The organism is Stakelama pacifica (assembly GCF_004361835.1).
GTDB classification, from domain to species: domain Bacteria; phylum Pseudomonadota; class Alphaproteobacteria; order Sphingomonadales; family Sphingomonadaceae; genus Sphingomonas; species Sphingomonas pacifica.
Window position 1 is genome coordinate 1 of the sequence record NZ_SNWD01000005.1, and the last position, 203,394, is coordinate 203,394.

Genomic DNA, 203,394 nt, shown 5'->3' on the forward strand with positions numbered 1-203,394 from the left:
GCTCCTCGCTGAACCTCGATCGCTTCATTCGTCCGTCTCCTTGTCGAAGGCCGGACTCTACCTATCAATGGAGGAAATCTAGGGGCTCAGACCAGTCCGGTCAAGCTGACCGCGGAGCTGCCCGCTGCCGTCCATCGCGATCTTGTCGCCTATGCGGCTGCCCTCGCCGCCGAGACGGGCGGCCAGCCTGCCGCGCCCGAAAAGCTGGTCGCACCCATGCTCGCCCGATTCATGGAAACCGATCGGGGATTTCGCCGACACCGCGCCCGGGCCGATTGATCCGCTAGGGCAGAGCGTCAATTTCCTAGGAAGCGCTTGAAGCGGTCCCGGCCTTCCGCTTCGACGACAGCCTGTTCGGCGTTCGAGCATTCATCGCCCCGCACAGAGCCATGCGTGCAGTCCGCAACGACCTGGCGGGCCTCTTCGAGACGTGCAGCGAAGTAGGGCTTGCCGCGCGGTTCGGCCGTCACTTGCGGCAGCTGCGGCGCAGTGATGGCAATTGGCGCGTTTGGCGCGATAACGATGGGACGTAGCGCGAAGCCCGCACCGAATCCGATGACTAGCGCGATCAGCACGACGATCAATGCCTTTCCTTGGATCATGACCGTTCCTTTGAGGATGGCTGAGCGCTGTATGGTTCCGAGTGCGGCGCGAAAGAATATCGTGTGGCAACCAAATCGAGGAAGCGATGAAGCACCGGGTTTTCGTTATCGTCGCGCCAATAGCCGGAATAGCCAATGCGGCTGTGACCGTTGGTTTCATGAATCTCGCGGAACAACACGCCCGGCACCTGGATGCCGGCTGACGACTCCGCGAAGATGGCAACGCGGCCGCCGAGCGCAATTGAACTGATGATGGTATCGCGCCCGACGTCATGCAAGTCGATCTCAGGCGTGTAGCCTGGGCTTCCTAGTTTACCCAGCAGGAAGTTGCGCGTTTCGGGGCCAGGATCGCGTTCGGTCAGTAGGAAGCGCTCTCCCGCAAGGTCTTGCCAGTAAATCTGCTCGCGATGAGCTAGCGGATGGGTTTCGGGCAAAACCACCAAATGTCGTTCGCTCCAGAGTGGCCGGCTCTTCATGCCCGAATATGGGCGCTCGCCGATCATGATTGCGATGTCGAGCAGGCCGTTTTCGATGCCGGCCAGCAGCATGGCACGGTCTCGCTCGAAAACGCGGACCTTGATCTCGGGAAACCGATGCTGAAATTCGCTCATTGTCGCGCGAAGGTTGCCAGCCGAGACGGAAGTGTAGAACCCGACTGCCAGCCGGCCGACCTCACCCGCCTGCGTGGCGCGGACCCACTCGTTGAGCTCCCTAAAATCTTTCAAAATGCGCTGGGCCGTGGTCAGATAGATCCTGCCGTTCTCCGAAAGAGTAGCTCCGCGTGTGTTCCGATTGAACAAGGTCATCCCAAGCCGCTTCTCTACTTCAATTATGTGCCGACTGAGAGTAGCCTGTTTGATGTTCATAATGCGAGCGGCCCGGCTAAAACTGCCCGCCTCGGCAGCGGCAATCAGATAGCGAAGCTGACGTAGCTCAATCACGACGCGCTATCAGAGATGCGGTGCCCTGAACTTGTCTATCCGCTCCATTCCGATATGTACTACGCGCTGCTGGATACGAGGCACAGTCCTTCAGCAATGCTGGGTCCGAACGACACTGGCATGTGAACTGCAACGCTAGGCTGTCCACAACGAGCAAGGCGTCTTTCTCCGCCTTATTGTCGATTTTGCCGTCCGGGTACCACGCCGAGAGATCGGAATGTTCAATACCGGCTAGACCGTCTGCCATAGCGCGGTTGACGCGCCACATTACGAGATGGGGGTGCGCTGAGATTGTCAAGGTCATCACATCAAAGCCCTCCTCCCAACATGTTTCGCAACCAAGTAAGCTTCAAATAAATAATCAATATAGGCGAATATTGATCTAGCGAATGACCATCTTCGGCCGCCGTGCCTGCCGCCCTCCTTGCAATGAAGCCGCTATGAAAGCTGCGTCCGCTAGCGACCGAGCCTCTTCAATTGTTTCTCGTGTGGAATAAGCGGTTCAGCTGCGACCCGGTGTCCATCATGTCGCAATGGTCATCATCGGTCATATCGAAGCGCTGGTGGCTATAGTCGCCGAGCGACTGGATATGCGGCCATACTATAGCCGTCAGTCCACGTTCCGTTCCGCTTTAGAGACGGCGCGTCCAAATCCGACGACTGCCGGATCGCTGATGGACGGCCTAACTCCCGATTACAAGATGCGCTCCGATTGATGGTCGATCCAGATGGCGCACCTTTTCGAAGGAGTATTCGCCATGACAGACAAATGGACCCCCATCACTGTTGGCCGCATGAGCCTGCCGCACCGGCTGGCCATGGCGCCGATGACGCGCAGCCGCGCCCATGTCGACGGGACGCCCGGCGCTCTCGCTGCACAGTATTACCAGCAACGCGCTTCAATGGGCCTGCTCATCACGGAAGGAACTCAGCCTTCTGATGACGGCCAAGGCTATCTGACCACGCCGGGTATCTACACCGACGCGCATGTGAAGGGCTGGCGCGAAGTCGCCGATGCCGTGCACGCCGAGGGTGGGAAACTCGCGATCCAGCTGATGCATGTAGGCCGCATGTCCCACCCCAGCAATACGCCGCGCGGCCGTCAGTCCGTCGCGCCGTCGGCCATCGCGCCCGGTGTCGAGATGTTCACAGCCACCGGCATGCTCGATATTCCCGAGCCGCGCGCGCTGGAGACCGAGGAGGTCGCACAGACCGTCGCCGATTTCGCCTTCGCCGCACGCCGCGCGATCGAAGCGGACGCTGACGCGGTCGAGATCCACGGCGCCAACGGCTACATCGTACACCAGTTTCTCGCGCCCAACGCCAACACGCGGACGGACGAGTACGGCGGCTCGGTGGAGAACCGAGCGCGCTTCGCGGTCGAGGTGGCGCAGGCCATCGCCGATGCCATCGGCGCGGATCGCACCGGCATCCGCCTCTCACCCGGCATTCCGATGGGCGGGATCAAGGAAGGGGGCGATAACGACGAGGTCTATCGCTACCTCGCCGAACAGTTCGAGCGGATCGGACTCGCCTATATCCACATGCTGCACGGCGGCAACGAGCAGCTCCTCGCCGACATCCGCGAGCGCTTCTCGGGCACGCTGATCGTCAACCGCCCCGGTCGCACCCGCGAACAGGTCGGCAGCGACATCGAGGCTGGAACGGCCGACATGGAATCGATCGGTGTGATGAGCCTGTCGAACCCCGATCTAGTCGAGCGCCTCAAGTCCGGCGCGAAGCTTAACGCGATCCAGTACGACAAGTTCTACGGCGCCGGCGCGGCGGGCTACGTCGATTATCCAACGCTTGCAGAGGCGTGACAGGCGCGGCGGAGCCGGACGCGGTCCGGCTCCGCTCCCTGGCCTCCGGACAGGAGCTAGACCGATGGCAACCAGATCAACTGATACATCCACCACCCGCGCGATCCGAATCAAGACCAGCGGCCGCAAGGTGGGGCCGGTGATACGGCTGATCGATCCCGGGGACATTGGCGAAATCACCAAGCCGTTCGTCTTCCTCGACGATGCCGAAATCCCTCCGTGTCCGGGCAACGCAATGAACTGGCACCCGCATTCGGGCGTCGGCGCGCTCACCATCATCACCAGCGGCCGGAACCGCTACAAGGAAACCACCGGCAAGCAGGGCGGTGTCGAGCCCGACGGGATCGAATGGATGGCCTCGGGCAAGGGCGTCTGGCACGCCGCGAGCGCGATCGGCCACACGAACTTGATCGGCTATCAAGTGTGGATGCTGCTGCCGCCCGAAGCGGAGCTCGCGCCTTCCTACAGCCGTCACTTCGCCGCCGACGAGATCGAAATAATTGACGGCGTGCGCGTCATCCTCGGGTCTTGGCAGGATCGGCAAGGACCTGTGCCGTACGAGAACGCAGCGACCCTGCTCGACGTGCGCCGTAAGGCGGGCGAGGCGTTCGCGTTCACCATCGAGCCGGAACACCAGCTCGCCTGGATCGCGGTCCAGTCGGGCAGCGTGTTTGCGGGTGGCGAGACGATCGGTGCGGGCGAACTCGCCGTGTTCGCGGATGGCGCCGAGCCGATCGCGATTGAGGCCACCGCCGACGCGCGCTTCCTTGTCGCGTCGGCACGACGAACCGAAGGGCCGCTCTTCGTCGGCAAAAGCTCAGTCCACTCGTCGGCGGAGGCACTCGAAAAAGGAGAAGCCGAGATCGCCCGGCTCAAGATTACGCTTCGCTGAGGCGCGCGGCCGCCGCTGCGATCATCATTCCGTTCGGGAGGCAATCGCAACTTACCGGAAACAGGAGAACATCGATGACCTACCACTTCAAACCCGCCGATGCCGCGCTGCTGCTGGTCGACTACCAAGTCGGCACGCTGCAACTCGCCAACACCACGCCCGCCTACGAAGCGCTGCGCAATGCCGTCGTTCTCGCGAAGGCCGCCAACGTACTGGGCATTCCGGTTGTGCTGACCGCGAGCCAGGAGGACCGCGTGCAGGGACCGACGCATGACTGGTTCTCGCGCGTCGTGCCCGAGGCCTACGAGAGCCGCGTGTTGCGCAGCGGGGTGATCGATGCCTGGCAGGATCCCGCCTTCCGCGCCGCGGTCGAGAAGACCGGACGCAAGCAGCTGATCATCGGCGCGATCACCACCGACATCTGCCTCGTCCTGCCCGCGATCAGTGCGCACGAGGCAGGCTACGAGGTGCAGGCGGTGATGGACGCCTCGAGTTCGCCCTATCGCATCAACGAGGATATCTCGCGCCATCGGATCGAACGTGCGGGGGTGGAGATGACGGTCACCAACACGATCGTCGCCGAACTCACGCAGGACTGGTCGACGCCGGAGGGCCAAGAGATCGCGCAGTTCCTGCCGACTCCCTACCTCATGCGTCCGGTCGACTGAGGCGGCGCCGCACTGAGACGCATCCGCGTGTTCCGGAATGCGGATTAGTCTTGGTCAGTACCATATTCAGATTGCCGGCGCGTCGAGTGGGCTTGCTCGCAGGGCGGCGAGATCGGCCTGTTCCCCGAAGATGCCCCAGTTCTCTTCGGCTACCTCGTGAATGACGATGTACACGGGCGCGAGCGCCGTTCCATCCGGCCGCCGGTCGAGGATGGCCGTCGCGCCCTCGATGAGGCGGCGCTTGCCATGGGCATCCAGACCACCTGCCAAAGCGTAAACCTGAAGGGTGACGACAGGCAAGCGAGCAGCCTCGTCGCCCATGAACACGGAATCCGCCGCATAGTCGGCGAAGTAGGTCCACACGGTGCTGCGTACCAACGGCGAGGGCGGCAGCCCCTCGCATTCCAGACCCAGCGCCGTAAGGGCACCGGCTACGCGCTGGCGATCGGCCGCGTCGAAGGTGCCAGCGGGCGAGTGGATGATGAGCTTGGGCATAGTGCTATCTCCGACAGGGGAATGGGGTGCCGCATCGCGGCACCCGTGCGGCGGATCAGATCGTCTGGCCGCCCGACACCTCGATGCGCTGACCGTTGACCCAGCGGTTGTCTGGGCCGAGCAAGCTTGCCACCATCGGCCCGATATCGTCCGGCAGGCCAACGCGGCCGAGCGCCGTCATGCCGGCGAAGGCGGTGTTGTAATCGGGAATGTCGCGCACCGCGCCGCCCAGGAAATCCGTCTCGATTGCGCCCGGTGCGACGGTGTTGGCGGTGATGCCGCGCGCGCCCAGTTCCTTCGCCATGTAGACGGTCAGCACCTCGACCGCGCCCTTGGCGGCAGAGTAGGCCGAGAAGCCGGGGAACGACACGCGGGTGAGACCCGACGAGAAATTCACGATCCGTCCGCCATCGGCCAGCACCGGCAGCAGCGCCTGGGTGAGGAAGAACACGCCCTTGACGTGGACCGCAAACAGCTTGTCGAACTTCTCCTCCGTCGTCGCGGAGAAATCCGCCATCTCGCCGTGGCCGGCGTTGTTAATCAGATGATCGATGGTCTCCCGGTCGAAGGTTTCAGTCAGTGTGCCGCGCAGCGTCTCCACGAAGGATGCGAAGGAGGAGACGTCGCCGGTGTCGAGCTGCAACGCCACCGCCTTGCGGCCGAGCGCCTCGATTTCGGCGACGACCGCGTCGGCGTTGTCCTTGCCGCTATGGCAGGTGAGGATCACGTCCCCGCCGTGACGGGCTATGCTGATCGCGGTGTTGCGGCCGAGGCCGCGGCTGCCGCCTGTGACGAGAGATATGGTGGTCATGGATGCCTCCGGTTGGTGTTTCCGTTCCTATGCGCCCGCACGCCCGACGCGTGTTGCGCGATCAACCTGAAATCTTGCCTGATTATCCAGGCCGGTTGCCGCATCGAACAGCTTCTCGTAATCGAATGGCCATGACAGGTTTGCTTCTCGACGATGCGCGGCGCTACGCCGATGCCCATGTCGACCGGTTCGGCGTTGCGACGACGCCGGTGGACGGGCTGGTGATCCTGCGCGAGACGACGCCGACCATGCTGCAATATGCGGTGTCCAAGCCGCTGGTGGCGCTGGTGCTGCAGGGCGGGAAGCGTGTGACGATGGGGAACGCCACCTTCGACTTCGGCGCGGGCGATTCCCTGCTTATCACCACCGACGTGCCGACGGTCAGCCAGATCACGACCGCGAGCCGTGCCTTGCCTTATTATTCACTCGTTCTCGAACTTGAGCCCGCGATCATCGCCGAGCTGGCGGGAGAAATCGGTGCGGTGCCGTCCGAGGCGGATCGCCCGGTCAGGGTCGATCCCACCGAGGCAGAGGTTGCGGACGCAGCCCTGCGCCTGCTGCGCCTGCTCGATCGGCCCGCCACGCTGACGGTGCTGGGATCACAGCTCAAGCGCGAGTTGCACTATTGGCTGCTCGTTGGTCGGCATGGCGGAGCGATCCAGGCACTGGGTGTGACCGACAGCCACGCCCATCGGGTCGCACGGGCCGTCGCTGTTCTCCGCACGCATTATGCCGAGACGGTAAAAGTCGAAGTGCTGGCAAAGGCCGCCGGGATGAGCCTGTCCGCTTTCCACGTCCATTTCCGGAGCATCACGTCCCTGTCGCCGCTGCAATTCCAGAAGCAGCTGCGGCTCATTGAGGCGCGGCGCCGGATGCTCTCTTTGGGCGAGGCAATTAGCGATGCGGCCTACGGCGTAGGTTATGAGAGCGTGCCCCAATTCACGCGCGAATACGGCCGCATGTTCGGACAGCCCCCGGCCCGTGATATTCGGCGGGCGAGTGCTGAGATGAGCGATGCCGCGTAAGGCATTTTAATCTTCCGAAAACTGTCAGCATGGCGCGCCGCTGCCCTCTACCAGTTCTCGCCATAGGGCCGGACCTCGACCTCAAAGCTCCACGCCTGCCGGACCTGCCTATGCAGCGACCAGGCGGTGTCCGCCAAGCCATCGGGCGACACGAAAAAGTCGTCGGGCTTGTCGCGCATTATGGAACGGACGGCGGGCTGATCGACCACGCCGTCGACGATCAGCAGGCCGACATGGATTCCCAGCGGCCAGAGCGACTTCGCCATGGATTGGGCGAGCGCGCGCTCTGCCGCCTTGGCCGGTGCGAAGGCGGCCGTTTTCTGGGATCCGCGCAGCGACGCAGTCGCCCCGGTGATGATGATCGAGCCCGACCCTTTGTCGGTCATCGCCGGTATGACCTGCTGCGCGCACAGTAGAAGCCCCATAGCGTTGATCCGCCAGGAGGCCTCGAAATCGTCCGGCGAGAGTCGCTGGACTGTCGCGAAGACACCCGAGCCGGCATTGTAGAGCAGCGCCTCTACCAGTCCCATGTTCTCGCGGATGTGGGCGAAGGCGCGCGATATCGATGCGGCATCGGTGACATCGCAGGCGACAGCCTCCGAGTGCGCGATTTGCGACGCCATCGCCTCTAGCTTCTCATTGCTGCGCGCCAGCAGCGCGACCTGATAGCCGCCTTTGCTAAAGCGCTCGGCAAGCGCCCCGCCGTTCCCCGGACCGGCTCCGACCACCACGGCTACAGGTCTTTCGTCAATCGCCATGAGCGCTCTCCCATTTTCGGTGCAGACTCTTTTCGAGATGGGATCACTGAGACCCTTGACCTATCAAAAGTCACGTAACATCTAAAGTAGCATGAGACGAGATAGCAGATTGTCGGGTGTGCTGCATGTGCTGTTGCATATGGTCGAGCGGGACGGGCCGGTCACTTCCGAGACGATGGCGACCATCATGGGCAGCAACCCCGCCGCGATGCGGCGGACGATGGCGGGACTGCGTGAGGCAGGGCTGGTCCGATCGGAGAAGGGCCATGGCGGCGGCTGGACGATCGAGCGTGCGCTATCGGAGATTACGCTGCGCGACATCTACGCCTCGTTGGACAGCCCCGAGCTCTTTGCCATGGGCAAACGGACCGACGCGCCGGGATGCCTGGTGGAGGAAGCGGTCAACGCGACGCTGGGTAGCGCCTTCGAAGAAGCGCGCACCCTGCTCCTCGATCGGTTCGCCGCAGTGACGCTCGCTGAACTGAGCGCCGATTTCCACGGCCGAATGCTCGCACGGGGAAACAAGGACGATCAGGAGATTTACCATGAAGTATGACGCTGTCGTCATCGGCGGAAGCTATGCGGGCCTGTCCGCCGCGATCCAAATCGCGCGCGCACGCCGATCGGTCTGCATCATCGATACCGCCTCGCCGCGCAACCGCTTCGCCAGCGCCTCTCACGGCTTCTTCGGCCAGGACGGCGCCGCTCCGGCGGCGATGATCGCCGGGGCCAAGGCACAGGTTGAGGCCTATCCCGGCGTGCGGATGATCGCGGATGCCGCGACCGATATCGGTGGTGTGGACGGCGGCTTCGAGGTGACCCTCGCTGGTGGTGGCACAGTTGCGGGCAGAAAACTGGTGCTGGCCTTCGGGATCTCCGACGTGCTCCCCGATATCCCCGGCCTTGCCGAGCGGTGGGGCGACACGGTCCTGCATTGTCCGTACTGCCACGGCTACGAGCATGGCTGCGGCAAGCTAGGGGTCTTGTGGACCGCGCCCCTGTCGGCGCATCAGGCCGCGCTCATCGCCGATTGGGGCGCGACGACGCTCTATCTCGACGGCAACGCCATGCCCGAGGGGGACGCGCGGATGCTTCTCGATCGGCGCGGCGTGACGATTGAACCCGCGTCGATCCGCTCACTGCACGGTGAAGACGGCGCCCTGACCTCGCTGTTGGTGGATGACGGCCGAGCGGCGGAAATTGACGCATTGTTTCTGGCACCGCGTTCGCGATTGAACAGTCCGATTGCCGAACGGCTCGGCTGCGCGCTCGACGAGGGTCCGTTCGGTCTGGTGGTTCGCACCGATGCGGCGAAGCTGACCACCGTCGCTGGCGTCTATGCTGCCGGCGATATCGCCCGCGCGCCGCACAATGCCAGCTGGGCGGCCGCCGATGGCGTCACAGCCGGAATCTCGCTGCACCAATCTCTTGTATTCGAGCCGCCCGTTACAGGACAATCTTGATGAGCATGGAGCTCTATGAACTCGCTTGGGGACTCTACCCTAGGCGCGTCGGCATCTATTTGGCAGAAAAAGGGATCACCGGGATTGACCGGGTGGCGTTCGATCTCATGGCCGGATGGCCTCCGCCCGAGCTGGAACGATTGAGCCCGCTCGCCACGGTGCCGATCCTGCGAACCGAGGATGGCACGCTGATCCGCTCCTCGATCGCGATCCTCGAATATCTGGAAGAGCGTTTTTCGTCGCCTGACATGCTCGGCCGAACGCCGGCCATGCGGGCACGGACGCGTGAGCTGATCGCGGTGATCGATGAAGCCGCGATGCAGTTTGGTATCTGGTGTCACAAGGCCAGCCCGGCGTTTGCGGGACGCGAACCGCAGAGCATCGAAGCCGCGACGTTTGCGGCCGATTCGTATCATTGTCGCTTGCGCCTGCTCGACACGCTTGTTGGCGAGACGGAAGGACCGTTCCTTGCTGGCGATCAGCCCACCATCGCCGATTGCATCGCGATGGCCACGCTGCAATTCGCCGAAGGGCTATATGGCGTTCCCGTTCCTGAAGACTGCCCTGTCCTGACAGTTTGGTACCGCGCCTTCAGCGAGCGGCCGAGCGCGGCGCCCGCAGAATTTCCCGCGCCTCTGCTGGCGGTAGCACAGGGGCTGCGGGAAGTCTGTCCGCCCTCGATCGGATCAAAACTAGGTCCCGCCCGAGGGATCGTCGATGTCTAACTGTAGCGACCTGCAATGATGATCGGCCGGACGCGCAATTATCAAGGTTTTCCGGCGTACATACGTGAGGCAGAACGGGGCGGCCAGTGCACGTTAGCTGATCCGTGACCCACAATCGTTGAGACGGACGCACAATAACCAACCTCCAATTCGTGGTGCCGGACCGGATGGAGCGTTCCGCTGTCTCGGTTGGGATCGAGGAATGGGACGGCCACAGCTTTCCCGAGACCCCTCGTTGTGGGAAGATTATGCCTAGATGGTCATCTGGCGGTGCAGCGTTTCGTGATCCTCGACATGCCAGTTTTCAACAATCAGACCGTCAGCGACCCGCATGATATCAGTCGCCAGATAGTCGATCGCTTGCCCGGCTCCTTCCGTGCCTTTACGGGTTCCTGTGAAAGTACCCATGACGCGCAGATGGCTGACAATGCGATCCCCAACCAGTATCTGCTGAAGAACCTTTACCCGGCCATCGGGGAACGCCACAAAGAAGTCCGCGCCAGCAGCGGCCAAACCTGACGGACCCTGTTGTCGACCGGCGGGCAAAGTGCGATCCGTGTAGCTGGGAGAAACGGTCGCCTCGAACAAGGCTGTGCTGCCGTTGTTCCAAAAGCCGTAGTAGGTCGCGGCGAGTTCCGCGAGCTTGGAAGTAGTACCGTCTCCGGGGCTGACCAGCACATCAGGACGCGCGAAGGTCACCGCCTCAGCATCGTGGAGCCGCGAAGGATCGGCGGGCGACGAGGTGTCCATGTCAAGCTGCCTCCCGCTGATCGAGCCACGCCGGCACGTCCACGACCGCAATGCCTTGCGCGGCATTGAAGGTTGTCTCCTTGTCCCACGCGACGCCGGTGTCGCGGGCAAAGGCAAGGTGGTACTTCCGCATCCCGTCGTCCGGGTGTGCCGCGACTTCGGACCGCAGCCGATCCATGTCCCACATCACCCGCTCCACATCGCGACCCAAGTGCCCTTCAATCATGTCGGCAAGTTGGGTGTAGGAGAACGTGTCCCCGGCGACGTACACCACCTGATCACGGATGCGCGGTTCATGCGCGAGGATCGCGGCGGTGAGCCGTCCGATGTCGCCCGGGGTGGTCACGGTCAGGCGGTTCTCCCAGCTACCGAGCGCATGAACCCTAGGGCGTTCGAGGTCGACCAGGCCGAAGGCCGGCTCGAACAAAAAGCTGGTGAACATGCCCGTCGAGACGATGATCCATTCCGTGGCAGATTGCCCGCGCAGCATATCGCGCACGTCCGCCTGCTCATCGAACACCGGCTGCCCGCTGCCATGCCCGACCACGTCGTAATCGACACCGAACTGCCAAGGCACGTAGCGTTCCACGCCGGCTTGCAGGACGGCCTTGGTTATCTTGCGTTGCGTGCCTGGGCCGCCGACGAACCCGGTGCAGCAGATAACCGTATCGAACGAGGCGAAGATGGCGACAAGGCCATCGACCGTTTCCGTCGCAAGATCGCCGCGAACGATGTGGAGCCCCTTACCCTCCAACGGGTGTTTAGCCTGCTCTCCGGCTGCGTCGGCGGGAGGCCGCAGGAGGACGCTGACTGATCCGGCGCTTTCCGGGTGCTGCTCCAACAGTCCGTTGATCACGGCCAGTCCCAGTTCTCCGGCGCCGATTACAAGGAAAGTAGCGGAAGGTTTCTTCGTTTCTGGCATCAGGCACTCCATATGATCCTGATGACAAATGAGATGCACGGTCGGGATAAAGAAGACGGTACACGCGTGATACCGCTTGATGAGTTGGACTTCGATGCGGTGATTGCCCGCTCGCAAGCAGCCTGCGACGCGCTCAGCGACGATGATGACGGGCTGAAGCGGGAAGTGCTGGCCCATGCCGGCAACCGATGGTCGCTCGGCATCGTCCATACCTTGGGCGTCGCCGGTACGCTACGCCACGCCGAACTGGCACGGCGGCTCGAAGGGGTCACGCAGCGCATGTTAACCCGCTCCTTGCGTCACTTGGAACGTGATGGGCTCATTCTTCGCCGCGACTACCGGGAGGTGCCGCCAAGGGTCGATTACACGCTGACGACCATGGGGCGAGGGTTGCTTGTGGGGATGATGCCGCTTTGGTCCTGGATCATCGACAATGCCCCGGAGTTCAGGGCAGCACGCGCCCGGTTCGACCATAACGGACCGAATGCCGATGATCCTATGAAAGCCCGGAGCCTTCCCGAATAGAAGGGATGATTGCGATGACCGAGGGGCGCGCTGCACGCTGGACGGCAAGGAAGTTCCGTTTTCCCGAAATCTGTTCCCGATAGCCTCTTGCCGAAGTTGCCCTTTCGAGAGGGAGAAACGGGACACTAGAACCACCTAGCGCCCGCTGGCGGGTCCGATCTTTCTCACGCAATGTGCGCCGGAAAACGCCGATGATTGCGCGTCCGGCCGATCATCATTGCAGGCCACGACATCTAACACGAGGCGGGAGAATTCGTCTTGGCTTAGAAGTGCCGCTTTAGGAACTCCGCGGTTCCGTCTAGAGCCTGTCCCGACGCCTTAAGCATGCCAACATTGGTAGGGAAGACATGAACCATGCCCTTCCACACATGCGTTTCCACCTGACGCCCCGCCTCGCCTGCCAGCGACTCGAAACGCAGCGAGTCGTCGAGCAGGATTTCGTCGTCGCCAACATCGATCCGAACCGGCGGTAGCCTGGTGAAGTCGCCCGCCAGCGCGTTAACTCGAGAATCGCTCTTGTCCGCCCCCGCGAGGTACTGCCGGGCGCCATCGGAGAGCGACTGCTCGGTGAGGATCGGATCGACGTCGGCGCGGGTCTGGACGCTTTCGCCCATGAGCGCTGGATCGGTCCACGGCGAATAGGCGACGATGGCGACCGGGGCGGGCGTCTCTTCAGAGCGGTTCATCGCCACCGAAAGCACCGCGCCACCGCCCGCGGAATCGCCCATCAGGGCGACCTTGCCGCCGGTCATCTCGGCCAGCGCGACATAGACCTTGCTGACGTCGTCATATGCGGCGGGGAAGGGGTTTTCGGGCGCCAACGCATAGTCGACGACGAACACCGGGCGGCCGGCACGCGTGGCAATCTGGCTGGCGAGTCCGCGATAGGCCTCGGCGCTGCCCAGGACGTAGCCGCCACCATGGACGTAGAGGATGGCGCCGTCCCCGGCGCGCGTGCCGGCAGGGGTGACCCACCATCCCGCTACACCGCCGACTTCGGCTTGCACCGTCTCGACATCGTCGGCAATCTTGGTGCGCGCGATCAGCTGGTCGTAGGCTTCGCGGGCACCCGGCTCGATCGAAAAGCTGCCCGATGCGGCGATCATCGCGCGCATCGCCAGCATGGCGGCACGGTCGCGGAAAGCCTCGTCGTGATTGATAATGCTCATGGGAAAGTTCCTGTGCTTGGTAACTGCCAGCAATCTAGCGTTCCGCAGTACCGGGCGGCAGAGCATCATTCTGGACGCACCATCCCATCAGCGGGACGAATGACGCGCTTGTTCCTATCGCACGAAGGCGGCCAGCTCGTCCGCTGAACCGGTCGGAAAAGTCGCCTTGAGATGATCGAGGAATGCCGAGACGCGGGAACTGAGCAGCCGCCTCGAGGGATAGAGCGCCCACAATTCGGTGCCCGGCATATCGAGTTCGCCCCACATCACGAGGTTGCCGCGCTCGACCTCGTTGTGGACCAGCGAATAAGGCAGCGCAGCCGCAGCTTCGGCATCGCGCAGCGCATCACGCACCATGACCAGCGAGGAGAGCGAAAGGATCGGTTCGATTGCCACCGTCTCGATACCTTCCCCGTCATGACGCACACGCCAGCTCGTCTGCTTCCAGTCGACGCTGCGCACGATGGCGGGTACGCTCTTGCGTCCCGAGGGTCGTTTGAGGCCGGGCGGAGCGACGACGACCTGATGATCGCGCAGAAACACGCGCCCAATGAGATTGTCGTCGGCGCTGGGGTTGATCCGGATGACAAGATCCACACCTTCTTCGACCATATTCACCGCCCGGTCCTCGGTGACGATCTCGAGCTGGACTTCCGGATAGGCATTAGCAAATCGCGCAGCGACCTCGCCCATCGCGATCTGGCAGAACAGCAGCGGTGCGCTGATCTTCATGTGCCCGCGCGGCGTATCACCGCCCGACGCGATCGCGGTGACAGTCTCGTCGAGATCGGTCAGCAGCTTCGCGCTGCGCTCGTGAAGCGCACGGCCTTCCTCGGTGAGCTTTAGCTCACGGCCGCCGCGCTCGAACAGGCGCAGACCCAACGCGGCCTCGAACTCCGCGACGCGGCGCGACAGGGTGGCCTTGGGCCGGTTGGCCTCGCGCGCGGCCTTGCTGAAACCGCCATGGCGAGCGACGAGGTTGAAATCGGCGAGCGCGACAAGATCCATGTTTCACCTAAGAGACGATACGGCAGTAGTGGCAATACTCCGCCTCATGGACGAAACAGTCAATATTTGGATGCACCACTGTCTCAAATCATCAGGATTTGCGACGGGTCGCTGCCCGTGCGGCATCCGCTGACGCCGTGCTTTCGCACTAGCCCCACCCGGCACCTTCCAATGCAGGCTGCCGAGCGGGGGGTAACGCGCCTCGGACGGGAGAGGACGTTTTGAGACGCCCCCAACACCGTGTTAGAAGTTGGCGAGGAAGGGATTGATCCCGGCGACCGTCTCTTCGAGCCGATCTTCCTTCTCGGTGCGGCGCATGTAGTCGACTTCCTCGACCAGCACCTCGGCCGGCGTCGGATCGCGCTGCAGCAGGTCCATCACCTGGTCGACGAAGAGTTCGGGATCCATGAAGCGCTCGTTGTTCTCCTGGCCTGGCGTCAGCGTGGTGCGCAGCGCCGGCGGGGCGATCTCGATCACCTCGACCCGATCCTTCAGCACCGCGCGCAGCGACACGGTGTAGTTGTGGATGCCCGCCTTAATGGCCGAATAGGTCGGCGCCAGCACCAGCGGCACGAAAGCAAGACCGGAGGTCACGTTGATGAGCGCCGCGTTGGGCTGCGCCACCAGCTGGTCGATCAGCGCATTGGTGAGCCGGATCGGGCCGAGCAGATTGTTGGTGACCGATTCCTCGGCGTCGGCAAGATCGCGCTTCGCGGCGAGTGAGCCTTCCATCCGCATGATGCCGGCATTGTTGATGAGCATATTCGCCTGCGGGAAGTCGTCGGCGATCCGCTTCGCGAACGCATCGATGCTGACCGGATCGGTCTGGTCGAGTTCGAGCGTGTGGATGTTCGCGTAGCCCTCGGCCGTCTCGGCCAGCGCGTCCATGTTACGGCTCGCGATGATGACGGTGTTGCCTGCATCGTGCAGGCGCCGGGCGATCAAGCGTCCGATGCCCGAGCCGCCGCCGGTAAGGATGATGGTGTTGCCGCTGTTCTTCATGATGCTTCTCCTCAGGTGCAGAGCCGGAAATCCGTTTCCGTCTCTCTGCCGTTGGAAATAGATGTTCCGAGCGCCATGGATAAGCAGCTTAATATGGACGGATTGTCTCGCCCATGAAACGATACTGCCTCAGACCTTGAGCCCGCCATCGACATAGAGTTCTTCCCCGTTGATGTAGCTAGCAGAGTCGCTCGCGAAGAAAGCGACGACGTTGGCTACCTCTTCGGGAGTGCCGATTCGACCTATCGGGCTGCGCTCGTTGAGAGCGTCGATCGCGCTGTCGCCGTCACTGCCCAACGCATCACGAAGCGAAGGCGTATCGATCGCTCCGGGGCTTACGACATTGATGCGAATGCCGCGGCCCTTGATGTCCTTGATCCATGTTTTTGCGAAGGCGCGCATCCCTGCTTTGGTCGCACCATAGACGCTCATGGTCGACGGCGCCTCGAACGAGCCGGTCGACCCCATAAGGACGATGGATGCGCCGTGGCCAAGCATCGGCAAAGCCGACTGGACCGTGTTGAGAACACCTTTCAGATTGGTGCCGACCACCTTTTCAAACTTCTGGTCGTCGATCTCTCCGAGTGGTGCGTTTGCGCCCACACCCGCGTTGGCGACCACGATATGAAGTCCGCCGAGCGTCTCTCCGATCCGCTGGACGGCGGCATCCATCTCGTCTGCCTGGGTCACGTCGGCGACGATCGGGAGGCACCCTCCACCAATCGAACTGGCAGCGCTGTCGATCGTATCGCGGGTGCGCCCGGTTATCGCAACGGCAGCTCCGCATTCGGTCAGCTGCTTTGCGATAGCGAAGCCGATACCTGAACTGCCGCCGGTCACGAGGGCGACTTTCGCCGTAAGATCAATTCGCATCGGTTGGTACGCTCCTGACGGAAAGGGATGGAACACGGACGAGGTCCGTAGCGGGCGGCGAAACTCGCTAGTCCTGCGCCGTGGGGCGTACGACGATGCTTCCGACATCGACTTCGGCGGGCTGTTCGATCGCGAAGGCGATCGCCTTGGCGATTGCCTCGGGCGGAAGTGCCAGTTCATCCATGCGTTGCTGCGTGGCCGACCTGGCGGAAGCGTCCGTCATCGACGAGGCAAGGTCGGTAGCTATGAAGCCGGGCGACACCTCTGTCACACGCAGCGTCGGCCCGGCTTCCTGGCGCAAGGCTTCGGTTATCGTTCTGACTGCATTCTTGGTCGCCGCGTATACGCCCATGGTGGGCACGATCCGCAGACCGGCGGTCGAGACGACATTGACGATGTGGCCATTTTGCTGCGCAGTGAAGATCGGAAGCGCGGCGGCGATCCCATAAAGGACTCCGCGCAGATTGACGTCGATCATCGCATCCCAGTCCTCGACCCGAAGCGCATCGAAACGGGACGTCGGACTTATGCCGGCGTTATTGACCAAGACATCGAGCTGACCGAACCGTGCGCGAGCGTGGGTGACAAGTGCGTCGACATCGGTGCGTCGTGTTACGTCGGTCGCTAGCCAGGCAGCGGTCCCGCCGCGCGCCTCGATTTCGGCCGTGACGGCCGCCAATTGTTCGGATCGGCGCCCGCCGATGACGGGTATGGCGCCAAGGCTCGCCAGGTGAAGTGCCGTGGCACGCCCGATGCCGCTTCCCGCCCCGGTAATCACCACCACTTTGCCTTTTAGGCTCATCGCAATCTCCTACGCATAGAGAGCTAGGCAGACCTGCGTGGAGTTACTACACGTAGTCATCCATGATTTTGTCGAGTTCCTCCAAAGTGGCGGTCGATCCGCTATCCGATGCGCTGATCGCCTTCGGTTCGGGGTCAGTGCAGGCAACGCGCCTAGAGGCCGCAGGCGACTGGTCGCTCGGTTTCGCCTCTCGAAACCGCCTGAAGTTCATCGGTGTGATCCGCGGTAAATGCTGTCTGGTGTTTCCTGATCATGATCCCGAATGGTTGGAAGAGGGCGACGTGGCGTTGATCGGGCGCACCGATTACATCGTGGCGAGTGATCCGTCCCTTGAGCCCGCCCATGGAGCGCCGCTCTATGCCGCCAGCGATGAAGACACATTGCGCCTCGGAGGAGACGATGTGCTGGTGATCGGATCAAGCGTAGGACTGGATGACGCAGGCGCGGGGTTCGTCCTGGATGCGCTGCCGTCGTTCTATCGGATTGCCCAAGGTTTCGGCGAAGCGGAGACGATTTCCCGTCTTCTCGCGTTTGTCGACCGCGAAGCCCGCATTGATCGGCCGGGGAGCAGGCTCGTTGCCATGCGACTGGCCGAGCTACTTTTGATCGAAGGCGTGCGCGCGTTCATCGCAACAGAAGGAGCGCTTTGCGCGGGATGGATCGGCGCTTTGGGCGACAAACAGGTTGGAGCGGCACTGACTTTGATCCACGCCCATCCTGAACGGCAATGGACCGTACCGGGTCTTGCGGCTGAGGTCGGCCTGTCGCGATCAGGCTTCTCCGAGCGATTTTCACGTAGAGTAGGCCGCCCTCCGCTCGATTACTTGCGCCAATGGCGGATGATGCTTGCGCGGCGGCTCCTGGCCCAGAACGAGCTCAGTGCTGATCAGGTCGCCCGCCGCGTCGGCTATTCGTCGCAAAGCGCGTTCGGTTTCGCGTACAAAAGGACATTCGGGAGTTCACCAAAACGTTCAGCTTGAATAGGCTCCTGGCGCTTTGCCCGACGCGATCTGGCGTGAAAGCATTTTGCTCGTCGCTGACGCGCTTGACCGGTCAGCCTGAGCCCCGCGCTGTAAACTGGGGCGATGAGACAGCGTAGAATTAAAAAATGAGAAGGACAATTACATGGGTTTCGAAGGTGGTTGCCGCTGCGGCGCAGTGCGATACGAACTGGAGGCGGACAATCTTCCGCCGACCTATGCCTGCCACTGTGTCGATTGTCAGACCTGGAGCGGCTCCGCGTTTTCGCTGCATGCAATCGTGGCAGAGGACGCGCTGACCATCAGCGATAGCGGCCATACTTTCCGTCTGCCAGAAGGGCAGGAGGCCATGCCGTCCGAACATATCGGATGCGCCGCCTGCCTCACCCGGATCGCCAGTCGCAATCCCGCGTTGCCAGGGTTTCTGGTGCTGCGCGTGGGCACACTCGATCGTAGTAGCGAGGTTGCACCTGCCATGCATATCTGGACCCGGCAAAAACAGCCCTGGTTAACAATCGAAGAGGGCACACCCGGCTTCGAGGTTTCGCCAACGCCGCAGGAATTCGCCGCTGCGATCGCTGGCTAGGGCCCCCTCCAGGCCATGGCCCAGGTAACCGGAATGCGTGCTGATGCCCGTCGCAGCGAGGAAGCGGTGCTCGACGCGGCGCGCAGGTTGTTCGCGGCCGAAGGGATCGATGTGCCTAACCGCACGATCGCGGAAGCCGCCTGTGTGGGCGTTGGCACGCTTTACCGGCGCTTTCCGACGCGCGCGGACCTTATCGCGGCGGTGTTCCGGCAGGAGATCGATGATTGCGCGGCCGCGGCCGGCGAACTGGCGGCTACCCGGCCCCCCTTCGAAGCACTGGCTGAATGGCTACGCCGTTTCGCCACGTTTATTGCCACCAAGCGCGGATTCTCGATCGCTCTACATTCGGGCGATCCGGCCTACGCAGGATTGCCGGTGCATTTCGAGGACCGCTTCTATCCGGCCTTGAACAGTCTTCTCGAGAGTGCTCGGGAGGCTGGGGTGATCCGGAACGGTCTGACCTCCGATGATCTGGTCAAGACCGTGGCACGGCTCGTCTCACCGCAGGATACCGGGCTCGGCGAGCGGATGCTGGAAGTGCTGATCGACGGATTGCGGGCGGACTGACCGACCGGTCGCCCGCCCACACCGCCGATACCTTTACTTCTGCTCGATCGTGCCCTGCGATGCCGCCGCACCGTCCACCGATTTGACCGCTTCGGCCCAAGCGTCGCCCGATCCCGACAGCGTGCTGAGCAGGAACCCGGTCGACAGCTGCTGGACCGCGGTGACGCGCGCCGGGTCCTCGTCGGTCGTTTCCCGCGCTTCATAGTTGGGAATACCGCCCAGTGAATGCTCGCCCCCCTTAACCTCGAACAGCGCCTTTGCGCCGGGGCTGAGATCGTAGGCCTCGCGCCACCAGTCCGGTCCGCGCACGGTCATCGCGCCACTGTCGTTATCGCCCGCGACCACGAGCGTCGGGGTTTCCAGGCCTGAGAAGTCCGGGTGCATGAAGGGGAAGTTCTGCGCGGCGAACTCGCTCAGATTGTCGCCACCGGTGCCGGGCACCGCGAACAGCACGCCCGCCTTCACCCGCGCGTCACGCAGCGAGACGGTCGCGCCGTCGTCGGGATCGGGGTGCGTCGCTCCGAGGAACATGCTCGCGGTCTGCGCACCCCAGGAGTGGCCTGCCACCGCGATGCGGTCGCGGTCGGTCCGGCCTTTGATGAACGGAGCCGCTTCTTCGATCGCGTCGAGGTTGTCGAGCAGAGCGAGGATATCCTGTTCGCGATGCCGCCAGAGCTGCGGGCGGCGCGGATCGTCGGCGGCAAGCGCGATCATGCGGGAATCGAGATGCGTCGGATTGATCACCACAAAGCCGTTCGACGCCCAGTAGTTCACGAGTGGGCCGTAAGTGTAGAGCGACTGCCCGTTGCCGTGAGAGAAAAGGATGACGGGCAGGCTGTCGCCTTCGGCTGGCGCGGTGACCCGATAGGTCAGATTCTCGCCGCGGCCTTCGATCGGCAGAGAGAGCGGCCCCATGGATAGTGCGGGCGCAAGGTCCATGGCGGTCGAGCGAATGGTCGGGTTGGCATGTGCTGGCATTGATTTCTCCTTGGCCCCGGCCACGGCACCGGGGCGACGGGAATTCAGATACGGAACAATGTTCCGTTTTCAAGATGTAGATTTGCGGGGCGAGGTAGCGGGCACCTACAGCGAGCCGTCCGCAAGCATCTCGCGCGTGCGCCTCAGGGTCGAAAGAAGCGCGGCCTTGTAGCCCTTGTCGCTGTCGAACTGCTTCTGCTCGGCTTGCTCTTCCGGTCCGCCGGATTCCTTGTCTCGCAAGCCCAGGTAGCAGTAGAATTTGAGCTGCAGGTCGCCCGCGTCATCCTCGGAAAGTTCGTTGATGATCGCACCTTCGCGCGGGCCGCCGGCCTGGAAGAAGGTCACCTTGGACTGCGGCTCGAGCACGATGATCTCGCGGACGTCCTCATCCGCGATGGTCGCCTCGCGCACGAAATGCGTGTCGCTTTCCTCGGTCACCTCGCAGCGCGTGCAGACGCCGGCTGGCAGAAACAGCCGCGCATCGCGTGCCTTTCGCTCGAGGCCCTTCCAGACCTGCTCGCGAGTCAGCGGCGTTTCGCCTTCGGGATTCACCGGAACGGTGGCGGTAGAGTAGATCATGACGTGTCCTTCAAGGATCGGGGTTGAAACGCCATGCAAGCTAAGGGTCCGTGAAACTCGCACTAGTCGCGAAATTCGAACGCGACGTCTCACTCGTGGAACGCCGGGGCGGTTTTCCATCGTCTCCCTGGCGAGACGATCGGTCCCGATGACGCCTCTATTCGCGGACAGCGAAAGACGTATCTCCAACGTATTAACTGGAGATTTGCGATGACCCCCACTGCTGATTCCGCCCGCGATCCGAACGACGTTCCCATAATGCGCGAGGCACTCGTTCCCGGCGCCATCCGTGACGTGTTCGACTTCGTTGCCGCCGAGGACGTCCTTCCCAGGATTCTGACCGGCTACGGTCTTCTGCCCGGCATCTCGCATACGTCGGACATCACGGGTCCCTGGGATCAGCCCGGCTCGCGGCGGATCGTCCACCTTCTCGACGGCAGCCATGTGCGCGAGGGCGTGACGCATTACGACCGGCCCGACTATTTCGCCTACCGCGTGAGCGATCCGAGCTTCGCTCTCAAGCACCTCATGGTCGAGGCAAGGGGCGAGTTCCGGTTCGCCGAGACCGATCGGGGGACCGAGGTACGCTGGACCTACACCTTCCGCGCCAGGAACCGGCTCGCCAGGCTCCCCCTGCGCCTGTTCGTGGGCACGCAGTGGAAGGGCTACATGGACGTCTGCATGACGAACATCATCGCGCACTTCGCACCGGATCGAACGTCCCTTGCGCCAGGTCCGTCGCCTGTCGCCCGGAGCACCGCTGCGCTCACAGAAATCTGAGCGATACGTCACGAAAGGAATAACCCATGCCCAAGACCATTCTCATCACAGGCGCATCCAGCGGTCTCGGCCGCGCAAGCGCCAGGCTGTTCCACGCGAAAGGCTGGAACGTGATCGCCACGATGCGCTCACCCGAGCACGAAACCGAGTTAATCGAACTCGATAACGTCCTCGTCACACGGCTCGATGTCGAGGAGCCGTCCTCGATCGAAGGCGCGGTTGCGGCTGGTATAGAGGCTTTCGGACAGATTGACGTGCTGCTCAACAATGCGGGCTATGGTGCCTACGGTCCGCTTGAAGCGACCCCGTCCGACGAGATCCGTCGCCAGTTCGATGTTAATCTGTTCGGCATGATCGAGGCGACCAAGGCGCTGCTGTCCCATTTCCGGCACAACCGGTCAGGGACGATCGTCAACATATCTTCTATGGGCGGCCGGGTCGCCTTTCCGCTGGGAACGCTGTATCACGCCAGCAAATACGCGGTGGAAGGGTTCTCGGAAGCGCTCTCATATGAGGTGGCGCCATTCGGCGTTCGCATAAAGCTTGTCGAGCCGGGCCAGATCGCGACCGACTTTGCGGGGCGCTCGCTTGCCTTCAGCAACGACGAAACGCTCATCGAATACCAGCCCACGGTCGCGCAGGTGATGAAGGCGTTCGGCGAACTCACCGCAAGCGCGTCGCCAGCGGAGGTCATCGCCGAGATCGTCTACGCCGCCGCTACCGACACGACCGACCGTCTGCGGTTCGAAGCCGGTGAGGATGCGCAGCAGCTGCTCGCCGTGCGTCGCGATACGGACGACGCATCCTTCGCCCGATCGATCAACGAGCAGTTCGGCCTTCAGGCCTGATCCGCCACAGCACTTCACATCTCCGGCGGTCGGCAGATCCGTCGTAATCGGAAGGTATCAATCGAGATGAAATTCGAGAGAAAGACGTTCGAGAGCGCCCGGCACCGCACCGCCTACCTCGAGGCGGGCCCGGCCGATGGCCCGCTGATGATTTTCGTCCATGGCTGGCCCGAGGCACCGTTCGTGTGGATCCGCCAGATCGAGCATTTCGCCGCGCAGGGCTGGCGCTGCATCGCCCCGTGGATGCGCGGCTACGGCGCTTCGTCCGTGCCGGGCGAGGTCGCTGCCTATGCCAATCGCGAGACGGTAGGTGACCTGGTCGAGCTGCACGGTCGTCTTGGCGGCGCGCCGGCGGTCTGGATCGGGCACGACTGGGGCAGCCCCGTGGTTTGGGCGCTTGCCGGGCATCATCCCGAGCGTTGCCGCGGCGTGGCCAGCGCGAGTATCCCCTATCTCGCACGCGGTTTTGCGCTACCGGCGCTGGTTCCCCTGCTCGATCGCGAGATCTATCCGGTGGAGGACTTCCCTGTCGGGCAGTGGGATTACTGGCTCGCCTTCCGTGAACACTTCAACCCGGTCGTGCGCGCCATGGAGGAAAGCCCCGAGGGCATCCTGCGGCTCGTGTTCCAGCCGAGCCAACCGCTGGCCGAGACACGCGGCCCGGCCTTCTCGGCCAACGCCCGGCAGCGCGGTGGCCTGTTCGGCGGCATCGATCTCGCGCACGTCCCGGGCGGCAACCTGCTGCTCGAAGCCGAATACGTCGAGGAAATGGCGCGCGATCTTGCAGCGAACGGCTTCTCCGGGCCGATCGCCTGGTATCTCAACGACGATGCGAACATGGACTACGCCCGCCAGGCGGTCGACTTCGGACGGCTCTCTATGCCCGTCCTGTTTCTCCACGGCGCGCGCGACGATGTCTGCGAAACCGTGCGCAGCCGGCTCGCCGAACCGATGCGCGAGGATTGCAGCGATCTCACTGAGGTGGTGATCGATGCCGGCCACCAGCTCGCGCTCGAAGACCCGGGGGCTGTCAACCAGGCTATCGCCTACTGGCTGGCGGGCATGCCCGCCTAGGGAGCGTTCGTCCGGGCGGGTTGCCTCCTCGCCTGCCCGGGCGAACGTTTGCGGCCCAGCGCAGCTTTGCCGATCAGTCCACGGAACCAGCGCTGCGCGAGATTGGCATCGTTGCGACGGTGCCAATTCATCGTGAAGGGGGCGAGGGGCAGATCGAGCGGGGTCTTGGCCAGCACGACCCGCCCGGCCGCCTCGAACTGTAGAGCGAGACCGGTCAATATCGTGCACAGCGCGTCGGTCCGCTCGACGACCAGCGCGGCAGCGGTCGCGTTGGGTACAGTCAGCACCAACCTGCGCTCCAGGCCAAGCTTGTCGAGGCGCTCGTCGACGATCCCGTACCTCTCATCCTCAGGTGAGAATAGGATATGCGGCCAAGCGAGAAACGCAGATCGGGTTAAGGTGCCCCCCGCCGCAGGGTGTCCGGCGCGCATCATCGTGACGAACCCGTCCTCGAACAGCGGTCGCGAAAGGATACGGCCTGCCTTCTCGGTCGGCGGCACGCCGATCGCGACATCGACCTTGCCGCTGTCGAGGAGTGTGATCGCCTCGTCCCGATCGTCGAAGCCGCGGACGTGCAACGCAATGCCCGGCGCCGCGCGCGTCAGTTCCTCGAACAAGGTGGGAAGAAGCGAAATCGTCGGCGGGTCGGACATGGCGACGGTGAAGGCCATCTCGGCGGTCGCGGGCTCGAAGCGATCGCGAAACGCGAACGCCGCCTCGATCTGGGCCAGCGCTCTACCGACTGGTTCATGCAGTTCCAGAGCGCGGGGCGTCGGTTGAAGTCCGTCCGCTGTACGAATGAAGAGTTCGTCTTCCATCAGTTCACGCAGGCGCGCCAGCGTACCGCTCATCGCAGGCTGGGTTCGCCCGACGCGTGCGGCTGCGCGCGTGACGTTGCGCTCGGCCATCAGTGCCTCGAAGCCGACGAGCAGATTGAGATCGATACTGCTGAGATTCATGAATCATGTCCGCCGCCGCGACAATAACCATAAGCGCGACTGATAACGCCATATCATGATTATCGAGTTACGCAATGAACACTGACTCGCCACATTCGGACAACAACCAATGGAGCAAGCCATCATGAAGACTCTCGAATACAGCGAATACGGTAAAGCGCCGGCAATCGCGGAACGCCCGCTGCCAAAGCCCTCCATGGGCGAAGTGCTCGTCAAGGTGGCAGGCGCGGCGCTCAATCCGCTCGATACCAAGATCCACGCCGGCTACATGACCGACTTTTTCCCGGTCGAATTTCCGTACGTGCCGGGCACCGACATCTCGGGCACGATCGAAGCGATCGGCGACGGCGTCTCGGGCTGGAAGACCGGCGACGAGATCATCGCCCGGCTCGATCCCTCGAAGGGCGGTGCGTTCGCCGAATTCGCCGTCGTTCCGGCAGACCAGCTTGTACGTGCTCCGACCTCCATGCCGCTTGCCGAGAGCGCGGGTCTGGTCACGATCGGCGGAACGGCCTGGCAGATCCTTTTCGGCGAATACACCGTAGCTTCCGGTCAGCGGGTGTTGATCCATGGCGCGGCCGGACCCGTCGGCGCCTTCGCAACCCAGCTCGCCGCCCAGGCCGGCGCCGAAGTCTACGCCACCGCGTCGGCGCAGGATGCCGATTATGTCCGCAGCCTCGGCGCGGCCCAGGTCATCGACTATCAGAATGATCGGTTCGAGGAGCACCTGTCCGACATCGATCTGGTGGTCGACACGGTCGGCGGCGACGTCGAGGAACGCTCGCTCAAGGTATTGAAGCAGGGTGGTACGCTCATCGCCACCCCGATGCCGCCGGACGAGGACCGTGCACGCGCAGCGGGTGTCGATGCCAAGTTCGTGTTTCATATGTCCGATGCCGCCAAGCTCGGCCATGTCGCGGAACGCGCCGATCACGGGGTCAAGGTACGCCTCGACCGGATGGTGAGCCTCGAGGAGGGCGCCGACGCTTTTGCCCGCCAGGCGAGCGGCGAGGCGAAGGGCAAGATCATCTTCAGCCCGCGCGGCTGAGGCTAGCGGAACCGGACGGCCGCGGTGCTTGCCCTTGACCTCAGATTGGAGGCGCTGCTGCGTCCAGTCCTGCTCTCGCTCCTGATGAGCGGCCTCGTTGCCTTCGTCGCGATCGTGAGAGTGGCCGGAGCGCCGCCCGCCTTTGGCGTCTGGTTCGCGAGCTGGATGAGCGCCTGGATCGTGGCGTTCCCGGCACTGCTGGTCGCCCAGCCCATCGTCAATCGCGTGGTCACGGCTTTGACCACACGCAATTCAGCCAACGACACACTCAAGGAAACTCGTATCATGAACACAACCACCATCGAGAAGGATACAATGCGCGCCGCGCGCATGGACGCGCTTACGCAGTTCTACGGGGCGCTTTCGACCGGCGACGCCGACAAGCTCGACCAAGCGCTGATCGCGGCCTGGGACGAAGAGCCGCGCAACCCGGGCCAGGGACCTGGCCGCGAACCGATGAAGCAATTCGTCGCCGGCGTGCGGCAGGCGCTTCCCGATCTCACGATCGAGATCAGGGACGTCATGTTCGACGGCGACAAGGCCGCGGTTCGCGCCGAGATGCGCGGCTCCCACTCGCGGGACTTCTTCGGCGTTGCCGCCACCGGCAAGCCCTACGTGATCCGCCTGCACGAGTTCCACACCTTCGACGGCGAGCAGATCGCCTATACCTGGCATTTGGAGGACTGGTTCGGGTTCCTGAACCAGATCGGCGCATGGCCGGTCGAACCGGCGGGAGACGACCGGTGAGCGGCGCGGGACAGGTCGCCATCGTCACCGGTGGGTCGGGCGGCATCGGCCGCGAGACCGTGCTCCGGCTCGCCGCGAGCGGCTACGATGTTGTCGCGAGCTATTCCTCGTCGGAGCAGGAGGCGCAGAACCTAGTGAGGGAAAGCGAGGACCTTCCGGGCACCGTCGTCATCATGAAGGCGAACGTGGCCGAGACCGCCGACGTCGCTGCCATGTTCGACAAGGCGGAAGGCGAATTCGGCGGTGTGGACGTACTCGTGACCGCCGCTGGCATCTTTAAGCCGGTCAGCTTTGCCGAAGCCGATGAGGCACATTTCGATCGCGAAATGGCCGTCAACCTGAAGGGCACTTTCCTGTGCCTCGTCGAGGCGGCCAAGCGGCTGCGCGATGGCGGGCGGATCGTCGCGATCTCGACCACGACGCTCGCGCTGAAGCCTCCGGGCTACGGCATCTACAACGCGGCCAAAGGCGCGATCGAAGCCATGATCGCCATCCTCGCCAAGGAGGTCGGTGGGCGGGGCATCACCGCCAATTGCGTGGCGCCTGGCCCGGTGGAAACCGAGTTCTTCCTCAAGGGCAAGACCAAGGAAGAGATCGCGGCGCGCGCCGCGGGCGCGCCGGCGGGTCGCCTGGGCATGCCCGACGATATCGCCGACACCATCGAACTGCTCGTCTCGGACAAGGCCCAATGGGTCAACGGCCAGAGCGTGCGCGCCAATGGAGGCATGGCATGACAACTCCCGCGAACAAGCCGCCGGTAGCGTTGGTAACGGGCTCCGCCTCGGGCATTGGGCGCTCGATCACCGAAGCGCTGCGCGATGCAGGCTATATCGTCTACGCCGGCATGCGAGGCGTCGAAGGGCGCAATGCCGACGCGGCCCGATCACTTCAGGCCGAGGGCGATGAGCGGGTGCATCCGATCGAGATGGACGTCCTTTCCGAAGATAGCTGCGCGGCGGCCGTGGAAGCGATCCATGCAGCCAACCTCCATCTTGACGTTGTGGTGAACAACGCCGGCATGCTGATGAACGGCATGGCGGAGACCTTCACGCCCGACCAGTTCCTGACGATCCTCGACACCAACGCCGTGTCCTGGCTGCGCGTCAATCGCGCGGTCCTGCCGGTGATGCGTGCGCAGGGGCAAGGAACGATCGTTTACGTGGGAAGCACCACGACCTACATTCCCGAGCCCTTCATCGGGGTCTACGAGGCGAGCAAGGCGGCGGGCGACGCACTGGCGCGAGCGATGGCTTTGGAAATCCGACCGTTCGGGATCGACAGCCTGTTCCTCGTGCCGGGCGCGTTCCCCGTCGGCACCGATCATTTCGCCGATGCGCATACAGGAGACGACAGGGGGCGGGAGATGCCCTACTCTGCACTTTCGGACCGCCTTCCCGCGCTAACCGATCATATCAAAGCCATCGATCGCGAGGAAGGGCTCCGGCTCACAGTACGCACGGTTGGAGAGCGTCTGTCGGAGGCGTTGCAGTTGCCCGCCAGAGAGCGGGTTGATCACGTCTTCATCGACGGGCAAGCCAAGGGCGCTGATGTCATCGCCGAGACGATCGGAGAAGCGCAGGCTCGCTTCGTCGAGAGACTCGGTTTCGGCGATCTTCTCGCGCCAATGCAACGAAGGATGCTAAACGTGCCAGAACGGCCCAGTTAGCGCTGCCGCTCAGCGTCTTGGCAGATGTGGGCTGTCGCCAGCACTTGGGTTAATATCCGGCACTCGTCGTTTGGCCATCAGGCAGCAGTCAAAATAACCACTTTCTCGAAAGCTTATAGTGCCAACCGTCAAAGCGCCTGTAACATGCTCTCGTCCTGCTCGAAACCGCATTGCCCCGGCTCCAAGAACCGAACCAACGCAGCTTTGCGCGAATTTCGATCGAGCGCATAATGGGTGTGGGACAAGACGGCTCCATCGAGCAGCGCCTGAATGTAGCCCGACACCGTGTCGGCCGCCATAACGAGGGCCGCATCGAGCGTATGCACATAGCGGCTCGTGATCGAGCCCGACGCATGGCCGAGCAGCGCCGCGATGGTAAATTCGGTGAAGCCGAGATCGTTGGCGATGCTGGCGAAGCTGTGACGCAGCACATGGGCGGTGAGGTCTGCCAACTCCGTATCCGCGAAGATCTTTTCCCAATGTCGAGGAAAGCTGCCGAACGGTCCCTCCGTATTTCGCTCGCCCGGAAACACGTAGAGACTGTCGCCATTCATGTCCCGTTCGTCGAAATACTCGGCGATGGGCAAGCCCATCGGGCGAACGGATTGACCCTCCTTCGTATCCTCGAAGCGGAAGGCGCTGCCAACCGTGTCGATCTCGGCCTTTCGCACCTCAATGATCTCGCCGCGACGACAGCCCGACATGGCGATCAGCCGGATGATATCGACGGTGCGCGTATAGCGCTCATCCTCGGCCGCTTTGGCAAGGATGCGGCCGAGCGCACGATATTCATCCTCGTTCAGCCGACGCTTTCGCACCACGTCCTTGGGCTTGCGGACCCCATGCGCGGGATTGTTCTCAATGATGCCCAACTCGTCCCGCGCATAGGTGAAGATGCCGCCCAGCAGGCCGACGGTGCGGCTAGCGGCCCCAAGGCCTCCCCGGACAACGGACTTACCGCGCAACTTCTTCGTTTTCTTGGTGGCGCGGGTCTTCCCGGCCATGATGTCCTTCATCATCGCGGTCACATCGGCCTTAGTGACATGCGTGGCCCGCTTCGATCCGAGCAGCGGAATGATGTGGCGCGTGATCCGGCCAAGATCGGTGATCTTGGTGCTAGCCTTCTTGGGCCGGCCGCCCTTGCCGAGAATTCGGCCAGCTTCCAGTTCCGCCATATACAGCTCGCACAACTCTTTGACCGAGATGGCCTTGCGGGCACTGTTGCGATCTTCGAGCGGATCATTGCCCTTGGCGACATCGGCCAGCGCCTGGATCGCCAGCGTCCGCGCCTGTTCGGCGGTGACGGTGCCGTGGCGACCGAGCTTCATCCGGCGTCGGACATTGTTGGCATTGCGGTAGTCGACAAAATAGGTGCGCGTGCCGGAAGACAGCACGAACACGCCGAAGCCCTTCAGATCGCTGCACCAAAGGGTATATTGCCGATCGCGTGGTTCGGCTTTGTCGACGACGATTTTCGTCAGTTTTGGCATACGCACCTCGCTAAAGCGGGTCCAAAAAAACTCACCAAAAACTCACCAGCAGATCGAAAACTGTGGGGTGTCTTTGCGTAATACGGAAGACCCTATTTGTCAATAAATCACAGTATTAACAGTGACTTGTCGCGCTCTGGCGTTGGATTGAAAAGCCTGGCGTAGCGTTGTAGTTATAACTCCGAAGGCAGAGGTCACAGGTTCGAATCCTGTCGGGTGCACCAGCTCTTTTCTTGAATCACATCGGGTCCGGGAAGCGGACCGCTGACCTGCGGCGCGGTCCGCTTCCCGTTCAGCGTATCCGGAAGGTAGCGCCAGCAATCCCCGCCGCGCCGAGAGCGCCGACCATCACGCTTTCTCCGCGATGCTGGAGATACTGGTCCAGCCGGTCGGCAAGTGCGAAGCGGACTTCGCCGTCACCGCCCGTGTCGCGTACAAAACCGGCCCGCGCCTGAAAATCCGGCGTGTCGGCGATGGGGGCGAGGCGAACCTGCCCGTCTTCGCCCGCGGCAAGGCAGTGGTCCGGCGCGTCGATCGGCACCAGCATCTCGCTGCCGCCGCCCGCCCGGCCGGGCACCGCGCGGAATTGCGACGCTGTTATCGCACCGTTCCCAATGCGCACGCGGTCCCCGCCGTGCATCAGAAAACCCTGCGGTCCGAAGGCCGGGACCAACCGGTCGGGCAGCGGACCGTTGCCGACCGGAATGCCGAAATCGGGGGTGCCGTCGCCGCGATAATAGATGCGCTGCACCCGGGTGTGCCGGTTGGGGTCGAACAGGGGATCGCCTTCGATCGCCGCATAGTCCCGGCCGTGATAAACAAGTATGTCGCGGCCATGCTCGTCCATGGTGAAGCTGTTATGCCCGGGGCCATAGACGCCGGTGACCGACGAGCTGGTGAACACCGGCTCCTGCGACTTGGTCCAGTTTGCCGGGTTCATGATGTCCGCGTCGTCCGGACAGGTCAGCATGCCGAGGCAATAGCGCGCATCGGTGGCGCTGGCCGAATAGGTCAGGAACAACCGTCCGTTGCGCGCAAGCACCGCCGGGGCCTCCGCGACCTTGAACCCGTGCACTTCCCAGTCGAGCGTGGGCACGGTCAGCCGCGCGGGTTTGGCGGCAAGCGTCAGCGGCGATGCGAGCGGCGCGAGATAAAGGTTGGAATTGGTATCGATTCCCGGTTCGCGTTCCGCCCAGCAGAAATAGCGGGTGCCGCGATGGGTAAAGACCGTGGAGTCGAGGTTGAACCCGTCCCATGGCGTCTGAAACTTGCCGAGCACCGACCAGGTCTCGCGCATCGGATCGGGTCCGTCACAAACCACCGCATAGGTCCGGATACGGAACACATCCTCGCCGCCGCCGCTCGGCCCCGCCGCGAAATACATGATCCATTTGCCGTCGATCAGGTGGAGTTCGGGCGCCCAAAGAAAGCCGGACATCGGCCCGCTCGCCTGATGCCGCCACAAAATGCGTTCCGGTGCGGTGGAAAGCTCGGCAAGCGTCCGTGCCCGGCGCAGCACCAGCCGGTCATATTCGGGCACCGACCCGGTCATATAATACCAGCCGTCATCGTGCAGAAAGATCTGCGCATCGGCACGCTGGCGCACGAGCGGGTTTACCGGCCCGGTATCGGCGAAGGCGGAGCCCTCCCGCCGCTGAGCCGCGGCACGCGCGGCGACCAGCGACCCGGCGGTGGCGGCAAGGAACAGGCGACGGTCAAACGTGATCATGATTGCCTCTTCAATAGTCCGCGACGGGCCATCCATCGGCCGTCCAGTGAATGGGTGCGATCCGCAATGCGGGAGCGCCCTGCTTCTCCCGATCATATGCGTGATAGACCACATATTCGCGGCCATCGGCGTCTTTCAACCATCCGGTATGGCCGGGGCCACGAAACCGCTGCCGCTCGTTCAGGTCGGCGCGCAGGAAGACGGTGCCGCCCCCCTCCAGCATGGCGCTGCCGTCCTTGCCGAGATAAGGCCCGGTAATCTCGCGCGAGCGCCCGACCACGGCGTAATAGGTGCTGTTCACGCCCTTGCAGCAATAGTCATAGGAGGCGAACAGATAATAATATTCGCCATGCGACACGATGAACGGAGCTTCGATCGGATCGGGCGCCCCTTGCGGCACGGGACGCTTTGCAAGCGAATAAGGTTTCTGTGCCGGATCGAGGAGCTTACCCGTCGCGGGGTCCACCGGGAACAGCTTGATCCCGGTCCAGAAGCTGCCCAGCGCCAGCCAGTGGCGCCCTTCCCTGTCGATGACGAAATTCGGGTCAATCGCGTTGAAGTCGCTGTCGGGCGAAGACCGGACGACAAGCCCTTCGTCCCGCCAGCCATAATCGCCAGTCTTCGGGTCCAGCGTCGGGCTGGTGAACAGGCCGATCGCAGAGCGGTTCGAACCAAAGGTCGACACCGAATAATAAAGCCGCCATCGCCCGTTTACGAATGCGATATCGGGCGCCCACATGCCTTCGGCCCCGGGAACCGCGGTTTTCGCCCATTGCGGAAGCGCGCGGAATAGCGGCTCGCCTGCGACCCAGTGGATCAGATCGCTGCTGCTGCGGGTCTCGATCAGTCGCGTGTCATGACCAGTGCTGAAGACCCGGTACGTATCCCCCTCGCGCGCGATCACCGGATCGTGTGTCGGCACCAGATCGCCCGTAAGCCGCTCGTTCAGGGTCGGCGCCGCCTCGGCATTGCCGGCAACCGCCCCCTGCGCCGCGAACATGGCGAGCCACGGCAATATCGGCCCCATGGTCGTCCTCCCTCATCTTCCGTACCCGGTCTGGTCCTCGCCGAATCGGGTCAGGATGGAGCGTCGATATCGATTTTTCGGGCGTCCACCCGTTCGATCATCGCGCACTTCTTTATTAGTCAGACATATTGCAGCACATAACCACGGGCAAGCACTTGTTCATACCTGCTGTCGGCGCGCCGGTAATCGCTATCGGCCTGATATGCGGCGGGAATGGATCGCCACCGACCAGATAATGGCCGACCGCCGCCGATTTCGCGTAATTCCGCGTATAAACGGAGTGAAGCTGTCGGCGGAGGGAAGTCCTGTGCCCGATAAAAAGGCGAAGTCTCTCGCAACTATATTGGGCATTCGACGACATGGCGCGGATCGCGGGGCACATGCGCAGTCCCGCCTGATCCGAAATCGGGTTTTGGGGATCGGCGCAAATTATTGCGAACCTATTGTTCTCGCATCGATTTTCATTACCCTGACGGAAAAGAAGCCGCGATGCGCAGCGCCCGGGGGGAACGCGCCGCGTGGCGGGAACGGGGAGAGACCATGATGCGCCGTCGCCTGATGCTGGTTATGCTGACATCGTCGCTGCTTGCCGCGTGCCAGCCGGTGGCGACGCGGCCCGGTCAAAGCACCGCTGCGCCCGCGCCCGCCGGAACGCTGTTGTTCGAGGATGATTTCGATAGCGACGCGCTCGATCGCAGCAAATGGATGGTGGTCGGCCCCGATCTCTGGGTGAATAACGAGCAGCAGGCCTATATCGATTCGCCGGACACGATCCATATTCTGCCGGCGGGCAGCATTGCGGGCGCGCAGGGCGGCGTACTGGCAATACAGCCGAAATATCAGCCGGGATACCGCACGCCCTTGGGGCGGACAGCGGATTTCGTGTCAGGCAGGATCACAACGCGCGGCAAATTCGATTTCACCTATGGCACTGCTTCGGCGCGGATCAAAATGCCCGATGCGAAGGGCGCATGGCCGGCTTTCTGGATGCTGGGCAACGGCGAATGGCCGGCCACCGGTGAGATCGACATCATGGAATATGTCGGGGAAAAGGACTGGATCAGTTCGGCGCTGCACGGGCCGGGCTATTCCGGTGATACCCCGCTCGTCGCCCGCCATGTCTTTACAAACGGCAGCGACGTCACCGACTGGCACATCTATTCGGTCGACTGGTCACCCGACGAAATTCTGTTCCGGATCGACGGCACCCCGACCTATCGCGTGACCCGCGCGATGGTCGAACGCCATGGCCGCTGGGCATTCGACAATCCGAAATATCTGCTGCTCAATTTTGCGCTGGGCGGCGCCTATCCCTCCGGCGTGAACGGAATCGAAACACCCTATAGCGGCCTGCCGCAAGCGACGGTGGATCGGATTCGGGCCGGCAATATCGCCATGTATGTCGATTGGGTCCGGGTCGAAGGCACTGAACGAAAAGCCGATCGCTGACAGGCTTCGGATCGGACGAAAAGAAGCGCTGCGGGAGAGCAGAATGGCGCATATCCGGAATTTGCGTATTATTGGATGAGGAATAGCCTCTACGCTTTTGATGACTGCCCCATTGCTCTGGCGCGGGTTTAATTGTTCAACGATGTCATGACCTTATCCGGATATATCCGTGCCAGACGATCCTCCGCCACATTGCTGAAGGCGCTTGCGCTCGCGCTCGTCTTCGCCCTGATCGCAGCCGGCGGAATTGCACTGACGCGCGAGAGCAGCAGGATCGCGGCCTTATGGCTTCCCAATGCCATTTTGCTCGCCGTCATTCTGCGCTCGCATCGTCCCACCCGATTCGATTATCTGGTCTTCTGTGCGATTGCCAACGTCGCCGCCAATTATCTGATCGGCGACCCCCTCTCCACCGCGCTGCTACTGGCAAGCATCAACCTGGCGGAAGTAGTCGCTGCCTGCCTCATCCTGCGCTGGCTGGGTGCGGAAATACTCGACATGGGCAGGCTGGAACATCTCGGCAAGCTGGCCTTTGCCGGAATCGTCGCGCCGATGTTTTCGGGAACGCTCGCGGCCATCGCGCTGTCCGGCCCTGATGACTTCCTGTCCCGCGCGGTCTGGCTGTCCTGGGTGGCGTCGGACGGTCTGGGGCTGATGATCGTGACCCCGGTCGTAATGATCGGCATCGATGCCTGGCGCGCCCGGCGCAAGCCGCGCCCGGGCGAGGTCAGCGAATGGCTGCTCTTCATTCTCGGCGCGTCTTCGGTCAATATCGCCGTCTTCGCGCAGACTCGCTATCCTTTCCTGTTCCTCGTCTGTCCGATCGCGATCATCGCCGCGTTCCGCACCGGGATATTGGGCACCGCGGTTGCGGTGACGATCATCTCGATCGTCGCATCGGTCGCGACGATGCTTGGCTACGGCCCGATCATGCTGGTCCGCGGCGACCTGCCCTCCCGGCTGGTCGTGCTGCAGCTTTTCCTCGCCAGCACCTTTTTGATGGCGCTGCCCGTTGCCGCAGCGCTCGCCAGTCGCGCGGCGATGCGGCGCGAATTGCAGGAAAGCCGCGACTTTGCGGAGCTTATCCTCGAAAATATGGGCGAAGTTGTGTTTCGCGCTGACGCCGAGGGTCGATGGATTTTCCTGAACCCGGCATGGGAACAGCTGACAGGATATACGGTTTCGGAGAGTCTGGGCTGGCTGACCACACGATTGTTGCATCAGGAGGATTTCGCGAAAGCGCAGGAAATCTATCCCGGGATCGTTTCGGGCGCGCTCCGGGAGATTCAGCTGGCGCAGCGCTTTACCAATGCGGACGGAGAGACACGGCACATCGTAGCGAGCGTGCGGCGACTGGCCGATGCCGAGGGCAATTTTATCGGCACCACCGGCAATATCCGCGACGTCACCTCACAACTCCTCGCCGAGGAGCAGCTGCGCGCAAGCGAGGAGCGCTTCCGCCTGCTTGCCGAAGCCGCGCCGGTCGGCATTTTTCAGGTAACCGCGGCGGGCAAACTTTCCTACACCAACTCCGCTTGGAACCGAATGTCGGGCCTGACGCTTGAAGAGGCGCGCGAAAACGGCTGGATGCGCGCCATGTCGGCCGAAGAAGGCAGAAACCTTGCAAATGCCTGGGCGGAGGCATTCCATTCGGGCTGCGATTTTCGGGGTGAAGCGCGCTGGCGCCACGCCGATGGCACCTCGACCTGGATCGATATGCTCGCACGGCCGGTGTTCAACGCCGATCACGCTTTGATGGGCTATATCGGCGTTTCGGTCGATATCACCGATCGCAAGACGCTGGAGTTCGAGCTTCAGGAGGCGCGCCGCACCGCCGAAGCCGCGGCGCAGGCAAAGACGGTTTTCCTCGCCAACATGAGCCATGAGCTGCGCACGCCGATGAACGGGGTGCTCGGCTTTACCGATCTGCTCCTGTCCGAGCGGCTGACCGAACGCCAGCATCGCCACGCGCAGCTGATCGCCGATTCGGGCCGGGCTATGATGCGCCTGCTCAACGATATTCTCGATATTTCCAAGATCGAATCGGGTCAGATGCAGCTGTCGCGCGATCCGCTGAATTTCCGGCACAAGCTGGCGGGCTGTATCGATCTGGTGAATCCGCTTGCTGCGCAAAAGGGTGTGGAGATCAGCCTGCATGTCGCCGATAGCGTGCCGCCGCTGATTATGGGCGATGCGTTGCGGCTGCGTCAGGTCCTGCTCAACCTGCTCGGCAATGCAACGAAATTTACGCATGAGGGACGCATCTCGGTCAGTGCCTCTATCGTCGGTGACGATGGCGATCGATGGCTGCGGATCGACGTCGCCGATACAGGAATCGGAATTCCCGAAGACCGGACCGGCGCGATTTTCGAAAGCTTTGCGCAGGCCGATACCGCGACCGCGCGCAAATATGGCGGAAGCGGTCTGGGCCTCGCGATCAGCCATAATCTCGTCGCGCTGATGCAGGGCAGCCTGACGGTCGAGAGTCAGGAGAATGTCGGCACCACCTTCACCGTCAGGCTGCCGCTGCACGAGGCGGAACCGGGCGCAGCGGAGATCGAGGATGAAGCGGAGCCGGTCGAAAGCGGCGTGGTGCGGGCGCGGATTCTGGTCGCCGAGGATAATGACATCAATCAGGCGCTGATCCGGTCGATGGCCGAACGACTGGGGCTTGAGATCGATATTGCCGAAAATGGCGAGGAAGCGATCGCGCTGATCCTCGATCGCCCTCCCGACGCCCCGGCCTATGACATGGTCCTGATGGACATGCAGATGCCGGTGATCGACGGGCTGGAGGCGACGCGGCGGCTTCGCGCGGCGGGGATCTCCGCCGAGCAGCTGCCGATCGTCGCGCTCACCGCCAATGCCTATGCCGAGGATATCGAGGCATGCCAGAAAGCGGGCATGCAGGCGCATCTTGCCAAGCCGATCACCATGCGCGCGCTGCGCCGGATGGTGGAGAAATGGGTCGGCGTGGAAACCGACGGAAGCGGACGCGATGCCGCCGGCGCCAGCGACAGTTTGCAGGGGCGATACCTGCAGCGGAAGCGCGATCTCTTCGCGCGAATTGAGGATGCGCTCGGCTCGCAAAGCATCACCTCCGAAGCGCTTGGCGAGATTACGATTCAGCTCCACAAGCTGGCGGGCACTGCGGGTATTTTCGGCGAGGATCGCCTCGGCGAAATCGCCTCGCAGATCGAACATGCGATGCGCGCGCATCCCGACCGGGCCGCGCATATCCTTTCGGAACGCTTCGAGGCGCTGAAGCGGGCGGGTCAGGACGTATAGCGCGACCGCCGCGATGCTCCGCGCCCCGACCCGAACGGATCGGGACGCGGGCACGGGTCAGAAGCGATAGCCCAGCGTCGCCATCACATTGCGCGGCGCACCCACGAAGCAATCGCCGCGCGCCAGACAGGACGCGAAATAGCGATGGTCGAGCAGGTTGGTCGCATTCACTGCGAGCCGCCACTGGTTCCATGTCACTTCGGCAAGCGCGTCGACGGTGAAATAATCGGGCGTGGTAATATTGGTGGCCGGATCGTCGATATTGCCGATCGACAGACGCTTTCCGGTATAGACGCCGCCTACCCCCAGTTTGAGCTGCTGTTCATTCGGCGCGCCGAACGTCTTTGTCGCCCAGACCGACGCGACATGGCGCGGCAGCACGGTCAGGTTCGGCGTGTCGCCCAGCGACAGATCGTTATAGCCGTAATTGACGAGCAGCTCGAAATTCTCGGGCAGGATTCGCCGCGCCTCCAGTTCGACGCCCTTGGTGGTGAGTTCGCCCGATTGAAAGGTCGTGCCGCCCGGACCATAGATCAGGCGATTGCGCTCCTTGATATGGAATGCCGTCACGGTGACCAGCGTGTCGGGGTCCGCCTGCCATTTGACGCCCGCTTCGAACTGGCGACCGGTCTGCGGGATATAAGCGCGGCCGTTCTGGTCGCTGCCCGCGACCGGCAGGAAGCTTTCGGTATAGCTGAAAAAGGGCGAAATCCCCGCCCCGATCTCGCCGATGATCCCCGCGCGGAAGGTCGTCGCCTTATCCACCCGGCCGGTGTTCGACGTCACCCGGTCGCGCCGGCCGCCGAGAACGACCGAAATACGGTCGAAAAAGCGGATCTGGTCCTGAACATAGATGCCGAGCTGTTTCTGCGAATCCACCGTCGGAGTCGCGCTGACCACCGGCTCGCTCAGCGAATCATAGTCGATATCGTAGATATCGACGATATCGCTCCCCCTGCCCTGCCGCTTGGTAACCTTGTTCCAGCTATAGTCGAGCCCGACCAGCAGGCGATGTTCGATCGCGCCGCCGGTATTGAACGAAAACAGCAGATTATTGTCGGTCGAAAAAACATCGGTGCTGGCGATGCTGCCCGAGCTGATCACCCCGATCCTGCGCCGCGCCGGGTCCAGATAGGGATTGGCCGGATTGCTGTAGCTGTTGGGATAGCGCGAGAAATAGTCGACATCAGCGCGGATATAGCGCGCCTTGAGCGACAATTTGACGAGATCGCCGAACCGGTGGGTGACGCTCCCCATCCCCTGTTTCGACGTGCCATCATAGCGGTCGAATCCGGGCTTTGCCAGCGACAGGAACGGATCGAGCCGCGGATTGTCGCCATTGGGGCGAAGCGTACCGACGATCGGCAGGAATTGCGATGTCGATCCGGTTTTATCGTCCTGATACAGGCCGGTAAGCACCAGATCGGTATCGGGCGTCGGCTGCCAGCGGAGCGACGGCGCGATGAAATAACGGTCATCGGGTACGTGCGCGATATAGGTATCGGCATTGCGCGCCCGCCCCACCAGCCGCACGGCGAGGCTGTTGCTGAGCGCGACATTCACATCGCCCATCACTTCCTTGCGATCATAGCTGCCATACACGGCGCGCATTTCGCCGCCGGTCGTGAAGGTCGGCGTCTTGGATACCAGATTGACCAGCCCGCCGATCGACCCCTGACCGAACAATACCGATGCCGGTCCGCGCACGACCTCGACTCGTTCGAAATTATACGGATCGGCGGTGATGCTGGCGTAAGAGCTGAAAATGTCGCGCATGCCGTCGCGAAACTGCAGGGCGTTGATGCCGCGCACGGTGAAGCTGTCGACGCGCGTGTCGCGGCCATAGGCGTTTGTCAGCACACCGGCGGTATATTTCACCGTATCGCTGACGCTGATCGCGCCCTGCTCCAGATATTGCTCGGCGGGGACGACGGTGATCGGCTGCGGCGTTTCGATCAGCGGCGTTTCGGTTTTGGTTCCCGAATATTGGTTGCCGGTGACGATGATTTCCTGCGCATCGCCTGCCGCTTCGCCTTTCTTCGCTGTGTCGGATAGCGCCTCCGCATGCGCCGATCCCGACTGGATCATCGCCACGGCAACGCCGCACAGGAATATCGATCTCATTTTCACGCTGTTCCCCTTTCGGGGCCCGACTAGCGATAATGAGATTAATTATCAATAGAAGGATATTGCGTGGTTCATAGCCCGATCAGACGGCGCACCTCGTCGAAATCCGATGCAATCTTACGCACTCCCAGCGAACGAAGCCGATCGCTATGATCGGCCGCGCAATGCAGCCCTGCGCACAGCCCGATCACTTCGGCTCCCGAGGCAAGCGCGCCCTGCACCCCCACCGGTGAATCCTCTAGAATGACCATGTCGCGAATATCGAGGCCGAGCGCGCTTGCTGCATGGCGATAGACATCAGGCGCGGGTTTACCGTTGGACACGTCCTCATGGCCCGAAAAGATCATCGGCTCGAAACGGTCGCGAATCTTAAGATGGTCGAGATGCGTGCGAATCCAATATTTGGTGCTCGACGAAGCAATCGCGCGCGGCACGTCGCGCGGCAGAGATCGCACGAAATCCACCGCTCCTGCGACCGGGCTCAGCCCCCGCGCGAGCGACTCTTCCTTCTCCACCGCCCGGCTCTCCGCGAAATCCTGCGGCAGCGGCCTCCCGATCCATTGTTCGATCGCATCGGTGAAGTGCGTGCCGCTCAGCCCCATGAAATTCGCCATCGAATCGGCGGCGCTGGTCGGATGGCCAAGCCGCGTCAGATATTCGGCGAGTTTCGCATTTTCGACATGCTCGCTTTCGAGCAGGACGCCGTCAAAGTCGAAGATGATGCCTGCATAGTTCATGCGCGCTCTCCGAACAACGCGGTGCCCACCCGGACATGCGTCGCGCCCAAGGTGACAGCGGTCGGAAAATCCGACGACATGCCCATGCTGAGACCCGAAAGGCCGTGGTCGCGCGCCATCTTGGCGAGGAGCGCAAAATAGGGCGCAGGTTCCAGATCGAGCGGGGGCACGCACATCAGCCCGGCAACCGGGAGGTCCGCCGTTCTTGCCTCCTGAAGCAACGCGGGCAGATCGCCGATCGCGCACCCGCCCTTTTGCGCTTCATCGCCGATATTGACCTGAAGGAAGCAATCCGGGCGGCGATCCGCTTTGTCCATCGCCCTGGCGAGTGCAGTGATCAGCGAGGAACGGTCGACCGAATGGATGGCATCGAACAACGCAACGGCATCGTCCGCCTTGTTCGACTGCAACTGGCCGACCAGATGCAGCGCGATGCCGGGCGTCCCCTCGCACAGGGCGGGCCATTTGGCCTGCGCTTCCTGAACCCGATTCTCCCCAAAAACCCGCTGACCGGCATGGATGAGCGGCTCAATGGCTGCGGCGTCATGCGTTTTGGAGATGGCGATCAGGGTCACCGACCCTTCCGGGCGACCGGCGGTTTTTCGCGCCTTGTCGATGGATTCCTGAATCGAGGCGAGGCGCCGGGCGGCATGGTCTGTGCTCATGGTGCGCGCTATAGGCGAAGGCGATGCGCTCCCGCCACCCCGAAGCCCTGCCCCGCCTCTGGCTGATGACCGACGAACGGCTCGGGGAGAGGCTATGGGACGCGCTGGACGCGCTGCCGCGCGGATCGGGCGTGATCTTCCGGCATTATTCGCTTCGGCCCACCCAGCGCCGCGCACTGTTCGCTCGGGTGGCGAGGTTTAGCCGACAAAGGGGCCTGATCGTACTGCGCGCCGGCAATACGCCGCTCGGCCGGGGCGAAGACGGTGCCCATAATGCAAGACTTCCCCATCGCGGGATCAACAGCCGCGCGGTTCATTCCCGCGCCGAGCTTCAGGCCGCGATTCGCGCAAAGGCCGATTGTGTGCTGATCTCGCCGATCTTCCCGACGAACAGCCATCCCGGCGCTTCGGCGCTTGGTGTTACGCGTGCTGCTGTTCTGGCGGCGGCAAGCCCCGTCCCGGCAATCGCACTAGGAGGCATGACGCCGGTTCGCGCGCGCCGGTTAATAAGTGCTGGATTTCACGGATGGGCGGCGATCGGCTGGTGGGCGGATCAGAAGCGGAAAGCAGTACCGATATAGACGGCCTGGCTGTCGCGCCGATTATCCTCATCGAACCGAACCAGCCGGTTCTTCTCCGATTTGTACCGAACGCCGGCGGTCAGATCGAGATTACGCGCAATCGAATAGGAACCGCTGACATCGATCGAATAATTGGGATCGTCGGTAAGGGCGCGCGGCTGATTAGCGACCGGCTTTTCCTTACGCGCCTTGATCCCGCCGACAAATTTGTCGCCCTGATAGCTTACGCCGATCTCGCTGCTCTCATGGCTGCCCGGCTGCCCCGGAATGTCCAGTTTGCCGACATCGCCGGTGATCGCGAAACGCTTCCATCCGACCGACACACCCAGATTATAGGCAATGGGCGCCAGCGCCAGCGAATCCTGTGCCGACGCGGTCGGGCGCTTCGCCGGATCGGTGGAACCGCGATCGTTCCGTGCGCGCACCGCGACAGTCACCGACCGGCCCGAATCTTCCGCGCTGGTCGTCGGGGTGAAACGAAATTCACTGGAATCGATGCCGCTGCGTGCAAGCGATGCCGCCAGCTTGGGGTCGGCCGACGCCGGGGTGAAACTGCCGAATTGCGAATCGATCGGTTCGGGCCGGGCAATGAATTGCTGCTGCGCGCCGATTGCAGGAGCCACGGCAAAGCCGGCAGCGCATAACGCCCCCAAGCCAAGTCCCGCGATCCATCCCTGCATTTTCATTTCTTGATTCTCACCCTGTGCAGTAGCCTTACCACAAAGCTGCCGCAATGTTCCACCGGCGGTGAGTCGTTTCCCGCTACCCTGTTGCAGTATATCCACAGCTGCGGAACGCTTGCGGCCACAGCCTGAGCTTCTATAGATGCGCAGTTATATGTATCGTTCAAGGAAAGTGCCGATGATCCGTCGCCTTGCGCCCGCCATCCTGTTGGGTTCGATCGCCCTCACGCTTTCGGCCTGCGGCGGAAAAGCGCGTCCGCAAGCCGATCTTGCGGCTTCGAACGTGACGACGATCGGCGTGAACAGCTATTTGTGGCGCGCTTCGCTCGACACGCTCAGCTTCATGCCGCTGCTGCAGACCGATTCGAGCGGCGGGGTCATCGTGACCGACTGGTATGCCAGGCCGAACGACCCGAATGAGCGGATGAAGGTCACGGTGTCGATTCTCGACCGCGATCTTCGCGCCGATGCGCTCCGCGTCGCTGCACTGCGCGAAGTGCGCCAGAACGGTCAGTGGGTCGGGGCGCCGGTTCAGGCCGCGACTGTGCAGAAGCTGGAAAGCATCATCCTTACCCGAGCGCGCGATCTGCGCCGCGCCGCCGTCACTGACGAAGGCTGAAGTTCAGGAGCTGAATGATCCATGGCGTCGCGTTTTAACGCCCTGAAAGCGGACGCGGCATGGCAGGCGATCTGGGAAGAGCGCCGCACCTTTGCCGCAAGGGACGATAGCCCGCGTCCGAAGTCGTACGTGCTTGAGATGTTTCCCTATCCTTCGGGGAAGATCCATATGGGCCATGTCCGCAACTATACGATGGGCGATGTGCTTGCCCGGTTCCGGCGGATGAAGGGCATGGAAGTGCTCCACCCGATGGGCTGGGACGCATTCGGCATGCCTGCCGAAAATGCGGCGATGGAAAAGGGGGTGCACCCCGGCGCGTGGACGTACCAGAATATCGACGCGATGCGCGCTCAGCTGAAGCGGATCGGCTTCGGGCTCGACTGGACGCGCGAATTCGCGACCTGCGACCCTGAATATTATGGGCAGGAACAGGCTTTGTTCCTCGACATGGTCGAGGCGGGGCTGGTTTATCGCAAGGAATCGGCGGTAAACTGGGATCCGGTCGATATGACCGTGCTCGCCAACGAACAGGTGATCGACGGCAAGGGCTGGCGCTCGGGCGCGACCGTTGAACGGCGCAAGCTGAGCCAGTGGTTCCTGAAGATCACCGACTTTGCCGACGAACTGCTCGACGGTCTGGGCGAGCTGAAACACTGGCCCGACAAGGTCAAGCTGATGCAGGAAAACTGGATCGGCAAAAGTCAGGGGCTGCAATTCCGCTTTTCGGTAAGCGATGGCGGATCGGTCGAGGTGTTCACTACCCGGCCTGACACGATCTTCGGGGCAAGCTTTGTCGCGATTGCGGCCGATCATCCGCTCGCGCTGCGACTGGCAGCCGACAATCCGGAGGTCGCTGCCTTTGCCGAGAAATGCCGCGCAGGCGGCACCAGCGCCGCGGAGATCGAGACACAGGAAAAGCTCGGCTACAACACCGGCCTCACCGCGACTCATCCGTTCGATCCCGACTGGCAGCTTCCGGTCTATATCGCCAACTTCGTGCTGATGGATTATGGCGTCGGCGCGGTTTTCGGCGTTCCGGCACATGACCAGCGCGACCTTGATTTCGCCCGCAAATACGACCTGCCGGTCAAGCGGGTGGTCAGCGAAGGCGATGCGGTCGCGCCCGAATTTACCGGGGATGAGGCCTATACCGGTCCGGGCAAGCTCGTAAATTCGCAATTCCTCGACGGGCTGGAAATTGCCGATGCCAAGCGTGCGGTGATCGAGCGCGCCGAAAGCGAAGGCTGGGGCAAAGGCACCACCGTCTGGCGGCTGCGCGACTGGGGCGTATCGCGCCAGCGTTATTGGGGCACGCCGATCCCGATCATCCATTGCGGCACCTGCGGCGCGGTGCCGGTGCCGCGCGATCAACTTCCGGTGAAGCTGCCTGAGGATGTGAGCTTCGACGTTCCCGGCAATCCGCTCGACCGCCATCCGACCTGGAAACATGTCCCCTGCCCCAAATGCGGTGGCGAAGCGCGGCGCGAAACCGATACGCTCGACACGTTCGTCGACTCGTCCTGGTATTTCATTCGCTTTGCCAGCCAGCCGGGCGATACGCCGTTCGACAAGAGAATTGCCGAACAATGGCTTCCGGTGAACCAATATATCGGCGGAGTGGAACATGCGATCCTGCATCTGCTCTACGCCCGGTTCTGGACGCGGGCTCTGAGGGAGATGGGCAAGCTCGATATTGCCGAGCCTTTTGCCGGTCTGTTCACGCAAGGCATGGTAACGCACGAGACCTATTATCGCGAAGGCGATGAGGGGCGCCGCATCTGGTTCGCACCCGATGAAGTACGGATTTCGGGTGAGCAGGGCATAGCGATTACCGACGGCTCGCCGATCACGGTCGGCCGCGTCGAGAAGATGTCGAAGTCCAAGAAGAACACCGTTGATCCCGGCCCGATCGTCGAACAGTACGGCGCCGACGCAGTGCGCTGGTTCATGCTGTCTGACTCGCCGCCCGAACGCGATCTGGAATGGTCCGAAAGCGGCATTGAAGGCGCGTGGCGCTTCATTCAGCGGCTTTGGAGGCTGTTCGACGGCCTTGCCGATGCTGACGGCGAGGATAAGGCGCTCGACCGCAAGCTGCACCAGACGATTGCCGGTGTTGCCGACGATATCGAGGCGCTGTCGTTCAACAAGGCGGTGGCCAAGCTCTACGAACTCGTGAACGCGATCGAGAAGGCAAAGCCCTCGGCATCGCGCGCCGCTGCGATCCGGGCACTGGTCCGCATCGTCGCACCCATGGCACCGCACATTGCGGAGGAAGCATGGGCAGCGATGGGCAATTCCGCACTGATCGCCGATGCCGAATGGCCCGAAGTCGATCCGGCGCTGCTGGTCGAGGATGAGGTCACCATCGCGGTGCAGGTCAACGGCAAGCTCCGCGACACGCTGATCATGGCGAAGGGCACTGCGAAGGACGAAGTCGAGGCTGCAGCGCTCTCTGCCGATAAGATCGTGCAATGGCTCGACGGCGCATCGCCGAAAAAAGTGATCGTCGTTCCCGACCGTCTGGTGAACATCGTCGCATGAAGCGGGTCGCGTCCTTTGCGCTGCTCCTGTCGCTCGGCGGATGCGGGCTGCAGCCGCTATATCAGGGCGGCGGGTCGGGCAAGGTTGCGACCATGCTCTCCTCAGTGGAGGTTTCGCCGATCAAGGGGCAGGACGGGTGGCTGATGGCCAATGCCCTGCGCGACCGGCTCGGATCGGACGGCACCGCCAATCGCTATCGTCTTGATGTGACGCTCGACGATTCGATCATCGGCCTCGGCGTGCGACGCGACGATTCGATCACGCGCGAACGGCGCACATTGCGCGCCCGCTATCGCCTCACCGATACCAGCAGCGGACTGGTGATTATGGACGCGACTGCCGGGTCGGATGCAGGGATCGATGTGGTCGGTTCCGAATATGCCACCATCGCCGCCGAACGCAGCGCGCTGGAGCGGCTATCGGGGATCGTGGCGGACCAGATCGTCGCGAACCTCGCCGTATATGCGCGTGAGGCGCCCGCGCCGTGAAGGCGAATGCGGGCAGCATTCAACGCTATCTCGATCGTCCTGATCCTGAGATCCGGCTCTATCTGTTCCATGGCCCTGATGAAGCCGGCGCGCATGCCTATGCGGCCCGCCTCGCCGCTGCGCTGGGGCAAGGGGTTGAGCGAGTCGATGTCGAACCCGCGTCGCTGCGGAATGAGCCCGGGAGGCTGATCGACGAAGCGGCATCGCTCTCGCTTTTCGGCGAGAAGCGCCTGATCCGCATCTTCGGTGCCGGGGAGGAAAGCTACGAAGCGCTCAGACTGCTCACCTCTGCCGATCAGCCGGTGGCCAATCCGGTGGTGGTGGTCGCGCCGGGCCTGAAGGGCACCGGCAAGACCGTAAAGCTCGCCGTCGCAGCACCCGGTGCGATCAGCATGGCCTGTTACGTGCCCGAAGGCGCCGACGCCGCCCGGCTTGCTTCTACGTTGGCGCGTGATGCCGGCGTGCGGCTTACTGGCGACGCACCCGCCCGGCTATGGGAAGTGAGCGGCGGCGATCGCGCCGTTCTGGCGCAGGAGGTCGAGAAGCTCGCGCTGTTTCTCGACGCCGGACCGGATCGGCCGCGGGAGGCCGATGTCGAAACGCTGGAACAAATCGCGGCGGATCGCGAAGAAGCGCAGATTTTTGAAACGATCGCGGCGATCATCGAAGGCGATGCGGTTTCGGTCGGCGACGCGCTGCGCACGCTGGAGGAAGGCCCCGGCTCGATCCCCCTGCTGCGCCAGCTCGCCCGAAAGCTGGTAACACTTGCCGGGTTGCGCGCAGAGGTCGATGCGGGTGTGACCATCGCCGACGTGGTCGAACGCCATCGTATCTTTTTCAAGGAAAAGCCCGCCACTACCCGCGCACTCCGCCGCTGGTCGTCTGCCCATCTTGCTCAGGCGATCGACCGGGTGCGGGAAAGCGAACGCCGGATCATGTCGAGTGCGAGTGCGGGCGACATTCTCACCCGTCAGCTCGCGCTCCGCCTTTCCGCAAGTATCGGACGGCGCGGCTGATCAGATCGTCTCGCCGCTCAGCCGCTGGCACACCAAATCGAGCTGGTCGAGCGTCGAATAGCTGAGCGTCAGCGTTCCGCCCTGTTCGGAGTGAGCGATTCTGACCTTCAGGCCGAGCACATCCCCCAGCTGCTGCTCCAGCGCAGCGATATCGGCATTTCCTGAATCGTGCGTCGGTATGGCGCGCGGCGATGCGTTGCGACCGCTGCCGTTGCTGCCGGGCCGCGCTGCCTTAACCAGCTTTTCAGTGTCGCGCACCGACATTTCGCTTGTCACCACTTTGTGCGCAAGCGTCGAAGGATCGGACGCGCCGAGCAGAGCCCGGGCGTGGCCCATGGTCAACCGCTCTTCGGTCACCAGCGCCTGAACATCATCGGGCAGATCGAGCAGCCGCATCAGATTGGCGATGTGGCTCCGCGATTTGCCGACAAGCCGCGCAAGCGCTTCCTGCGTATGGCCGAATTCGTCGATCAGCTTGCGATACGCATCAGCTTCTTCGATCGCGTTCAGGTCGCGCCGCTGGATATTTTCGACCAGCGCGATTTCCAGCGTTTCAGCGTCGGAGAGTTCGCGAACGATGACCGGCACTTCGTGGAGCCGCGCGCGCTGTGCAGCACGCCAGCGGCGCTCACCGGCAACAATCTGATAATCCTTGCCGTGCGGCCGAACGACGATCGGCTGAATCAAACCGCGCTGCGCGATCGAATTGGCAAGTTCCGTAATTGCCTCTTCGTCGAAATGGCGACGCGGCTGCCCGGGATGCGGGGTCATCGCGGTCACGGGCAGCAATCGTACGCTGGTTCCCGTTTCCCGATCACCCGTCGTGGGTTCTTCCCGCGCAGCATCGCCCAATAATGCGCTCAGTCCCCTGCCCAGCCCCTGACGTGGTTTGCGGGATGGTGCGTTGGAACCGGTATCGCTTTCACTCATGCGGCCTCAGCGGGTTTGGGGAATCGGGCAATCACTTCACGGGCAAGCGCGATATAGGCTTCGGACCCGGGGCAACGATGGTCATAGATGAGCGCTGGCAGACCGTGGCTCGGCGCCTCGGACAGGCGGACATTGCGCGGAATCACAGTATCGAACACAACATTTCCCAGAACCGCGCGCACATCGTCCGATACCTGATCGGTCAGGCGGTTGCGCCGGTCATACATGGTCAGCACCACGCCCAGGATGGACAGCCCCGGATTGAATCGCGACCGGATTCGTTCGACCGTGTTGAGAAGCTGGCTGAGCCCTTCCAGCGCGAAAAATTCGCATTGCAGCGGCACCAACAGAGCGTCGGCCGCGACCATGGCGTTGACCGTCAGCAGGCCGAGCGACGGCGGGCAATCGACGAGGATAACATCCCAGCGATCTTCCGACCTGTGGATAGCTTCGCTCAGCCGATGCGTGCGGCCCTCATATTCAATGAGCTCGATTTCCGCCCCTGACAAATCGACGGTCGCGGGAACGACATCGAGCCGCGGGACGCGCGAGGGCACAGCCGCTCGCTGCAGCCTGATTTCGTCCAGCAGCAGATCATAGGTCGACTTCTCGCGATCCTGCGTCGATATGCCGAGCCCGGTCGACGCATTGCCCTGCGGGTCGAGATCGATCAGCAGGACACGCAGACCGGTCGCCGCAAGTGCTGTGCCGACATTGATGGCAGTTGTGGTTTTACCCACCCCGCCCTTTTGATTGGCGATAGTGATGCAGATCATTTGGGTCTGACCTCCCGCGCGATCACGATGTGAGATTCCGGATCAGTGATACTCTGTTCCACGTGAAACACACCCTGCCATGACTGGCGCGCTTCCGCCACCTCCGATTGCGCGCTTCGTCCTTTTGGGAGCACCCAAAGGGCATTTTTATCGCTACAATGGGTTGCCTTCTCAAACAGGGTCGAAAGATTGGCGACTGCTCGGGCGGTAAGCATGTCGGCGTGGGTCTTCACCTGCTCGATCTTGCAAGCATGTACAGTGACATTTGAAAGACCCAGGCCGGCCGCGGCTTGCTCCAAAAAAGCCGCACGTTTTTTGCGCGGCTCAACCAATAGCACCGGACCGTCATGCAGGATCGCGAGAACGATGCCGGGTAGGCCGGCGCCGCTGCCGATGTCTAACCAGCTTTTGCCGGCAGCGTCGTCTCCTGCCCATTCGACCAGCTGAGCGCTGTCCACGATATGCCGCGACCAGATTGCCGGGATTGTGGATCGGGAGATGAGGTTCTGATGCGCATTCTCCCGAACGAGCAAATCCGCAAACTTCGCGAGCAATGTTTCACGTGAAACATCGAACCGCTCCCGCACCCAGCTTCGCGCTTCGTCTTCGGTCATGCGACGGCCCGCTTGCTATGGAGCAGGATCGCCGAAAGTGCAGCCGGCGTAATGCCCCGTACCCGCGCTGCCTGACCGAGACTGGTCGGGCGGGAGGCACTAAGACGATCGATCATTTCCGACGACAGGCCCGGGATCGAAGCATAATCCAGATCAGCCGGAAGCAATACAGAGTCATTCGCCCGAAGTTCTGCGACCTCAGCGTCCTGCCTTGCAACATAGGGCGCGTAGCGCGCGTCCTCAATTGCTTCGGCGACGATTTCGTCCTCCATGGCGAGACCCAATATCGGCGGGTGCACTGCCGGAAAGCGAAGCCAATCGCGCGCAGCCTGCTGACCAAGATCGAGCGGCACCTCAGCACCCCGGGCCCGGAGCGCGCTTGCACCAAAACCGGTATCGAGCTGCTCCTCCACTTCGCCGCGACGGTCCTCCCGCGCTCTCAGCCACTGCTCAGCATCTGATCCGAGACAACCAAGATGACGGGCGACCGGACCCAGCCTCGTCCAGCTGTTATTCGCTCGCAGACGAAGCCGATATTCCGCCCGAGCGGTGAGCATACGATATGGCTCGGTAATCCCATGGGTCACCAGATCATCAACCATCACCCCGATATAGCTATTCGATCGATCAGCAATATAGGGCTCGAGGCCAAGCGCGAATGCAGCAGCATTCAAACCCGCGACCAGCCCCTGCGCCGCAGCCTCTTCATAGCCGGTCGTCCCGTTGATCTGCCCGGCGCAATAGACGCCCTCGATCGCCCGCAGCGCCAGGGTCGAATCCAGCGCGCGCGGATCGACATGGTCATATTCCACTGCATAGCCGGGCGTGACGATCCGACAGGCGGCTAAGCCCGCCATTTCCCGAATCATCGCATCCTGCACATCGCTAGGCAGCGATGTCGAAATGCCGTTCGGATAGACCAGCGGTGTATCAAGGCCTTCCGGCTCTAAAAATACCTGATGGCCATCTCGGTCGCCGAACCGATGAATCTTATCTTCGATTGAGGGGCAATAGCGCGGCCCCTGCCCCGCAATATCGCCGCCAAACAACGGAGAACGATGCAGTGCATCCCGGATGATGTCATGTACCCGCGAATTGGTCCGGGTGATCGCGCAAAACAATTGCGGGTTGGCGCGCTCCGGGCTGCGCGGCGACATGGTCCAGGGATCAGTGTCGGAGACTTGCTCGTCGAGTGCAGCCCAGTCGATCGTTCGTCCGTCGAGCCGGGGGGGCGTACCGGTTTTCAGCCGCGCCATCGGCAGTGCGGCCGAACGAAGCTGCTCCGCCAACCGACTTGCCGCCTGCTCGCCGACCCGCCCCCCTTGCTCGCGTTCCTCACCACGAAAGATGCGTCCGCCGAGAAAAGTGCCCGTAGCCAGTATCACCGCAACGCCTGGAATGAAGCTGCCATCGGATAAATTGACACCCCTGACGCGAGAGCCTTCTCGATCGAGCCGAAGCGAGTGAGCCTCCCCTTCCACCACCGTCAAGGATGGATCCTTGCCGAGCGCCGCCTGAACCGCGGCGGCGTATAGTGTCCGATCCGCCTGAACGCGCGGTCCCCACACCGCCGAGCCCTTACTGCGGTTCAACATGCGATAATGCACCGCTGCGGCATCGGCGGCGCGCGCTATGATCCCGTCAAAGGCGTCAACTTCGCGGACCAAATGCCCCTTTCCCAGTCCCCCGATCGCGGGGTTACAGGACATGGCACCGATCTTGGTCCGATCGAACGTCAGCAGCGCCGTGCGCGCGCCGCGTCGTGCTGCGGCAGCAGCAGCTTCGCTGCCGGCGTGGCCGCCGCCAATTACGATTACATCAAAATGTTCGTGGGTCACGCAGCGCTCGATACGACTTTGCCGCCCACCCGTCAAAATGTTCCACGTGGAACAATGCTATTTGCCGATACAGAATCGCGAAAAAACGCCATCCAGCACCGCCTCGATATCAGCGCGACCAGTAATGCGATCGAGCGCCTGCCTGGCAACGCGCAATTCCTCCGCCAACAATAGCGGATCAACAGCTGAAGAGGCCGATCGAAGCGTACCCTCTGCCTTGCGAAGTAACGCGCGCTGCCGCCGGTTCAACAGCGGACCGTCAAGCCGCGGCGTCAGCGTTTTGGCGCGCTCTCCAAGCGCCTGCCAAAGCTCCGCAACCCCCTCGCCGGTCACCCCGGACACCCGCAACCGCTCCGGCATTTCCGGCCTGTCGGCTACGTCGCAACGCGCGACGACTGCCAGACCTTTCTCGAAGATCTCTTGCGGCACATCGGCATCGTCCATCCAGATCACGATATCCGCCGACGCCACCGCTTCCCGAGCCCGCTCGATGCCGATTGTCTCAATCGGATCGTCGGTCGCATCGGCAATTCCCGCCGTGTCCGAAAACACGAAAGCAATACCCTCGCGCTGCACGGCTGCTTCGATACGATCTCGCGTGGTTCCCGCGATCGGCGAAACAATCGCCACCTCCCGCTCGACCATCCTGTTTAGCAGCGTCGACTTTCCCGCATTGGGTGGCCCGGCAAGCACCACCTGAACCCCGTCGCGGATGCGTTCGACCTCCGGAACGTTCAGCGCCGCCGCGATGGTATCGGCGAGCAACACGCATTGCGCGGCAACTTCGTCACCTTTGCCGGTAGCGACATCCTCTTCGTCGCCATGGTCCAGTTCAGCCTCAACCTGCGCCGACAGGCCGACCAGCTCCGACGTCCACCCTTCGGTGAGACGACGTACCGACCCGCCGCTGGTCTCGATCGCGGCGCGACGAGCAGTCTCCGTCTCTGCCTCCAGCAGATCAGCGAGGCCCTCAGCCTCGGTAAGGTCGATGCGGCCGTTCAGCAGCGCTCGCCGGGTAAACTCGCCCGGCTCTGCGCGACGCAGCCCATCCATTGCGCCAAGTTCTGCCTCCACAGCCGCAACCACCGCACGCCCGCCGTGCAGATGCAGCTCGACCAGATCCTCCCCCGTCGCTGTTTGCGGTCCATCGAATCGGAGCACGAGCGCCCGATCGAGCACATCGCCCTCCCCCGACCGAAGCGTACGCAGGGCCGCCTTGCGCGCCTCAGGCAAACGCCCGGACAGCGCCTCCGCGGCGCGAAGCGCTCTCGGTCCGCTGATCCGCACCACGCCGATCCCTGCGGGCGCCGCCCCGCTGGACAAGGCGAAAATCGTGTCGCTCATCTCGCGTCAGCTATCGCGCGCATTGCCCGACATGTTGCGCAGCAGGTCCTGCCACATTCGCATGCCCGCCTCACCCATCGGCGACCAGCCGCGAAGCATGGTCTCAAGGATTTCGGGCGACGCGCCCTTCTCCATCGTTTCGATCAGCATCGCAACATAGCGTTCATGGACCGGCGTGAAGTCGGGAAGCCCGGCCGCACGACGCGCCTCTTCGGGAGTACATTCTATCTCGACATTGATCTTCATTACGCGTCTCCCGCTTGAGTGCCCCTTCTGCCGGGCCTAGGTCTTACCCCTGTATGCGCGCCGGTGACAGGGAATCGCAACGCTTGTCACACAAACCGCGCATCCGGGAGCATCGACCTGAAAGGAGCAGCAGCCATGACCACCAATATTACTATCGATACGCTGGACGGTACCGGTTCGTTCAACGCCTATTGTGCCAAGCCGGCGGGCGAACCCCGCGCCGCTATCGTCGTCATTCAGGAAATTTTCGGCGTCAATGCCGGCATCCGGCGCAAATGCGATCGTCTGGCTGAGGCGGGCTATCTCGCAATCGCCCCCGATATCTTCTGGCGGCTCGAACCGGGCATCGAACTCGATCCCGATATCGAACCGGAGATGCAACGCGCACTCGATCTGATGGGCAAGTTCAATCAGGACGCCGGCGTTCGCGATATCGAAGCAACGATCAAAAAGGCGCGCGAACTCACCGACGGCAAGAAGGTCGGTGCGGTCGGCTACTGCCTTGGCGGTCGCCTTGCGTACATGGTTGCCGCACGCACCGACGCGGATGCCACGGTCGGCTATTATGGCGTCGGTATCCCCGACCTGCTCAATGAAAAAGACGCAATCGCCAACCCGCTAATGCTGCATATCGCGTGCGAAGACGGCTTCGTCGACAAGGAAACGCAGGCGAAGATGCATGAGGGGCTGGACGATCATCCAAAGGTCGTGCTGCACGATTATCCCGGCGAAAATCACGGTTTCGCTACAGAGGTCGGCGCACGCCGCTCAGAAAAATCTGCGGATCTTGCCGATCAGAGAACCGCCGATTTCTTCGCTGAGCATCTTGGCTAATATCAAAGGGCGGGCTGGAAACGGCCCGCCTTATTTTTACAGGATCAGCTGAAGTATGCCGACATCCTCAGCGACAATGCCTTCATAGATCATCCGTCCGGCGACATAGATGATCACGGCAAGTCCGATATAAGCGATCCAGTGATACCGATCGATCACCTTGGCGATGACATTCGCAGCAAGCCCCATCAGCGCAACCGACAGGATCAGGCCGATCATCAGAATGCCGGGATGCTCGCGCGCAGCACCAGCAACCGCGAGCACATTGTCGAGGCTCATCGAAACATCGGCCAGCGCGACCGACCAGGCGGCAGCGGCAAAGCTCTTCGTCGCAACCGACGATTCGCCTTCCGCCTCCGCACCTTCGCGGATCTCGCGCCACATCTTCCAGGCAACCCAGAGCAACAACAGCCCGCCCGCTAGCACCAGTCCGATGATGCCCATCAGATAGGTCATGGCGAGCGCGAAGATGATCCGCAGTACCAGCGCCGCGCCGATGCCGATCGCGATAACCTTGCGCCGCTGCGCCGCCGGAAGCCCAGCCGCCAGCGACCCGACGACGATCGCATTGTCGCCCGCCAGCAGAACATCGATCATCAATACCTGCAGGAACGCCGCTAACTGCGCCGGCTGCCCGATATTGGAAAAATCATTGACGATGTGATTCCAGATTTCGGCGGGCGATCCGAGCCCGCCGCTCGTCACGCTGGATGCGAGTTCGATCATCATGGAATGGGAAACGCCGCCCCGCGCTTACTGGTTCATCGAATCGAAGAAGTCTTCGTTGGTCTTCGAATCCTTCATCTTGTCGAGCAGGAACTCCATCGCGTCGATGGTGCCCATCTGCATGAGGATGCGGCGAAGCACCCACATTTTCGACAGCGTGCCCTTGTCGACCAGCAGCTCTTCCTTGCGCGTGCCGGACTTGCCGACGTCGAGCGCCGGGAAGATGCGCTTGTCGGCGACCTTGCGATCCAGCACGATTTCGGAGTTACCGGTGCCCTTGAACTCTTCGAAGATCACTTCGTCCATGCGGCTGCCGGTATCGATCAGCGCGGTGGCAATGATCGAGAGCGAACCGCCCTCTTCGATATTACGCGCCGCGCCGAAGAAGCGCTTCGGACGCTGCAGCGCATTGGCGTCGACACCGCCGGTCAGCACCTTGCCCGACGACGGAACGACGGTGTTGTAGGCACGGCCCAGACGCGTGATCGAATCGAGCAGGATGACGACGTCATGCTTATGCTCGACCAGACGCTTCGCCTTCTCGATCACCATCTCGGCGACCTGAACATGGCGCTGCGCGGGTTCGTCGAAGGTCGAGCTGATGACCTCGCCATTCACGCTGCGCTGCATGTCGGTGACTTCCTCAGGCCGCTCGTCGATGAGCAGCACGATCAGGAAGACCTCAGGATGGTTGTCGGTGATCGCCTTGGCGATATTCTGAAGCAGCACCGTCTTACCCACGCGCGGCGGCGCAACGATCAGCGAACGCTGACCCTTGCCCTGCGGCGAGACGATATCGATCACCCGCGCCGACTTGTCCTTGATCGTCGGGTCCTGCGGATCGAGCGTCAGCTTCTTTTCCGGATAAAGCGGCGTCAGATTGTCGAAATTGACGCGGTGGCGCACGGCATCGGGATCGTCGAAATTGACCTTGGTCAGTTTGGTCAGCGCGAAATAGCGTTCGCCGTCTTTCGGCCCGCGAATTTCACCCTCGACCGTGTCACCCGTCCGCAGACCGAATTTGCGGACCTGATTGGGCGATACATAGATATCGTCCGGCCCGGCCAGATAATTGGCTTCGGGAGAGCGCAGAAATCCGAACCCGTCAGGCAACACCTCGATCGTGCCCAGCCCCATGATCAGCTCGCCCTGCTCGGCCTGCACCTTCAGGATCGCGAACATCAGATCCTGCTTGCGCAGCGTCGAAGCGCCTTCGACGCCCAGCTGTTCGGCCATTTCCACGAGTTCGGCGGGGGTTTTCTTTTTCAGGTCTTTAAGGTGCATCTTATTGTAATCCGGGAGGGAAATCGGCCGATCAAAGTGCAGGACGAGCACGCGCCGAAATGTAAGGAAGGAAAAACGCGCAAAGGACCGGCGCGCCTTTAGCCCCGAAAATTAAGCGTCGTCCCCGATCAAGTCAAGTCAGTCCGTCGCGATTCAGAATGGCTTCACCACCACCAGAATCACGATCAGCACCACGAAAATCGCCGGCACCTCGTTCAGCATGCGCAGCTTCTTTAAGCTCAGCGATGCCTTGCCCCGGCTCAGTTTGCGCGAATAACCGATCATCCAGCCATGATAGCCCGACAGCAGTACGACCAGCGCAATCTTGGCATGCAGCCAGCCAAGCCCCGGCCCGCCGTCGAACAGTCCCATATTCGCCGCCAGCGCCAGCCCCAGCAGCCAGGTGACGATCATCGAAGGGGTCAGGATCATTCGCCGCATCATCGCCTCCCGCGCCTCCCAGCGCGGCGGTTCGGCGGGATCGCCCAGACCCTGCTGATGATGGATCAGATAGCGCGGATAGAGGAAAAGTCCCGCCATCCAGAAGATGACGAAGATGACATGCGCCGCCTTCACCCAAAGATAGGCATTGCCCAGCCAGCCGCTCATTGTTCGCCCCTCACTTGTGCCACCAGCGCCTCGACATGCGAAATCGGTGTTTCCTGCCGGATGCCATGGCCAAGATTGAAGATATGCGGCCTTTCGGGAAACGCACCCAGAATTCCTGCCACCGCTTCGCTCAGCCGCTCACCTCCTGCGACCAGCGCCAGCGGGTCGAGATTGCCCTGCACCGGCAGGCCGTCTGGCAGCACCGCATTCGCCCAGACCGGATCGACCGTCTCGTCCAGCCCGATCGCATCCGCGCCCGTCTCGCGCGCATAAGCGGCAAGCTTTCCGCCCGCACCCTTGGGAAAGCCGATCAGCGGAACGCCCGGATGACGCGCGCGTAATGCCGCGATGATCCGTGCGTTGGGCGCGATTACCCAGCGTTCGAATTCTGCCGGGCAGAGACTCCCCGCCCAGCTGTCGAACAATTGCACCGCCTCCACCCCCGCTTCGATCTGACGCGAGAGATAATCGATCGTCGCCGCTTCGATCCGGTCGATCAGCGCCTGAAAGCCTTCACGATCCTGATAAGCGAGCAGCCGGGCGTCGGCCTGTTCCCGGCTCCCCTGCCCCGCGACCATATATGTGGCGATCGTCCAGGGGCTTCCCGCAAAGCCCAAAAAGGTTGTCGTTACCGGAAGCATCGCTGCGACCTTGCGCACCGTTTCGAACACCGGTGCCAGAATCTCCGGATCATATGCGTCGAGCGCATCGATCATCGCCCGATTTTCCATCAACGGCGCAAGGCGCGGCCCCTCGCCGGCGACGAACCAGAGTTTCTGCCCAAGCGCCTGCGGAATGACGAGAATATCGGAAAACAGGATCGCGCCGTCGAATCCGAAGCGTCGCAGCGGCTGCACCGTCACTTCAGCCGCTGCGTCCGAATCGTTCACCAGCTCCAGAAAACCGCCCTTTGTCGCGCGCAACTCGCGATATTCGGGAAGATAGCGACCCGCCTGACGCATGAGCCAGATCGGCGGCACCGTGCGCCGTTCGCCGCGCAGCGTCGCAAGCAGGGGCTTCGAAATCTCGGTCAGGCCAGCCTCCATAAACTAAATAAGAAGATTCAAAGAAAGGATGTTGGGAGATGTTGGCGGGTGAGAATCGGGGATTACGCGTCGTCACCCGAATTGCCAACAGCTTGACCCGAACTGCGTATCCGTACCGCCGACGATTCGAATCGTTTATCCGCATAATCCACAGCCTGTGGATAAAATCGCGCCGGGCGGGACCGACTGTGGACGAATCACGAGCGGGATCGGACAAGCACCCCGGCTTGGCCCGGCACGCGAGTTACGCTAGCGTTTACCCCCATGTTATCCACAGCTTTATCCTGATCCCATGCGGCTGCACCTTCACCTCCTGTCGGATTCGACCGGTGAGACGCTGGAAAACATCGCCAATGCGGCGATGGTCCAATATGATGACGTCGAAACGCTCCGTCATTTCTGGCCGATGGTGCGAAGCGAGGCGCATCTCGACCGAATCCTTCAGGAGATTGCCCAGAATCCGGGGCTGGTTCTGTTCACGCTGGTGAACAGCGACATCCGCCGAACGCTGGAATCGCGGTGCCGCGCGCTGGGTCTGCCTGCCGTCGCGCCGCTCGATTCGGTAACCGGTGCGCTGTCCAACCTGCTGGGGCAGGAGGCGAAGGCCCGGCCCGGGCGTCAGCACACGCTCGATGCCGCTTATTTCGCGCGCGTCGACGCGATTCAGTTCACCATCGCGCATGATGACGGGATCGGCGAGGAAGATTGGGAAGAGGCCGATATCCTGCTCGTCGGGGTATCGCGCTCGTCCAAGACGCCAACATCGATCTATCTCGCCAATCGCGGATTCAAGACCGCCAATCTCCCGATCGTCCCCGAATCACCGCCGCCGCGCCATTTGTTCGACCTCAAAAATCCGATGATCGTCGGCCTGACGACCAGCGCCGACCGGCTGATTCAGGTGCGGCGCAACCGTCTCATCGACCTCAATGAGGGGCGGGAAACCGATTATGTCGATCAGGATTCGGTGCGGCAGGAGATCGCCTTTGCCCGGCGGATGTTCGCCGATAAGGGCTGGCAGGTGATCGACGTCACCCGCCGCTCGATCGAGGAGACGGCGGCGGCGATCATCAAATTGCTCAACGAGCGCGATATTGTTCGGGGGGCCCGCAAATGAGACTGGTCCTTGCATCGCAAAGCGCCTCGCGTCGTGCCATGCTCGATGCCGCCGGCGTGCCGCACGAAGCCATGGCGAGCGGGCTCGACGAAGAAAGCGTCAAAGCGGGTTTTGCCGAATTGTCGATGAAGACGCGCGATCTGGCCGATGCGCTTGCCGGAATGAAGGCGGTTCGCGCCTCTTCGCGCGTCGGCGAAGGTGCGCTGGTGCTCGGCTGCGATTCGATCGCGGTGCGCGACGATGGCGTTCAGCTGGACAAGCCGGTCAGCCGCGACGCTGCGCGCGACCATCTCCGGCTGCTGTCGGGCCGTCGCCACGATCTGGTGAGCGCGGCGGTGATTGCCGAGGGCGGTCGCCCGGTCTGGCGTCAGGTGTCGCGCGCCAGAATGTTCATGCGCACGCTCTCGGACGAATTTATCGAGGCTTATCTCGACGCCGAATGGCCCGAAATATCCGGCTGTGTCGGTTGCTACCGGCTGGAGCGAGGCGGCGTTCAGCTGTTTTCGCGGATCGACGGCGATTATTTCACCATTCTCGGCATGCCGCTGCTCCCCATCTTGGATTATCTCCGCGTCCGGGGGATAATGGCCGCATGACCGACACTGTTTCCCTGCCTATCGCCCATGTCATCGGCGATCCGATCGCCCATAGCAAATCGCCGCTCATTCACCGCTTCTGGCTCGATGCGCTGGGGATGGAGGGTAGCTATGACGCAGTGCAGGTCACGCCCGACGCGCTCGGTGCCTATATCGACCGGCATCGCGACAATCCCGACTGGCGCGGCTGCAACGTCACGCTACCGCACAAACTCGCCATTCTCGACCATGTCGCTGACAAAGGCGGGCTTCGCGACGATCTCGGCGCCGCCAATACGGTGTTTCGCGACGAAGCGGGCGCGCTCGCCGCGACCAATACCGATATCGCCGGATTTTATTCGCCGATCGCGGGCTTTCCGTTCGAGGATTCGCACGCTGTCGTGATCGGTGCGGGCGGAGCGGCGCGCGCGGTGCTGTATGCGCTCGCCAAAGCCGGAATCGCCCGGGTGACGGTGATGAACCGCAGTCCGTTAAAAGCCATGGGGCTGATCGCCAAATTCGGACTGAAGGGCGATGTCGTTCCGCTGGGCACTCCCCTGCCTGCCGCCGACCTGCTGGTGAACGCCAGCGCGCTTGGCATGAGGGGGCAGCCGGCGCTGGATATCGACCTGTCGCCGCTTCCGGAAGACGCGACGGTATATGACATCGTCTATGCCCCGCTGGAGACCGCTTTGCTCGAACAGGCGCGGATGCGCGATCTCGACACGATCGACGGGCTCGAAATGCTGATCGGTCAGGCAGCGCTTGCCTTCGAACTTTTCTATGGCGCTGAGCCCCCGCGAGAGCGCGATGAGGAGCTGCGCGCGGCGCTGCTCGCATGATCCGGCTCGGGCTTACCGGCTCGATCGGCATGGGCAAATCGACCGTGGCGACGATGTTCGCCGAAGCCGGGGTGCCGGTGTTCGACGCCGATGCCGAGGTTCATGCGATTCAGGGCCCGGACGGCGAAGCATTGCCCGCTATCGAGCGCGAGTTTCCCGGTACCACCGGCCCCGCAGGCGTGGATCGTGCGGCGCTCGGCGCAGCGGTGTTCGATGACGAAGCCGCGATGAAGCGGCTCGAGGCGATCATTCACCCGATGGTCGCCGAACGCCGCGCCGCATTTCTTGCGCGCCATGCGGATGCGCCGCTGGTGGTGTTCGACGTGCCGCTGCTCTTCGAAACCGGCGGTCAGTCCTATCTCGACAAGGTGGCGGTGGTGTCTGCCCCGCATGCAGTACAGCGGACCCGCGTGCTCGCCCGGCGCGGCATGACCGAGGCGAAGTTCGCCGCGATACTCGCCCGGCAAATGCCCGACGCCGAAAAACGCGCGCGCGCCGATTACCTGATTTCCACTGGCACCAGCCATGCCGAAACCCGCGCCGAGGTCGATGCGCTGATCGCTTGCCTTGCCCCTGCAGCAGCGTAATAAAGCTGTCATGCGCGAGATTATTTTCGATACCGAAACCACGGGGCTCAGCTTTTCCGGCGGCGACCGGCTGGTCGAGATCGGCTGTGTCGAACTGGTCAATCGCGTCGAGACCGGCCGGACCTTTCACTGCTATTTCAATCCTCAGCGTGCCATGGCGGCAGAGGCAGAGGCAGTGCACGGCCTGTCCGACCGCTTCCTCGCCGATAAGCCGCTGTTCGCCCATAAGGTCGAGGAACTGCTCGAATTTATCGGCGACAGCCCGCTCGTCGCGCATAATGCGGCGTTCGATTTCGGCTTTATCAATGGCGAGCTTGCCCTGTGTTCGCGGCCGCTAATCGCCCTGGAGCGAATGATCGACACGCTGGTCATGGCGCGCACGCGCATTCCCGGCGCGAAGCATACGCTCGACGCGCTATGCGTACGCTTCGGCGTCGATCGCAGCCATCGCGTGCTGCACGGCGCGCTGCTCGATGCGCAGCTTCTGGCGCAGGTCTATGTCGAACTGACCGGCGGGCGCCAGATCGGCCTCGGTCTGGCGGTCGAGGAGGTACGCGAGGCAGCGCCCGCAGGGCCGGTGGTGCGCCGCATCGAGCGCCCGGCTCGCCATTTTTCGGCAAGCGCTGCGGAACTTGAGCGCCACGGTGCGTTCATCGCGGGCATGAAGGATGCGCTCTGGGCACAGGCGAGTTGATATCGTCATCGCGCGTGCCTAGCTCGAACTGGCAGTTATTATTTAGGAGGATGCAATGGAGATCCGGGTTTCAGGTCATCAGATCGACACGGGTGCGGCGCTAAAGCAGCATGTGCAGGACCGGCTTCAGGGCATTGCCGACAAATATTTTTCGCGCGCAATCTCCTCTCAGGTGACGTTCGGCAAGGGACCGCATGAGAGTTTCACCTGCGATATCGTGTCGCATGTGATGAAGGATCTGGTCCTTAAAGGCCATAATGAGAGTATGGACGCGCACAGCGCGTTCGACGGTGCCGCCGACAAGATCGAAAAGCAGCTTCGCCGCTATATGCGGCGGCTCAAAGACCGCAATGCCGGCGCGGTGATCGCTGAGGTCGAAAGCCGCAGCTATGAAAATGCCGATTATCGCGTGTTCGAATCATCGGCGGAGGAGGAGGAAGCTTCCGAGGATGCGCCGTTGATCATCGCCGAAACGCGCACCGACATTCCCGATGCATCGGTTTCCGATGCGGTGATGATGCTCGATCTGCGCAACACTGCGGCGCTGATGTTCAGGAACAGCGGGACAGGCGCCTATAATATGGTGTATCGGCGCCACGACGGGTCGATCGGTTGGGTCGAACCCGACCGCGGATAATGGCCAAAGGCCCGGAATAACAGCGCGCGGTCGTATCGCGCGTGGACGGAAATATATGAACGATATCAGTGACCTGATTGCCCTGGAGGCGGTGCACTCGCGCGTCTCCGTCCCCAATCGCAAAGCCTTGTTCCAGCAATTCGGACATGCCGCGAATCAGCAATGGGGATTGGAATCGCGTAAGGTCGTCGATCTTCTGATCGATCGGGAAAAGCTGATTTCGACCGGTTTCGGCGCGGGTGTGGCGATTCCCCATGCCCGCCCCGAAGGGTTCGACAGGATCGTCGGGGCGCTGTATCATCTCGCGGACCCGATCGATTTCGATGCGGTCGATGACATGCCGGTCGATCTTGTCTTCTTCCTGCTGTCGCCGCCTGATTCGGGGGCCGATCATCTGAAGGCACTGGCGCGGATATCGCGCCTGCTCCGCGACCGCGACTTTGCCGAAAAACTGCGCGGTGCCGGTTCGGACGATGCGCTGTACGCCATGCTTGCCGGGCTGGAGACGCGTGACGCCGCCTGATGCCAGCGGCGAACAGGCGCATTTCCGGGCGCTCGAATCGCTCTATGCCTCGGCCCCGATCAACGGGCTGTTCGAATCGCGGCTGGAGATTGTCGAGGCCGGACTCGCCCGGATTCATTTCGAAGTACAGGAACGCCATTACCACGCCGCCGGTGCGGCGCATGGCACCAGCTATTTCAAAATGCTCGACGACGCTGCTTTTTATGCAGGCAATAGCCTGGTCACGGACCGCTTTCTGCTGACAACCGCATTCAACCTGCTGCTCACCCGCCCGCTAAAGGCCGGGCCGGTGGTCGCCGAGGGACGCTGGATCAGCGGCCAGCGCCGCGTGCTGATCGCCGACGCCCGGCTCATCGACGCCAATGGTGAGGAGGCAGCGCGCGGAACGGGCACCTTCATGCGTTCGCGAATCCCGCTTGCATCGTTGCCCGGCTATGCGAGCGAAGCATGAGCGCACGGGCGACCAGCGACTTCATCGTGCGGGCTGTGCTGCGCAAGGTCCATGCCGAAGGCGGCAGCGCGACCGTCCTTGCCAAGGGCGAGGAAATGAGCGGCGCGATTCTCGTCTGTGTCCTGGAACGGGGCAAAAATCCGCGCTTTCTGGAACGGATGCCCTCGCTTGACGGCGGATCGACGCTTGCTCCCACCGGGCCGTCGAACCTTGAAAATGAAGCCGAAGCAACCGCTTACTGGCAACGCCGTCGCGAGCGCGATCCCGATCTCTGGGTCGTGGAGTTGGACATCGCACAGGCAGAACGTTTCGCCGCTGGAATCATCGCGCCCGGTTGACTTTGCCGCGCTGCAGTACGATTAGGCCCGCCACTGTTGAAAAGCGTTGAGCTGATAGGGGTGCGATCCCGTTGGCAACGTAGTCGGGGGGAAACCCGAGCCGGTCTTTATTATTGACCACGCTCACCGGTCTCGCGTGCCCACCGCATAGAAACGATCAGTAATGAAGGTTTCGATTCGCGCCGCGGTTACCGCGGCTGTGACTATTTGTGCTGCTACGACTGCGGGTTTCTCCGCACCGGGTTTCGCACTGGAACTGCCCGGCGCAGTCAATGACTTCGACCATAGCGCGCTCACCGGCATGAATGCACCGGCCGTGCAAGAGGTTCCCACACCCCCGGCGCCGATCCTTCCGCCCGAGCTGACGCCCGAACCGTCGCTCGCCAAAGCGGATACGGAAAATGCCGATCAGGGTGACGAGGAATATGCCAGCCTGAGCGATGCCGTCGCTGCCCAGTCGGTCCCCTCCGACATGGATCGGGAGCTCCGCTGCCTCGCCATCGGCGTTTATTTCGAATCGAAGGGCGAGCCGCTCTCGGGCCAGCTGGCGGTTGCCGACGTCATCCTGAATCGCGCCCAGTCGCAGCGATTCCCCGATTCGGTCTGTTCGGTGCTGAAACAGCGCAGCCAGTTTTCCTTCGTCCGTCATGGTCGCCTTCCCACGCCGCGCGTGCATAGCGATGCCTGGCGCACGGCGGTCGCGGTTGCGAAGATCGCTTCGGCCGATCTGTGGGAAAGCCCCGTGCCGAACGCGCTGTTCTTCCACGCGCGTTATGTCTCGCCGCGCTGGCGCCTTGCCAAGGTCGGCACCGTGGGTAATCACATCTTCTATCGCTGACTTTTATTTGTTCGCAAGATGTTCTATCGGACGGGGATGGTGATGCCTTCCCTGTCCGATACTGCCCCACGACCGGTTGCGCCGGACGGCGCGGCCGTGGACGCAGCCTGCGTCGCGCGCGGCGTCAGCCGCCTGTTACTGCGCCACGATTATACCGCGATTGCCGAAGTCCCGCTGGCGGGCGGGCGCAGGGCCGATCTGATGGCGGTGGATTCGCGCGGGTCGATCATCATCGTGGAGATCAAGGTTTCGCGCGCCGATCTGCTCGGCGACGGCAAATGGCGCGATTATCTCGACCATTGCGACCGGTTCTACTGGGCGGTTCCCCATGGTTTCGATGTCAGCCCGCTCGAAGGGGCCGATTTCCTGCCCGATCGCGCGGGGCTGTTCATCGCCGATCGCTATGATGCGGCGATGCTGCGTGAAGCGGCATCGCATCCGCTCCCCGCGCCCCGGCGTAAGAAGGTTACCCTGTCCTTTGCCCGTCGCGCGGCCCGGCGGTTGATTCAGATGAACGATCCCGACGCGGAAAGCGCGGTTTAGCGCCCGGACGCCTCAAAATTGCGGGCCGTACACCTTGGTATCGTCGCCCTTGTCCGGGCCCTTTTCGATCGCTTCCAGCAGCGCAGGCGAGCGTGTCTCCCGCGCCGCATAATCGCGCGCAGACAGCCCTGCGATATTGTCCGTCTGATTGGGGTCTGCGCCGCCCTTCATCAGAATATCGATCATCTTCAACCGGACCGGAACCGGCACGGTCTTCATCTGCACCGCCAGAATCAGCGGCGTCTGGCCCGATCGATCGGCGAGATTGAAATTGGCATTCGCCGCTGACAACAATTCGAGCCCGCGCACAAAGGCGGTTTGTACCGCGATCAGCGCCGGAGTCTCGCCCGCATGGTTGCGGATATTCGGATCGGCGCCTTTGGCCAGCAGAAATTGCAGATAGGCCGCGTCCGACCGCCGCGTGACGATATGCAGCGCCCCGTCCCCGGTATTGGGATCGGTGGTGTTGATGATTCGCTGACCCGGTTCGTTGACGATCGACGTCACCTTATTGCCGTCAGCGTCGCGAACCGCCTTAAGGAAGGTATAGCCTTCCGAAAAATTCTGTGCCGATGCCATGGGCGCGGCAGTCGCAGCCAGCGCAGCGGCGATAAAAGCAAAAGGTCGAGCGAACATCGTGTCGTGATATCCCCAGATTCGGTCGGATCCCGGTTGAAGTCCCGCCTTTATCAGATCATGTCTGGCTGCGCCATGAATCTGCCGCGCATCGCCCTGCTTAGCCTTTTGCTTTCCCTCGGTCCCGTGCTGGCGGGATGCGACAAGACGCCCCCCGCCGAACCGCCACTCGCCGGATCGTCGATCGGCGGTCCCTTCACCCTGATCGATCAGCAGGGAAAGACGGTGCGTGCGAGCGATTTCGCCGGAAAATACCGCATCGTCTATTTCGGGTACACCTATTGCCCCGATGTCTGCCCCGTCGATATGCAGAATATCGGCGGCGGTATGGCGAAGCTGCGCCCGACCGATCCCGATCTGGCTCGAAAGGTCGCGGTGATCTTCATCTCGCTCGATCCCGAACGCGACACGCCGGACGTTGTCGGCAAGTTCGTCTCCGCCTTCGGCCCTGACATTATCGGCCTGACCGGCAGCGCGAAGGCGATCGATGCCGCCGCGAAGGAATATAAGGTCTTTTATAAAAAGGCTCAGCCCGAAGGCGCGTCGGGCTATCTTATCAATCATAGCAACGCCGCTTATCTGATGGGGCCGCAGGGCGAGCCGATCGCCCTGCTTTCAGCGGATGAGTCGCCGCAGGCGGTGGCCGATGAACTACGCAAATGGGTGCAGTGACGACACGTTTCTGGGAAGATATCCCGCTCGAGAAGCTCGACCGCGCGCAATGGGAGGCATTGTGCGACGGGTGCGGCAAATGCTGTCTGCATAAATTGCAGGATGAGGATACAGGCGAGATCGCAGCTACGAACGTCGCCTGCCGCCTGCTCGACCGGCATGAATCGCGGTGCAGCGATTATCGCCATCGCCGTGCGCATGTGCCCGACTGCGTTCAACTTTCCCCGGCAAGGATGGAGGCGATTTCCTGGTTGCCGCGTACCTGTGCCTATCGCCTGCGCGGCGAGGGAAAGCCCCTGCCCGACTGGCATTATCTGGTCTGCGGCGATCGTGAGGCGGTGCATCGCGCGGGTGAATCGACACGCGGCTGGACGATCAGCGAAGATATGGCCGGCGATATGGAACACCATATGGTGGACCGCGAATTGTGAGCGATATCGAGGTCGTGCGCCATCCGCGCGCACGATCGATGCGGCTGTCGATCGATCCGGCGAGCGGCCGGGTACGGCTCACTATTCCCAAACGCGGTTCCGAACGGGCAGCGCTGAAATGGGCGGCCGGGCAGCACGACTGGATCGAGGCACGTCGCGCCGAACTGCCCCTGCCCCGCCCCTTCGTACCCGGCGCAGTGGTGCCGGTCTTCGGCGAATCGCTGAGGCTCGTGCATGATGGTGCGGCAAGGCGCAGCGTGAAACGCACGACAACGACGTTGGTATGCGGCGGGCCGGCGGATGCGTTCGGCGGCAGGATCGAACGCTGGCTCCGTTCCGAAGCGCGGCGGGTGCTGGAGGCGGAAACGCTGGCGCTGGCCGACAGCGCCGGGATCACCGTCACCTCGGTTTCGGTCGGCGATCCCCGAAGCCGCTGGGGCAGTTGCAGCAGCAGCGGCGCGATCCGCTATAGCTGGCGACTGATCCTTGCCCCGCCCTTCGTGCTGCAATCCACCGTGGCGCACGAACTGGCGCATCGTCGCCACATGAACCACGGCCCCGACTTTCATGCCCTGGAGCGCGATTTGCTGGGAGCCGATCCGGTACAGGCCCGCCAATGGCTACGTGCGCATGGCGCGTCGCTTCACTGGTTCGGGCGGTCTTCCGCAGGTGCCGGCTGACGCTGGCCGCTGCGCTGGGGCAATAGCTGGGCGGGCTGACCCGTCTGCTGCTGAGGCTGGCGCTGCTGCTGCCCCTGCGGGCGTCGCTGCTGTTGCTGTTGTTGCTGGCTCCCGCCGCCCTGCTGCTCATCGCGGCCGAGCACCCGGTCCATCCAGCGCTGGTCGAGCCGTTCGGGGGGCTGGTTCTGTTGTTGCTGCGGCACCGGCTGTTGCGGGACTTGCGGATAGCTTTCCCCCGGCACCGCTTGCGGGCCATAGCCGTCGCCCGGATAGCGCGGCTCGGCCTCGGTCGGGACGCTTCCATCCTCGAACAGGCCGTTGTCGGGGCCGCTATAATAGCTTTCCTCGTCCGGTTCGACCTGCCAGTCGGGGAGAGTCACCTTCGTGTCGAACTCTTCCACCGGCCGGTTGGCCACCGCTTTTTTCATGAAATCGGCAAAGGCGCGCGCGGGAGCGGTGCCGCCATATAGTCCGCCGACCGGCTTGGCATCGTCCCTGCCCATCCACACCCCGGTGGTCAGCCCGCTGGAAAAGCCGAGGAACCAGCCATCTTTGTTCGACTGAGTCGTACCGGTCTTGCCCGCCACCGGGCGACCGATCTGTGCGCTGTGCCCCGTGCCGGTATTGACCGCAGTCTGCAGCATATCGGTCATTTCCGCCGCGATATAGGGCGCGACCAGCACCTTCGAGGTATCGACCTCATGCTGATAGATCACCTGACCGTTCGCTGTGACGCGGGTAATGCCGAACGGCTCGACCGCGACGCCGCGATTGGCGACCGAGGCAAAGGCCTGAGTCATGTCGATCACATGCACTTCGGACGTGCCCAGCACCATTGCGGGGTGCGTATCGATATCGGTGGTAATGCCGAAGCGCCGCGCCATATCGGCGATCGTCCCGAAGCCGACATCCTGCCCCAGCTTGGCGGCGATCGTGTTGATCGAATAGGCAAAGGCGGTGCGCAGCGTGACCTGCCCGGCGAAACGGCCATTGCTGTTGCGCGGACTCCATCCATTGATATCGACCGGCTCGTCGACGACCATATCGTCGGGCTTATAACCCGCTTCCAGCGCGGCGAGATACACGAACAGCTTCCACGCCGATCCGGGCTGCCGCACCGCCTGAGTCGCGCGATTATAGTTGGACGACACATAATCCTTGCCGCCGATCAGCGCGCGCACCGCGCCGTCGCGATCCAATGCGACGAGCGCGCCCTGCGTACCGGCGGGCGCATTGGCCTGAATCGCTTTTTCCGCCGCCTTCTGCATAGAGAGGTCGAGCGTGGTCCACACATCGAGCGGCGCCTGCGTCTCGTCGATCAGCATCTCCAGCTGGGGCAGTGCCCAGTCAGTGAAATAGCGTACGCTGTTCTGATTGGGCTCCTCGGCGAGCTTGATATCCTGCGGATCGGCGGCCGCTGCCTGCGCCTGCGTAATCGCGCCGGTTTCGACCATCAGGTCGAGCACGACGCTCGCGCGATCGACCGCCGCTTCGGCATCGGCGGTCGGCGAATAATGCGAGGGTGCCTTTACCAGACCGGCGATGATGGCTGCCTCGCCAAGGCTGAGATGTGTCGCCGGATGGCCGAAGAACCGGCGCGATGCCGCATCGATGCCATAGGCGCCGCCGCCGAAATATACCTTGTTCAGATAGAGTTCGAGGATCTCGTCCTTGGTGAATTTGCGCTCAAGCGCCAGCGCCAGAATGGCTTCGCGGAATTTGCGCCCGAACGAATAGCGGTTCGAGAGGAAGATCGTCCGCGCCACCTGCTGCGTGATCGTGGATGCGCCCTGAAGTCGCCGCCCGGTCCCACGGTTTTCGATCGCGAACCGCGCGGCGCGCAACGCGCCGATAGGGTCGACGCCGGGATGCGAATAGAAACGGCGGTCCTCGACCGACACCATCGCCTTGCGCATGATCGGGGGGATGTCGTTATAGCTGATCCACTGGCCATAGCTCGGCCCCAGCGACATGATCACGCTGCCATCGGCGGCATGGACCCGGATCATCTGACCGTTGGGCGAAGATTTCAGCGCGTCGTAGCTGGGGAGCGACGCCTTGGTCGTATAGACCGCGATGCCGAGCGCGATCAGCCCCACCAGCGCGAGCGTCGCGCCGATGCCGATGCACCAGAGCAGAATGCGTTTGAACCGCGAGCGGGGCCTGGAACGGGAAGATTTTGCCATCGAACAAACGCCCGATTACGCGCTATCGCGGGGCGCGACAAGCGTTATGCGGCGACCGGACCGTCATTGCGGCGCGGACGGAAGTCGAGCGCAACCGAATTCATGCAATAGCGCAGGCCTGTCGGCGGCGGCCCATCGGGAAAAACGTGCCCCAAGTGGCCGTCGCAGGTGGCGCAGCGTGCTTCGGTACGCACCATGCCATGGCTCGAATCGCTGTGTTCAGTCACCCGGTCGGGCGCGATCGGCATGGTGAAGCTCGGCCAGCCCGACCCCGAGTCATATTTGTCGGCGCTGTCGAACAGGTCGTTTCCGCAACCGGCGCAATGATAGACGCCGTCCGCTTTGTTATTGTCATAACGGCCGGAAAAGGCGCGTTCGGTGCCCGCTTCGCGCAGCACCGCATATTGTTCCGGGCTAAGCCGTTTGCGCCATTCCGATTCGGATAGATTCACCTGCTTCATGCCCTTTGATGTGTGGCGTCGGCGGGCGAAGGTCAATCGCCGATCGATTGATCGGGGTTAAGCTGCTGTCCTCAATCGTTACGTGCCCAGTAGAGTTGAGCGGGCGGAATATTCCACCATTCCATATCGTGATCGATATCGCTGAACTGCGGATCGAGGAAATCCTTCACCTTGGGCGAGAACTGATAGACCAGAAACGCCCCGCCCGGCCGCATCACCCGCGCGGTCGCAGCGGCGATGGCGTCGCCTACGCCGGGCGGCAGCGTGGAGAAGGGAAGTCCCGAAAGCAGATAATCGGCCCCGTCATGGCCGTGATCGGCGACGATCGATTCGACATCGGCGGCGGACCCGCAAATCGCCGAAAAGCGAGGATCGCGAATCGTCTTGCGCAGATATGCGACGAAATCCTCATTGGTATCGATCGCGATATAGGTCGCATCCGGACCCATACGGTCGAGAACTGCCTGACAGAAGGTGCCGACGCCCGGACCATATTCGACGAACACCTTGCAATTCGCCCAGTCGACCGGCCCCAGCATCTTGCGGATCAGCTTGCCCGACGAGGGGATGATCGATCCGACCATCACGGGATGCTTCAAAAACCCCCGGAAAAACATGGCGATCGGCGAAAGTGCGCGGCCTTTCCGAGCGCCCTTGCGGGCGGCGGCAGTGGAAGAAGCGGTCATGAAAATCCCGTGTCAGCGCGCGCGGTGGCGCAAGAGTGAAATCCGTCGTCGCAAAACTGTCGCAAACAATCAAGTTCGCGTGATAGTATCTTCTCAACCACTCGGGCCCGGGACGGTTGCATGGATAGCCATAAGTGAGCGTGACTTGACCGAAAATGGGGCGGGCCAGATCGCGGTCATTTTCCTGTCGCAGCGCAATGACCGCGATACCGAGGGCTATGGTCGCGCGGCAGCCGATATGGTTCGGCTCGCTCGCGAACAGCCCGGCTTTCTGGGGCTGGACAGCACGCGCGGGGTCGACGGCATCGGCATTACCATCAGCTATTGGGCCGATGAATCAGCGGCAAGGGCATGGCGCGACCATCCCGATCACGTCCGGATCCGGCAATCCGGACGTGATCTGTGGTATGACAGCTATTCGGTTACCGTCGCCGGAGTGAACCGTCGCTATGACTGGCAACGGGACGGATCGGGGCGCAGCCGGGGTTAGGGTTCCTCGCGATGTTCCAGCATGCCGGGGGTGATGAAGCCGATCGGCTGCATCGCGACCGCATCCTGTTTCAGCTTCGCCGACATCGCCTCATATTCGCGTTCCATTTCCGGCGTGACCGAAGCACGCGAATCGGTCAGCGCGCTTTCGAAATGCGCCATGGTGACTCTGTCGTTGGAAAGCGATTCGCGAAGCGCGGCGAGCCCCGCCCGGCGCACCACATCCTCCAGATCGGCTCCGGTGAACCGCTCGGTCCGTTCGGCGAGTTTGCCGAGGTCGACATCGTCGGCGAGCGGCATTTTCGCCGTCTGGATACCCAGAATCCGCTCACGCCCTTCGCGTCCGGGCACACCGACATAGACCAGCTCGTCGAAACGGCCGGGGCGTAGCAGCGCCGGATCGATCATGTTCGGTCGGTTGGTCGCGCCGATCACGACGACGGATTGCAGCTCTTCAAGCCCGTCCATCTCGGCAAGGATGGTGTTCACCACACGCTCGGTCACCTGCGGTTCGCCCATCCCGCCGCCGCGCGCAGGGACCAGCGAATCGAGCTCGTCGATAAAGATCACGCAGGGTGCCACCTGCCGCGCCCGGGCGAACAGCCGCGCGATCTGCGCCTCGCTCTCGCCATACCATTTGCTGAGCAGGTCCGAGGATTTGGTCGCGATGAAATTCGCGCTCGCCTCGCGCGCGACCGCCTTGGCGAGCAGCGTCTTGCCGGTACCGGGCGGGCCATAGAGCAGAAAACCCTTGGCAGGGCGAATCCCCATGCGGCGAAAGGCATCGGGATTTTTGAGCGGCAGCTCGACCCCTTCCTTCATCCGCTCCTGCGCATCGTCCAGACCGCCGACATCGCTCCAGCGGACCTGCGGCAACTGCACCATCACTTCGCGCATCGCGCTCGGCTGGATGCGTTTGAGCGCTTCCAGAAAGTCGCTGCGCCCGACCGAGAGCGTTTCCAGCACGTCGGGCGGGATCGTCTGTTCGGACAGGTTGAGCTTCGGCATGATCCGCCGCACTGCCTCGATCGCCGCCTCGCGGGCGAGCGCTGCGATATCGGCACCGACAAAGCCGTAGGTCGTGCGCGCCAGCTCATCCAGGTCGACATCCTCATCGATCGGCATGCCGCGCGTATGAATGCCCAGAATCTCGCGGCGACCCCGCTCGTCGGGAACGCCGACAATGATCTCGCGATCGAACCGGCCCGGACGGCGGAGCGCTTCGTCCACTGCGTCGGGGCGGTTGGTAGCCGCGATGACGATGACATTGGCACGCGCCTCCAGCCCGTCCATCAGCGTCAATAGCTGCGCGACGAGCCGCTTCTCCGCCTCGCCGGTGACATTGGCGCGTTTGGGCGCGATCGAATCGATCTCGTCGATAAAGATGATCGACGGGGCGGCCTTATCCGCCTGTTCGAACACTTCGCGCAGCCGCTTTTCCGATTCGCCATAGGCAGAGCCCATGATCTCGGGGCCGTTGATCAGAAAGAATTCGGCATCGCTCTCATTCGCAACCGCGCGGGCGAGCCGCGTCTTGCCGGTTCCCGGCGGGCCATGGAGCAGCACGCCCTTGGGCGGGTCGACGCCAAGCCGCTGAAACAGTTCGGGATAGCGCAGCGGCAGTTCAACCATCTCGCGCAGCTGGTCGATCGTCCCGGCAACCCCGCCGATATCGTCATAGGTCACATCGGCGCGGCGGCTTTCATGCGGCTCTTCATAATCGGCGCGCAGCTCGATCTCGGTATCGGCGTCGATATGCACCACTCCCTTGGGCGTGGTGGTCAGCACCTGAAGCCTGATTTCCTGCAGCGCATAGGCCGGCGCGCGCAAATGGCGCGACACTTCGGGCGGGATATCGGCAACGCGCTGTTGCGCCACGGTCGCCACGGTATCGCCCTGACACAGCGGCCGCCCCGCAAAGGTGCGCTTCAGCGCCTGCGCCGAACCCTGCAGTCGCAGATTTTTCTGCGCCGGGGCGAACACCACGCGAGTCGCTGGCTTCGGATCGGCAGCACGAATCTCGATATATTCGCCTGATCCCACGCCTGCATTGGCGCGTTGCAGCCCGTCGATCCGCAGAATCTCAAGCCCCTCATCTTCGGGATAGGGATAGACCGCGATCGCCGGGGTGGAGCGCTTGCCGACCAGTTCGACGGCATCGCCTTCGGCCAGACCCATTCGCGCCATTATCGCGCGCGGCAGGTGCGCCAGACCGCGCCCGCTATCCTCGGGTCGGGAATTGGCAACCTGCAATTTGACGGGATTACGCTCGTCATCGGCCATGCGCCGAACCTCCTTGCCGCTATCTGCGTGTTCTCAAGGGGGCGGACATAGGAAGGCGCGCATCGCGGCGCGAGATGCAGCGCGAACAAAAAAAGGGCCGATCCCGAAGGACCGGCCTTGAAAGGTTTAGGAGAGGATGCCTGAAAGGCACCCCCTATGTGCGGCGCAGCATGATTTTGTGCAAGTGCGAAAAGCGCCATTTGGATTGCATTTAGCGCAATCATTGCGACGAACGCCGGGCGCAGATGCGCAAATTGCATTTCGCAACTTGCAATCGGGGGCCGCGATTGCGCACTATGCCGCACATGCGAAGACTTCCGCCCCTGACCGCCATCGAAGCATTTGTGCATGTCGCGCGCCTTGGTTCGATCAAGGCAGCGGCCGATGAACTTGCGTTATCCTCGCCCGCGCTCAGCCGACGGGTGCAGGCGCTTGAACGCTTTATCGGAAAGCCGCTGTTCGAGCGGCGGCATCAGGCGCTTCGCCTGAATGCGGAAGGGGACCGGCTGCTGACCCGGATCGCCCCCGCGCTCGACACCATGTCGGATGCGGTGGAGGAGATGACGAGCGGCATCGACCTGCTGCGCATGCGGCTCGGCATCCTGCCGCTCTTCGCCGAACAGCAATTGCTCCATCGCCTGCCCGATCTGCGGCGTCAGCATCCCGAGCTGCATCTCGACATCGACACGGCGGGCCATTGGCTCCCCCGCCTCGGCGACGGGCTGGACGCGGCGATCATCCTTGCGGAGAGCATCGAATCGACGCTCTATTCGCGGCGGCTCGACCGCAACCGCATTCATGCGATCGCCGCGCGCTCGATGGCGGAGGGCGAGGGCAGGATTACCGATCCCAAACAGCTTGCCGGGGTCACTGCGCTGGTCCATCGCGACATGCCCGAAAGCTTCGTGCACTGGCGCCGCGCGGCGGGGTGCGCCGATGTTGAGCCCGCGGCGATCGACCATTTCGATTCGGGCGCGCTGATGCTGGAGGCGGCGGCGCAGGGCCTTGGCGTCGCCTTCATGCTGGAGGCGCATTTTCGCGATGCGCGCGACGACCGAATCGTGCCGCTGTTCGATCTGAGCGTCGAGAGCGATTACAGCTATTGGTTCGTTTGCCGGCCGCGTGCGCTGACACAGCGGCCGGTCAAACTCTTTCACGACTGGCTGCTCAAAAGCTTCAACGCGATTGAATAGCCGGTCGTGCCTGATCAGGTTCAGGCAGTGCGCATCTTGTGGATCTTGCCCGGATGCCGCGGCGGTTCGCCCTTGGGCAGCGCATCGACATGTTCCATGCCCTCGGTCACTTCGCCCCAGACGGTGTACTGACCGTCAAGGAACGTCGCATCGTCGAGGCAGATGAAGAACTGGCTGTTCGCGCTGTTGGGATCCATCGTGCGCGCCATCGAGCAGACGCCGCGAACATGCGGCTCGCTGGTGAATTCGGACGCCAGATTGGGCTCGTCCGATCCGCTGGTGCCGGTACCGGTCGGGTCGCCGCCCTGCGCCATGAAGCCGTCGATGACGCGGTGAAAAACGACATCGTCGTAAAAACCGCGGTCCGCGAGCGTGGAAATCCGCTCGACATGCTTGGGAGCGAGGTCGGGGCGAAGCTTGATATGAACGTCGCCGGAATCGAGGGTCATGACGATTTTGCTGGGCGTGTCGGACATGGGTATTGCTGTCTCCGATGCGGAAAAAGGATTCGCTGCGGGTATAGACAGGTCGGCAGCGATGCAATGGCACTGCGCTCGCCGGACCTGCACGGCGCGATCATCTGCCGAATCGGGCAAAGGGCGATTGGCAGGGCGGGCAGGGGCCGCTACACGCAGCGATCAGGGTGCCGACGCTTAAGGGAGGTCAGGATATGAGCGAGACTGATCTCTCGAATTACAAGGACGATCGCGAACGCAGCGAAAGCGAACTGGACGAGGGCGATCGCCTGAAGCCCGAATTCGTCCGCGCGGTGCTCGACGCCGTCGAAGAAGGCGATGCGGAAGCCGCCTATGACCGCGTCGAACCGCTCCATCCCGCCGATATCGCCGATCTGATCGAGCTGACCCCCGCCGAACAGCGCCCGGCGCTGGTCGACGCCGTCGGATCGCTGATCGACGGCGAAGTCCTGTCGGAAATGAACGACTGGGTGCGCGAAGCGCTGATCGAATCGCTCGATCCGCACCAGGTCGCGGGGATGGCCGCCGAGCTCGATACCGACGACGCCGTCGCGATCATCGGCGATATGGAGGAGGCGGACCAGCAGGCGGTGCTCGACGCGCTGCCCCCCGACGATCGCGCCGCGATCGAAGAGGCGCTGAGCTATCCTGAGGAATCCGCCGGGCGGTTGATGCAGCGCGAGCTGATCGCCGTGCCCGAACACTGGACGGTCGGCGATGTGCTTGATTATCTGCGCGGCGGCGATGACCTCACCAGCGATTTCTGGGAAATCTTCATCGTCGATCCCGGCCATCGCCCTGTCGGCACGTGCCAGCTGTCCTGGATTTTGCGCACGCCGCGAATCGTATCGATGACCGATGTGATGAAGCGCGAACAGACGCTGATCCCCGTGGATATGGATCAGGAAGAGGTCGCGCTTCGCTTTCAGAAATATGCGCTGATCTCCGCCGCGGTGATCGATGCCGCCGGGCGGCTGGTCGGGCAGATCACGGTCGACGATATCGTCCACATCATTTCCGAAGAAGCCGGCGAGGATATTCTGCGTCTGTCGGGCGCGGGTGAGGGCGATATCAACGAGCCGATCCGGCTCGCCGTGCGCACGCGCCTGTCGTGGCTGATCGTCAATCTCGCCACGGCGATCCTCGCATCGGCGGTGGTCGATATGTTTCAGGCGCAGATCGCCGCCTTCGCGCTGCTCGCGGTGCTGATGCCGATCGTCTCGGGCATGGGCGGCAATGCGGGAACGCAGACGCTCGCGGTCGTGGTGCGCGCGCTCGCCACCAACCAGCTGACCGATTCGAACACCTGGTGGATGGTCGCGCGCGAATTGCGGATCGCGGCGGCCAATGGCGCAGCATTGGGCACGGTGACCGGGATCGGCTCGTTCCTGATCTACGGCAATGCGCCGCTGTCGCTGGTGTTCGCCGCTGCGATGGTGATCAACAACCTCGCGGCCGGGCTGGGCGGGGTCATCGTTCCGTTGACGCTCGACCGGTTTCGGGTCGATCCCGCAGTCAGTTCCGCAGTGTTCGTCACCACGCTGACCGACGTCATGGGCTTTTTCTCGTTCCTCGGCCTCGCCACGCTGTTCAGCGTCTCCCCTTGATGGCGGCAGCGCCGCCGCCCAGATAGGCGGGGCAATGCCGCTTCATATGACCAAGGTCGCGTATGGCCATGACAGCCTTCCCGACCTCACCGACCGAATCGATCTTCGCAGGCGTCAGGGGGGCCTTGTCCTTACCACGCGCTATCTGCCCAAGCGGCATGCGGAGATGGCGGGCGGATCGCTCTACTGGATCATCAAACACCAGCTCGTCGCCCGGTCGCCGCTGATCGGCTTTGGCGAGGCGGAGGGCGGGCGAGTCGCGATTCATCTCGAACCCGAACTCATCCTCGTTCAGGCGCGGCCCAAACGCGCGCATCAGGGCTGGCGCTATCTGGAGGGGGACGACGCACCGACCGATCTCGGCGAAGCGGGCGAGGAGATTGCCGCCATGCCCGCCGAAATGGTCGGCACGCTCAGCGAACTGGCGCTGATCTGACCGTCACCCCTTTGCGAGCGAGGGGAAGGCAGCACGGAACGCTGCCATTTTCGGCTTGTCCCAGCGCATGATGTACGGATGGTCGGGGTGGCGGCGGTAGAAATCCTGATGATAGGATTCGGCCGGATAGAAACGACCGCCCTCGATCTGCGTGACGATCGGCCGGTCATAGAAATGGCCGGCGCTCAGCTGCGCGATATAGCGCCCCGCCACCGCCTTTTGTGCGGCATTTTGCGGAAAGATCGCGCTGCGATAGCTAGGGCCGCGATCCGGCCCCTGCCGGTCCTTCTGCGTGGGATCATGCGCGACCGAGAAATAGATGCGCAGCAAGGTCGCATAGCTGACCAGGGCCGGGTCATAGGTGATCTTCACCGCCTCCGCATGGCCGGTGCGTTCGCTGCTGACATCCCCATAATTGGCGGTAGCGGCGCTGCCCCCGGCATAGCCGTCGACGACCGACTGCACGCCCTTCACCTGTTCGAACACCGCCTCCATGCCCCAGAAACAGCCGCCCGCCAGCACGGCGGTCTGCAACCCCTTGGGCTGGGGCATGTGATAGGCTGCGGCGGGAATCCGCACCGCCTTTTCGGCATGGCCGGGAAGCGGCGATGCTATGAATGCGATTGCGAGCGCGCCGGCGCCGAGTCCGGGCAGGAGAAACTGCTTCATCCTTTGCCTCCTTGATCGGTGTATAGCACACCGGCGGGGCAAGGCGTCAGCGCGATGCCGAAACCGCTACCGGCGCGGCGGGTGCGTGCGTCGACGACGCCTGGACGCCCTGTATGCCGAACAGGCCGATCGCGCCGATCGCGAACCCGCCGAGAAAATAGCGCATGATCTGGCGATTGCTGGGCTTGGCGGTCACGATATCTATCCTCGAAACGTCTTCTTCGGCACGACCCGAATGGTCGTGCCGTTCCGTCGAACCGGGATTATCCCGGCCCGATCATGTCCTGTATATTGCAGTGCAGCTTAACCTGCGCTGAGCGAAGCGTTCAGCGAAGCGCGCTCAGCGCTTCCTCGATACGGTTGCACGCTTCGGTGAGCAGTGCGTCGGAGGTTGCATAGCTGATCCGCATCGCGGGCGAGAGGCCGAACGCTTCGCCCTGCACCGCAGCAACGCGTGCTTCGTCGAGCAGATAGCCGACCATCGCGACATCGCTGTCGATCACCTTGCCCTTGGGCGTCGTCTTCCCGATCAGCCCGGCAAAGGCGGGATAGACGTAAAAGGCGCCTTCGGGGTTGGGGCAGGTGATGCCCGGCATCGCGTTGAGCCGTCCGACGACGAGATCGCGGCGCTTCTGAAACGCGGCGGCGCGGTCTTTCAGGAAGCTCTGATCGCCGGTCAGCGCAGCGACCGCCGCTGCCTGCGCGATCGAACAGGGGTTCGACGTCGATTGCGACTGCAATTTCGCCATCGCCTTGATCAGCCAGGGGGGACCGCCCGCAAAGCCGATCCGCCATCCGGTCATCGCATAGGCCTTCGAACAGCCGTTCACCGTCAGCGTGCGCTCGTAGAGTGACGGACAGACCTGCGCGATCGTCGCGAACTCGAACCCGTCATAGACGATGTGTTCGTACATATCGTCAGCGAACACCCAGACATGCGGATGGCGCTCCAGCACCTCGCCCAAAGCGCGCAGCTCGTCCCTGCTATAAGCAGCGCCGGTCGGGTTGGACGGCGAGTTGAGGATCAGCCATTTGGTCTTCGGCGTGATCGCCGCCTCAAGCTGTTCGGGGTTCAGCTTATACCGCTGTTCGGGGCCTGCCTGCACGATGACAGGCTTGCCGCTGCAAAATTGCACGACATCGGGATAGCTCACCCAATAAGGCGCAGGCACGATGACTTCGTCGCCGGGGTTCAGTGTCGCAACCATCGCGTTGAACAGCGTGTGCTTGCCGCCGACATTGGTCGTCACTTGGTTGGTGGCATAGTCGAGGCCGTTATCGCGCTTGAACTTGGTAACGATCGCTGCTTTCAGCTCGGGCGTGCCGTCAACTGCGGTATATTTGGTTTTGCCCGACCGGATCGCCTCGATCGCTGCTTCCTTGACGAAATCGGGCGTATCGAAATCGGGTTCGCCCGCGCCAAGGCCGATGACATCGACGCCCTCGGCACGCAATTCGGCCGCGCGCGCGGTCATGGCGAGCGTTGCGGAAGGCTGGATACGGTCAAGCGCGGCTGAGGTCTGCATGGGGTTGCCCCGACAAGAGGAGAAGAAAAGCGCGGGCGCTTTAGACCGGTCCTTGCGCATCCGCAACCAGTCGCGCACGAATAAGCCCGCGCAGCGCATTGCCGATGAAAAAATCTTGTTTCAGGTCATATGCATAGAGCGGTGCTTCGAACGCACGCCCGCTTTCGATCAGCTCGCGCCGTAAAATGCCCGGCAGCGCCGCGGTCAGTGGCGGGGTGGCGAGCCGGTCGCCTTTCGGAGCGAAGATCGAGGTGAAGCTCCCCTCGCTCAGACTGCCGTCGGGCAGGGTGAACAGCACCTCGAACGCGCCGCTGGAAATGCGCGCTTCGTCGTAAAAGGCGCGGTCGGTGGTCTTGTGCCGTAATCGGAAATCGTCGCAATCGACCGGCAGCGGGGCAATCGCGACGGGCACCGGCGCCTGCGGCTCGGGCGGCATCGGCGCGATTTCCACCGCACTATTGCCCGACGGCGCGAGGAGAAGGCGGATGCGCGACGGCTGGCGCAGGCGAAACGTCGCTGCCTGAAGCTCGTTGCGCGTCGCATGGCGATCAAAGGCAAAGCCGAACGCCTGCGCACTTTGCTTCATCCGGTCGAGATGCTTTTCCAGCAGGGCAATCCCGACGCGCGGATCGAAGGCCATGGTTTCGATCAGGTCGAAATCGGGTTGCCCGTTCGTCAAGAACGCCCCCTTGGCAAGGCATTCCTCCCATTCGGATAGTGCTTTCGAATCAGCAACATACCCCGACCCAAGTCCCATCGAAAAGCGATGGCCATCATGACGCCACAGCGTGCGGATCGCAACGTTGAACATCGCATCGCCATTCGCATCGATATGACCGATCGCCCCGGTATAGGGTCCGCGCGCACTTTGGCGTTCGACCGAACCGATGATTTCCATCGCGCGAATCTTCGGCGCCCCGGTCACCGATCCGCAGGGAAACAGGTGGTGCAGCGCGTCCACCGCGTCGCGCCCCGGTGCGATTCGCGCGGTGACGCCCGACACCATCTGATGCACGGTCGGATAGGTTTCGACGACGAAGCGTTCGGGAACGCTGACACTCCCCGGCGCAGCGATCCGGGTGAAATCGTTGCGCATCAGATCGAGGATCATCAGATTTTCGGCGCGCTGTTTGGGATCGGCGGCAAGATTGCGGGCGAGCGCGTTATCCGCCTCGCGATCGACCCCGCGCGGCGCGGTGCCCTTCATTGGCCGGGCGGTCAGCTGCCCGTCCTTCAGCGCGAAGAACAATTCGGGCGACAGCGACACGATCGTGTCCTCGCCCGTTTCAATGAGCGCGCCATAGCCTGCGCGTGCCCGTTCGCGCAGCGCCGCATATATAGCGGGCGCGCTGCCCATGGTGGCGACGCTGGCGCGGAAGGTGAGATTCGCCTGATAGATATCCCCCGCCCCGATCAGCGCGGCGACGCGCTCGGCGCGTTCGCGATAGGCGGAGAAGTCGATCTCGGGCCGGGGCTTGCCGATCCATGCGCCGCGCGGATCGGGAAGCAAGCCGGGCAGAGCATCCGGCGCTATTTCGCGCCAGCCGCGGAACAGCCCGAACCATAAAAGCGGCGCTGCGTCGCGGCGCGTGATGTTCAGGCGCGGTTCGAATACTGCACCCGCCTCGTAACTCAGAAAACCGGCGGGGTTCAGGCCGTTCCCGATCGACTCGCGCAACCGGGCAAGCGCGCCCTCGACCTCGCCCTCCTGCCGCGCGCAGATCGTCGCCACCGGATTGGTGTAGAGACGCGCAGGGCCCCCGCCGGGACGGGCATCGTCCAGCAGAATATAGGGGCAGGCACCGGGAAAGGTCATAGCCCGCCGCGATGCCGCGTATGGAATGCGGGGGCAAGCCCCCGTGGCGGGCCGGCATGTTGCGGGCGATGGCGGCGCTGCCTATGATCGGGCGCATGGCCTATTCCCCCCTTCGCGTCGCGATCGTCCCCGTCACGCCGCTTCAGCAGAATGCCACGCTGATCTGGTGCACCGAAACCATGCGCGGTGCCTTTACCGATCCGGGGGCCGATCTCGACCGGCTCCGCGCGGCGGCGGAGCAGCATGGCGTCACGGTGGAGAAGATCCTCATCACCCATGGCCATCTCGACCATTGCGGTCAGGCAGGGATATTGGCGCGCGAATATGGCGTCCCGATCGAGGGCCCGCATGAGGCCGACCGGTTCTGGATTTCGCGGCTCGACGATGACGGTCCGCGCTTCGGCATACGCGGGGAGGTGTTCGAACCGGATCGCTGGCTCGTCGACGGCGATACGGTGCGCGTCGGCAATCTGACGTTCGATGTCTATCATTGCCCCGGACACACGCCCGGCCATGTCGTTTTCCACCACCCCGAATCGAAACTGGCGATCGTCGGCGATGTGCTGTTTCAGGGGTCGATCGGCCGCACCGATTTCCCGCTGGGCAATCATCAGGACCTGATCGATGCGATCACGACGAAGCTATGGCCGCTGGGCGACGATACCGCATTCATCCCCGGCCATGGCCCGATGAGCAATTTCGCGCATGAGCGGCGCTCCAATCCCTTTGTCAGCGATTCGGCACTTGCCGGTCAGACGGCGGGCGGGGGAGCGGCCACTCCCTGATCGGGAATCGGGTTGCGGGCGAGGAAGGGCAGCGCGATCGCATAGCCGCCAAGCCCGAGCAGCAGGAGCAGCGTCAGCGCCGTGCCGATCATCCGGCCCGGCATCCATCCGTCCATGCCCAGCGGATGCAGGATTCGCGCGATCAGGAACAGCCCGGCGGCGATCCACAAGGCAATTCCGGTCCCGCTGCTATATTCGATCAGCGCGATCAGGATCAGCACAAATGGCGCATATTCCACGAAATTGGCCTGAGCGCGCATCCGGCGGACAAGCCGATCGTCGCCGCCGTCTCCGACAAAAATGCTGTGCGCGCGGCGGATCTGGCCGATTCGAAATGCCAGCCACAGATTGATGAGTGCGCAGGCGCCTGCCGTTACCAGACTGATCGTCATGCCCATCCCGATTCCCTGCTATCGCCCCGCGCCGGAAGAGCGAGGGCGCTTTGCCACTGCCATGATGCAGCCTCCCTTGCAACGCGGGCGAAAATCGCTATACGCGCTCGCTCGTTTCGTGACTTGCCCGGCCGCCGGTTGCCGAGCGGCTGGATGCCCGCCGCTTGCCACTCTGCTGCGCGGGGCGTATCGCGACCCCGATCGTTCGTGAACTGATTTGCTAAAGGTGCCGAAATGGCCGTTCCTAAGAGAAAAACCTCGCCGTCCAAGCGCGGCATGCGCCGTTCCCACGATTCGCTGAAGGTCGAATCGTTTCAGGAATGCCCCAATTGCGGAGAGCTGAAGCGCCCGCATCACATGTGCAATGCCTGCGGCCATTATAATGGTCGTGAGATCATCGCCGTCGAAGGCTGAACGTCAGGCTAAGGACACTGGATAAGTACCGCATGACTTCAGGATCCCGAATCGCCGTCGATGCGATGGGCGGTGACGAGGGGTTGGCCGTGATGCTCGCCGGGGTTGCGCGTGCGCGTCGCCGGTATGAAGGTACTGAGTTCCTCCTTGTCGGTGACGAAGATGCGATTCGTGCCGGGCTGGACAACCATCCCGGCCTGTCCGCGGCATCCGAAGTGGTGCACGCGCCCGAAATCGTGTCTTCCGAAGAAAAGCCGAGTCAGGCGATTCGCCGCGCAAAGACGACGTCGATGGGGATCGCCATCGATCTGGTGAAGCAGGGCAGGGCGGCAGCGGCCGTTTCGTCCGGCAATACCGGCGCGCTGATGGCCATGTCGAAACTCTCGCTGCGTACCATGGCGGGAATCGACCGGCCAGCGCTTGCCGCGCTGCTGCCCAGCCTTGAAACCGATCTGGTGATGCTCGATCTCGGTGCCAATGCCGAATGCGACATGCGCAATCTGGTCGAATTCGCGGTGATGGGCGCTGCCTATGCGCGCACCGCGCTCGACCTCGAAAAGCCGCGCGTGGCGTTGCTCAATATCGGATCGGAAGAGCAAAAGGGCACCGACAAGGTGCGCGATGCCGCGGCAAAGCTGCGCGGCGCGGTGCATCTGCCGCTGGCGTTCAAGGGCTATATCGAGGGCGACCGGCTGTCGCGCGGCGATGTCGATGTCGTGGTATGCGACGGATTTTCGGGCAATATCGCGCTCAAAACGGCGGAAGGCACGGCGCGCTTCGTCGGCGATCTGCTGAAGCGCGCCTTTTCGAGTTCACTCCGCTCGAAAGTCGGCTTTCTGATCTCGCGCCCCGCCACCGAATTGCTGCGCAGCCATCTCGATCCCAACAACCATAATGGTGCAGTCTTTCTCGGCCTCAACGGTCTTGTCGTCAAAAGCCATGGCGGTGCGAACGAAGTCGGGGTCGCCACGGCGATCGGGCTTGCCGCCAAGATGGTGCGCGACGATCTGACCCGCCGTATTTCCGAAGACCTGCAGAATTTCGAGGCGGAGGCCGCGTGACACGTCGTTCGGTAATTGCCGGCACCGGCTCCGCGCTTCCTGCCCGCCGGGTGTCGAATGCCGAACTGGCCGAGACCGTAGATACCAGCGACGAATGGATCGTCGAACGCACCGGCATTCGCTTTCGCCATATCGCAGGACCGGAAGAGACGACCGGCACGCTCGCGACCGACGCGGCGAAAGCAGCGCTTGCCTCGGCGGGGATCGCCGCTGCCGATATCGACCTGATTGTTCTCGCCACCGCGACGCCTGACCAGACATTTCCGGCCACCGCAACGCGGGTTCAGGCGGCGCTCGGCATCAATGATTGCGTGGCGTTCGATGTTGCGGCCGTCTGTTCGGGCTTTCTCTACGCGCTTCAGGTCGCCGACAGCATGATCGCGAACGGCGCAGCAAACCGCGCGCTGGTGATCGGCGCCGAAACCTTCAGCCGCATTCTCGATTGGGAAGACCGTGCGACCTGCGTCCTGTTCGGCGACGGGGCGGGGGCGATCGTGCTGGAAGCGCGCGAAGGCGAAGCAGGCATTCTCGCCGCGAAGCTGCACGCCGACGGGCGGCACAACGAACTTCTCTATGTCGATGGCGGGCCGTCGACCACCGGCACGGTCGGCAAGCTCAGGATGCGCGGGCGTGAAGTATTTCGCCATGCCGTCACCAACCTTTCCGACGTGATGCGCGAATCGCTCGCGCTGGCGGGGCTTGGTCCGGAGGATGTTGACTGGGTGGTGCCGCATCAGGCGAATGCCCGCATTCTCGACGCGACTGCCCGCAAATTGTCGCTGCCTGCCGAGCGCGTGATCGTGACAGTGGATCAGCACGCCAATACGTCGGCCGCATCGGTTCCGCTCGCGCTCGACGTTGCGGTTCGCGACGGGCGGATCAGGCGCGGCGACCTGCTGGTTCTGGAAGCCATGGGTGGCGGATTCACCTGGGGTGCCGCGATCGTCCGATACTGATACGATATTCGGTATAAATTGCGGGTGATTACGCAATAGCCATATATTGCGACGCCTATCCAATCTGATACCATTCATGGGCAGCGGAAAACCATGGAGCGAGTTAATGGCAGTTGGCGAAACACTGACACGAGCGGACCTTGCGGAATCAATTTATAACCATATCGGATTGTCGCGCGCTGACTCGGCCCGTTTTGTGGAGGATATTCTCGCCCATATGTGCGAAGCGCTTTCACGCGGCGAAAATGTAAAAATTTCAGGATTCGGCAGCTTCATTCTGCGTGACAAGAAAGAGCGCATCGGTCGTAATCCGAAAACGGGCGTGGAGGTGCCGATCGCACCGCGCCGGGTCCTGACCTTTCGCGCGAGCCAGATGCTGCGCGACCGGATCGCCGAGGCGGATTGAGCGCCAGGCCCGCCTCTAACGAAAAGAAGGTGCCCGAGGCGTTCCGGACAATCGGCGAGTTGTCGGCGGAGCTGGACATCCCGCAGCACCGGCTGCGCTATTGGGAAAGCCGCATCACGCAGCTTCGCCCGGTGCAGCGGGCAGGTCAGCGGCGCTATTACCGGCCGGAGGATGTGGCGCTTGTTCGTCGCATCCACCTGCTGCTGAGCGAGGAAGGCTACACGATCGACGGCGTCCGACGGGTGCTGGATCAGGAAGCTGGCGGTACGCCCGCGACAAGCCGGACCGACAGGTCGGCAAAGCGCGATGCCGCGCCTTCCGCCGCGAAGCTGCGGGCGGTTCGCGCCCTGCTGGCAAAGGCGCTGGCCGACGATCTGGGCTGACAGGCCCGGGGTGGCGCCGCCATCGCGGCCCGCAAATAGTCGCTTCGATCGTCATCATGGCGAGACATATGCGCGACAGAAAGGGCGTCCCTTTCCGCGCATGGAGTCGCTGTCTTATGGTTCGCTTCCGTTCCCGTTCCGCCTGTCTTCGCCGTGCCCTGGCTTTTTCCTTTGCGCTGATTCTCCCGGCGCAGACGGGCGCACACGCCGGCGAGGTCGATCGGGTGGAGGGATTGCCCGCATCGCTTCGTCTTGATCAGGTGCGGATCCTGGGATCGCATAACAGCTATAAACCCTTTCCCGACGCGCGCGCCGAACATCGCATCCGTACGCTCGCGCCCGACGACTGGAACGGCCTTGCGTATGGCCATCCGCCGCTCGAGACGCAGCTCTCGCTCGGCATCCGGCAGATCGAGATCGATGTCGCGCCGGATCCGGACGGCGGACGCTATGCCGAACCCTATCTGATGACGACGCCACAGGCGCGCGCAGAAATGACCGCGCCGGGGGCAAAGGTGCTGCATGTCGCGGGGGTCGATACCGGTACGCACTGCCTGACCTTTCGCGACTGTCTGACGACGCTGCGCCGCTGGTCCGATGCGCACCCCGGCCATCTGCCGATCACGGTGCTTGTCAATGCCAATACGTTCGATGCAGTGCCCGGATTCAGGCCTTTTTCGGCGCAGTTCGACGCCGCAACGCTCGATTCGCTCGATCGGGATATCCTGACCGTCATCGGCCGCGACCGGATGATCGTTCCCGATCAAGTGCGCGGCGATGCCGCGACGCTGGCCGATGCGGTGCGTGCGCATCGCTGGCCGACGCTAGGCGAGGCGAAGGGCAAACTCCTGTTCGTCTTCGATGCCGGAGCGGAGGATGAGGACCGCTATCGTCAGGGCCGTCCCTCCCTCAAAGGGCGTGCGATGTTCGGCTATTATCCCGAAAGCGCGGCCGAGGCGTCGATCTTCAACATTCAGGACCCGCGCGGGCAGACCGACCGGATACAGCAACTCGTGCGGAAGGGCTTTCTGGTGCGTACCCGAACCGATGCCAATACGGCCGAAGCGCGCGCGAAAGATTATTCGCGGCGCGACGCGGCGGTCGCATCAGGCGCGCAATATATCAGCACCGATTATTATGACGGCGCTCCCGATCCGCTCGGTCTCGGCTTTCGGGTGACGCTGCCCGGCGGCTGGTGGCAATGCGATCCGGTAACCGCGCCGCGCTGCGATCCGTCAGCACGATAGGCGGAAAAAAAGGGGCGGCCGGCACGATGGCCGACCGCCCCCCGAAAAACGAACCGATCGCGCGGTTACATGCGATAGGACAGGTTCAGGAAGTAATTGCGCCCGGTCTCAATATAGCCGCCCGAGCGGTCGACCGACAGCAGCGCCGAATTCTCGCCATAGGTCGCCCAGTAATTGGACGCGTTGAGCAGGTTTTCGACCGCGACACCGACGGTGAACCGTTCGGAGATCGAGTAATTGGCGGTGAAGTTCATCATCGATACCGGCTGCATATAGGTATCGGGCTGAGGATTGCGGACATCGGCGAGCTTGTTGCCGCTGTAGTTATAGTTCAGCGCGGCGCTCACGGGGCCGTGATTGTAGAAAAGCTCCGCGTTCAGCATCACCTGTGGCGCCTGCGGCATCCGGCGCTTTTCGCGCACCGGCTGATTATCGGCACCGCGCGTAATCGCAATCGTCGCATCCGCGCGTTGCAGCGTCAGGCTCGCCTGCAGCCCAAGTCCGTCGAATACGCCCGGCAGATTTTTGAAGCTGTACCGGCCGAACAGTTCGACGCCATATACATCGCCCTTGCCGCTCGAATCGTTCGATGTGACCTCGATATTATCGCTTCCCTGAGAAGGAATGCCGACCAGCGTCGAGTCGGTCGAAGTAGCGAACCAGATATGCGACAGCCGCTTATAATAGGCAGCGACCGAGAAGAAGTCGGTTCCTGATCCGGCGATCTCAAGCGAACCATCGACATTCCATGCGGTGGTCACGTCGAGATCGGGATTGGGCACGCTGATCGACTTGATCGTGCGTACCGGCTTTCCGTCGATCGTCTGCACATCATAGGTGATGTTGGTCGGGCCGACGAGCAGGCCGAAGGCAGGCCGGGTGTAGCTCTTGCGTACCGACAGGCGATAGACCGTCGAATCGTCGGGGCGATAGGAGGCGATGACGCTGGGCAGCCACTGATTATAGCTTTTGGTGCTGGTGACAAAATGGCTGGTGTCGGTCGTGCCGTCATCCTCGCTCTGCCAATAGGTCGCCTTGAACCGGTTATGTTCGAAACGCAGGCCGGGCACGACCGACAGCCCGCCGCTGGTCAGGTCGGCGGTGATATAGCCCGCCAGACGCTGTTCGGTGCCGTCGAGCTTCTGCTCGTTCAGCACATCAGGGTCGACCGTGGCGAGTTTGCTCAGCGACAGTTCGCGCGCCTGCCCTTCGATATAATCATGGTCGTAGATGAAGAACGGGATTTGCGCACCGCCATGCATATATTCGGTGACGAGCTCGCCCGGCGCCTGATCGAGCGTCGGGATATTGTCGCCCGAAAAATCATATGACAGCGCTTCGTTGATTCCGTTCGATCCGCGATCCGCGGTTTCGAATTTCGCGCCCGCATGGATCGCGCTCAGCCCCTGATCGGCGAGCTTGTAGTGAAAATTGACTGCGCCCTCGCCCTTGGATTCCTCGACATGCTGGAACTGGACCGTCGAATAGGTTTCCTTGAAATTGGAAAAATCAGTCAGATAGGCGCGCGCCGCATCGTCCAGCACCACGCGCGGAGCGATGGCGTCGTTGTTGCTGGTGATGAGCTGAAACGTCGCGGTGCCGGTGTTGTCGCCGCCGATATAGGCCGGGGTCTGATATTTGGCCTGAAGGCGGAAGGGATATTCGTTGCGTCCCTTCGAATAGGCGCCGTAGAAATCGGCCGATGCCCGGTCGCTGATCGTCACGTCGCCGCCCAGTTTCGTCGTGAACAGGCGCTGCTTATTATGTTCGGTGCGGAAATAATTGCTGCCGCCGACGCCGTAAATCGCGACATAGCCGTCCGCGTCATACATGCCGCCGCCGGGATTGGGATTGATCTGGTTCGACGACAGGTCGACCTGGCGGATCGCGGTCTGGTCCATCCAGCTTTTCAGGCGATACTCGCCATAAGTGCTGCGCGAATAGAGGGTGAACGCGTCGCCCTTATATTCAAGGTTCAGTGTACCGCCGAAGCGCTCGATCTTGTTCTGATAGACGTTCCACGACACGCCGCGACCAAAGGCATTGTCCAGATTGTCACGGATGCTGCCGGGGACATTATTGTCGTATTTGACATAGTCCTTATGCATCGTCGTCGCTTCGCCATAGACGTTCTTCTTGCCGTAATAGGCCGAGGCATAGACGCCGAAATTGTCGAAGGTCTGCGCGGTTTCGATCTGCGCGGTGCCGCCCAGCGAATCCTGATCGCGCGCCGCGGCGCGGCCGTTTACCTGACCCTGCGTGCGGACCTGAAAATAATGGTCGGGCAAAGCGAAGGGTGAGGCGGTGACGAAGTCGATGATCCCCGCGATCGCATCGCCGTCCTGCGCGGCGGTGGGGGCCTTGTCCACGCGCACCTCGGCAAGCGAGAAGGGCGAGAGCAGGTTCATCGAGATGGCGCGGTTATTCTGGTCGGTTTGGGCCAGCCGCACGCCGTCGAACTGATAGGCGTTATAGCTGGTGTCGAGACCGCGGATCGAGACATATTGCGCCTCACCGGTCGCGGCCATGTTGAACCCCTGACTGACCGAGGAGCTGAGGCCGGGGATGCGCGTCAGCAGATCGGCGAGATTCTGCTGCGGCTGCGCGCGAAGCTCTTCGCCCGACACGATCGTCACCAGCGATTTGCTGTCGAGCTGTTCGTCCTGAACCTTTTTAATCGCCTGCCGCTGGCCGCTGACGACAATATCGCTTGCGTCGCGATTCTGATCGATGTCGGCGAGTGTTGCTGCGGCGTCGTGGGCGGTCTCGCCGGCATGGGCGAAGGACGGAATCTGCATGGCGAGGATGAGCGCCGTGCCCGCGAGCAGGCGCGCGCCTGCCCGGTTCAGGATAATAGACATTTCGATATTCCCTACAAAGCGTGGTTCGCAAAAGGGAACGACCCCCGGGCCGCCCTCCCCGGCGCGGCGGCTAAACGGTTTATGTTGCAGCGCGACAACGAATTTGCGGCAAATCGGCGGCAGAAATATTTAAGTAAAATGAATTGATTTATATCGCGTTGAATTCGCTCGCATTCGCCTGAAACCCTCTGGTTCCGGCGATTTTAACAGGCGGCGTCATAAAGCCTTCATGTGCCGTCCCTAGGCGTGCGGCATGATCCGACCGCTTATTCGCGCCGTAACGCTGACGGCTTTCCTCGTCTTCACACCGCTCGCATCGGCCGCGCCTGCCGGCACCCCGGGCATAGAACGGATGGTACTGGTGATGCGGCACGGGGTCCGCACGCCGCTGCATGGGGAGGTGCCCGACGGCACGCGCACGGGAGCGCCATGGCCCGAATGGAAGGCACCCGACGAACAGATAACCCCCCATGGCGCAAAGGCGCTGCGCGCGCTGGGTGAGGCCGATCGGCGCTGGTTCGCGGCGCATGGCCTGATCGCGGCGACGGGATGCCCCGACACGTCTGCGGTTCGGATCCGCGCCAATATCTCGCCGCGTACGATCGAAAGCGGCCGCGACTATGCCGATGGGCTCGCGCCGGGTTGTGCCCTTCCCGTTTCGCATCGGATGGACGGCGGTGCCGATCCGCTGTTCGAGCCGCTATCGGCGCATCCCGCGAAGTTCGACGCTGACGCGGCGGTGGCTTCGATCCGCAGCTTTACCGGCGGTCCCGCCGCGCTGGCCGAGCGGCATCGTGCCGGGCTCACCCTTCTCGAAACCGTGCTCGCCTGCCCCGCCCCGGGACCGTGCAGCCCGGTTGCGCCCTCCGCCGTCGTGCCGACCGCCGACGGGCACGGTATCAGCCTGACCGGGCCGATCCGGGCGGCATCGGGTACCGCACAGGTGCTGATGCTCGAATATCTCGAAGGCTTTCCGCTGGCGAAGGTCGGCTGGGGCCGCGCGACGCCGGATGTGCTGAAGCGGCTGGGCGCGGTGCACGGCGCGCTGTTCGATGTCTTCAGCCGTCCTCCTTATATGACCGCGTTCCAGATGGCGCCGACCGTCGACCGCATCCTTCGCGATTTCACGGCGAAGGACGCACCGCGAATCGACATGCTGGTCGGACATGACACCAATGTCGCCGCGCTGGGCGCGCTGTTGCAGGTGCCCGTTGAGGCACCGGGCTTTGCGAAGGGCGATCCCTCGCCGGGCGGCGCGCTGGCGCTCGCGCTGGTCCGTCAGGGGGATGGCAATCCTGCCGTGAAAGTGTGGTATCGCAGCCAGAGCGCGCAGGCGATCCGCGCAGCAAGCGATCAGGTCCAATGGACTCCGCTCGCCATTCCCGGGTGTGACGAGGGCGCGGACCATCTCTGCCCGCTCCCCCGTTTCAAAACGCTGATCCTCGCCCGGACCGCCGCCGCGCGAGAATGAGCGGGATCAGGGCGCGGGCGGCGGCATATCTTCGCCGCGCCGATCCTCATACTATGGTGCATTGATCTGATTCTATCGGACGATTGGGTTCGCCAGTCCCGCTACCGAAACGTGTTTATTAGTCGCGATCGGGGCCGAGCGCGGGGTCGATGTCGCGCGGGCGGACGAAATGGAGCAGATGGCCGGTGCCGTCGCCGACATCGGCCCAGCGATCCACGTCGAAGCGGATGACCGCGACGCTTGCGGTGGGGAATTTCTGCTCGACCAGATCGCGCAGCGGCTCGTCCGCACCATGGGGTACGAGCGTGAGTACCAGCTCCTCCAGCCCCGGATTATGCCCGGCGAGCATCACCGTTTGCGTCTCGTCCGAAAATTCGCGGACAATGTCGACCAGCGTCGCTGCGCTGGCCAGATAGGCGCGCCGGTCCCAGTGCGGTGCCAGCGTCCGGCAAAGTCCGTGCGCGAAATGCTCCAGCGTCTGTTCCACCCGCACTGCGGGCGAGGCGAACAGCGCATCGAACGGCAGGTTGAGCGAGCGCAGGGTGCGCCCCATCGTCACCGCCGCGCGCTCTCCCTTCGCATTGAGCGGACGATCGAAATCGCGCGAGACGGTATCGTCCCAGCTCGATTTGGCGTGGCGCAGCAGGATCAGCGTCTTCATGGCGCTCCGTCAGGCTTGTTCGCTTACCCCATGCCGCATGCGCGTTACGGATGGAAGACGCTGCGCGCGCATCACTGCTTCATCCAGCGTCATTCGCGTGACCGGTGTGCCTTCAGGAAAGGCGCTGAGCAGGCGCGAGGGCATGGCGGCGCTCAGCAGCACGAACATGCCGCGATCGTCCGCGCGCCGGATCAGCCGCCCGAACCCCTGCGCCAGTTTCGCCCGAACGATGCGGTCGTCATATTCGCGCCCGCCCTCGGCCATGCGCCGCGCAGCGTGCAGCACGGTCGGCTTGGGCCAGGGAACGCCCTCCATCACCACCATGCGCAGCGAATGGCCGGGAACATCCACCCCATCGCGCAGCGCATCGGTCCCGATCAGCGAGGCGCGCGGATCGTCGCGGAAAATATCGACCAGCGTCCCCGTATCGATCGGATCGACATGCTGGGCGTAGAGCGGCAACCCTTCGCGCGCGAGCCGGTCAGCGATCCGCGCATGCACACCGCGCAGCCGCCGGATCGCGGTAAACAGGCCAAGCGTTCCCCCCTCCGCCGCGACGATCAGCCGCGCATAGGCATTGGCGAGCGCGGCCAGATCGCCCCGCTTCACATCGGTGACGATCACCACTTCGGCCTGCGCGGCATAATCGAACGGGCTGACCGCTTCGAAATGGGCGGCCCCGCGCATCAGATGGTTTGCCCCGCTGCGCGCATCGGCGACCGACCAGTCACCCCCTGCGCGTAAGGTAGCGGAGGTCACCAGCACGCCGTGCGCAGGCTCCAGCACGGTTTTGGCGAAGGGGCGGCTGGGGTCGATCCAGTGGCGGTGCAGCCCGATATCATATTCGCGCCCCTCGACCCGGTCGACGGCCAGCCAGTCGACGAAATCGGGATCGGCAGGCCCGCCGATCCGCGCGATCAGGGCAAGCCATGCGCCCACCGTTTCGGTCCGCCAGCCGAGCGAGGCGATCGCGCCCTCGATCCGCGCACGCGCGGGGCCATCCATCCAGTCGGGTGCTTCGGCAAGCACCGCCTCCAGCCGCCGCCCCAGCGTGACCATCGGGCGGATCAGCGCATCGAGCGCCTCGCCCGCCGGACCTGCCGCCTCGACCAGTTCGGGCGACGGCTCGGCAAGCTCGGTTTCCAGCCCGTATCCCGCATCGCTCCCCTTGGTATCGCGCGCATAAGTGAGGCCCCGCACCGCGGCGAGCAGCGCTTCTACGGGCCCGAACGGTTCGCCCTCATTGATCCGTTGCAACCAGCCATCGCTCGGCAGCGCCATCGCGGCATCGACTGCCTGCGCAATCGCGCGCCCGCCCTGTTCGTCATAGCTTGCCACATCGGAAAGCCGTGCCGACAGCCCGCGCCGCCGCCCCCGGCTGCCGCGCTCCGGCCCCATGATCCAGCGGCGGATTTCGATCGCTTCCTGTCCCGTAAGCGCGGCGGCGAACATCGCATCGGCGGCATCGAACAGATGATGCCCTTCGTCAAAGACATAGCGGGTAGGGCGGTTCTCGCCTTCGCGCCCACGCGCTGCATTGACCATCACCAGCGCGTGATTGGCGATGACGATATCGGCATCGGCGCTCGCCCGTGCGGCGCGTTCGATGAAGCATTTCCGGTAATGCGGGCACCCGGCATAGATGCACTCGCCGCGCCGGTCGGTCAGCGCGGTCGATCCGTTGCGGCGGAAAAGCGTCGGCAGCCAGCCGGGCAGATCACCGCCCACCATGTCGCCATCCGCGCTATAGGCCGCCCAGCGCGCGACAAGCTGCGCCAGCACCGCAGCGCGCCCCGCAAAGCCGCCCTGAAGCGCATCCTCCAGATTGAGCAGGCACAGATAATTCTCCCGCCCCTTGCGCGTCACCACCCGGTTGCGGCGTTCCTCGTCATCGGGAAACAGCCGCTCTGTCTCGCGCCCCAACTGGCGTTGCAGCGCCTTGGTAAAGGTCGAAACCCAGATCGCGCCGCCCGCCTGCTGCGACCAGAGCGAGGCGGGGGCGAGATAGCCCAACGTCTTGCCGATCCCCGTCCCCGCTTCGGCCAGCACCATATTGGGCGAATCGCGCATGTCGCGCGGGGCAAAGGCGCGCGCGGCGGCGACCGAGAAATCCCGCTGCCCGGTGCGGCGTTCCGAACCCTGCCCCGTCAGCTTGTCGAGCTGTTGCTCCACCGCCTCCGGTTCGATCGTCACGCTGCGCGGCGGCGCCCGGCCGGGGCTTTCCTCCCATTCGGGAAGTTTCGAAAACAGCCAGCGTTCGGCGCGTTCGGGTTTTGCGATGCGACGGGTAACCAGCGGCGTCCAGGGCCAGCGTAGTCGCCCCAGCGCCTGTGTGGCGGTCCATGCGCCTTCGCGCTCTGCCCAGTCGGGTGCATCGATATGCGACAGCAGCGCGCCGGTCGCCTCACGCAGAAACGCAGCGACATCGTCCTCGCGTTCCGGAACCGGCAGACCGCAGGCGCGCGCCAGCCCCTTTGGCGTCGGCACCATGAAGCGGGCAGGGTGCAGGAACGCGAACAGCTCCAGCAGGTCGAGCCCCGACAGATCGCCATAGCCCAGCCGCTGTCCGATCAGCGGGGCGTTCATCACGATCACCGGCGTGTCAGCGGCCAGCCGGATCGCCTCGCCGCGCGAAATGGCACGCGTTTCGCCATCGGGCGTGGCGACCCAGGTGCCGGAATGGCTCGCATGCAGCGCGGGATGGGGAAGCGTCGGGGTCACCCCGCCTCTTTCGCGTATCGGGAACGGAATGGCAACGACGCGGCTCAACGCGGCCTGCGATCGGGACTGCCAGAACATGCTGCACTGCAACCGGGTTGCGTTATGTAACTAAGTAACATAACGGGGTCGGATGCGTCCGCACTCCCGGTCCTTCTGCGCGACTTCCGCCCGCCGCCCTGTGCGCGGCCCGGCGGCAGGCGTGGTGCGTCTGGCGGTTCTGCTGATGGTGATGCTCGCCTTTACCTGGCAGGCATTTGTCACGCGCAGCCATGTTCATGTCGAAACCATGCCGGCGGCGGTTACCCGCGCGGCGGTGAAGGCCGAGCTGCTGAACCATTATGCCGACTGGCCGGTACTCGAAAAGGCAGAGCCGTCCTGCGCCATTTGTCAGGATGCGGCGGCGACCGACCATCATCTGCCCGGATCGCCGGTCACCTTCGAAGCGACGTCAGCGGCCGTCTATACGATCTACGCGGTTGCGGCACAGATTGCGCGCGTCGGGCATATCGCTCCCGGCTGGAACAGTCGCGCTCCGCCACAGGGCTGAAGAAACCGACCGTCGATCCGGCGGTCGCCTCTTTGTTTCCTTCTTCCATTTTCCGGAGCATTTATGCGCAACGCACTTCTTCTGGGCGCGGCCACTGCCGCGCTGCTTCCTGCCGTGGTTCACGCTCAGACCGTACCGACCGACGCCCTTGCCCTGTCGGCCAATGCCGCCGCCAAATCGGGCGACATCATCGTCACCGCCACGCCATTCGACCTTGACGCCGATGAAACGGCCAGCATCGCCGCCAAGGTCGATCGCCAGCAAATTCTCGAACAGGGCGGAGCGAACCTCGCCGATGCACTGAAAAATGTACCCGGCATTTCGGCGAGCAGCTTCGCCCAGGGCGCCAGCCGCCCGATCATCCGTGGCATGGACGCATCGCGCGTGCGCATGCTCGAAAACGGGCTGAGCAGTTCGGACGTGTCCGATATCGGCCCCGACCATGGCACCCCGATCGATCCGCTTTCAGCGCAAAGTATCGAGGTCGTTCGCGGTGCGGCGTCGCTGCGCTATGGTAGTCAGGCGATTGGCGGCGTCGTCAACGCGATCAACAACCGCGTGCCGATGGCACTCCCCGATCAGCCGCTCAGCGGTACGATCAGTGGCGGCTATGACAGCGTTTCGGATTCCGGCGACGGATCGGTGATGGGCGATGGTCGTGTCGGAAACCTCGCAGTTCATGTCGACGGCTTTTATCGCCATGCCGATGATTACGACACGCCGCTCGGCACGCAGGCGAACAGCTTTTTCCACGGTTTCGGGCAGTCGGTCGGCGCATCCTATTTCTTCGGCAACGACAGCAAGAGCCATATCGGTGCGGCGATCCAGCGCTATGACGCGCAATACGGCATCCCCAGCGACAGCACCTATATCGACATGCGCCAGACAAAGGTCCTGACACGCTCCTCCTTCGATCTGGGATCGGGCCTGTTCAAAAAATTCACCTTTGACGGCAGCTTTTCCAAATATGCGCATGATGAGGACGAACCCGGCGGCACCGTCGTCACCACATTCCGTAACAAGGAATATGACGGGCATGGCGAGCTGCTCCTCGCGCCGATCGGCCCGGTCAAGAATATCGCGATCGGCAGTGAGGTGACGCGCCGCGAATTTTCGGCGGTTGGCGAAGACAGCTCCTATCTGTTCCCGACCCTGACCACCAGCGAAGCGGGCTATATCGTCACCGATTCGCCGCTCACCGACAGCCTGCGCCTGCAGGTCAGCGGCCGGGTCGAGCATGTGCGCGAAACCGGAACTCCGGCATCCGACATCGCTACCGTGCGCGACTTCACCCCGGTGAGCGGTGCGATCGGTGCGCTCTATGATGTCGGCGGTGCGGGCATTGTGAAGCTGGGCCTGACCTTCTCCTCGACGGGGCGGGCGCCCGCGATCACCGAACTCTATGCACGCGGCGGACATGATGGGCCCGACACGTTCGAGACCGGCGATCCCAATCTGAAGATCGAACGATCAAACTCGCTCGAAGCGTCGCTGCGCGTCAATGCAGGGCCGTTCCGTTTTGAAGGCAGCGCGTACAGTTCGTGGTTCCACAACTATATATATGGCCAGTTGACCGGCCGGACCTGCGATGATGACGGCGTATGTGCCGTGGGAGGCGATGGCGACCTGAAAGAGCTGAACTATCAGCAGCAGGGCGCGCATTTCCGCGGTCTGGAGGCGAAAGCGTCCTATGCCGTAATGGATGACGGCAACCGCCGGCTGGAGGTCAATGCGCTGGGTGATTATGTTCGCGCGACCTTCGACGATGGCAGCAACGTGCCGCGCATCCCGCCCTATCGCTATGGCGGCGGGCTGTCGTGGAGCAGCAAACCCTTCGACGCGGATGTCCAGTTCATCCATTATGCGCGCCAGAACAAATATGGTGCGTTCGACTTTGCCACGCCGAGCTATAACGATCTGAGCGCCAGCGTGACCGTGCATCCCTTTACGGAGAACCGGAATATCGCGCTGTCGGTGGTGGGCCAGAATCTGACCGATGATGTTCAGCGCAATGCCGCCGCGCTGAACCGGGCGGATGTCGTACAGCCGGGCCGCAATATTCGTGCGGTGCTGAAGATCGGCTTCTAAACAAAGGCCTTTTCGGGAGCCGGGCGTGTGCCGTCCGGCTCCTTCCTGCCTCGGCGGGCGATCCGCTCCGCATGCAGCGCGGAAGGGCGGCGGCCATGCCCCGATTGTCGTCCGGCAGGAACAGACCGGCTCCGAAGATCGGTCTAACGGGCAGTTGGGAAGGCGGCGCCTTCCCGGACCAATGTTGCAAAATTGTCATATTGCGGCGGATTTTGGTTAACGCGCGACGTATTCCTGTCGCCAAATGACAATTATCAAAACATTATAAGCCTTCGCACCCGCGCATCAGATGCGGGGCTCGGGAGGGTGCGACACACCCGCGGCTGTCGTTCGCAAACCGGGCGACAGCCGCTTCAATCTGATAAATAAGGGGAAAATCCAATGCGCACCACGACCCTGTTGCTCGGTAGTGTCGCGATGATCGCGATGCTGACTCCCGCGGCGCACGCCCAGAGCGGTGCGGCAGCCCAGACCGAACAGCAGGATTCGGATGCAGCAATCGCCGCCGGACAGGACATCATCGTCACCGGTACGCGCGCCGAAGGGCGCACCCGGCTCGATGCGATTTCTCCGGTCGACGTGTTGTCGGCCGATGCGCTGCAGCGGCAGGGGACGACCGAAACCGCCGCCGCGCTCGCCACGGTTGCGCCGTCGATCGACTTTCCCCGTCCTTCGGCGACGGACGGCACCGACGCGATCCGCCCGGCAACGCTGCGTGGCCTGTCGCCCGACCAGACGCTCGTGCTGATCAACGGCATTCGCGGCCATCCTTCGGCGCTGCTCAACGTCAACGGCTCGGTCGGGCGCGGATCGGCTTCGGTCGACCTCAACACCATCCCGACGGCTGCGCTGCAAAGCATCGAAGTGCTGCGCGACGGTGCTTCCGCGCTCTACGGGTCGGACGCGATTGCCGGTGTGGTCAATCTTCGCCTGCGGCAGGAGCGGACCGGCGGCGGAGCCTCGGTCACGTTCGGCGGCTATGACACGCATGTTCCCGCGACGCTCGCCCCGCGCGATGTGACCGATGGCGGTACGGTCACCGCATCGCTGTGGCAGAATATCCCGATCGGCGATGAGGGCTATCTCGACCTCACCACCGAATGGACCAACCGCGAACCGACCAGCCGGGGCGATCTCGACACGCGCGATTCGCCGGCAAAGGTGCGTTCGCGCTTCGGCGACCCCGATGTGCGTCAGCATACGACCTATGCGAATCTGGGCGTGCCGCTGGGCGATAGCGGCTGGCAGGTCGTCGGCTGGGGCGGCTATCAGCATCGCCGCACCCAATCGGCAGCCTTCCCGCGCAACCCGAGCAACAGCAACAATGTCCCGTCGGTATATCCCGACGGCTTCCTGCCGCTGATCCAGACGGTATCGGAAGATTACACGATCACCGGCGGGGTGAAGGGCCAGATTTCGGGCTGGGATACCAGCCTGATCGCCTCTTATGGCCGCAACAAGATCGATTATTCGACGATCCATTCGATCAATGCCAGCTATGGCGCGGATTCGCCGACCGAATTTTATGACGGTGCGAATGTCTATGATCAGTTCGTCACCAATCTCGATATCAGCCATGATTATGCGTTAGGCGGCGGCGACCTAACCGTCGCTGCGGGCGCCGAATATCGCCGCGAAAGCTATCAGATCGAAGCGGGCGAGCCGCTTTCCTATGCCAAAGGCCCGCTTGCCGCATCAGCGGGAGCGCAGGGATTTGCGGGGTTCAGCCCGGAAAATGTCGTCGATCAGCATCGCGACAATGTCAGCGGCTATCTCGATCTCGAAGGGCGTTTCGGGCCGATCAGCATCGGCGCTGCGGGCCGGGTCGAACATTATTCGGACTTCGGCACCACCGCGAACGGCAAGCTGTCGGGCCGGTGGGATATCTCGCCCAGCTTCGCGCTGCGCGGCGGCATCCAGACCGGCTTCCGCGCGCCCTCGCTGCAACAGCAATATTTTACCTCGATTCAGTCAGTGATCATCGACCGTCAGGTCGTCCTCACCGGCACCTTCCCCTCGGTCAGCGAGCCCGCTCGCCTGTTGGGCGGTCAGCCGCTCGAACCCGAAAAGTCGACCAACTATTCGCTTGGGTTCGTCTATCGCAGCGGCGCGTTCAACCTGACCGTCGACGCCTATCAGATCGACCTGCGCAACGGGCTGGCGCTCTCGGAGAATATCGTGGTGTCGGCGCTGGACACCCCACAATATCGGGACATCTATAACAGCCTGATCTCGCAGGGCGTGCAGCGCGCCCGTTTCTTCCTCAACGGCGTCAAGCAGCGTGCGCGCGGCGTCGATGTCGTCGCCAATTACCGGCTCGATACGGACAATGCCGGCCGGTTCAACTTCACACTGGCAGGCAATTACAACGATATCGATGTTCGCTCGGTCCCCGAAACCACCTCGGTCCTTGACCCCGCCCCGACGCTGGTCAGCCGTCAGCGGATCGTGTCGATCGAGGACGGCACGCCGCAGACCAAGATTACCGGCAGCATCGACTGGTCGCTCGGCGATTTCGGTCTGACGGCACGCGCCGCTTATTACGGCGATGTTAACCAGCCGGGTTCGACCTCGGCCACCGACCTGCACACCGGCAAGCATATCATCACCGATGCGGAAGCGCGCTTCACGGTCGCCGATCAGTTCCATTTCGGCTTCGGCGTCGACAATATCTTCGATGTCTACCCCGACGCCGCTCCGGCTACGGTGCCGCAAAGCGGTGTGGTCGCCTTCCCCTTCTACTCGCCCTTCGGTTTCAACGGCCGTCGCTTGTACGTGAAGGCTGGTCTCGACTGGTAAGTGATTGATTTCAAGGGCGTGTGATCATCCCACACGCCCTTTTCCCGCAGAAATCCGGCGCATTCGGCCCGGATGACGACTGGCACCGCTACAATAGCGATAACCGATTCCGTGCCCGCCGCTCCGGCGGGTATTTGGTATCGCCCATGGATTTTGCGGAGCCAACCGATGACGATCAGACAGAAGCTGCTTTCCTGCCTCGGCCTGTTTGCTGTCATCACCCTGTTGCTTGTCGGCGCGTTCTGGACCTCGGCGAGCACGAGTCGCACCGCGCTCCACACCGTCCTGCACGACCGCGTCGTTCCGCTGCGCGACCTCAAACTGGTCGCGGACAATTATGCGGTTCGCATCGTCGATGCCGCGCAAAAGGCCGAATCCGGCAGCATCAGCATCGCGCAGGCGGCGAGCGATATCCGCGAAGGTCAGGGGAACATAGATGCCGCCTGGCAACGCTATCGCGCCACCCGGATCGAGGGCAGGGAACAGCAGCTCGCCCTCGAGGCGCAGGCGCGCATGCAAAATGCCGACGCTGCCGTGAAGCGGCTGCAGGCGATCATGGCGACGGGCGACCGCGCCGCCTTCGACCGGTTCGTCGCAAACGATCTCTATACGGCGATCGACCCGGTATCCGATGCGCTGGCAAAGCTGGTTGATCTGCAGATCGAAATCGCCTCCGAACATACGACGGAGGCGGAATCGAACGCCGCGCTTGCGCTTACCGTCATGGCGATTCTCGCCGCCATCGCCGCTGCCATTCTCGCCTTTTCCTATTTCACCATCACCCGCCGCGTGATCGACCCGATCAAGGCGCTCGCGACGCTGATCCGCGAACGGGCGCAGGCGTCGGGCGAGCAGCATCTGCCGGACCTCGATCGGAAGGACGAGATCGGCGATATCAGCCGCTCGGTCGACGCCTTCCTTGCTGCCGCGGTCGAGAAGGAGCGCCGCAACGCAGCGGTCGCGGCAAAGGAACAGGCGACCGTTGTCGACGCGCTCGATACCAGTCTCGCCGCGATGCAGGCGGGCGACCTTACGGCGACGATCACCGTCGATTTCCCGCCCGCTTATGCGAAGCTGAAGACCAATTTCAACGCCACGCTCACCGCGCTGCGCGATCTGATCGGTTCGGTCGTCACCGGGGCTGCCGCGCTGCGCTCGGGCACCAGCGAAATCGCACAGGCGGCCGAGGACCTTGCCCGCCGCACCGAAAGCAACGCGGCAAGCCTTGAGGAAACGTCCGCCGCGATTGCCCAGATGGAAGAGCGGCTGCGCACGACCGCCGGTGCCGCGACGACAACGCTTACCCGCGCAGACGGAGCGATCTCGACGGTTTCGGACGGGCGCAAAGTCGCCGACGAAGCGGTGCAGGCCATGGCCCGTGTCGCGGAGGGCGCGCGTGGTATCGACGATGTGATCGAGGGGCTCGACAAGGTCGCGTTCCAGACGCGCGTGCTTGCGATGAACGCCGCTGTCGAGGCAGGGCGCGCGGGTGAGGCGGGACGCGGCTTCGCGGTCGTCGCCGATCTCGTCTCGGCGCTCGCCATGCGCGCCGAGGCGGAGGCCGCGCGCGCTCGCGAACAGCTCACCACGACTCAGGCCGATATCAGCTCCGCCGTCGCCATGGTCGAGCGCGTCGACGGCGCGCTTTCCAATATCTCGGGCGATGTGGGCGAGGTTCACGGCCTGCTGGGTCAGATCGCGACCGACAATCAGGCGCAATCTTCGGCCATTACCGAAATCAGCAGCGCAGTGAGCGCGATGGATCAGTCGACGCAGCAGAACGCCGCGATGGTCGAGCAAACGTCCGCCGCCGCACGCAACCTCGCTGCTGAGGTGGAGATGCTCAGCGCTAATGCATCGACCTTCCATGTCGGCGATGGTTCGACCCCGCGCGCGCCGAAACCGTCACGGTCCGCCCCGATGCCTGCCGCGCAGCCAACGCTCGCGACCAGCTTTCGCCCGCAACAATCGGCAGCGGCGAACAACGCGCATCCGGCGGCGAAGGTCATCCACGATGCGGCGAAGCGCGGCAGCGCGGGTTCGAACGACTGGACCGAATTCTGATCGGTCGGCGATGAACCGGGCGGGCGTTGCGCTGATGCGCAAACCCGCCTCAGCCCATTGCGCTTCGCCCCCATTCGCGGCACAGACCGTCGCGTTATGAACAGCAACACTTCCTATCGCGACGCGGCGCTCACCGCCAAGGCCTGGCCCTATGAAGAGGCGCGCAAGCTCCTCAAACGCTATGCCAAGGGCGCGCCCGAAAAAGGCTATGTGCTGTTCGAAACCGGCTATGGCCCGTCGGGCCTGCCGCATATCGGCACGTTCAACGAAGTGCTGCGCACCACCATGGTCCGCCACGCCTTTGAAACCATGTCGGACATTCCGACGCGGCTGATCGCGTTCAGCGACGATATGGACGGGCTGCGCAAGGTGCCCGACAACGTCCCCAACAAGGAAATGCTGACCGAACATCTCGGCAAGCCGCTCACCCGCATCCCCGATCCGTTCGAAAAGTATGACAGCTTCGCCGCGCATAACAACGCCATGCTGCGGCAGTTTCTCGACCGGTTCGGCTTCGAATATGAATTCGCTTCCTCGACCGAATATTATGAAGGCGGAAAGTTCGACGAGGCGCTGAAGAATGTGCTTCGTAACTATCAGGGCATCATGGACGTCATGCTGCCGACGCTGCGCAAGGAGCGTCAGGCGACCTATTCGCCCGTCCTGCCGATCAGCCCGAAATCGGGGGTCGTGCTTCAGGTGCCGATCGAAGTGGTCGATGCCGATGCCGGGATCATCGCGTTCGAGGATGAGGGCGAGCGGATCGAACAGAGCGTGCTGGGCGGCAAGTCCAAGCTGCAATGGAAGGTCGACTGGGCGATGCGCTGGGTCGCGCTTGGCGTCGATTATGAAATGGCGGGCAAGGATCTGATCGATTCGGTGACGCAAAGTTCTAAGATCGCGCGCGTGCTCGGCGGTCGCCCGCCCGAAGGGTTTAATTACGAGATGTTCCTCGATGAAAAGGGGGAGAAAATCTCGAAGTCGAAGGGCAATGGCCTCAGCCTCGAACAATGGCTGACCTATGGTCCCGACGAAAGCCTTGCCTTTTACGCGTACCGCGAACCGAAAAAGGCGAAGGCGCTGCACATGGGCGTCATCCCGCGTGCAGTCGACGAATATTGGCAGTTCCGCGCCAATTATGCCGATCAGGATGTCGAAAAGCAGCTCGGCAACCCGGTTCACCACATCCATAACGGCCCGCCGCCCGCCGATACGCTGCCCGTAACTTTCGGGCTGCTGCTCAATCTGGTTGGGGTGATGGGCGCGGATGCGAGCAAGGAACAGGTCTGGGGCTATCTCGGCAATTATGTCGAAAACGCCTCTCCCGAAACCTACCCGGCGCTCGACGATCTGATCGGCTATGCACTCGCCTATAACCGCGATTTCGTCGCACCGACGCTGAAACGCCGCGCACCCGAAGGCGTCGAGATCGAAGCGCTCAAGCGGCTCGATGCGGTGCTCGCCGACCTGCCCGCCGATGCGTCGGCCGAAACGATCCAGAACGAAGTGTACGAGATCGGCAAAACCGGCGGTTTCGACAATCTGCGCGACTGGTTCAAAGCGCTGTACGAAACGCTGCTGGGTTCGTCGGCAGGCCCGCGCATGGGCAGCTTCATCGCGCTGTACGGCGTGGAAAACAGCCGCAAACTGATCGCCGAGGCGCTCGCGAAAGCCTGATAGTCAGTCGTCCGGCGGCGACGCAATCCATCGGTGCACGCCGAACCGGATTGCTTCGCGTGCCGGGCAGGCTGGCACCCCTGGCCCCATTACCGTTCGCGCAGAGCTTGTCGATGCGCCGCCCTTCTTAGCGGGCACCGCGAAAGAACGGTCCTTCGACAAGCTCAGGACCAACGGAGGTGAGTAGGGAGACCCGGCGGTCAGCGACGAAGCCCGGCCACCACTCCCACCACCCGTTCGCTTCGAGCGACGTTGGCAAGGGTACCCCGAACGCTGCTCTGGAGCGCGCCTCCTGCGGTACGAAGCAAACCGCACAAGCATTTATACCGCCCGTCTGACTCACCGTATAATATCAGGCTGCGTTGATGTGGGCCTATCCGCGTATCGCGATCCTCGCCACCCGTCGTCACCCGGGCTAAAGCTGGGGTCGCCGGGGGGCTTGGGGAGAACGGAGCCGCGAACCTGCAGCAGATGCCGGCGTGCGCTGGCATGACGGTGGCGGGATCGGTCGTCATCCATGCAGCTCGGTATAAAACCCTGCACCCAAATTCCATCGGTGCTGAGCCTGTCGAAGCGCCGTCCTTCTACTGCAACCCGAAGGGCAGGTCAGCCGCCCCTCACTCCGCCTCGGGCGCCAGCCACACCATTCGCACCGTGCCGTCGCTGCCGCTTTTGCCCGACACCTCATGCGCGTCGACGCCCGCCTTGGTCAGCGCCTCGACCACCGCCGCGACCCGGTCCTTGTCGCCCGCGACGCCGATCGGCACGTTAAGCCGCTTCGCCGCCCAGACGGCGGTGGCTATCGCCGCTTCGCCCGACGCATCGGGTTTGGGCGCCGCCGGCTCCTCTTCGCCTTCCGCCTTTTGTTGCGGCTTGGCAAAGCTGACGTCGGGCAAGCTGGCAGGGGGCGGAATCAGCTCGACCGACCATCCGGTCGCGGCGTCTGACACGCGCTTTTCCAGCGTGCGATATGCCTCCAGCCCGGTATCGGGCAATGGTTTCGCGGTCACTACCGCGCGCTGATGATCGCGGTCGAGCAGGACATTCCCCTGCGTCACCCCGGCAATCAGCGCCAGTTGCTCGCTCGTCCGCATCGCGACCTTATCGGCGGCGAGCTGGCGCGCATTGGCCTGAGCCGATGCGATCTGTTCGGCCTCGGCCGCCTGCGAGGTGCCGACGCGATATTGCTCCAGCGCGACCTGAACCGGACGGCCGAGCAGCCGTTCGAGCGTGCGCTGCGCATCGCTTTGCGCATCGGGGCGGAATTGCGGGGTCAGCACCGTGGCGCTCACCCGGATCGGTTTGGTGTCGGGGTGGAAATCGATCTGGCTCAGCCGCGCATCGCCGCCGAACTGGCTCATCACCACATTCTGCGCCTGCCGCGATGCGGTCGCTTCCCAGGCGATGTTATAGAGCGAAATGCCCAGCGGAATGGCGAGCGCGATCAGCACCGCGATCCCGACCAGCGTCTGCAACAGCGTATGTTGCGGCGACAGGTCCGACCCGAAGCCATAGAGCCGCGCCATCACCGCAGCGGCAAGCGCGATTGTCATCAGGTTGGTGAAGAAGAGCAGGCTCGATCCGCCGAGCACCGTCCAGTTCAGCGTCGCAAGGCCATAGCCCATTACCGCGAGCGGCGGCATCAACGCGGTCGCGATGGCGACGCCGACGATCGTCCCTTCGCGCCCGCGCACCATGGCATAGGCGCCGGCAAGCGCCGAAAACAGCGCGACCATCAGGTCGAACAGATTGGGCCGGGTGCGCGCGGCAATCTCTTCGGTGACATTTTGCAGCGGCGACAGCATGACCACCGCAGCGGTGAACACGACCGCCAGAATGATCCCGATGGCGAGCGCCACCGCCGATGCCCTGATCTCCGCCGTGTCGAACGTGGCAAGGCCGAAGCCCATGCCGATGATCGGTCCCATCAGCGGCGAAATCAGCATCGCGCCGATCACCACCGCAGGCGAGGAGAGGAGCAGGCCAAGCACCGCGATGCCCGCCGACATCAGCGTCATGAACATGTACCGGCCCGACCAGCCGCTTTCGGCGCGCACCTTGTCGAGCACGCGGACATGATCCACCCCCGCCACGACATGTTCGCGCCACCAGGTAAGGATCGGGTTTGACTGAAGAATTGCGCCGCTGCTCATAAAGCCGGGCTTAAGGGGTTTGCCCGGCCATTTCCAGCCGATAGAAGAAGGCGCAATCAGGCGGAAAAAGAGGCGAATATATGCAGAAGACCAAGGCAGGATCGGCGCTGCGATCGTTCATGTCGAGCGAGGCATCGGGCGGTATCGTCCTGATCCTCGCATCGGCCGCCGCGATGATCGTCGCGAATATTCCCGGCCTGTCGCAGGGATATTTTGATTTTCTGCATTTCGAAACCGGCCCGACCTTCAAACCCGGCCATCCGATGAGCATCCATCTGTGGATCAATGACGGGTTGATGGCGATCTTCTTCTTTCTGGTCGGGCTGGAGATCAAACGCGAATTTGTCGACGGCCGCCTCGCCACCTGGGAACGCCGCCGCCTGCCTGCCGTTGCCGCTGCGGCGGGGATGCTGGTCCCGGCGCTGATCTATCTCGGCCTGACCAGCAGCCGCCCGGAGTTGCAGGCGGGCTGGGCCGTGCCGGCCGCGACCGATATCGCCTTCGCCATCGGCGTGCTGGCGCTGCTGGGGTCACGCGTGCCCGCTTCGATGAAGCTGTTCCTGACCACCGTGGCGATAGTCGATGATATGGGCGCGGTGGCGATCATCGCGCTTGCCTATACCGACCATCTCTCGACCTTCGCGCTGTTCCTCGCGGTGATCGTGCTGGGCGCGATGTATACGCTCAACAAGAGCGGGGTGAAGCGGCTGTCGCCTTATGTCATCCTCTCGGTGCTGCTGTGGTATTTCGTGTTCCTGTCGGGCGTGCACGCGACGATTGCGGGCGTGCTCGCCGCGCTGATGATCCCGATCACCAAATCGCCCGGTGCCCCCGACAGCGAGGAATCGCCGCTGCACAAGCTCGAACATCGCCTTGAATATTGGGTGGCGTTCTTCGTCGTGCCGGTCTTCGGGTTCGCCAATGCGGGCGTTTCGTTCCTGGGGCTTACCCCGGCGATCCTGTTCGACACGCTGCCGCTGGCCATCGCGGCGGGGCTGTTTTTCGGCAAGCAGATCGGCATTCTCGGCATCATGTGGATCGCCGACAAAACCGGCTTTGCCCAGACGCCGGGCGGATCGACCTGGGCGCAGGCCTATGGCGTGTCGCTGCTCGCCGGGATCGGCTTCACGATGAGCCTGTTCATCGGCGGCCTCGCCTTTCCGGGCAACGAGCTGCTGATCGACGAGGTGAAGATCGGCGTGCTGTCGGGCTCGATTCTGTCGGCTATCGTCGGCTTCCTCGTGCTGCGCTTCGCTCCTGCGAAACGGGCCGACTGACCGCAGGGTCGCGCCGGGCCGTCAGAACAGGCCCGGCATATCGCGCTGCACCGGACCGGGATTCGCGGGCGTCAGCAATTCGCGTTTCGGCGCGAGCGTTGCCGCCCGACGCGCGGATGCATCGCCCGAAGCGCTTGCGGCGCGCGCCGTCGCTGTGGGGTTGGGCGAAATCGGCGTGCAGCTTTTGCCTTCCAGAAAATCGAGCGCTGCGCGAGTCGATGCCTCACGCGGGTCGCCCATCGGATAGGACAGATCGTCCTCGGCCGCGCAGGTCGCGCGCATCGTGCTTGCGATGCCGTGATAATATTCGCCCTGATTATCGGCATTGCGCAGCGCGATCGCGATCACCCGCAACCGGTCGTCGCACTCACTCTTGTCGAGCCCGATCTGCCCCACCGGCTTGCCATAGGTATCGCTGCCGATCAGCGCATTGTTCGATCCCAGATAGGGGATGAAAACGTTCATCACCATCTCGCTCGCCGATGCGCTGCCATAGGTGCCGATAAAGGCGATCTTCATCGCCGGAATCGATTCGGGCTGGGGCGCGAAATAGGCGGTTTCGTTCTCCGACGCTTTTTCGGGCCGGAACGACAGATGGTACATCACCTCCGATGACGAGCGCCCCCCGGCCATCAGGTTCGCCATCAGCTCGGCGGTGTTGAGGCTGCCCCCGCCATTATAGCGCAGATCGACGATCACCTTGTCCACGCCCTGGCCTGCAAAACTCGCCATCGCGGCGCGCAGTTCGGGATCGGCGGCGCTGATAAAGGTTCTGAGGTTCAGATAGCCGTATTTCTGTCCGTTCTCGGTCAGGATCTTCGCGCCATAGCGCGACGATACCGGGTCGATATCATATTCGCTCGCCGTGACCGTGACGGTGCGCGTCCCCGTTGCGTCCGCGACCGTGAAGCTGCGCCGGTCCCCCGGATTGACGGTCAGCGCATCGTTCAGCGCACTGCCGTCCGAACCGTACAGGGTGGCGACGCTCTGCATCGTGCCGGATGAATTGCCGATCGCGGTCACCACCGCGCCGCGATCGATCCCGGCGTTCAGAAAAGGAGCATTTTCGAACGATTCTGCGACGATCAGCTGCGTATGTTCGGGATTGATAAAGAACCGCGTGCCGAACCCGGCGGCAGCGCCGGTCGCATTATAGGCGTTCTCTTCCCTGATCGAGGTGAGATAGGTGAAATAGCGGTCCTTACCCTGTGCACGCGCCGTCGCGGTCAGCGCGTTGAGGAAATCCTGCACTGTGCTGTAGCGCGACGGATCGGGCGATGCGGGCAGCGTTTCGGGGAACAGATACCATTCGCGCATCTGCGCCAGCGCCCAGTTCTGCCGTGCGAGCAGCGAGCAGGCCGCCGTGGCCGTGCCGCCGCCGCTGCCACCGCCGGTCGTGCCGCCGCCGCTCACCGGCGGGGTGCGGACCGATCCGCTCGATCCGCCGCCACCGCATCCGCCCAGCATCGCTGCGAGCGCCAATGCACCCACCAGAGTACGCCCGATACCCATATACGCTTCCCCCCGTTTCGCCACAGGCTAATCCACCGGCGGGTAAAGGCAAGCGCCGACAATTGTGTGACACCCGCAAAAAGGGGCGGCGCGGACCATTACCGCACCGCCCCCTTAAAGCGCGTTCCGATCGGAAGCTTACAGCTTCTCGGTCAGCTCCGGCACTGCCGTGTACAGATCAGCAACAAGGCCGATATCCGCGACCTGAAAGATCGGCGCATCCTCGTCCTTGTTGATGGCGATGATGGTTTTCGAATCCTTCATCCCCGCCAGATGCTGGATCGCGCCCGAAATGCCGACCGCGATATAGATTTCCGGCGCGACGATCTTGCCCGTCTGCCCCACCTGATAGTCGTTGGGGACATAGCCCGCATCGACCGCCGCGCGGCTCGCGCCGACGGCTGCACCCAGCTTATCGGCCAGCGGCTCGATAATCTTCGTGAAGTTTTCGGCGTTCTGCAGCGCACGACCACCCGAAACGACGATGCCTGCGCTGGTCAGCTCGGGGCGGTCGCTCGACGCGATATCGGCCTTCACGAAGCGCGAAAGCCCCTTGTCGCCTTCGCCCGAAACCGTTTCGATCTCGGCGGAGCCACCTTCGGCCTCGGCCTTGTCGAACGCGGTGCCGCGCACGGTGATGACCTTTTTCGCATCCGACGTCTTCACCGTCGCGATGGCGTTGCCGGCATAGATCGGGCGGGTGAAGCTGTCTTCGCCCTCGACCGAAAGAATGTCCGAAATCTGCATCACGTCGAGCAGCGCTGCGACGCGCGGCGCGATATTCTTGCCCGTGGTGGTGGCAGGCGCGACGAATGCATCGTGATGGTCCATCAGCGATACGATCAGCGGCGCGACATTTTCGGCGAGCGCATGTTCATACGCCGCGTCATCGGCCAGATGCACCTTCGCAACGCCCGCGATCTTCGCGGCGGCGTCGGCCACTGGCTGACAGCCCGACCCGGCGACCAGCAGATGCACCTCGCCCAGTTTCGAAGCGGCGGTAACGGTCGCAAGCGTCGCGTCCTTCACTGCCTTATTGTCGTGTTCGACCCAAACCAGAGTCTTCATGATATCCTACCTCTAAACCCGTTAGCCCCAAGCTTGTCGAAGGGCCGTGTTTCCTTTTCACCCGTGCGCCCCGGCGGGGCGGTGCTTCGACAAGCGCAGCACGAACGGGTGGCACAGTGGGTTTGGCCTCAGGCCGGAACGCCCATCGCTTTCAGCTTCGCGACCAGCTCATCCACATCGGCGACCTTCACGCCTGCCGTCCGCTTGGGCGGTTCGGACACGTTGGTCACGGTGATGCGCGGGGTGACATCGACGCCGTAATCGGCAACCGTCTTGGTCGCCATCGGCTTTGACTTCGCCTTCATGATGTTGGGAAGCGAGGCATAGCGCGGCTCGTTCAGGCGAAGATCGGTGGTGACGATCGCGGGCAGTTTCAGCTCGTCGGTCTCAAGGCCGCCATCGACCTCGCGCGTGACCGTCGCCTTGCCCTCGCCCAGTTCGACCTTCGATGCGAACGTGCCCTGGCTCCAGCCGAGCAGCGCGGCAAGCATCTGGCCGGTCTGGTTGTTGTCGTCATCGATCGCCTGTTTGCCGAGGATGACCATGTCGGGGCTTTCTTCCTCGACCACCTTGGCGAGCAGCTTGGCAACGCCCAGCGGTTCGACGCGATCGTCCGACGTGATCAGGATCGCCCGGTCGGCGCCCATGGCCAGCGCGGTACGCAGCGTTTCCTGCGCCTTCTGCTCGCCGATGGAAACGACCACGATCTCTTCGACCGGGCCGTTTTCCTTCAGGCGGATCGCCTCTTCCACCGCGATTTCGTCGAAGGGGTTCATCGACATCTTCACATTGGCAAGGTCGATGCCCGATCCGTCCGCTTTCACGCGGGGCTTCACATTGTAATCAAGCACGCGCTTGACCGGCACCAGCACTTTCATTTGCGTCCTTTCCGTGACTTCAGCACTTGAATTAAGTGTTTCGGTTGGGGCTCTACATGGCGGTTTGCGGCCATTTTCGCAAGTCCGGTATGGTGGCTATGGCTTCCGTAGGGGCAACTGCCCGTTCGTGTAATACCAGCCTGCGTTGGTCCCGGCCAATTGTACGAACGTCACCCGCGAGCCCCGAAAGGGCGCGGCAATCCAGAAGCGACACGCGCATCGCTGAATCCCCGCGTCGCTGCGCTCCTCGCGATGACCACCTTGGCAGTCGGCCAGGGGTAATTTGCATAGCGGCCTGCATACCCTGATAACAAAGCGGGGCCCCGGCGTATCCGCCGAAGCCCCGCATTGTTCGCAAAATCGCGTCTTCCGGCCCGAAGTCCCGCCGCGCGTCGCGCGCTGCGGCGGGGTCCGGTTGCCGGAAAAAACGATCAGGCCGCCTGCTTCACTTCGGCAACGATCTTCTGCGCGGCATCGCCCAGATCATTGGCCGACACGATCGGCAGACCGGAGTTTTCGAGGATTTCCTTGCCCTTTTCGACGTTCGTGCCTTCCAGACGCACGACCAGCGGAACCGACAAGTTCACTTCCTTCGCCGCCGCGACGATGCCGTCGGCGATGATGTCGCAGCGCATGATGCCGCCGAAAATATTGACGAGGATGCCCTTCACCGCGGGATCGCTCAGAATGATCTTGAACGCCGCGGTCACCTTTTCCTTGTTCGCGCCGCCGCCGACGTCAAGGAAGTTGGCCGGGAACATGCCGTTCAGCTTGATGATGTCCATCGTAGCCATGGCAAGGCCTGCGCCATTGACCATGCAACCAATGTCACCGTCCAGCTTGATATAGGCGAGATCGTGCTTCGACGCTTCCAGCTCCATCGGGTCTTCTTCGGTTTCGTCGCGCAGTTCCATCAGGTCCTTGTGACGGAACATCGCGTTCGAATCGAAACCGACCTTGGCGTCGAGCACCATCAGCTTGTCGTCTTCGGTAACGGCCAGCGGGTTGATTTCGATCTGGCTGGCATCGGTGCCCTGAAACGCTTCGTACAGCTTTGCAGCAGTCTTCTGCGCCTGCTTGGCAAGGTCGCCGGTCAGGCCGAGTGCCTTGGCTACCGCGCGGCCATGATGCGGCATGAAGCCGGTTGCCGGGTCGATATCCATGGTGTGGATCTTTTCCGGGCTGTTATGCGCGACATCTTCGATGTCCATGCCGCCCTCGGTCGATGCAACCATCGCGACGCGGCCGCTTGCACGATCGACCAGCACGGCAAGGTAGAATTCCTTGGCGATGTCGACGCCGTCGGTGACGTACAGGCGGTTGACCTGCTTGCCCGCATCGCCGGTCTGTACGGTGACCAGCGTATTGCCCAGCATGTCCTTCGCGGCTGCTTCGACTTCGTCGAACGTCTTGGCGAGTCGCACACCGCCCTTGGCGTCGGGGCCGAGCTCCTTGAACTTGCCCTTGCCGCGTCCACCGGCATGGATCTGCGCCTTGACGACATAAAGCGGTCCGGGGAGCTTCTTGGCGGCTTCGACCGCTTCCTCGACGCTCATCGCTGCAAAGCCGGCGGGCACGGGCACGCCGAACTTCGCAAGCAATTCTTTGGCCTGATATTCATGGATATTCATGTGGGCGTGCCTTCCGTTCGAAAGATCGGGAAATTTTGCGTTGCGCTAAAGCATAACGGGCGCTGCGAATCCACCCCTTGCGGCTTCACAAACTTCTTTGTTGCTGCATGTGCGATGCAATATCAATGCGACGGTTGCTCTCGCTAAAGCCTCTGGTCCCGACTATAAGGGGAATATGAGCGTTTCTATGGGCTTCGCGCTGTTTCTCGCCACCGTGCTCGGCATGGAGGGCTTTGCCTATGTCATGCACCGCTGGGTCATGCACGGGCCGGGCTGGTTTCTGCACAAAAGCCATCATCGCCCCCGCACCGGGAACTGGGAACTGAACGACCTGTACGCTGCGATTTTCGCCGTGCCCTCGTTCGTGATGCTGCTCGGCGGGGTGCATCTCGGCTGGTGGCCGGGCTTTGCGTGGATCGGGGCAGGGGTCGCTGCCTATGGCGCGATCTATTTCGGCTTTCACGACATCATCGTGCACCGCCGCGTCGGACATCGTTATGTCCCGCGCTCGCGCTATATGAAGCGGATTATTCAGGCGCATCGCCTCCATCATGCCGTTGAAACGAAGCACGGCACGGTCAGTTTCGGATTTTTATGGGCGCCGAAGCCTGAGGCGCTGAAAGCCGAACTCAACCGGCGCGGCAATGCGGGCGTGCGCGCACCTGCCGGGGATCGCGACCGGCAGGCGGCCTGAGGCGCGGCATGTTCGACTGGCTCGGCCGCACGCTGCTGCTCATCCTTAGCGGGCTCGCGACCTTCGCCGTCCTCCTTTCGCTGCAAAGCGCCTCGCAAGTGGACATGAGCGAGCGGACGGCAAACGCCCCGGTTTCCGCGCCCTCGCCCGATATGCCGGACAGCGTGGAGGGCGACGGGCGTCAACTTAACCGCGAATCGCAACCTTATGGTGACGCCCCGGCACCATCGCGGCCCGGCGAACCCACGCAAATCCGCGCCCCAGCCGGACCCGAGCGCGAAACCGCCAAATGGCTCCGCGCGGCAACTTATGCACTTTTGGCACTTACCGGATTCGTCGCCGCCGGACTTATCGTCCTGCTCAAAATCACTGCGATTTTAAGCAGGATCGCCGACCGCCGCGATTAATCGAAAAGGCTGGAAACCGACGCTTCTTCGGCGATTCGCCGCATCGCTTCGGCCAGCAGCGGAGCGATGGTGAGGTGCCGGATCTTCTGCGCCTTCGAAATAACCTCGTGATTCCCGATCGAATCGGTAATCACCAGTTCCTCCAGCGCCGATTTTTCGACCCGCGCCACCGCGCCGCCCGAAAGTACGCCATGCGTACAATAAGCCACGACGCCCTCGGCTCCCGCCTCTTTCAGCGCAGCCGCTGCGTTGCACAGCGTTCCGGCTGAATCGACGATATCATCGATCAGGATGCAGAATCGTCCCGACACATCGCCGATGATGTTCATCACCTCCGATTCGCCCGGCCGCTCGCGCCGCTTATCGACAATCGCGAGCGGCGCGTTATCGAGCCGCTTGGCAAGCGAGCGCGCACGCACCACGCCGCCGACATCGGGCGACACGACCATCAGATTCTTGTCGGAAAACCGTGCCTTGATGTCTTCGCTCATCACCGGCGCGGCGTAGAGATTGTCGGTCGGGATATCGAAAAATCCCTGAATCTGTCCCGCATGCAGATCGACCGAAAGCACGCGATCGGCACCCGCCGTGGTGATCAGGTTCGCGACCAGCTTGGCCGAAATCGGGGTGCGCGGGCCGGGTTTGCGATCCTGCCGGGCATAGCCGAAATAGGGCAGCACCGCCGTGATCCGCCGCGCCGATGCGCGCCGCAGCGCGTCGATACAGATCAGCAGCTCCATAAGGTTGTCATTGGCGGGATAGGCTGTCGACTGGAGGACGAAAACGTCCTCGCCGCGCACATTTTCCAGAATCTCGACAAAGATTTCCTCGTCCGCGAAGCGCCGGACATTCGCGCTGGTCAGCGGAATCTCCAGATATTTCGCGATCGCATCGCCGAGCGGAAGGTTCGAATTGCCCGCCAGAAGCTTCATTGCGCGCCATTCTCCCTGATTTGTGCGCCTGTACTCGCGCCCTCCTTAGAGAGGGTGTGCGAATACGAAAAGGGGCATTGCCGCTCTCGCCTGCGCTTCCTAACAGGCGATGCATGGTCATTACCCGTTTTGCCCCGAGTCCGACAGGCCGCCTGCATGTCGGCAATCTGCGTACCGCAATCCACAACTGGATGCTCGCGCGCCAGCAAAACGGTCGGTTTCTGCTGCGCATCGACGATACCGATGCCGAACGTTCGCGCGAAGAATATGTCGATTCGATCCGCGAGGATCTCGAATGGCTCGGCATGACCCCCGATGCCGAGGCGCGCCAGTCCGACCGTTTCGATATGTACGAAGCGCGGTTCGAGGCGTTGCGCGCTGCGGAGCGAATCTACCCTGCTTATGAAACGCCGCAGGAACTCGACCTCAAGCGCAAGGTTCTGCTGGGCCGCGGTTTGCCGCCGGTTTACGACCGCGCCGCGCTCGCCCTGACTGACGAAGCGCGCGCGAAGCTGAAGGCCGACGGGCACCGCCCGCACTGGCGCTTCCGCCTCGACCATAGCGCCGCGATCGAATGGGACGACATGGTTCGCGGCCCCCAGCGCTTCGATCCCGAAAAAATCAGCGATCCTGTCATCCGCCGCGCCGATGGATCGTGGCTCTACCTGCTCCCCTCGGTCATCGATGATATCGACCTTGGCATCACCCATGTCGTGCGCGGTGAGGACCATGTCACCAACACCGCAGTTCAGGTGCAGATGTTTGCAGCGATGGGCGCAACACCGCCTCGCTTCGCGCATGAAGCGCTGCTGACCGGCGCGGAGGGCAAATTGTCGAAGCGGCTCGGCTCGCTCGGAATCGCTCATTTTCGCGAGGCGGGGGTCGAGCCGGTCACGCTGATCGCGCTGCTCGCCCGGCTCGGCACCAGCGACCCGGTCGAACCGGTGACATCGCCCGAGCCGCTCATCGAAACCTTGGATTTTTCGCGCTTCGGCCGGGCACCGGCGCGGTTCGATGAGGAAGACCTCACCGCACTTAATGCGCGGATCGTTCACCAGCTTCCCTATGCAGCGGTGGCGGACCGGCTTCCGGCAACGATCGGCGAAGCGGGCTGGGAGGCGATCCGGCCCAATCTGGCGCGAGTCGCCGATGCCGCCGACTGGTGGCGAATCGTAGAAGGACCAGTCGACGCCCCCGATCCCGGCGAGGACGCCGATTATCTGCAACAGGCCGCCGACATCGCAGCGGGCATCGACTGGTCCGACGACCCCTGGCACGCGCTGACGACCCCGCTGAAAGAATCGACCGGCCGCAAGGGCAAGGCGCTGTTTCTCCCGCTTCGGCGAGCGCTGACCGGAATGGACCGCGGGCCCGATATGGCGGCGCTGCTGCCGTTGATCGGCCGCGACCGCGCGATCGAACGTCTCAGCGTTTAAGGAGTCGCGTAGTGTAATATTGTCTCGCCGTCCAAAACAGCGTAATGTTGTAACATAAATGACAGGAGAGGCGGTATGAACGGACAAGGGTATCGCGGAAATAGCGGCATCGATGCGCGCACTGCGGGAATTGCGCTGATCATCACAGCGCTGCCGATCGTGGGACTGGCGCTCACCAATCCCACCTTCCAGCAGCATAGCGAGCAAATCTTTCAGATGTATCCGGTCTCCATTCCGGAAGTGCCGCCGCCCGACCCCGAACCGATCTCGCAGCCGGAAACGCAGCGCAGCGAGAGCGCGCCGACCGATCAGAAAATCGTGGTACCCGACCCGATCGTTCCGACAGCGACCGACTTTCCACCGATCGCAACCACCTTCGATCCTCCGCCGGTTCCGACGCTCGATCCGGCCGGGTCCGGAAGCGGCGGGGAGGCAAAGCCCGCGGCGCTGCCGGAGCCCGTTCTCGCTGCGCCGCGCCCCGATCCGCGCTATCTGGCGCAGTTTCAGCCGGATTATCCGGCATCGGAACGGCGCAACAATCATGAGGGCATTGTCGTCGTCCGCGTGCTGGTCGGCATCAACGGCCGGGTAAAGGCAGTCGAAAAAGTCAGCGCGGCGAGCGACGCTTTTTACCAGGCGACGCGCGAACAGGCGCTTTCCGCCTGGCGTTTCAAACCCGCCACCCGCGACGGCGTGCCCGTCGAGCAATGGTATACCAGCAGGGTACGTTTCGAACTTCATTGACCCGATGCGCGCACAGGGGCTGGTCGTGCGGCCCCGGTGCGCTTATCTTCGCAGCCGTGTTCAGTCTCCTGAAATTTCTCTCCCCGCTTCGGGCCTATCGCGACCTGCGCGGATTTCTGGTCCAGCGGCGGCCGCACGAACTGGTCTTCATGGTCATTGCGGCATTCCTGACGATGATCGTCATTGCCGGCTTCGTCCATGACAGCCGGGTCGAGGTGCCGTATAAAGAGAATATCATCTATGTCGAAAGCTGGCCGCTGAACCGCAGCGACGCCGAGATTCGCGCCCAGCAGAAGATCGATATGGAAAAGCAGCGCGAAGACGCGGAAAAGCTTGAAAAGCTGCGCGCCGAACGCCGCGCGCAATTCCAACGGATCGACAACAGCCTCGACAGTTGGGGCTTTTGAACCACGCCCGCCGGATGGGAGCGGCGCTCGCGCTGTCGTTGCGCGCGCGTGGGCGAACGGCGCCCAATCCCAATGTCGGGTGCGTGATCGTTTCGGATGGACGCGTCGTCGGACGCGGCTGGACTCAGCCCGGCGGGCGTCCCCATGCCGAGGCGATGGCGCTGGCCGAGGCGGGAGAGCGGGCGCGCGCCGCGACCGCGTATGTCACGCTGGAACCCTGCGCGCATGAATCGCCGCGCGGTCCTGCCTGTTCGGACCTGTTGATCGCCGCCGGTGTGGCGCGGGTGGTGGTGGCCCTTCGCGACCCCGATCCGCGCACCGACGGCAAGGGGCTGGCGAGACTCGCTGCGGCGGGGATCGAGACGGTGACCGGCATCGGCGAATCCGCCGCGCGCGGGGCGATGGCGGGGTTCCTCGCGCGGCAGGCGCTCGGCAGGCCGCACGTTACGCTCAAGCTCGCGACGTCGCTCGACGGCTGTATCGCAACGGCGGATGGCGAGAGCCGCTGGATAACCGGGCCGGAGTCGCGCGCGCATGCCCATCTCGAGCGCAGTCGGCATGAGGCCATTCTGGTGGGACGCGGGACGCTGGAGGCAGACCTGCCGAAGCTCGATGTCCGCCTTGCCGGGCTGGAGGATCGATCGCCGCGCCGCATATTGCTGTCATCCCGCGCGCCCGCGCCGGACGGATGGGAGCGCATCGCCGCGCCGCAGGAGGTTGCTGCGCTGCATGGTGTCGACCATATTCTCATCGAAGGCGGTGCCGCGACTGCGTCCGCTTTCCTCGCTGCCGATCTGGTCGACCGCCTGCTTATCTATCGCGCGCCGGTCCTGATCGGCGGCGGCGTATCGGCGCTGGGCGATATCGGGCTGAGTACGCTCGGCGATGTGCATGGGCGCTGGGCCTTGTCGGACCGGCGGCAGCTTGGCACCGACCTTCTTGAAATCTATCAGCGCGTCAGGAGTTGAGGACATGTTCACCGGGATCATTACCGATATCGGCCGAATCGAAAGCGTCGATCAGACCGGAGACCTCCGCGTCCGGATCGCTACCCGGTACGAGACGACCGGCATCGATCTCGGCGCGTCGATCGCCTGTTCGGGGGTGTGCCTGACCGTGGTGGACAAGGGGCCGGGCTGGTTCGCGGTCGATGTGTCGGGCGAAACCGTGTCGCGCAGCGCCAAAGGCATGTGGCATGCCGGGCGGCGGCTGAACCTCGAACGCGCACTGAAACTCGGCGACGAGCTGGGCGGGCATATCGTAACGGGCCATGTCGACGGCGTCGGCGAAATCGTCGAGCTTCGCGAAGAGGGTGGATCGATGCGTGTGACGATCGCCGCAGGAGCGGAGGTCGCGCCCTATATCGCCGCCAAGGGGTCGATTACCGTCGATGGCATCTCATTGACCGTAAACAGCGTCGAGGATGTCGAGAGCGGCGTTCGCTTCGGCCTCAACATTATCCCGCACACGGCAGAGGTCACGACCTTTGCTTCGCTGGAAGTCGGGCAGGCGGTCAATCTGGAGATCGACGTCCTTGCCCGCTATCTCAAACGCATGCAGCAGCTCAGCATCACATCGTGATGTGATGAATTGCTTTGGCGACGCGCTTTCGATGTGATAGAGACGCCGCCATGAGCATTTCCCTGATCGATCGTGTTCGCGACCTGGTCGCGTCGGGCGAGACCAGCAAGGCAGGGCTTGCCCGCGCCGCCGGTCTCCACGCCAATTCGCTGCGCCGGCTGGAAGAGGCCGACTGGAACCCCACGGCGGAGACGCTGCGCAAGCTGGAACGGTTTCTGGCGCGCGGCGACAACAGCGCGGTGATCGCGAGCACCGAGGAGATTGTGAACGAGGCGCGCAACGGCCGCATGTTCATTCTTGTCGATGACGAAGATCGCGAGAATGAGGGCGATCTGGTCATCCCGGCGCAGATGGCGACGCCCGATGCGATCAACTTCATGGCGCGCTATGGTCGCGGGCTGATCTGTCTGTCGCTCACCAAGGCACGCGTCGACGAACTCGGCCTCGACCTGATGAGTCGCAAGAACGGCACACGGCACGAAACCGCCTTCACCACCTCGATCGAGGCGCGCGACGGCGTCACCACCGGCATTTCCGCTGCCGACCGGGCGCGTACGGTTGCGGTGGCGATCGATTCGTCCAAGGGGGCGGAGCATATCGTCACCCCCGGCCATGTCTTCCCATTGGTCGCGCGCGAAGGCGGCGTGCTGGTGCGAGCGGGCCATACCGAGGCGGCGGTCGATGTATCGCGGCTCGCCGGGCTCAATCCTTCGGGCGTGATCTGCGAGATCATGAAGGATGACGGGACGATGGCGCGGCTCGACGATCTGATCGAATTCGCCGAAGTTCATGGGCTGAAGATCGGGACGATCCGCGACCTGATCGAATATCGCCGCCGCCACGACCATCTGGTCGAGCGCCGCTCCGAAGCCGTGTTCACCAGCGACTGGGGCGGCGAGTGGCAGGCAGTGAGCTTCTGGAACAAGGCCGCCTGCACGGAACAGGTCGCGCTGGTCAAAGGCCGGATCGACCCCGACAAGCCGACTCTGGTGCGCATGCACGCGCTGTCGCCCTTTGCCGATCTGTTCGGCGAGACGGGAGATCGCGGCGGGCTGCTCCGCCGGTCGATGGAAATCATCGGCGAAGCGGGGGCGGGCGTCGTCGTGGTCATCAACAAGCCGCGCGCCGATGCCTTCACCACCGCGATTCAGGCTAAGTCGGGCGAGCGTCCGGCGTCGGATATGGAGGAACTGCGCGACTATGGCGTCGGCGCGATGATCCTCAACGAACTGGGCGTCGAGGAAATGGAATTGCTGACCAACAGCCATCACACGCTGGTCGGGCTGGACGGCTATGGCCTGTCGGTCGTCGGCGAGCGTCCCATCGATCTGGAGAAATAATATGGCCAAGTTTCTGATTGTCGAAGCGCGCTTCTACGACCATCTCAACGATCAGCTGATCGCCGGTGCCCGCGCGGCGATCGAGGCGGTGGGGCATGGGCATGAGACGATCACCGTCCCCGGTGCGCTGGAAATCCCCGGCGCGGTCGCACTTGCCGCCGAGACGGGCCGCTATGACGGGTTCGTCGCGATCGGCGTGGTAATTCGCGGCGAAACCTATCATTTCGAGATTGTCGCGGGCGAAAGTGCGCGCGGGTTGATGGCGCTGTCGATGGACGGTCTCGCCATCGGCAACGGCATCCTGACGGTCGAGAATGAGGCACAGGCGCAGGTGCGCGCAGACCCCGCGCAAAAGGACAAGGGCGGCGAAGCGGCCAAGGCAGCGCTTGCCATGTTCGATCTGAAGACCCGCTGGGGATGATGATCCCGGTCCTGACCACGAAGCGGCTCATCCTTCGGTTGCCCGAAGCGGCCGATCTCGACGGCTGGGCGGCATTCTCCGCCGATCCCGAGACGATGGCCTATCTGGGCGGGGTGCAGTCGCGCGCCGAAAGCTGGCGGGCGCTGTGCACGATGCGCGGCGCGTGGGACATTCGCGGCTTCGCAATGTTTTCGGTCATTGAGCGCGATACCGGCCGCTGGGTCGGCCGAATCGGCCCCTGGCAGCCCGAAGGCTGGCCCGGTCGCGAGGTCGGCTGGGGCGTGGCGCGCGAATTTGCCGGGCGCGGCTATGCCCATGAAGCGGCGAGCGCGGCGATGGACTATGCGTTCGACGTGCTCGGCTGGGACCATGTGATCCACACGATCGATCCGGACAATACGCGCTCGGCCACGCTTGCCCGGCGGCTCGGGTCGCGCATGGGCGAGCGCGTGACGCTGCCGCCGCCGCTTTCGGATCATGTCGTCGATGCATGGGGGCAAAGCGCGGACGAATGGCGCGCGCGTCGCGAGGCGTGACGGGTAGCGCGGCGATACGGAACAGGGCACTATCGCCCGTGTGAAACGGACCCTGTTCTTTCTCGGCGGCTGGGCGTCGCTTGGGCTCGGTACGCTCGGCATCTTTCTGCCGCTGCTTCCCACGGTACCGTTCGTGATTCTCGCCGCCTTCTGCTTCGCGCGAAGCAGCCCGGCACTGGAACGTCGACTGGTCGAACATCCCCGCTTCGGCCCGCATATTCTCGCCTGGCGCGAGGCGGGCGCGATCTCTCGCAGGGGGAAATGGGCGGCGACGGCTGCCTTTGCGGTCAGTATCGCCGCCGCCCTGTTCTGGCTTCACTGGCCGTGGATGCTCTTCCCGATCGCCGCGATGTGCATCAGCGGCACCTGGATCTGGACCCGGCCCGAACGCTGAACCTTATTCCGCCGCTTCGTGCTTCAATGCGGGATAGTCGGTATAGCCTTCCGGCCCCTGCGTATACCAGGTCGCCATATCGTCCTTGTTGAGCACCGCGCCGATGCGCAGCCGTTCGGGCAGGTCGGGATTGGCAAGGAACGGGCGACCGAATGCAATGGCGTCGGCGAGCCCCGAATCGAGCGCCTCCTGCGCACGGCTGGCGTCATAATCCTGATTGAGCACCAACGGCCCTTCGAATACCGGCCGGATCGCCGGTGACACGCGCGGCTGATCGGTGCTCCCGAACGTGCCGTCCGGCCCCGGTTCGCGAAGCTCGAGAAACGCGATTCCGCGATCCGAAAGCTGCTTCGCGGCAGGCACGAAAACGCTTTCGGGGTTCGAATCAATCGTCCCTTGCGTTTCGCCATTGGGCGACAGGCGAACCGAAACGCGGCCTGCGCCCCATTCGCCGATCAGCCGGTCGGTGGCTTCCAGCAGGAGGCGCGCGCGATTTTCCGGGCTGCCGCCATATTCGTCCTCGCGCTTATTGACGCCGTCGCGCAGGAATTCGTCGATCAGATAGCCGTTGGCAGCGTGCAGTTGCACCCCGTCGAACCCGGCGGCCTTCGCATTGCGCGCGGCAGCCGAATAATCGTCGAGCACCCGCGCGATATCGTCCTTTGTCGCCGCGCGTGCCTCGCCATAATCCTGCTTGCCCGAATAGGTGTGGGCATAATGCGGGGCGGTGCCGATACTCGGCGCGAGCGGCGCTGCCCCGCCCAGAAAATCGGGATGGACGAGCCGCCCCATATGCCAGAGCTGGACGATGATCCGGCCGCCCGCGCGATGCACTGCGTCAGTTATCGGCTTCCACGCGTCGACCTGCTCGTCGGTCCAAAGCCCGGGCGCGTACGGCCAGCCAAGCCCTTCGCGGCTTATGCCGGTCGCTTCGGAAATGATCAGCCCCGCCGAAGCTCGCTGCGCATAATATTCGGCCATGATGGGGGTGGGGACATGATCGCGGGTGCCGCGCGCACGGGTCAGCGGCGCCATCAGCACGCGGTTGGGGGCATGAATATCGCCCAGGGCGATGGACTCGAAAAGACTTGGCATATTGTTCTCTCACCTGTTTCGGTATGCAGCGCAGATAGGCGCTGCGGCCCGGCGCTGCATGGGGCGGGCGAGACAGGAAAAACTTTATGCCCTGCAATCAGTGGTGGTTATGCGGGCCGAACAGGCGCAAATTCTTGCACGCGGCGACAGGGGCATTAGATCGGACCGGGAAGGAGAGGCGCAATGGCCGCGAAAATTGCCGAGGATGCGACGCTGGACGAAATTCGGGCCGGGCTTGCCGCCGAATTGCCGATGAACGCTGCGTTCGACGGCTGGAACGATACCGCGCTGATCACTGCCGCACGCGGGGCAGGGGTCGATCCCGATGTTGCGAAGCTTGCCTTTCCCGGCGGCGCGGTCGATATGATCGACGGCTGGTTCGCGCATATCGATGCTGAGATGGCGCGCGCCCTTCCGCCGGAAAAACTGGCGCAGATGAAGATTCGCGAACGGATCACTGCGCTGGTCGAACAGCGGCTGGCGACGCTTGCGGGAGACCGGGAGGCATTGCGCCGGGCGCTCGCGATTCTTGCCATGCCGCAAAACCTTGCCCGCGCGACAAAGCTCGGCTGGCGCTCGGCGGATCGCATGTGGCGGCTCGCGGGCGATATGGCGACCGATTATAACCATTATACCAAGCGTGCGATGCTCGCGGGGATCTACGGCGCGACCATTACCGTGTTCCTGGACGATGAATCGGAGCAATGGGCGGACACCCGCGCCTTTCTCGCCCGGCGAATCGACGGAATCATGCGTTTCGAAAAAGCGAAGGCCAAATTCACGAACCGCACGCGCGGCGACCATCGGATCAGCCTGTCGCGCTTCGTCAGCCGGTTGCGCTATCCGGCGGTCTGATCGCGAGCGCGATGCAGCAGAATGTGCGAGGGCAATGCCGATAAAGCCCTAGGAATTGGCGTTGCTTATTGCTATTTACTTGCAATATGAACGCAACCGCAGCCTTGTCCGTACCCCGCCCCCTCGCAGAGATGCCGCGCCGCAAAAGCGGCCGGGTCGCGGCGGTGGACTGGGACAGGCTTGCAGTTCCGGAGGCGCGCCGGCTTCGCGAACTGGGGCTTGATGAAGGGGTGCAGGTCGAATTGCTGCACCAGTCGGCATTCGGTCGCGGGCCGATTGCCTGCCGGATCGGACGGATGACCGTCGCGCTGCGCCGCCATGTCGCGCGCGTCATTCATGTGACGCCGGACGCCGCCTGAGCGGCTGCGGGACAAGGGCGCAACCATATATGAATCAGGCACCGTTAGTTGCATTGGTCGGCAATCCCAATGCCGGAAAGAGCGCGCTGTTCAACGCACTGACCGGCGCGCGGCAAAAAGTCGGCAATTATCCGGGCGTGACGGTCGAGCGCCATTCGGGGCGGTTCGCACTGGACGACGGGCGGCCGGTCGAGCTGGTCGATCTGCCTGGCGCCTATAGCCTCGACCCCTCCAGCCCCGATGAGCGGGTGACGCGCGATGTCGTTACCGGCACGCAGGCGGGCGAACGCCTGCCCGATGCGCTGGTGATCGTGGTCGACGCTGCCAATCTCGACAATCATCTGCGCTTCACGCTTCAGCTCGTCTCGCTGGGCCTGCCGGTAGTCGTCGCGCTCAACATGGTCGATCTGGCGAAGCGCGACGGGCTGGAACTCGATGCCGAGATTTTGTCGCAAGAGCTTGGCGTGCCTGTCGTGCCGACGGTCGCGGTTCGCCGCCGGGGGCTCGATGACCTGAAACACCGGCTGACCGCGCTGCTTCAGGCGGGACCGGTGGTCCGGCCGGGCGACGGCGTGGTCGAAGATATCGTCACGCTGCAACGCCGTGCCCGCGCAATTTCGGAAAAGGCGACGATTTCGGAAACCGCCGTGCGGCGCTGGACGCACCGGCTGGACGCGGTTGCGCTGCATCCGGTGTTCGGGACGATCCTGTTGCTGGGGCTGTTGTTCGTGATGTTTCAGGCGGTGTTCGCCTGGTCCGAAGCGCCGATCGAATGGATCGAAAGCGGTATGTCGGCGCTCGGCAATGTCGTCGGCGGTGCACTGCCCGACGGGTTTTTCCGATCGCTGATCGTCGACGGGCTGATTGCAGGCGTGGGCGCGGTGGTCGTCTTCCTGCCGCAAATCCTGATCCTGTTCCTGTTCATCCTGATCCTCGAAGCATCGGGCTATATGGTCCGCGCGGCGTTCCTGATGGACCGGCTGATGGCGTCCGCAGGGCTGTCGGGGCGAGCATTCATTCCGCTGCTCTCCTCCTTCGCCTGTGCGGTGCCCGGCATCATGGCGACGCGCACCATCGACGATGAGCGCGACCGGCTGACCACCATTCTGATCGCGCCGCTGATGACCTGTTCGGCGCGGCTGCCCGTCTATACGATCCTGATCGGCGCCTTCATTCCCACCCGGCAGGTATTGCCGGGAATAGGGCTGCAAGGGCTGGTTCTCTTTGCGCTCTATATTTTCGGGATCGTCGGCGCCTTTGTCGCTGCCCTGGTGCTGCGGCGGACCGTCACCAAAGGTTCGTCGTCGGGCTTCATGATGGAGATGCCCAAATATCAATGGCCGAATGTCAGCGACGTGCTGCTCGGCCTTTGGCAGCGCGCGGTTATCTTTCTCAAACGCGCGGGCACAACCATCGCGCTGACCACCGTGGTGCTTTGGGCATTGCTCAGCTTTCCCAAGCCGCCGACGGGATCGGACGTATCGCCGGTCGATTATTCGATTGCGGGGCGGATCGGGCATCAGATCGAGAAGGTCGTCGCGCCGATCGGCTTCAACCGCGATATCTCGCTCGCTTTGCTGCCCACCATGGCAGCACGTGAAGTCGCGGTGGCGGCGATTGCGACCATCTATTCGATCGACAATCCCGATCAGGACAGCGGCGAACATCGGCTGGTCGATCAGCTCCGTTCGCGATGGTCGCTGCCGACCGCGCTTGCCTATCTGATGTGGTTCGTTTTCGCCCCGCAATGCATTTCCACGATCGCCATCACCCGGCGCGAGACAAATGGTTGGCGATGGCCCGCCTTCATGGTTGGCTATTTGTTCGTGCTGGCCTACATCGCGGCAGGGGCGACCTACTGGGTCGCCAGAGCAATCGGATTATAGGGAGAAACGGCGATGTCCGGCAGCGTCAACAAAGTGATCCTCGTCGGGAATCTGGGCCGGGACCCTGAAAGCCGCAGTTTTCAGAATGGCGGCAAGGTATGCAATCTGCGTATCGCCACTTCGGAAAGCTGGAAGGACCGCAATACCGGCGAGCGCAAGGAAAAGACCGAATGGCATTCGGTCGCGATCTTCAACGAAGGTCTCGCCAATATCGCCGAGCGCTATCTGCGCAAGGGTTCGAAGGTCTATATCGAAGGGCAGCTTCAGACCCGCAAATGGCAGGACCAGTCGGGCAATGACCGCTATTCGACCGAAGTGGTGCTGCAGGGATTCAACGCGGTGCTGACCATGCTTGATTCGCCCGGCGGCGGTCAGGGCGGCATGGGCGGCAGCCGCGGCGGCGATGATTGGGGCGGCGGCGATGATTTCGCGGGCCAGTCCTCGGGTCGTAGCGGCGGCAGCGGCTTCAATCAGGGCGGCGGCCGGTCGGGCGGCGTGAAGTCGGGCAACGACGCGTTCGGCGGCTTCGGCGACGATCTGGACGACGACGTTCCCTTCTGATCCCGGAACAAGCTTGGGCCTCGCGCGCTGGACCCGTTCAACGGTCGGGAGCAGGCGCGTGGAACAGGTGGCAAAATTAGAAAATTTCGCGCGGGCCGGATATCTGGCTCGCGCGATCGTGTATTTCCTTCTGGGATATCTGACCTTCGCGACCAGTCAGGCGGAGGGAACGGCGAGCGTATTGGAGGAAATACGGGAGCTGCCTGCGGGCACCATCGTGCTGGCGGTGACAGGTATCGGCCTAGCCGGCTATGGTTTTTTCCGGATCTATGGTGCGCTGATCGATATTCAGGACGATGGCGACGGCGCGAAGGGCATCGGCAAACGCTGCGGCCATGTGGCGAGCGGGATCGCGCATCTGATCCTCACCTATCTCGCGTTCAAGCTGGCGTTCATGGGCGGATCGTCGGGCGGCAACGGCAGCCAGGAAGCGACGCAGACGGTGCTGTCCTTTCCCGGCGGCCGAATCGTGATCGCGCTGGTCGGCGCAGGATTTCTGCTCGCCGGGCTCAATCAGGGCGTGAAGGCGGCGACCGCCAAATTCCGGAAATTGCTCGATCCCGACGTTCCGCACTGGGGCATCTGGATGGGCCGGGTGGGTTATGCCGCGCGCGCGGTGGTATTCTTCGTCCTCGGATGGCACCTCCTCACTTCCGCCTGGGCGGAGAATGCCGACAATATCGGTTTTCAGGCGGCGGTTCAGTCGCTGCGTGATACGCCGTGGTTGTATAATGCGGTGGCGCTGGGCCTGCTCGTCTTCGGCTTGTTCAGCCTCATCATGGCGCGGTACCGCACCATCCGCGACGGATCGCTGAAAGAGCGTATCCGACAGGGCAAAATCTGGCTGATGAGCTGAACCGTGCGTTACCGGTGCAGCAGGAATACCGCATGTTCGGCAAAGATATTGGCTCCGGCTGGGCGCGCCTGCTTGTCGCCCGCCAGAAACCATGCCTTGTCGATCGTCACGCCGCGCTCCGCCACCATTGCTCGGAAATCGTCGATCGTGACGTGATGGATATTGGGCGTGTCATACCATAGCTCGGGGAGCAGCCGGTTGACCGGCATCCGTCCGCCGAACAGCAGCGAGGCGCGCACGCGCCAATGCGCGAAATTGGGGAAGGAAACGAAGGCCTGCCGCCCGATGCGCAGCAGATGGTCGAGCACCCGGTCGGGCCGCCGCGTCGTCTGCAAGGTGCGGCTCAGGATCGCGTAATCGAACGCCTGATCGGGATAGCCGGCAAGATCGGCATCGGCATCGCCCTGCACCACTGATAGCCCGCGCGCGACAGCGGCGGACACATTGGCGGGATCGATCTCCAGCCCGCGCGCATCCACCTGACGCTGGTCGCGCAGCGCCGCCATCAGCGCGCCGTCGCCGCAGCCGATGTCGAGAACCCGCGCGCCGGGCTTCACATTGCGCGCGATGATCGCAAGGTCGGGCCGCAACTCGCTCATCCGCCATTCCTCAAAAAGCCGGTGACCACGGCATTCAGCTCAGGCGAATCGAGCAGAAACGCGTCATGGCCGAACGGGCTCGACAGCTCGACGAAACTCACTCGCTTGGCGGCAGCGTTCAGCGCCTGAACGATCGCGCGGGATTCTGACGTGGGGTACAGCCAGTCGGTATCGAAGCTCACCACGCAAAAACGCGCATCGGTTGCGCGGAATGCGTTGGCGAGCAGGCCGCCATGTTCTTCGCCCAGATCGAAATAATCGAGCGCCCGGGTGATATACAGATATGCGTTCGCGTCGAACCGGTCGGTAAAGCTGAGCCCCTGATAGCGAAGATAGCTTTCGACCTGAAAATCGGCATCGAAGCCGAAGGTCTTGGCAGTGCGCGCCTGAAGCTTGCGCCCGAATTTCTCGGTCAGCCCCGCTTCGGAAAGATAGGTGATGTGCGCTGCCATGCGCGCGACGGCAAGCCCTGCGGCAGGCGGGTCGTTATCCGCATAATAATTGCCTTCGCGCCATTTGGGATCGGCCATGATCGCCTGACGCCCGACCTCGTGAAAGGCGATATTCTGCGCCGAATGCCGTGCGGTGGAAGCGATGACGACCACCGCGCTCACCCGATGCGGGAAGGTCGCGGCCCAGCTGACCGCGAGCATGCCGCCCATCGATCCGCCGACCACGGCATAGAGCCGCTCGATTCCTAGATAGTCGAGCAGCAAGCCCTGCGCGCGCACCATGTCGCGGATCGTCAGCACCGGGAAGCGCATCGCGAAAGGCGCGCCGGTCGCCGGATCGGTCGTTGCGGGGCCGGACGATCCCATGCAACTGCCGATCACATTCGAACAGATGATGAAATGCCGTTCGGGATCGATCGGCTTGCCCGGCCCGACCATGCGGCTCCACCATCCGGGTTTGCCGGTGACAGGATGCTCGGACGCGACATATTGGTCGCCGGTGAGCGCATGGCAGATCAGAATCGCGTTGGAGGCATCGGCGTTCAGCGTGCCATAGGTTTCATACCCGAATTCGACAGGAGTCAGCGTTGCACCGCTGTCCAGCGGCAGGGGGCCGGAAAGCGTGGCATGGCGCCTTAGCCCGAAACGCGCATCATTCGACATTCCGGCGCTGGTATTACCGCGCGGCGCCGCGTTCAAGCGCCATGGCGTGGGTGGTGCGCCAATATCCTTGCCAATCGCGCGCTACTGCGTCATTTCGCAGGGCCATGAGCGCACCTGAACCCAAATCATGGGTCATGGACATCGCCCCTTATATTCCGGGCAAGTCCGTGACCGACAGCGGCGCGAAGGCCGCCAAGCTTTCGTCCAACGAAAATCCGCTCGGCACCTCGCCCGCAGCGCAGGAGGCCTTTGCGAGCGCGGCCGGCGAGCTGGAGCGCTATCCCGATGCGTCGGGCGCGATTGTTCGGGAGGCCATTGCCGCCAAATATGGTCTCGACCCGCAGCGTATCATTTACGGTAACGGATCGGATGAGGTGCTGCATCTTGCTGCCGGTGCCTTTGCCGGGCCGGGCGATGAAATCATCTTCGTGCGCTATGGCTTCGCCGTGTACGAAATCGCGGCGCGCCGCGTCGGTGCAACCCCCGTAATCGCACCTGATGCCGATTATGCGACTGATGTGGACGCCATCCTTGCCGCAGTGACGGACCGAACGCGGGTGGTGTTCGTTGCCAATCCGAACAATCCCACCGGCACCTATGCGAGTGCGGACGAGATTGCGCGCCTGCATGCCGGATTGCCCGCTCATGTGCTGCTCGTCCTCGACCATGCCTATTCCGAATATCTGGAAAATGGGGAGGAAGATGGCGGTCTGGCGCTGGCCGAAACCGCATCCAATGTCTTGGTGACGCGCACCTTTTCGAAGATTCACGGCCTTGCTGCCGAACGGATCGGCTGGGGCTATGCGTCGATGGATATTGTCGCGGCGATGCACCGCATCCGCATGCCGTTCAACATGACGATCGCCGGGCAGCGTGCGGCCGTCGCGGCGCTTGCCGATGATGCGTTTGTCGAACAGAGCCGCGCCCATAATGCCAAATGGCGTAGCTGGTTCGCGGAAGAGGTCGCCGCGCTGGGCAATGCCGGGCTGCGCGCGGTGCCGTCAAAGGCGAATTTCATCCTCGTCCTGTTCGAAGGCAGAGTGAGCGCCGAGGAAGCGTATAAAGCGCTTCAGGATCGCGGCTATATCACCCGCTGGTTGCCGGGGCAGGGGCTGGGCAACGGCCTTCGCATCTCGATCGGTACGGAGGAAGAGATGCGCGGCCTTGCCGCTGCGCTGCGTGAGGTGGTGGCGGGCTGATGCCGCCCTTTTCGCGCGTCACGGTTATCGGGCTGGGGCTGATCGGATCGTCGATCGCGCGCGGGGTGAGGGCGCATATGACGGGCGTAGGCCTGACCGGCTATGATGCCGATCCGCAGGTGCGCGAAACGGCGAAGGCGATTGGTCTGTGCGACGATGTCGCCGACAGCGCCGGGGCAGCGGTGACCGATGCCGATCTGGTGATCCTGTGCGTCCCTGTAGGCGCGATCGGCGATGCCGCGCGCGAGTTTGCCGAAGATCTGCCCGCCGATGCGGTGGTCAGCGATGTCGGATCGTGCAAAGAAAGCGTCGTCACCGCGCTGCGCGAGGCGCTTCCCGGTGTCGCCATCGTTCCCGCGCACCCGGTGGCGGGGACCGAGCGTAGCGGGCCGGAGGCAGGTTTTGCGCAGCTGTTTCACAATCGCTGGTGCATCCTCACTCCGCCTGCCGACGCCGATCCGCTGGCGGTCGAGCGGGTTGCCGAATTCTGGAAACGGCTCGGCGCAGATATCGAGATGATGGAGCCTGCGCATCACGACCGGGTTCTGGCCGTGACCAGCCATCTGCCGCATCTGATCGCCTATACGATCGTCGGAACCGCTTCCGATCTTGAGGAAGTGACGAGCAGCGAAGTCATCAAATATTCGGCAGGCGGCTTTCGCGACTTCACCCGGATCGCGGCGTCCGACCCCACGATGTGGCGCGATGTGTTCCTGTCGAACCGGGAAGCGGTACTCGACATGCTGCAACGCTTCTCAGAGGATCTGAGCGCGCTGCAACGCGCGATCCGCTGGGGCAAGGGCGAGGAACTGTTCGACCTGTTCACCCGCACCCGCGCGGTGCGCCGGTCGGTCATCGAGCAGGGACAGGACGATGCGCGTGAGGATTTCGGCCGCGCGCACGATTAGAGTGATTTCAAGCCGGATGGACTCTAAGCGGGATCGCGCTCCAGCACGTTGATCGCTTCATGCACTGCCGCCTCGACTTCGGCGCGCGAAAGCCCCGGCGCAATCGGCTCGCCGAAGCGGATCGTGATAACGCCCGAACGCTTCGTGCCCTTGCGTGGAAGCAGATGGCCGCTGTCGAGCGCCACCGGCACCACCGGCATAGCGAGCGCGCGATAGAGACCCGCAAAGCCGGGGCGAAGCGGCGGCGCTTCTCCCGGAACCACCCGGGTCCCTTCCGGAAAGATCAGCACGGACCGGCCCTCCGCCTGCGCCGCTTTCGCATCGCGCATCATCGCGCGCAGCGCCGTTGCCGATGCCGCCCGATCGATCGCGATCACACCATAGCGTCGTGAGGCCCAGCCCCATACCGGAATGGCGGCAAGTTCGCGCTTCATCACGATGGCGGGGGCATCCAGGCGCCCGGCAAGCTCCAGCGTCTCGAACATCGCCTGATGTTTGGCAGCGTACAGCGCGGGGCCTTTGACCGGCGCGCCCTCGACCCGAATGCGAATGCCAAGCAGGGCGCGCACGCACCAGTGATGAAATCCGGTCCAGACCATCGTGTAGCGGCGAAGCGCCGCGGGGCCGGCGAGCGATATCAGCGGCGCGAGCAGGACGATGGGCACGGAAAGGCCGTAAAAGACAATCGCGAAGGCGAGGCTTCGAATCCGGTTCATCACCATCCCGCCCACAGCGCGATCCTGCGCACCAGATATTTATTATATTCCCGAAACAGCATCCCCAGCCCTGCTTCGCTCTGCACCGGATCGCTGACGATCGTGACGTCGCTGCCCAGCGCATGGCCGAGCTCCATCCGGGCGCGCGGCATATGCCAGCTTGAGGTCACCAGACGAATGCTGCGATAGCCGTGCGCAGCGACCCAGCGCGCCGTCTCCTCGCCGTTGGAGCGCGTGTCCACCGCTTCGCGGCCGAGATCGATGCAGCATTCGAACAATCGCGGCGACACCCGATATTCAATCGCAAGCTCGATCGGGCGCACGTCGCGATCAACGCCGGTGACGAGCATCCGTTTTGCGGCATGCGCCTGTAACAGCGCGATGCCCCGGTCGATCCTGCCCGCACCGCCGGTCGGCACAACGATCGCATCGGTAGGCGTGTCGGAATCGCCCGGGCTGCCCAATGCGAGCATGAAGACGGCAAATCCCAGCGAATAGACGAGGATCAGCAGCGCGAAGAAGCGGCGAATCACAATAGCCTCTCCAGCCTGTGCCGGACGGCGATCCGCGCGGCGGCGAGCGCGATCAACGCACAGGCAAGCGGTATTGCCGCAAGCATCGCCCAGTCGGCTGCGCCGAGCGTCATCGCATCCAGCAGCTGCGCATCCGGCGCTGCGAAGCGCAGTTGCAGCGCCCGGATGAGGCACAGCGCGGCAACCGCGCCGATCGCCCCGCCGATCAGCGTTTCGAACGCAATACGCCGTTCAAACAATCGAGCGACCTGACGATCGGTGGAGCCGAGCATGTGCAGTACGTCGATCGTATCGCGATGGGTATCAAGCCCCGTTCGCGCGCCAAGCAGCACAATCGCCATGGTCGCGCCGGTCGTCAGAACAACGATCGACAAAGCGCTCCAGCCCAGCGCCGCGAAAAGGTCGCGCACCGGCGAAAGCCATGCGGCATGGGGATCGACCAGAATGGCGTCGCTGATCTGCCGCGCGGCGGCGCGGATGTGCGCGATCGTCGCTGCATCGGCGCTGACAAGGTCGACATCGATCATGCTGGGAAGCGCGATATCCTTATCCAGACCGTCGCTGCCGAGCCAGGGTTGCAGCAGCGCGCGCAGCCGCTGCGGCGGCACCTGTTCAACGTTGCGCACCATCGGCATCGCCTTCAGCCGGGCGATGATCGCCGCCGTCTCCCGGTCGCGCAGCGCAGCATCCGCTTCGGCCACCTGCACCGTCAACCGGGCCGAAAGCGCGCTGTCGAGCGCGGTGACGCCGTTGCGAATGGCGAGCCCGGATCCGGCGGCAAGCACCGTCAGAAACACCATGATCGCCATGATCCACACCATGACGCGGCTATGGCGCCCGGAATCGAGCAGGCCGTGCCGGGCGCTTCGGGCGGGAAAGGCCATCGCCATGGCCTAAACGCGTACCGGCCGTGCGCGCGGCCGCCGAAGGTCATCGCGATTCGTCAGCCGGCCTTGGTCGATTTCCATGATCTTCGCCTGCGGAACGCGGTTCATGAGGTGGTGATCATGCGTCGCCACCACGACCGTCTTGCCGAGCCGGTTAAGCGATTCGAAGAGATGCATCAGCCGCTTTGCCATGTCGGGATCGACATTGCCGGTCGGTTCGTCGGCGATCAGCAGGTCGGGCTGCGCGATCACTGCCCGGGCAATTCCGGCGCGCTGCTGCTCGCCGCCCGACAGGGTTGCGGGCTTCACCCCGGCACGCGCCGAAAGGCCGACCCAGTCGAGCATTTCACGAAGTCGCTCGTCCACCTCGCGTTCGGCGATTCCGGCGATGCGCAGCGGCAGCGCGACATTGTCATAGGTCGACAGATGCGGAAGCAGGCGGAAATCCTGAAACACCACGCCGATCCGGCGGCGCAAAAGCGGCATGCGGCTGCGCGGCAAGCTGGCCACATCTTCATCGAACATGCGAACGATGCCGCGCGTCGGTCGGTTCGCCAGATAGAGCAGCCGCAGCAGGGATGTTTTTCCCGCGCCCGAGGTGCCGGTGATGAAATGAAATGCCCCGCGTTCCAGCGTGAAGCTGATATCCGTCAGCGTTTCCGGTCCGGGGCCATAGCGCAAGCCGACATTTTCGAATTGAACGATATTCGCCATTCGCGGCTCTCGGCGCGCTTTCCGTACCCTGATCTTACCGGCATACGCCTTGGCACGTCCGCTCCGCTTGCTCAAGCATCTCACTGACAAGTCTTGCCAGCACCGGCATTGCCATGCTTAGAATCATCGGCCGCTTATCCGAACATATCTGGGGCCTCGCTTGAAAAGACCGGTTCGATGATTCTCGAATGCGCCGAGTGCCATACCCGCTACCAGGTCGCCGATGACGCGATCGGGCCGGAGGGGCGGACGGTGCGGTGCGCCCATTGCAAATATAGCTGGTTTCAGGTTCCGCCGCTGGTGAGCGATCGGGCCATGACTGACCCGGGACCAGAGCCGGAGCCCGAGAGTGCCCCCGCGCCGCCACCGACGCCGGCTGAGCCTGTGGCTGAAGCGGTGCCTGTTATCGACCCGGTCACTGAACGGCGCACCTTTATCGATGATTCGGTGGAGGAGGGGGACGCTCGACCCGAAAATCGCCGCTTCGTGGCCGATACGCCGACACGTGCGCCGCGCCACCGGTCGGGACTATGGACGATCCTTGCCGTGCTGGTCGGACTGGCGCTGCTGCTGGCGACGGCGGCGCTGCTCTATACCGATATTCCCGACCTTGCCGGTCGCCTTGGCATGTCGGCCGACAGCAGCGCGGCGCAAACGCCGCTTCGCCTGAGCGGGGTTAAGGTGGATCGCGGACGTCTTGCCAGCGGGAGCGAATTATTCGCTGTGTCGGGTCAGATCGACAATCCCGGCAGCGATACCCAGCGCGTGCCCGATATCGCCGCACGCCTGCTCGACGGAACGGGGCAGAAAGCGGTGTATAGCTGGACCATCACCCCGCCGCGCCGCACGCTCGGCCCGGGACAGAGCATGGGCTTCAACAGCGCCAAGCTGGACGTTCCGGCGGAATCGAAGTCGCTCAGCCTCAGCTTCGCGGGTGAGGGCAGCGAATAATCGACAGGCAATCGCGAACAACAGTTGCCAGCCGACAAAGCCTTTGCTAGGGGCACCGGCCTGCCAGCGCTGGACGCAAGGGTCCGGCGAATTTTGTGTGCGGTCGTGGCGGAACTGGTAGACGCGCAACGTTGAGGTCGTTGTGGCCGAAAGGCCGTGGAAGTTCGAGTCTTCTCGACCGCACCAACCCCCGCTCCGGCACAGGGCCGGAGCAGCATCCTTTTCCCACATCTTAAAATACCGGATGATCCCCGGCTGTTAGGGCGCAGGGCGAAAAGAATCCCGTATCGCGTCGGAACGTGTGGCCTATTGTCCCGTTACGAAAAGCAAATCGCATTTTTGCAACGCTTTATCGTGGAGGCCGGGCATGGCGCAGACCGTCGGAGACTTTTTCTGGGACAGGCTGGGTCAATGGGGCGTCAAGCGCATCTTCGGCTATCCCGGCGACGGGATTAACGGCCTTCTCGGCGCACTCGACCGGGCGGGCGACCGTTTCGAATTCGTCCAGACCCGGCATGAGGAAATGGCCGCGTTCATGGCGTCGGCCCATGCCAAATTCACCGGCGAGCTGGGCGTTTGCCTCGCCACATCGGGGCCGGGCGCTGCGCATCTGATCACCGGCCTGTACGACGCCCGGATGGACCATATGCCTGTCCTCGCAATCGTCGGGCAGCAGGCGAGAACCTCGATCGGCGCGCATTACCAGCAGGAGCTCGACCTCGGCGCGATGTTCAAGGATGTCGCGGGCGCATTCACCCAGACCGCGATGGTCCCGGCGCAGGTCCGCCACCTGATCGACCGCGCGGTGCGAATCGCGCTGGGGCAGCGCCGCGTGACCGCGCTGGTCCTGCCCAACGATCTTCAGGACCTGCCGATGGAGCAGCCGCCGCGCAGCCATGGCGCTGTCTTTTCCGGAGTCGGCTGGTCAGCGCCCAAAGTCGTTCCGGAAAATGCCGATCTTCGCCGCGCCGCCGATGCGCTGAACGCAGGTGAGAAGGTGGCAATGCTGGTCGGTGCGGGTGCCAAGGGCGCACGCGCGGAGGTGATCGCGGTTGCCGACCGGCTGGGCGCGGGCTGTGCCAAGGCGCTTTTGGGTAAGGAAGTGCTGTCGGACGAACTGCCTTGGGTGACGGGGTCGATCGGTCTGCTCGGCACCGAACCCACCGATAAGATGATCAGCGAATGCGACACGCTGCTGATGCTGGGATCGGGCTTTCCCTATTCGGAATTCCTGCCGAAAGAAGGCGCGGCGCGCGGCGTTCAGGTCGATATCGATCCGGGCATGCTCTCGATCCGCTATCCGATGGAAGTCAACCTTACCGGCGACGTCAAATCGACGCTGGAGGCGCTGCTCCCGATGCTCGATCAGAAGGGCGGCGAATGGCGCGCGAAAATCGCCGAGTGGAACAAGGAGTGGGAAAAGACGCTCGACAATCGCGCCATGGCGTCCGCCGACCCGGTTAACCCGCAGCGCGTGCTGCGCGAACTCAGCCCCCGGCTTCCCGACAATGCGATCATCACCAGCGATTCGGGCAGCGTCGCCAACTGGTATGCCCGCGACCTGAAAATCCGCGACGGAATGATGTGCTCGCTGTCGGGCGGGCTTGCCTCGATGGGGGCTGCCGTTCCCTACGCGATCGCGGCCAAATTCGCCTATCCTGATCGCCCGGTGATTGCCTGTGTCGGCGATGGCGCGATGCAGATGAACAATATGGCGGAGCTGATCACGGTGGCCAAATACTGGCACCAATGGTCGGACGGCCGCTTCATCGTGATGGTGCTCAACAATGAGGACCTCAATCAGGTTACCTGGGAACAGCGGGTGATGGAGGGCAATCCGCGGTTCGAGGCAACCCAGCAGATTCCGAACGTCGCGTATCATAAATTTGCCGAGATGATCGGCTTGCGCGGCATCTATGTCGACGATCCCGATAAGGTCGGTGACGCATGGGACCGGGCGCTGGCATCCGACCGCCCCGTCGTGCTGGAAGCGAAGACCGATGGCGATGTGCCGCCGCTGCCCCCGCATATCACCTTCGATCAGGCGCGCGCCTTTGCCTCAATGCTGGTCAAGGGCGATCCGCAGGAGGGCAGCGTCATCCGCAACAGCATGAAGCAGATGTTCGCGAACGTGCTCGGGGAAAAAGACTGATCCATGGCTGCCTCCCACGCGGATATCGTCGCCACCCGGCTGATCGCCGGGGGCGCGGCAGCCCTTGCCTTTTCGGTCTTCGCCGATAGCGGGCTGGAACATTATCGCGGATCGTTCGCCAATCCCACCATGGTGCTGCCGATCGGATCGGCGGTGCTGGGGCTGACGATGAACGGCAGGCGGTCGGCAAAGCCGGAAAGCAGCGGATCGGAAGTGCCGACGATCAGCCATGTCGGATCGGCTGCGATCGGCGTGATCGGGCTGGGCTTTCACGCGTATAATATTCTGAAACGACCCGGCGGAGCGAGCTTTAACAATCTGTTCTATGGCGCTCCTGCAGGAGCGCCCGCGACACTGATCCTCTCCGGGATGCTCGGCGGCATCGCTGACCGGATGGCCAAGGGCGAGGAGACGATCGCGACGCTGGGCCTGCGCTCGGGCCGAATGGTGGCAGGCGTAGTAAGCATCGGCATATTGGGCAGCGTTGCAGAGGCCGGGCTGCTCCATTTTCGCGGCGCCTATCACGACCCGTTCATGTGGCTGCCGGTGACGTTGCCGCCCGTCGCTGCGCTCTCGCTCGCCCGCGACGTGGTAAGCGATGAAGCCCATTCGATCACCACCGGCCTGCTCGCCGCGACCGCTGCGCTCGGCCTGATCGGCGTCGGTTTTCATGCGTATGGCGTGGCCCGCAATATGGGCGGATTCCGCAACTGGCGGCAGAATATCCTCGCTGGCCCGCCGCTTCCGGCACCGCCGGCCTTTACCGGCCTCGCGATTGCGGGGCTGGGCGCATTGTTGCTGATGAAGAAAGGGTCGCGCCGTGGCTGATCGCTTTCCCGATTATGACGTGCTGGCGAAGCGCGATAGCCTTAGCTGGAACGACAAAACGCGCGCAGTGGTCGATGCGCGCATCGCGACGAGCGAACCCGATGTGCTGAGCGAACCGGAACGTGCGGTGCTGCGCAGGCTGGTCGATCGCATCGTGCCGCAGCCCGAGGGGCGGGCACCGGTCAACGCCGCCGCACTATTGCTGGAAAAGATCGCGGCGGATCGCGGCGACGGCTATCGCCATGCCCGGCTGCCCAAGGTGCGCGAGGCATGGGAGCGCGGGCTGGCCGCGATCGATACCGAAGCGCGGGAACGGCACGGTACAGGTTTTGCTGCGCTCGATAACCGGCAGGCTGACTCAGTCATTCAGGCCATCCAGCAGGGCGATGTGTGTGCAGCGCAATGGGAGGCGATTCCCGCCGACCTGTTCTGGAGCTATCGCATCCTTCCCGACATCGTATCGGCCTATTACGCCCATCCCAGCGCATGGAGCGCGATGGGATTTGGCGGTCCCGCTTCGCCGCGAGGCTATGTCCGGCTTGAGACGAACCGGCGCGATTCCTGGGAAGCGGCTGAGCGCGCACCCGATGCGGTGGTCCCGGCAAGCGAGCGCAACCGTCATGTCCGATAAGCAAAGCGATGGCCCGCGCGCGACCGGTGGACGGGCCCCCGATGTCTTCACGCCCGGCGGCTGGGTGCCGATGCGCAGCCATGAGGACAGTGAGGAGGTCGATTTCGTCATCGTCGGCACAGGTGCGGGCGGCGGAACGCTTGCCTGCAAACTCGCCGAATCGGGCTTTTCGGTCGTCGCGATGGACGCCGGACCCTATTGGCGTCCGCTGGAGGATTTCGCTTCGGACGAAACCGAGCAGCAGAAACTCTACTGGACCGATGAGCGGATCGTCGACGGCGAAAATCCGATCGCGATGGGATCGAACAATTCGGGCAAGTCGGTCGGCGGATCGACCGTACATTTCGCGATGGTGTCGCTGCGCATGCGGCCCGAGCATTTCGCGACCCGCTCGAAGCTCGGCTACGGCGTCGACTGGCCGATCGGCTGGGAAGAGATGTGGCGCTATTATGCCGAGGTCGAACAGGCACTGAAGATCGCCGGACCGGTGCGCTATCCCTGGGGGCCGAAACGCGGTCGCTATCCGATGCGCGCGCATCCGATGAATGCCGCGGCAAATTATCTCGCGCGCGGGGCCGAAGCGCTTGGCGTCGACTGGACCCAGACGCCGGTCGCGACGCTCTCCGCGCCGCATGGAAAGGCACATCCGTGCGTCTATCGCGGCTTTTGCGCCATCGGCTGTTCGACCAATGCAAAGCAATCGGTGCTGGTTTCCTGGCTCCCTCGCGCGCTGAAGGCGGGCGCGGAGATCCGTGACCTTGCCATGGTCGGACGGATTGAAACGGTGAATGGGCGCTGCACCGGCGTTCATTATCATCGCGAGGGCGAATGGCATTTTCAGCGCGCGCGAAACGTCGTCGTCGCGGGCTATGCGATCGAAACCCCGCGCCTGCTGCTCAATTCGGCCAATGCCGAATTTCCCGACGGGCTGGCCAACAGCTCCGGGCTGGTCGGCAGGAATTTAATGGTCCAGCTCAATCAGGCGGCATGGGGCCATGTCGAGGATGACGTACGTTCCTATAAGGGGCCGCCCAGCCTCGCCGTGTGCGAGCACTGGAATTATGAGGATCGCGGCAAGGACTATGCAGGCGGCTGGTCCTATATGAGTCAGGGGCCGCTTCCGATCAGCTGGGCGAAGACGCTGGCCGGGGGCCGCGGCCTGTGGGGGCAGGCGCTGATCGACGAAATGGCGCGCAACAATCACACGGTGGGTTTGAAAATGGTCGGCGAAGTGCTGCCCGATGCGCGCAACCGGGTGACATTGACCGACGAGACCGATCAATATGGCCTGCGCATACCGCGCATCACCTTTGCCTATAGCGATAATGACCGGGCGATGATGGCGCATGCGACTGACTTCATGGATCGCAGTCTGGAAGCGACAGGAGCGACTGACCGCTGGAAGGAGATGGGCGATACCGCGCATCTGAACGGCACTGCGCGCATGGGCCATGACCGGCGGACGAGTGTCGTCGATGCCGATTGTCGCAGCTGGGACATCCCCAATTTGTGGGTGTGCGACGGTTCGGTCTTCCCCACCGTGGGCGGGGTAAACCCCTCACTCACCATACAGGCGATCGCATGCCGCACGGCGGATCGGATCAGGACGATGGCGGCGCAGGGCGAATTATGAGGAGCAGGAAAATGGCAACGCTTAGAAATACTCCTGTGGTCGTTGTGACCGGTGCTTCTGCCGGTGTCGGGCGCGCGGTGGTGCGGCGGTTCGCAAAGGACGGCGTCAAGATCGGCCTGATCGCGCGCGGCATGGACGGGTTGCGCGCGGCGGCGCGTGAGGTTGAGGAGATGGGCAGCGAAGCGCTGATCCTGCCCTGCGATGTCGCCGATAACGACGCGGTCGAGGCAGCGGCGCAGCAGGTCGAGGAGAAATTCGGCCCGATCGATATCTGGGTCAATGTCGCCTTTGCCGGTGTGCTCTCGCGCTTCGTCGATATGGAGCCCGAAGACTATAAGCGCGTCACCGAGGTGACCTATCTGGGTCAGGTCAACGGCGCGCGCGCCGCGCTTCGCCGGATGATGGCGCGGAACAAGGGCTCGCTGGTGCTCACCGGATCGGCGCTTGCCTATCGCGGGGTGCCGCTGCAATCGGCCTATTGCGGGGCGAAGCACGCCATTCAGGGCTTTCAGGATTCGGTCCGTTCCGAACTGATCGCCGCGAACAGCAAGGTGCATGTGTCGATGGTCCAGCTGCCCGGCGTCAACACGCCGCAATTCGACTGGATCAAGACGAACATGCCCAAACAGCCGCGCCCGGCCAGTCCGCCTTATCAGCCCGAAATCGCCGCCGAGGCGATCCATTTCGCTGCGCACCACCGGCGCAAGGAGGTGCAGGTCGGCGTATCGAGCTGGCAGGCGATCTGGGCCGACAAATTCTTCTCGCCGATCCTCGACTGGTATCTCGGCCGCACTGCCGTTTCGGGGCAGCAGGGCAAGCATGAGGTCAGCGAAGGGCGCGAGAATAATCTCTATTCGCCGGTTGCCGGCGATCATGGCGCGCATGGCCGGTTCGATGCTACGGCGCGGCGGCATAGCCCGCAATTGTTTGCCACCAAACATCGGGTGAGCCTTGCCGCCGGTCTGATCGCGGCAGCGGGCGCAGGGCTGGTCGCACTGACGCGGAAGCAGAACGCATGACGCCCGACTGGCGGCCGCACGATATTGGCGGCCATGCGATGATCTCCGACGGGCAGACGGCGGCGCTGATCTATGAAGATGCGACGATCGATTGGCTGTGCATGCCGCGATTCGACAGTCAGGCATGTCTCGCCTCGCTGCTCGGCACTGCGGAAAATGGCGGCTGGTGGATTGGCGCCACCGATGCGCCGCTGCGCACCAGCCGGTCCTATCGCGACGATACGATGATCCTGGAAACGGTGATCGAGACTGAGGGCGGCGAAGTAGCGATCATCGACTTCATGCCGGTGCAGCGCGGCGAAGCGCCCGATATCGTTCGGATCATCGAAGGGCGGCGTGGCGCGGTGGAGCTGGAGACGCGGCTCGCGCTTCGCTTCGACCATGGCCGGACGCATCCCATGGTTCGGCAGCATGACGATGGCGAGATGCTTGCCATTGCCGGACCGAACGCAGTCATCCTTCGCTTTTGCTGCTGTATCGGGCATCAGGACCGCGCCTTCACCGGAAAATTCACCGTGCGCGAGGGCGAGCGAAAGGCGCTGTGCCTCACCTGGTTCGAAAGCGAAAGCGAGGTGCCGCGCGCTATCGATCCCGAAAAGGCGCTGGAAGAGGCCGAACGCTTCTGGCGCGACTGGGCGGACAAGACCGAATATGAGGGGATTGCGGACAAAGCGGTCCGGCGATCGCTGCTGACGCTGAAGGCGCTGGTCCATGAACATACCGGCGGGATGGTCGCGGCGGCGACCGCTTCGCTTCCCGAACGGCCGGGCGGTCAGCGCAACTGGGATTATCGATTCTGCTGGCTGCGCGATGCGACCTTTACCCTGCTCGGCTTTCTGCACACCGGGCATAAGGATGAGGCGCGCGAATGGATCGAATGGCTGCGCCGCGCGGTGGCGGGCGAACCGATCGATGTGCAGCCCTTTTACGCGATCGACGGCAATCGCCATTCACTTGAATGGGAAGCGGACTGGTTGCAGGGCTTCGGCGATTCGCGGCCGGTGCGCTTCGGGAACGGCGCGGTCGGGCAGGTGCAGCTCGACATTTACGGCGAGGTGATCGACGCGATCTGCGTCGCGCGCTGCCATGGTCTGGCAGAGGATAGCGACGATCTGATCGCCGCGCTGGCCGAAAAGCTGGAAACGCTGTGGCGCGAGCCCGATGCGGGGATCTGGGAAAGCCGGGGCGATCCGAAACATCACGTCTATTCCAAGGTGATGTGCTGGGTCGCGTTCGATCGCGCGGCAAAAATGCTGGGCGACGCCATGCCCGAACGCGCACGGCGCTGGCGCGATCTGGCCGAAGAGGTCCGCGAACAGGTGCTCACCCATGGCTTCAACGAAAATCGCGGGGCCTTTACCCGCGCGTTCGATGACGATGCGCTGGACGGGGCGGTGCTGCGCCTGCCGATCGTCGGCTTTATCGATGCGACGGACGAACGGATGCGTAAAACGGTCGATGCGATCGAGCGCGAGCTGATGAGCGGCGATATGGTCTATCGCTATTCGAACGACACCACCGATGACGGCGTCGGCGGAGCCGAAGGCGCGTTCGTCGCGGTGGGGCTGTGGCTCGCCGATGTCTATGCGCAGCAGGGGCGGAGCGAGGATGCCCGGCGGCTGTTCGACGCGGCGCTCAACAGCGCGAACGATCTCGGCCTGCTCAGCGAGGAATGCTGGATGGAGGATGGTCGCCAGATCGGCAATATCCCGCAGGCATTGAGCCATGTCGCGCTGGTCAATACCGCGCTCAGCATTTCGGCGGACGGTCGGCCGCCGCGTCTGGCATGAGGGCCGGGCTGCCGGCAGGGTGCCGGTCGCTTCTCCTTCTGCTCCTCGCCGCGCCGCTATCGGCCTGTGCGCACAGCCCCAGCTTCTTTCAGGCGGCGGGGCCGGTTGCCGCCGAGCAGCGGGACCTGTTCTGGATCGTCACCGCGCTGCTGATGCTGGTGGTGCTGCCGGTGTTTATCGGCCTTCCCTATGTGCTGTGGCGCTTTCGGCAGGGAAACCGGCAATCCGACTATCGCCCGACCTGGGATTTCAGCTGGAAGCTGGAATGGCTGGTCTGGGGCGTGCCGGTAGTCGTCGTCGCGATTCTGGGCGTGGTGTTGTGGACCACCACCCACCGGCTCGATCCCTATAAGCGCCTGCCCGGCAAAAGCGAGGTTCGGGTGCAGGCAGTCGCACTGGACTGGAAATGGCTGTTCATCTATCCCGATCAGCATATTGCGACGGTCAACCGGCTGGTGATCCCGGTCGGGCGTCCGGTCCATATCGACCTTACCAGCGACACGGTAATGCAGTCGCTGATGATCCCGCAGCTTGGCGGGCAGATTTATGCGATGGCCGGAATGCGGACCCAGCTGAACCTGAAAGCCGATCGGCCCGGAAGCTATTTCGGGGAGAATACGCAGTATAACGGCAAAGGCTTTCACAAGCAGAATTTCGAGACGCTCGCGGTGCCCTCCGCTGCGTTCGATGCATGGGCGGCGCAGACCGCGCAGGGCGACCGCCCGCTCGACCGCGCGACCTATGCGCGGTTGTCGCAAGAGTCGGTGATAGCCCGCCCGATCAGCTTTTCCGCAGTGCCCGCTGGCATGTTCGACAGAATCATGAGGAAATATATGTACCCGGAGCATAAGCCGGTATCCGGCCCCGCCGGTGATGAGGCGATGCAGTGATGGTGCATGGCGCATGGTTCTGGCTGCTCGGCCGGATCGATCTCGATTCTTTCGCCTTTGTCCGTGCATGGCGTGAGCCTTCGCTCGACAGGCTGATCGCGGCGGGGGCAGCGGCGATGGTGGTGCTGGGCGCGATCGCTGCCTTCGCGATCATCACCCGGATGCGCAAATGGCGCTATTTGTGGGAGAACTGGTTCACCAGCCTCGACCACAAAAAGATCGGGATTCTGTACATCGCTTTGTCCGGGGTGATGCTGACCCGCGCGGTGATCGAGGCAGTGCTGATGCGGATGCAGCAGGCGGTGGCGGTCAATCAGCCGGGTATCGTCAAACCCGAACATTTCGGTGAACTGTTCAGCACGCACGGATCGATCATGATCTTCTTCATGGCGATGCCGTTCCTGATCGGCCTGATAAACTATGTCATGCCGCTTCAGATCGGCGCGCGCGATGTCGCTTTCCCGCTGCTCAACTCGGTCAGCCTGTGGATGACGGTGGGAGGCGCGGTGCTGATGATGGCGTCGCTGGTGATCGGCAAATTTTCTACCGGCGGCTGGTCGGGCTATCCGCCTTATACCGAAATGGCGTTCAATTCGGGCGTCGGGCCGGATTACTGGATCTGGGCAGTGACGCTGAGTTCGCTCGGCACGATGATGACCGGCATCAATTTTGCGGTCACGATTTACAAGAGCCGCGCGCCGGGCATGCATCTGTTCCGCATGCCCTTATTCTGCTGGACCTCGCTATGCGTGTCGATCCTGATGATTTTCGCCATGCCGCCGCTGACCGTGGCGACGGCGTTGCTGGCGCTTGATCGCTATCTCGACTTTCATTTTTTCACCAACGACCTTGGTGGAAATATGATGAACTATGCCAACCTGTTCTGGCTGTTCGGCCATCCCGAAGTCTATATTCTGATTCTGCCCGCATTCGGGGTGTATTCGGAAGTCATATCGACCTTTTCATCGAAGCGTCTCTATGGCTATCGATCACTCGTCTATGCGACCATGGCGATCGCGGTGCTTAGCTTCACCGTGTGGCTGCATCATTTCTTCACCATGGGGCAGAATGCCGATATCAATGCTTTTTTCGGCGTGGCGACGATGACGATCGGCATTCCGACGGGTGTGAAGGTCTATGACTGGATTCTCACCATGTATCGCGGGCGGGTGCGCTTTACCGTGCCGATGCTGTTTTCGATCGCCTTCATCGTCACCTTCGTGATCGGCGGGATGAGCGGCATCATGCTCGCCGTACCGCCGCTCGATTATGTCGTCCACAATACGCTGTTTCTGGTCGCGCATTTCCACAACATGCTGATCCCCGGCCTGCTCTACGGCATGATCGCGGGCTATCAGTTCTGGTTTCCCAAGGCGTTCGGCTTCCGTCTGGACGAACGCTGGGGGCGGATCGCGTTCGGATGCTGGGTCAGCGGCTTTTATCTCGCCTTCATGCCGCTGTATGTTCTGGGGGCGATGGGCATGCCGCGCCGCATGGCGGGCGTGTTTCAGAGCGAATATCTGCCCTGGCTGCTCGTCGCGGCGGTCGGCGGCTTTCTGGTGCTCGCCGGGCTGGTCGCGCTGTTCGTTCAGTTGTGGGTGAGCATCCGGCGGCGCGAAGAAGCCAGCGTACCGGTCGGCGATCCATGGGATGCGCGCTCGCTCGAATGGGGCATCGCCGCGCCGCCGCCCGAATATAATTTCGCGCATATCCCCGATATTGAGACGCGCGACCCATTTTATGCGGCGAAGGAGCATGGCACCGCTTATGATCCGCCGCGCCATTATGACGACATCGAAATGCCGAAGAACAGCAAGGTCGGACCGCTGCTCGGCATCGCGGGCGCTGCCTGTGCGTTCGGACTGGTGTGGTATATCTGGTGGCTGGCCGCGGCGGCGTTTGTTGCGATCTGGGGCGTGGTGATCGCGCGGAGCTTCGTTCGCGATATCTACAAAACGATCCCCGCAGCTGAGGTCGCGCGCGAGCATCAGCGCTGGCTCTCGCAGGTCGCGGCGGCGCGCGGCATTCCGCGCGAACTGGAAACCACCCCCGCCAATCAGGGGCTGGCTGAGGGGGCTGCGGCATGAGCGCGGATGAAATCAAACATGCCGGGCTGAACCTGCAGCATGCCGACCCGATGACGCATGAAAAGGCGGGTGCGGGCATTTTCGGTTTCTGGGTGTTCCTGATGAGCGATGCAGTGCTCTTCGCGCTGCTCTTCGCCACCTATGGCGTGATGCTGCGCGGTACGGCGGGCGGACCGGTGCCGCACGAGGTTTATGAGATGAAAAGCGCGTTCATCGAAACGCTGATTTTGCTCGCCTCCAGCTTCACCTTCGGCCTCGCTTCGCTGGCGATGAAATATGAACATAAGCAGCATCAGCTACAGGCTTGGCTCGGCGTGACGCTCTTGCTCGGGCTGTTGTTCATCGGGTGGGAATTTCACGATTTCGCGTCGATGGCGGCGAAGGGCGAGGTGCCGTCGCGCAGCGGCTATCTTTCGGCCTTTTTCGCACTGGTTTCGACGCATTTACTGCATGTTACGGCAGGCTGTATCTGGGCGGTCGTGATGATCGCGAAGATACGCACCTTTGGACTCGATGCACGAGTGAAGATCAACGTGCTTCGCCTCGGCTTGTTCTGGCATTTTCTCGACATTATCTGGGTCGGGATTTTCTCGGTCGTCTATCTGCAGGGGCTTGCCTGATGGATCAGCAGCACGCTTATCGTCGCCAGTTGCGCACCTATGCAATCGGGTTCGTATCGGCGCTGGTGCTGACCTGCGCCGCGTTTGCGACCGTGCGTTTCCATTTGGCACCCCCGCAAACCGCGATCGGAATCGTCTTCGCGCTCGGGCTGGTTCAGATCGTCGTGCATTTCCGTTTCTTTCTGCACATCGATCTTGAGCGCTCGGCGCGGGACGACCTTCAGCTCATTCTGTTTTCGACCCTCATCACGCTTTTGATGGTCGGGGGAACCCTGGTCATCCTTGCCAATCTCCATCATCGCATGATGTGAAATCGCGTGCTAACCGCGCCGCCCGACCGACCTTCCCATTCATCCCAAAGGAGCAGCCATGAAAACCCGCGCAGCCGTGGCGTTCGAAGCCAAAAAACCGCTTGAGATCGTCGAACTTGACCTTGAAGGTCCCAAGGCCGGCGAAGTGCTGATCGAGATCATGGCGACCGGCATATGTCATACCGATGCCTATACGCTTGACGGGCTCGACAGCGAAGGGCTGTTCCCGAGCGTTTTGGGCCATGAAGGCGCAGGGATCGTGCGCGAGGTCGGACCGGGCGTCACCAGCGTGAACCCGGGCGACCATGTCATCCCGCTCTACACCCCCGAATGCCGCCAGTGTAAATCGTGCCTCAGCCAGAAGACCAATCTGTGCACCGCGATCCGCGCGACGCAGGGCAAGGGGCTGATGCCCGACGGAACGACGCGCTTTTCGTATAAAGGGCAGCCGATCTTCCATTATATGGGCTGCTCGACCTTCTCCAACTTCACCGTGCTGCCGGACATCGCGGTCGCAAAGATCCGCGACGACGCGCCGTTCCAGACGAGCTGCTATATCGGCTGCGGCGTGACCACCGGCGTGGGTGCAGTGGTGCATACCGCCAAGGTTGAACCGGGCAGCAATGTCGTCGTGTTCGGGCTGGGCGGGATCGGCCTAAACGTCATTCAGGGCGCGAAAATGGTCGGGGCGAACCGGATCATCGGCGTCGATCTCAACCCGGATCGCGAGGAATGGGGCCGTAAGTTCGGCATGACCCACTTCCTCAATTCGAAGGGGATGAGTCGCGAGGAAACGATCGCGAAGATCATCGAAATGACCGATGGCGGCGCCGATTACAGCTTCGATGCGACCGGCAATACCGAAGTCATGCGCACCGCACTGGAATGCGCGCATCGCGGCTGGGGCGAATCGATCGTCATCGGCGTTGCCGAAGCGGGCAAGGAAATCTCCACCCGGCCGTTCCAGCTCGTCACCGGGCGCGTATGGAAGGGCACCGCGTTCGGCGGCGCGCGCGGTCGTACCGATGTGCCGAAAATCGTCGACTGGTATATGGACGGCAAGATCGCGATCGACCCGATGATTACCCATGTGCTGAGCCTTGAGGAGATCAACAAGGGGTTCGACCTGATGCACAAGGGTGAGAGCATCCGCAGCGTCGTGATGTTCTGAACGCGAAGATCAGCCACAGGAGAGAATGAGATGCAACTGAACCATGTAATGGTCGGCACCGATGACATCGATGCCGCAAAAACCTTTTACACCAAGGTTCTGGGTGTTTTTGGTGAGGTGAAGGCGTTCGACAATGTCAGCGCCGCGGGCGCAAAGCGCGCGTTCTTCATGATGGATGGAACGACATTTGCCCTGACCCAGCCGATCAACGGCGAACCGGCGAGCGAAGGCAATGGCAGCACGATCGGCTTCAAATGCAACTCGCCACAGCAGGTGAAGGACTTCCACGACGCCGCGATCGCTGCTGGCGGGAAGTCGATCGAAGACCCGCCGGGCAAGCGCGAGACCAGCATGGGCGCGGCGCATCTGTGCTATTTCCTCGATCTCGACGGCCATAAAATCTGCGGCATCTATCGGGGCGAGTAAGCGGACATGGAGCAGGTCAGCAGCAACAAGGCGCATGGCGGCGAGCAAAACGTGTACCGCCACGCCTCCACCAGTACCGGCACCGATATGACCTTTTCGGTCTATGTGCCGCCGCATGAAGCGGGCGCGAAGCTGCCCGTGCTGTGGTATCTGTCGGGGCTGACCTGCACCCATGCCAATGTCACCGAAAAGGGTGAGTTTCGCGCCGCCTGTGCCGAAGCAGGGGTGATCTTCGTCGCGCCTGACACCAGCCCGCGCGGGCCGGATGTCCCCGATGAAGACCGCTATGATTTCGGCACCGGCGCTGGCTTCTATCTCGACGCGACCGAAGCGCCCTGGGCGCAGCACTACCGGATGCGCAGCTATGTCGAGGAAGAGCTGCCCGCGCTGATCGCCGCCGAATTTCCGATGGCGGATATCGCGCGGCAGGGTATTACCGGCCATTCGATGGGCGGGCATGGCGCGCTCACCATCGGGCTGCGCAATCCCGACCGGTTCCGCAGCATCTCCGCCTTCGCGCCGATCGTCGCACCTATGCAGGTGCCGTGGGGCGAAACGGCCTTCACCCGCTATCTGGGTGAGGACCGGGCGGCATGGCGAGCCTATGACGCCTGCGCGCTCATCGATGACGGGGCCAGCGCGCCCGAACTGCTGGTCGATCAGGGGCTGTCGGATAATTTTCTGGGGGACGGTCAGCTACGCCCCGAACTGCTCGAACAGGCATGCGAGCGCGCCGGGATCGACCTGACGCTACGGCGTCAGCCCGGCTATGATCACAGCTATTATTTCATCTCGACCTTCATGGCCGATCATATCGCCTGGCATGCCGAGCGGTTGAAATAAGCCTCACTCGTCGCCGAAGTTCAGGCCGCGCGTGACATTATAGTCGAGGATCGCCATCACGAAATAGGCGGTGGCCTGTTTCACCCGCCGCCAAGGGGTGGTGAACTGCTTATAATATTCGCGCGTGATTTCGGCGGAATCGGCGATCTCGGTCTCGACATAGGCGCGGACATGCGCGGCAAAGACCGGATCCTCGATGCGCAGCATCATTTCGAGGTTGAGGAACATCGAACGGACATCGAAATTGGCCGAGCCGATATAGATGGCATCGCCGATGACGAACAATTTGGTGTGCAGCTTCGTCGGCTGATATTCGTAGATTTTGACGCCCTTGCGCAAAAGGCCCGCATAAGTGAAGCGCGACGCCCAGATGGCGGCACCATGGTCGTTCTTCGACGGCAGGACGATTCGCACGCGCCCGCGCTTCCCCGCTTTGTCGAGCCGGCGCAGCATGGAGGGGCCGGGCGCGAAATAGCCGGCGATCATATCGATGCTGTCGGCGCGGTCGATCTCGCGCTTGATCGTTCGCGCCCAGGGGGAGAGGCGATGCGTCGGCCCGCCGAACAGCCAGCGCGTTTTGCCGCTCGCCTCGCTCCATGTGCCCAGCGTGCGCGATAATGCACGCAGCGGTGCCCGCTCGCGGCGGGTCCAGCGTTCCAGCGCATCATAATAGCCAGCCAGCCGGTCGGCGAGCGGCCCGTCGATCAGGAGCCCCAGATCGCGCCAGGCCTGATCCGCAACCGTACCGAAATAGCTGTCCTGAATATTGAACCCGCCGATGATCGCGCAGCTTTCATCGGCAATCGCCATCTTCTGATGGTTGCGCAGCAGATAGCGTCGCCCGAGCCGGGGGACGAAGCGGCTGACCTCGGCTCCGGCCGCGCGCAGCGGTTCGAAGAAATGATGGTCGTCGGCCTTGTCGCTGCCCAGCGCATCCACGATCAGCGACACCTCTACCCCGCGCCCGATCGCCGCGATCATCGCATCGCGCACCCGGGTGCCGACCGAATCGTCGACATAGATATAATAAAGGACACGCAGGCTGCGGCGCGCATTGGCGATCAGCGACAGCAGCGCATCAAGCCGCCGCGGTCCGGTGTCGAGCAGCGTCAGGCGATTGCCCTCCACGGTAAAGGTCGGCTGTTCGGGCGGTGCCTGCATAAGGCGGCTTGTCGCACCGGGCGCGCGGACGGGCAAGCCGCGTGCGCCCCAATTCTTGACTTTTCACCTTTCGGTTGATAGCCAACGACCTTTCCGCACACCGTCAAGTTTGAAGGAAGCGTTTCATGGCGCGCGTTACTGTCGAAGATTGCGTCGATAAGGTTCCCAACCGGTTCGACCTCGTCCTGTTCGCGGCGCAGCGCGCCCGTCAGATTTCGGGCGGTGCGGAGCTGACCGTCGATCGCGACCGCGATAAAAACCCGGTCGTCGCGCTGCGCGAGATCGCCGAGCAGACGGTGAAGCCGCGCGAGCTGGAAGAAGGCGCGATTCAATCGCTTCAGCGCGTTCAGATCGACGATGAGGAAGCGCCCGATGAAATCGGCTCGCTCTCGGCCTCGGCAGAGGCGCTGCGCCTGACCGCCGCCGCGCCGCCGCGCAACACCAATGCGGGCAGCGATTACGAAGGCTAAGCCCTTCCGCTCCGGCTGAGAGATTCGAAAAGCCCCGGCATGGTCCGGGGCTTTTTGCTATTTGCCGCTATTGCGCCATGCGCTTTTGGCCTCTTCATCCAGCATGGCGAAGCGCCGTTCAAAATCATCGGCAATGTCAGCGAGCGTAACCTCGCCCAGCCGCGCCACCAGCGCCGTTTCCGCTTCTTTCAGCGCGGCGCGCATCGACGCATTCACCGCCTGTTCGACCAGACAGTCGGGATTGGGGTCGGCCAGTCCGATCGAGAAGATGCGGGGTTCGCCCACCGCGCGATATACCTGCAACATGGTGACCTGATCCGGGTCAGCGGTGATCGTCCAGCCGCCGCCATGCCCCTTCACTGACTGCACCAGCCCGGCATCGCGCAGCCCCGCCATTGTTCGTCGCACCACCACTGCATTGCTGTCGAGCATCTCCGCCGCCGCCTGTGACGTGATCGGCCCGTCTGCGCGCGCCATATGGACGAGGATGTGCAGCATCCGCGACAAACGTGAATCCAGCTTCATTCCGTCCTTATCCAAATTCATGACACATTAAAGGTTGCAAGACGGGCCCCGCATGTTACGTAATATCATACGTTACATGAATCAGCCCAAATGAGGATCATACCCATGTACGATGCTATCGTCATCGGCGGCAGTTTCGCAGGTCAATCAGCGGCAATGCAGCTTGCCCGCGCACGGCAGCGCGTTTTGCTGATCGATGCCGGAGCGCCGCGCAATCGCTTTGCGCATGCCGCACACGGCTTTCTTGGTCAGGACGGGCGACAGCCCCATGCCATCATGAGCGATGCATCGCGCCAGCTTCTTGCGTATCCTACGGCCGAGATCATTCGCCGGAACGTCGCCAGCGTCAAAGGCAGATCGGGCGGTTTCGTCGCGATCACAGAGAATGGCTGTCGGTTTGAGGCACGCCGGATGGTCCTTGCCACCGGGGTTCGCGACGAACTGCCGCCGATTCCGGGCCTTGCCGAACGCTGGGGCGAAACCGTGCTTCATTGCCCCTATTGCCATGGCTATGAGGTGCGCGATCATAAACTCGGGGTCATCGCCAACCATCGTGCGTCGGCGCATCAGGCGGCGCTGATTCCCGACTGGGGCAGCGCGACCTATTTTACCCAGGGCGCGTACGAACCCGATGCCGAAGAAGCAGCGCTGCTTACCCGTCGCGGCGTTGCGATCGAACGCACGCCGGTGGTCGAGGTGCTGGGCAGCGCTCCGCAAGTCAGTGCGGTCCGGCTGGCCGATGGTCGCAGCATCGAACTGGCCGCGATTTTCACTGCGCCGGTTACCCGGCAAGCAAGCGATCTTGCCGATCAGCTCGGGTGCGCGATGGAAGACGGGCCGAGCGGCGCGTTCATTCGGGTCGATCCATGGGGAAAGACCTCGGTCATAGGGGTATTCGCCGCCGGCGATGCGGCAGCTGCGATGCACAATGGGACGCTCGCTTCCGCGTCCGGGGTGCTCGCCGGGGTCGCCGCACACCAGTCGCTGGTTACCGAAATCCGCTGATGCAGCGGGCGCGCTATTCCGAAGGCGGCTCGGCGCGCCCCTTGAACCCCTGCGCCACGACGAACCATTCGACCGAACCCTTGCGGCTTGACGGCGGCTTGGCGTGTTTGACCGTGGCGAAGGCGCGTTTCATCTGCGCGACCAGATCGGCATCGGCGCCGCCCGCAAATACCTTCGCGACGAAGGAGCCGCCGGGCTCCAGCACATCCTCGGCAAAGGCGAAGGCGGTTTCGATCAGCGCCATGGTGCGCAGTGCGTCGGTTTGCGGGTGCCCCACGGTGTTCGCTGCCATGTCGGACAGGATCAGGTCAGGGCGTCCGCCCAGCGCCTCGATCAGCGTATCGGGTGCTGCGTCGGACATGAAATCCATCTGAAAGATCGTCGCGCCCTCAATCGGATCGACGGGGAGCAGGTCGATACCGACAATCTCCGCCTTCGGTACCTTACGTCGCACGACCTGAGTCCAGCCGCCCGGCGCGATGCCCAGATCGACGACTCGCTTCGCGCCCTTTAACAGGCCGAATTTCTCATCCAGCTCGATCAGCTTATACGCCGCGCGGCTGCGATAGCCCTCCGCCTTGGCGCGCTTCACATACGGGTCGTTGAGCTGCCGCTCGAGCCAGCGAGTCGACTGGGCGGTGCGCCCGCGTGAGGTGCGAACGCGCGTATGGCCGCCTCTTCCGCCCCGGCTCAATGGTCGCGTCCGTTCATCAGGCGGCGCAATATCCCCTCGCGTATGCCGCGATCGGCAACGCCCAGCCGCTCGGCGGGCCACAGATCGAGAATCGTCTCGAGAATCGCGCAACCCGCTACGACGAGATCGGCGCGCTCCGGCCCGATACAGGGAACCGCGCAGCGCTCCGCAAGCGTCATCTGCGCGATCGCGCTGCTCACCCCGCGCATGTCGTCCGAGGGCACGATCAGCCCATCCACCTGATTTCGATCATAGCTCTCCAGCCCCAGATGCACGCTTGTCAGCGTTGTTACCGTGCCGCTGGTACCCAGCAGCCGATGGCCGTCCGGCAGGTCGGGCAGCCGCGCGGCAAAGGGTGCGAAGCTCTTCGTCACGGTTTCGCGCATATGGCGATATTGCCGGGCGGTATCGGTAATGCCGGCTTCGCGAGTCGCTTCGGTCAGCGACACCACGCCCCAGGGCGCGCTGTGCCAGTCGAGCACGCGCGGCACCGGCTCGGCCGCATCGATCAGCACCAGTTCGGTCGAGCCGCCGCCGATATCGAACACCACCGCCGGTCCTTCGCCGGGTTCGAGCAGGGCGTGGCAGCCGAGCACCGCGAGTCGCGCCTCTTCCTCCGCCGAAATGATATCGAGCAGAATCCCGGTCTCCCGATACACCCGGCGGATGAACGCGGGGCCGTTCGATGCGCGGCGGCACGCCTCGGTCGCGACCGAGCGGGCGAGCGTCACATTGCGCCGTTTCAACTTGTCCGCACATACGCGCAGCGCGGCGATGGTCCGCTCGATCGCTGCATCGCTCAGTCGACCGGACGAGGTCAGCCCTTCGCCCAGTCGCACGATTCGCGAAAAGGCATCGACCACGGTAAAGCCATTGCCCTGCGGCCGTGCGATCAGCAGCCGACAATTATTCGTTCCTAAATCCAGCGCGGCATAATGCCGTGCCTGCGGCCAGCGCGCGCGCGCTGGCGAAGTGGGCGCCTGTCGGCGTGGGCCCTTGCCCTGCCGGTGCGGCACCCGGGCGGGATAATTCCCCATGCCGTCACTCGCTTATTTTCTTCCGTCGCATCGCCCGCGCACGAATTGCGCCAGCAACGCCCGGTGCTTGGTAACAACGCTAACGCGAACGGCGTGGCACGGCAAGCGTCAGCATGTTTGCGACGATGAACGCGGGGATTCGCTCCGCGATGTCGAGGGACACCCACCAACCCCCTTGACCGTAGCAAAACCGGGCGTTAGAGCCGCCACCTCGTTGCCCCGTCGTCTAATGGCAAGTGTTGCGACGTTCCTTATATTTCAATGACTTAGCGTGCAAACTCTGTGCGACTTAGCGGTGAAGCCCGCCTTTTGTCGCACGGCTATCATGCTGCCTGTTTTTGGGATCGCCAACGCTAACTTCGTTAGATTCTGGCAAGCGGCATGCAGTTATCTGTACCCCGGCGAGCCATAGCCAGAGCCCACATCGTTTTCGCGACAATAATCGCCGCCCGGTGGCGTGCCTTCACGGAACTTGGCAGGATTGCCGCGACCGTCGCTTAAGCGCGGATAAAGGTCGGGATACCAGACGAATTGCCCCTGTTCGTCCGAGGAAAGAACGCCGCGCCCGTCTGGATAGCCGGGAGCGTATATCGTAACGCGGTCGCGCACCGTTCGATCGGTTCCGGGCGCCACATATATCTTTCGGCACACTATTTTGTGCGACGTATTGTTCCACTGATCGACGCTATCGCTGAACCAATAGGCCGACGCGTATCCGCTATCCGCCGCTGTATTGTCGAGGCAATATGCGTTCGATTCGTCGATTACGAGGTTACCGGTAATCGCACTTTGCGCAGCGAGAAAAAAACCCTGATAATTGGTGGTGAAGGTGGTCTTATGGGAATAGAAATTCCTGATCGGATAGCTGAGCTGAAAAAAGTCAGGATGCAGCGTAGCGTTTTCACCACGCAGTCCATTGCACCAGCAATTTTGCAGGTAGACGTCGGGATATAGACCTGCACCTCCGCCCGCAGAAAAAGCATCGGATGGGCGACGTATGAGATTGACCGCCACGCCCTCAATAAAGATGCTTTCGCTGATACCGGCCCACTGGATCGCCCGTGATCCGGTGCCGGGGTTGTAATCAATCCTCCCGCCGATCAGCCGAACATTGCGGCCTTTGGTGAGATTGAAGCCACTGACGCGCGGAATAGCTGGAGCAAGGAAAAGCAAATCGGTGGCCGTCGATGCACCGGCAGGGTCGCCTTGGTACCCGGCAGGAAGAATCGTCGTAATAGGGGCTGACAACGCTGGTGGCCTATACATCAGCCTGTTTCGGTAAGGCGCCCCACCTGTGCCGGGGAGGATGCCGATTGCCCGCAAGCCACTTTCAACCGTGGTAGCCTCGGCAATCGCTTCTAGGGCTTCCATCTCAGTAAGGCCGAGCGCTGCAATCGCGCGCTCACTTACGCCGGGGAGCAGGCCACGCGCACCAAAAAGGCCGTAAACGTCCACCGCTCATCCCTCCCAGATCGTCAGAGCGTCGCCCTCGGCGAGACCCGAAACGAACAGCTCGTTCGCGGGGCAATCACTGCCCGAAACACGATTGGGAAGATTGCCGAACAGCGGCACTCCTGTTTCTGCCCCGCTCGCGATGGTCAGCACGCAATCGCTGGGCGGCACAATCATCAGTGCGCGACGGGTGCCCCGGCTGTGAGGGGAAAGTATCGCCGAGGTGCCAGCGGCTTGGCCTGCCGTAAGAGCCGCGATCGATCGGTCGGCATAGTTCACCGCGACCGACGCCGTTGGCTCGATAGCGCCTTTGTCATTCACCTGCATTGCTGTTCCCCTTCATCGATCCCGCCGGACACACAATCTCCACGTCCTGCCGCATCATCGACCGGCAGATGCGCCCCCATGCGCGGCTGACCGTTTCGCCCCACACCTCGACCGCCGCGTCGTAGAGCGACGAGGCAGCATCATCGGTCACGATGCTCGCGGGCGGCGCAGGCTTCGGCGTGTTCGCCGCCTCAACGTCCTGCGCAGATACGCTGATATTCGGGGGAGGAAGTCGATCCGGCGCGCCGCAACCGGGCACAGCCAAGAGCAACAGCGGCAGGGCCAGGAGCCGCGCCCGCATCGGCATTGCGTATCGCATCGGTCAGATCGTCCTTCATGGTTTGGACTTCGGTTCGGTCGGCCTCACGCTCGGCGGCGGCCTGTTCCAGAACGCGCATCCGTTTCTCGGCATTGGCGAGTTGCGCGGCCGCTGCTTCCGCCTCGATACGGAACCCCGCCGCCTTTTCCTCGGCACCCTGCCACAGGCCATAGAGCGCCCCGATCGTCACGACGACGACGACGCCCGCAGTGATGGCAATGCGCACCTGCATTTCCAGCGCTGGCATGATCCAGACGCCCACGATCAGCAGCACCGCGAAGACAGCGCTGAGGCACGTCCACAGATCGTTCGGCAGGAGCGCCGAAAGGAGGGCGGACAGCATCAGCCGCACTCCGCCAGCGGCACATTGCCAAGCCGGGTGCGCGCCCACCCATAGGTGAAGGTTTGCAGCTTGGCGTTCACTTCCGACAGGCGCAGATATTCCACACCCTGTTGCGCATCCATCAGCTTCACCATGACGCGGCAGGCATCGGCCTTGCCGCGCTTCGCCGCCAGCGCATCCCATGCCGCGATCGTGGCCGGGCCGATCCGGCAATCGACCTTGATATTGCGATAGATGCGACCGCGATCGTTCAGCGCATTGAGCGCGCGCTGGAAGTAGCAGGACGGGCGATGCGGCCCGAAATTTACCACCTGATCGGCCGTTTCCTTCGCCAAAGCCGGGCTGCGCTCAACCAGCGGCAGCAACCCCGGCTTCTCCAGATAATTGGTCGAAAGGATTTTCAGCGCCCGGTCTTCCGGCAGTTCCTGCATCGGGCCGGTATAGCCGTCCGCCCTAGCGACCTTTTCGGTGACGCCGTTCTTTGTCTTGCCACCCGGATCGTTCGCATTGTCAACGAACCCGCCCTCAACCGCCACGATGGCCGACAAAATCAACGCCACCGCGCCGCCAACTCCGCCCGCGATCTTTTTCTTATTCGTCGCCATCGTCTTTCCCCTGTTTGACAAAGCGCAGCACGAAGGCGACCCCGCCGCACACCAGCGCGGCATGATCGAACCAGTGCGGCAAAAGCGACCGCGTCTCGGCGGGCAACATCCCCCAGATGCTCAGGACGTTTTCCGGCAGCTCTGCCAGCAGCAGGAACAGCGCCGCCAGCCCGCCGAACTGCACCGACCACCAGCGCCACGCCGTCCGCCAGTCGGCGACCAGACGCACGCGCAGCTTGCGAAGCACGCTCATGGGCGATCTCCCCGGTGCAGCGCTTCCAGCTGGGTGACACGCCGGTCGATCTGATCGATCCGCTGGCCGGTATTGTTGCTGGTGAGCGCAAGGCGTTCGTCCATCCGCGCCACCGTATCTTTCATGTCCGACAGTGTGGTGATGATCCAGAAGCAGACCCCGATAATCGCTGCGGTCATCAGCGCCGTGACGATTCCCCCCGCGACTTTCAGGATAGGCGGGATCTCCGCTTTCGATGGCGGGGGCGGACTATGCCGCATCATTTTCTCCAGAAACACGTCGCCCAGTTGTTCGGCGATCATGCGCACCTGCGCCGCATTCCCTGCGCTTTGGCTGGTGTCAGGCATGGTAGGTGGGCCTCCGTCTCATTGCCCTGCCTCAAGCAATTCTTTGGCGGCTCTCACTGATAGTTCGTCTTCACCGCTATCAAGGCGGATGCTAAGCGCGATCAACGCCATGTACCGGCGATGCGCTTCACTGTCCGTTCCCACTTGCGGGAACAGGTCATGCGGCGACATTCGGCATCTCCTTCCACGTTCCTGGGGTCCCAGCGGTCACGCATACCCAGCCCGGCGAACCCCCGGCGGAGGGTTCGCGATTCATTACTACAGCACCTTGCAAGTTTGCCCCCGCTGTGGGCGCGTTATTGGTGCGGCTGTAGCGGACGCCGCCATAGGTCAGTTGGCTATAGAAGCCGTTGTCCAGAATAGACGTGTAAGGTACGGACTCATCAGGAACGTAGACCCATGTCGCTGCATTAGCGAACGCGATGACGTATTTGGTGGTGCCGCTGCCGACAGTCGATGCCTGTTCGGAGAAGCCGCGAACCGTGTTGCGTTGTGCGTTACCAGCAAAGAATAGCGCCCGCGCATTTCCGCTTTTAACATCGAAGGTGCAGCCTATGAACTTTAAACCATCAATCTTGTTGCTTGACCCGTTGAAATACATCGCCGTCGCAACAGAACTTACTATCTTACAAGACTCAACAGCAAAACCGTTGACAATGAATGTATTATAGTTTTGTGCAAATATCCATGAATCAATAGAGCCGTCTACGGCGCAGCCCTCCAACATTATATCGTTTATGTTGTTGAAATAGTATCCCTTGCCGTAAGCGCTGCCAACCATGTCGAAGCACTTTGCATAGCATTGCTCCATTCGAAGCGTGGTTGATCCATTTTTGCTGTCAAAGTAAAACCCGTAATCAGCCGATGCGATAGACGACAGCTTGCGGAGAGTAGTGAGATAGGTATTTCCCATCGTTCCGCCCGTATAGTTAGGGAGCGTGAACCCGCGATAGGCGTAGAGCGTCGAGATGTGCGAGACTTCGGCATACGCAAGCTGGTTGGACGAACTGGCAAAAACGACTGCAAGGCGCGTGCTGGCGATTGAGGCCGCCGCAGCGGGCGAGAACTCGACCGAGAAACCCCCGCATCGGATATACGACGAAGCCATCTTGATAGCGGTGATGTCCGACTGCGGGAAAATGCGCGTTGCGAACTCGCCGTCACCTCGCAGCGCGACCTGCCCCGTGCCGCCTGCGGTTGTGTCGATTGTAGAGACTATCTTGTAACTTCCAGCAGGAATGCGCACTGCCATCCCGACCGAACTGTAGGACGAATATGCGATCGCAGCCTTGATCGCTGCGTTAATCGCAATATCCTCATTCGTAATAGCACCAGTGCCAACAGCCCCAAACCACTTGGCATTGATTTCGCCGTCAAAGACGCGCACCCAAGCGCCACTTGCGCCGGTCGTATCGCTGGACGGAGCTATACAAATCCCTTGGTCCGGATCGGCTGTGACGAGGGAGGACAAGTCGGCATACCGAAAAATAAAGGTGCCAAACCGGCCTGATGCTGCCGGGACTCCTTCCGTAAGAATTGCAGGGGCTGTCGTAGGAAGCGTGGAAAGTGCAGTTCGAGTGCCAGCAGGATTGGCTTTGCGGTCAAGGCTCTCTTGCACCGTCTCGCCATTACCCGCTCGGATACTATCCGCACCCTGCTTAACCCAAGCGCCAGTCCCACCACTATCGCTGGCGATGTAATTTTCATTATCCCAAAGGCCGGTATAGTCGCGATCGTTCCGATAATTGTAAACGGACGCCTTCTGTCCATCGGGCGCACACATCAACGGCCCATCGGTAACCGGCGCGGCCTTAAGTTGCTCCAGCGTCGCGGCGCTGTAGCCGTTCGGACCGCGCTCGCCTTTCCCGAACATCGACGCCGGCAGTATCTTCATGCCCCCCGTCACCGGATCAGGCGCAAGGACTTTACCGCCACCCGCGCGCTCGCTCGCCTTGGGCAGCGGCTCCGCAACCTCGCCATCGGGCAGCTTCAGCGCAACCGCGTTCAGCCGATCATGATCGGCCTGCCGCTCCTGCGCCGTCAGTGCGCTACGATCCAGCTCGCGCTCGATATCGGCGGAGGGCAGGGGCTGGCCCGGCGGTATCTTTGCCGGTTGCTTCAGTCCCGTCGAACGGACCACGCGGAACAGATCATTGGCGGGCCATGTCCCCGTCGCCGCAATCGTGGCGCTGGCGGTGCGCCCGTTACCCGCAATGACATAGTGCAGCCCGGCGCTCAGCACATTTGCCGTGCCCGTATCGGCGGCAATGTGCGTGACGATCAGGTCGGCGGGATCGAGAAAGGCAAAGCGGATAGCTTCGGGCGCTTTCGCCGCGCCCGGCTTATAGCTGAATTCCCGGATAAGGGTTTCGACCGCCAATGCCCACTCCCGACACACAATGCGGCATAGATCGCCGCAGGTGCCGGGTCGGAGTGGGAAGCTGGACCGGCGTTACGTGGTTCGAAATATCCCTGTCCGGTGCATTTTGCAACCCTATTGCGCCGGTTGTGGCGGCGGGGCCTCCATCGCATTATCAAAATCGGGCGCGCGGATATCCGACAGCCCCGATCCGGGGGCGGAGAAATAGGGCTGACCTTGCTGCTCCGCCTTGCGCTGCAACCGCTTGAACGCCTTGTCCGCATCGGGATCGAGCCAGCGCTGCACCTGATCCGACAACAGCCGTTCATAGACGAGGCGCGTATACCATAGCGACGATCCGGGCACTTCCTGCCGCACGATCTTCGCGAAATCCTTCCCCGCATTGGGCTTGGTCTTTTCATCGCCGTCCAGCCACGCGATGACATTATCGATCGTCGCCGACTTCACATTGCTGAACGTCTGTGCCGCCGGGCCGACCAGCGTTTCGGCAAACCCGCCGCCGAACCGGTTTTCATCACTGCCCAGAAAATCCCCGATGATGCCCAGCCCGCCGCCTTGCAGCACCGCCGCGCCCAGAAACCGGCGATCGTCCATCGGGCGCGCATCCTTGCCCTTCGACAATTCCTTTAGCTGGATCGACAGCGCGCCGCCCGCCGTCAGCAGGCCCATCAGCGTCAGGCCGTACATCGCCTTGTTGAACGCCCCTTGCTGATCCATCATCCGCCGCCCGTGCAGCATCAGGATCGACAGCGGGAAGCCTTTGAACAGGAACGTGCTGCGCGCAATCTCGCCCACCCACGTACCGCGCGGTACCCAGCTCATCACCGCTTGCGTGCGAAGCCCCGGTGTCGGCACGGCATAATCGGTTTCGGTCAGGATCATTTCCATCAGCGCGTCGGCGGCGGCGCTGTCTTTGATATCCTCCGGGAAAATCCAGTCCGATCCGCGCTCGGTACGCGTTTCGGTGCGGCGGATCGCATCCCATGCCTTTTCGCCGATGCCGTATCGTTGCAGCGTGCGCTGATACCCCGCGTCCAGATTGCCGAACGCCCGATCGCGCATTTGCACCACATGGGATAAATTCTCCATGCCGAATGCCCAGCGCAAATGCTGCGTATGGGCCGACAGATAGGAGGCGCGCAGCACGAAATCGGCCATGCGGCGGCTGACCTCGTGCGTCAGCTCTTCGCCGGTATAGCGCTCGGTCGCCGCGCCCACCCGCGACCATTCCTCCGCGACCAGCCCAAGCCGAACGGCAAGGCGGCGGTCGCCTTCGTCCAGCGGGTTCAGCATCTTGGTATAGCGTGCCAGCGTGCCCATGATCGGGGTGCGGTTGAACCCGGCGGTAAACATGGTCGATCCGAAATCGCTCGCCGTGGACAGGAACGCGCCGCCCAGCTTTGCTGCGACCTGTTGCGACTTGACGATGGAAAATCCCAGCGCGACGCCCTTTTTCTCCGGGCGATTGGCGACGCCGGTATAGGCATCGTACAGCCGTTGCAATTGCTTCGGGCCGTGATCGATATTGTTGATCGCGCGCCGATCGCCATTTTCCTGCACGCTCTTCGCCAGCGAATCCTTCAGGAAGCGGATCGATGCATCCGGGTTCGGCCCCAGCACGCGCATCAGCGCGATATCGCGCGCCATGCCGTCGATATGCGCGTTCATCGCTTCAAAGATATTGTGCCGCCCGCCGAACTTTTCAGCATAGCCCTTCCATGAATCATAACCGGCAAAGTGCAGGACGCGGCGCTCGGCGCGGCGATTGCCCAGCATCGAACTACCGACCTGTCCCGGCTCGCGATCGGCCCAGCCTTCGCTCGCGATGCTGTCCCACACATCGCGCAGCACCGCGTCCAGCTTTTCGGGCTTCATCGGTGCGCCGGTCACATCGTCCAGCATCTTTTCGCGATCGAGCAGCGGCAGGGTGAAATCGCGCCATGCGGCAAAGCTGGCATCGTTCATCGCCTTTTGCGCGGCGCGCGCGGCGGCGCTGTCATTCGCCTCGGTCGCGGCACGCTTGGCGGCCAGCGCCGCGTCATAGGCCGCGCTGCCCTTACCGGCTTCGCGCGCGGCCATGCCGTCATGAATCTGGGGCAGGGCCCAGTCCTCGCGCTTAGCGATATTGCCGCCCGCCGCGTTGAACGCCCCGCGCAGATATTCCGCCGCACGGGTCCATGCGTCCGCCATCTCGCGCGCATTCAGGTCGCTCGCGTCGCCGAAGATCGCCCGCCCCATCGCATCGGCATCGGCCTTGTTGCGCAGATCGCCCGTCATCGTGCGGCGATGCTTTGCCAGAATATCGGCAACCATCGCGTGCGAGCGCCCGCGAATAACCTCGCGCAACTTTTCCGCGCTCGGCACCGGCACCTTGTCGTCATGCGCCAGAAGGCCCATTGTGGCGCGCGCCGATAGCGGCTCGCCCGCACGGCTGTTATTTCGGACCATCGTAATCGCATCGGCCTGCGCCTTGGCGATCAGCAGCTTCTGGCGCTTGCTATTGTCGAACCCTTCCACAATCGCGGCCATCGTCACTTCGGTCGCCTTGCTCTCCGCCGCCGCGCGGCCAAGGTCCGGCTCGTACTGCGCGACCAGATCGTCATATAGCGCGCGAAATTCATCGGCGCGCTTCTGACTGATGACCTTTTTCGCCGCCAGATTGGTAAGGCACAGGCCAAGGCTCATAGACAGTTCCTGATTTCGTTGATTTCCGCCTCTTCGGCATCGAGCGCGGCATACAGATCGCGCAGCGTCTGGCCTTCGCCGTCCGCATCGAACCGGAATTCCATGTCCTGCGCTGCACTGTCGAACAGCCCGCCGTCGCTGCCGACCGGCTTTTGTGGCACCTTGCCTTTGATCCGGCCTTCGCCTTGCCGTTCCAGCGCACGGCGCTGGTCGCCCGCCTGCTCACCGAACGCATCCAGCTGCGCGCGGGCATCGTGATCCAGATTGTCGGTTTGCGCTTTCGCCGCAGTCCCTTGAGGGTCGACGAATTCGGCGGTCAGGCTTTCGCCCGGCGCTCCTCGATCCGCTTCGCCCAGCGGGCGAGCTGTTCCGCTTCCTGCCGAAGCGCCGGTTCCACGCGCTGATCCTGCGCCAGCTTTTCCATTTGCTGGCTGCGCGTCATCGAATCCGGGGACCCATTCGTCTGCATAATCGCCACCATATACCGAATCGCCTGATTGTTCGAGTGCCCTTTGACGCGCATTGTCCATGCGCTCGGTGATGACCCGCTCCATCGCAGACCACGGGTCATAGCCCTCTGCCATTGCCGACAGAACATCGTCGGTCAGGTCGGCGTCATGTTCCGGGTGAAAGTCGGTTTCCGCCTGCAACCGTTCCAGATACCCCGAACGGCTATTGTCCTGCGCAATCGCCTGATCGCGCTCGGCCATGTCGGCTGCATGGTGAAGCTGATAGATTTTCTCGCTGCCGTTTACCGCGCGTTCCAGCATGTCCAGAACATCGGCCTCGCTGGGACGGTCGGTGAAGAACCCCGCTTCGTGCAGCAGCTCGCCCGCATCATCGATCGACATGCCGCGTTTGCGGACCAGCGGCCCCGCGCGCGGGACGAAAGCGTCCAGTCGATTGCGCAGATCATGGCCGGCATCATCGCGAACCCCGCCGCGATCGGCAAGGAATTCGATCACATCGCTGGGCCGCGTCCGGGTCGGCAGCGTCCGGCGCTTCCACTTCGCCGAAACGAAGGGTACGCGGTCAGCGCCATCGACCAGCACCGGCGCGGCTTCGTCCGTGCGAATCGGCGCGTCCAGCGGTGATGGCGTATCGGGCGAACCGTCCGCGCGCGCCTCGGCCTGCTCGCCTGTCCGCTCGATCGCGTCGCGCTCTGCCGTGATCCGGTCGATATCCGCCTGCAACCGCTCGCGAAGCGCGGCTTCGCCGCCGATATCGTCGCGCAATTCGACGCGCGCGCCCGCGCGTTCCGGCACCGCGCCGCCCATCTTGTGATGCGCCCATGCAATCAGGTCGCCCGCGCTCATATCCTTCAGGAACGGATTGGCGTTTGCGACCTTTGCGCCGAGGATGTCTGCGGCGCGAGCGCCGGGATCGGCTTCGAACAGCCGCTTGGCACCGCCTTGCCCCGCAAAATGGACCAGATACAGATTGCCTGCGCTCTCCGACTCGCCATGGCTGCGCAGGAACGCGGCATTGTCATCGGTCAGATCGTCCATCAGAACGTCCTGCACTGCGCCGTCACTGCGCTTGGCGAGGATTTGGGCGTCCGACAGCCCCTGATCGCCGAACCGGCGCTTGTAATAATGCAGCCAGGTGCTTTCGATGAACTGGTATTTGCCGCGCGCGCTCGACAACGGGTTCGCCGCATTGTTGCTCAGGGCGCTTTCCACCACGCCGATCCGGTTCTTTACCGCCGCCCGCGCGGGCATCATCGGCACCGTTCCCGTGCCCAGCGCGGTATCCGCCCGTCCCGGCATCGTGACGCCCTCGGCGCGCGGCGCTTGCGGCGGCAAATCGTCCAGCACCCGCGACAGCGTTTCGGCGAACCGCTCGCGATGAAACTGCACGCCAGCACCGTTCGGCTTGAACGGGTTTGCCTCGTCCAGCGCGTCTTGCTGGCGCAGCGCATGGATCGCCGCGCGCGTCTCGCTGTCCGCGCCATCGCCCAGCACCATATCGGCAAGATCGGGCAGGTCGCGTTCGGATACGCTCGCCGCGTCGGCCCAGCGTCGTTTCACCGGTTCGGGCATCAGGTGCCAGACACCGTTCAGCGCCGTGTCATAGGCCTTACCTGCCGCTGGTCCGCCGTGCAGCTCCAACCCTTTCAGGGCACCGCCGAATAGAGCGCCGCCTACGACTGCCGTTCCCAGCTCGGCCGCCGCATCGCCCAGCGTCATGTCGCGCCCCTGCGACGCGCGAACCCACGCCTCGCCCGGCAATGACATCGCGGTAAGACGGGCATTCACCACAGCTTCGTTGACGACAGCCTGCGCAACCGTCTTTGCTTCGCCCGCCCCCAGCATCATGCCGACCGTGTTGATCGGATCGGTGGCGCCATAGCCGAAACCGCCGATCAACCGCGTTGCGGTGCCTGCGCGCGAGGCGGATGCGGCGCGGGACTCGCGCTCGGCCTGCACCTTACCCAGCGCCTTGGCGCGGAATTCGTCCAGCGAATGCGGGATCGCGGTAAAGGCGGTCGGGTCCGACTGCCGCACACGGTCCACCGCGTCCCATATCGCTTGCGCGTCATAGGTCTTTGCCCATGCGTCGCGCGCCTCGCGTTTCGTGAATTTGCCCGTCACGCCGCGATCGTGCAGCGCATCGACCAGTGGCGACAGCGCTTTCGCCATTGCCTCCTGATCCTGCGCCGCGGCGGTTTCCTGATCCGCCGCGCTCCAGAAACTATCGCTCAGCCCCTGCAGGAAGGACGGCGGCGGGGGCGCTGCCCCCGGCGCAGTGGTACCGCGCGAAAATGCTTGCGGCGGAAGGCCCATTATCGCGCTCCTGCCGGGGGCCGGGCGGTCTGGGTATAATCCTCGCCCTTCGCCGTTTTCAGCCGCTGCCCCGCCGCATTGACGAACACATAAGTTGCGGCCCCGCGATCATCACCGATCAGGACGGGCGTATAATTCTTCTGCACATCGCGCGCATTGACCGGAGAACCGTCACCATAGCGCGCATTGCTGAAATCGGAGCGCGACAGCAGCCGCGAAAATTGCTCGGCGCTCGCCCAATCGGGCAACATCACATGCCGCCCGTTTACCAGCCCCATGCCGCCGCGCCATTGCCCGTCCGGGCCGCGACTGGCCCCCAGCGCCAGATTGACCGCGCGGCGATACACCGTCGGCTCGAATTGCTCGAACCCCTGCGTTTTCGCTTCCTCGGCATAAATCGCATTGGCGACAGTGCGATAGCCTTCGATCGCCTGTTCGTTCAGCGATCGCCCCTGCAATCCGATCTGCGCGGTGAATTCCTCGCTGGCACGGTTCTGGTCGATCAGCTTGGGATTGGCTTTCAAATCCTCGCCGCCTTGCAGCGCCTGCATCCGCACCGAAGGATGGACCAGCGTGAAATAGCCAAGGCCGTTCTGCGCCTTTTGCGCGATATCGAACCCTGCGGCCCCACGCGGTGCAAGCTGCGCCAGCACCGCCGCCTTTCCCTGCACGCCCTGATCGATCAGCGCCTTATATTGCTCCGCCTCGCGGCTGTCGGCGGCATCGACCAGCTTGTCGAGCTGGGCCTTCATAATCTGGTCCGGCTCGCTCGCCTTGCCCTGCGCGATCCGCTGTTCCAGTGCATCGCGGTCGCGGCGCATCGTCATTGATGGGACACCGGCATAGCGGCGATTGGTTTCCGCCTGCACGTCCATCACGTCCAGTTCGACCAGTTCGCTTTGATCCAGCCCCGCCGCCTTGGCGCTCGCGCGAACCGCGCGCATCTCTTCGCTGCTCGGTACGACACCGCCGCGAATCTTCGCCTGAATGGCATCGATCCCGTCGCGCGCCTGATCGCGCACCCGGCTTGCGGCCATTTCGGCCTCGCGGTGCGCAAGATGCTCGCTCGCCCCGATCCGCTTGGCAATGGCCTGCCGATCATCGGGCGACAGCAGATCGTCCAGCTGCTTGCTGTCCAGCATCGCCCGTGCGGCCTGCCACTGGCCCGCGCCGATATAGCCGTCGAAAAACTGCTGGACGAACTGGCCCTTTTGCCGGTGTACCGCCGCATCGCGCGTGGTGCCGTCCATGTCCAGCCCGCCGAACAGCGCGTCGGTATGCTGCAACAAATCTTCCAGAAACACCGGCGATTGCGGCTCGCTGGTCAACGCATTGCCCTGCGCATCCGCCCATTTGCCGATATTGTCGCTTTCGAACGTCGCCTTGCGTTCCAGCGCCCAGCCACGTTCGCGCAGCTTCGTCTGCGCCGCATATTGCGCCAGCATCGGCCCGAAACGGTCGATGATTTCCGGATCGTCGGGCAGGGTCTGACGGAACGCGCCCACCTTGTCGGCGACGATCCGGTCGGCCTGTTCCTCGTAATCAGGCGCGCCCGGCTTGGTATTGCGCCGCGCCTCGTCCAGTGCGGTTGCAACATCGGCCTGCACCTCGGCCCATCGCCCCATGCCGTCCGCGACGACATGCGATTCGCGCCGCCGCGCCTGAATTTCCTCGATTCGCCGATTGGCCTCGGCCTCTTGCTGGCGAAGCGCTTCTTCATTCTGCGCGACCCGCTGCCCTGCGCGACCCAGATCCTGCAACCCCTCGGCGATACCCGATCGGAACGCCGCCGGGTCGCGCTGCGCCATCGGGCCGACCGGGTTATTGGCACGGGCGAAAAACTGCTCTGCCATCAGCCTTTGACCCGCATGGGAGGAACATACGGCGGCGTCTCATAGGGGCTATGCGCGCCGCTGCCCGTGTTCCACGTCCCGCTGCCTTTACGCCCCATCGCATCGCCCACCCGCGCCGCAATATCGCCGGATGTGCGCTGCGCCCGCATATCGCTCGCCCCGGCCAGCGCGCCGGACACCGCGCCGAACATCGACTGGATCAGCGCCGACCGGCCCGCCTTTTTCTTGTCCGCCGCGGCTTGATACAGGTTGTTGGCCTCATTGGTCGCCCGGCTGCGGATATTCAGGATTTCCAGTTCGCGCTGCACAGCATTCTGGCGGATGATATCCGCGCTCGATCCGCTGCCGATATCGACGCCCGCTGCGCCCATCGATGCGATCAGGTCGCCCGACAGTCGCCGTTCATCCTTGCGCGTCTGCAACGCATCATATTCGCCCGACAGGATCGTGCGCCGTGCATTCTCCTGATCGACGGCTGCGGCGGCCCGCGCGCCGTTATTCGCCTCGATTCCGCTATAGATCGTGCCCGCCGCCTGGGCAGCGATCGCGATGACGGGCAATGCCGCGCCCATCAGCGCACCAACCGGTAAATCATCGCGTCTTCCCCATTTTCGAAATAATCGCCCAGCGTCGATTCCGGCCGGAACCCCAGCGCCGCCATCCACCGGTGCGCTGCATCGTGGTACAGGCGTACCACTGCGTCCACGCGGCGATGTTCCAGCTTGCCGATATAGGCGAGGACGCGGCGCGTGATCGGCTTGCCGTAATCCGCTGCCTGCGGGGACAGCGCTGACCACAGCGTCGCATGATGCGCGTGCATTTGCAGGGCTCCCCCGCAAAACAGGATATGCCCGTCCGCCTTGGCCCGGATCGTGAAGCACCGCCCCGTTGCCGCCAGCATCTGGGCCATGGCCCATCGATCGCCCGCCAGCTCGGCCTGCACCGCCTGCACTTCCATGCGCGCCAGATGCTCGGCCTCGAAAACCTCGACCGTAATCATCGCTGGCTCACATCCGCTGTTGGCTGGATCGCGCGTATCGTTGCCCCCTGCGGCAGATACCGCTCGACCGTCACCTGCCCCATGATATCGTCCGTTCCGACATCTTCGGTCACCAGCAACCCGGTATCGGGCACGAAGCCCGCATTGGTCACACTGTCGGCGGTCAACTGTTCCAGCGTCACCGGCGGCGCACCCTGCGCCGTCACGCGCAGCCCGCGCGTTTTCAGCACATTGATAAGGAACCGGCTGAACCGCTTCACCTTGCCCATCGCTGGGCCGTTATCGCCCCCGGCCTCCAGCGGCAGCGTGGTGAACCGGCAGGGGAAGGGCAGGCCAGCAATGACGCGGGAATGCGGATTGGGCAGGGTGAACATGCCTGCGCCATCGACCTGAACGCCATCATAGGCCGCATCGTCGCCCTGCACCTGTATCGTCAGCCCGGACAGCCACGGCACCGGCCCGAACGTGCTTGCGGGCGAACCTTCATACACCGCCGCCATGTCGGTCATTGCCGGATCGTCGTCGTCATCCTCCTGCCGCAACTGATCCAACCGGCAGATATGCCAGCTTCCCCGGAATGTGACGGCGGCCCATAGCTGATCGAGCTCGCCCATCGGGTCCGTAATCCCGGCGATCGATGCGACAGCGCACCCCTCGGCCATCGGGCGCGTCGCCCATCCCAGCGCCTGTTCGTCGGGATTATACACCGCGACGCTCAGGGTCCCGTCCCCCCGCCGCGTCCAGAACAGCCGATTGGGGTCTTTCTGCGATACCAGATCAAGGAAGCGCGGCTTGCCGATATGCCGGGCATAGCGCGAAAGATCGATCGGCGTCTGACGGTTGCGCCCCGCTTCATATTCCAGCTCGATCACGCGCCGCCGGCTCTTGCCGATATAGATCGTTCGCCCGTCGATATCGGCCATCGGCGCATCGCTCGCGCCCTCGCTGTTCTGCCGCACCGACCGCACATTGCCGGGGCCGAAAGCCTCGGCCGGGTTGCGTTGCAGAATCGCGAACGGGCCGCTGGGCGTCATCGCCAGCAGGTCATTGCCCGCGTCCAGGTTCAAAATGCCGTTCGGGTCTTTGATCGTATGGATGAACGCCATATCGGCGCTGATCTCACCGACCTCGTTATAGGTCGAAAAATCGGTAAAATCGCCCACGACGCTGCCGTACAACGTCGAATCCTTGGCGACGATCAGGCGTTCATTATAAACGACCCCGCATTGCGGCCACCCGCGCCGCTGGCTGAACGATCCGAACCGCCAGCGCCACGTCCCGAACTTATACGATACGCCCCCGCTCGGCGGCACATAGGGGTCGTTCGGATCGTAATAATCGGGCAGCTGGTTCGAACTGATCGCCATCGCTCAATTCCCCGCCGTGGTGAAGGGCAGGCGGCGCAGCACCGTGGCCTGCATCGTCGCGCTGTCGACATATTCGGTCAGGCGCAGCACCCCGAACCGGTCATGCAGATATTCCAGCTGCACCCCGCCCGCGACCTCGTCGTTGATATCCTGCCCCTTGCCGATGCCGTCCCATTCGACGCCCTTATTGTGAACCGGCGCGACCGTGCCGGTGCGCATCGCTTCGCCGCCGCCGACCACGGCATAAACCCGCTCATTCCATGTCAGCAGATCGTTGATCGCCACGGTCACGCCCGGTTCCCAGCTTGGGATATTGCCGAAATCATCCGCCTCCAGCTCGAACAACCCGCCCACGTCCCCCGGTTCGAACAGTGCATAGGGTTGCCCGCCCCGCGACGCGGCAAGGGTCACTGATCCCACGACTCCGCTTGCCTTGACGATCAGCGCCTGATCTTTGTTGCGCGCTTCGAACGGCCCGTTTTCCAGTTCCAGCATCGACGCCTCGAACGTGTCGGCATCGACCCGCGCCAGCGCGCGCGTCTGGTGATTGGGATGGAACAGGTACAGCACGTCATAGGATTGCTCCCATGTCAGCGCGTTGATTTCGGACAGGGTATAAGGAAGCGTGGTCAGCGCGACCGGCGCACCATCCGCCTCGATCCGAGCGTCGTTGGTGAAGAAATGGGCGACGCCCGCCGCCATCGCCATGATATAGCTTTGCGTGACGCTATACTGGAACGGGATCAACCGGCATGGGCCGGGCGCTGCATCGACGCGCAGGAAACCGGGGCACGCATCCAGCCCGCCCTCGACCAGCGGAATCCATCCCGTCAATTCGGCCATGCCGATGCCGTACAGGTTCAGGTCGATGCGGCCATGCAGGCGGCGCGACAGCTCGCCCGCGTTGAAATTCGATTGAACCGGGGTGACGCGCGACATGGATCATCGCCCCCGCAAATAACCGCTGCCGCGATTGCGCGCGGCCAGCCAGTCCGATTTTGCCACAACCGACCCGCGCTGATTCGCGCCGGTTTCCAGCCCGTCGATACGCTTCGCCTTGCGCAGCGCATATTCGGCCTTGTTGCCCAGGTCGCGCTTGATCGTCTCGGATTGCGTGATGCCCTCGGCCAGCGCCTCGGCCAGCGCCAGTGTCATCGCCTTGACGAAAGCGGCCGGCCACTTCGTCACATCATCGACCAGCGCGATATAGCGGACGGGCAGCGGCGCGGCGGCATCGGTCAGGATCACGTCGCCCTCGCGCTCGCCCCGATAAAATCCGGGCCTCCCCTCAACGGGAACCAGCCAGCGCAGGCAATCGGACGGAAGGCGGAACTGCCGGGCATAGCCATAGGGCGGGTTCACGCCATCGGCGTTCAGCGCCGCGCGCCGCAGCGCGAAATTCCATGGATGCTGGGAAAGAAGGTCATTCAGCACGATCGACCAGAGCCGCTTTGCCCGCATCGCGACAGGGCGGTCGCTGTCGATCGAGGTGACGAAATCGCGCGACCCCAGCTCCGCCAGCGCGGCGTTCACGATATCGGTCTGGGTCGTGCTGGGCGTCGGCATGATGGCCCCTGTCAGGTGGTAAGGTGACGGCGCGCCGGGCGGAATTCCCACTCCGATTTACGCCCGCTGAGGAAGCATGTCCCCGGCGCACCGTCGAAGGAAGGAGGGGCGGTCAAAGGAGTAAAACCCGCCCCGCCCCCCTTATCGCTTGGAGGCGAAAAGCTCCGTGCAGACGACACCGGCTGCGGGCATGTTCGCACTCGGCGTCAGAATGATATCCTCGCGCTGTTCCAGCGCCCCCGCCGCAAGCATGGCGGGAACGATCGGCGCGCGAACCGTCTTGCCCGCTGCGGGACCGGCAAAGGCGACGGCATATTTGTCGTCATCGGTGGCGATGCCCAGCTTGAAGGTAAGCCCCGACAGATCGACCGAAGAGGAAAGTTCGAACGCGCAAACGGCGCAGCCCTCGCGAATGCGCGCGACCAGCGGCGTATCCTGCGTTCCGCCGCCCTGGGTGGCGAGGCTGAAATCATTGTGAAACCGGCGAACGCCCGCATCCACCTTCGTACCGGGGGCGAGCTTGCTGTCGTCGGTGCTGCTGTACGATGTGCCATACTGGATTCCCATCGTTCTTGCTCCTTGGTGTTGTCAGCCGATCGAGGCGGGGCTGGACCGCGCAAAACGGGACGGGCGGGGCACGCGACCCCGCCCGGCGATCAACCTTCCTTGCATTCAAGGATGAAGCACTTGTCTTCCATCAGGCGCGTCGCGGTGCTGCACGCTTCGGCATAGACCTGCTTCGAAAAGTTCTTGTCGTCGCGCTCGGTGATGCGACCGAAAAACTCGGTCCAGACCGCGCGATGCATCCCGGACGGCATAAATGTCGGCAGCATCCGCGTGGTTTCGCTTTTCGTGAGCTTTGAGCTACGCGGGTATGCTTTGGGCGAACCGAGATTGACCGGCATGAAGCGCAGATTCTGCCACGGCTTCAGTTCGCGGCGTGCCAGAACGAGCCTGCCGTCATAGTTGGATTTGACGTACCGATCGATCCGCTGAAGGTCCGACACCTGCTTTGGTGTCAGCAGCACAATCGGCTGCTCTTCCTCGATATCGCAGTCGGCAAGCTCGTAGGCTTCTGCAAGCGCGATGATCTTGTCTTCGGTCAGACCGGTGGCTGCGCCGCCCAGATCGACAACGATCCGGTTCCCGGCCTTGAACGGCACGGGGGTATCGCCATGTTCGCCGGTCCATGCCGTTCCGAAATAGCCTTCGATGAACTTGTCGTCGTGATAGCGGCGCGTGCCGCGTGCCGTACCTTCGACCAGCGGACTATCGATATCGACGCTGGTCGCTTTCATCGCATCGCGGTCGCGCAGCGGCGCGACATTCGCAGATTTCGGCTTTTTCACCCAACGCCGTTCGCTCGATGCATCGCGGTTATTGGTATCGGTGTTGATACCGTCCTTGTCTTCAAGATTGAAATCGTCATCGAACTGATCTTCAATCTGTGACGATGCCCCCGAGTACATCGACGTCGAACCAGCCAGCGGATAGATTAAACCCGGCTTCTGGTTCAGCTTGAACGTGGTATTCTTCTGATACTCGACGGTACGATTTTCGTTTGCCCAATCGTCTGCCATATTTGCCTCCCGGCCAAAAAACGAAATTGAATCCGAATTTCGACGGGGAGGCGGACCTGTGTCCGGGCCGTCTTGGGGAATGACGCATCCCGTTCCGCGCGGCTGCTTTCGCCGATTGCATCCGGGGCGCCATAGCGGCGGGAAGCCGGAGAAAAGAGGGGGAGAATAAGAACCGGCTCCCCCATCCGGCTAGGTCGCGAAATTCACCATATTGGGGAATTTCGTCAACCCCTTTTCTGCATCAACTGCATCAATTGTGATCGGCGTGCATATTCCGGGCTGCTCTTATCTGCGACCTTTGCACGGATTTCCGGGCTTGCATCCATGCGATCGATCTCGTCGCTCGCCTGTTGCGGGGTCATGCTTCCCATGCGCAACTGCGTCTGGGCATCACCCACCTTGGACAATTCACCGGTTTTCTCCGCGAGCGCGAACAGCGCACGAAGCGTTTTTCCTGCACCGACTGTCTGCTCCAGTCCGGTGGTAAGATCGCCGATATCGATACCGGCTTCCTTGAGCATGTTTTCGGTGGCCGCCAGACGCTGATTATAGGCAGCAGGGCCGAATTCAAATTCGACCGCGTTCATTTCGTCGCGGCCTTGTTGCGCCTGCTTGCTCACCACATCGGCCTGATACTGATTCCATGCGCTGCTCAGCTTTTCAGCCTGCAACGGGTGCAACCCGACTTCGTGAAAAACCGGGCGCATGGCCTCGCCCATTTCCGTCTGATTGCCCTCGGCATCGCCGATTTTATAATCCTCGGCCTTCTCTGGCCGAATTTTCGAAGCGAATTCGGCAAAGGCATCAGGATTATCGGCGGCAGGAATGGCGACGCGCCCTCGCGCAAAGCGCTGCGTTTCGATCAGCGCCTTTCCCATTTCATCGATACTGCCATAGCGCGCCAGCGTTTCGTCACCCTTCAACTCGGCCGACAGGAATTTATCCTGCCACCGGTCGCCGCTCGGCTCCGGGGTCGGGCTTGGCGATGGCGTCGGGGTCGGCGCGGGCGTCGACGTCTCGCCGGGCGCTGGCGCCGGGGCCGGGCTGGGGGTGGATGGCGCCGGAACGCCGGTGTTCAACGCATCTGCTACTTCGCTCATTGCCCGTTCTCCCTCAATTTCTTGGCAAGTTTTTTCAGTTCGGTGCCGCCCATGTCGATGCGCGCGAACATGTGCAGCACGATGGCGCGTGATGCGGCCTGGCTGCGCAATTGCTCGTCGCTCGCCTGCGGCATGTCGGCTGCGCCAAGGTTCGCAATCTGCGCCAGATCGCCCAGAACGGCGGCTGCATCGTCCTTCAACGTGCCGTCCGCGTTCAGCATCAATCGGCGATAGGCGAGGATGATTTCCCGGCGCCCGATCGCCGCCGTGATGAGCCGCCGTCGCTGCGCGCGCGCAGTGCTTTCCATCGCGGCAAGGCCGTCGATTTCATGACTAGCCGCCATTGACCGCCCCCGCTGCGCTCCTCGCCGCATCGGCGATCACCGGCACCGCTTCCAGCAATTGCTGTTGCGCGGCCTTGGCCTGCTCCACTTCGTCGTGTGCGCGCTTTTCCTCTTCGGTCGCGCGCCACGTCGCGGGCACGCCATTGCCATCGGCAAGGTTCGGAATGACCTTTTCCAATGGATATTCGCGGTTGAATGCTGCGGGCGCTTCGGGGTTGAATTGCGCCACCACGCCAACCTGTTCAGCGGTGCGCAGATACGCCGCCGACGCACCGGCCCGGCGCATCCGCGTCAGCTCGTTGTCATAGGCGCAGGTAATCCCGCCCCCGTCGCGCAGATACCGGGCAACCGTGGCGGGCATGTCATCCAGCATCCCCTCCTGCCACATCAGATCCAGCTCAACGTCCAGCATCGGCGAAAACCATTCGGTTTCCTGCCGGGCGAGCGGGGACAGCAATATGCCCTTTTCGGCGATTTCCTCCAGCGTCCGGGTCGCGCTGATATGCGTTTTCTGCTCGCGATAGATCTGCAGCAGGTCGCGATAGAACGCCCGGTCGATCGTCTGTTTCACCTCGGCGTGGAGCACCGTGGCGTCGCCCGAATCCGCCGCGTCGAACAGCGGCTTCAACATCGGCTGCATCTGCTCGTCCAGCCCGCCATAGGTAATCCCCCATGGCTTGAGGGCTAAGATCGCCTCGTCCAGTTCGTCGCTGGGCGCCAGCATCGGGCGCTTGGCGTTCAGCTCCGCGATCAGCACGCGGTCCTGCATCATGATCTGCGATGCGCGCAGCGCGGGCAGGAACAGCGTGCCCCGGCCACGCCCGAAATTCTCGTTTACCGCATTCTGCCACCGGCTGATGATCCGGCGCATGGTTCGGTATCCGCCTTCCTTGAACGGCACCTTGTCCTTGCAGCTGTAATAGCACGCCCGAAAGGGCATCCCTTCGGGGCCAAGGATACCCGGCTTCATGTGCGGGTTGGGCTCGATGACGTGCAGGAATTCGAATTCTGCCTGCGGCTTCGGATTGGGTTGTTTCAGGGCGTCGCGAACGCATGGCGGAATGGCTTCCTTCCATTCGCGCTGTGCCTGCTCGGCGGTCCATTTGAACTTGCGATGGACGCGCATCGGGTTGCCCTGCGCATCCGCCTCCCACCAGATCGAACCGATATGCTCCGACTGGTACGACAGCCCGGCGAAATAGCCGCGCTCGTCGAACCGCTTGTCGGGCCAGATACATTGCTCGCCGAACGCAATCACGCTCGCCGCGCTCTCATGCACGTTATTGGTGAAGCCCGACTTCGGATCGTTGCGCAGCATGAACAGGCGGTCGGCGATGATTTCCAGCCATTGCTGATGCACAACGCTTTCGTTCATTTCCGACGACAGGAACCGCAGCTTCTGCCACTTCACCCCGCGCGGCATGGTGAACCCTTCGAACAGCGAAACGCCGTCCTCCAGCGCCGCCGCGCCATATTCGTCGGTCATGTCGTCGGTCAGCGACTGCCCCGGCGACAGGATCGAATTGAACCCCTGTTGACGCGGCAGGATCAGGCGCGCGACCTCTTCGCGCAACGTATCGATATTCATCCGCGCGGCTTCCATCCGCGCCTGATTCCGCTCGATCGTCTTTCCGTCGAAACCAAACATCGCCTGATCCTCCCCCTATGCGCCGTCGATCAGGCCGCGCTCTTCGTCGTGCTGCGCGCGCCGGTGAACAGGAACGTGCCCGCAGAGATTTTCGCGGTGCGCCCGCCGCCGCCGGGGAAACGGCTCACCAGATCGGCAACGCCCACCGCCTTGTCGCCAGCCATCAGGAACGCCTTGCAGATACCCGTCTCCGGGATACCCGGCTCGATGACGATATCCTTGACCAGCTTCACCCGGTCGCCGCTCGGTTCATAGGCGTCGGGGTGGAATTCCAGCGGCGGCAGATCGCGGAACGACACGCCGTTTTCATCGGCCAGCACCACCTGCGTTGCTTCGGTCAGCGCATAGAGCGCGGGCGCTTCGGCATCGGGGTCCAGTTCGATCGCATCGGCGACGCGCAGCGACATTGTCTGCGCAGGTCCGGCCACCGCCGCTTCGGCCGCAGTGCGGCGGAACTGCTCACCTCGCAACTGCTCGGTCAGATCGGTGATCGTGGTATCCTTGGCCTTCAACGCCTTGGCATGGGCGCTTTCGGTCGCGGCGATATCCTTGGCGACTTCCGCGTCGCGCGTTTCCAGCGCATCGGCGATCCGTTTGCGGCACGCCTGCTCCTGCTCGATCTCGCGTTGCAGGGTGACACGCTTGTCGCCCTTCTTTTCCAGACCGGCCAGCGCCGCCAGTTCGTCGTCGGTCATTTCGGGCAGCTTGCCGGTAATCGCCTCGACATTGCCTTTCAGCAGTTCGGGCAGGTCGAAAGTCGTCGTCTTGTCGTCCATGGGTGCCTCCATCATTGGCCCATCAGGGTGTTTTTCTTCGTCGTCGTGGATTCAGCCCCCCGGCTTCCCGTGCGTTGGTTGTCCGCGCTCCCCCGACGGCTCGCGATGGCGTCGGCGACCAGCGAATTGCTGCGCGGCGTCGCGGTCGGTTGCGGCAACACCGGCTTGGGCGCTTTGGGCTTGTTGAACACGCCCGCCACCGCCCCGATCGGCGACAGCGCAATTTTCAGGATATCCCCCGCCATATCAGTTCCCCCTCATGCTGCGATCTGGCGCCGCACGGGCGCATTGTCGTTCGCCGCACGCGGCGCGAACGGGCTGTTGCCGAAATCGACCTTGCCCCGGCGACGCGCGGCATTGTGCCGATCGCGCAGGCGCTTATCGGCATCTTCCCAACCGTCATATTTGGTCAGGCCGAGAACGAGATATTGATTGGCGTCGTGGACATGGCTGAAATCGTTTTTCAGTGGCTCGTCTTTCCATCGACCGCCGCCGGTCGAATACTGCACGCGCGTCACGACATAGCCGCGATTAAAGCCCTCGCGCAGCACCTTGCAGCGATCGGAAATCACATAGGCGGGCGCATCGTCATTGACGTTGCGCAGCACGTCGCGAACCGCTTCCAGTCGCGGCCCGATCAGGTTCCGTTTCACCGGCGCGGGCTTCATCTTCATCTTCACGCCGATGGCGGCTTCGTTGAAGCCAGCCACGAATTTGATGATCCATGCCCGATCCTCGGCATTGGCATCGCTGTCACCGAACCACGCACTGGGATCGGCCCAATTCACTGCGCCAAGCTGGAACCCGGCATAATGCTCGTTCCAGTATTTGCCGACGACCTGCCCGAATTCCTTCGCGCCCAGCCCCTGCAACACCTGATCGTTGCCGGGCTGATACACGACGCATTCGTCGATGATGCGGATCTGGCCGCGCAAGGTTTTTTGGCCGAAAACTGCGGCGGGCGTGTTGCCGCCGTCCAGCCCGACATGGATCGGCAGATTCGGGTCGGCGGGCATATCCGCCACGCAATGCCGTTCGTCGTTATACTGCGAATAGACCGGGTTGCCGTCCCGCACCGCGCCGAATTTATTGTCGATGAACCGGCGCTTGTCGCCTTCCGACATGCCGATCATCATCCGCTGATAATAACCGGGCGGCAGGTTGCGCAGATTTTCCGCCCCGGCTTCCGTGCCTCCGGGCTGGCGATGGAACCGGATGCGGAAATTCTCGCCGAACTCGCGGCGGAATACCTCCATCTGTGCGTCGGAAACCCCGATGTTCCGATTTACGCAGAAATCGTAGGTCCAGTTATCCTCTGCCGGCGCATTCATATCGCCGATCATCCCGGACCATCCGCCCAGCGGCGTGCCCGGCGGGCGATAGCGACCGACGCGCGGGAAACCGAACTTGAACACGTCGCGGTGCAGCGTATCCATTTCGTTCAGCCACAGCCCGGTTAGCTGCAACCCCTTGAACAGCTCTTCCGCGCTCTGATCGCCGACCGCGACGAACAGCATTTCGATTTCAAGATGATCGACCTTCCCCCCTTTCAGCGGGATCGCGATGCTGATCTTGTGAATCTTCTTCGTTTCGTTCCAGTTTTCCTTGGTTTTCGGAAACCACATGAACCAGTCGGCAAGGACGTTCTTTTCCAGATGCGCCCAGGTATCGCGCACCACGGCCCAGCGGGCCCGCCGAACGCCATCCGGCCCTTTGGGCTGCCACATCGCCGAATTCAGGATTTTCTGGAAACAGGTCGTGGTTTTGGCCGACCCATACGGCCCCATGATGACGCTGACCGCCGACCGATCGGTGCGGAATTTATGCGCAACCGGGCCGACGAACCCCATTGTCAGGCCGCGCGATGCGGCGATCAGGTTCGCGTAGCGCGGCTTGGCGTCCGCCGCGACCTTTTCCAGATCGAACAGCGCCAGCTTTTCGATGATCCGGTCGGCTTCCTTGACCTGCCGGTGTTGCTCGACCGTCAATTCGTTCGCGCTGCGCAGCGGCTTTGCTTCAACGATGGCCTCTGCGCACGCATCCAGCAGCGGCAGGGTGATAGTCGACGCCGCCGCCAGCATCGCCAGCGCATTAGTCAGGACGCGTTTAACCTGCATCGTCATCACCATCGGCAGGCTTGGCGTCAGGATCGGACACTTCGGAGAAATCGGCGAATTCCAGACGCGCCAGATCGTCCTCGGTCAATTCCCCGGACTCAGTCATCTCAGCCAAGTGCTCGACATCGGTGAGGCCGGGAATATTCAGGATCACGTCATGACGCCGCGTCATATCGACCGCGATCGGGCGCTTGCTATGGACGTATTGCGCGACTTCTTTCGCCGCGTCGCGCTGCGCGATCATCGCCTTCAACGCCAGTTCGCCCGGCTTCGATTTCAACGACTGGGTAAGCCCGTCCATCTTGGCGGCAAGTTCGGTCAGCCGTTCGATTTGCTTTTCGCTCAGCGGTCCCGCTTCGCCGTCCAGCGCGCGATCCAGCAGCGCCTGCGTTTTGCGCGCGATTTCGAACAGCTCGTGTTCGCGTCCGCCGCTTCCGTCGGCGATCAGCAGCAATTCGACCAACTGATCGAGCGGCATCGCGTACATCGCCGCCATCGCTTCGACCGGATCGCCATATTTGTGAACGATCAGCTTGGCGAGCGCCTCGGATTTCTTGTTGCCCGCGCCGGGCGGGCGACCGGGGCCGGTGCGCGCCTTGCGACGCGCAACGCGGAACGTATTGGCGGGCAGTTTCCCCGTTTCCGGGTTCCGCAGCAGGTCAAGCTGCTCGGCATCCACCTCCGCGCCAAGCATCTTCCCCGGCGTTCCCGAAAACTCGCGCATATCGCGCATCAGGGCGGATTCTTCGCTCACCCGCGCCGCTCAACTCGCCATTTTAGCCAAGCCGAGATCGGATAGATCAGCGGACGCAGCGACGGATACAGCACTGCCAGACAAACGAGGCGCAGCGCGACGCGCTCGATCGCGTTCAGATCATTGGCCGGGCGATCATTCCGCGCCATCGACACCCGCCAGCTTGCGCATCTTCGACGCCCGCGCTTGAAGGTCCGCACAGATCGCATCCAATCCATTTGCAGCCGCGATCAGCGTCGTATCGGGCATCGTCCGCTCGACATTGGTATGCGACCGGAACGTGCGCGGGTTCATACCTGCGGCCTTCGCAAGTCTTTCAAACCCAACAATCTCCGCTGCTTGGCAGACCGCCCAAATGCGGTCGAATTCCTCGGCATCCGTCATGTGGCGTTTTTCCGCCACAGGCTTGGCTTGCTCGCTCATACGCCCTCGAACTGGATCAGGAGGCGCAGCCACGGGCGACGGACCGGATTGTCCGCCGCCCGGCTTGCGCTGAATACGGGGCGCGCGCTTTGCGCCGCTGGGGCAGGGCCAACGCCTTGCCGCTGGGGGCCTTGCGAGCCGTACCAGACGCCCCTCCGGGTTATCCGTGTGTCAGAATTGTGCCACGCGATTGCCTTGCCCAGCGATATCGCCGGGCCGACGCTCACCAGCGCCCAGATCGCCAGACTAGCCGCGCCGCTCATGCCGCATTTCCTTTGGGCGCAACCGCGTTGACACGATTCCGGCGCAGGCGTAGCGTCCTCGACAAGCCAGCATCGGGAACCACATGCCCCACGACACCCCGACCCGTTGCATCGCTGCTGGATTCCGCCCGGTTTCCGCCTGAATTCAGGCCGCGCGGGTGAAGCGTTTCCCCCGACCCCATGTGCCAATGAGAATTTCGCGCCCGAGAACCGGCGTCGGAAGGACTTTCAGATAGAGAAAGGGCCGTTTCGGCCTCAATCCGGATAGCGACCGGGAAGTTTTCACAACTCCGCTCCCGGCCTGCGCGACCCGCCTGGAGGGCAGATGCGATCGGCAAAAGGGGGAACGGGGGGTCTGCGCGATCGGCTCCGCCGATCGACCACCCCCCGCCCTCGATCGATCCAGCGCGCCGTGTCGTCAGATTGGCGATTAGAAGACGAGGCACAAAAAACGGCGCATTTCTGCGGCGTTCACTGCGCCGTGCGACATAGCGCTGTGCGACATAGCCCGAAGCGCCGTCGAAAAACCGCAGAAAACCGTCACTTTCGGAAACGGGCCGAGGCGGTACGCAACCGGCCTCGACCCGCCCGGCCTGATGCCCCCAAAGCGCCAACATCGGGATGCGCCGACGCCGATTAGCGCCGATCAGGCCGAAAAAATTCCCACAGACCGCGCCCGCGCCCCGACGCGACACCCCTCCGGCGACGGATCGAGAATATCCGCCCCTTTTAATATTCGATGCGCTGGAGCCACGGTTAGCCATGGCGTGACGGAATACACCCGACAGGGACATTTTGCCAAGCCCCGCCCTTTAACGTTCTAAATGTTCTAACGATAGAACAGAAAAGAGACGTATTTGCGCGCCGTTCCGCCCGTTCCAGATGTTCCACGCGCCTGCACATGATGCGCGCGCTCACACATCGCCCGAACGCTCCGCCAGAACAGAACATTGGAACGCAGTCACCAAACAACTGATAAATAAGGATAATTCGCAAATCCGCTACAGAACCCGCAGAACGCCCCCGGACCCGATCGCACCATCAAAATTCGGCTCAAATTCTGCTTCGCCAATATGGGTCAGGGTGAGGGTGCCATGAGGCGGAGAGAGCGCCAAGAGAGGCCGAGAGAGCAGGGCGCGACGATGATGACAGCCGCGCGCACCGCGCCGCTTACGCGGCGCTGCGCGGCTGAATTCCTTTATTTGTTGAGCTACGCGCCGCGTAGCTCAATTTCCCACTTGACGGAACCATATTGTCCCCGCTAGGGACATTTATAGCGCACCTACCCGGGTGACGCGAAACCGGCAAGGAGGCCGAACAATGTCAGATCGCAAGATCATCGCCACCGGCGAAATCGCGGGAACCTATGGTCCCGATACCGTCAAAATCGAACAGCTTAAGCGCGGACGCCACGCGGGCCGCTTTGTCACACGCGGCGCGGGCTTCGCCGGTCGCGTCGCCTATGCCAGCGCCGACACCGCCCGCCGCGCGGTCGAACGCCATGCCCGTTTCGCGGGCTGGGTCGGGGAGGCGTGAACATGCTCACCGAAACCAACATCGCCACCCGCGCCCTCGCCGAATGGCGCGCCGCCCAGCTGGCGGCGCAGGGCTTCGCAACCCGCGTGATCGAGGATCGCCGCGCCAGCGTCGGACCGTTCCGCATCCGCGCCACGCTCGCCGGGAGGGCCTGACCGATGCGCAACAAGCACGAACGTCATTTCTATCATCCTGCCAACGCACTGTGCGTCCGCGACAAGCATAGCAGCGCCGTGGCGTACATCTGGAACGATAGCCGGGGGCGTCCCCATGCCGTCGCGTTTCAGGGCAAGGCGCAAAAGCCCGCATGGAACTTCTATTTCGCGAACGACGCTGCGCGCGAAAAGCGGGTCCGGGGCTTCTTCGCCGCGATCCAGCGCCACGAGGCGGAGCGCGCGAAAAAACGCGCCGAGCGCAGCGCATGGCAGAACCCGTACAAGGTCGGCCAGATTTTCAGCACCTGTTGGGGCTACGATCAGACCAACCGCGAATATTACGAGGTTGTCGAAGTGCGCGGAAAGCACCTGATCGTGCGCGAAATCGCGACCGAATATGTCGAAACCCAATGGCTCGCAGGAAAGGTCGTACCGCTGCCGGGGAGCTATATCAGCGAACCCCACCGCGTGCTGGCGCAGCCATACGGCTTCCGTGAGCCCCGCTATAAACATCACCTCGCCACACTGGAAACGCCCACCATGGTCGGCGGCGTCCCAACCTACGGCGCGGACTTCGTGAGCAGCTATCACTGACGCCACCCCCAGCGCGTCGGGCACCGCCCGGCGCGCTCAAGGTGCCGCCACTGGCACGAAACCGGCAAAAGGAGGCCGACAACATGCCGAAATTTCAAGTCCGCATCTGGCGCGAAGTCGTCGAAACCGAGTTTTTCACGCGCGAGATTGAGGCAAGCGACCGCGACGCTGCACTTGCGCAGGCCGAGACGATCGCCGCCCAATCCCGAATGTCCGCGCCCGATGACGTTCAGCCCGGCGACACCGCCGATTTTGGAAGCTGGAATGTCGACTGGGCGGACCAGTGCGCGACCTGCCACCAACCCGATTGCGGCGGGGAGTGCTTGGGATGACCCAGCTCGACCTGTTCGCCGCCGCCACCGCGCCCGCCATCCGCCGCCCGGTCAAACCACACGGCAAGGTGGTACAGGGCGAAGTGGATGAAACGCTAACCCTTCCACACCCGCGCATGGCATGGCACCGCGCGCGCATCGAGCTGCACCGCCATCATGCCGGGCTTTGGATGTGGTCGACCAGCTGGCAGGCCGTGAATAGCGGGCGATCCTACCGGGTCGGGGAGAAATGGGGCAAGTTCGCCGAAAGCCGCGACGCCGCGCTGTTTCACGCGGTGCAGGAAATGCGCGGCGGGATCGGCATCGAGGCCAGCGCCGACGCGCGCGCGATCCTCGCATGGCTAGACACGTTGCGCTAATCACCGATCGCAATCGCGTCGGTATTTGCAAAGCGGGCGCTATTCGCCGCGAAAGACGCCGCGCTGTTTCAGTCTTATGAGGCGCGGCGCGAATGGCTCTGTGATCGCACGCGCGGCGAGATATGCGCCGAACGGGGCAAAGGCTTCATAGAGAAAGCCGCGCCAGCTTTCCGCATCCGCCGCCGCACAGATCAGCCAGAATATCACCAGCAGCAAAAGCGTTATTCGTTGACGCTCGATAGTGTCGGGGTTTTGGCCAATTCGTTCGAACGCACGGCCAATGCCGACCACAGCCGCCAGTAACATCATGAATTCTGTCATATTGACGCCCCGCCCTGTCAACGCTCGATAGGCCAGCGAACCGCCCACCCGCCGCGCAGCATCGCCGGTCCCAGCTCGACCCCACCGGCCCAGCATCGCACCACCGGACGGCCATAAGGATCGCGCGACTGGAAACCGGGCCGGTCGGGCAGGGCATCCACGATCCGGCATCGAACCGCCCTGCCGCGAATCATCCGCGCCAGCGCCGCCTTACTCGCTTTCCCATCGCCGGGCGCACATCGGCGTCCCTTCCGGCATCCATGCGTCTCCGGAGCGTCGATCCGTGCGAGTCGCCATAACTTTCCGTTGCAATCCTTGATCGTGTCTCCGTCGACGGCGACCGATGGGGCGCAAAGCGTAAGAAGCGCGGCGGCAATCATGCGCACAGCCTGCCACGGGTCCGGGCGATCCACAAACCACTTTCCTACAACCGCTGCGCCATGCTCTCACCGGGACATGGCGCGAATCATTCCTTCATGGGTCCAGAGCCTCGGCGCGATGCTGAACGCTTGTGAGGTCCGCGCACGCTGCCGCTCCTGTGAAGCGACCCGGCCGATCGATGTGGCGGCGCTCGCCCGGCGGGTCGGGGAGGACTATTCGCTCCTGCACCGCCGCTGCCGCTGCCGCCTCACGCCGGGGTGCAACGGGTGGAATGTCTTTGATTATTCAACAGGTTGCTGGTGGTATCACTTGTACGACGATGCTGACGATATCCGCTGGGACGCCATCGATCGCCGCAGGATGCAACATTGATCGATGAATTTCAGATTGAAGTCGGTCGCATCGATGATCGTAGTTTTGGACAAAATGTAGAATTAACTTTGCATTCAATGAACACGATTATAACATCAGACACGCAGACATCGAAGGGCAAGGCCATCGATATTGAGCCCCGGACGTTCCAGCGTCCGGGGCTCTTTGCGTTTCAGCCGCTGTGATCCGGGCGGCAAATCTCTACGATCTTAAGGATCAGCAGAGCAAACGCGATCATTACCCCAAGTAGGGCGATCACGTCGTTGGCAGACATTTGGGGAAGACCTCCTGTAGCGTTATGGGGTCGACCAGTTCGACCCCTGCGCCGATCAGCATAGACCCGAAAAGGCGCAGAACAAGAAGTGATCAACTCTTATTAGCCCGATCGCCCATATTCCCAACCTAATTAGCGGGTTTGCAGCGCTTCAACTTGTTGCGAATAGACCCGGCGAGCCCTTATTTGCAGCCATTATTCCATAATCAGGATAATCGCCCTCCCGCTCCATCTCCAACCGGCACGGCGGTATCCAGCGTACCCGCGTATCGCCGTCGCCATCCGTCAACCAGATAAAGACATTGTAGCTCGTGGCGGTGCTGGCCTTGGTTCCCGGCTTCTCGGCAAACGGATCGACCTCGCCTGCGCGCACCAACCGCCCGCGCAGCATCACGACCCGTTCGGTGAACACCAGCTTGAAATCGGGCGGTGTGCGCGAATAGAGGCGCTCATAACGGCCTGTCCCTTCCTCAAACGCCCCGCGCAGGATCATCGCCACGCCCGCGCGGCTCGTGTCGCGCGCCCGCGCGATGAATTGCTCTGCCAGGCGAAAGGGCGGGTTGCAGAATGTCCAGTCGACCGGATAGGGCGCAGCGCCGAACAGGTAATCACGAACCGGAAACCCCACGCCGTAATCGTGAACGTCGCTCGCATCGACCGACGCGAAGAATTCGGCCAGTGGCTTGACCATATACCCACGGTTCGCGGCGGGCTCGCGGCACGTCATCGCGCGATGCGCCAGCGACCGTTCGGCCAGCCAGCGCAACACCGCCCGCGTCGCCCATGGCGGCGTCGGGAAATCGTCCAGCTCATCCGGCGCAACGCAGCGCCGCTGCATGACCGCCGTGGACCGGTTCGGGGTGTTCATAACACGCGCTCTAAAATATGGAGGCCGCGTGATTTTGTGCGTCCGCAGAACTGCCAACCAGCCATCTTGAAACAATAGCCGGGGTTCGCACTTACCTTTGCAGGGTCGACGTAAGTATAATGGCGCGTATCCGGCCATTTTCGATCGGCGATAGCATCAGCTGCTCGGATCAAATCGGAGGACAGGCCTGCGCCGCTGTTGCTGAACACTGCACAATTCACACCTCTCTGTCCCGTATCGTCCAGAAAAACCCGCCAAGCCAACAGAGCACGGCGGCAGGGGGTAGAAAGTAGTAATTTTTGTCCGGGGCCGATGATTAGCAACGTGCCCCTATCGAGACGACGCGCGCGGCTGCGCTCGCTGGAATAGTGCCGATTGTAAATAGCCGCAGCAATCGGATCACCGTCGAGGATCGGGATCCACACATCCAGCGGCAGAAGCTCCGTCATTCCTCATCGCCTCCCCGAATAACCGACAGCGGGATCGCAATCGCATTGTCCGCCCCCGCGCCATTGACGAACCGCATTTTCAGGCCGCGAACCGCGCCTTCCACCTTGCCCAGCGATTGCAGATACCCGCTCTTGTTCCACTCGGTGCGCTCGAACAGGCCGACCAGCGGCGCACAGGTGGGATAGGCAAGCGCCAGATACGCCGAAGCCCATGAACCGGGCAGCGGCTCGCCCGCCAGCTTCGGCAGCGGCTCGCCGTCCGACCCGTGCTGCAATTCGATCAGGCGCAGGCCATATTGCTTCAGCCGGTGGCGCGACTGTTCGCCCGCCTTGGTCAGCGCATCGTCGAACTGCGCATCGGGCGTCATCGCGTTGGTGATGTGCTGCGCGATCGTCTCCGGTGCCGCGCCATGCGCGCCGGGGATCGTCTGATACAGCAAATGCTGGATGCAGCGCTGATCGTCGGTTTGCGCCTCTGCCTTGCCCCGCGCCATCATCGGCAGGATCAGGCGAACCCATTCCTGTTCGCGGCCATGTTCGGCATTCGCTTCGCTTTCGCGCCCCGGTGCCCGATCGAACATCAGGCAGTCGGCACAGGCCAGCAGCGTGCCGAATGTGTCCTGCCAGCGCCCTTCCAGCCCATGGCTGGCAATCACGCGCTTATAATCGGTCAGCGTTTCGTCAAAGCGCGGCCATTGCTCGATCATCCGCCGGTGCATCCGCCGCCCGATCGCGCCCCATTTCTTCAAATCGGGGGGCGTCCACTGATCGTCCGCCTTGCGCGGCGGCACCTGCCGCATTTCCAGAATCGCCATACGGTTGCGCTCTTCGCCCTTGGCGATCGAATGCAGCACCGACGAAAACAGGAAACAGCTTTGCGCGGTGAATTCCTGCGCCTTGTGGTCGGCGCTCCCGCGATACATCTTCGCGCCCGACGACGCCTTTTTGGCAAGGTTCAGGATCGCGCGTTGCTTCTCCGGGTTATCGTCGGCCTCCGCCTCATCGATCATCACCGGCAACGTATCGTCGCCCAGCACCTGCCGAATGGCCGCTTCGCTCGCGTCCTCGGTATGCAGGCACCAATCGGACAGCAGCGCGCGATACAGCTTTTGCAGGCTCGATTTGCCCGCCGCCGTCGGGCCGACCAGCCACATATGCGACCGCCAGCCCAGCGCCCCGCAAATATACATCTGCGCCACCATGCCCAGCGCCAGCAGCGGCGCGGCGTGCGGCTCGGTCCAATACCATTGCCGCAACAGGTCGAGCAGCTGGCCCGCCTCTTCGCGCGTGCTCGATTCCGACGACGGCGCGGGCAACGCTTCCTGCGCGGGATAATAGCGTTCGCCGACGCGCCCTGCAGGATACTCGATCAACGGGCCGGGGCGTCCTTTCAGGTCGGCCGCGCCGGCCACCATGACGCGATTGCCCATGTGCAGGACAAGCTCTTCGTCCAGCCCCTGCCGATGCGCGCCGCGCCCGAACACACGGCCCTGCGGTTTGAAGATTTTGCGGGACCGGCACGCCAGCACGATCGCCGCGCTGCTCTTTTTCTGGTCCCACCCGGTAACGTCGCCATCCTTGTTGCGCTGCGGATAATGATGTTCCAGCCAGCTCTCGTCACCGACCATCAACAGGATATCGTTCTTACCCAATTTGGTGTCGCAGCAGATCAGTTGCTGCGAACTGTCGAGCAGATACAGGCGCAGGCCGCTTATCCCCAATGGCTGGATCGGCGCATCGGCGGGCAGGAACGGCATGTCATATTGCGCGCTCGCATCCCCCTTTTTCTTGCGCAAATCCGGCGCATCGACCGGTTTGCTCGCGCTCTGGCGCACACTGTCCAGCCCCCCGCTTGCCATCAATCGCTCCGCTTCGCCCATTCGGCGGCGCGCGCTTCCATCATGCTGGGCGCATTGCGAATATCGATCCGGTCAGGATGCGCGACGAATACGGGCCGGGGCACGCGCGCCGGGTCGGGGCGGGCCGGGCGCTTGGTCAAAAACCGATGCCGCGCCCACGCCTCGCTTTCGGTGCAGCCCAGATACAGGCTACATTCCCGCATCGACAGCCCATCGCGCAGCCCGTCGATCAATTCGCGATCGCGTTCGCAGGTCCATGCAAAGCCGCTCATGGCCGCGCCTCGCGGCACTTGCGTTCGTAACGGTTGGCCGCGCGCATCCACGCTGGCCCCCATTGCCTCCACGAAAAGGTAACGCCCCCCAGTACGATGCCCAGTTGCAGATCGTTCGCACCGAACACCTTCCATGCGATCAGCCCGCAGATGGAAGCAGCCGCAACGATCAGCGCGATTTTATAGGCGAAGACGACGCCGCGCATCGTCAGATAAGCGATCCGATCGATCACGCCGTAATCCCCGCCATCGTCAGAATCGCCGCATCGACCGCGCGGCGGGTCGAATAGACCAGATCACGCCCACCGACCGCGCAATCGTCCAGCGACCGCCGCGCCGCATCAACGGCGGCATCGATTCGCTGTGTCGGTATCTTGCGCGACTGCATCGTGTCGCGGATCGCGCGCATAATCAGCGCATCATTTTCCGCGCGGCTCATGCCGAGGGCACCCGATGAAGGTCATTTCGCACTGATATGGTCAGGCGATCCCGATCTTTGTGAATATCGAAATCACGAAACACCGCCATGGCGACCGCAGGGGCAACCTGTGACAGGCGTTCCGATACCCGACACTGTGCGTTCTCGACCTCTTCAGTGACGATCCTTTCGGCCTCCGCCTTTATCGCCGCCAAAATAGCGCCTTGGATAAAATCGCTCATACGTCCTCCATGCGCACACCGCGCAGTTCGTCGTTGAAATCCTTGAAACCGGGGCCGGGCCAGATGCCGCGCACCCGCCGCCCCGCCTCCTGATGCTTCGCGATGACGCGTTCCTTCGTGCGATCGATCTGGGCGGCGGCGCGTTCATGCTTCGCCGCTTCGGCTTCATCGCCGCGCGCCAGCGCCTGGCGCACGCGAAACGCGCGCACTTCATCGTCATTGTCGTGGATCAGGGTCAGCGCCCGCGTCTGGTTACCCAGCACCAGCGCGCCCAGATTCTCCAGCGTCGCCGCCGCGACGATCCGCAAACCGGGGTCGGCCATGCCGACGCTCAGGCAGTTTTCGATGCCTTCACCCGCGAACGGTTCGACCTCAGGCGGAATATCGGCCAGCGTCGCCCGGCTCCGATTGCCTTTCAGCAGCGGGATATGCGCACCCGTGAAGCGGCCGAGGATCATCTTCGGCTCATCCAGCGGCGCTTTGCGCCACACGCCCCGGTGATATTCCAGATAGGTGCGATGCGTCGCGACATGGCCGACACCGGGCAGGATCATCTGCGCCAGCATCGCCGGGATGCCGCGCCGCAATTCTCTGTTCCAGCAATCGTGCCGGTATCGCAGCGCGCCGGGATATTTGCCGAACACCGCGAAATCGATGCCCCGACCGTTCAGGTACAGCGCTGCCGGATTGTCGCGGCTCAATTCCGGGCCGCTCTGCCAGATGCCGATCGCCTGCCGCCGCGTCTTTTCGATCTTCTCCGCTGCCTCGCGCGCCCGGCGCTTGGCCTCCGCATCGAATTGCGCCTGTTGCTTCGCGTCGCGAAAATCGATGCCCTGTTCGCTCTCCAACTGGCGAAGCGCGCTCATGAAGCTGATGCCCTTGCGCACCTCCAGATACGTGAAGACGTCGCCATGCGCCCCACATGCAAAACAGTGGTAGAACGCCTTTTCGTCATTGACGGTAAAGCTGCCCACCTTCGTATCGTGGTGGAACGGGCACAGCCCCAGATGCTCCGCCCCGCGCTGTTCCAGCTTCACCTCGATACCGATGATCGACGACAGCCGGACGCGGCTGCGCACGGCCTCGGCACGCCGCTGCAACTCCGCCGGATCGATGGGGGGAAGCGTCATCGCCTTACCGCCGCGCCAGTGCCGGTTCTTCGACGGGAGCCGGTTCATACCAGTCCGCATGGCTGCATATCTCGCGCCGCGCGAGTTCGTTCATCAGGTCGGGCTTGGCCCGCTTACCCTCGATTTCCCATCCCGTGATGGTGCTGCGGGGCACGCCGATCATGCGGCCCAGTTCGTCGCGGCTTAGCTTTCTCGGTCGATCCGTTCGAAAGCACCTGATCTTGTATCCGGCGAGCGTCATCATTATTGGCAAATATCCCTCACAGGGACATTTTAGCAATAGCGTGCGTAAAAAAATGCACCAAAAAAAGGAATGGTGACGATGGGCCAGCTACTTCAATTCCCCGGAATGGCTAAGAAACTCGACAATCCACCCAACCGCATCCGGGAATTGCGCATCGCGATCGGTAAGCAGCGCCGGGGCAAGGCCTATACGCAGGTGGAGCTGGGCGAGGCGCTGGGGTACGCACATCAGCAGATCGGGCGATGGGAAACCGGCGAACGGCCCATTTACGATGTGCAGCTACGCCGCATCGCCGATTTCCTTGGTGTCCCGCTGGCACAGATGCTTACAACCAAGGATAATCCTTACTCTTTGTCGGATGAGGAACAGGAAGTCGTGGATTCGGTTCTCGCCGCTATGCGGTCGGGCGATGAACGCGCCGTCGCTATGATGCGCCACGTTGCGGAAGGGGCGCGCAGCTATGACGCCGGACCCGCGCAAAAGCCCGCGCTTCGCGATGTGAACGCCAAGGACGATCAGAAAAACCGCGCCTGATCGATAGCCCGCGCGCGACGGCGCGGGCCGCGCAAACCGCCGCATCGATCCCGGTTTCGATGCGGCTTTTTTGCGCCCCGAAAACAAAATGTCCCTGCTGGGGATAATTTCCACTTGCCAGAATGTCCCTGTGGGGGATATTTCCGGCGAGTCGAAATTCACCAGTGAGGCACAATCATGGGCAATGTCACCCCGATTACCGACGCCAAACGGCGTCGCGCTCCCGATCCCGGCACGGTTTTGCTCCCCCCGGTCCCGTGCCGGTCCGTCCCGTCCGCCCGTTCACTGCCCTCTTCGGGCGGGCGGGGCGGTGAATATGGGCTGGGCGATGTCGCCCGCCCGCTCGGCCTCGCCCATTTCGAAATCCGCACGATCATCGATGCGCTTCGGGTGGAGGCTGCGCATAACGGCATGCCGCTCCCCAAAACCCCGCGCCACGAAAAGGGAAAGCCGATCACCGGCCCCCGCGCGATCGTTCGCAAAAGCCGTTGGGATGCGGGCGAAATGGATGCGTGGCTGGAAAGCCGCCAGCGGGGGCAGTCGTCGCTGCCCCCGCCCGGCGTTTCGCAAAGCACGCGCGAAGAAATGGCCCGCCGTGCGGCCGGAATGGGGCGCGGCTGATGGACCCCCTCAACATCATAGCGCTGATCGGCGCGGGGATGATCAACGGTGCGGTCATCGGGCTGGAAATCGGGCGCAAGCTGCGCAACGCGCCGGTCTGCCGCTATTGCCTCGGCAGCGGCATGGCACCCGCTCGGTTCATTGGCACAGCATCGGGCAGGGCAAAGGTCATTACGACCGACTGCCCCCATTGCCGGGGTGTCCGGTAATGCGCCCGGACTCTCTCGACGATCCGCGCGCGATCGATGCGCTCAATCGCTTCGCAAGGGCCATCGCCTGCGTTGCGATCGGGGGTGCGCTCGGCATGATCGCAACCGCGCTGATGGTGGTGGTGCCATGATGCCGCCGCCGCCCTTCGCCGAACCGCTGCCCGGCGTTCTGCGCCGCCGCCGCGCCCGCCGTGTCCGGATCGCCATGTACGGCTTCGCCTTTGTCGCGCTCGGCTTCCTGCTCGCCGCAATCGGAGCCTGACCGATGGCAACCGAAACGCTCCCACGCCCGATCTCGCCCACCGCCATCTGGCGCGAACGCGACCGGTCCATGTTCATCGTCCTGTCGGACGGCACCGTCGGGAAGGTCAGCGAGGACGAAGCGCTGGAACTGGCCCTGTCCATCGTCTGGGCCTTGTCCCCCGAAACCAGAAAGGAACAGTCATGAGGTTCCATCGCAAATCCCGCTCGCGCGTTCAGCGCAAATTCGCGTGGTTGCCGAAGAAGCTCGACAACGGCACGACCGTCTGGCTCGAATTCTACACCCGCTGGCCGCGCTACTACGGGGAAAAACGGTGAGCCGCCGCGCCTGCCCCATGGACGTGGCGCGGCAGGAGGCACGCCTTGCCGAGCTGGAGGCGCAGCGCACGCCCTGGACGATCGCACAGCTGAACGAATTCGAACGGCTCGACCATAACCGCGATCAGCGCCGCCGCCGCGCGGAACGCCAGCTGCCAAAGGCGCGCGAATGGGTCGCCGAACTCGAACGCCGCGCCGGGCTGGGCTGACATGAGCCCGCGGCGCAGCCAGTCGCCCCGATGCGTCGTCCCCGGCTGCACCCATGACCGGCCAAAGGGCCATCGCCTGTGCCGCCGCTGCTACGCCGCACTGCCGGCCGAAATTCGCGGCGGCATTCTGAACGCATGGTTCGCCCGCCCGCGCCGCATGATCGCGTACCGCCAATGGGTCCGCGCCGCAGGAACCTTCATGAAGGCGCGCCGCCAGTCGCGCGCCCCCGCCACCTACCAAAACACCGCCCGCCTGCTCGGCGAACGCGATTAGGGAGAAGCCGAATGGCTGACCACACTTCTATCGAATGGACCGACGCAACATGGAACCCGGTTACCGGCTGTTCGGTCGTTAGCGCTGGCTGCACCAACTGCTATGCCATGAAACTCGCAGGCACGCGGATGAAGCATCACCCCTCGCGCGAAGGGCTGACGCAGGACACCAAGTCCGGGCCGGTCTGGAACGGGCAGGTGCGGTTCAACGAGCAATGGCTCGATCAGCCGCTGCGCTGGAAGCGCCCGCGCACCATCTTCGTCTGCGCGCATGGCGACCTGTTTCATGAAGGCGTGCCCGACGAATGGATTGACCGCGTGTTCGCCGTGATGGCGTTGTGCCCGCACCATCGGTTTCAGGTGCTGACGAAGCGGTCGGGGCGCGCGATGCGCTACGCCAAAGACTGGAATACGCCAGTCCGCGTCGCGCGCCTGTTGTTGGAATGGGCTGGCGATAAGTTGGTAGCCTTTTCACAGGCCTTTGCTGCGTTGATCGAACGAGGTCAGGAAGAGCAGCCGGAAGCTGCAGCTTGGCCGCTCCCGAATGTCTGGCTGGGCGTGTCGGTCGAGGATCAGCGCGCGGCGGACGAGCGGATTCCCGATCTGGTCGAAACGCCAGCGGCTGTTCGCTTCCTGTCGTGCGAGCCTTTGCTTGGTCCGGTCGATCTCGAAGAATGGCTTATCTGCGCGAATGCGCGTGATGGCGTTACGATGGACCCCAGCACCGGGGCTTATGAATGCTGCACTCTCTGCGACTTCACCGGCGTCACCGGCGCTATCGGTTGGGTTATCGTTGGCGGAGAAAGCGGGAAGACGGCCCGACCTATGCATCCCGCATGGGCGCGCTCACTGCGCGATCAATGCGCGTCGGCAAGCGTGCCGTACTTCTTCAAGCAATGGGGGGAATGGGCTCCGGTCTGCGAAATGTCGGAAGAGGCAATCGACGCCTGTTATGATCCGGCCCCGGAACACGATCCCAATGCAATGCGTCGCCGCAAGGTCGCCGAGTGCGTGTTGCATTGGAATGCCGATCGCTTCGAGGGCAGGGCGATGTTCGAGCGTCCGGCATTCGAGCAGGGTTCGAAAGCGATGACGATGATGGCGATCGGCAAGAAGAAGTCCGGTCGGTTTCTCGACGGGGCGCAGCATGATGGGATGCCGTCATGAGCCGCGAGGGCCACGGCCTCACGGAACGCGAAACGGAGATCCTCGATCTGGAAGCGGACGGCGTGGACAACGATTGCATCGCCCGCCGTCTCGATGTGTCGCCCGGCTATGTCCGCAACGTGCTGGCAAAATACCGCTACAGCGCCGCGACCGACCTTCGCATCAATGCCGCGATCGTCCGCGCCAGCAACGAACTCGCCGCACGCTGCGCCGCCAGTGGTGGGAGGTTTCGGTGATGGAAATCAATCAAAGGTGCTGCGCCATCGCAGACCGGGTAGAGCCGCGCTATCGCAGTCAACAGCCCGGCGCGCGCGCGTATTCCTGCACTGGCCATGTCGCCAAGCTTTGGGGCGCAGCTTATGAGGGCGCGCGCCTTGCTTTGACGGACGACAGTCAGGTCATCGATGACAACGACCTGCCGTTCTGATTGACCACAACCCAAAGCCGCCGCACCATGCGGCGGCGAAACCGGCATAGGAGGCCGATTCATGCTTTCCCCGATCGACAAACGCAGGCGCAATGCCTTTCGCACATGGATGCTGGCCCAGCCCGGCAAACAGGATGCGGCGGATGCGCTCGACATGTCCCCGCGCGCGCTCGACCGCTTCTATTCCGGCGCATCGCCCGTCCCGCCGGGCGTGCTGCGCGACGCCGCCGATCGCTGCGACGATCCCGTATTATGCGCCAAACTGCGCAAACTGGCCGAGGATCGCGCCGATGCCTAAAAAACGCCAAATCCCGCGCCTGTTCGAACAGCGGCTTGCCGATGGAACGACCGTCTTTCACTGGAAACCCAGCAAGACCCTGCGCGATTCCGGTAGCTTCACCAACCGCAAACTCGGTACCGACGAAGCGCTTGCCGTGGCCGAAGCGATGGCGCTCAACCGGCAGGTCGCCGAATGGAAATCGGGAACGACGATCAGCGCGCCCGCAATGCCGCGCATCGTCCGCTTCGCCGAACTCGTTACCCGCTACCGCGACAGCAAGGCGTTTGCCGACCTTGCCCCCTCGACACAGCGCGAATACAGCTCGCGGCTCGAATTTCTTAGTGGATGGGCGATGGACGGCACCCTGCCTGTCCGCGACATCGATCGCGATCTTGTCCTCGATCTGCGCAACGGGGTCTATGAGAACGATAGCGCCTACACCGCCGCTGCAAAGCTGCGCGTTCTGCGATTGTTGCTCAGTTGGGCAATAAAAGCCAATATGATCCGGGGAATCGATGGCAGAATAATCAAAGAAAACCCGGCAGCGTCGATCGACATTAAACAACCACGCCCGCGCAAGAAACGCATCGTCCATGATGACTTGCCTTGGCTGCTGGCGAGCGCGGAAAAGCTGGGCTATCACCACACCGCCATCGGCTGCGTTCTAGGCTTCTACACGACGCAGCGCGAGGGCGATCTCCTCGCCACCACCCGCTTTGCCATGCGACCGATTCGCGACCTTACCGCCGAAGCGCGCGGAGCGCTCGCCGGTCCCGATGGCCGCGTGCTGGGCATTTCCTTGGAACAGGGAAAGACGCATACGCAAATCTCCATCCCGCTCGTCCCCGTCGCGCGCGCCGCCTTGGAACGTCAGATGGCTGGTCGGCTCCCTGACGCATCGCGCGCCGTGGTGCGTACCTATCTTATATCAAAGGGCGAGGGCGGGGGCGCGTGCCACGAAAAAACGTTCCAGCGCGATTTCCGCCGCGTCGCTGATTATGCCCTGCGCCGCGTCGTCCGCGCCGTATGGGCCGCGCGTGCCGAGCATGACAGCGACCTTGCATGGACGCTGATCGACTGCGCGAAACGGCTTCGCGGCGTTCAGTTCCGGGATCTGCGCCGGTCGGGCATGTGCTGGATGCGTGACCTTGGCGTGCCGGATACCCTGATCGCCGCGATCAGCGGCCACAGCATCGATCAGACGCGGAAAATCCTCGCGACCTATCTCCCCCGCGACACCCGCGCCGCAGCCGAAGGGATGGCAATGGCAGTCATGCGCCAGGCCGAACGCGACGCCGAACCCGGAAAGGAGCAATCCGCGTGATTACGAAGGAACTGGGAGCCTTGCCAGAGACTGCTGAAGAGTACGCCAATTTTCTGAAGGGCGAACTGGAAAAGATCGCCAGCGACTATGCACCGCGCATAGCAAGAGCGCACGCCAGCGTTGCGGATGCGGATAGCCGCCACCGCGATGGCGCGGAGCCGGAACGTCACCACTTGGCCCACCTGTACGAAAGCTACGAGCTGGCACGCCGCCCTATCATTGACCAGCTGATTCTACTCGAAAGCAGGCGTCCCTATCGCCTGATAATGACGGCTGAGCGAATCGATTCGCCGGATTATGTCGCACGTGCGACAAAAAATATGTCGCACGGCGACGGCACTAACCCCCTTGACCGCAGTAAAACCGGGCGTTAGAGCCGCCACCTCGTTGCCCCGTCGTCTAATGGCAAGACTACGGACTCTGACTCCGTCAATCGTGGTTCGAATCCACGCGGGGCATCCATCATAAATCCGGTATCTCACCGCCCGCATCGATTCGGTGTTCGGGCAGCGGCATCGCTCTGCGCGTTGCTCGTCCGCAGATGGCGGACGGTGCATTGATACCTGCCCTCTTTTCTGATGCTCGTAGCAGCGGCCCGCGCTTACCGGATCATCGCCACGTTCGGCAAGGGACCGGACGCGATCCGGTGCTGGCGCTTATTGCAACGTCCCGATCTCGTCATCGCCATGCCGGCCGAAAAACTGCATCAGCTGCACCACCAGATCGGCCCGATCGCGCAGCTTGTCGCTTTCCAGCAGCGCCTGTTTCGATGCGATGTCGAACGGGGCGATCTGCGCAATGCCGTTGACCAGGCTTTCATCGTCGAGCCGCGATACGCCCTCCCAGTCGACGGCATAGCCATGTGCATCGGCGAAATGGCGCGCCTCCATCTCGATCGCTGAGCGTTCAGCGATCGACAGGATTTGCGGCTCACCCTCTTCGATCAGCTCCGCCTCGACCTGACGAAAGGGCGTGGGAACACCGAGCTCGCGCGCGATCCGGAACCGTGCGAGCCCTTCCAGCACGATATTGAACCGTCCGTCCTCGACCGTTTCGACATCGATGATCTTCCCCACACAGCCGATTTCGAACAGCGCGGGCATTTCGCCGGCTTCACGCGGCTGAACCATCCCGATCCGCCGGTCGCGGGCAAGCGATTCGGACACCATCGCGCGATAGCGCGGTTCGAAAATATGCAGCGGCAAATGCATGCGCGGGAATAACAATGCCCCGCCCAGCGGAAAGACCGGCAGCCTGCTCGTCATCCGAACAGCGTTTGCGACAGGCGGCGGCGCGTCTGCGCCACCCAAGGGTCTTCCAGCCCTACCACTTCGAACAGCTTCAGCAATTGCTGCCGCGCGGCGCCCTCCTGCCAGTCCTTTTCAGCCGCGATGATGGCGAGCAGATTGTCCGCCGCCTGCTCGCGCATGCCAGCCGCCATCTGCGCATTGGCAAGGTCGTAGCGCGCCTGATAGTCGTCGGGCGAAGCAGCCACCGCCGCTTCCAGCCCGGCCATATTGGCATCCGACCCCGATGTATCGCGCGTCAGCGAGAGCGAGGCGCGGGCGCGTTCGATTTCCGGCGCCTTTTGCAGATCGTCGGGCAGGGCGGCGAGCGCGGCTTCCGCACCCTCTACATCCTTCGCGAGGATCATCGCACGGATCAGCCCCGATTGCGCCGGCGCTGAATCGGGAGCGACCGCGACGATCTGAGAAAAAATGCCGAGCGCCTGTTCCGCGTCGCCTTGCGCCAGCGCCTGCTCGCCCATCTCGATCATCGGCGCGATCTGTTCGGCAAGGTCGCCCGCTTCGCTTTCGATCGGAAGCTGACCGAGCAACTGGTCAAGCATCTGCTTGAGCTGCGATTCGGTGCGCGCCGATCCAAGATCCGCGACGAGCTGCCCCTGAAACATCGCATAGACGGTGGGGATCGATTTCACCTGAAATTGCGAGGCGATAAAGGCGTTTTTGTCGACATCGATCTTGGCGAGCACCACGCCCTTATCGGCATAGTCCGCCGCGACCTTTTCAAGCAGCGGCGCAAGCTGTTTGCACGGCCCGCACCATTCCGCCCAGAAATCGAGGATCACCAATTTGGTGCGTGACGGTTCGACCACGTCGCGGCGGAACGCTTCGACTGCTTCCTTCTCGGCCGTGCCAAGTCCCATCGTTGCCAAGTGTCTCGCTCCTCATATCCGGCGGTTCGATCAGGCCCGCAATGTGGGGCCTTCCCCCGGCGAGTCCAAGTCTTTTCGAAAAAGGTGAAATAGGGCTTGTCGAACCCGAAACCCGGTGTTAGAGGCCGCCACCTTACTTCAGCCGGTCCGCTTCGGACGGCACGCCAGAGCGGGCGTAGCTCAGGGGTAGAGCACAACCTTGCCAAGGTTGGGGTCGAGGGTTCGAATCCCTTCGCCCGCTCCAGTTTTCCAGCACTATAGTGATTTAAAGGCCGTGGGGCCAGAAGTCCCGGTCCCGGTCAGATGCTTTCCCCTTTTGTGGTTGATGCTCTGAGCAACGCCTTGCCGAGTGCTGACCGCCGGGAGGTACGCATTGCTTTTGGGTCAGGCTCGCATGGTGCCCGAGAGGAACCAAACGCGGTGCCTTGGCATCAAGGCGCTTTGACACGAGCGGAACTTCAGCATGCTGCCGCTATGGTCGAGCCCGTTCCACCGATAACCGAACCTTTTGCCTGATTCTTGCGGCAGCTCATTGGGGCACGGCCGTAGCCTGAGCGGCTGCCCCTTTATGAGCGGCCCGCAATGCCGCAGGCCGCGTACGATGCCTGCAGCCAAAGAGCAGTCTCAGACATTGCTGCGGAAACCGCTGCGCGACTTTGCCCGGGATAGCGGCTAGCGGGCGCGTACAGGCGGGAAACAAAGACAGAGTGGCGGGCCACGCCCGACGATGATGAGCACTACATCTACGCTGTAGCGCTACTATAGCGCTGCGGCCGATTCCCCAGCGAGGCGCCAGGACGGCCGGACCGGATGCAAACACCCGTCGAGAACCCTGTTCAGACCGACCCAGTTTCCTCTGCCGGCCCAATGTAGCGACCGACTTGATCTCTGCTCGACAGTTGCACGCTTTCTGATCACATTGGGCTGATGTTTCAAGACCGTCTACTGACCTGGCTACAGCGCCCCACGCTTCCGCGCGCCACAAATTTTCTGACTGTCTCATCGGCTCTAATTTCGACGGACGTGGGGGGGACTCGCTCGGAAAATCAGGATCGGGCGCTCGCTTTCAGCTTACCTTCGGATCACCCGGGTTTTCCCGCCGCCCGGGTTTACATCGTTGCCGACGGCATGGGCGGGATGCGGGATGGCGCCGCCTGCGCATCGATCGGCGTGGCTGCCTTCGCTGCCAGCCTGATCGCCGCCGCCGCCCAGTCCGCAGAGCGTGCGTTGAATGACGCCGCCCTCGTTGCCAACGACGCCGTGTACCGATTCGCCGCGGGCAAAGGCGGGACGACCTTGTCGGCCATGTTGGTCCTGCAGAACGACGCCCCGTTCATCGCCAACGTGGGTGACAGCCGTATCTATGCTTTCGGCAGAGGGCGGGGAGTCGAGCGCCTGACAACCGATGATACACTTGTTGAAGCGGTTGGCGGAAGCGGCAGAGAACTCATCCAGTTCGTTGGCATGGGAGAAGGGCTTCAGCCGCACGTGCAGCAAAGTAGATCGGAGCATCCGCGCTATGCGATCACGTCGGACGGCATCCACTATATCGTCCCCGAAACCTTGGCCGCGGTCGCTGAACACGCGCCCTCTATCCGGGCCTTCGCCGAGCGCGCGGCAGCGGCGGCACGCTGGTGTGGAAGTCCCGACAATGCCACGCTTATCGCGTTTGACCTTTCCGAGCGCGATGACCGCGTGGCGCCTAGGGCATCGGATGGGATTATTTTCTCCGATAGCTTCTCATCCCTGCAAATCGTTCCCATGGGAGATCAGCAGCCTCGTCCCTCGGCCGCTTCGCCCCCCGTTCTTGGCGTTGCGGAGTCTGAGCCATCAGCTCAGGAGCTTCAGCCGGCCGGACAGCGCCAGCCTGAGCAGCCGAAGCGGCGGCGTGGCAAATCCCAGAAGTCGAAGGCGAAGGAGCCCGCCGCAGCGGTCCAGTATGAGATCGTGGTAGAGCAACCGGAGCACGGCGCGCCCACAGATGCTGATCGCTAACCGCTACGAGCCTACAGGGCCGTCGGCGAATGGCGGAATGGGTGATGTGATCCAATGTCGCGACACCCATCTCGACAGATCTGTAGTGATCAAATCGCTTCAGCCTGGGGTGGAAACCAGCCGGCTGCTCGATGAGCAGCGTGCGCTGTCAAAGCTTCGTTCGAAGCATGTGGTGCAATTGTTCGATGTCGTGCAGCTCCAACAGCCCAGCGGCTCCAGCAACGGTCTGGTCCTTGAGTACATTGCGGGGAGCGATCTTCCCTATGCCGGGTTCACTGTCGATCATGCCTACATGCGCACGTTGTGGCAGATTGCTAGCGGACTTCGCGACATTCACGCAGCAGGCGTCATTCATCGTGATCTCAAACCCAATAACATCAGAGTCGATCTCGAAGGCGTCGTGAAGATTATCGATTTCGGTCTCGCGCGATCAACCGGACTGGATGATCGCACCAGAAGCATCATTGGCACGCCCATATTCATGGCGCCTGAACTTTGGGGCGAGACGACGATCAGTTTCAGCACGTCGATTGACGTGTATGCGTTCGGGGTATCTGCCTTGGCGCTGGTAAGCACTGCGGTTCCGGCCGCCTTGCAGGAACGGCCTCCACAACCGGTAAGCAGGCAGGACGCTGCCGCAATCCTCGCAGGACTGCCGGATCATCTGATTGATCTGATCATCTCCTGCCTCGCGGCAAATCCGGCGGACCGGCCAGCGATGGCCGCAGTCGCGGCCGCGATGGAAAAACACCTGCTCTACAAGCGACACCGGGCAATCGCTGTTATCAACAACCAGCCCAAGACCCTCGACGCCGCCAGCTCCAGCATCGCTATGAAGGTGGGTAGCGACCGGGCCATGACCGTTCGCTATGACGGACATGGCTTCGTCGTCAGCGAGGTCACCGGTCCGGTCTATTTGAACAATATGGCGGCCAAGGCCGGGACTCTCATCCCCGGCTGCTGCGTGATAACGTTCGGAAATGTGAGCGGGCAGCGAACTTTCGTCACTTTCGACATCTCCAATCCGGAGGTCATCGCGTGAACGTGAACGACCTGGTGGCCAGCCGATATCGCATTATCGCACATGTTGGTCGCGGAGGCATGCAGGACGTGTACAGCGCCCGTGATTTGCTTCTCGAAACAGATGTGGCCCTGAAAACTCCTCAGGCCGGTCAGGCGGCGCGTCGGTTCAAGCAAAGCGCGATCCTTGCTGCTCGGGTAAATCACTACAACGTCGCTAAGACGCTCGATTACGTCGAGGAGAATGCTTCAGTCTACCTGATCGAAGAATTCGTGCCGGGCGAGACCCTAGAGGAAAAGATGAACCGCTATGGTCTTTTGGACCCCTATCTCGGCGCCCTTGTCCTCCACCATCTCTCCAAAGGCATTGCTGCATCCCATCACGCCGGCGTCATTCACCGCGATCTAAAACCTAGCAACGTGATGACCGAGGCGGGCGTCAATATTCGCACACTCAAGATCACCGACTTCGGCATCGCGACCTTGACCGACGAACTGATGGAAGAAGCGGCCCAGGACGGAAATCTGACGCTGTCAACGTCCGGGACCATTAAGGGCGCGTTGCCGTATATGGCGCCGGAAATGATGTTCCGGCAACCGGGGGATCATCCCGGTCCGCCGACCGATATCTGGTCGTTGGGCGCGATGATGTTTCGCCTGCTGACCGGAGATTATCCGTTCGGAGTTTTTCTCCAAGCCGCCGTGAATGTGCAGAACCGCACGCGGAAAGCCTGGCCGTCTTTCATGACGTCCAAGGCCCAGTTCCGGCCGCTAGCGCAGGAGCTTCAAGCAATCGTCGAAGCTTGCCTTTCCTACGATCCGAATGACCGGCCTACAGCGGATCGCCTCGTCGAGATGTGCGGACAGCTCTGTTATTCGACCGCCGAGCGGCTCAACGGAACTGTCACTGGGCTGATTCAAAACGGGTATAGCGGCTTCCTCACTACAAGCTCGGGTTCGCTGTTCTTTAGCATGGACAGTGTCTATGGACCGAAACGACCGGACCAGGCTGACAATAAGAAGGTGAGTGTCGCCCGTTATCCCGGTTCGCCCAACGCACGGGCGCATCCCGTGATCGTAATAGCCGGTTGAGCGTGCCGTGATCGTCTGCATCGGATGGGGCTCTCTCATATGGTGCCCGAAAGCCTTGCCAGTCGCCAGCATGTGGCGATCCGACGGCCCTGATCTGCCGGTCGAATTTGCGCGCGAATCCGGCGGCAGGCGCATAACCCTCGTAATCTGCAACGATCGTGCCGCCGTCACTGTTCTATGGGCGGCGTTGGAAGTTCGGACGCTTGACGACGCGCGGCGCGCGCTCGCATTGCGCGAGGGCATCCAGCCCAAGAACATCCGTCACAGTATTGGCTATTGGAGCCCGGTTGACGCATCGGAACACACCGAAGCATCCGCAATCGGCCGATGGGCGATCGACCATGATATCCACGGCGTGGTGTGGACCGCTCTCAAACCCAAGATTGGCGACGACTATCGCGTGCCGACCCAGGAGGAAGTGATCCGGCATCTGAATGCGCTCACGGGCAGCGACCGAGCTGACGCCGAGGAATATGTGCGCCTCGCTCCTCGACAGATCGTCACGCCCTACCGTACCGCGATCGAAACTGAACTCGGCTGGATCGCCTCAGGATTTCTCTAGGCAGGCGACGTTCCAAATCCGCCGTGAACTGCGGCAGGCGTCTGTGTAATTTGACAAGTCGTGCCGAGCCCGCTTTCGACTCTTTCTCTCCTCGTAGCTCTCCATAATCCGCCCTTTGAAATGAATTTGCACACCACACGGCGTAGTAAAAACGGCGGTATATGGCGGCCACGCCCGATGAAGATGAGCACTACATCTACGCTATAGCACTATGATCGATCCCTCCCTCAAAAATGAGGCGAAGCGCAGATAGGGGCCTATAGCGGTACGATCGGTATCGGTAGGGTGCACCCGCTAACAGGTGGCTCGACATCAAGACTTTTCGCTTTCTTCTGGCGGGCTGTCGTCCAGCTTCGCCGATGAGCGCCGCCGAAGGTGGGTCAAATAGGCTTCGACCACCTCGATCTCATTCGGCGTCGGCAGGTGTGCGTCGTTAGTTGTACCTTCATACCGAGCTGCTGCCCGCAGGTTCGACATGCGGTTCATCGTCGAGACGAACTGCGGATGAACATTTCCTAGCTTGCCCCACTGGTTGATCGCGCTGCCGATGGCGCCGTGGCGCTTTGACCTTACTGCATCGAAGCGGTGCATGATCAACTCCGCCTTCGCCAGCAGCTCACAGCAACTGAAAAGATTATCGATTGAAGGTCCGCTATGGCCGCGTTCCATTGACAGTTTGGTTGTTACCAAGAACTCTCCCGCTAACCGCACGAGGTTGGATGCCTTCTTCCGTCCCGCCAGAGCGTTGAAGCTCAGCATCCAATTGCTGCTTTCTCCGCGCCGAATGGCCGTGAAGTGGCCGCAGTCCAGTTCTTCGTCGATAAGTTCGAATGCCTGGACACCCCCGAGATCGGAAAGCAGCACTTGGCCTCCCTTATCGATAGGACGCTGAGACTCGACCGTCATGATGCCGCGAACCTCGTCGTTGAGGCGGATTTCGTTCGAACCCTCTTCTGGAAAGATTGCCTGCGCCAGCATCAGTATGAAGTCACCGCCGATGAGCCCCGCCGCGCGGCGGCGTTCGATCTCGGGGGTGAACCAGATCTCGAAGACATTCTTAAGGACGGCTTGGCCGAATGCTTCGCCATCTGCCATTGCGTTGCTGGCAGAGAGGATTTCATCCGCTTCGCAGACAGGTTGACCCCTCGTCGCATCTTCGGGTGCAGTGCCCGCCATCAACCGGCACCGCCGGGTAAGCAGCCCCGGGTGAGGCGAAGGACTTGGCAAGTGCTCAAGAGCGCAATCGGGCCTTGATGGGCTGCTTCCAGCCCAGCGATGATGCGGAGAGTGCGCGAGCCCTCGTTCAGCGCCAAGCGCCACCGGGCAAGCGTTTCAGCCGGAGTGAGGAGTCGTTCGGACACGGCGGCTCGGTCAATCTCAATCCAGTATCGGGGCTCATCGTCCAAACCACCCAGCCATGCCGACCAATGCGTAGCAGCTACGGGAGCTGCACGATCGGGCAGGGAGAGGTCAAAGAGGCTCACGGCGCCAATCGAGCGACAGAAACCGTTTCGATAAACCGCCTCGGCATCAGGCCTGATGATGCCGTCAGCCATAATAGCGCGCCACGCGCGCTCGGTAGTCGCATGCCATAGCCGCCCGTCCAACTTTTGAAGCAAGACGTCTTCGATCCAGTCGGGCGCGCCTTCCCGTCGGAGGGATTTGTCAGTTTCGTCAGTGAGCGGAGGCGGCACTTTCACAGGCTGAACGGCGAGGCGCAGGCTGGTGGACATGTCATTCTGCGCCGGACTTGTAAGTGATGGTCCCCTTTACCTTGAAGCTGTTCATGCACGGGTCGCCCTTTCGACGACCGGCCGGCGTCCCTTCATCACCACTGCAGGGGTATGATTTGTCGATGTCTGTTATCTTGGACCCGTAGGTGTGATTCCGGAGGAAGGTGCCGAAGTCGAAGCCGCCCCGCCGGCAGCGATCATTTGGGCAAGGGATGAACGAGGTCGCTGACGCGCTGGTAAAGCGCAGGGGGCGGTGTCCTCGGACGTTGTACCAGCCCCACGGGTTGTCATCGATCATGAAGTCGATCCCCTCGACGTTCGCGAACGCCTCGCCGAAGTCGCCTGTGTTGTGTGCCAGCCATGGTTTCGTCGTACCCATGATACTCTCCTAGGCTCAGGACCCATTAAATCGCTTGCGCTGGCGGCGATGGGCTGATTCAATCGCGGCACCAAGGAGGTGCTGCTGGTGTCCGAGTTGTGGTT

At 62.9% G+C, this 203,394-nt stretch carries 227 protein-coding genes and 3 tRNA genes; 122 read left to right on the plus strand and 108 right to left on the minus strand.

The genetic code is table 11. The features are described from left to right. The first annotated feature begins 63 nt into the window (after window positions 1-63). Window positions 64-279, plus strand: coding sequence for a DUF2274 domain-containing protein (locus EV664_RS08930; protein ID WP_133495560.1), 216 nt, complete (start codon window positions 64-66; stop codon window positions 277-279). Window positions 280-296: 17 nt separating this feature from the next. On the opposite strand, the gene EV664_RS08935 is transcribed toward EV664_RS08930, so the two are convergent. Both EV664_RS08935 and EV664_RS08940 read right to left on the minus strand, forming a co-directional pair. Beyond that, a complete protein-coding gene (locus EV664_RS08935) occupies window positions 297-602 on the minus strand; it encodes a hypothetical protein (RefSeq protein WP_133495368.1) in 306 nt (101 codons plus the stop codon). Next, window positions 599-1,543, minus strand: a complete 945-nt coding sequence (locus EV664_RS08940; RefSeq protein ID WP_133495369.1) for a LysR family transcriptional regulator — start codon at window positions 1,541-1,543, stop codon at window positions 599-601. The genes EV664_RS08935 and EV664_RS08940 overlap by 4 nt, the downstream gene beginning before the upstream one ends. A 758-nt stretch (window positions 1,544-2,301) precedes the next feature. On the opposite strand from EV664_RS08940, the gene EV664_RS08945 reads away from it, so the two are divergent. The 3 genes from EV664_RS08945 to EV664_RS08955 all read left to right on the plus strand — a co-directional run bounded on the left by EV664_RS08945 (window position 2,302) and on the right by EV664_RS08955 (window position 4,926). Beyond that, entirely contained in the window at window positions 2,302-3,366 is a 1,065-nt protein-coding gene (locus tag EV664_RS08945) for an alkene reductase (protein WP_133495370.1), read from the plus strand. 64 nt (window positions 3,367-3,430) lie between these two features. After that, window positions 3,431-4,258, plus strand: coding sequence for a pirin family protein (locus EV664_RS08950; protein ID WP_133495371.1), 828 nt, complete (start codon window positions 3,431-3,433; stop codon window positions 4,256-4,258). Window positions 4,259-4,332: 74 nt separating this feature from the next. Next, complete coding sequence (locus EV664_RS08955) at window positions 4,333-4,926, plus strand: isochorismatase family protein (protein ID WP_133495372.1); 594 nt, start codon at window positions 4,333-4,335, stop codon at window positions 4,924-4,926. 66 nt (window positions 4,927-4,992) lie between these two features. On the opposite strand, the gene EV664_RS08960 is transcribed toward EV664_RS08955, so the two are convergent. Together EV664_RS08960 and EV664_RS08965 are read right to left on the minus strand one after the other, a co-directional pair. Beyond that, window positions 4,993-5,421 (minus strand): tautomerase family protein, encoded by a 429-nt coding sequence (locus tag EV664_RS08960; protein WP_133495373.1) that lies wholly within the window; start codon window positions 5,419-5,421, stop codon window positions 4,993-4,995. A gap of 55 nt (window positions 5,422-5,476) precedes the next feature. Then, complete coding sequence (locus tag EV664_RS08965; protein WP_133495374.1) at window positions 5,477-6,232, minus strand: SDR family NAD(P)-dependent oxidoreductase; 756 nt, start codon at window positions 6,230-6,232, stop codon at window positions 5,477-5,479. Between the two features lie 140 nt (window positions 6,233-6,372). Here EV664_RS08965 and EV664_RS08970 point away from each other — a divergent pair, with 140 nt between their 5' ends. Then, window positions 6,373-7,257 (plus strand): AraC family transcriptional regulator, encoded by an 885-nt coding sequence (locus tag EV664_RS08970; protein ID WP_373287504.1) that lies wholly within the window; start codon window positions 6,373-6,375, stop codon window positions 7,255-7,257. Window positions 7,258-7,304: 47 nt separating this feature from the next. On the opposite strand, the gene EV664_RS08975 is transcribed toward EV664_RS08970, so the two are convergent. Then, window positions 7,305-8,015 (minus strand): SDR family NAD(P)-dependent oxidoreductase, encoded by a 711-nt coding sequence (locus EV664_RS08975; protein ID WP_133495375.1) that lies wholly within the window; start codon window positions 8,013-8,015, stop codon window positions 7,305-7,307. 91 nt (window positions 8,016-8,106) lie between these two features. Here EV664_RS08975 and EV664_RS08980 point away from each other — a divergent pair, with 91 nt between their 5' ends. From EV664_RS08980 to EV664_RS08990, 3 genes are read left to right on the plus strand one after another with little or no spacing between them, the layout of a single operon-like run. Next, on the plus strand, window positions 8,107-8,571 hold the full coding sequence (locus tag EV664_RS08980) for an Rrf2 family transcriptional regulator (protein ID WP_133495376.1): 465 nt from the start codon (window positions 8,107-8,109) through the stop codon (window positions 8,569-8,571). After that, window positions 8,561-9,478, plus strand: coding sequence for an NAD(P)/FAD-dependent oxidoreductase (locus EV664_RS08985; protein ID WP_133495377.1), 918 nt, complete (start codon window positions 8,561-8,563; stop codon window positions 9,476-9,478). Before EV664_RS08980 ends, EV664_RS08985 begins: the two co-directional genes overlap by 11 nt. Next, window positions 9,478-10,203: a glutathione S-transferase family protein gene (locus tag EV664_RS08990; RefSeq protein ID WP_211338491.1), complete on the plus strand. Its 726-nt coding sequence runs from the start codon at window positions 9,478-9,480 to the stop codon at window positions 10,201-10,203. Before EV664_RS08985 ends, EV664_RS08990 begins: the two co-directional genes overlap by 1 nt. 252 nt (window positions 10,204-10,455) lie before the next feature. Here EV664_RS08990 and EV664_RS08995 read toward each other — a convergent pair whose 3' ends face one another. Further along, a complete protein-coding gene (locus tag EV664_RS08995; RefSeq protein ID WP_162848806.1) occupies window positions 10,456-10,953 on the minus strand; it encodes an ester cyclase in 498 nt (165 codons plus the stop codon). Between the two features lies 1 nt (window position 10,954). Then, window positions 10,955-11,887 carry an aromatic alcohol reductase gene (locus EV664_RS09000; protein WP_211338492.1) on the minus strand — a complete coding sequence of 311 codons (933 nt, stop codon included), beginning with the start codon at window positions 11,885-11,887 and terminating at the stop codon, window positions 10,955-10,957. Between EV664_RS09000 and EV664_RS09005 the strand changes: the two genes are divergently transcribed. After that, the gene (locus EV664_RS09005) at window positions 11,888-12,400 is read left to right on the plus strand and encodes a winged helix-turn-helix transcriptional regulator (RefSeq protein WP_229668202.1); all 513 of its coding nucleotides are present in this window, start codon (window positions 11,888-11,890) and stop codon (window positions 12,398-12,400) included. Window positions 12,401-12,663: 263 nt separating this feature from the next. On the opposite strand, the gene EV664_RS09010 is transcribed toward EV664_RS09005, so the two are convergent. From EV664_RS09010 to EV664_RS09030, 5 genes are all read right to left on the minus strand, one after another. Further along, window positions 12,664-13,569, minus strand: a complete 906-nt coding sequence (locus tag EV664_RS09010; RefSeq protein ID WP_162848807.1) for an alpha/beta hydrolase — start codon at window positions 13,567-13,569, stop codon at window positions 12,664-12,666. Between the two features lie 114 nt (window positions 13,570-13,683). Beyond that, a complete protein-coding gene (locus EV664_RS09015; RefSeq protein WP_133495380.1) occupies window positions 13,684-14,577 on the minus strand; it encodes a LysR family transcriptional regulator in 894 nt (297 codons plus the stop codon). Window positions 14,578-14,820: 243 nt separating this feature from the next. Continuing rightward, window positions 14,821-15,579 (minus strand): SDR family oxidoreductase, encoded by a 759-nt coding sequence (locus EV664_RS09020; protein ID WP_133495381.1) that lies wholly within the window; start codon window positions 15,577-15,579, stop codon window positions 14,821-14,823. A 129-nt stretch (window positions 15,580-15,708) separates the two neighbouring features. Continuing rightward, complete coding sequence (locus tag EV664_RS09025; RefSeq protein ID WP_133495382.1) at window positions 15,709-16,452, minus strand: SDR family NAD(P)-dependent oxidoreductase; 744 nt, start codon at window positions 16,450-16,452, stop codon at window positions 15,709-15,711. Between the two features lie 67 nt (window positions 16,453-16,519). Beyond that, window positions 16,520-17,254, minus strand: coding sequence for an SDR family oxidoreductase (locus EV664_RS09030; protein WP_133495383.1), 735 nt, complete (start codon window positions 17,252-17,254; stop codon window positions 16,520-16,522). A gap of 62 nt (window positions 17,255-17,316) precedes the next feature. Here EV664_RS09030 and EV664_RS09035 point away from each other — a divergent pair, with 62 nt between their 5' ends. The 3 genes from EV664_RS09035 (at window position 17,317) to EV664_RS09045 (ending at window position 19,387) form a co-directional block, all read left to right on the plus strand. Continuing rightward, complete coding sequence (locus tag EV664_RS09035) at window positions 17,317-18,234, plus strand: AraC family transcriptional regulator (RefSeq protein ID WP_133495384.1); 918 nt, start codon at window positions 17,317-17,319, stop codon at window positions 18,232-18,234. Window positions 18,235-18,379: 145 nt separating this feature from the next. Beyond that, the gene (locus tag EV664_RS09040) at window positions 18,380-18,820 is read left to right on the plus strand and encodes a GFA family protein (RefSeq protein ID WP_133495385.1); all 441 of its coding nucleotides are present in this window, start codon (window positions 18,380-18,382) and stop codon (window positions 18,818-18,820) included. 15 nt (window positions 18,821-18,835) lie between these two features. After that, entirely contained in the window at window positions 18,836-19,387 is a 552-nt protein-coding gene (locus EV664_RS09045; protein WP_211338493.1) for a TetR/AcrR family transcriptional regulator, read from the plus strand. A gap of 33 nt (window positions 19,388-19,420) precedes the next feature. Here the strand turns inward: EV664_RS09045 and EV664_RS09050 are convergent, their stop codons facing one another. Together EV664_RS09050 and EV664_RS09055 are read right to left on the minus strand one after the other, a co-directional pair. Further along, window positions 19,421-20,365 carry an alpha/beta hydrolase family protein gene (locus tag EV664_RS09050; protein WP_211338494.1) on the minus strand — a complete coding sequence of 315 codons (945 nt, stop codon included), beginning with the start codon at window positions 20,363-20,365 and terminating at the stop codon, window positions 19,421-19,423. A 105-nt stretch (window positions 20,366-20,470) separates the two neighbouring features. Then, window positions 20,471-20,944, minus strand: coding sequence for an SRPBCC family protein (locus EV664_RS09055; protein WP_133495386.1), 474 nt, complete (start codon window positions 20,942-20,944; stop codon window positions 20,471-20,473). A gap of 210 nt (window positions 20,945-21,154) precedes the next feature. Here EV664_RS09055 and EV664_RS09060 point away from each other — a divergent pair, with 210 nt between their 5' ends. The 3 genes from EV664_RS09060 (at window position 21,155) to EV664_RS09070 (ending at window position 23,646) form a co-directional block, all read left to right on the plus strand. Further along, a complete protein-coding gene (locus EV664_RS09060) occupies window positions 21,155-21,724 on the plus strand; it encodes an SRPBCC family protein (RefSeq protein ID WP_133495387.1) in 570 nt (189 codons plus the stop codon). A 26-nt stretch (window positions 21,725-21,750) separates the two neighbouring features. Further along, on the plus strand, window positions 21,751-22,572 hold the full coding sequence (locus EV664_RS09065) for an SDR family oxidoreductase (protein ID WP_133495388.1): 822 nt from the start codon (window positions 21,751-21,753) through the stop codon (window positions 22,570-22,572). A gap of 66 nt (window positions 22,573-22,638) precedes the next feature. Next, window positions 22,639-23,646 carry an alpha/beta fold hydrolase gene (locus tag EV664_RS09070; protein ID WP_133495389.1) on the plus strand — a complete coding sequence of 336 codons (1,008 nt, stop codon included), beginning with the start codon at window positions 22,639-22,641 and terminating at the stop codon, window positions 23,644-23,646. Here EV664_RS09070 and EV664_RS09075 read toward each other — a convergent pair. Then, window positions 23,643-24,605 (minus strand): LysR family transcriptional regulator, encoded by a 963-nt coding sequence (locus EV664_RS09075; protein WP_133495390.1) that lies wholly within the window; start codon window positions 24,603-24,605, stop codon window positions 23,643-23,645. The genes EV664_RS09070 and EV664_RS09075 overlap by 4 nt on opposite strands. Window positions 24,606-24,729: 124 nt before the next feature. Here EV664_RS09075 and EV664_RS09080 point away from each other — a divergent pair, with 124 nt between their 5' ends. Genes EV664_RS09080 through EV664_RS09095 form a run of 4 tightly spaced genes read left to right on the plus strand, consistent with a single transcriptional unit; the run spans window position 24,730 to window position 28,066 of the window. Further along, on the plus strand, window positions 24,730-25,653 hold the full coding sequence (locus tag EV664_RS09080) for an NADP-dependent oxidoreductase (RefSeq protein ID WP_133495391.1): 924 nt from the start codon (window positions 24,730-24,732) through the stop codon (window positions 25,651-25,653). Window positions 25,654-25,698: 45 nt separating this feature from the next. Continuing rightward, window positions 25,699-26,400, plus strand: a complete 702-nt coding sequence (locus tag EV664_RS09085; protein ID WP_133495392.1) for an ester cyclase — start codon at window positions 25,699-25,701, stop codon at window positions 26,398-26,400. Then, complete coding sequence (locus EV664_RS09090; protein WP_211338495.1) at window positions 26,397-27,134, plus strand: SDR family oxidoreductase; 738 nt, start codon at window positions 26,397-26,399, stop codon at window positions 27,132-27,134. Before EV664_RS09085 ends, EV664_RS09090 begins: the two co-directional genes overlap by 4 nt. After that, complete coding sequence (locus EV664_RS09095; protein WP_162848808.1) at window positions 27,131-28,066, plus strand: SDR family NAD(P)-dependent oxidoreductase; 936 nt, start codon at window positions 27,131-27,133, stop codon at window positions 28,064-28,066. The genes EV664_RS09090 and EV664_RS09095 overlap by 4 nt, the downstream gene beginning before the upstream one ends. A gap of 128 nt (window positions 28,067-28,194) precedes the next feature. Here EV664_RS09095 and EV664_RS09100 read toward each other — a convergent pair whose 3' ends face one another. From EV664_RS09100 to EV664_RS09110, 3 genes are all read right to left on the minus strand, one after another. Then, window positions 28,195-29,556, minus strand: coding sequence for a tyrosine-type recombinase/integrase (locus EV664_RS09100; RefSeq protein ID WP_133495394.1), 1,362 nt, complete (start codon window positions 29,554-29,556; stop codon window positions 28,195-28,197). Between the two features lie 292 nt (window positions 29,557-29,848). Further along, complete coding sequence (locus EV664_RS09105; protein WP_373287505.1) at window positions 29,849-31,288, minus strand: family 43 glycosylhydrolase; 1,440 nt, start codon at window positions 31,286-31,288, stop codon at window positions 29,849-29,851. A 7-nt stretch (window positions 31,289-31,295) separates the two neighbouring features. Continuing rightward, on the minus strand, window positions 31,296-32,285 hold the full coding sequence (locus EV664_RS09110; protein WP_229668206.1) for an arabinan endo-1,5-alpha-L-arabinosidase: 990 nt from the start codon (window positions 32,283-32,285) through the stop codon (window positions 31,296-31,298). 567 nt (window positions 32,286-32,852) lie between these two features. Between EV664_RS09110 and EV664_RS09115 the strand changes: the two genes are divergently transcribed. Together EV664_RS09115 and EV664_RS09120 are read left to right on the plus strand one after the other, a co-directional pair. Beyond that, window positions 32,853-33,761: a glycoside hydrolase family 16 protein gene (locus tag EV664_RS09115; RefSeq protein WP_229668201.1), complete on the plus strand. Its 909-nt coding sequence runs from the start codon at window positions 32,853-32,855 to the stop codon at window positions 33,759-33,761. A gap of 147 nt (window positions 33,762-33,908) precedes the next feature. Further along, window positions 33,909-37,049: a PAS domain S-box protein gene (locus EV664_RS09120; protein WP_133495397.1), complete on the plus strand. Its 3,141-nt coding sequence runs from the start codon at window positions 33,909-33,911 to the stop codon at window positions 37,047-37,049. A gap of 57 nt (window positions 37,050-37,106) precedes the next feature. On the opposite strand, the gene EV664_RS09125 is transcribed toward EV664_RS09120, so the two are convergent. The 3 genes from EV664_RS09125 to EV664_RS09135 all read right to left on the minus strand — a co-directional run bounded on the left by EV664_RS09125 (window position 37,107) and on the right by EV664_RS09135 (window position 40,578). After that, window positions 37,107-39,173, minus strand: coding sequence for a TonB-dependent siderophore receptor (locus EV664_RS09125; protein WP_229668205.1), 2,067 nt, complete (start codon window positions 39,171-39,173; stop codon window positions 37,107-37,109). Between the two features lie 74 nt (window positions 39,174-39,247). Then, window positions 39,248-39,913, minus strand: a complete 666-nt coding sequence (locus tag EV664_RS09130; RefSeq protein ID WP_133495398.1) for an HAD family hydrolase — start codon at window positions 39,911-39,913, stop codon at window positions 39,248-39,250. Continuing rightward, the gene (locus EV664_RS09135) at window positions 39,910-40,578 is read right to left on the minus strand and encodes a YggS family pyridoxal phosphate-dependent enzyme (protein ID WP_133495399.1); all 669 of its coding nucleotides are present in this window, start codon (window positions 40,576-40,578) and stop codon (window positions 39,910-39,912) included. Before EV664_RS09135 ends, EV664_RS09130 begins: the two co-directional genes overlap by 4 nt. Before the next feature lie 23 nt (window positions 40,579-40,601). Between EV664_RS09135 and EV664_RS09140 the strand changes: the two genes are divergently transcribed. Beyond that, window positions 40,602-41,159, plus strand: coding sequence for a thiamine phosphate synthase (locus EV664_RS09140; RefSeq protein ID WP_133495400.1), 558 nt, complete (start codon window positions 40,602-40,604; stop codon window positions 41,157-41,159). Here EV664_RS09140 and EV664_RS09145 read toward each other — a convergent pair. Next, on the minus strand, window positions 41,132-41,839 hold the full coding sequence (locus EV664_RS09145; RefSeq protein WP_188656398.1) for a hypothetical protein: 708 nt from the start codon (window positions 41,837-41,839) through the stop codon (window positions 41,132-41,134). The genes EV664_RS09140 and EV664_RS09145 overlap by 28 nt on opposite strands. A 181-nt stretch (window positions 41,840-42,020) precedes the next feature. Between EV664_RS09145 and EV664_RS09150 the strand changes: the two genes are divergently transcribed. The 4 genes from EV664_RS09150 to holA are packed head-to-tail and all read left to right on the plus strand — an operon-like array spanning window position 42,021 to window position 46,506. Next, complete coding sequence (locus tag EV664_RS09150; RefSeq protein WP_133495401.1) at window positions 42,021-42,461, plus strand: DUF3576 domain-containing protein; 441 nt, start codon at window positions 42,021-42,023, stop codon at window positions 42,459-42,461. Between the two features lie 21 nt (window positions 42,462-42,482). Continuing rightward, complete coding sequence (gene leuS, locus EV664_RS09155) at window positions 42,483-45,002, plus strand: leucine--tRNA ligase (RefSeq protein WP_133495402.1); 2,520 nt, start codon at window positions 42,483-42,485, stop codon at window positions 45,000-45,002. Then, on the plus strand, window positions 44,999-45,490 hold the full coding sequence (lptE, locus tag EV664_RS09160) for an LPS assembly lipoprotein LptE (RefSeq protein ID WP_133495403.1): 492 nt from the start codon (window positions 44,999-45,001) through the stop codon (window positions 45,488-45,490). Before leuS ends, lptE begins: the two co-directional genes overlap by 4 nt. Then, window positions 45,487-46,506 carry a DNA polymerase III subunit delta gene (gene holA / locus EV664_RS09165; RefSeq protein WP_133495404.1) on the plus strand — a complete coding sequence of 340 codons (1,020 nt, stop codon included), beginning with the start codon at window positions 45,487-45,489 and terminating at the stop codon, window positions 46,504-46,506. Before lptE ends, holA begins: the two co-directional genes overlap by 4 nt. Here the strand turns inward: holA and EV664_RS09170 are convergent, their stop codons facing one another. The 6 genes from EV664_RS09170 to EV664_RS09195 are packed head-to-tail and all read right to left on the minus strand — an operon-like array spanning window position 46,507 to window position 52,254. Beyond that, entirely contained in the window at window positions 46,507-47,436 is a 930-nt protein-coding gene (locus tag EV664_RS09170; RefSeq protein WP_133495405.1) for a ParB/RepB/Spo0J family partition protein, read from the minus strand. It lies immediately after the preceding gene. After that, window positions 47,433-48,212 (minus strand): ParA family protein, encoded by a 780-nt coding sequence (locus EV664_RS09175; RefSeq protein ID WP_133495406.1) that lies wholly within the window; start codon window positions 48,210-48,212, stop codon window positions 47,433-47,435. Before EV664_RS09175 ends, EV664_RS09170 begins: the two co-directional genes overlap by 4 nt. After that, on the minus strand, window positions 48,209-48,826 hold the full coding sequence (gene rsmG, locus EV664_RS09180) for a 16S rRNA (guanine(527)-N(7))-methyltransferase RsmG (RefSeq protein WP_133495407.1): 618 nt from the start codon (window positions 48,824-48,826) through the stop codon (window positions 48,209-48,211). The genes EV664_RS09175 and rsmG overlap by 4 nt, the downstream gene beginning before the upstream one ends. Further along, window positions 48,823-50,664, minus strand: a complete 1,842-nt coding sequence (mnmG, locus tag EV664_RS09185) for a tRNA uridine-5-carboxymethylaminomethyl(34) synthesis enzyme MnmG (protein WP_229668200.1) — start codon at window positions 50,662-50,664, stop codon at window positions 48,823-48,825. Before mnmG ends, rsmG begins: the two co-directional genes overlap by 4 nt. A gap of 57 nt (window positions 50,665-50,721) precedes the next feature. Continuing rightward, on the minus strand, window positions 50,722-52,008 hold the full coding sequence (gene mnmE / locus EV664_RS09190) for a tRNA uridine-5-carboxymethylaminomethyl(34) synthesis GTPase MnmE (protein ID WP_133495408.1): 1,287 nt from the start codon (window positions 52,006-52,008) through the stop codon (window positions 50,722-50,724). A 6-nt stretch (window positions 52,009-52,014) separates the two neighbouring features. Next, complete coding sequence (locus EV664_RS09195) at window positions 52,015-52,254, minus strand: DUF6489 family protein (protein ID WP_133495409.1); 240 nt, start codon at window positions 52,252-52,254, stop codon at window positions 52,015-52,017. Between the two features lie 135 nt (window positions 52,255-52,389). Between EV664_RS09195 and EV664_RS09200 the strand changes: the two genes are divergently transcribed. Further along, on the plus strand, window positions 52,390-53,088 hold the full coding sequence (locus EV664_RS09200) for a dienelactone hydrolase family protein (protein ID WP_133495410.1): 699 nt from the start codon (window positions 52,390-52,392) through the stop codon (window positions 53,086-53,088). Between the two features lie 36 nt (window positions 53,089-53,124). On the opposite strand, the gene EV664_RS09205 is transcribed toward EV664_RS09200, so the two are convergent. The 4 genes from EV664_RS09205 to hemE all read right to left on the minus strand — a co-directional run bounded on the left by EV664_RS09205 (window position 53,125) and on the right by hemE (window position 56,753). After that, window positions 53,125-53,814 carry a YjbE family putative metal transport protein gene (locus tag EV664_RS09205; RefSeq protein WP_133495571.1) on the minus strand — a complete coding sequence of 230 codons (690 nt, stop codon included), beginning with the start codon at window positions 53,812-53,814 and terminating at the stop codon, window positions 53,125-53,127. A 27-nt stretch (window positions 53,815-53,841) separates the two neighbouring features. Continuing rightward, complete coding sequence (gene rho / locus EV664_RS09210; protein WP_133495411.1) at window positions 53,842-55,098, minus strand: transcription termination factor Rho; 1,257 nt, start codon at window positions 55,096-55,098, stop codon at window positions 53,842-53,844. 153 nt (window positions 55,099-55,251) lie between these two features. Further along, window positions 55,252-55,707, minus strand: a complete 456-nt coding sequence (locus EV664_RS09215) for a CopD family protein (protein ID WP_133495412.1) — start codon at window positions 55,705-55,707, stop codon at window positions 55,252-55,254. Next, complete coding sequence (gene hemE, locus EV664_RS09220; protein ID WP_133495413.1) at window positions 55,704-56,753, minus strand: uroporphyrinogen decarboxylase; 1,050 nt, start codon at window positions 56,751-56,753, stop codon at window positions 55,704-55,706. Before hemE ends, EV664_RS09215 begins: the two co-directional genes overlap by 4 nt. Window positions 56,754-57,045: 292 nt before the next feature. On the opposite strand from hemE, the gene EV664_RS09225 reads away from it, so the two are divergent. The 11 genes from EV664_RS09225 to EV664_RS09275 all read left to right on the plus strand — a co-directional run bounded on the left by EV664_RS09225 (window position 57,046) and on the right by EV664_RS09275 (window position 63,898). Beyond that, window positions 57,046-57,870: a pyruvate, water dikinase regulatory protein gene (locus EV664_RS09225; protein WP_133495414.1), complete on the plus strand. Its 825-nt coding sequence runs from the start codon at window positions 57,046-57,048 to the stop codon at window positions 57,868-57,870. Continuing rightward, window positions 57,867-58,466, plus strand: a complete 600-nt coding sequence (locus tag EV664_RS09230) for a Maf family protein (RefSeq protein ID WP_133495415.1) — start codon at window positions 57,867-57,869, stop codon at window positions 58,464-58,466. Before EV664_RS09225 ends, EV664_RS09230 begins: the two co-directional genes overlap by 4 nt. Beyond that, window positions 58,463-59,287 (plus strand): shikimate dehydrogenase family protein, encoded by an 825-nt coding sequence (locus tag EV664_RS09235; protein ID WP_188656397.1) that lies wholly within the window; start codon window positions 58,463-58,465, stop codon window positions 59,285-59,287. Before EV664_RS09230 ends, EV664_RS09235 begins: the two co-directional genes overlap by 4 nt. Then, window positions 59,284-59,874: a dephospho-CoA kinase gene (coaE, locus tag EV664_RS09240; protein ID WP_133495416.1), complete on the plus strand. Its 591-nt coding sequence runs from the start codon at window positions 59,284-59,286 to the stop codon at window positions 59,872-59,874. Before EV664_RS09235 ends, coaE begins: the two co-directional genes overlap by 4 nt. Window positions 59,875-59,884: 10 nt before the next feature. Then, entirely contained in the window at window positions 59,885-60,568 is a 684-nt protein-coding gene (gene dnaQ / locus EV664_RS09245) for a DNA polymerase III subunit epsilon (RefSeq protein WP_133495417.1), read from the plus strand. 55 nt (window positions 60,569-60,623) lie between these two features. Beyond that, window positions 60,624-61,205, plus strand: coding sequence for a ribosome hibernation-promoting factor, HPF/YfiA family (hpf, locus tag EV664_RS09250; protein WP_133495418.1), 582 nt, complete (start codon window positions 60,624-60,626; stop codon window positions 61,203-61,205). A 55-nt stretch (window positions 61,206-61,260) separates the two neighbouring features. Continuing rightward, window positions 61,261-61,728, plus strand: coding sequence for a PTS sugar transporter subunit IIA (locus tag EV664_RS09255; RefSeq protein ID WP_133495419.1), 468 nt, complete (start codon window positions 61,261-61,263; stop codon window positions 61,726-61,728). Beyond that, window positions 61,679-62,179: a PaaI family thioesterase gene (locus EV664_RS09260; protein ID WP_133495420.1), complete on the plus strand. Its 501-nt coding sequence runs from the start codon at window positions 61,679-61,681 to the stop codon at window positions 62,177-62,179. Before EV664_RS09255 ends, EV664_RS09260 begins: the two co-directional genes overlap by 50 nt. Beyond that, window positions 62,176-62,517: a DUF1491 family protein gene (locus tag EV664_RS09265; RefSeq protein WP_133495421.1), complete on the plus strand. Its 342-nt coding sequence runs from the start codon at window positions 62,176-62,178 to the stop codon at window positions 62,515-62,517. The genes EV664_RS09260 and EV664_RS09265 overlap by 4 nt, the downstream gene beginning before the upstream one ends. 163 nt (window positions 62,518-62,680) lie before the next feature. Beyond that, on the plus strand, window positions 62,681-63,355 hold the full coding sequence (locus EV664_RS09270) for a cell wall hydrolase (protein WP_133495422.1): 675 nt from the start codon (window positions 62,681-62,683) through the stop codon (window positions 63,353-63,355). 42 nt (window positions 63,356-63,397) lie between these two features. Further along, window positions 63,398-63,898 carry an MmcB family DNA repair protein gene (locus EV664_RS09275; RefSeq protein ID WP_133495423.1) on the plus strand — a complete coding sequence of 167 codons (501 nt, stop codon included), beginning with the start codon at window positions 63,398-63,400 and terminating at the stop codon, window positions 63,896-63,898. 12 nt (window positions 63,899-63,910) lie between these two features. Here EV664_RS09275 and EV664_RS09280 read toward each other — a convergent pair whose 3' ends face one another. Next, window positions 63,911-64,534 carry an ankyrin repeat domain-containing protein gene (locus EV664_RS09280; protein ID WP_133495424.1) on the minus strand — a complete coding sequence of 208 codons (624 nt, stop codon included), beginning with the start codon at window positions 64,532-64,534 and terminating at the stop codon, window positions 63,911-63,913. Between the two features lie 60 nt (window positions 64,535-64,594). On the opposite strand from EV664_RS09280, the gene EV664_RS09285 reads away from it, so the two are divergent. From EV664_RS09285 to EV664_RS09295, 3 genes are read left to right on the plus strand one after another with little or no spacing between them, the layout of a single operon-like run. Continuing rightward, window positions 64,595-65,206, plus strand: coding sequence for an SCO family protein (locus EV664_RS09285; RefSeq protein ID WP_244923129.1), 612 nt, complete (start codon window positions 64,595-64,597; stop codon window positions 65,204-65,206). Continuing rightward, on the plus strand, window positions 65,194-65,637 hold the full coding sequence (locus EV664_RS09290) for a YcgN family cysteine cluster protein (protein ID WP_133495425.1): 444 nt from the start codon (window positions 65,194-65,196) through the stop codon (window positions 65,635-65,637). The genes EV664_RS09285 and EV664_RS09290 overlap by 13 nt, the downstream gene beginning before the upstream one ends. Next, window positions 65,634-66,317, plus strand: a complete 684-nt coding sequence (locus EV664_RS09295) for a M48 family metallopeptidase (RefSeq protein WP_308423520.1) — start codon at window positions 65,634-65,636, stop codon at window positions 66,315-66,317. Before EV664_RS09290 ends, EV664_RS09295 begins: the two co-directional genes overlap by 4 nt. Here EV664_RS09295 and EV664_RS09300 read toward each other — a convergent pair. The 3 genes from EV664_RS09300 to EV664_RS09310 form a co-directional block, all read right to left on the minus strand. Continuing rightward, entirely contained in the window at window positions 66,281-68,503 is a 2,223-nt protein-coding gene (locus EV664_RS09300) for a transglycosylase domain-containing protein (protein WP_133495426.1), read from the minus strand. The two genes, EV664_RS09295 and EV664_RS09300, sit on opposite strands and share 37 nt — an antisense overlap. Window positions 68,504-68,547: 44 nt before the next feature. Further along, complete coding sequence (gene msrB, locus EV664_RS09305; RefSeq protein WP_133495427.1) at window positions 68,548-68,964, minus strand: peptide-methionine (R)-S-oxide reductase MsrB; 417 nt, start codon at window positions 68,962-68,964, stop codon at window positions 68,548-68,550. A gap of 71 nt (window positions 68,965-69,035) precedes the next feature. Further along, window positions 69,036-69,650 carry a class I SAM-dependent methyltransferase gene (locus EV664_RS09310; protein ID WP_229668199.1) on the minus strand — a complete coding sequence of 205 codons (615 nt, stop codon included), beginning with the start codon at window positions 69,648-69,650 and terminating at the stop codon, window positions 69,036-69,038. 145 nt (window positions 69,651-69,795) lie between these two features. Between EV664_RS09310 and EV664_RS09315 the strand changes: the two genes are divergently transcribed. Beyond that, window positions 69,796-70,140, plus strand: coding sequence for an antibiotic biosynthesis monooxygenase family protein (locus EV664_RS09315; RefSeq protein ID WP_133495428.1), 345 nt, complete (start codon window positions 69,796-69,798; stop codon window positions 70,138-70,140). Here the strand turns inward: EV664_RS09315 and EV664_RS09320 are convergent. After that, window positions 70,137-72,422, minus strand: a complete 2,286-nt coding sequence (locus EV664_RS09320; protein ID WP_133495429.1) for a CDC48 family AAA ATPase — start codon at window positions 72,420-72,422, stop codon at window positions 70,137-70,139. The genes EV664_RS09315 and EV664_RS09320 overlap by 4 nt on opposite strands. Before the next feature lie 305 nt (window positions 72,423-72,727). Here EV664_RS09320 and EV664_RS09325 point away from each other — a divergent pair, with 305 nt between their 5' ends. Continuing rightward, entirely contained in the window at window positions 72,728-73,615 is an 888-nt protein-coding gene (locus EV664_RS09325) for a LysR substrate-binding domain-containing protein (RefSeq protein ID WP_133495430.1), read from the plus strand. 20 nt (window positions 73,616-73,635) lie between these two features. Here the strand turns inward: EV664_RS09325 and EV664_RS09330 are convergent, their stop codons facing one another. Next, window positions 73,636-74,091 carry a peptidylprolyl isomerase gene (locus tag EV664_RS09330; protein WP_133495431.1) on the minus strand — a complete coding sequence of 152 codons (456 nt, stop codon included), beginning with the start codon at window positions 74,089-74,091 and terminating at the stop codon, window positions 73,636-73,638. Window positions 74,092-74,285: 194 nt separating this feature from the next. On the opposite strand from EV664_RS09330, the gene mgtE reads away from it, so the two are divergent. Both mgtE and EV664_RS09340 read left to right on the plus strand, forming a co-directional pair. Continuing rightward, on the plus strand, window positions 74,286-75,698 hold the full coding sequence (mgtE, locus tag EV664_RS09335) for a magnesium transporter (RefSeq protein ID WP_133495432.1): 1,413 nt from the start codon (window positions 74,286-74,288) through the stop codon (window positions 75,696-75,698). Window positions 75,699-75,732: 34 nt separating this feature from the next. Beyond that, complete coding sequence (locus EV664_RS09340) at window positions 75,733-76,134, plus strand: DUF1489 family protein (RefSeq protein ID WP_133495433.1); 402 nt, start codon at window positions 75,733-75,735, stop codon at window positions 76,132-76,134. Window positions 76,135-76,137: 3 nt separating this feature from the next. Here EV664_RS09340 and msrA read toward each other — a convergent pair whose 3' ends face one another. From msrA to pabB, 4 genes are all read right to left on the minus strand, one after another. Further along, complete coding sequence (msrA, locus tag EV664_RS09345) at window positions 76,138-76,803, minus strand: peptide-methionine (S)-S-oxide reductase MsrA (protein WP_133495434.1); 666 nt, start codon at window positions 76,801-76,803, stop codon at window positions 76,138-76,140. A 46-nt stretch (window positions 76,804-76,849) separates the two neighbouring features. Then, the gene (locus EV664_RS19200; protein WP_162848809.1) at window positions 76,850-76,999 is read right to left on the minus strand and encodes a hypothetical protein; all 150 of its coding nucleotides are present in this window, start codon (window positions 76,997-76,999) and stop codon (window positions 76,850-76,852) included. Window positions 77,000-77,129: 130 nt separating this feature from the next. Further along, window positions 77,130-78,329, minus strand: a complete 1,200-nt coding sequence (locus EV664_RS09350) for a pyridoxal phosphate-dependent aminotransferase (RefSeq protein ID WP_133495435.1) — start codon at window positions 78,327-78,329, stop codon at window positions 77,130-77,132. A 40-nt stretch (window positions 78,330-78,369) separates the two neighbouring features. Then, entirely contained in the window at window positions 78,370-80,145 is a 1,776-nt protein-coding gene (pabB, locus tag EV664_RS09355; RefSeq protein ID WP_133495436.1) for an aminodeoxychorismate synthase component I, read from the minus strand. Between the two features lie 95 nt (window positions 80,146-80,240). On the opposite strand from pabB, the gene EV664_RS09360 reads away from it, so the two are divergent. Beyond that, on the plus strand, window positions 80,241-80,930 hold the full coding sequence (locus EV664_RS09360) for an MBL fold metallo-hydrolase (protein ID WP_133495437.1): 690 nt from the start codon (window positions 80,241-80,243) through the stop codon (window positions 80,928-80,930). Here EV664_RS09360 and EV664_RS09365 read toward each other — a convergent pair. Further along, the gene (locus EV664_RS09365) at window positions 80,897-81,322 is read right to left on the minus strand and encodes an MAPEG family protein (RefSeq protein WP_133495438.1); all 426 of its coding nucleotides are present in this window, start codon (window positions 81,320-81,322) and stop codon (window positions 80,897-80,899) included. The two genes, EV664_RS09360 and EV664_RS09365, sit on opposite strands and share 34 nt — an antisense overlap. A gap of 234 nt (window positions 81,323-81,556) precedes the next feature. On the opposite strand from EV664_RS09365, the gene rpmF reads away from it, so the two are divergent. From rpmF to EV664_RS09395, 6 genes are all read left to right on the plus strand, one after another. Beyond that, window positions 81,557-81,736, plus strand: coding sequence for a 50S ribosomal protein L32 (gene rpmF / locus EV664_RS09370; protein ID WP_133495439.1), 180 nt, complete (start codon window positions 81,557-81,559; stop codon window positions 81,734-81,736). Between the two features lie 32 nt (window positions 81,737-81,768). Next, a complete protein-coding gene (gene plsX, locus EV664_RS09375; RefSeq protein ID WP_133495440.1) occupies window positions 81,769-82,797 on the plus strand; it encodes a phosphate acyltransferase PlsX in 1,029 nt (342 codons plus the stop codon). Then, window positions 82,794-83,753: a beta-ketoacyl-ACP synthase III gene (locus EV664_RS09380; RefSeq protein WP_133495441.1), complete on the plus strand. Its 960-nt coding sequence runs from the start codon at window positions 82,794-82,796 to the stop codon at window positions 83,751-83,753. The genes plsX and EV664_RS09380 overlap by 4 nt, the downstream gene beginning before the upstream one ends. 106 nt (window positions 83,754-83,859) lie before the next feature. Then, window positions 83,860-84,159, plus strand: coding sequence for an integration host factor subunit alpha (locus tag EV664_RS09385; RefSeq protein WP_133495576.1), 300 nt, complete (start codon window positions 83,860-83,862; stop codon window positions 84,157-84,159). Between the two features lie 29 nt (window positions 84,160-84,188). Continuing rightward, a complete protein-coding gene (locus tag EV664_RS09390) occupies window positions 84,189-84,542 on the plus strand; it encodes a MerR family transcriptional regulator (protein ID WP_229668198.1) in 354 nt (117 codons plus the stop codon). Window positions 84,543-84,658: 116 nt separating this feature from the next. After that, window positions 84,659-85,789, plus strand: coding sequence for a Ca2+-dependent phosphoinositide-specific phospholipase C (locus tag EV664_RS09395; RefSeq protein ID WP_133495443.1), 1,131 nt, complete (start codon window positions 84,659-84,661; stop codon window positions 85,787-85,789). Window positions 85,790-85,854: 65 nt separating this feature from the next. On the opposite strand, the gene EV664_RS09400 is transcribed toward EV664_RS09395, so the two are convergent. Further along, window positions 85,855-88,650: a TonB-dependent receptor gene (locus tag EV664_RS09400; RefSeq protein WP_229668197.1), complete on the minus strand. Its 2,796-nt coding sequence runs from the start codon at window positions 88,648-88,650 to the stop codon at window positions 85,855-85,857. A gap of 253 nt (window positions 88,651-88,903) precedes the next feature. Between EV664_RS09400 and EV664_RS09405 the strand changes: the two genes are divergently transcribed. After that, entirely contained in the window at window positions 88,904-90,121 is a 1,218-nt protein-coding gene (locus EV664_RS09405) for a histidine-type phosphatase (RefSeq protein ID WP_133495444.1), read from the plus strand. Between the two features lie 118 nt (window positions 90,122-90,239). Here EV664_RS09405 and EV664_RS09410 read toward each other — a convergent pair whose 3' ends face one another. Both EV664_RS09410 and EV664_RS09415 read right to left on the minus strand, forming a co-directional pair. Next, a complete protein-coding gene (locus tag EV664_RS09410) occupies window positions 90,240-90,782 on the minus strand; it encodes a SixA phosphatase family protein (protein WP_133495445.1) in 543 nt (180 codons plus the stop codon). A 9-nt stretch (window positions 90,783-90,791) separates the two neighbouring features. Continuing rightward, window positions 90,792-93,503, minus strand: a complete 2,712-nt coding sequence (locus EV664_RS09415) for an ATP-dependent DNA helicase (protein WP_229668196.1) — start codon at window positions 93,501-93,503, stop codon at window positions 90,792-90,794. Between the two features lie 130 nt (window positions 93,504-93,633). On the opposite strand from EV664_RS09415, the gene EV664_RS09420 reads away from it, so the two are divergent. The 5 genes from EV664_RS09420 (at window position 93,634) to EV664_RS09440 (ending at window position 102,678) form a co-directional block, all read left to right on the plus strand. After that, on the plus strand, window positions 93,634-94,050 hold the full coding sequence (locus EV664_RS09420) for a hypothetical protein (RefSeq protein ID WP_133495447.1): 417 nt from the start codon (window positions 93,634-93,636) through the stop codon (window positions 94,048-94,050). Between the two features lie 63 nt (window positions 94,051-94,113). After that, complete coding sequence (locus EV664_RS09425; RefSeq protein ID WP_133495448.1) at window positions 94,114-96,138, plus strand: TonB-dependent receptor; 2,025 nt, start codon at window positions 94,114-94,116, stop codon at window positions 96,136-96,138. Between the two features lie 381 nt (window positions 96,139-96,519). Continuing rightward, the gene (locus EV664_RS09430; RefSeq protein ID WP_133495449.1) at window positions 96,520-98,937 is read left to right on the plus strand and encodes a TonB-dependent receptor plug domain-containing protein; all 2,418 of its coding nucleotides are present in this window, start codon (window positions 96,520-96,522) and stop codon (window positions 98,935-98,937) included. A 168-nt stretch (window positions 98,938-99,105) separates the two neighbouring features. Further along, window positions 99,106-101,001, plus strand: coding sequence for a methyl-accepting chemotaxis protein (locus EV664_RS09435; protein ID WP_133495450.1), 1,896 nt, complete (start codon window positions 99,106-99,108; stop codon window positions 100,999-101,001). 96 nt (window positions 101,002-101,097) lie between these two features. Next, the gene (locus EV664_RS09440; RefSeq protein ID WP_133495451.1) at window positions 101,098-102,678 is read left to right on the plus strand and encodes a lysine--tRNA ligase; all 1,581 of its coding nucleotides are present in this window, start codon (window positions 101,098-101,100) and stop codon (window positions 102,676-102,678) included. A 617-nt stretch (window positions 102,679-103,295) separates the two neighbouring features. Here the strand turns inward: EV664_RS09440 and EV664_RS09445 are convergent. Then, the gene (locus tag EV664_RS09445) at window positions 103,296-104,831 is read right to left on the minus strand and encodes a DUF389 domain-containing protein (RefSeq protein WP_133495452.1); all 1,536 of its coding nucleotides are present in this window, start codon (window positions 104,829-104,831) and stop codon (window positions 103,296-103,298) included. A gap of 80 nt (window positions 104,832-104,911) precedes the next feature. Here EV664_RS09445 and nhaA point away from each other — a divergent pair, with 80 nt between their 5' ends. After that, complete coding sequence (nhaA, locus tag EV664_RS09450; RefSeq protein WP_133495453.1) at window positions 104,912-106,108, plus strand: Na+/H+ antiporter NhaA; 1,197 nt, start codon at window positions 104,912-104,914, stop codon at window positions 106,106-106,108. A 21-nt stretch (window positions 106,109-106,129) separates the two neighbouring features. Here nhaA and EV664_RS09455 read toward each other — a convergent pair whose 3' ends face one another. The 4 genes from EV664_RS09455 to sucC all read right to left on the minus strand — a co-directional run bounded on the left by EV664_RS09455 (window position 106,130) and on the right by sucC (window position 111,197). After that, complete coding sequence (locus tag EV664_RS09455) at window positions 106,130-107,620, minus strand: S41 family peptidase (protein WP_133495454.1); 1,491 nt, start codon at window positions 107,618-107,620, stop codon at window positions 106,130-106,132. Window positions 107,621-107,758: 138 nt separating this feature from the next. Beyond that, complete coding sequence (locus EV664_RS09460) at window positions 107,759-108,688, minus strand: electron transfer flavoprotein subunit alpha/FixB family protein (protein WP_133495455.1); 930 nt, start codon at window positions 108,686-108,688, stop codon at window positions 107,759-107,761. Window positions 108,689-108,816: 128 nt separating this feature from the next. Continuing rightward, the gene (locus tag EV664_RS09465) at window positions 108,817-109,566 is read right to left on the minus strand and encodes an electron transfer flavoprotein subunit beta/FixA family protein (protein WP_133495456.1); all 750 of its coding nucleotides are present in this window, start codon (window positions 109,564-109,566) and stop codon (window positions 108,817-108,819) included. Between the two features lie 431 nt (window positions 109,567-109,997). Continuing rightward, the gene (sucC, locus tag EV664_RS09470) at window positions 109,998-111,197 is read right to left on the minus strand and encodes an ADP-forming succinate--CoA ligase subunit beta (RefSeq protein WP_133495457.1); all 1,200 of its coding nucleotides are present in this window, start codon (window positions 111,195-111,197) and stop codon (window positions 109,998-110,000) included. Between the two features lie 175 nt (window positions 111,198-111,372). Between sucC and EV664_RS09475 the strand changes: the two genes are divergently transcribed. Together EV664_RS09475 and EV664_RS09480 are read left to right on the plus strand one after the other, a co-directional pair. Next, complete coding sequence (locus EV664_RS09475; RefSeq protein WP_133495458.1) at window positions 111,373-111,891, plus strand: sterol desaturase family protein; 519 nt, start codon at window positions 111,373-111,375, stop codon at window positions 111,889-111,891. 8 nt (window positions 111,892-111,899) lie between these two features. Next, window positions 111,900-112,298 carry a hypothetical protein gene (locus EV664_RS09480; RefSeq protein ID WP_133495459.1) on the plus strand — a complete coding sequence of 133 codons (399 nt, stop codon included), beginning with the start codon at window positions 111,900-111,902 and terminating at the stop codon, window positions 112,296-112,298. Here EV664_RS09480 and EV664_RS09485 read toward each other — a convergent pair. Further along, entirely contained in the window at window positions 112,295-113,230 is a 936-nt protein-coding gene (locus tag EV664_RS09485) for a ribose-phosphate pyrophosphokinase (protein WP_133495460.1), read from the minus strand. The two genes, EV664_RS09480 and EV664_RS09485, sit on opposite strands and share 4 nt — an antisense overlap. 113 nt (window positions 113,231-113,343) lie before the next feature. On the opposite strand from EV664_RS09485, the gene gltX reads away from it, so the two are divergent. From gltX to EV664_RS09530, 9 genes are all read left to right on the plus strand, one after another. Further along, window positions 113,344-114,666 carry a glutamate--tRNA ligase gene (gltX, locus tag EV664_RS09490; protein WP_133495461.1) on the plus strand — a complete coding sequence of 441 codons (1,323 nt, stop codon included), beginning with the start codon at window positions 113,344-113,346 and terminating at the stop codon, window positions 114,664-114,666. Between the two features lie 75 nt (window positions 114,667-114,741). Beyond that, the gene (locus EV664_RS09495) at window positions 114,742-115,410 is read left to right on the plus strand and encodes an energy transducer TonB (RefSeq protein WP_229668195.1); all 669 of its coding nucleotides are present in this window, start codon (window positions 114,742-114,744) and stop codon (window positions 115,408-115,410) included. 56 nt (window positions 115,411-115,466) lie between these two features. After that, entirely contained in the window at window positions 115,467-115,817 is a 351-nt protein-coding gene (locus EV664_RS09500) for a hypothetical protein (protein WP_133495462.1), read from the plus strand. A gap of 14 nt (window positions 115,818-115,831) precedes the next feature. Then, the gene (gene ribD, locus EV664_RS09505) at window positions 115,832-116,785 is read left to right on the plus strand and encodes a bifunctional diaminohydroxyphosphoribosylaminopyrimidine deaminase/5-amino-6-(5-phosphoribosylamino)uracil reductase RibD (protein ID WP_133495579.1); all 954 of its coding nucleotides are present in this window, start codon (window positions 115,832-115,834) and stop codon (window positions 116,783-116,785) included. Between the two features lie 4 nt (window positions 116,786-116,789). Then, window positions 116,790-117,398, plus strand: a complete 609-nt coding sequence (locus EV664_RS09510) for a riboflavin synthase (protein WP_133495463.1) — start codon at window positions 116,790-116,792, stop codon at window positions 117,396-117,398. 50 nt (window positions 117,399-117,448) lie between these two features. Further along, window positions 117,449-118,738 (plus strand): 3,4-dihydroxy-2-butanone-4-phosphate synthase, encoded by a 1,290-nt coding sequence (gene ribB / locus EV664_RS09515; RefSeq protein WP_133495464.1) that lies wholly within the window; start codon window positions 117,449-117,451, stop codon window positions 118,736-118,738. A 1-nt stretch (window position 118,739) separates the two neighbouring features. Beyond that, window positions 118,740-119,159, plus strand: coding sequence for a 6,7-dimethyl-8-ribityllumazine synthase (ribH, locus tag EV664_RS09520; RefSeq protein WP_133495465.1), 420 nt, complete (start codon window positions 118,740-118,742; stop codon window positions 119,157-119,159). After that, window positions 119,156-119,695: a GNAT family N-acetyltransferase gene (locus tag EV664_RS09525; RefSeq protein ID WP_133495466.1), complete on the plus strand. Its 540-nt coding sequence runs from the start codon at window positions 119,156-119,158 to the stop codon at window positions 119,693-119,695. The genes ribH and EV664_RS09525 overlap by 4 nt, the downstream gene beginning before the upstream one ends. A gap of 40 nt (window positions 119,696-119,735) precedes the next feature. Further along, complete coding sequence (locus EV664_RS09530) at window positions 119,736-120,089, plus strand: YbaN family protein (protein WP_133495467.1); 354 nt, start codon at window positions 119,736-119,738, stop codon at window positions 120,087-120,089. A 3-nt stretch (window positions 120,090-120,092) separates the two neighbouring features. Here the strand turns inward: EV664_RS09530 and EV664_RS09535 are convergent, their stop codons facing one another. Further along, complete coding sequence (locus EV664_RS09535; RefSeq protein WP_133495468.1) at window positions 120,093-121,184, minus strand: alkene reductase; 1,092 nt, start codon at window positions 121,182-121,184, stop codon at window positions 120,093-120,095. Between the two features lie 252 nt (window positions 121,185-121,436). On the opposite strand from EV664_RS09535, the gene EV664_RS09540 reads away from it, so the two are divergent. The 5 genes from EV664_RS09540 to EV664_RS09560 all read left to right on the plus strand — a co-directional run bounded on the left by EV664_RS09540 (window position 121,437) and on the right by EV664_RS09560 (window position 125,701). Then, window positions 121,437-122,039, plus strand: a complete 603-nt coding sequence (locus EV664_RS09540; RefSeq protein ID WP_425326420.1) for a COQ9 family protein — start codon at window positions 121,437-121,439, stop codon at window positions 122,037-122,039. Between the two features lie 131 nt (window positions 122,040-122,170). Then, window positions 122,171-122,398, plus strand: coding sequence for a FeoA family protein (locus EV664_RS09545; protein WP_229668194.1), 228 nt, complete (start codon window positions 122,171-122,173; stop codon window positions 122,396-122,398). A 29-nt stretch (window positions 122,399-122,427) separates the two neighbouring features. After that, entirely contained in the window at window positions 122,428-124,284 is a 1,857-nt protein-coding gene (gene feoB, locus EV664_RS09550; RefSeq protein WP_133495471.1) for a ferrous iron transporter B, read from the plus strand. A 12-nt stretch (window positions 124,285-124,296) separates the two neighbouring features. Then, window positions 124,297-124,845: a single-stranded DNA-binding protein gene (ssb, locus tag EV664_RS09555; protein ID WP_133495472.1), complete on the plus strand. Its 549-nt coding sequence runs from the start codon at window positions 124,297-124,299 to the stop codon at window positions 124,843-124,845. 67 nt (window positions 124,846-124,912) lie between these two features. Continuing rightward, window positions 124,913-125,701 (plus strand): DUF1206 domain-containing protein, encoded by a 789-nt coding sequence (locus EV664_RS09560; RefSeq protein WP_133495473.1) that lies wholly within the window; start codon window positions 124,913-124,915, stop codon window positions 125,699-125,701. Window positions 125,702-125,709: 8 nt separating this feature from the next. Here the strand turns inward: EV664_RS09560 and metW are convergent, their stop codons facing one another. Continuing rightward, on the minus strand, window positions 125,710-126,300 hold the full coding sequence (gene metW / locus EV664_RS09565; protein WP_133495474.1) for a methionine biosynthesis protein MetW: 591 nt from the start codon (window positions 126,298-126,300) through the stop codon (window positions 125,710-125,712). Continuing rightward, window positions 126,297-127,415 (minus strand): homoserine O-acetyltransferase MetX, encoded by a 1,119-nt coding sequence (metX, locus tag EV664_RS09570; RefSeq protein WP_133495475.1) that lies wholly within the window; start codon window positions 127,413-127,415, stop codon window positions 126,297-126,299. Before metX ends, metW begins: the two co-directional genes overlap by 4 nt. Window positions 127,416-127,519: 104 nt before the next feature. Between metX and hisC the strand changes: the two genes are divergently transcribed. Then, window positions 127,520-128,614 (plus strand): histidinol-phosphate transaminase, encoded by a 1,095-nt coding sequence (hisC, locus tag EV664_RS09575; RefSeq protein WP_133495476.1) that lies wholly within the window; start codon window positions 127,520-127,522, stop codon window positions 128,612-128,614. After that, window positions 128,614-129,522, plus strand: a complete 909-nt coding sequence (locus tag EV664_RS09580) for a prephenate/arogenate dehydrogenase family protein (RefSeq protein ID WP_133495477.1) — start codon at window positions 128,614-128,616, stop codon at window positions 129,520-129,522. The genes hisC and EV664_RS09580 overlap by 1 nt, the downstream gene beginning before the upstream one ends. Before the next feature lie 23 nt (window positions 129,523-129,545). Here the strand turns inward: EV664_RS09580 and EV664_RS09585 are convergent, their stop codons facing one another. Genes EV664_RS09585 through ftsE form a run of 4 tightly spaced genes read right to left on the minus strand, consistent with a single transcriptional unit; the run spans window position 129,546 to window position 132,372 of the window. Further along, a complete protein-coding gene (locus tag EV664_RS09585; protein ID WP_133495478.1) occupies window positions 129,546-130,238 on the minus strand; it encodes a lysophospholipid acyltransferase family protein in 693 nt (230 codons plus the stop codon). After that, entirely contained in the window at window positions 130,238-130,771 is a 534-nt protein-coding gene (locus tag EV664_RS09590) for a YdcF family protein (RefSeq protein WP_162848810.1), read from the minus strand. The genes EV664_RS09585 and EV664_RS09590 overlap by 1 nt, the downstream gene beginning before the upstream one ends. Beyond that, window positions 130,768-131,655: a cell division protein FtsX gene (locus EV664_RS09595; protein WP_229668193.1), complete on the minus strand. Its 888-nt coding sequence runs from the start codon at window positions 131,653-131,655 to the stop codon at window positions 130,768-130,770. The genes EV664_RS09590 and EV664_RS09595 overlap by 4 nt, the downstream gene beginning before the upstream one ends. Before the next feature lie 9 nt (window positions 131,656-131,664). Next, window positions 131,665-132,372: a cell division ATP-binding protein FtsE gene (ftsE, locus tag EV664_RS09600; protein ID WP_133495480.1), complete on the minus strand. Its 708-nt coding sequence runs from the start codon at window positions 132,370-132,372 to the stop codon at window positions 131,665-131,667. Window positions 132,373-132,549: 177 nt separating this feature from the next. On the opposite strand from ftsE, the gene EV664_RS09605 reads away from it, so the two are divergent. From EV664_RS09605 to fghA, 15 genes are all read left to right on the plus strand, one after another. Continuing rightward, the gene (locus EV664_RS09605; RefSeq protein WP_133495481.1) at window positions 132,550-133,323 is read left to right on the plus strand and encodes a zinc-ribbon domain-containing protein; all 774 of its coding nucleotides are present in this window, start codon (window positions 132,550-132,552) and stop codon (window positions 133,321-133,323) included. Window positions 133,324-133,422: 99 nt separating this feature from the next. Further along, window positions 133,423-133,509, plus strand: a tRNA-Leu gene (locus tag EV664_RS09610). A gap of 181 nt (window positions 133,510-133,690) precedes the next feature. After that, window positions 133,691-135,475: a thiamine pyrophosphate-requiring protein gene (locus EV664_RS09615; protein ID WP_133495482.1), complete on the plus strand. Its 1,785-nt coding sequence runs from the start codon at window positions 133,691-133,693 to the stop codon at window positions 135,473-135,475. A gap of 3 nt (window positions 135,476-135,478) precedes the next feature. After that, window positions 135,479-136,303 carry a hypothetical protein gene (locus EV664_RS09620; RefSeq protein WP_133495483.1) on the plus strand — a complete coding sequence of 275 codons (825 nt, stop codon included), beginning with the start codon at window positions 135,479-135,481 and terminating at the stop codon, window positions 136,301-136,303. Next, window positions 136,296-136,934 (plus strand): gluconate 2-dehydrogenase subunit 3 family protein, encoded by a 639-nt coding sequence (locus EV664_RS09625; protein WP_133495484.1) that lies wholly within the window; start codon window positions 136,296-136,298, stop codon window positions 136,932-136,934. The genes EV664_RS09620 and EV664_RS09625 overlap by 8 nt, the downstream gene beginning before the upstream one ends. After that, window positions 136,924-138,567 carry a GMC family oxidoreductase gene (locus tag EV664_RS09630; protein ID WP_229668192.1) on the plus strand — a complete coding sequence of 548 codons (1,644 nt, stop codon included), beginning with the start codon at window positions 136,924-136,926 and terminating at the stop codon, window positions 138,565-138,567. Before EV664_RS09625 ends, EV664_RS09630 begins: the two co-directional genes overlap by 11 nt. 11 nt (window positions 138,568-138,578) lie before the next feature. Then, complete coding sequence (locus tag EV664_RS09635) at window positions 138,579-139,586, plus strand: SDR family oxidoreductase (protein ID WP_133495486.1); 1,008 nt, start codon at window positions 138,579-138,581, stop codon at window positions 139,584-139,586. Further along, window positions 139,583-141,376, plus strand: coding sequence for a glycoside hydrolase family 15 protein (locus EV664_RS09640; RefSeq protein ID WP_133495487.1), 1,794 nt, complete (start codon window positions 139,583-139,585; stop codon window positions 141,374-141,376). The genes EV664_RS09635 and EV664_RS09640 overlap by 4 nt, the downstream gene beginning before the upstream one ends. Continuing rightward, on the plus strand, window positions 141,373-142,266 hold the full coding sequence (locus EV664_RS09645; protein WP_133495488.1) for a COX aromatic rich motif-containing protein: 894 nt from the start codon (window positions 141,373-141,375) through the stop codon (window positions 142,264-142,266). The genes EV664_RS09640 and EV664_RS09645 overlap by 4 nt, the downstream gene beginning before the upstream one ends. Beyond that, window positions 142,266-144,353, plus strand: a complete 2,088-nt coding sequence (locus EV664_RS09650) for a cbb3-type cytochrome c oxidase subunit I (protein ID WP_133495581.1) — start codon at window positions 142,266-142,268, stop codon at window positions 144,351-144,353. Before EV664_RS09645 ends, EV664_RS09650 begins: the two co-directional genes overlap by 1 nt. Further along, entirely contained in the window at window positions 144,350-144,973 is a 624-nt protein-coding gene (locus tag EV664_RS09655) for a cytochrome c oxidase subunit 3 (RefSeq protein WP_133495489.1), read from the plus strand. Before EV664_RS09650 ends, EV664_RS09655 begins: the two co-directional genes overlap by 4 nt. Continuing rightward, a complete protein-coding gene (gene cyoD / locus EV664_RS09660) occupies window positions 144,973-145,284 on the plus strand; it encodes a cytochrome o ubiquinol oxidase subunit IV (protein WP_133495490.1) in 312 nt (103 codons plus the stop codon). The genes EV664_RS09655 and cyoD overlap by 1 nt, the downstream gene beginning before the upstream one ends. A 58-nt stretch (window positions 145,285-145,342) precedes the next feature. Further along, window positions 145,343-146,455: an S-(hydroxymethyl)glutathione dehydrogenase/class III alcohol dehydrogenase gene (locus EV664_RS09665; protein WP_133495491.1), complete on the plus strand. Its 1,113-nt coding sequence runs from the start codon at window positions 145,343-145,345 to the stop codon at window positions 146,453-146,455. A gap of 30 nt (window positions 146,456-146,485) precedes the next feature. Beyond that, window positions 146,486-146,881: a VOC family protein gene (locus EV664_RS09670; protein ID WP_229668191.1), complete on the plus strand. Its 396-nt coding sequence runs from the start codon at window positions 146,486-146,488 to the stop codon at window positions 146,879-146,881. 6 nt (window positions 146,882-146,887) lie between these two features. After that, complete coding sequence (fghA, locus tag EV664_RS09675; RefSeq protein WP_133495492.1) at window positions 146,888-147,724, plus strand: S-formylglutathione hydrolase; 837 nt, start codon at window positions 146,888-146,890, stop codon at window positions 147,722-147,724. A 3-nt stretch (window positions 147,725-147,727) separates the two neighbouring features. Here the strand turns inward: fghA and EV664_RS09680 are convergent, their stop codons facing one another. Beyond that, window positions 147,728-148,885 (minus strand): phospholipase D-like domain-containing protein, encoded by a 1,158-nt coding sequence (locus EV664_RS09680; protein WP_133495493.1) that lies wholly within the window; start codon window positions 148,883-148,885, stop codon window positions 147,728-147,730. A gap of 125 nt (window positions 148,886-149,010) precedes the next feature. Here EV664_RS09680 and rpoZ point away from each other — a divergent pair, with 125 nt between their 5' ends. Continuing rightward, window positions 149,011-149,355, plus strand: a complete 345-nt coding sequence (gene rpoZ / locus EV664_RS09685; protein WP_133495494.1) for a DNA-directed RNA polymerase subunit omega — start codon at window positions 149,011-149,013, stop codon at window positions 149,353-149,355. A 57-nt stretch (window positions 149,356-149,412) separates the two neighbouring features. On the opposite strand, the gene EV664_RS09690 is transcribed toward rpoZ, so the two are convergent. Then, complete coding sequence (locus EV664_RS09690) at window positions 149,413-149,880, minus strand: RrF2 family transcriptional regulator (RefSeq protein ID WP_133495495.1); 468 nt, start codon at window positions 149,878-149,880, stop codon at window positions 149,413-149,415. 105 nt (window positions 149,881-149,985) lie between these two features. On the opposite strand from EV664_RS09690, the gene EV664_RS09695 reads away from it, so the two are divergent. Further along, the gene (locus EV664_RS09695; RefSeq protein ID WP_133495496.1) at window positions 149,986-150,885 is read left to right on the plus strand and encodes an NAD(P)/FAD-dependent oxidoreductase; all 900 of its coding nucleotides are present in this window, start codon (window positions 149,986-149,988) and stop codon (window positions 150,883-150,885) included. Window positions 150,886-150,898: 13 nt separating this feature from the next. On the opposite strand, the gene EV664_RS09700 is transcribed toward EV664_RS09695, so the two are convergent. The 31 genes from EV664_RS09700 to EV664_RS09835 all read right to left on the minus strand — a co-directional run bounded on the left by EV664_RS09700 (window position 150,899) and on the right by EV664_RS09835 (window position 178,904). Then, window positions 150,899-151,579 carry an RlmE family RNA methyltransferase gene (locus tag EV664_RS09700; RefSeq protein WP_133495497.1) on the minus strand — a complete coding sequence of 227 codons (681 nt, stop codon included), beginning with the start codon at window positions 151,577-151,579 and terminating at the stop codon, window positions 150,899-150,901. Beyond that, window positions 151,576-152,616, minus strand: coding sequence for a Ppx/GppA phosphatase family protein (locus EV664_RS09705; RefSeq protein ID WP_188656395.1), 1,041 nt, complete (start codon window positions 152,614-152,616; stop codon window positions 151,576-151,578). The genes EV664_RS09700 and EV664_RS09705 overlap by 4 nt, the downstream gene beginning before the upstream one ends. A gap of 387 nt (window positions 152,617-153,003) precedes the next feature. Further along, window positions 153,004-154,071: a hypothetical protein gene (locus tag EV664_RS09710; RefSeq protein WP_133495498.1), complete on the minus strand. Its 1,068-nt coding sequence runs from the start codon at window positions 154,069-154,071 to the stop codon at window positions 153,004-153,006. A 3-nt stretch (window positions 154,072-154,074) separates the two neighbouring features. Further along, window positions 154,075-154,395, minus strand: a complete 321-nt coding sequence (locus EV664_RS09715) for a hypothetical protein (RefSeq protein ID WP_133495499.1) — start codon at window positions 154,393-154,395, stop codon at window positions 154,075-154,077. Beyond that, window positions 154,382-154,546 carry a hypothetical protein gene (locus EV664_RS19205; protein WP_162848811.1) on the minus strand — a complete coding sequence of 55 codons (165 nt, stop codon included), beginning with the start codon at window positions 154,544-154,546 and terminating at the stop codon, window positions 154,382-154,384. Before EV664_RS19205 ends, EV664_RS09715 begins: the two co-directional genes overlap by 14 nt. A 40-nt stretch (window positions 154,547-154,586) precedes the next feature. Beyond that, the gene (locus tag EV664_RS09720) at window positions 154,587-155,057 is read right to left on the minus strand and encodes a hypothetical protein (RefSeq protein WP_133495500.1); all 471 of its coding nucleotides are present in this window, start codon (window positions 155,055-155,057) and stop codon (window positions 154,587-154,589) included. Then, entirely contained in the window at window positions 155,057-155,662 is a 606-nt protein-coding gene (locus EV664_RS09725) for a glycosyl hydrolase 108 family protein (protein WP_162848812.1), read from the minus strand. The genes EV664_RS09720 and EV664_RS09725 overlap by 1 nt, the downstream gene beginning before the upstream one ends. Next, the gene (locus EV664_RS09730) at window positions 155,649-155,915 is read right to left on the minus strand and encodes a DUF7940 domain-containing protein (RefSeq protein WP_133495502.1); all 267 of its coding nucleotides are present in this window, start codon (window positions 155,913-155,915) and stop codon (window positions 155,649-155,651) included. Before EV664_RS09730 ends, EV664_RS09725 begins: the two co-directional genes overlap by 14 nt. After that, window positions 155,912-156,262 (minus strand): hypothetical protein, encoded by a 351-nt coding sequence (locus EV664_RS09735; protein ID WP_133495503.1) that lies wholly within the window; start codon window positions 156,260-156,262, stop codon window positions 155,912-155,914. The genes EV664_RS09730 and EV664_RS09735 overlap by 4 nt, the downstream gene beginning before the upstream one ends. A gap of 18 nt (window positions 156,263-156,280) precedes the next feature. Further along, window positions 156,281-156,433, minus strand: coding sequence for a hypothetical protein (locus tag EV664_RS19210; protein ID WP_162848813.1), 153 nt, complete (start codon window positions 156,431-156,433; stop codon window positions 156,281-156,283). Further along, window positions 156,420-158,642 carry a hypothetical protein gene (locus EV664_RS09740; RefSeq protein ID WP_133495504.1) on the minus strand — a complete coding sequence of 741 codons (2,223 nt, stop codon included), beginning with the start codon at window positions 158,640-158,642 and terminating at the stop codon, window positions 156,420-156,422. The genes EV664_RS19210 and EV664_RS09740 overlap by 14 nt, the downstream gene beginning before the upstream one ends. Before the next feature lie 114 nt (window positions 158,643-158,756). Further along, window positions 158,757-161,327: a hypothetical protein gene (locus tag EV664_RS09745; protein WP_133495505.1), complete on the minus strand. Its 2,571-nt coding sequence runs from the start codon at window positions 161,325-161,327 to the stop codon at window positions 158,757-158,759. After that, entirely contained in the window at window positions 161,324-164,113 is a 2,790-nt protein-coding gene (locus tag EV664_RS09750) for a hypothetical protein (protein ID WP_133495506.1), read from the minus strand. The genes EV664_RS09745 and EV664_RS09750 overlap by 4 nt, the downstream gene beginning before the upstream one ends. Continuing rightward, entirely contained in the window at window positions 164,113-165,966 is a 1,854-nt protein-coding gene (locus tag EV664_RS09755; RefSeq protein ID WP_133495507.1) for a hypothetical protein, read from the minus strand. The genes EV664_RS09750 and EV664_RS09755 overlap by 1 nt, the downstream gene beginning before the upstream one ends. Then, the gene (locus EV664_RS09760) at window positions 165,966-166,538 is read right to left on the minus strand and encodes a hypothetical protein (protein WP_133495508.1); all 573 of its coding nucleotides are present in this window, start codon (window positions 166,536-166,538) and stop codon (window positions 165,966-165,968) included. Before EV664_RS09760 ends, EV664_RS09755 begins: the two co-directional genes overlap by 1 nt. Further along, the gene (locus EV664_RS09765) at window positions 166,538-166,966 is read right to left on the minus strand and encodes a GNAT family N-acetyltransferase (RefSeq protein WP_133495509.1); all 429 of its coding nucleotides are present in this window, start codon (window positions 166,964-166,966) and stop codon (window positions 166,538-166,540) included. The genes EV664_RS09760 and EV664_RS09765 overlap by 1 nt, the downstream gene beginning before the upstream one ends. Beyond that, window positions 166,963-168,333 (minus strand): phage tail protein, encoded by a 1,371-nt coding sequence (locus EV664_RS09770; protein WP_133495510.1) that lies wholly within the window; start codon window positions 168,331-168,333, stop codon window positions 166,963-166,965. The genes EV664_RS09765 and EV664_RS09770 overlap by 4 nt, the downstream gene beginning before the upstream one ends. A 3-nt stretch (window positions 168,334-168,336) precedes the next feature. Then, the gene (locus EV664_RS09775) at window positions 168,337-169,272 is read right to left on the minus strand and encodes a phage tail protein (protein WP_133495511.1); all 936 of its coding nucleotides are present in this window, start codon (window positions 169,270-169,272) and stop codon (window positions 168,337-168,339) included. Between the two features lie 3 nt (window positions 169,273-169,275). Next, window positions 169,276-169,899, minus strand: coding sequence for a phage connector family protein (locus EV664_RS09780; RefSeq protein WP_133495512.1), 624 nt, complete (start codon window positions 169,897-169,899; stop codon window positions 169,276-169,278). A gap of 141 nt (window positions 169,900-170,040) precedes the next feature. Next, complete coding sequence (locus EV664_RS09785) at window positions 170,041-170,466, minus strand: hypothetical protein (RefSeq protein ID WP_133495513.1); 426 nt, start codon at window positions 170,464-170,466, stop codon at window positions 170,041-170,043. An 89-nt stretch (window positions 170,467-170,555) separates the two neighbouring features. After that, window positions 170,556-171,479, minus strand: a complete 924-nt coding sequence (locus EV664_RS09790) for a phage capsid protein (protein WP_133495514.1) — start codon at window positions 171,477-171,479, stop codon at window positions 170,556-170,558. A 224-nt stretch (window positions 171,480-171,703) separates the two neighbouring features. Further along, a complete protein-coding gene (locus EV664_RS19420; protein ID WP_133495515.1) occupies window positions 171,704-172,579 on the minus strand; it encodes a hypothetical protein in 876 nt (291 codons plus the stop codon). Beyond that, window positions 172,576-172,923, minus strand: coding sequence for a Bbp19 family protein (locus tag EV664_RS09800; RefSeq protein ID WP_133495516.1), 348 nt, complete (start codon window positions 172,921-172,923; stop codon window positions 172,576-172,578). The genes EV664_RS19420 and EV664_RS09800 overlap by 4 nt, the downstream gene beginning before the upstream one ends. Continuing rightward, window positions 172,913-174,571 carry a portal protein gene (locus tag EV664_RS09805; protein ID WP_133495517.1) on the minus strand — a complete coding sequence of 553 codons (1,659 nt, stop codon included), beginning with the start codon at window positions 174,569-174,571 and terminating at the stop codon, window positions 172,913-172,915. Before EV664_RS09805 ends, EV664_RS09800 begins: the two co-directional genes overlap by 11 nt. A gap of 29 nt (window positions 174,572-174,600) precedes the next feature. Next, window positions 174,601-175,347, minus strand: a complete 747-nt coding sequence (locus EV664_RS09810) for a hypothetical protein (protein WP_133495518.1) — start codon at window positions 175,345-175,347, stop codon at window positions 174,601-174,603. An 11-nt stretch (window positions 175,348-175,358) separates the two neighbouring features. Continuing rightward, entirely contained in the window at window positions 175,359-175,592 is a 234-nt protein-coding gene (locus EV664_RS09815) for a hypothetical protein (RefSeq protein WP_133495519.1), read from the minus strand. 12 nt (window positions 175,593-175,604) lie between these two features. After that, a complete protein-coding gene (locus EV664_RS09820; RefSeq protein WP_211338496.1) occupies window positions 175,605-177,470 on the minus strand; it encodes a hypothetical protein in 1,866 nt (621 codons plus the stop codon). Continuing rightward, window positions 177,454-178,218 carry a hypothetical protein gene (locus tag EV664_RS09825; protein ID WP_133495521.1) on the minus strand — a complete coding sequence of 255 codons (765 nt, stop codon included), beginning with the start codon at window positions 178,216-178,218 and terminating at the stop codon, window positions 177,454-177,456. Before EV664_RS09825 ends, EV664_RS09820 begins: the two co-directional genes overlap by 17 nt. Beyond that, window positions 178,215-178,367, minus strand: a complete 153-nt coding sequence (locus EV664_RS19220; protein WP_162848814.1) for a hypothetical protein — start codon at window positions 178,365-178,367, stop codon at window positions 178,215-178,217. Before EV664_RS19220 ends, EV664_RS09825 begins: the two co-directional genes overlap by 4 nt. After that, on the minus strand, window positions 178,354-178,641 hold the full coding sequence (locus tag EV664_RS09830; protein ID WP_133495522.1) for a hypothetical protein: 288 nt from the start codon (window positions 178,639-178,641) through the stop codon (window positions 178,354-178,356). Before EV664_RS09830 ends, EV664_RS19220 begins: the two co-directional genes overlap by 14 nt. After that, complete coding sequence (locus EV664_RS09835; protein WP_133495523.1) at window positions 178,638-178,904, minus strand: hypothetical protein; 267 nt, start codon at window positions 178,902-178,904, stop codon at window positions 178,638-178,640. Before EV664_RS09835 ends, EV664_RS09830 begins: the two co-directional genes overlap by 4 nt. Window positions 178,905-180,224: 1,320 nt before the next feature. Between EV664_RS09835 and EV664_RS09840 the strand changes: the two genes are divergently transcribed. The 5 genes from EV664_RS09840 (at window position 180,225) to EV664_RS09855 (ending at window position 181,880) form a co-directional block, all read left to right on the plus strand. After that, entirely contained in the window at window positions 180,225-180,440 is a 216-nt protein-coding gene (locus EV664_RS09840) for a hypothetical protein (RefSeq protein ID WP_133495524.1), read from the plus strand. Continuing rightward, window positions 180,437-180,595, plus strand: a complete 159-nt coding sequence (locus tag EV664_RS19225; protein ID WP_162848815.1) for a hypothetical protein — start codon at window positions 180,437-180,439, stop codon at window positions 180,593-180,595. Before EV664_RS09840 ends, EV664_RS19225 begins: the two co-directional genes overlap by 4 nt. A gap of 3 nt (window positions 180,596-180,598) precedes the next feature. Beyond that, window positions 180,599-181,189, plus strand: a complete 591-nt coding sequence (locus EV664_RS09845) for a hypothetical protein (protein WP_133495525.1) — start codon at window positions 180,599-180,601, stop codon at window positions 181,187-181,189. Window positions 181,190-181,272: 83 nt separating this feature from the next. After that, window positions 181,273-181,521, plus strand: a complete 249-nt coding sequence (locus EV664_RS09850; protein WP_133495526.1) for a hypothetical protein — start codon at window positions 181,273-181,275, stop codon at window positions 181,519-181,521. Continuing rightward, the gene (locus EV664_RS09855) at window positions 181,518-181,880 is read left to right on the plus strand and encodes a hypothetical protein (RefSeq protein ID WP_133495527.1); all 363 of its coding nucleotides are present in this window, start codon (window positions 181,518-181,520) and stop codon (window positions 181,878-181,880) included. Before EV664_RS09850 ends, EV664_RS09855 begins: the two co-directional genes overlap by 4 nt. A 39-nt stretch (window positions 181,881-181,919) precedes the next feature. Here EV664_RS09855 and EV664_RS09860 read toward each other — a convergent pair whose 3' ends face one another. Together EV664_RS09860 and EV664_RS09865 are read right to left on the minus strand one after the other, a co-directional pair. After that, the gene (locus tag EV664_RS09860; RefSeq protein WP_133495528.1) at window positions 181,920-182,249 is read right to left on the minus strand and encodes a hypothetical protein; all 330 of its coding nucleotides are present in this window, start codon (window positions 182,247-182,249) and stop codon (window positions 181,920-181,922) included. Continuing rightward, window positions 182,219-182,581, minus strand: coding sequence for a thermonuclease family protein (locus EV664_RS09865; RefSeq protein WP_229668203.1), 363 nt, complete (start codon window positions 182,579-182,581; stop codon window positions 182,219-182,221). Before EV664_RS09865 ends, EV664_RS09860 begins: the two co-directional genes overlap by 31 nt. A gap of 76 nt (window positions 182,582-182,657) precedes the next feature. Between EV664_RS09865 and EV664_RS09870 the strand changes: the two genes are divergently transcribed. After that, window positions 182,658-182,954, plus strand: coding sequence for a hypothetical protein (locus EV664_RS09870; RefSeq protein WP_133495530.1), 297 nt, complete (start codon window positions 182,658-182,660; stop codon window positions 182,952-182,954). Further along, entirely contained in the window at window positions 182,951-183,139 is a 189-nt protein-coding gene (locus EV664_RS09875; RefSeq protein ID WP_133495531.1) for a hypothetical protein, read from the plus strand. The genes EV664_RS09870 and EV664_RS09875 overlap by 4 nt, the downstream gene beginning before the upstream one ends. Window positions 183,140-183,379: 240 nt before the next feature. Here EV664_RS09875 and EV664_RS09880 read toward each other — a convergent pair whose 3' ends face one another. The 9 genes from EV664_RS09880 to EV664_RS09920 are packed head-to-tail and all read right to left on the minus strand — an operon-like array spanning window position 183,380 to window position 188,710. Next, window positions 183,380-184,096, minus strand: a complete 717-nt coding sequence (locus tag EV664_RS09880; protein ID WP_133495532.1) for a methyltransferase — start codon at window positions 184,094-184,096, stop codon at window positions 183,380-183,382. Next, window positions 184,093-184,545, minus strand: coding sequence for a hypothetical protein (locus EV664_RS09885; RefSeq protein ID WP_133495533.1), 453 nt, complete (start codon window positions 184,543-184,545; stop codon window positions 184,093-184,095). The genes EV664_RS09880 and EV664_RS09885 overlap by 4 nt, the downstream gene beginning before the upstream one ends. Further along, window positions 184,542-186,404, minus strand: coding sequence for a hypothetical protein (locus tag EV664_RS09890; RefSeq protein WP_133495534.1), 1,863 nt, complete (start codon window positions 186,402-186,404; stop codon window positions 184,542-184,544). The genes EV664_RS09885 and EV664_RS09890 overlap by 4 nt, the downstream gene beginning before the upstream one ends. Next, window positions 186,404-186,676: a hypothetical protein gene (locus tag EV664_RS09895; protein WP_133495535.1), complete on the minus strand. Its 273-nt coding sequence runs from the start codon at window positions 186,674-186,676 to the stop codon at window positions 186,404-186,406. The genes EV664_RS09890 and EV664_RS09895 overlap by 1 nt, the downstream gene beginning before the upstream one ends. Continuing rightward, the gene (locus tag EV664_RS09900) at window positions 186,673-186,909 is read right to left on the minus strand and encodes a hypothetical protein (protein WP_133495536.1); all 237 of its coding nucleotides are present in this window, start codon (window positions 186,907-186,909) and stop codon (window positions 186,673-186,675) included. The genes EV664_RS09895 and EV664_RS09900 overlap by 4 nt, the downstream gene beginning before the upstream one ends. Beyond that, window positions 186,906-187,115, minus strand: a complete 210-nt coding sequence (locus EV664_RS09905) for a hypothetical protein (RefSeq protein WP_133495537.1) — start codon at window positions 187,113-187,115, stop codon at window positions 186,906-186,908. The genes EV664_RS09900 and EV664_RS09905 overlap by 4 nt, the downstream gene beginning before the upstream one ends. Beyond that, a complete protein-coding gene (locus tag EV664_RS09910) occupies window positions 187,112-187,336 on the minus strand; it encodes a hypothetical protein (RefSeq protein WP_133495538.1) in 225 nt (74 codons plus the stop codon). The genes EV664_RS09905 and EV664_RS09910 overlap by 4 nt, the downstream gene beginning before the upstream one ends. Continuing rightward, window positions 187,333-188,514, minus strand: a complete 1,182-nt coding sequence (locus EV664_RS09915; RefSeq protein ID WP_162848816.1) for a CHC2 zinc finger domain-containing protein — start codon at window positions 188,512-188,514, stop codon at window positions 187,333-187,335. Before EV664_RS09915 ends, EV664_RS09910 begins: the two co-directional genes overlap by 4 nt. Continuing rightward, window positions 188,471-188,710, minus strand: coding sequence for a helix-turn-helix domain-containing protein (locus tag EV664_RS09920; RefSeq protein ID WP_133495540.1), 240 nt, complete (start codon window positions 188,708-188,710; stop codon window positions 188,471-188,473). Before EV664_RS09920 ends, EV664_RS09915 begins: the two co-directional genes overlap by 44 nt. Before the next feature lie 78 nt (window positions 188,711-188,788). Here EV664_RS09920 and EV664_RS09925 point away from each other — a divergent pair, with 78 nt between their 5' ends. From EV664_RS09925 to EV664_RS09985, 16 genes are all read left to right on the plus strand, one after another. Beyond that, on the plus strand, window positions 188,789-189,244 hold the full coding sequence (locus tag EV664_RS09925; protein WP_162848817.1) for a helix-turn-helix domain-containing protein: 456 nt from the start codon (window positions 188,789-188,791) through the stop codon (window positions 189,242-189,244). A gap of 177 nt (window positions 189,245-189,421) precedes the next feature. Further along, complete coding sequence (locus EV664_RS09930) at window positions 189,422-189,865, plus strand: hypothetical protein (protein ID WP_133495542.1); 444 nt, start codon at window positions 189,422-189,424, stop codon at window positions 189,863-189,865. Further along, a complete protein-coding gene (locus EV664_RS09935) occupies window positions 189,865-190,074 on the plus strand; it encodes a hypothetical protein (RefSeq protein WP_133495543.1) in 210 nt (69 codons plus the stop codon). The genes EV664_RS09930 and EV664_RS09935 overlap by 1 nt, the downstream gene beginning before the upstream one ends. Further along, on the plus strand, window positions 190,074-190,205 hold the full coding sequence (locus tag EV664_RS19645; RefSeq protein WP_268237650.1) for a hypothetical protein: 132 nt from the start codon (window positions 190,074-190,076) through the stop codon (window positions 190,203-190,205). Before EV664_RS09935 ends, EV664_RS19645 begins: the two co-directional genes overlap by 1 nt. After that, on the plus strand, window positions 190,202-190,336 hold the full coding sequence (locus tag EV664_RS19650) for a hypothetical protein (RefSeq protein ID WP_268237649.1): 135 nt from the start codon (window positions 190,202-190,204) through the stop codon (window positions 190,334-190,336). Before EV664_RS19645 ends, EV664_RS19650 begins: the two co-directional genes overlap by 4 nt. A 3-nt stretch (window positions 190,337-190,339) precedes the next feature. Further along, window positions 190,340-190,522: a hypothetical protein gene (locus tag EV664_RS09940; protein ID WP_133495544.1), complete on the plus strand. Its 183-nt coding sequence runs from the start codon at window positions 190,340-190,342 to the stop codon at window positions 190,520-190,522. Further along, window positions 190,519-190,653, plus strand: a complete 135-nt coding sequence (locus tag EV664_RS19655) for a hypothetical protein (protein WP_268237648.1) — start codon at window positions 190,519-190,521, stop codon at window positions 190,651-190,653. The genes EV664_RS09940 and EV664_RS19655 overlap by 4 nt, the downstream gene beginning before the upstream one ends. Next, window positions 190,650-190,862 carry a hypothetical protein gene (locus EV664_RS09945; protein ID WP_133495545.1) on the plus strand — a complete coding sequence of 71 codons (213 nt, stop codon included), beginning with the start codon at window positions 190,650-190,652 and terminating at the stop codon, window positions 190,860-190,862. Before EV664_RS19655 ends, EV664_RS09945 begins: the two co-directional genes overlap by 4 nt. A 1-nt stretch (window position 190,863) precedes the next feature. Next, entirely contained in the window at window positions 190,864-191,136 is a 273-nt protein-coding gene (locus EV664_RS09950) for a hypothetical protein (RefSeq protein ID WP_133495546.1), read from the plus strand. Window positions 191,137-191,147: 11 nt separating this feature from the next. After that, window positions 191,148-192,302, plus strand: a complete 1,155-nt coding sequence (locus EV664_RS09955) for a DUF5131 family protein (RefSeq protein WP_133495547.1) — start codon at window positions 191,148-191,150, stop codon at window positions 192,300-192,302. Beyond that, a complete protein-coding gene (locus EV664_RS09960) occupies window positions 192,299-192,538 on the plus strand; it encodes a LuxR C-terminal-related transcriptional regulator (RefSeq protein WP_133495548.1) in 240 nt (79 codons plus the stop codon). The genes EV664_RS09955 and EV664_RS09960 overlap by 4 nt, the downstream gene beginning before the upstream one ends. Continuing rightward, window positions 192,538-192,729, plus strand: coding sequence for a hypothetical protein (locus EV664_RS09965; protein ID WP_133495549.1), 192 nt, complete (start codon window positions 192,538-192,540; stop codon window positions 192,727-192,729). The genes EV664_RS09960 and EV664_RS09965 overlap by 1 nt, the downstream gene beginning before the upstream one ends. A gap of 61 nt (window positions 192,730-192,790) precedes the next feature. Then, window positions 192,791-193,027, plus strand: a complete 237-nt coding sequence (locus tag EV664_RS09970; protein WP_133495550.1) for a hypothetical protein — start codon at window positions 192,791-192,793, stop codon at window positions 193,025-193,027. Beyond that, window positions 193,020-194,333, plus strand: a complete 1,314-nt coding sequence (locus tag EV664_RS09975; protein WP_133495551.1) for a site-specific integrase — start codon at window positions 193,020-193,022, stop codon at window positions 194,331-194,333. The genes EV664_RS09970 and EV664_RS09975 overlap by 8 nt, the downstream gene beginning before the upstream one ends. Then, window positions 194,330-194,707, plus strand: a complete 378-nt coding sequence (locus EV664_RS09980; protein WP_133495552.1) for a hypothetical protein — start codon at window positions 194,330-194,332, stop codon at window positions 194,705-194,707. The genes EV664_RS09975 and EV664_RS09980 overlap by 4 nt, the downstream gene beginning before the upstream one ends. Window positions 194,708-194,721: 14 nt before the next feature. Beyond that, window positions 194,722-194,795, plus strand: a tRNA-Gln gene (locus EV664_RS09985). A 194-nt stretch (window positions 194,796-194,989) separates the two neighbouring features. On the opposite strand, the gene EV664_RS09990 is transcribed toward EV664_RS09985, so the two are convergent. Both EV664_RS09990 and EV664_RS09995 read right to left on the minus strand, forming a co-directional pair. Beyond that, window positions 194,990-195,598, minus strand: a complete 609-nt coding sequence (locus tag EV664_RS09990; protein WP_133495553.1) for an LON peptidase substrate-binding domain-containing protein — start codon at window positions 195,596-195,598, stop codon at window positions 194,990-194,992. Further along, on the minus strand, window positions 195,595-196,500 hold the full coding sequence (locus EV664_RS09995; protein ID WP_133495584.1) for a tetratricopeptide repeat protein: 906 nt from the start codon (window positions 196,498-196,500) through the stop codon (window positions 195,595-195,597). Before EV664_RS09995 ends, EV664_RS09990 begins: the two co-directional genes overlap by 4 nt. A 178-nt stretch (window positions 196,501-196,678) precedes the next feature. Here EV664_RS09995 and EV664_RS10000 point away from each other — a divergent pair. From EV664_RS10000 to EV664_RS10020, 5 genes are all read left to right on the plus strand, one after another. After that, window positions 196,679-196,753, plus strand: a tRNA-Gly gene (locus EV664_RS10000). A 683-nt stretch (window positions 196,754-197,436) separates the two neighbouring features. Further along, on the plus strand, window positions 197,437-198,504 hold the full coding sequence (locus EV664_RS10005) for a PP2C family protein-serine/threonine phosphatase (RefSeq protein WP_133495554.1): 1,068 nt from the start codon (window positions 197,437-197,439) through the stop codon (window positions 198,502-198,504). 37 nt (window positions 198,505-198,541) lie between these two features. Continuing rightward, entirely contained in the window at window positions 198,542-199,546 is a 1,005-nt protein-coding gene (locus tag EV664_RS10010) for a serine/threonine-protein kinase (RefSeq protein ID WP_162848818.1), read from the plus strand. Beyond that, complete coding sequence (locus EV664_RS10015) at window positions 199,543-200,616, plus strand: serine/threonine-protein kinase (protein WP_211338497.1); 1,074 nt, start codon at window positions 199,543-199,545, stop codon at window positions 200,614-200,616. Before EV664_RS10010 ends, EV664_RS10015 begins: the two co-directional genes overlap by 4 nt. Window positions 200,617-200,623: 7 nt before the next feature. Continuing rightward, window positions 200,624-201,178: a hypothetical protein gene (locus EV664_RS10020; protein ID WP_133495556.1), complete on the plus strand. Its 555-nt coding sequence runs from the start codon at window positions 200,624-200,626 to the stop codon at window positions 201,176-201,178. A 312-nt stretch (window positions 201,179-201,490) separates the two neighbouring features. Here EV664_RS10020 and EV664_RS10025 read toward each other — a convergent pair whose 3' ends face one another. The 3 genes from EV664_RS10025 to EV664_RS10035 are packed head-to-tail and all read right to left on the minus strand — an operon-like array spanning window position 201,491 to window position 203,290. Further along, window positions 201,491-202,354, minus strand: a complete 864-nt coding sequence (locus EV664_RS10025; RefSeq protein ID WP_133495557.1) for a hypothetical protein — start codon at window positions 202,352-202,354, stop codon at window positions 201,491-201,493. Then, on the minus strand, window positions 202,354-202,911 hold the full coding sequence (locus EV664_RS10030; protein WP_133495558.1) for a hypothetical protein: 558 nt from the start codon (window positions 202,909-202,911) through the stop codon (window positions 202,354-202,356). Before EV664_RS10030 ends, EV664_RS10025 begins: the two co-directional genes overlap by 1 nt. Window position 202,912: 1 nt before the next feature. Beyond that, a complete protein-coding gene (locus tag EV664_RS10035; RefSeq protein ID WP_133495559.1) occupies window positions 202,913-203,290 on the minus strand; it encodes a hypothetical protein in 378 nt (125 codons plus the stop codon). Window positions 203,291-203,394 lie beyond the last annotated feature (104 nt).

Bases quoted from the DNA above. Each gene is read 5' to 3' on its own strand.
- EV664_RS08935 (WP_133495368.1), bottom strand. From the start codon at position 602: ATGATCCAAGGAAAGGCATTGATCGTCGTGCTGATCGCGCTAGTCATC.
- EV664_RS08945 (WP_133495370.1), top strand. From the start codon at position 2,302: ATGACAGACAAATGGACCCCCATCACTGTTGGCCGCATGAGCCTGCCG.
- EV664_RS08950 (WP_133495371.1), top strand. From the start codon at position 3,431: ATGGCAACCAGATCAACTGATACATCCACCACCCGCGCGATCCGAATC.
- EV664_RS08955 (WP_133495372.1), top strand. From the start codon at position 4,333: ATGACCTACCACTTCAAACCCGCCGATGCCGCGCTGCTGCTGGTCGAC.
- EV664_RS08960 (WP_133495373.1), bottom strand. From the start codon at position 5,421: ATGCCCAAGCTCATCATCCACTCGCCCGCTGGCACCTTCGACGCGGCC.
- EV664_RS08965 (WP_133495374.1), bottom strand. From the start codon at position 6,232: ATGACCACCATATCTCTCGTCACAGGCGGCAGCCGCGGCCTCGGCCGC.
- EV664_RS08975 (WP_133495375.1), bottom strand. From the start codon at position 8,015: ATGGCGATTGACGAAAGACCTGTAGCCGTGGTGGTCGGAGCCGGTCCG.
- EV664_RS08980 (WP_133495376.1), top strand. From the start codon at position 8,107: ATGAGACGAGATAGCAGATTGTCGGGTGTGCTGCATGTGCTGTTGCAT.
- EV664_RS08985 (WP_133495377.1), top strand. From the start codon at position 8,561: ATGAAGTATGACGCTGTCGTCATCGGCGGAAGCTATGCGGGCCTGTCC.
- EV664_RS08990 (WP_211338491.1), top strand. From the start codon at position 9,478: ATGAGCATGGAGCTCTATGAACTCGCTTGGGGACTCTACCCTAGGCGC.
- EV664_RS08995 (WP_162848806.1), bottom strand. From the start codon at position 10,953: ATGGACACCTCGTCGCCCGCCGATCCTTCGCGGCTCCACGATGCTGAG.
- EV664_RS09000 (WP_211338492.1), bottom strand. From the start codon at position 11,887: ATGGAGTGCCTGATGCCAGAAACGAAGAAACCTTCCGCTACTTTCCTT.
- EV664_RS09005 (WP_229668202.1), top strand. From the start codon at position 11,888: ATGATCCTGATGACAAATGAGATGCACGGTCGGGATAAAGAAGACGGT.
- EV664_RS09010 (WP_162848807.1), bottom strand. From the start codon at position 13,569: ATGAGCATTATCAATCACGACGAGGCTTTCCGCGACCGTGCCGCCATG.
- EV664_RS09015 (WP_133495380.1), bottom strand. From the start codon at position 14,577: ATGGATCTTGTCGCGCTCGCCGATTTCAACCTCGTCGCTCGCCATGGC.
- EV664_RS09020 (WP_133495381.1), bottom strand. From the start codon at position 15,579: ATGAAGAACAGCGGCAACACCATCATCCTTACCGGCGGCGGCTCGGGC.
- EV664_RS09025 (WP_133495382.1), bottom strand. From the start codon at position 16,452: ATGCGAATTGATCTTACGGCGAAAGTCGCCCTCGTGACCGGCGGCAGT.
- EV664_RS09030 (WP_133495383.1), bottom strand. From the start codon at position 17,254: ATGAGCCTAAAAGGCAAAGTGGTGGTGATTACCGGGGCGGGAAGCGGC.
- EV664_RS09035 (WP_133495384.1), top strand. From the start codon at position 17,317: ATGATTTTGTCGAGTTCCTCCAAAGTGGCGGTCGATCCGCTATCCGAT.
- EV664_RS09040 (WP_133495385.1), top strand. From the start codon at position 18,380: ATGGGTTTCGAAGGTGGTTGCCGCTGCGGCGCAGTGCGATACGAACTG.
- EV664_RS09045 (WP_211338493.1), top strand. From the start codon at position 18,836: ATGGCCCAGGTAACCGGAATGCGTGCTGATGCCCGTCGCAGCGAGGAA.
- EV664_RS09050 (WP_211338494.1), bottom strand. From the start codon at position 20,365: ATGCCAGCACATGCCAACCCGACCATTCGCTCGACCGCCATGGACCTT.
- EV664_RS09055 (WP_133495386.1), bottom strand. From the start codon at position 20,944: ATGATCTACTCTACCGCCACCGTTCCGGTGAATCCCGAAGGCGAAACG.
- EV664_RS09060 (WP_133495387.1), top strand. From the start codon at position 21,155: ATGACCCCCACTGCTGATTCCGCCCGCGATCCGAACGACGTTCCCATA.
- EV664_RS09065 (WP_133495388.1), top strand. From the start codon at position 21,751: ATGCCCAAGACCATTCTCATCACAGGCGCATCCAGCGGTCTCGGCCGC.
- EV664_RS09070 (WP_133495389.1), top strand. From the start codon at position 22,639: ATGAAATTCGAGAGAAAGACGTTCGAGAGCGCCCGGCACCGCACCGCC.
- EV664_RS09075 (WP_133495390.1), bottom strand. From the start codon at position 24,605: ATGAATCTCAGCAGTATCGATCTCAATCTGCTCGTCGGCTTCGAGGCA.
- EV664_RS09080 (WP_133495391.1), top strand. From the start codon at position 24,730: ATGAAGACTCTCGAATACAGCGAATACGGTAAAGCGCCGGCAATCGCG.
- EV664_RS09095 (WP_162848808.1), top strand. From the start codon at position 27,131: ATGACAACTCCCGCGAACAAGCCGCCGGTAGCGTTGGTAACGGGCTCC.
- EV664_RS09100 (WP_133495394.1), bottom strand. From the start codon at position 29,556: ATGCCAAAACTGACGAAAATCGTCGTCGACAAAGCCGAACCACGCGAT.
- EV664_RS09110 (WP_229668206.1), bottom strand. From the start codon at position 32,285: ATGTTCGCGGCGCAGGGGGCGGTTGCCGGCAATGCCGAGGCGGCGCCG.
- EV664_RS09115 (WP_229668201.1), top strand. From the start codon at position 32,853: ATGATGCGCCGTCGCCTGATGCTGGTTATGCTGACATCGTCGCTGCTT.
- EV664_RS09120 (WP_133495397.1), top strand. From the start codon at position 33,909: ATGACCTTATCCGGATATATCCGTGCCAGACGATCCTCCGCCACATTG.
- EV664_RS09125 (WP_229668205.1), bottom strand. From the start codon at position 39,173: ATGAGATCGATATTCCTGTGCGGCGTTGCCGTGGCGATGATCCAGTCG.
- EV664_RS09130 (WP_133495398.1), bottom strand. From the start codon at position 39,913: ATGAACTATGCAGGCATCATCTTCGACTTTGACGGCGTCCTGCTCGAA.
- EV664_RS09135 (WP_133495399.1), bottom strand. From the start codon at position 40,578: ATGAGCACAGACCATGCCGCCCGGCGCCTCGCCTCGATTCAGGAATCC.
- EV664_RS09140 (WP_133495400.1), top strand. From the start codon at position 40,602: ATGCGCTCCCGCCACCCCGAAGCCCTGCCCCGCCTCTGGCTGATGACC.
- EV664_RS09145 (WP_188656398.1), bottom strand. From the start codon at position 41,839: ATGCAGGGATGGATCGCGGGACTTGGCTTGGGGGCGTTATGCGCTGCC.
- EV664_RS09150 (WP_133495401.1), top strand. From the start codon at position 42,021: ATGATCCGTCGCCTTGCGCCCGCCATCCTGTTGGGTTCGATCGCCCTC.
- leuS (WP_133495402.1), top strand. From the start codon at position 42,483: ATGGCGTCGCGTTTTAACGCCCTGAAAGCGGACGCGGCATGGCAGGCG.
- lptE (WP_133495403.1), top strand. From the start codon at position 44,999: ATGAAGCGGGTCGCGTCCTTTGCGCTGCTCCTGTCGCTCGGCGGATGC.
- EV664_RS09170 (WP_133495405.1), bottom strand. From the start codon at position 47,436: ATGAGTGAAAGCGATACCGGTTCCAACGCACCATCCCGCAAACCACGT.
- EV664_RS09175 (WP_133495406.1), bottom strand. From the start codon at position 48,212: ATGATCTGCATCACTATCGCCAATCAAAAGGGCGGGGTGGGTAAAACC.
- rsmG (WP_133495407.1), bottom strand. From the start codon at position 48,826: ATGACCGAAGACGAAGCGCGAAGCTGGGTGCGGGAGCGGTTCGATGTT.
- mnmE (WP_133495408.1), bottom strand. From the start codon at position 52,008: ATGAGCGACACGATTTTCGCCTTGTCCAGCGGGGCGGCGCCCGCAGGG.
- EV664_RS09195 (WP_133495409.1), bottom strand. From the start codon at position 52,254: ATGAAGATCAATGTCGAGATAGAATGTACTCCCGAAGAGGCGCGTCGT.
- EV664_RS09200 (WP_133495410.1), top strand. From the start codon at position 52,390: ATGACCACCAATATTACTATCGATACGCTGGACGGTACCGGTTCGTTC.
- EV664_RS09205 (WP_133495571.1), bottom strand. From the start codon at position 53,814: ATGATCGAACTCGCATCCAGCGTGACGAGCGGCGGGCTCGGATCGCCC.
- rho (WP_133495411.1), bottom strand. From the start codon at position 55,098: ATGCACCTTAAAGACCTGAAAAAGAAAACCCCCGCCGAACTCGTGGAA.
- EV664_RS09215 (WP_133495412.1), bottom strand. From the start codon at position 55,707: ATGAGCGGCTGGCTGGGCAATGCCTATCTTTGGGTGAAGGCGGCGCAT.
- hemE (WP_133495413.1), bottom strand. From the start codon at position 56,753: ATGGAGGCTGGCCTGACCGAGATTTCGAAGCCCCTGCTTGCGACGCTG.
- EV664_RS09225 (WP_133495414.1), top strand. From the start codon at position 57,046: ATGCGGCTGCACCTTCACCTCCTGTCGGATTCGACCGGTGAGACGCTG.
- EV664_RS09230 (WP_133495415.1), top strand. From the start codon at position 57,867: ATGAGACTGGTCCTTGCATCGCAAAGCGCCTCGCGTCGTGCCATGCTC.
- EV664_RS09235 (WP_188656397.1), top strand. From the start codon at position 58,463: ATGACCGACACTGTTTCCCTGCCTATCGCCCATGTCATCGGCGATCCG.
- coaE (WP_133495416.1), top strand. From the start codon at position 59,284: ATGATCCGGCTCGGGCTTACCGGCTCGATCGGCATGGGCAAATCGACC.
- dnaQ (WP_133495417.1), top strand. From the start codon at position 59,885: ATGCGCGAGATTATTTTCGATACCGAAACCACGGGGCTCAGCTTTTCC.
- hpf (WP_133495418.1), top strand. From the start codon at position 60,624: ATGGAGATCCGGGTTTCAGGTCATCAGATCGACACGGGTGCGGCGCTA.
- EV664_RS09255 (WP_133495419.1), top strand. From the start codon at position 61,261: ATGAACGATATCAGTGACCTGATTGCCCTGGAGGCGGTGCACTCGCGC.
- EV664_RS09260 (WP_133495420.1), top strand. From the start codon at position 61,679: ATGCGCTGTACGCCATGCTTGCCGGGCTGGAGACGCGTGACGCCGCCT.
- EV664_RS09265 (WP_133495421.1), top strand. From the start codon at position 62,176: ATGAGCGCACGGGCGACCAGCGACTTCATCGTGCGGGCTGTGCTGCGC.
- EV664_RS09270 (WP_133495422.1), top strand. From the start codon at position 62,681: ATGAAGGTTTCGATTCGCGCCGCGGTTACCGCGGCTGTGACTATTTGT.
- EV664_RS09275 (WP_133495423.1), top strand. From the start codon at position 63,398: ATGCCTTCCCTGTCCGATACTGCCCCACGACCGGTTGCGCCGGACGGC.
- EV664_RS09280 (WP_133495424.1), bottom strand. From the start codon at position 64,534: ATGTTCGCTCGACCTTTTGCTTTTATCGCCGCTGCGCTGGCTGCGACT.
- EV664_RS09285 (WP_244923129.1), top strand. From the start codon at position 64,595: ATGTCTGGCTGCGCCATGAATCTGCCGCGCATCGCCCTGCTTAGCCTT.
- EV664_RS09290 (WP_133495425.1), top strand. From the start codon at position 65,194: ATGGGTGCAGTGACGACACGTTTCTGGGAAGATATCCCGCTCGAGAAG.
- EV664_RS09300 (WP_133495426.1), bottom strand. From the start codon at position 68,503: ATGGCAAAATCTTCCCGTTCCAGGCCCCGCTCGCGGTTCAAACGCATT.
- msrB (WP_133495427.1), bottom strand. From the start codon at position 68,964: ATGAAGCAGGTGAATCTATCCGAATCGGAATGGCGCAAACGGCTTAGC.
- EV664_RS09310 (WP_229668199.1), bottom strand. From the start codon at position 69,650: ATGACCGCTTCTTCCACTGCCGCCGCCCGCAAGGGCGCTCGGAAAGGC.
- EV664_RS09320 (WP_133495429.1), bottom strand. From the start codon at position 72,422: ATGGCCGATGACGAGCGTAATCCCGTCAAATTGCAGGTTGCCAATTCC.
- EV664_RS09325 (WP_133495430.1), top strand. From the start codon at position 72,728: ATGCGAAGACTTCCGCCCCTGACCGCCATCGAAGCATTTGTGCATGTC.
- EV664_RS09330 (WP_133495431.1), bottom strand. From the start codon at position 74,091: ATGTCCGACACGCCCAGCAAAATCGTCATGACCCTCGATTCCGGCGAC.
- mgtE (WP_133495432.1), top strand. From the start codon at position 74,286: ATGAGCGAGACTGATCTCTCGAATTACAAGGACGATCGCGAACGCAGC.
- EV664_RS09340 (WP_133495433.1), top strand. From the start codon at position 75,733: ATGCCGCTTCATATGACCAAGGTCGCGTATGGCCATGACAGCCTTCCC.
- msrA (WP_133495434.1), bottom strand. From the start codon at position 76,803: ATGAAGCAGTTTCTCCTGCCCGGACTCGGCGCCGGCGCGCTCGCAATC.
- EV664_RS09350 (WP_133495435.1), bottom strand. From the start codon at position 78,329: ATGCAGACCTCAGCCGCGCTTGACCGTATCCAGCCTTCCGCAACGCTC.
- pabB (WP_133495436.1), bottom strand. From the start codon at position 80,145: ATGACCTTTCCCGGTGCCTGCCCCTATATTCTGCTGGACGATGCCCGT.
- EV664_RS09360 (WP_133495437.1), top strand. From the start codon at position 80,241: ATGGCCTATTCCCCCCTTCGCGTCGCGATCGTCCCCGTCACGCCGCTT.
- EV664_RS09365 (WP_133495438.1), bottom strand. From the start codon at position 81,322: ATGACGATCAGTCTGGTAACGGCAGGCGCCTGCGCACTCATCAATCTG.
- rpmF (WP_133495439.1), top strand. From the start codon at position 81,557: ATGGCCGTTCCTAAGAGAAAAACCTCGCCGTCCAAGCGCGGCATGCGC.
- plsX (WP_133495440.1), top strand. From the start codon at position 81,769: ATGACTTCAGGATCCCGAATCGCCGTCGATGCGATGGGCGGTGACGAG.
- EV664_RS09385 (WP_133495576.1), top strand. From the start codon at position 83,860: ATGGCAGTTGGCGAAACACTGACACGAGCGGACCTTGCGGAATCAATT.
- EV664_RS09395 (WP_133495443.1), top strand. From the start codon at position 84,659: ATGGTTCGCTTCCGTTCCCGTTCCGCCTGTCTTCGCCGTGCCCTGGCT.
- EV664_RS09400 (WP_229668197.1), bottom strand. From the start codon at position 88,650: ATGTCTATTATCCTGAACCGGGCAGGCGCGCGCCTGCTCGCGGGCACG.
- EV664_RS09405 (WP_133495444.1), top strand. From the start codon at position 88,904: ATGATCCGACCGCTTATTCGCGCCGTAACGCTGACGGCTTTCCTCGTC.
- EV664_RS09410 (WP_133495445.1), bottom strand. From the start codon at position 90,782: ATGAAGACGCTGATCCTGCTGCGCCACGCCAAATCGAGCTGGGACGAT.
- EV664_RS09420 (WP_133495447.1), top strand. From the start codon at position 93,634: ATGCGTCCGCACTCCCGGTCCTTCTGCGCGACTTCCGCCCGCCGCCCT.
- EV664_RS09425 (WP_133495448.1), top strand. From the start codon at position 94,114: ATGCGCAACGCACTTCTTCTGGGCGCGGCCACTGCCGCGCTGCTTCCT.
- EV664_RS09430 (WP_133495449.1), top strand. From the start codon at position 96,520: ATGCGCACCACGACCCTGTTGCTCGGTAGTGTCGCGATGATCGCGATG.
- EV664_RS09435 (WP_133495450.1), top strand. From the start codon at position 99,106: ATGACGATCAGACAGAAGCTGCTTTCCTGCCTCGGCCTGTTTGCTGTC.
- EV664_RS09440 (WP_133495451.1), top strand. From the start codon at position 101,098: ATGAACAGCAACACTTCCTATCGCGACGCGGCGCTCACCGCCAAGGCC.
- EV664_RS09445 (WP_133495452.1), bottom strand. From the start codon at position 104,831: ATGAGCAGCGGCGCAATTCTTCAGTCAAACCCGATCCTTACCTGGTGG.
- nhaA (WP_133495453.1), top strand. From the start codon at position 104,912: ATGCAGAAGACCAAGGCAGGATCGGCGCTGCGATCGTTCATGTCGAGC.
- EV664_RS09455 (WP_133495454.1), bottom strand. From the start codon at position 107,620: ATGGGTATCGGGCGTACTCTGGTGGGTGCATTGGCGCTCGCAGCGATG.
- EV664_RS09460 (WP_133495455.1), bottom strand. From the start codon at position 108,688: ATGAAGACTCTGGTTTGGGTCGAACACGACAATAAGGCAGTGAAGGAC.
- EV664_RS09465 (WP_133495456.1), bottom strand. From the start codon at position 109,566: ATGAAAGTGCTGGTGCCGGTCAAGCGCGTGCTTGATTACAATGTGAAG.
- sucC (WP_133495457.1), bottom strand. From the start codon at position 111,197: ATGAATATCCATGAATATCAGGCCAAAGAATTGCTTGCGAAGTTCGGC.
- EV664_RS09475 (WP_133495458.1), top strand. From the start codon at position 111,373: ATGAGCGTTTCTATGGGCTTCGCGCTGTTTCTCGCCACCGTGCTCGGC.
- EV664_RS09480 (WP_133495459.1), top strand. From the start codon at position 111,900: ATGTTCGACTGGCTCGGCCGCACGCTGCTGCTCATCCTTAGCGGGCTC.
- EV664_RS09485 (WP_133495460.1), bottom strand. From the start codon at position 113,230: ATGAAGCTTCTGGCGGGCAATTCGAACCTTCCGCTCGGCGATGCGATC.
- gltX (WP_133495461.1), top strand. From the start codon at position 113,344: ATGGTCATTACCCGTTTTGCCCCGAGTCCGACAGGCCGCCTGCATGTC.
- EV664_RS09495 (WP_229668195.1), top strand. From the start codon at position 114,742: ATGAACGGACAAGGGTATCGCGGAAATAGCGGCATCGATGCGCGCACT.
- ribD (WP_133495579.1), top strand. From the start codon at position 115,832: ATGGGAGCGGCGCTCGCGCTGTCGTTGCGCGCGCGTGGGCGAACGGCG.
- EV664_RS09510 (WP_133495463.1), top strand. From the start codon at position 116,790: ATGTTCACCGGGATCATTACCGATATCGGCCGAATCGAAAGCGTCGAT.
- ribB (WP_133495464.1), top strand. From the start codon at position 117,449: ATGAGCATTTCCCTGATCGATCGTGTTCGCGACCTGGTCGCGTCGGGC.
- ribH (WP_133495465.1), top strand. From the start codon at position 118,740: ATGGCCAAGTTTCTGATTGTCGAAGCGCGCTTCTACGACCATCTCAAC.
- EV664_RS09525 (WP_133495466.1), top strand. From the start codon at position 119,156: ATGATGATCCCGGTCCTGACCACGAAGCGGCTCATCCTTCGGTTGCCC.
- EV664_RS09535 (WP_133495468.1), bottom strand. From the start codon at position 121,184: ATGCCAAGTCTTTTCGAGTCCATCGCCCTGGGCGATATTCATGCCCCC.
- EV664_RS09540 (WP_425326420.1), top strand. From the start codon at position 121,437: ATGAACGCTGCGTTCGACGGCTGGAACGATACCGCGCTGATCACTGCC.
- EV664_RS09545 (WP_229668194.1), top strand. From the start codon at position 122,171: ATGCCGCGCCGCAAAAGCGGCCGGGTCGCGGCGGTGGACTGGGACAGG.
- feoB (WP_133495471.1), top strand. From the start codon at position 122,428: ATGAATCAGGCACCGTTAGTTGCATTGGTCGGCAATCCCAATGCCGGA.
- ssb (WP_133495472.1), top strand. From the start codon at position 124,297: ATGTCCGGCAGCGTCAACAAAGTGATCCTCGTCGGGAATCTGGGCCGG.
- metW (WP_133495474.1), bottom strand. From the start codon at position 126,300: ATGAGCGAGTTGCGGCCCGACCTTGCGATCATCGCGCGCAATGTGAAG.
- metX (WP_133495475.1), bottom strand. From the start codon at position 127,415: ATGTCGAATGATGCGCGTTTCGGGCTAAGGCGCCATGCCACGCTTTCC.
- hisC (WP_133495476.1), top strand. From the start codon at position 127,520: ATGAGCGCACCTGAACCCAAATCATGGGTCATGGACATCGCCCCTTAT.
- EV664_RS09580 (WP_133495477.1), top strand. From the start codon at position 128,614: ATGCCGCCCTTTTCGCGCGTCACGGTTATCGGGCTGGGGCTGATCGGA.
- EV664_RS09585 (WP_133495478.1), bottom strand. From the start codon at position 130,238: ATGAACCGGATTCGAAGCCTCGCCTTCGCGATTGTCTTTTACGGCCTT.
- EV664_RS09595 (WP_229668193.1), bottom strand. From the start codon at position 131,655: ATGGCCTTTCCCGCCCGAAGCGCCCGGCACGGCCTGCTCGATTCCGGG.
- ftsE (WP_133495480.1), bottom strand. From the start codon at position 132,372: ATGGCGAATATCGTTCAATTCGAAAATGTCGGCTTGCGCTATGGCCCC.
- EV664_RS09605 (WP_133495481.1), top strand. From the start codon at position 132,550: ATGATTCTCGAATGCGCCGAGTGCCATACCCGCTACCAGGTCGCCGAT.
- EV664_RS09615 (WP_133495482.1), top strand. From the start codon at position 133,691: ATGGCGCAGACCGTCGGAGACTTTTTCTGGGACAGGCTGGGTCAATGG.
- EV664_RS09620 (WP_133495483.1), top strand. From the start codon at position 135,479: ATGGCTGCCTCCCACGCGGATATCGTCGCCACCCGGCTGATCGCCGGG.
- EV664_RS09630 (WP_229668192.1), top strand. From the start codon at position 136,924: ATGTCCGATAAGCAAAGCGATGGCCCGCGCGCGACCGGTGGACGGGCC.
- EV664_RS09635 (WP_133495486.1), top strand. From the start codon at position 138,579: ATGGCAACGCTTAGAAATACTCCTGTGGTCGTTGTGACCGGTGCTTCT.
- EV664_RS09640 (WP_133495487.1), top strand. From the start codon at position 139,583: ATGACGCCCGACTGGCGGCCGCACGATATTGGCGGCCATGCGATGATC.
- EV664_RS09645 (WP_133495488.1), top strand. From the start codon at position 141,373: ATGAGGGCCGGGCTGCCGGCAGGGTGCCGGTCGCTTCTCCTTCTGCTC.
- EV664_RS09650 (WP_133495581.1), top strand. From the start codon at position 142,266: ATGGTGCATGGCGCATGGTTCTGGCTGCTCGGCCGGATCGATCTCGAT.
- EV664_RS09655 (WP_133495489.1), top strand. From the start codon at position 144,350: ATGAGCGCGGATGAAATCAAACATGCCGGGCTGAACCTGCAGCATGCC.
- cyoD (WP_133495490.1), top strand. From the start codon at position 144,973: ATGGATCAGCAGCACGCTTATCGTCGCCAGTTGCGCACCTATGCAATC.
- EV664_RS09665 (WP_133495491.1), top strand. From the start codon at position 145,343: ATGAAAACCCGCGCAGCCGTGGCGTTCGAAGCCAAAAAACCGCTTGAG.
- EV664_RS09670 (WP_229668191.1), top strand. From the start codon at position 146,486: ATGCAACTGAACCATGTAATGGTCGGCACCGATGACATCGATGCCGCA.
- fghA (WP_133495492.1), top strand. From the start codon at position 146,888: ATGGAGCAGGTCAGCAGCAACAAGGCGCATGGCGGCGAGCAAAACGTG.
- EV664_RS09680 (WP_133495493.1), bottom strand. From the start codon at position 148,885: ATGCAGGCACCGCCCGAACAGCCGACCTTTACCGTGGAGGGCAATCGC.
- rpoZ (WP_133495494.1), top strand. From the start codon at position 149,011: ATGGCGCGCGTTACTGTCGAAGATTGCGTCGATAAGGTTCCCAACCGG.
- EV664_RS09690 (WP_133495495.1), bottom strand. From the start codon at position 149,880: ATGAAGCTGGATTCACGTTTGTCGCGGATGCTGCACATCCTCGTCCAT.
- EV664_RS09695 (WP_133495496.1), top strand. From the start codon at position 149,986: ATGTACGATGCTATCGTCATCGGCGGCAGTTTCGCAGGTCAATCAGCG.
- EV664_RS09705 (WP_188656395.1), bottom strand. From the start codon at position 152,616: ATGGGGAATTATCCCGCCCGGGTGCCGCACCGGCAGGGCAAGGGCCCA.
- EV664_RS09715 (WP_133495499.1), bottom strand. From the start codon at position 154,395: ATGCAGGTGAATGACAAAGGCGCTATCGAGCCAACGGCGTCGGTCGCG.
- EV664_RS09720 (WP_133495500.1), bottom strand. From the start codon at position 155,057: ATGCTGTCCGCCCTCCTTTCGGCGCTCCTGCCGAACGATCTGTGGACG.
- EV664_RS09725 (WP_162848812.1), bottom strand. From the start codon at position 155,662: ATGGCGACGAATAAGAAAAAGATCGCGGGCGGAGTTGGCGGCGCGGTG.
- EV664_RS09730 (WP_133495502.1), bottom strand. From the start codon at position 155,915: ATGAGCGTGCTTCGCAAGCTGCGCGTGCGTCTGGTCGCCGACTGGCGG.
- EV664_RS09735 (WP_133495503.1), bottom strand. From the start codon at position 156,262: ATGCCTGACACCAGCCAAAGCGCAGGGAATGCGGCGCAGGTGCGCATG.
- EV664_RS19210 (WP_162848813.1), bottom strand. From the start codon at position 156,433: ATGTCGCCGCATGACCTGTTCCCGCAAGTGGGAACGGACAGTGAAGCG.
- EV664_RS09745 (WP_133495505.1), bottom strand. From the start codon at position 161,327: ATGAGCCTTGGCCTGTGCCTTACCAATCTGGCGGCGAAAAAGGTCATC.
- EV664_RS09750 (WP_133495506.1), bottom strand. From the start codon at position 164,113: ATGGGCCTTCCGCCGCAAGCATTTTCGCGCGGTACCACTGCGCCGGGG.
- EV664_RS09755 (WP_133495507.1), bottom strand. From the start codon at position 165,966: ATGGCAGAGCAGTTTTTCGCCCGTGCCAATAACCCGGTCGGCCCGATG.
- EV664_RS09760 (WP_133495508.1), bottom strand. From the start codon at position 166,538: ATGGGCGCGGCATTGCCCGTCATCGCGATCGCTGCCCAGGCGGCGGGC.
- EV664_RS09765 (WP_133495509.1), bottom strand. From the start codon at position 166,966: ATGATTACGGTCGAGGTTTTCGAGGCCGAGCATCTGGCGCGCATGGAA.
- EV664_RS09770 (WP_133495510.1), bottom strand. From the start codon at position 168,333: ATGGCGATCAGTTCGAACCAGCTGCCCGATTATTACGATCCGAACGAC.
- EV664_RS09775 (WP_133495511.1), bottom strand. From the start codon at position 169,272: ATGTCGCGCGTCACCCCGGTTCAATCGAATTTCAACGCGGGCGAGCTG.
- EV664_RS09780 (WP_133495512.1), bottom strand. From the start codon at position 169,899: ATGCCGACGCCCAGCACGACCCAGACCGATATCGTGAACGCCGCGCTG.
- EV664_RS09785 (WP_133495513.1), bottom strand. From the start codon at position 170,466: ATGGGAATCCAGTATGGCACATCGTACAGCAGCACCGACGACAGCAAG.
- EV664_RS09790 (WP_133495514.1), bottom strand. From the start codon at position 171,479: ATGGCAGACGATTGGGCAAACGAAAATCGTACCGTCGAGTATCAGAAG.
- EV664_RS19420 (WP_133495515.1), bottom strand. From the start codon at position 172,579: ATGAGCGAAGTAGCAGATGCGTTGAACACCGGCGTTCCGGCGCCATCC.
- EV664_RS09800 (WP_133495516.1), bottom strand. From the start codon at position 172,923: ATGGCGGCTAGTCATGAAATCGACGGCCTTGCCGCGATGGAAAGCACT.
- EV664_RS09805 (WP_133495517.1), bottom strand. From the start codon at position 174,571: ATGTTTGGTTTCGACGGAAAGACGATCGAGCGGAATCAGGCGCGGATG.
- EV664_RS09810 (WP_133495518.1), bottom strand. From the start codon at position 175,347: ATGGACGACAAGACGACGACTTTCGACCTGCCCGAACTGCTGAAAGGC.
- EV664_RS09815 (WP_133495519.1), bottom strand. From the start codon at position 175,592: ATGGCGGGGGATATCCTGAAAATTGCGCTGTCGCCGATCGGGGCGGTG.
- EV664_RS09820 (WP_211338496.1), bottom strand. From the start codon at position 177,470: ATGACGATGCAGGTTAAACGCGTCCTGACTAATGCGCTGGCGATGCTG.
- EV664_RS19220 (WP_162848814.1), bottom strand. From the start codon at position 178,367: ATGGCGCGGAATGATCGCCCGGCCAATGATCTGAACGCGATCGAGCGC.
- EV664_RS09830 (WP_133495522.1), bottom strand. From the start codon at position 178,641: ATGAGCGAGCAAGCCAAGCCTGTGGCGGAAAAACGCCACATGACGGAT.
- EV664_RS09835 (WP_133495523.1), bottom strand. From the start codon at position 178,904: ATGAGCGGCGCGGCTAGTCTGGCGATCTGGGCGCTGGTGAGCGTCGGC.
- EV664_RS09840 (WP_133495524.1), top strand. From the start codon at position 180,225: ATGTCAGATCGCAAGATCATCGCCACCGGCGAAATCGCGGGAACCTAT.
- EV664_RS09845 (WP_133495525.1), top strand. From the start codon at position 180,599: ATGCGCAACAAGCACGAACGTCATTTCTATCATCCTGCCAACGCACTG.
- EV664_RS09850 (WP_133495526.1), top strand. From the start codon at position 181,273: ATGCCGAAATTTCAAGTCCGCATCTGGCGCGAAGTCGTCGAAACCGAG.
- EV664_RS09855 (WP_133495527.1), top strand. From the start codon at position 181,518: ATGACCCAGCTCGACCTGTTCGCCGCCGCCACCGCGCCCGCCATCCGC.
- EV664_RS09865 (WP_229668203.1), bottom strand. From the start codon at position 182,581: ATGATTGCCGCCGCGCTTCTTACGCTTTGCGCCCCATCGGTCGCCGTC.
- EV664_RS09870 (WP_133495530.1), top strand. From the start codon at position 182,658: ATGGCGCGAATCATTCCTTCATGGGTCCAGAGCCTCGGCGCGATGCTG.
- EV664_RS09880 (WP_133495532.1), bottom strand. From the start codon at position 184,096: ATGAACACCCCGAACCGGTCCACGGCGGTCATGCAGCGGCGCTGCGTT.
- EV664_RS09885 (WP_133495533.1), bottom strand. From the start codon at position 184,545: ATGACGGAGCTTCTGCCGCTGGATGTGTGGATCCCGATCCTCGACGGT.
- EV664_RS09890 (WP_133495534.1), bottom strand. From the start codon at position 186,404: ATGGCAAGCGGGGGGCTGGACAGTGTGCGCCAGAGCGCGAGCAAACCG.
- EV664_RS09895 (WP_133495535.1), bottom strand. From the start codon at position 186,676: ATGAGCGGCTTTGCATGGACCTGCGAACGCGATCGCGAATTGATCGAC.
- EV664_RS09905 (WP_133495537.1), bottom strand. From the start codon at position 187,115: ATGAGCCGCGCGGAAAATGATGCGCTGATTATGCGCGCGATCCGCGAC.
- EV664_RS09910 (WP_133495538.1), bottom strand. From the start codon at position 187,336: ATGAGCGATTTTATCCAAGGCGCTATTTTGGCGGCGATAAAGGCGGAG.
- EV664_RS09915 (WP_162848816.1), bottom strand. From the start codon at position 188,514: ATGAACCGGCTCCCGTCGAAGAACCGGCACTGGCGCGGCGGTAAGGCG.
- EV664_RS09920 (WP_133495540.1), bottom strand. From the start codon at position 188,710: ATGATGACGCTCGCCGGATACAAGATCAGGTGCTTTCGAACGGATCGA.
- EV664_RS09925 (WP_162848817.1), top strand. From the start codon at position 188,789: ATGGGCCAGCTACTTCAATTCCCCGGAATGGCTAAGAAACTCGACAAT.
- EV664_RS09930 (WP_133495542.1), top strand. From the start codon at position 189,422: ATGGGCAATGTCACCCCGATTACCGACGCCAAACGGCGTCGCGCTCCC.
- EV664_RS09935 (WP_133495543.1), top strand. From the start codon at position 189,865: ATGGACCCCCTCAACATCATAGCGCTGATCGGCGCGGGGATGATCAAC.
- EV664_RS19645 (WP_268237650.1), top strand. From the start codon at position 190,074: ATGCGCCCGGACTCTCTCGACGATCCGCGCGCGATCGATGCGCTCAAT.
- EV664_RS19650 (WP_268237649.1), top strand. From the start codon at position 190,202: ATGATGCCGCCGCCGCCCTTCGCCGAACCGCTGCCCGGCGTTCTGCGC.
- EV664_RS09940 (WP_133495544.1), top strand. From the start codon at position 190,340: ATGGCAACCGAAACGCTCCCACGCCCGATCTCGCCCACCGCCATCTGG.
- EV664_RS19655 (WP_268237648.1), top strand. From the start codon at position 190,519: ATGAGGTTCCATCGCAAATCCCGCTCGCGCGTTCAGCGCAAATTCGCG.
- EV664_RS09950 (WP_133495546.1), top strand. From the start codon at position 190,864: ATGAGCCCGCGGCGCAGCCAGTCGCCCCGATGCGTCGTCCCCGGCTGC.
- EV664_RS09955 (WP_133495547.1), top strand. From the start codon at position 191,148: ATGGCTGACCACACTTCTATCGAATGGACCGACGCAACATGGAACCCG.
- EV664_RS09960 (WP_133495548.1), top strand. From the start codon at position 192,299: ATGAGCCGCGAGGGCCACGGCCTCACGGAACGCGAAACGGAGATCCTC.
- EV664_RS09965 (WP_133495549.1), top strand. From the start codon at position 192,538: ATGGAAATCAATCAAAGGTGCTGCGCCATCGCAGACCGGGTAGAGCCG.
- EV664_RS09970 (WP_133495550.1), top strand. From the start codon at position 192,791: ATGCTTTCCCCGATCGACAAACGCAGGCGCAATGCCTTTCGCACATGG.
- EV664_RS09975 (WP_133495551.1), top strand. From the start codon at position 193,020: ATGCCTAAAAAACGCCAAATCCCGCGCCTGTTCGAACAGCGGCTTGCC.
- EV664_RS09990 (WP_133495553.1), bottom strand. From the start codon at position 195,598: ATGACGAGCAGGCTGCCGGTCTTTCCGCTGGGCGGGGCATTGTTATTC.
- EV664_RS09995 (WP_133495584.1), bottom strand. From the start codon at position 196,500: ATGGGACTTGGCACGGCCGAGAAGGAAGCAGTCGAAGCGTTCCGCCGC.
- EV664_RS10005 (WP_133495554.1), top strand. From the start codon at position 197,437: ATGTTTCAAGACCGTCTACTGACCTGGCTACAGCGCCCCACGCTTCCG.
- EV664_RS10010 (WP_162848818.1), top strand. From the start codon at position 198,542: ATGGGTGATGTGATCCAATGTCGCGACACCCATCTCGACAGATCTGTA.
- EV664_RS10025 (WP_133495557.1), bottom strand. From the start codon at position 202,354: ATGGCGGGCACTGCACCCGAAGATGCGACGAGGGGTCAACCTGTCTGC.
- EV664_RS10030 (WP_133495558.1), bottom strand. From the start codon at position 202,911: ATGTCCACCAGCCTGCGCCTCGCCGTTCAGCCTGTGAAAGTGCCGCCT.
- EV664_RS10035 (WP_133495559.1), bottom strand. From the start codon at position 203,290: ATGGGTACGACGAAACCATGGCTGGCACACAACACAGGCGACTTCGGC.